Source organism: Methylorubrum sp. Q1 (assembly GCF_004683995.1).
GTDB lineage: Bacteria > Pseudomonadota > Alphaproteobacteria > Rhizobiales > Beijerinckiaceae > Methylobacterium.
In genome coordinates, this window is sequence record NZ_SRHQ01000005.1 from 1 (window position 1) to 225527 (window position 225527).

Here is a 225527-nt window from a genome sequence, read left to right on the forward strand (position 1 = left end):
GCACGACGACCTCGACGCCATCGTCGCTCAGGCGCTCGCCTGGGAGGACACCCTGGCGAAGCGGAACCGGCGGTGAGAGCACGCCGCGCCACCCTCATTCTCGCGCTCGCGCTGCTGGCGGGGCCGACCCGGGCGCAGGATGGGGACTTCTCCGGCTTCGTCGCATCCCTGCGCCCCGACGCCACGGCCCGCGGCATCTCGCCGAAGACCTTCGACGCGGCGTTTGCCGGCGTGCAAGGGCCGGATCCGGATGTGGTCGCTCGCACCCGCCGCCAGAGCGAGTTCAGCCGGCCGGTCTGGGACTACCTCGTCGGGGCGGTCTCGGGCGCCCGCATCGCCAGGGGGCAGGCGCAGGGCAAGCGGCTTGCCGCCACCCTCGCCGCCATCGAGGCGAAGACCGGCGTGCCGCGCTCGGTCGTGCTGGCCTTCTGGGGGGTCGAGTCGGATTTCGGAGCCAGCGCCGGCTCCCTGCCGACGATCCGGGCGCTGGCAAGTCTGGCTTACGCCCGCCACCGCGGAACCCTGTTTCGCGACGAGCTGCTGGCCGCCCTCCAGATCCTCGAGAATGGCGACATCGAGCCGGCGCGGATGGTCGGCTCCTGGGCCGGCGCCATGGGACAGGTGCAGTTCCTGCCCTCGGTCTATTTGCGGGAGGCGGTCGATTTCGACGGCGACGGGCGGCGCGACATCTGGCGCTCCGAGGCCGATGCGCTGGCCTCGATCGCGCATTACCTGCAATCGCTCGGCTGGAAGCCCGGCCTGTCCTGGGGTTACGAGGTCAGCCTGCCGAAGGATTTCGACCTGACCCGCTACCGTGGCCCGCTCGCCGACTTCGCCGCCCGCGGGGTGCGCCGCACCGACGGAAAACCCCTGCCGACGGGCGGCGAGGCCAGCCTGTTCCTGCCGGGCGGCCTCGGGAGCCCGGTCTTCCTCATCACCGACAATTTCGAGGTGATCCGCGGCTACAACACCAGCGATTCCTACGCGCTGGCGGTCGGCCACCTCGCCGACCGGCTGGCCGGCGGCCCGGCGCTCGCCGTGCCCTGGCCCAACGGCGCCGCCCGCCTCGACGGGCCTGGCCTCAAGCGTCTCCAGGCGGGGCTCGCCGCCCAGGGGCTTTATGCCGGCGAACAGGATGGACGCGCCGGCCCGAAGCTGCGCGAGGCGGTGCGGCAGTACCAGATCCGCGAGGGCCTGCCCGCCGACGGCTATGCCCGGCCCGCGCTTCTGGAGCGCTTGGAGGGACGGCCATAGTGTCTTTCAGAAAGCTCCTGCGCCGCCGCCGGGCCCAGAGGGGGCCGATGGGTGATCGGTCGTTTGTGAGGCACTCTTAGACGCGCGCCCCTCAAGGCGCTATCCTGACCGGATGTGAGGTCGGACCCGCTCCGGCCCCTCCCCTTCGATCGAGGCTTCGCGCATGCAACGCCGCCCGACCGATCGCACCGCGTTCCCGCGTACCCCTGCGATCCTCGGCCTCTTCCTCCTCGCGGCCCTCTGGCTCACGGCGGCGTGGTCCGCCCTGCCGCAGCCGGCCGCGGCGCAATGGGGCGACAGCTACGACGCACCCGCGGCCGATCCCTACGCCGCGCCGCCACCGCGCCGCCGGGCCCGCGGCGCCTATGCCGACGAGTACGGCTATGGCCGGGCCCCCGCCCGCCGGGCCGCGCCGCCGCAGGAGGCGCCGCGCCAGTTCTACTGGCCGTGGGAGGACCAGCCGCGCGCCCAGCCGACCCCGCCGCCCCAGCCCGCGCCCGGCTATGCCCGGCCGTCGCGCCCGCGTGCGCCCGCCGCGGCCCCTGCCACGGCCCCTGCCACGGCGGGCCGTTCGGACGAGGAGCATGCCGCCCGCCGCCGCCGGCCGAGCCCGGCCCCCGCGGTGGCGCAGCCCAAGGCCAAGGTGCCGAAGGCGGCGCCGACGACGCAGATCGCCGTGTTCGGCGACTCGCTCGCGAGCTACCTCGCCAAGGGCGTCGATGACGCGTTCTCGGACAATGCCGAGGTCGCCGTGCTCGACCGCTCGAAGGCCGATAGCGGCCTCGTGCGCAAGGATCTGGTCGATTGGGCCAAGACCGCCGAGGATTTCCTCAAGACCACGCCCAAAGTCTCCTACGCCCTGATGATGGTCGGCCTGAACGACCGGCAGGCGATCCGCGAGGGCGACCAGAACGTCGAGGCCCTGTCCGACAAGTGGCGCGAGATCTACGCCGCGCGGGTCGACGAGGTCGCGAAGGTGTTTGCCGAGCACAAGGTGCCGCTGATCTGGGTCGGCCTGCCGCCGGTCCGCAGCGAGAGCCTGAGCCGCGACTTCGCCGCGATCAACGATCTCGTGCGCGAGCGGGTGCAGCGGGCCGGACAATCCTATGCCGAAGTCTGGCAGGGCTTCGTCGACGACCGCAACCGCTTCACCGCCGCGGGGCCCGATGTGGACGGCCAGGAGGCGCGGCTGCGCACCTCGGACGGAATCCACTTCACCGCCGCCGGCTCGCGCAAGGTCGCCCATTTCGCCGATGTGGAGCTCAAGCGCCTGATGGGGGAGAAGAGCGGCCCGCCCTCCGAGCAGCCCGCCGCCGCGATCGCCGCCACGCCCGGCGAGGGCGGTGCCGGATTGGGCGTCGACGACACGGCGGCGATCGATCGCAAGATCACGGCGATGCTGCCGAGCCTGCCCGAGCCGCCGGGTATCCCGAGCCTGCCGGTCAAGCCCGCGGCAGGGCCGGTGGTGCCGCTCGGCCGCACCGAGGTCTCGCCGGGCGGGACGCTCCTCACCGCACGTCCGCAGGAGGGGGATGCCACAGGCACCCGCGAGCGCAGCCTGCAGCGCGGCGCCGCCCCCCTGTCCCAGCCGGGCCGGGCGGACGATTTCCGCTGGCCACCGGGATAGGGCTCCTCAACCGCCCGAAGAGGTCGATCAGGTCTCCACGGCGGGTGGGCCGTGCGGAGCGGCGACGAGCCCGGCGCCGACGGCGATCCAGACCAGATGGGCGTCCGTGCGGGCGCCGAGTTTGGCCCGGATCAGCGACAGATTGTTCTGGACCGTCTTGAGGCTGAGGCACAGCGCTTCGGCGATGGTCTGCGCCGTTGCGCCCGCTGCCGTCATGCCGAGGATCTCGACCTCGCGCGGGCTGAGCTCGTCGAGGCTGCTGCGCCCGCCGGCCACCTCGTCCTGCGCGATCGCCAGGGCGATGTCGGCGCTCATGGCCCGCTCGCCGCGCAGGACGCCCGCGGCGGCTTCCAGCAGCTCGCGGGGGGCGCTCGCCTTGCTGACATAGCCACTGGCCCCCGCTGCGAAGGCTTGGCGCGCGATGGCGGCGCCGGTGCGCATGCTGAAGACGAGGATGCGGGCCGCGCCGTCCCATTGCCGGATGTGCCGGATCGCCTCGATACCGCTCGGCCCCGGCAGCGACAGGTCGAGGATCACGAGGTCCGGCGTCCGCGCCTTGTAGAGGCGGTAGGCCTCCGCTGCGGTCGCGGCTTCGGCCACGACCGTGAAACCCGGCTGCCGTTCGAACAGCCGCCGATAGCCCTCACGCACGACGGGATGGTCATCGACGAGGAGGATGTCCGTCATCATCCGCCTCACCCGTGAACCGGAACGGTGACGCGGGCGCGGATGCCGCTGCCGTTCCCGGTGAGCGAGAGTTGGCCGCCGAGGGCGGCAAGCCGGGCGCGGATCCCGGGAAGTCCGCGGCCGGACGCGCCGGCTGCGCGGGCAGCGTCGCCCCCGCCGTTATCGTCCACGGTCAGCGTGACGGTCCCGTCCCCGATGCCGGTGCGCTGCAGCCGCAGGAAGACGTGGCTCGGTCGTCCGTGCCGCAGGGCGTTGGTCAGCAGTTCCTGGGTGATCCGATAGAGGCTCGCCGATGCCTCGTCGGACAGGCCCGACCAATCGCCCTCGACATCGAGGTGCAGGCTCGGCCCGGTCCGTAGCCGCGCCCGCCAGTCCGAGACGAGGCCGCGGATGCCGTCGCCCAAGCCGATCCCGGCAAAGTCGGGGAGTTCGAGCCGCGCCAGGGCGCCGCGCAGGCTCTCGCGCATGGAGGCGACGACCGCCTCGATGCCGCGCGCATCGGCGCGCAGATCCGCGCGGTCCGTCGGCGCGCCGGCCTCGATCGCGGCGGCGAGGGCCCCGGCGGCGGCAAGGCATTGGCCGAACGCGTCGTGCAGGTCGCGGGCGAGGCTCTGGCGCTCCTCTTCCTGCACTTGCACCAGCCGCTGCATCAGCGCGGTCCGCTCGCTTTCGGTTCGGGCCAGTCGCCCGGCGAGCGCATCGAAGGCCGTGGCGATCCGGTCGAACTCCGCCGCCTTGAAGCGCGGCAGGGGCGGACGGGATGCGCCGGCATCGAAGCCGTCCAGGTGGCGCACGATCCGTCCTGCGGGCGCGACGAGGCCGGCGGCGGCGAGCCAGACGAGGATCGCCGTGGCTCCGGCGAGCGAGAGGGCGAGGCCGCTCGCGAACCGCACCTGCCGCCACGCGCGCCCCGCAGCCGCGCCGGAATCGGGCCAGGTCGAGACGCTGCCGAGACGGCGTCCGCGATAAACGATCTCTCGGACGACCGGATCGCCGAGAGCTCTGGCCGACGACAGGACGGCCGCGAGCCAGGCGGGGACCGTGCCGAGCCCATCCCAATCGCCGCAGAGCCGCCGTGGCATCTCGCTGCCGAGGCGGATCTCGGCGCAGATCCCCGGCAGCAGCATCAGGATGGTTGGCTCGGCCCCGGGTTCGCCCACCGGCAGCGCCGCCGGCCCGACGCTGCCGAGCCCCGGTTGCCGGGCAAGCGCGGCGGCGATCCGTTCCGCCGACACGGCCGCCTCGCCGCGCAGGGCGCTGCGCGCCTCCCACAGTGTCCAGGCGACGGCGCCCGCCAGACAGAGGAGGGTCACGATCAGAAGGCGCAGGGCGAGATGCGCGGGCAGGCTCATCGGGGCGACCGTGCAGGGGAGCGTCGCCCAAGATGGCACCGGCCGCCGTCCGCGACGCAAGAGGGACGGATGGCTGTCGGGAAAAATGCCCGCGCGGAAGCGGGAGCCGTTCCCTGGGCGAGCGTGACGAGCCGGCGCAAGCTTCCGATCGTCGTCCCCCTCATCCGGAATGCCGCCTTTGCCGACTCGTCGATCCGTCCTCGCCGCGGGCGCCTGCCTGCCGATCCTTCGGTTTCCCGAAGCACGGGCGGCACCCCCCGCACCCGCCGATCGCGTCGGCGCCTTCACCGTCACGCCGCTGCGCGACGGCCTCTTCCCGCTTGAGCCGAGTATGATTCCCGGCGCCGACAGCGAGGCCGGACGCGCCCTGCTCGCCCAAGCCGGCTTGCCACCGAGCGGCCCCTCGCTCGAACCGGTCAACGCCTTCCTGATCCGGCGCGGCGCACGGCACGGGTTGCTCGATGCCGGCTGCGGAACGGTGTTCGGACCGGGCTTCGACCGGGTGACGGCGGCTCTCGCCGCGGAGGGGGTGCGGCCCGAACAGATCGAGACCGTGTGGCTGACCCACCTCCACGCCGACCATGCGGGCGGCCTGCTCACGGGCGATGGCCGCGCCCGCTTCGCCAATGCCGAACTGGTGCTTCAGGAGCGCGAGGCCGCCTACTGGTCGGATGCCGGTGCGCGTTCCCGCGCGCCCTCGGCGATGGGGCTGTTCTTCGACACCGCGCAGGCCGTGCTGGCCGCCTATGCCGGCCGGGTGCGCCGCGTCTCCGGCGGGGCCGAACTCGCCCCCGGCGTCTCGTTCCTGCCCCTGCCGGGGCACACCCCCGGGCATGCGGGCGTGCTGATCGAAGATGGACCAGAGCGGCTGCTGATCTGGGGCGACATCCTCCACTCCCGCCTGCTGCAGGTGCCGCATCCGGATTGGACCGTGATCTGGGATGCCGATCCGGCGGAGGCGATCGCCACCCGCCGCCGGATCTTCGACCGGGCTGCCAGCGAGGGGCTGGCCGTGACGGGCATGCACCTCGCAACCCGGGGCCGGATCGAGCGGGCCGGCGCAGGCTACGAACTGGTCTCCGCCGCACCCTGACCCTGCGATCCGACCCTGCCGCGTGCCCGCTCGCGAAGCAACCGGATCAGCGCCGCCGCTTCGGGCGTCGGCGCCCGCTCGATGCGGCGATAATCGCGGCCATCCACGGCCGACACGTCATCGATCGCGTAGGGGATCAGCTCTCTCGGCACGGTCATTCTCCGAGTGCCGTTCTCCGGATCGGAGGTCGAGGGTCACCGGCTTGCGACGCGGCACGGGAATGATGTCATGCCCAGTGTGGAGGTTGCAGGTTTAGCTCCCCTTTCGGGGCGGTGACGCCTGGGTGATCTGCAGACCCGGCTTCGTCATAGCATTGCCTGCGACGACGGCAAGGATGACGGCAAGCCGGAGTACTCGCGTCGATCGAGCGCCGGCGATGGAAAAAGGGGCACCGCCTCCCGGCGATGCCCCCGTGATCGGCTGAGATGCGAGATGCGGTTCAGAGCGGCAGAACGGTCGCGCCCATCAACGCCTCGTCGATCGAGCGGGCGGCCTGACGGCCCTCCCGGATCGCCCAGACCACCAGGGACTGGCCCCGGCGCATGTCGCCCGCGACGTAGATCTTCGGGTTCGAGGTCAGGTAGTCCTGATCGTTGGCAGCGACGTTGCCGCGCTTGTCCACGGCCACGCCCGATTCCGAGACCAGACCCTTCTGCACCGATCCGGCGAAGCCGATCGCCATGAAGACGAGGTCGGCCGGCAGCACGAACTCGCTGCCCTCGATCGGCTGACGCTTCTCATCGACGCGCGCGCAGACCACGCCGGTGAGCTGGCCCTTGCGGTTGCCCTCCAGCCGCAGGGTCGCGGCCTGGAACTCGCGCTCCGCGCCCTCCGCCTGGCTCGACGAGGTGCGCATCTTGGTCGGCCAATAGGGCCACACCGTCAGCTTGTCCTCGCGCTCGGGCGGGCGGGGGCGGATGTCGAGCTGGGTGACCGAGAGCGCCCCCTGGCGGAACGAGGTGCCGACGCAGTCGGAGGCCGTGTCGCCGCCGCCGATGACCACGACGTTCTTGCCGGCGGCCAGGATCGGCAATTCGCCGTTGCCCGGCATCGGCTCGGCGCCGACCCGGCGGTTCGACTGCACCAGGAAGGGCATGGCGTAGTGCACGCCGTCGAGTTCCTGGCCCGGAAGCTGCGGGTTGCGCGGATCCTCGGCGCCGCCGCAGAACAGCACGGCGTCGAACTGGCTCGTCAGGTCCTCCAGGGGCACGTTGACCCCGATGTTGGACTTGTAATGGAAGACGACGCCCTCGGCTTCCATCTGCTTCACACGCCGGTCGATGTGGCGCTTCTCCATCTTGAAGTCGGGGATGCCGTAGCGCAGCAGGCCGCCGGCCTTGGGCTCGCGCTCGTAGACGTGCACGTCGTGCCCGACCCGGGCGAGCTGCTGGGCCGCCGCCATGCCGGCCGGTCCGGAGCCGATCACCGCCACGCGCTTGCCGGTGCGGTTCGCCGAGGGCTCGGGCTTCACCCAGCCCATGTTCCAGGCGCGGTCCGCGATCGCCTGCTCGATCGTCTTGATCGCGACCGGCTGGTTCTCAAGGTTCAGCGTGCAGGCCTCCTCGCAGGGCGCGGGGCAGATGCGGCCGGTGAACTCGGGGAAGTTGTTGGTGGAGTGGAGGTTGCGCGCGGCCTCCTCCCAGTCCGACTGGTAGACGAGGTCGTTCCAGTCCGGGATCTGGTTGTGGACCGGACAGCCGGTCGGCCCGTGGCAGAACGGGATGCCGCAATCCATGCAGCGCGCGGCCTGTTTGGACAGGTCGTGCTCGTCGAGCGGCAGCGTGAATTCACGGAAGTGCCGCACGCGGTCGGCGGCGAGCTGATACTTCTGCTCCTGCCGGTCGAATTCGAGAAACCCGGTGACCTTGCCCATCGATCAGTCCTTCGCAGGCGCGGATCTCTCGACCACGCGGCCTTGCCGTCTGCCCGGCATCACTGTGAACCGGTCGGCGGCTTCCTGCCGCCGACCGGTATGGCCCGCCTTGATGACGCTCGATTACTCCGCCGCCACCGGCATGCGCGCCATTTCCATCTCGCGCAGCGCCCGGCGGTACTCGACCGGCATCACCTTGACGAACTTGGTGCGGAAGGCCGCCCACTCGTCGAGGATCTGCTTGGCCTTCGGCGAACCCGTATACTTCATGTGGTTGGTGAGGAGCTGCGACAGGCGCTCCTCGTCGTGGCCCGACATGTCCGCGAGGATGTCGACCCGGCCCTTGGTCTCCAGATCGCCGTCCTGGTGGAAGCGGCGCATGAGGTCGTCCTCCTCCTCCACCGGCTCCAGATCGACCATCGACAGGTTGCAGCGGTCGCGGAACGAGCCGTCCTCGTCGAGCACGTAGGCGATGCCGCCGGACATGCCGGCCGCGAAGTTGCGCCCCGTCACGCCGATGGAGACCACGACGCCGCCGGTCATGTATTCGCAGCCATGGTCGCCCATGCCTTCGACCACGGTGATGGCGCCGGAATTGCGCACGGCGAAGCGCTCGCCCGCCGCACCGCGGATGTAGCACTCGCCCGCGATCGCCCCGTAGAGCACGGTGTTGCCGGCCATGATCGTGCGGGCGGGGGGCGCCTTCAGCGCGTCGCTCGGACGGATGATCAGCTTGCCGCCCGACAGGCCCTTGCCGACATAGTCGTTGCCGTGGCCGGTCAGGTCGAGAGTGACGCCCGCGGCGAGCCACGCGCCGAAGCTCTGCCCGGCGGTGCCGTTGAGCTTCACCACGATGGTGTCGTCGGGAAGCCCGTCATGGCCGTGGCGCTTGGCCACCGCGCCGGAGAGCATGGCGCCCGCCGCACGATCCGAGTTGCGGATCACGTCGGTGAGGGTCACCGGCTCGCCGGTCTCGATGGCCGTCTCGGCGCCCGCGATCAGGCGACGGTCGAGCACCGTGTCGATCGGGTGATGCTGCGTCTCGACGTGACGGATCGCCACCTCCGGCCCGACATTCGGCCGGTGGAACAGCTTCGAGAAGTCGAGGCCGCGGGCCTTCCAGTGCTCGATCGCCTCGCGCTTGTCGAGGAGATCGGAGCGGCCGATCAGGTCCTCCAGCCGGGTGAAGCCCGTTGCCGCCATCAGCTCTCGCAGCTCTTCGGCCACGAAGAAGAAGTAGTTGATGACGTGTTCCGGCGTTCCCTTGAAGCGCTTGCGCAGCACCGGGTCCTGGGTGGCGACGCCCACCGGGCAGGTGTTGAGGTGGCACTTGCGCATCATGATGCAGCCGGCCGCGATCAGCGGCGCCGTCGAGAAGCCGATCTGGTCGGCGCCGAGCAGCACCGCGATCATCACGTCCTTGCCGGTGCGGATGCCGCCATCGGCCTGGAGCGCGACCCGGCCGCGCAGGCCGTTCATCACCAGCGTCTGCTGCGTCTCGGCCAGACCCGTTTCCCAGGGACCGCCCGCATGCTTGATCGAGGTGAGCGGGGCGGCACCCGTCCCGCCGTCGAAGCCCGAGATCGTGATGTGGTCCGCGCGCGCCTTGGCGACGCCCGCCGCGACCGTGCCGACGCCGACCTCGGAGACCAGCTTCACCGACACGTCGGCGGCCGGGTTCACGTTCTTCAGGTCGAAGATGAGCTGGGCCAGATCCTCGATCGAGTAGATGTCGTGGTGCGGCGGCGGCGAGATCAGGCCGACGCCCGGGGTCGCGTAGCGGACCTTGGCGATCTTGGCATCGACCTTGTGACCGGGGAGCTGGCCGCCCTCGCCGGGCTTGGCGCCCTGCGAGACCTTGATCTGCATCATGTCGGCGTTGACGAGATACTCGGTGGTGACGCCAAAGCGGCCCGAGGCGACCTGCTTGATCGCCGAGCGGCGCGAACGCCCGTCCGGCCCGGTGATGAACCGGCGCGGCTCCTCGCCGCCCTCACCCGAGTTGGAGCGGCCGCCGAACGAGTTCATCGCGATCGCCAGCGTCTCGTGCGCCTCCTTCGAGATCGACCCGTAGGACATCGCGCCCGTGGCGAAGCGCTTGACGATCTCGGAGGCCGGCTCGACCGCCGAGATGTCGACCGGTTCGCGGCCGAGATCGGCGGCGGTCTTGATCCGGAACAGGCCGCGCAGGGTCTTGAGGTGGTTCTCCTGCTCGTTCACCAGCCGGGCGTATTCGCGGTAGCGCTCGGCCGCGCCGAGACGCACCGCGTGCTGCAGCGTCGCCACGGTGTCGGGCGTCCAGGTGTGGGTCTCGCCGCGCAGGCGATAGGCGTACTCGCCGCCGACATCGAGCGCGTTGCGGTAGATCGGAGCGTCGCCGAAGGCGTCCTGGTGGCGCAGGGCCGTTTCCTGGGCGACCTCGGCCATGCCAATACCCTCGACCGTCGTGGCCGTGCCGAAGAAGTCCTTGGCCACGAAGTCGGAGTTCAGGCCGATGGCGTCGAAGATCTGCGCGCCGCAATAGGACTGGTAGGTCGAGATGCCCATCTTGGACATCACCTTGAGCAGGCCCTTATCGATCGACTTGATGTAGCGGTAGACGATCTCGTCGTCGGTCAGGTCCGGCGGGAACTCGCCCTTCATCCCGATCAGCGTCTCGAAGGCGAGATAGGGGTTGATGGCCTCCGCGCCGTAGCCGGCCAGGCAGGCGAAGTGATGCACCTCGCGCGGCTCGCCCGACTCGACCACGAGGCCGACCGAGGTGCGAAGCCCCTTGCGGATTAGGTAGTTGTGCACGGCTGCGGTCGCGAGCAACGCCGGGATCGGGATACGGTCCGGCCCGACCATGCGGTCCGACAGGATGATGATGTTGTAACCGCCGCGCACCGCGACCTCGGCCCGGTCGCACAGGCGATCGAGCGCGCCCTCCATCGCCCCCGCGCCGGACTCGGCCGCGTAGGTGATGTCGAGCGTGCGGGTGTCGAAGCGGTCCTCGAAGTGGGAAATCGAGCGGATCTTCTCGAGGTCGCCGTTGGTCAGGATCGGCTGACGCACTTCGAGCCGCTTGCGGCGGGAGGCGCCCTCCATGTCCAGCAGGTTCGGGCGCGGGCCGATGAACGAGACGAGGCTCATCACGGCCTCCTCGCGGATCGGGTCGATCGGTGGGTTGGTGACCTGCGCGAAGTTCTGCTTGAAGTAGGTGTAGAGCAGCTTCGGCTTGTCGGAGAGCGCCGAGAGCGGCGTGTCCGAGCCCATGGAGCCGACCGCCTCCTGGCCGGTCACGGCCATGGGGGCCATGAGCAGCTTGAGGTCTTCCTGGGTGTAGCCGAAGGCCTGCTGGCGATCGAGCAGCGAGACGTCCGTGCGCGAGGCCCGCGGGCTGATCGGGTGCAGCTCCTCCAGCACGATCTGGGTGTTCTTGACCCACTCGGCATAGGGATGTGCGGAGGCCAGCTCGCCCTTGATCTCCTCGTCGGAGACGATGCGGCCCTTCTCCAGATCGATCAGCAGCATCCGGCCCGGCTGCAGGCGCCAGGACTGGACGATCTTCTCGTCGGGAATCGGCAGCACGCCCATTTCGGAGGCGAGCACGACGAGGCCGTCATCGGTGACGATGTAGCGGGCGGGGCGCAGGCCGTTGCGGTCGAGGGTCGCGCCGATCTGGCGTCCGTCGGTGAAGGCGACCGCCGCGGGGCCGTCCCACGGCTCCATCAGGGCGGCGTGGTACTCGTAGAAAGCGCGCCGCTCCTCGCTCATCAGCGGATTGCCGGCCCAGGCCTCCGGGATCAGCATCATCATCGCGTGCGCCAGCGAGTAGCCCCCGGCCACGAGGAATTCGAGGGCGTTGTCGAAGCAGGCGGTGTCGGACTGGCCCTCGTAGGAGATCGGCCAGAGCTTCGAGATGTCGTTGCCGAACAGCTCGGAATCGACGCTGGCCTGGCGCGCGGCCATCCAGTTCACGTTGCCGCGCAGCGTGTTGATCTCGCCGTTATGCGCGACCATCCGGTAGGGGTGCGACAGGCGCCAGGTCGGGAAGGTGTTGGTGGCGAAGCGCTGGTGGACGAGCGCCAGCGCCGAGACGAAGCGCGGATCCTTCAGGTCGAGATAGTAGTGGCCGAGCTGGTGCACGAGCACCATGCCCTTGTAGACGATGGTCCGGCTCGACACGGAGACGGGATAGAACGCCTTCACGCGCTCGTCTTCGAGGCTATAGACCTTGTTCGAGATCACCTTGCGGGCGATGTAGACGCGCCGCTCGAAGGCGTCCTGATCGGAGACGCTGGCCGGGCAGCCGATGAAGACCTGCCGGTGATGCGGCTCGGTCTCCTTCACGGCCTTGCCGAGATCGGTCGAATCGACGGGCACATCGCGCCAACCGAGCAGCGGCAGGCCCTCGTCGGACAGCGTCTTCTCGACGATCGCCTCGATGCTGGCGCGGGCATCCTCCGCCTTCGGCAGGAAGAACTGGCCGATGGCGTACTGGCCGGCCGGCGGCAGCTCGAAGCCGAGGCGCGAGCATTCCTCCGAGAAGAAGCCGTGCGGGATCTGGGTGAGGATTCCGCAGCCGTCGCCCATGGTCGGGTCGGCACCGACCGCGCCGCGGTGGTCGATGTTCTCCAGGATCTTGAGACCCTGCTGGACGATGGCGTGGCTGCGCCGGTCGTGCATGTCCGCGACGAAGCCGACGCCGCAGGCGTCGCGCTCGTGAGCGGGGTTGTAGGCGCCTTCGGCCGCGGGAAGGGCCGGGTCGCGCAGGATCATCGGCGTGGCGCCGGCGCGCGACGGCGCGGCATTCTCGCCGTTCACAACCGGCACCGACAGCTCAGACGGGATTTCACGCATCGTCCGCACATCTCCGACCCTGCCCGCATGCGAGCATGTTTCGTGCCCGGACACCGCCGGTGTCCGGGCTGCCGCCTTCTTTATACCGAGTCGGGTGGGGTCAGGTTCTTCCTGCCGGAATTGCCCGCCAACCCGCGGGCTGAAGCTCCGGCTTGTTCAGCCAGCGCTCGCCCGGATCGCCTCGACGGTCACCGGTTTCTCAGCTCGTACGGACGTCACGTCGATCACGTGATGGATCCCCAAAGCTGGCCCGACGGCCAAGCACGACAAATGGGACAGTCTTGCTGTCCTATAGGTGGACGTTGCCAGATTTCATTCGTTCCAGCAAGGGGCCGTCGACCATCGCGGCCGGCCTTTTGAACATGCCTTGGATACGCGCAACGCACCCACCTCTCGGCACCCGTCCCTCGGCTTGAATCGGGCGGGCGGACGCGTGCCGGGCCGCACCGCATCACCACAATGGCACTGGCAGGTTCCGGGCCGGTTCGCAATGTCGCCCCAATCAACCGTTTAGAAAACCTTGCCGGCACGGAAGGAATGCGGGGATGCGTCTGCCGTGACGCCGGGGGACCCGCGATCAACAGCGGGCTCCCGGGACTTTCCCCCTCTTCTGCACAGCTTGGTTCGAGAGGTCCCCATGGCTTCGAGCCGTCACACCCCTGGTGGACTCACGAGAGCGGCACTGCGTCGCGGCCTCGGGTTCGGCCTCGTTGCCGCGCTCCTGTCCGGAGCCGGATTGCAGAGCGCCGCCGCCCAGGGCTTCTACCGTGAGATCTATGGGCCGCCGCGGGCGGCCTACCTCGAGGATGACGGCGTGTTGCCATCTCGCGAGGTCGTCGATGAGCTGCGGGATCGCGGCTTCTCCGAGATCGGACGTCCCCGCTACGACGGGCGGAACTACCGCGTGGAGGCAACGAGCCCGCGCGGCCAGCGCGTACGGCTCTTGGTCGATGCCCGCGAGGGCGACGTGATCGGGCGCGAGCCGCTCGAAGGCGTCTACTATCCCTCCGACCGGGTCCGTCCGGCGGTCCCCGGCTACGGCTGGACCGAGGACGACATGCGCCCACGCCGCCCGATCCGCGAGGCCGAGCGCATCATGCCGCCTGCCGACATCCCCTCCGTTCCCGGTCTGCGCAGTGCTCCGCTCGGCGGCGAGCGCAGCGCGGTGCGGGCCGAGCGCGTGCCCCCGGCAGCGCGGCCGGACGCCAATCCGCTCGGCGTCAATCCGGACGCGGCGACCCGCTCCGAGCAGCCTCGGCGCGCGGCGGCCCGGACTGCCCCGACACCCAAGCTACCGTCCCAGGCACGCATTGCCCCGACGATTCCGGAGCCCTCGCTCCGGTCGGGTTCGCCCGCGTCGCCGGCGATGACGCCCGCAGCGAAAACCGAGCGGGACAAGGCGGAGCCGAAGGAAGCCAAGGCGGTCGAGCCGAAGGTGGGCGAGCCCCGGCCCGAAGCCGGCAAGGAAACCGGCAAGGCTGAAACGAAGACTGACGCCGCGAAGCCGGAGCCCGCCAAGGACGCGACGAAGACCGCCGAGTCGAAGCCGGTCGCCGGCAAGGGCTGGCAGGATCCGCCGGCCGATGGTCCGCGCAAGAACGTGCGGGTGATCGGCGGTGCGACGGTCGTCCCCGGCGGCGCTGGCGAGGCTGGCGGCGCCGACTAGCGCATCGTCCCGAAGGGTGGTTGCCGGCTTTCGGAAAAAATAGATGATGCGAAAGCGAGAGCCTGAAGCATCGTCCGGGATCACGTATCCAGGACGATGCTTGAGCGGGGGCGGCGGCGCGTGGAAGCCGGGCTCAGCCGCCCTCCCCGGCCAGGACCAGCCGCTCGCGTCCGGAGAACACGGTCAGGGTGTCCGAGCGGGCGATGGCGCAGAGCGTCATGTCGTGGCAGCGCGCCCGCTCGATCGCGAGCGAGGTCGGGGCGGAGATCGCCACCAGCACCGAGGCGCCCAAGCTGGCGGCTTTCTCCGCCATCTCGAACGAGCAGCGGCTGGTGATGACGAGAAAGCCCTCGTCCGGCCGCACGCCCCGGCGCAGCAGCGCGCCGATGCACTTATCCAGAGCATTGTGGCGGCCGACATCCTCGCGCACCGCCAGCAGCGAGCCGTCGAGGTCGGCCCATCCGGCCGCGTGGACCGCACGCGTCTCCCGGTTGAGACGCTGACGGTCCGATAGCGCGGTCAGCGCCGCCTGGATCGCCGCCAGCGTCACCTGCGGGCCCTTGCCGGAGCGGGGCCGGGCAATCGGCAGGGCGGCGAGATCCTCGATCCCGCAGACGCCGCAGCCGGTGCGCCCGCTGATCGCCCGCTTGCGAGCGAGGTGCTCGCGCAGCCGTCCCGGCGCGAGATCGACCAGCAGCCTCAGGCCGCCCTCGCTGGGCTCGACGGTGACGCCGCGGATCTCGTCGGGCGCCTCGATCACGCCCTCGGTCAGGCTGAAGCCGTAGGCGAAATCCTCGAGATCGGCCGGCGTCAGCATCATCACGGCGTAGGGCACGGTGCCGTAGACGACGTTGACCGGCATCTCCACGGCCAGGGCGCGGGAATCGGGTCTTGCCTCGGGCGCGTCATAGGCAACGACGAGTGTTCCGACCTTGACCGACGTCGCCGGGCCGTCCGCGCCGAAGTCGTCCGCAGCGTCTTGCTCAGATTTTCCGCCGACGTTCTGCATCCGTATCCCCAGAGGCAGCCAAGTTGCCCGCTGCGCAACCCTGATACCGCGTCCAAGCGACGCTTGGGGGCGCTGTTGTGGTTGCGGTTTTTTGATCAGTATGGTTCTACGTCGCAACCGCCCATCCGGCAGCGATACGGTCACGCCGGAACCGGCAAGGCCCGCGACACGATCGGGCCGTTCTCGGATTTGCGACGCGGGTCGGCAAATTCAAGGGCAAACAAACCACAGGCACCAGGGGAGCCAAGCGGGGACATGCGGACGACGCAGGCGCAACATCGGTTATCGTGGGGGCTGGCCGCGTTCGGCGCTCTCCTCGGTTCGTCCTCCTCCGCTCTCGCGGCCGGTATCGGTCAGCCCGAGCCGTGGCAGATGAGCCGTCAGATACCGGTCACGGCCGAGGCCGCTGACCTCCTCAACTTCGAGCACGGACTGCACTGGATCGCATTCGCGATCTCGGTCTTCGTTCTCGTTCTCATCCTCTACTGCATCTTCAAGTTCAACGAGAAGACGAATCCGACGCCGTCCCGCACCACGCACAACACGGCGATCGAGGTGGCCTGGACCATCATCCCGGTCCTGATCCTCGTGGCGGTGGCGATCCCCTCGTTCCGCACCCTGCGCACGCAGCTCTCGGATCCGAAGGCCGACATCGTGGTCAAGGTGGTCGGCCACGCGTGGTACTGGTCCTACGTCTACCCGGCCGAGGGCGACAAGGGCGGCTTCACCTTCGACGCGAACCTCGACGACGAGCAGCAGCCGAAGCTGCTGGCGACCGACAACGACATGGTCATTCCGGTCGGCAAGATCGTGAAGGTGCAGGTCACCTCCGACGACGTCATCCACTCCTGGGCGATCCCCTCCTTCGGCGGCAAGATCGACGCGATCCCCGGACGCCTGAACCAGTGGTGGTTCAAGGCCGACCGCGAGGGCACCTATCACGGCCAGTGCTCCGAGCTGTGCGGCGCCCGTCACGCCTACATGCCGATCACCGTGCGCGTGGTCAGCGAGCAGGCCTACGCCGACTGGCTGACCGAGGCGAAGACCAAGTACGCCGCGATCGACAACGGCGCGCGCCTCGCGGACGCCCGCTGACGCTTCTCCTGGCCGGCACGCGCCGGCCGGATCTCCCTTCGCCAGAGGCGACAGACATCTGATTAAGGCAAGGATCGATGGCCACCGCCACAGCACATGCCGGGCATGACGCCCACCACGACCATAAGCCCTCCTTCTTCTCCCGCTGGTTCCTCTCGACGAACCACAAGGACATCGGCACGCTCTACCTGATCTTCGCCTTCATGGCGGGCATCATCGGCGCGTTCCTGTCCTTCGGCATCCGCATGGAGATGGAGGAGCCGGGGCTCCAGTACTTCTCCAACCCGGCGACCTACAACGTGTTCGTCACCGGCCACGGCCTCATCATGGTGTTCTTCATGGTGATGCCCGCCCTCATCGGCGGCTTCGGCAACTGGTTCGTCCCGCTGATGATCGGCGCGCCGGACATGGCCTTCCCGCGGATGAACAACGTCTCGTTCTGGCTGACGGTGTCGGGCTTCGCCTGCCTCCTCTGCTCGCTGTTCGTCGAGGGCTCGCCCGGCGCCAGCGGCGCGGGCACCGGCTGGACCGTCTACCCGCCGCTCTCCTCCACGGCCGGCCATCCCGGTCCGGCGGTCGATTTCGCGATCTTCTCGCTCCACCTCGCCGGTGCGGGCTCGATCCTCGGCGCGATCAACTTCATCACCACCATCCTCAACATGCGCGCCCCCGGCATGACGCTGCACAAGATGCCGCTCTTCGCCTGGGCCGAGCTCGTCACCGCCTTCCTGCTGCTCCTGTCGCTCCCGGTTCTCGCCGGCGCGATCACGATGCTGCTCACCGACCGCAACTTCGGCACCACCTTCTTCGATCCGGCCGGCGGCGGCGATCCGGTGCTCTACCAGCACCTGTTCTGGTTCTTCGGTCACCCCGAGGTGTACGTGATGATCCTGCCGGCCTTCGGCATCGTCTCGCACATCATCGCCACCTTCTCGAAGAAGCCGGTCTTCGGCTATCTCGCCATGGCCTACGCCATGGTCGCCATCGGCGTCGTCGGCTTCGTCGTGTGGGCCCACCACATGTACACCGTCGGCCTGTCGCTCCAGACGCAGTCCTACTTCGTCTTCGCGACCATGGTGATCGCGGTGCCGACCGGCGTGAAGATCTTCTCCTGGATCGCGACGATGTGGGGCGGTTCGATCCGCTTCACCGCGGCGATGCACTGGGCGGTGGGCTTCATCTTCCTGTTCACGGTCGGCGGCGTCACCGGCGTCGTGCTCGCGAACTCCTCGGTCGATAAGTACCTGCACGACACCTATTACGTCGTGGCGCACTTCCACTACGTGCTCTCGCTCGGGGCCGTGTTCATCATCTTCGCCGGCATCTACTACTGGTTCCCGAAGATGACCGGTCACGTCATCCCGGAATGGGCCGGTAAGCTGCACTTCTGGCTGGCCTTCATCGGCGCGAACGTCCTGTTCTTCCCGATGCACTTCCTGGGGCTGGCCGGCATGCCGCGTCGCTACGCCGACTATCCGGAGGCCTTCGCCGGCTGGCATAAGGTCGCGACGCTGGGCGGTCACGTCTTCGCCCTCAGCATGGTCGTGTTTGTGATCGGCATCGTGCTGGCCTTCCGCTCCAAGACCCGTGCCGCGGACAATCCGTGGGGCGAGGGTGCCACCACCCTGGAATGGACCCTCTCCTCGCCCCCGCCCTTCCACCAGTTCGAGACGCTCCCCAAGATCGTCGACGAGCCGGCCCACTAAGGGCGGAACGAAAACTGAAGATCGCGAGGACCGCCCCGGCGGTCCTCGCTCTTTCCCGGAGGCCCCCCGCGGTGCGGTAAGGCCTCCCGCAAAGGGCGGCGCCGCCAACGGCGCGATCCGAAAACCTCAAAAAACATCAGAACAAGCGTCAGAGCACGGTTTCCATGACGAGCCTGTCGAACAGCCTGAGTGCCGACACCGGCACCACGTCGTTCTCCCCCGCCGCGGGGGGCGAAGTCTCCGACTTCTTCGCCCTGCTCAAGCCGCGGGTGATGGTGCTCGTCATCTTCACCGCCCTCGTCGGCATGGTGGTCTCGGACGCCACCGTGAACCCGGTGATCGCGGCGATCTCGCTCCTGATGATCGCCGTCGGCGCCGGCGCCTCGGGCTGCCTCAACATGTGGTGGGACGCCGACATCGACGCGCTGATGACCCGCACCGCCAAGCGTCCGATTCCGGACGGGCGCATCCGCCCCGACGAGGCGCTGGCCTTCGGTATCGTCCTGTCGGTCGGCTCGGTGCTGATCCTCGGGCTGGCCTCGAACTGGCTCGCAGCCGGGCTGCTCGCCTTCACCATCGTGTTCTACGCCGTGATCTACTCGATGTGGCTGAAGCGGGCGACTGCGCAGAACATCGTCATCGGCGGCGCGGCCGGCGCCCTCCCCCCGGTGGTGGGCCAGGCGGCGGTGACCGGCCATGTCGGCATCGAGTCGCTGGTCCTGTTCGCGATCATCTTCATCTGGACGCCGCCGCATTTCTGGGCGCTGGCGCTCGTGAAGAGCGGCGAATACGCCCGCGCCGGCATCCCGATGATGCCGAACGTCGCCGGCCCGGATTCCACCCGCCGCCAGATCGTGTGGTACTCCGCGGTGCTGGCGCCTCTGGCCCTCGTGCCGGTCTGGCTCGGCTTCGGCGGGTGGCTCTACGCCGTCGTCGGCGTGCTCGGCGGGCTCGGCATGCTGGCGGGCGCGGTGCAGGTCTACCGGCTGCGTGAGGGCGAGCCCGAGCGCAAGGCGGCGATGGGGCTGTTCGCCTTCTCGATCCTCTACCTGTTCCTGCTCTTCTCGGCGCTGCTCGCCGAGCAGGGACTCGGATTGTTCCGCGCGGTCGCAGCGTGAGGCCCGCCATGTCCGATCTCCCCGAAGGGATTCGTCCGCTGACGCCGGAGGAGGCCAAGACCCGCCGCAAGCGCTCGGTCGCCATCGCCCTGACGCTCGGCGCCCTGGTGCTGCTGTTCTTCGTGCTGACGATCGCCAAGCTCGGACCGCAGATCCTGCAACGGCCGCTCTGAAGGCGTGACCCGATGACGAATTTGGGCGAGAGGCAGAAGCAGGCGGGGCGCGGCACGCGCTGGACCGTGCTCGCCTGTGCGGGCGTGGTGCTCGGCATGGGCGGTCTCGCGGCCGTCTCGGCGCCGCTCTACTCCATGTTCTGCAAGGCGACCGGCTTCAACGGCACTCCGCTCGTCGGCGCCGCGCCCACCGCTCCGACGGGCGAGGCTCTGGCTCCGGTGTCGGTCCGCTTCGACACCAACGTCTCGAAGAACCTGTCCTGGCACTTCCGGCCGGAGCAGTCGCGGGTCGAGGCCGTGCCCGGCCAGACCGCGACCGTGTTCTTCAAGGTGACGAATACCGGCTCGGCACCTGCAGCCGGCATCGCCGTGTTCAACGTACAGCCGGATCTGATGGGCAGCTACTTCGTCAAGGTGCAGTGCTTCTGCTTCGACGAGCACACGTTGCAGCCGGGCGAGTCGGCGGAATTCCCGCTGGTGTTCTACGTCGATCCGGCCCTGCGCAAGGATCCGGACATCGGCGATCTCTCGGAGATGACGCTGTCCTACACCTACTACCCTTCAAAGAACGGTGCGCCGGTGGCCGAGGCGGCCAAACCCGCCGCGACGCGCAACTTTTGAGGGCGAAGCGGCGGGCCAAGCGTGACAATGGCGCGACCGCCGCAGTAGAGGGTTTTCAACCGAGGTCCGGTCCCGCCGGACCTCCAAGGCAACAGGGCCCGGCCGTCAGGCGGTGACGGGCAAGGGCTGAGGGAGAACCATTGCGATGGCCGGGGCGCACGCCAAGAACCACGATTACCACATCATCAACCCGAGCCCGTGGCCGCTGCTGGGCGCGTTCTCCGGGTTCCTGATGGCGTTCGGCGCCGTCTTCTGGATGAAGGGTCTCTCCGCGGGCGGCCTCGCCATCGGACCCTACGTGTTCGGCGCCGGCACGCTCGGCGTGCTCTACACGATGCTGTCGTGGTGGCGCGACGTCACCCACGAGGCGAATTCCGGCGACCACACCCGCGTCGTCCAGCTCCATCACCGCTACGGCATGATCATGTTCATCGCCTCCGAGGTGATGTTCTTCGTGGCGTGGTTCTGGGCCTATTTCGAGGCCGCGCTCTACACGGCCGACCCGATCCAGCCGCAGCGCGTCGAGTTCACCGGCGGCATGTGGCCGCCGAAGGGCATCGAAGCCTTCGACCCCTGGCACCTGCCGCTCCTCAACACCCTGATCCTGCTCACCTCGGGCACCACCGTGACCTGGGCCCACCACGCCCTGCTGCACGGCGACCGCAAGGGCCTCAAGTACGGCCTGTGGCTGACCATCATCCTCGGTGTGCTGTTCACCGCCTGTCAGGCCTACGAGTATGCCCATGCCCATTTCGGCTTCTCGGGCTCGATCTACTCGGCGACCTTCTTCATGGCGACGGGCTTCCACGGCGCCCACGTCATCATCGGCACGATCTTCCTCGCCGTCTGCCTGCTGCGCACCTACCAGGGTGACTTCACCCCGAAGCAGCATCTCGGCTTCGAGTTCGCCGCTTGGTACTGGCACTTCGTCGACGTGGTGTGGCTGTTCCTGTTCGCCGCCATCTACGTCTGGGGCGCGGGCGCCGGCGGTGCGGCCCACTAACCGGTCGAGTCGACAGCATCCGCCCCCCTGCTGGGGCGGCAACCCTGAAGGGCGGCGCGAGCCGCCCTTTTTCACGTGCGGCGTGCCGTCCGTTGCACCATACCGGCGGACAGCGAGGAGCATCCCTTGAGCCGAACCGCTACGAATCCGCCCCCCTCCCCGATCGCGACGGGCCTGCGCGGGCGCTGCCCCGCCTGCGGCGAGGGCCACTTGTTCAAGGGCTTCCTCGCCGTCAAACCGGCCTGCGAGGTCTGCGGCCAGGATTTCTCCGCGTTCGATTCGGCGGACGGGCCGGCCTTCTTCGTGATGTCGATCACCGGCTTCGTCGTCGTCGGCATGGCTCTGTGGATGGAGATCACCTATGAGCCGCCGGTCTGGGTCCATGCCCTGGTCGCAGGCAGCCTTGCCATCGGCCTGAGCTTGGCTCTGGTGCGTCCGCTGAAGGGGCTGCTCGCGGCAATCCAGTTCGCCAACAAGGCCGCGCAGGGGCGCTTCCGCTAGTGGCCGCCCTGTCCTCGACCGAGCGAAGCGCCCGCCTGCGCAGCCTGTGGGCGCCGGGCCTCGCGGCCCTGGTCTGCCTCGCGATCCTGCTCGGTCTCGGCACGTGGCAGTTGGCCCGCAAGAGTGAGAAGGAGGCGCTGATCGCCCGCATCGTCGAGCGCTCGCATGCCGAGCCGCCGGCCGCCCCTCCCCCCTTCCAGGAATGGGACGCGAAGGCCGACGAGTTCAGCCGGGTGCAGGCGCGCGGCACCTTCCTGCACGACAAGGAGACCCTGGTGCACGGGCTGGCACCGGGCGAGCCCGGCCGGGCGCTCCAGGGCTTCTACGTCATCACGCCGCTCAAGCGCGACGACGGGACGACCATCCTGGTCAACCGCGGCTTCGTGCCGACCGAGCTGAAGCGCCCCGAGGACCGCGTGGCCGGTCAGGTCGCGGGCGCGGCGAGCGTGACCGGCATGCTGCGCGCGAGCGAGACCCGCACGCTGTTCGTGCCGGAATCCGATCCGAAGCGTGAGGCGTGGTTCACCCGCGACATTTCCGGCATCAGCGCCGCCCGCGGGCTCACGAACGTCGCCCCCTACCTGATCGAGGCGGATGCGACGCCGAATCCTGGCGGCTGGCCCCGCGGCGGACAGCTCCGCGTCGATCTGCCGAACAACCACCTGCAATACGCCTTCACGTGGTTCGGCATCGCCGCCTGCCTGATCGGCGTCTTTTCCGTTTTCGCGTGGAGACGGCTGTACGATCCGGCGGACCCGAAGGCCGGTTGACGGCGTTGGACCGCGTGTTGCCTCGATCGTAAGCCTGCGCGGGGGACGACCCTCGCGGCAAGCCTCGCGATCAGAGATGCGGAGGGCTCCCGATGCGTGCCGTCGCCGTTTTTCTGTTGGTTTTCCTGGCATCGGCCCCGGTCCGGGCCGACGACGCGGCCCGCGATGCCGCCCGCGCCACCATCGAGCGGCAGATCGAGGCCTTCCGCCGAAGCGACGCCGCGGCGGCCTATGCCGAGGCCGCGCCGCAGGTCCGCAACCTGTTTCCCTCGGCCGAAATCTTCATCGCCATGGTCGCGAAGGGCTACGCCCCGGTCCTGCGCCCGCGCAGCTACCGCTTCGAGGCGACCGAGACGACGGGCGAGGACGAGTTGGCCCAGGGCCTGAGCCTTCAGGACGAGGCCGGCATCGATTGGGTCGCGCTCTACACGCTCCAGCGTCAAGCCGACGGTCAGTGGCGCATCACCGGCTGTCACTTGAAGAAGGCTCCGGGCGAGAAGGTTTGACGCCGCAGATGTGAGAAACCGATCCGGCTCCGCTTCGACACGGCCGAATCGATCGTGTAGAGGGAGCGCCTTCCCGGAGGCATCTTTGCTGCACGTCTCGACCCGCGGCGCCGCTGCGCCCTTGAGCTTTTCCGATGCGCTGCTCGCCGGCCTCGCCCGCGACGGCGGTCTCTATGTGCCCGAGAGCTGGCCGCAGATCAGCCGCGACGAGATCGCGGGCTTTGCCGGCATGCGCTACGCCGAGGTCGCCAAGCGGGTGCTGCGCCCGCTCATCGACGGCGAGATTCCGGACGACGCGCTCGACGGCATGATCGAGGCGGCCTACGCCACCTTCCGCCATCCGGCGATCTGCCCGCTCACCCAGATCGACGACAACCTGTTCCTGATGGAGCTGTTTCACGGGCCGACGCTCGCGTTCAAGGACGTGGCGATGCAGCTCCTCGGGCGGCTGATGGATTACGTGCTGCGCCAGAAGGGCGGCCGCGCCACCATCGTCGGCGCCACCTCGGGCGATACGGGCAGTGCCGCGGTCGAGGCCTTCAAGGGGCTCGATCAGGTCGACGTGTTCATCCTGTTTCCGCACGGCCGCGTCTCGGAGGTGCAGCGCCGGCAGATGACCACGGTCAACGCGCCGAACGTCCACGCGCTGGCCATCGACGGCAATTTCGACGATTGCCAGAACATCGTGAAGGCGATGTTCCAGCACGGCGACTTCGCCGACAAGGTGAAGCTCTCGGGCGTCAACTCGATCAACTGGGCCCGCGTCGCCGCGCAGACCGTCTACTACTTCACGAGCGCCGTGGCTTTGGGCGCCCCGCATCGAAAGGTGTCGTTCGCGGTGCCGACCGGCAATTTCGGCGACATCCTCGCCGGCTGGGTCGCCAAGCGGATGGGCCTGCCGATCGAGCGGCTGATGATCGGCACCAACGCCAACGACATCCTGGCCCGCACCCTGGAGCATGGGGCCTACGAGCCCCGCGGCGTGCAGCCGACGACCTCGCCCTCGATGGACATCCAGATCTCGTCGAATTTCGAGCGGCTGCTGTTCGAGGCGTTGGGCCGCGATGCCTCTGCGCTCGGCCGCCTGATGGCGGGTCTGAAGCAGTCGGGCGGGTTCTCGCTGAGCCCCGAGGTGCTGGGAACCGTGCGCGACGAGTTCGACGCGACCGCCGTGCGCGAGCCCGACGTCGTGGACGAGATCGCGGGCACCTACCGCAGGACCGGCCTCGTGCTCGATCCGCACAGCGCCATCGGCGTGCGCGCCGGGCGCCGGCTGCTGGAGAGGGATCCGGCCACCCCGGTCGTGGCGCTGGCGACCGCGCACCCCGCCAAATTCCCGGATGCGGTCTCGCAGGCGACCGGCGGCGGGCGCCCGGTTCTGCCGCCCCACCTCGCCGAACTGATGACCCGGCCCGAGACGGTGGCGAACCTCGCCAACGATCAGGCCGCGATCGAGCGCTACATCACGGAACACGCCCGCATCACCCGGGGCAACTGACGGACCGAACGCGTGACATCCAACCCGACCTCCTCATCCTGAGGTGCCGCGAAGCGGCCTCGAAGGGGCCTCCAGATCCTGTGCGGTCTCTGGAACATCCTTCGAGGCTCCGCTTCGCTACGGACCTCAGGATGAGGATCAGGGTGGGAGACCGGATCGACCGACCGTTTGTCCACCTCTGAAATCCGTGGTGAGTTGGGCCGAACAGGCACTGAGATCGAATGAACCAGCATTTCTCGACCTTCGGCGCCTCGCCCGGCCTCACCGTCAGCCGGCTCGATAACGGCCTGACCGTCGCCACCGAGACGATCCCCGGCGTTGCCACGGCCACGCTCGGCGTCTGGGTCGGGGCGGGCTCGCGGCACGAACGGCCGGACGAGCATGGGCTCAGTCACCTGATCGAGCACATGGCCTTCAAGGGCACGGCGACGCGCTCGGCCCGGACGATCGCCGAGGACATCGAGAATGTCGGCGGTGAGATCAACGCCGCGACCAGCACCGAGAGCACGAGCTACACCGCGCGGGTGCTCGGCGAGGATGCGGCCGTGGCCCTCGACGTGCTCGGCGACATCCTGACCCGCTCGGTCTTCGACGCCGGCGAACTCGCCCGCGAGAAGGGTGTGATCCTTCAGGAATATGCGGCGGTCGAGGATACGCCCGACGACGTCGTCTACGACGCCTTCATCGAGACGGCCTTTCCCGATCAGCCGATCGGCCGGCCGATCCTGGGCCGCCCGGAGACGATCCAGAGCTTCGACCGCGCGGCGATCGAGGCCTATATCGCCCGCGAATACGTGCCCGAGCGTATGGTGCTCGCCGCCGCCGGGGCCGTCGAGCATGCCGCGATCGTCGAGGCGGCCGAGCGCCATTTCGGCGGCTTGAAGCCCGTCGCGGCGCCCTCCGTCGTGCCCGGCCTCTACGGCGGCGGCGAGCGGCGCATGCAGAAGCGGCTCGAACAGGCCAACCTCGTCCTCGGCCTGCCCGGCCTCTCCTTCCGCGACGACGGCTATTACGCGCTCCACTTGTTCTCTCAGGTGCTCGGCGGCGGGCTGACCTCGCGGCTCTGGCACGAGGTGCGCGAGACCCGCGGGCTCGCCTACGACATCCAGGCCTTCCACTGGCCCTTCAACGATTGTGGCCTGTTCGGCATCGGCGCCGGCACCTCGGGCGCGGATCTGGCCGAACTCGTCGATGTCACCATCGCCACCACCCGCGAGGCCGCGGAGCGGCTCGACGCGGCCGAACTCGCACGGGCCAAGGCGCAGCTCAAGGTCTCCCTGCTCACCGCCCTGGAGACGCCGGGCGGGCGCATCGAGCGCAACGCCCGCCAGCTCCTCGCCTGGGGCCGGGTGATCCCGCCGCAGGAGCTGATCGCCAAGGTCGATGCGGTCGAGGTCGAGCATGTGCGCGCGGCCGGCCGTGCGCTGCTGCGCGGCGCCCCGACACTGGCCGCGATCGGCCCGGTGAAGGGCCTGCCCTCGCTCGCGCGCGTCGCCGCGGCCCTTCAGGCGGCCTGACGCCGCTCGCGTTCAGAAGTTGTGTCGATCCGGCGCCGCGAAGGGCGCCGGGCCCCGATTCCAGCGACAAAAACCGCCCGCCATGAACCCCGTCGCCATCGCGACCATGCTCGGCATCGCCCTCGGCTTTTTCGGCCTGCTCGCCTACGCGCTGACCGTGGGCGAGGCGTGGCTGCTCGCCGTCCTCGCCGTCATTGCCATCGCGCTGTTCGTGCGCTGGGGGGAGTAGGCGCTGCCGCAGGGGCGTCGAGATCTCTCAAGATCGATGCGGCTCCCCCTCTCCCATCAGATCCTGAGCTTGCCCAGGATCTGCAGAAATGGACCGAAGGCGGGCAGGCCCGACGTCGAGCGCGGAACGGGAATGCCCGTGTCACCGAGGCGATCACGCGGACACCGACTCACTTCTCCTCCAGCGCCGGTCCCCGCGTCGCATCGGCCCCCTGCCCCGTTCCCGCCAGCGGGCCGACCGTGACGGGCTGGCCGGAGCGGGCGGCGGCGTAGATCGCCTCCATCAGGATCATGTCCTGCAGTCCCTCCTCGCCGGGTGTGCGGGGGCGGCGGTCGGTGAGGATGCACTCGGCCATGTGGTCGAGTTCGAGCGCGAACTGGTTCTTGGGTGTCAGAACCGGCTCGTCGCGCTGGACGTGGCTGCCCTCGCGGTGGGCGATGGTGAGGCGCTGGCCGCGATAGGCGAAGGCGTTGGCCAGATCGAGCGAGCCGCCCGTCGTGTGGACCCGGAGCGACCGGCTCTCGTGGACGCCGTAGCTCGTGCCGCATTGCGCGATCACGCCGGAGGGGAAGCGAAGCGTGAAGGCGACGCTTTCCTCCACTTCCTTGAAGCGCGGATCGTTCTCGGGCGTGACGATCTGCGCCTGGATCGAGACCGGCTCCTCGCCCAGCAGCGTCCGCACCCCGTTGAGGCAGTAGAGGCCGATATCGGGCAGCGCCCCGCCGCCCGCCAGCGCCTTGCGCAGGCGCCACTGCTCGGGCAGCGCCGTGGTCTGGCCGTTGAAGGCCTCGACCATCTTCACGCGCCCGAACTCGCCCGAGCGGGCGAGCCGCACGACCTCGCGGTTGAACGGCTCGTACTGGCAGCGATAGGCGACCATCAGCTTGACGCCGGCCTTGTTGCAGGCCTCGATCATCTCCTGCGCCTCGGCCGACGTGTTCGCCATCGGCTTCTCGCACAGCACGTGCTTGCCGGCGCTCGCCGCGGCCAGAACGTTGTCCCGGTGCAGGCCGTTCGGCGTGACGATGTAGACCGCCTTGACCGCGGGGTTCGCTTCGAGCCGGTCCCACTGGTCGTAACCGTAGATCGCGTCGGCGGGGATGCCGTACTGCGCCGCCGTGAGACCGGCTTTCTCGGGCGAGCCCGACATCAGCGCGACGACCTTCGCTTTCTTCGCCTCGCCGAAGGCCGGAAGGATTTCCTCGAGACTCAGGCGCCCGAGTCCGACGATGGCGAAGCCGACCCGCTCGGACGGAGGCATCGGCGCGGGCGGCGGCGGGGGCGGCGCGTCGCCGGTATCGCGCCAGTTCGGGAAGACGATCCGGCCGCCCTGAACCGCACCGGTATCGGCCGGCACCGACGGAGCCGGTGCACCTGAGGCAGCCTGCGCCCCCCCGCCGAGGCCGAGGGCCGCGCCGGTCAGGCCGGCGCCGCCCGCGAGAAGGAGGCGCCGGGACAGTTGGAGGTCGTCGCTCATGACAGGATACCGGCCTTGCTGATCACGTGCCTCGCGAGCACGAGGCCAGAACGCGTCAGCCCGGCGCGGAGGTTCCTTTGAGCTGGCCAGGGCCGGTCGAGGCCGGTGTCGGATCGGGATCCTCCACCTCGCCCCGCCGCTGGAGCTGGAGCGCGACGAACCAGCACAGGGCCGCCCAGGCGGCGCCGACGCACCAGCCCGCCAGCACGTCGCTCGGCCAATGCACGCCGAGATAGACTCGGCTGACGCCGACCAGCACCGTCATCCCGACGCCGAGCGCCAGCATCAGCGCCTTGACGCTGCGCCGCCGCTCGACACGGGCGAGCAATGTCGCCAGCGTGAGGTAGGCGATCGCCGACATCATCGCGTGGCCCGACGGGAAGCTTGCCGTGAACACTTCCATGCCGTGCGGCACGAGGTCGGGCCGGGGGCGGTGGTAGAACAGCTTGAGCACCGTCGAGACCGCCTCGCCGCCGCCGACGGCGGCCAGCACGAACACCGCGACGCGCCGCCGGCCGGAGAGCGCGAGGTAGATCACCGCCGCCGCCGTGAGGAAGACGATGGTGACGACGCTGCCCCATCCGGTGATGTCGCGCATCGCCTCCTCCAGCCAAGCCGGTCCGAGCGGGTCGGAGAGGTCGGCGGGGTTGCGCAACCCGAGCAGGATCTTGCGGTCGAGCGCGGCGGTCGATCCTTCGCCGACCTCGCGGGCGAGCGCGAAGAAGCCGTAGCCGAGGGTGCTGACGAGAAGCAGCGACACCAGCGGCCCGACCTCGTTGAGGTGCAGCCGCAGCCATACGGCGGACGATCCGCGCCAGAGGGCGCCACCGCCGGTGCGCGCGATACCGGGTAGTCTCATGCCGCATCCCCGAATGCGATAGCCGCGACCCGCTCCCACGGGCCGCCGAGATAACGCCATAGCAGCACGCCCGGTGCGCGGAAGTGCGAAGGCTCGAAGTCCTGGGCCAGCGCGGCATGCAGCGCGCGGGCGGTGTCGGGGGCGACCTTGTTCTGCACGGTGACATGCGGGCGCCAGCCCTGCCGATCCTGCGCCGTGAGACGATCGCGGAACGCCGCCGCGACCCGCTGGCGGAAGGCGGTCAGCGCGTCCGATTCCAGCGCATAGGCGACGCCGCGCCCGGTGAAGCGCACGCCCGTCACCGCGACCTCCGGTGCGGCCTGCGCGCGGGCGAGCGCCGTCACCGTCTCGGTCACGCCCGCCGGATCCTCGCCCGGTAGGTGGTGGAACAGCGTCGCGTGGGCGGGGATGTGGTTCAGCGCTTCGGGAAAATGCCGCCGCCGCAAACCGTCGAAGGTGGCGAAGGCCGCCTCGTCCATCTGCAGGGTCAGGATCAGCGGGGCGGGCTCGGGCAACGCTTTGAACTCTCGGGCGAGGCCGGGGCGCCCGGCGCGGGTCCGAGCAAGATGGCGCGGCGGGACCGCGTATCCAGCGGGCGGGCTGTGGTGTGGCTGCGCTGTTCAGCCGGTCGAGCTGCGTCTAGGAAGCTGGCATGGCCCGCAGGAACAGAGAGATCATCCACCGGGGACGCGACGGGTGGCTGTTCCTGATCGGGGGCACCAACGGGGTGCTCCTGCAATACCGGCGCTCGCTCGCGGGCTGGTGGCACCTGCGCCGCTGGGCGCGGCTGATCGAGGCCCGCTCCGCCCGGGCGCAAGCGCTCGGCATCCGCTACGTCCACACCATCGTGCCGGAAAAGCTCTCGGTCTACGACGACCGCACCCTCGGCCTCGATTACGACGCGCGCCTGTCGCCGGCCCGGCGGCTCGCCCGGCGTCTCGACCGGATGAGCGGCTTCGTCGATCTCGTCGCACCCCTGCGCGCCGCCCGCGACGGGGCGGAGCCGCTCTACCGCCGCACCGATTCGCACTGGACCTACGAGGGATGCCTGATCGCGTGCCGGGCGCTGCTGCGGGCCTGCGGCGCCGTGGCTCCGCCCGATATCGCCGAGCGCCCGCGCTTTCCCCATGACGGGCTGTGGGATCTCGGCGACAAGCTGCCCGACCGGCCGCGGGAGACGGTGGTGAACTGGGCGGTGCATCGCGACGCGTCACGCGCCTATGCGAGCCCGCTCGTCGAATCCTACGAGGCGGAGGGCCGGGCGGGCGACCTCCATGTCGGCGCCCACGTCATCTACCGGAACCCCTCTCCCCAGGCCGACCCGCGCACCCTGGTGCTGTTCGGGGATTCCTACGCGCATTTCGCGCCGATCATGCTGACCAGCTTCCTCGCCGAGACGTTCCGCGAGATGCACTTCGTCTGGTCGTCCAGCATCGACTGGGGTTACGTCGAGCGGGTGCGCCCCGACATCCTGATGTTCGAAATGGCCGAGCGCTTCCTCGTCCGCATCCCGAGCGACGATTTCGACGTCGCGGCCTACGAGAAGCCGGGGATGCAGAAGCCGGCGCGTCAGGCGGAGATGGCACCGCTGGTTTGACGCGAACGGCGCCCCACGAACCGAGGAGCGCCGCCCGTTTTCCAAACCTTCAGGCGCTTGGTGTCTCTCGCAAAACTCCCGCGGCGCCGCCGTGCCCAGAACGGAGACGATCGGTGATCGGGCGTTTTGTGAGGCACTCTTAGAGCATCGTGCTGGAAATCAAATCCAGGACGATGCTTTAGGCTCCTGTTTTCGCATCATCTTTTTCCGAAAGCCGGAGGCCACCTTTCGGGATGATGCTCTAGCGCGAGCAGACCCGCTGCCGGGCCGGGCCGCCGCCGCCGGCCTGGTAGCTCTTCGCGTGGCCGATCGAGCCGGTCATGTCCTGGGTCGGATTGCCGCCGCCCCGCTTCACGACGATGTCGCAGTAGCCCGACCGGCTGCCCGCCGCGAGCGGGAGCGCGCCGAAGCCGCCATCGGCGATGTAGGAGGGGGCTGGCGGTACGACCTGCGACGGCAGCGCGGTCCAAGTTCCCTTCTTAGGCCGGGCCGATTGCGCCGCGACCGGCGTCACCGTGGTCGCGAATGCAAGCAGGAGGACGGATGCGTATGATGCAAAGCGCAGCATGATGTGCTCCTCTCGTGTTCAATTGCCGATTAATTTCGAAGCAAGAGCACACTTAACATGCAAATCAGCCAATAAAAGTGTGTTAAAGCACAATAATGTGATAAATTTTAATCCGTAGAAATATAATTTAATCTTATAGGATTAAAAACACTGCTCAGCCGTACAAGAGAGATGCCGATGAGCTTTGGGGGGTGCCGAGCTTACGCCTGATGGCGTGATGGCTGTGGGCGGGTCATCTGCGGCGGCGCGCGGAATCGAGCCCCGCCCGGCGAGCCGAACATGCAGCTTTTGCGTGTGAAATGGTGTGCCGCTCCGCCTTACCGTTTCGACGGCGGCGGCTACGGGAATCGCCGGAAGACGAAAACGAGAAAGGCCGCGTTCCCGTCGGGAACGCGGCCTGTTTTCAGAGCCGTCATATCTCGTCTTAATCTTTCTTGCCTGCCGCCGTCGGCGTGGGGCCTCTCAGACCCCGAAGCGCTTCTGCGCCGATAGGGGCGCGGCGGTTGGCATGCCCGGCGACGGCGCGCCCATCAGGGACATCCCCGCTGCGGCGGCAGCCTTCTGGGACGGTGCCTCGTTCGCGGCCGGATCGACGGCCTTGGCCTTGAAGCCCGAGGCGAGGCTCCTGGCCTCGGTCAGATCCTTGGGCGAGAGCTTGGCAGCGACCTCGTCCCGCTTGCGGCCCGCTTCCTGGTCCCCCTGCGTGGCGGCGGCCGAGAACCAGAGATAGGACTGGACGAGATCCTGCCCGACGCCGAGGCCGCGGGCGTAGAGTACGGCGAGGTTGTACTGGCTGTCGCGCACCCCGTGTTCCGCCGCCCGGCGGAAGGCGTTCGCGGCGATCACGAAATCCGCCTTGCCATTGGCCGTCGGGTTCTCGGCATGCATCACGGCGAGGTTGTGCATCGCGCGGATGTTGCCCTGATCCGCGGCGCGGCCGTACCAAGCCTTCGCCTTCTCGATGTCCCGGACCACGCCCGAGCCCTTCTCGTAGGCGTTGCCGACCTTGAACTGAGCCGGCGCGTAGCCGGCATTCGCGAGCCGCTCATAGAGCTTGGCGGCGATCGCGAGGTCGCGCGTCACGCCCCGGCCCTCGGCCTCGCGGGAGGCGATCTCCCAGACCGCGGCGCCGTCGCCGTCGAGCGCATCCTGCTTGAGCTTGGCCAGGGCCGGCGGCAGACCGGCGAGGTCGGGGCCGAGCGTGCTCATGCCCGCGACCTGGGGCAGCCCGCGCTTGGCCGGCGCGGATTTCGGCTCGGCGATGGATTGGGTCGTCGCCGGGTCGGGCGTCGTCTGGGCTCCGCCTGGAGCCGGTGTCCCGGTCTGGGGGGATGTTTCGGACGGAGCCTGGGCCTGTGAAGATGCCGCCTGAGCGGGCTCGGCCGTGGTCTCGGTTCGGCTCGTGGCGGCTTCGGAGGATGCCCCCGGGGCGGTGCTCGCCACCGGACGGACCTCCAGCGCGGCCGGGTCGCCGGTCGGAGTGCCCTTGCCCGCGAGGAAGGCTTGGTAGGCGCCGAGCGCCAGCACCACGGCGGCGAGGCCGAGCAGGAGAGTGCGGCGGCGGCTGTCGAGGGCGCCACGGATCCGCGAGAGGGGCGTCGTCTCCGCGCCCGGCGCGCGGGCCGGAGCCACCTTGTCGCGCAGGCGCGCCGTCAACGGCGCCTCGGATGCCGATTCGGCCTGCGCCGCTTGCGCCGCGCGCCGCGCGGCGGCGATGAAGCTTGTCTTGATGTCGGCGCCGCCGGCGGGTGCAGGGCTCGCCTCCGGCGCGGCCGGGCGGCCGGATCCGGGCCGGCCGGCACCGGGCTCCAGCAACTCGTCGGACAGGCGGCTCGCCTCCGTCCCGCCGGCCTCGTCGGAGGATGCGGTGCGGTTCGGGCGGGCCAGATTCTGGGACGACGACTGGACGGCCGTCTTCGGGGCGGCGGGGCGCTCGTGCGAGACGCGCTCCTGATCGACACGCTCGGCCGAGGACAGCAGGACGGGCGCGCGCTCCTGCGGGGCGGCGACGGTGAGTGCCGCGGACGAGGTCATGGTGCGGTCGAGCTGCTCGCTCAGCCGCATCAGCACCGCCTGGACGCCTTCCATCGTCGATTGGAGGCGCTGGTCCGCGCCCTTCTGGTTTGCCCGCATCTCGGCGAGATCGGCCCGCAGCAGCTCGAAACCGCCGCCCGCTGCGAGCGAGGCGGGCGAGCCCGTCATGGCCTCGCGGACCGCATGCGCGACGGTGGCCTCCAGATCGGTTCCGTTGCGCAGGGCCGTGACCTGGGCGAGCAGGTCGCCCATGGAGCGCTCGAGGCGCGCCACGGCGGGATCGGTGTCGCGCGGCGCTTCGAGCCGGCTCGCCAGGGCGAGGACGTGGCTTTCCAGGGCATCGAGTCCGCTGCCGCCCGCGCTGACGCGGTCGACTTTTTCGGCCACGCCTTCGAGCCGCTCGATCAACTCGCCGACGGCCCCGGCCCCGTCGAGCCGCTGCGCGAGCGCCTCGAAACGTCCGAGAAGCGCGCCGGGAAGCTCGCGGGATGACTCGGGCGACTTCAGCTCCCCGCGAATCTCCTCCAGCAGCGGCTTGAGGGTGGCGATGCCCGCATCCTCGTCCCGCTGGAGCTGCGTGATCTGGGCGCTGATCGCCTGCACGCCCTGGGCGAGGCTCTGGATGCGCTCCGGCCCTGCCAGGGACGCCACGAGGCGGCGGATCTCGTCGAGTTCGCGGAACACGCCGTCGAGGGCGCTCTGGTCGGCGGGGCCGGAGAGGGCGCCCGAGAGGACGGCATCGACCTTCCCGGCCAGGCGCTCCACCTCACCGGCGATGCGGGCGTGGACGTTGTCCGCCACGTCTTCGGCGATCCGCTCCACTTGGAGGCGCATGAGCTCGACCGGTGCAGCGATGGCGGCGAGTTCCTGCGGCGCGCGCGCCCGCTGCAGGTCGCCGGCGACGGCCTGCATGGTCCGTTCCAGCTCGCTGACGTCGCGGCCGGTGGCGAGGCCGCCGAGCGCGTCGCGCAGCCGGTTCGTCTCGCGTTGCAGTTCGGCGATGGCCGGGGACGGCTCCTGGCCGGACCCGTCCTCGGCATGCGTCACCGACAATGCGGCCGGGCCATCCTGCTGCTCGACCGCGCCGGCGGCGTTCCATTCGGCGATGCCCTCTTCCAGCTCGCGCTGGCGGCGGCGCACCTCGGCGACGGCATCGCGGACCTCGGTGGCGAGCGGGCGCCCGCGCCGGCCCAGCGGACGGGGCGTGTCGATCTGGCCGGCGATCTCGCCCATTTTGCGTTCGATGTCGGCGATGCGTCCGGCGATCATTTCCGGTGCGACCGGCTGGCGGGCCGTGGTCAACCGCGCCTCCATCTCGTCGATCATCCGGGCGGCATCGGCCTTGGACGCCTCGCGCTCCCGGCTGATCGAGCGGTCGAGGGCATCGAGCCGCCGCATCATCGCGCCGAGCGAGGCTTCCAGCGACGTCGTGTCCGCAGCCTCGGCTGCCGAGGCGCCCTGAACGGCCTCCCGGCGCCTGTGCGACGGCCCGTCCTTGCGTGAGGCCGGTGTGGGCGCCTTTTCCGTCGCCCGGCCTCCAACCAGCCGGGTCGGCTCCGCGCCGGCCTCACTGGCCGGGGACGCCGCATCCGCGCGCCGCCGCCGCGGGCCCGGCTTCGACGGGTCGGGCGTCGCCACCGAGGCGATCCAACTCTCCAGCGGCACCCCCGCTCGCCGGGCGACCTCGCGGGCAGCCGCGAGTACCTCCGGGTCGAAGCTGTCGAGGCTGATCGGGGCAGTCTGTTTCATCTCGCGGAGATCCGAAGTCGGCGGCTTCCGGTGCCCGGCGGACCGACGTTTCGCGCAAGGCGTGAAGCGGCGGAATGCGGATCGGACTGGAACGACCTTTTCCATTCTTGGTAAATGCTTGGTTAAGGGTGTGACCGAAGGGCCGCGCTTTTCCGGGACGGGCCCAATTGGTGGCGCGCGGGCCGCGATTGGGACCGGCCCGGCCGGCTCTTGCGAAGCCTCCACGAGATAGTTTACATATGAACTATCGAGGATCGGAGCCCGACCGAATCGGTGCGGACCACCTCACAAAGTTGCGGGAGGCTGACGCGATGCCGAGCTACCGGGCCCCGGTCGAGGACACCCTGTTCCTCATCAACGACGTTCTCGCGATCCACCGCTACGACAATCTCCCCGGCTTCGCCGACGCCTCCGCCGACATGGCCCAGGCGGTGCTGAGCGAGGGCGGCAGGCTCGCGGGGGACGTGTTCGCGCCGCTGAACCTGTCCGGCGATCGGGAGGGCTGCACCCGCCGGGAGGATGGCAGCGTCGTGACGCCGAAGGGCTTCAAGGCGGCCTACGACGCCTACGCCGTCGGCGGCTGGATGGGCCTGTCGATCCCCGAGGAATTCGGCGGCCAGGGCCTGCCGCACGTCATCAACACGGCGATGCAGGAATTCGTCTCCGGCGCCAACCTCGCCCTCAGCATGTATCCCGGCCTGACGCAGGGGGCGATCGCCGCGCTGCTCGTCCACGGCTCGCCCGAGCAGAAGGCGACCTACCTGCCCAAGATGGTCGAGGGCGCCTGGACCGGCACCATGAACCTCACCGAGCCGCATTGCGGCACGGATCTGGGCCTGCTGAAAACCAAGGCGGTTCCCAACGGCGACGGCTCCTACAGCCTCACCGGCACCAAGATCTTCATCTCGGCGGGCGAGCACGACCTGTCGGAGAACATCGTCCACCTCGTCATCGCCCGCATCGAGGGCGCGCCGTCGGGCACCAAGGGCATCTCGCTGTTCGTCGTGCCGAAGTTCCTCGTGAACGCGGACGGCTCCGTGGGCGAGCGCAACGCGGTGGCCTGCGGCTCGATCGAGCACAAGATGGGCATTCACGCCAACGCCACCTGCGTGATGAACTACGACGGGGCGAAGGGCTGGCTCGTCGGCCAGGAGAATCGCGGCCTGGCCGCGATGTTCGTGATGATGAACGAGGCCCGCCTCGCCGTCGGCGTCCAGGGGCTCGGCCAGTCCGAGGCCGCCTACCAGAACGCGGTCGCCTACGCGCAGGAGCGTCTCCAGGGCCGCTCGCTCACCGGCGCGAAGGCGCCGGACAAGGCCGCCGACCCGATCATCGTCCACCCGGACGTGCGCCGCACGCTGATGCAGATCCGCGCCTTCAACGAGGCCGCGCGCGCACTCATGCTGTGGACCGCCCTCAACTCCGACATCGCTCACCGCTCTGAGGACGCGGCCGAGCGGCAGGCGGCCGAGGACATGCTCGGCCTGATGACCCCTGTGGTGAAGGGCGTGCTGACCGACCGGGGCTTCGCCAACGCGGTCGAGGCGCAGCAGATGTTCGGCGGCCACGGCTATGTCGAGGAATGGGGCATGTCGCAGTTCGTGCGCGATGCCCGCATCGCCATGATCTACGAGGGTGCCAACGGCATCCAGGCGATGGACCTGATCGGCCGCAAGCTACCCAAGGACGGCGGCCGGGCGATGATGGCCTTCCTCACCGAGGTGCAGACCTTCATCAAGAACCACGGCGAGGACGAGGGGATGAAGCCCTTCGTGGCGCCGCTCCAGCCGGCGCTCAACGACCTCCAGGCCGCGGTGATGTGGCTGATGCAGAACGCCTTCTCGAAGCCCGACAACGCAGGCGCCGCCGCCACCGACCTGATGCACCTGCTGGGCCAGGTCGCGCTGGGCTTCATGTGGGCCAAGATCGCGCGGGCGGCGCTCGCCAAGAAGGCGGAGGGCGCCGACGTCGAGCGGATGGATGCCAAGCTTGTGCTCGGCCGTTTCTTCATGGAGCGGATGCTGCCGGAGACGGGCCTTCGCCTCACCCTGATCAAGGCCGGCGCCGAGACGACCATGGCGCTGCCCGCCGAGGCGTTCTGACGGGAGACTTGGCCGATGGGGGCCTGGGGACTGGGGCCTTTCGAGAACGATGGCGCGCTGGATTGGCTCGCCCTGCTGCGGAACGGTGAGATCGATGCCGTCGGCTCGGCATTTTCGAGCGTGACGACGGCGCCGGACTACCTTGAGGCGGACGAAGGGCAAAACGCCCTCGCCGCAGCTGAAATTCTGGCGGCGGCTCATGGGCGGCCCGCCGAGGGACTGCCGCAAGAGGTCGCGCGGATCGTAGCGGTCGGCGGCGAGCGTCTGGTGGCCAAGCCCGAACTCGTCGGGCTGGCGCGGGAGGCATTGGCTCGAATCCTGGCCGAGAACTCGGAGATTGCGGAGCTGTGGGACGACACCCCCGCGGGGCCGGACTGGCGTCACCGCGTGAGTGAACTCGACCAACGATTGAGCAGCATTCAAAGTCCCTGAAGATGCCGCGCGGATGCGGGAGTGCCGGATGAATCGGCGCGGCCCCATGGTCCGCATCTTCAACAAGGGATACCAGAGCCTGCCCGGTACGAGGCCGGCCCAAGGAGGACGAGATGCCCGAGGCCTACATCTTTGATCACGTCCGGACTCCTCGTGGCCGCGGCAAGCCGGACGGTTCGCTGCACGAGGTGACGGCGTTGCGCCTCGCCGAGACGGCGTTGCGCGCGCTCAAGGACCGCAACGGCCTCGACACGCGGCAGGTGGACGACGTGGTGCTCGGCTGCGTCGATCCGGTCGGCGAGGCCGGCGGCGACATCGCTCGCGCCGCCGCGCTCGTGGCCGATTACGGCACCCATGTGCCCGGCGTGCAGATCAATCGCTTCTGCGCCTCGGGCCTCGACGCCATCAACTTCGCTGCCGCACAGATCATGGCCGGCCAGCACGACCTCACCGTGGGCGGCGGTGTCGAATCGATGAGCCGGGTCGGCCTCGGCGCCTCGGGCGGCGCCTGGCCGGTCGATCCGGCGATCGCGGTCAAATCCTACTTCATGCCGCAGGGCGTCTCGGCCGACCTCATCGCCACCAAGTACGGGTTCAGCCGCGACGATTGCGACGCCTACGCCGTCGAGTCGCAGAAGCGCTCGGCCCAATCCTGGGACGAGGGCCTGTTCAAGAACTCCGTCGTGCCGGTGCGGGACATCAACGGCATCACCCTGCTCGACCGTGACGAGCATATGCGGCCGACGACCGACATGCAGTCGCTGGCGAGCCTGAAGCCCTCCTTCGTGCAGATGGGCCAGATGGGCGGCTTCGACGCCGTGGCCGTCGATGCCCACCCGGATGTCGAGGCGGTCCATCACGTCCACCATGCCGGCAACTCGTCGGGCATCGTGGACGGCGCGGCGGCGGTGCTGATCGGCTCGCGCGAGGCCGGCGACGCCGCGGGCCTGCGGCCCCGCGCCCGCATCCGGGCGTTCGCCAATATCGGCTCCGATCCGGCGCTGATGCTGACGGGCCCGGTCGATGTCACGAAGAAGGTGTTGGCGCGGGCCGGCATGAGCCTGTCCGACATCGACCTGTTCGAGATCAACGAGGCCTTCGCCTCGGTGGTCCTGCGCTTCCATCAGGCCTTCGACCTCGACCCGGCGAAGGTGAACGTCAACGGCGGCGCCATCGCCATGGGCCATCCGCTGGGTGCCACGGGCGCGATGATCCTCGGCACCGTGCTCGACGAGCTGGAGCGCACCGGCAAGGAGCGGGCGCTCGTCACCCTGTGCATCGGCGCCGGCATGGGCACCGCCACGATCATCGAGCGGGTGTGATCGGTCGGGCGGCGTCACGCCGCCGCCCTGCCCTGCCATCCGTCGGGAAACGCTGCTAAGGGCCTCCCACGCCGCGCCCTTTTTCGATCGGGTGCGGCCCCAGAACACCCATGGGAGAAACGCCACGATGAAGTCGACAAAAGCCGCCCTCTGCCTCGCCCTCGTGCTGGCCCTGCCGCTCGCCGCGCGGGCCGACGACAACGCGGACAAGCTCGCCGTCGCCACCAAGCTGACCGAGAAGACGGTTCTGAAGAACCTCGATACGGGCTTCGGCGGTGCGCTCGAGAAGACCGTCTCGACCATGCCCGAGGACAAGGCCGAGAAGGTGCGCAAGGAGGCCAAGGCCGAGTTCGACAAGCAGCGCAAGGAGCTGCTCGAAGGCCTGTCCAAGCAATATGCCGACAAGTTCAGCCTCGACGAGTTGAACCAGCTCGACAAGATCTACGAGGATAAGACCTATCAGAAGTTCCAGGCCGTCAACGCCGACCCGAAATCGGAGGTGAACCTGCTCTCGCAGGCGGTGGTGACCCGGCTCCTGAACATGCTGACGCTGGCGGCTGCCAGCGACCAGACCGGCGGCGCCCCGGGCGGCCTGCCCGGCGGCATGCCGACGCCCGCCAAGTGAACGAGCAAGTGAACGAGCAAGTGAACAGCTAAGTCAGCGGGCGAGGCGAGGATGAGCGGTGCGACGGGCAGCTTCGGGCGAAGGGCGTCAGGCGACGCGCTTCACCGGTGCGCCGTCGGCCGCGAAGCCCGCCACCGGCGGCAGGGCTTCCAGCGCCGGACGGGCGAAGTGGTAGCCCTGCAGCAGGTCGATGCCGAGGCCGTGCAGCGCCTCGGCCTCGGCCGCGGTCTCGATGCCCTCGGCGATCACCGCGACGCCGAGCGCCCGCGCGATCTGGTTGAGGCCGCCGACGATGGTGCGGCGCCCGGCATCCGCATCGATGCCGCGCACGAGATCCATGTCGATCTTGATCAGGTCCGGGCGGAAATTGGCCAGCAGGCCGAGGCCCGCATAGCCCGCGCCGAAATCGTCGAGCGCCGTGAAGAAGCCCTGTCGCCGGTACTCCGTGACGATCCGCTGGACATGGGCGATGTCGTGGAAGCGCTCGTTCTCGGTGAATTCGAAGTTGAGCCGCCCGTTGTCGAAGCCGACGCGGCGGGCGGCCTCAAGCGAGGCGCGAATGCAGGCCGCCGGCTCGTACACGGCGTTCGGCATGAAGTTGATCGACAGCTTGGTATCGCCGCCGGGCGGGAACAGGCGGCCGGCGAGTTCGATCGCCTTGACCCGCGCCGCCTGATCGAAGCGGTAGAGCGTCTCGTCGGTGACCCGCGACAGGATCGAGCCGGCCGACTCGCCGTCCGGTCCGCGCACCAGCGCCTCGTAGCCCCAGACGCGCGCATTGGCGACGTCGACGATGGGCTGGAAGGCCATGGTGAAGGAAAAGTCGAGATCCGCTCCATCGCGGCAGGCTCGGCAGGCGGTTCGCGGTCTGGCGTCCGTCGTCATGATCCGTCTGGGGTTTGGTGTGGAGAGCCGGGTCCAGTCGCGCACCCGTTGCATCCTCCATGACGGCTCCCTCCCCTTAAGAATCCGATACGGCCAGGCTCTTTTCCTTCGAGGCTCCGCGATGACCGCAACCGAGAATTTCCGCTTCGAGACCGATGCCGACGGCATCGCGCTCGCGACCTGGGACATGCCGGGCCGTTCGATGAACGTCATCACCATGGAGGTGGTGGCGGAACTGGAGCGGATCGTCGACGCGGTCGTCGCCGACGAAGCCATTAAGGGTTGCGTCATCGTCTCGGGGAAGAACAACTTCTCCGGCGGCGCCGACCTCACCATGCTTCAGGGGCTCGGGGTCGAGTACGAGCGGCTGAAGGCGAGTGAGGGCGAGGCGGTGGCCATGCGCCACTTCTTCGAGGAGTCGCGGCGCCTCAGCCTCGTGTTCCGCAAGCTCGAAACCTGCGGCAAGCCGTTCGCGGCAGCGGTGCACGGCCTGTGCCTCGGCGGCGCCTTCGAGCTGGCGCTGGCCTGCCACCACCGGGTGCTCGCCGACGACGACAAGACCCGTGTCGGCCTGCCCGAGATCAAGGTCGGCCTGTTCCCCGGCGGCGGCGGCACGCAGCGCGTGTCCCGTCTGATGCAGACCGGCGACGCGCTGCAGATGCTGTTCAAGGGTGAGCAGATCCGCGCGCTCATGGCCAAGAATATGGGGCTGGCCCACGCCGTCGCCCCGGCCGCGGAGATCGTCGAGCGGGCCAAGGCCTGGATCCGCGAGGGCGGCTCGGCGGTGGCACCGTGGGACGTGCCGAAGTTCAAGGCGCCATCCGGAAAAGTCTACTCGCCCGCCGGCATGATGATCTGGCCGCCGGCCAACGCGATCTACCGCCGTGAGACCCACGACAACTACCCGGCCGCCAAGGCGATCCTGGCCTCGGTCTACGAGGGCCTGCAACTGCCGATGGATCTCGGTCTCCGGGTCGAGAGCCGCTACTTCGCCCATATCCTGCGCACCAAGGAAGCGCAGGCGATGATCCGCACCCTGTTCATCTCCATGGGCGAGATCAACAAGGGCGCCCGCCGCCCGAAGGACGTGGCGGCGACCAAGGTCGGCAAGGTCGGCGTCATCGGCGCCGGCTTCATGGGCGCGGGCATCGCCTACGTCACGGCGCAGGCCGGCATGCAGGTCGTGCTGATCGACCGCGATCAGGATTCGGCCGATGCCGGCAAGGCGCATTGCCACAAGCTCATCACCGGCCAGATCAACCGCGGCAAGGCCAAGACCGCCGACCGCGACGCCCTGCTCGCCCGCATCACCGCGACGCCCGATTACGGCGTCCTGTCCGATTGCGACCTCGTGATCGAGGCGGTGTTCGAGGACCCGAGCGTGAAGGCCGAGGTGATCGCCAGGGTCGAGGCGGCGCTGCCCGCACACGCGATCTTCGCCTCCAACACCTCGACCCTGCCGATCTCCGGCCTCGCCCAGACCTCGAAGCGGCCCGAGCAGTTCGTCGGCATCCACTTCTTCTCGCCGGTGGAGAAGATGCTGCTCGTGGAGATCATCCGCGGCAACCAGACCGGCGACCGCGCCGTGGCCACCGCCCTCGACTATGTGCGCGCGATCAAGAAGACCGGCATCGTCGTCAACGATTCCCGCGGCTTCTTCGCCAACCGCTGCGTGCTCGCCTACATCCAGGAGGGCCACAAGATGCTTGCCGAGGGCGTACCCCCGGCGATGATCGAGAACGTGGCGCGGATGGCCGGCATGCCGGTCGGCCCGCTCTCGCTCAACGACGAGGTGGCGCTCGATCTCGGCCTCAAGATCATGCGGGCGACCGAGGCGCAGCTCGGCGAGGGCGCCGTCGATCCCGATCAGAAGCGGCTCCTCGTCGCGATGGTCGAGACGCATGGCCGGCTCGGCCGCAAGAACAAGCGCGGCTTCTACGACTATCCCGAGGGCGGCCAGAAGAAGCTCTGGCCGGGGCTCGCCGAGATCCAGCCGAACCGGCTCGACCCGGAGGGCATCGACATCGGCGAACTGAAGCACCGCTTCCTCGTGGTTCAGGCGCTGGAGGCTGCCCGCACGATGCAGGAGGGCGTCGTGACCGATCCGCGCGAGGCGGATGTCGGCTCGATCCTCGGCTTCGGTTTCGCCCCCTTCACCGGCGGCGCGCTCTCCTACATCGACTTCATGGGCGCGAAGGCCTTCGTGGCGCTGGCCCGGCAGTTGGAGGCCCGGCACGGCGCCCGCTTCACCCCGCCGGGCAACCTCCTGGCGATGGCCGAGTCCGGGGGGCGCTTCTACGACGCGCTGAAGCAGGCGGCGTAGCGATCGGCTGGCCCTCCCTCATGGGGAGGGCCGCCATGCGGAACCGAACCGCTCCGCTTTCGTTCACCGCCCGACCGCACTGAGCGAACCGGAGTTTCCCGTTGTCGACCCTCATCAAGATCCTGATCGCGTTCTTCCTGCCGCCGATCTCGGTGCTGATGACGCATGGATTCGGGATTCAATTCCTCTTCAACATCCTGCTCTGCCTGCTGTTCTACCTACCGGGCTCGATCCACGCGCTCTACCTGCTGCTGAGCGACCGCTAACCGGATCCCATCGTCAGCCTGAGGGCGTCGCGCTGCGCCCTCAGGTTATCCATGAGGCGCTGCGCGATCCGGCCCGGTGGGCGACCCGCCGGGTGGATCATCACGGTTTCGATGGACAGACGCGGCCGGAACGGCCGCAGCACGATCGGCAGGCCCGTGAGAGTCCGCGCCGGTAGTGGATCGACGATGGCCATGCCCAGGCCTTCGGCCACGAGACCGCACCGCGCCGCCGTGTATTGCGCAGTGAAGACGAAGAGCGGCGCGATGCCGGCCTGCGCGAACGCTTCCTCGACCCTCTGCTGAAACGCGCCCGGCGTGCCCGCGATCACCGGTTCGCCCGCGAGGTCCGCGACTGTAATGGTCGTCTTGCTCGCCAAGGCGTGGCCGAGGGGCACCGCACACACCGCTTCGGTGGCGACGAAGGATTCGCTCATCACCCCTTCATGGCCTGGACGCGACCGCACGAGGCCGACATCGCACTGATCGGACGCCGCCCAGGACCAGATCGTTTCCGGGCTCGGCACCAGCACAGCGACGTGAATGCCAGGGTGTTCCTCGTTCAGTCTGCGGATGGCGCGGGGCAGCAGGTGCGCTGCCAGAGAGGGGTGGCAGGCAACGCGCAGCGGACCGGTGCCGAGGTCACGGATCCGGCCTGCTGCCTCGCGCAAGGCATCGAGCCCGGCATAGGTCCGCTCCACCTCTCGGGCGAAGGCTGCGCCCTCCCGCGTCGGCAGTGCGGCGCCGTGGCCGCGCACGAACAGAGCAAATCCGAGATCGGTCTCAAGCTGCGCGATGGCGCGGCTGACATGCGGTTGGCCGATGCCGAGCGCGGCGGCGGCCCGCGTCATGCCGCCGTGGCGCAGCACCGCGCGAAACAGGTCGAGATGGGCCGGGTTCATCATGCCTCATCTGCATGGAAAGCTGCATCTTAGGAATTTGACGTCATGGGGCTTCGCGGGTGTCAATGCGCCGACCACGTTCCGCCGGACGCCGGCTGCACCACCCGATAAGGCTCAAGGGCCGATGCTTCGTCTCCTGCTCCCCTCCCTCCTCGCCATCGCGGCGGGCGTCAGCATCGTCGTCCAGCAGGTGCTGAATGCCCGCCTGCGCGCGGATCTCGGCTCCGCGGCCTGGGCCGGTTTCGCGAGCTATGCTGCCGGCCTCGCCTGCATGGCGCTGCTTGCCCTGGCTCTGCGCGATCCCCTGCCCGCGACGAGCGTGGCGGCGCGGGTGCCGTGGTGGGCCTGGAGCGGCGGCCTGTTCGGCGCGCTCTTCATCGGGCTGGCCATCGTTCTCGTGCCGCAATTGGGCGCCGCGGCCTTCATCGCGCTCCTCGTCGCCGGGCAGATGCTCGCCTCGGTCACCTTCGACCATTTCGGCTGGATGGGGCTCGCCCAGCGCCCCCTCGACGGTCCGCGCCTGATCGGTGTCGCGCTCCTCGTCGGCGGTGTGATTCTGATCCGGCGATAAGTGTCTCTCACAAAACGCCCGCCGCGCTGTCATCGCCAGAGTGGGAACGGTCGGAGACCGGGAGTTTTGTGAGGCACTCTAAAAGCGGCCTCAGGTGCCGACGGCGTGCAGCGCGATCTCCCGCCGATGCGCCCGGTCGCGATGCTCGATCAGGTAGATGCCCTGCCACGTGCCGAGCGCGAGGCGGCCGTCGCGCACGGGGATGATGAGGCCCGAATCGGTCACCATCGTGCGGATATGGGCGGGCATATAGTCCGGCCCATCAATGCCCTTGCACATTGCTACAAACTGCTTGCTGCTGACTGACCAGCTACAGAAAATTTGAACTTTAGCGATGTCCTTAAGACATCGAATTTATAATTTTATACAAGGTGCGAGCAGTTGGGACTGCAAGTAACGCAAATCCAACGCCGTATAATATTAATATAATTGATCTGATTTGCCATAATGTAACATCATCAGAGAAATATTCCATTATCATAAAATCTGACCGACTTTTTCGTGCGTCTGCTCTGAAGCTTTCGACCAAAGCACGGCTAACGCGACGATTAGTCGAGACTTCCTCTAGTATTTTTTCAACTATTGGCGTATCCATCGGTGTAACAAAGTGTCCATCTGAATCGCCTGCTCCAAAATTTCCAGAAAGATGCATTTGATTGACAATTGCATCCATCTGAACCTGAAGTTCTCTTGATGTGAAAATCGGTGCGAGCTTACTTTTATATGATTTTTCTTGCTTTAGGTAGGCTGAGGCAGTCTTTTCGGCGAGAAGATTGACGCTTGCATCAGTGATAAATTTTTCTTCGTCTTCTACATATTTTGATGGCGTGGGGTAATCTTTTATAATACGAGGACAAAATGCTTTGAACATAAACGACGCTACGCCTATAAATGTAAGGCCGAAATACGCGAAATACAAATTTGATAATGTAAATAAACGACTTATCAACGAGGGTGTCGCCCCGGACTGATTTTGAGCCGTTGATTGTTGAAATAGATCAGAAGCTACCGCTAGGTATTCTACTGCTGTGCCATTAAGCAAAATTGCCCAGCCAATAAAAGGTATAAGCACAGTGAATCCGGCTGCCTTAGATTGACCTATACCCCTCAAGGCGGACCAACGGAAGAAATTAAGATTGATGTTCATGCTATTTTGTGAGGCATTTGATGATCCAAAAATTATCCAATCATGAAATATTTAACTACCAAAGGCCGCCAAAATAATTTCACGGTTATGAGATCGCTCGCGGTGTTCGATCAGGTAAATTCCCTGCCATGTTCCGAGCGCAAGTCGCCCTTCGAGAAGCGGCACCACGATGTTCGTATCTGTTAACATGGTTCGAATATGTCCGGGCATATCGTCAGGGCCTTCGGCGCTGTGGATGTAGCGGACCTGTTTTTGTAAAACGTCCGGCCCCTCCATGCCGTGGACGTACTGCCCGTGTCGCGGCGCAAGCCCGTCGAGCGCGGTCATCAGATCGACCCGCACATCCGGGTCGGCGTTCTCCTGGATCGTCAGCGACGCCGAGGTGTGCCGGCAGAACACGCTGACGAGGCCGGAGCGCAGGCCGCTCTCCGCGACGAAACCCGCCACGGCCTCGGTGACATCCGTGAAACCCGGTCCGGGCGTCGCGACCGTCACCCGCGCACTCGCCTGCCGGGTCACTTCGGCCGTCGAAAACCCTTCGAGCGGCCCGATCTTTCCGCCATTTCTGCCCGCTTGTCTCATTCCGATGTCTCCATCGCCGCGCCCGGCGCGACCTCGCCCTCGCCGCGCGCCAGAATCCGTTCCAGCACATCGACCCGGTCGGCCTCCGCCGCCGGCTTGTCCCAGCGGATGCGGCTGACGCGGGGGAAGCGCATCGCCACGCCCGATTTGTGCCGGGTCGAGCGCTGCACGCCCTCGAAGGCGATCTCCAGCACCAGCCCGGCCTCGCGGCCGTAGGCGACCTCGCGCACCGGGCCGAACCGCTTGGTCGTATGGTTGCGGACGTAGCGGTCGAGCTTTTGCAGTTCGGCATCGGTGAAGCCGTGATAGGCCTTGCCGACCGGCACCAACTCCTCGCCTTCCGCCCCCTCGCGCCAGCAGCCGAAGGTGTAGTCGGAGTAGAAGGACGAGCGCTTCCCGTGGCCGCGCTGGGCGTACATCATCACGGCATCGACCACGTAGGGCTCGCGCTTCCACTTCCACCACGGCCCCTTGGGACGGCCCGGCAGGTAGGGGCTGTTGCGCCGCTTGAGCATCACGCCCTCGATGGCGTCCGCATCGGCCCCCGCTCCGGCGCAGGCCGGATCGGCGCGCGCTGCGGCGACGTCGTCCCAGGTCGCGAACGGCACCACGGGCGAGAGGTCGATCCGGGCGTGGTCCAACCGCTGCACGAGGGCCTCCAACCGGGGGCGACGCTCGGCGAAGGGCAGCGGGCGCAGGTCCTCGCCCTCGGCCGACAGCACGTCGTAGGCGCGGACATGGGCCGGGAACTCCTCCAGGAGCTTGCCCGTCACCGCCTTCCGGTTGAGCCGTTGCTGGAGCACGTTGAAGCTCTGGACGCGCCCCTCGCGCAGGATCAGCAATTCGCCGTCGAGGGCGCCGTCGAAGGTGATCGCCTCGGCGAGATCGGGGAACGCGGCGGAGATGTCCTCGCCGGTGCGCGAGTAGACTTTTTGGACCTGCCGGCCCTGGCTGTCGCGCCCGCCCGCGAGCTGGACGCGGATGCCGTCCCATTTCCACTCGGCCGAAAACGCCTCCGGCTCGAGTTTGTCGAGGTCTTCGAACTCCTCCACCGGGTGCGAGAGCATCGGCGGCCGGAACGGGGCCGGGTTGCGGCTCTCCGGCCGCTCAGCCCTGCCCTCCACCCAGGCGAACAGCTCGGGATAGGGCGGCTTGAGCCCGTGCCAGACTTCCTCGACCGCATCCGCCTCGTGGCCGCCGAGCGCGCCGACCGCCGTCTTGGCCAGACGGGCCGAAACGCCGACGCGCAGGTTGCCGGTGACGAGCTTGAGAAGCGCCCAGCGCCCGGTCTCGTCGAGGGCGTCGAGCCAACGGGCGAGATGCTGCGGGAGTTCGCGCTTCGGGGTGGTGGCGAGGGTTTCGACGACCTCGGCGAGGGGGGGGACGCAGAGAGGAGGGTTATTGTGGCCGATGCCAGGGGCGTCCCCTCTCCCCGCTTGCGGGGAGAGGGCTTCGGCGACCGCGTCGTCGGCAGAGCGAGCCGGCCGGCGATGGTGAGGGGGCGATTCCGGAAGAGCCTCGTCCGTCAAGGCCTCCTCACCCTCGCTGCCGCTTGTCGCGCCGACGACGCGGTCGTCGCGACCCTCTCCCCGCATGCGGGGAGAAGGGGAAGCATCCGGCGATTCACCCGGGCCCGGCCAGATCAGCGCCGTGGTCTCGGCGAGGTCGCCCACGTAGTTGTGCGAGAGCGAAAACAGCACCGGATCGACCCGCTCTTCCACCAGCCCGCGGATCAGCGCCGGCTTGGCCTCGCGGAAGGTGAGTCCGCCGGTCATGGCGGCGAGCGCCCAGCCGCGCTCTGGGTCGGGGGTGCCGGCGAAGAAATCCTGGAGCAGGCGCAGCTTGGCGTTGCGGCGCGGCTCGTAGGCGAGACGGTCGAGGAGGTGGGCGAAGTCGTTCACGCCGAGGCCTCCTCCATCCGCGGGTCGTGTCCCGGATCGGGCTCGGCCTCGCCGTCGTCGCCGTAGCCCAGGAGGTGCAGCGGCTTGGCGCGGATGCCGCGCGTGCCGCACCAATGCACCAGCGCGTCCTCCTGGCCATGCGTCACCCAGACCTCCTCGGCCCCCGTGTCGAGGATCGTCCGGCACAGGTCCGGCCAGTCGGAATGATCGGAGATGACGAGCGGCAGCTCGACGCCCTTCTGCCGGGCGCGGGCGCGCACCCGCATCCAGCCGGAGGCGAAGGCGGTGACCGGATCGGGGAATTTTCGCGACCATAGGTCCTGAATCGAGGACGGGGGGCAGAGCACGATGGCGCCGTGCAGGGTCTTCCGGTCGGCCGCCCCCACCTTCGGCGTCTCGCCGAGCGGTACGCCCTCACGCTTGTAGAGTTCGGTCAGCTTCTCCATCGCCCCGTGCAGGTGGATCGGCCGGTCCCACCCTTCCTCGCGCAGCAGCGCCATCACCCGCTGCGCCTTGCCCAGCGCGTAGGCGCCGACGATGTGGGCGCGCTCGGGAAACAGCGTCACCGAATCGATCAGCTTGCGCACCTCGCCCCGCGTGTCGGGATGACGGAAGACCGGCAGGCCGAAGGTGGCCTCGGTGATGAACACGTCGCAGGGCACCACTTCGAACGGCAGGCAGGTCGGATCGGGCGCGCGCTTGTAGTCGCCGGAGACGACAAGGCGTTTGCCCTCGCGCTCGATCGCGATCTGCGCCGAACCGAGCACGTGGCCGGCGGGGGCGAAGAACACGGTGACGTCGCCGATCCGCATCCGTTCGCCGAGCGGTGCCTCCTGGCGGGTCGTGCAGAAATCCTCGCCGTAGCGCACGGCCATGATCCGCAGGGTCTCGGGCGTGGCCAGCACGGTGCCGTGGCCGGCGCGGGCGTGGTCGGCATGGCCGTGGGTGATCAGCGCCCGCTCGACCGGCCGCGTCGGATCGACGTGGAAGCGCCCGAGCGGACAGTAGAGGCCCTCGCGGGTCAGGGTGAGGAGATCGGAGGCGCGCTGCGACATCGGCCGGGATATAGGGCGGAGGTTTCCCAAGGCCGCAAACGCACGATGTCCCGACAGCGCTCCTCCGGCGATCTCCTCGCCGACCGCCGTTACGCCTACGCCGAGGCCTGCCTCGCCGAGGACGACCCCGCCGGGGCGGCGGAGATGGCGGAGCAGGCGCTGGAACGCGCTCCCGGCTACGCGCCCGCTTGGTTCCTGCTCGGGCGCGCCCGCGAGACCCTGTTCGGGCAAAGCCGGGACGCGGCCGACCGGCTCGCCGCGCTCGCGGCGTTCGGGCGGACGCTCGAACTCGATCCCGAGGACGCGCTGGGCAGCCGCCTGCATCGCGCCGCGCTCGGCGCAGGCGATGCGCTCGCGGCGATCACGCCAGCCTATATCCGCGCGCTGTTCGACGGCTACGCCCCGCGCTTCGAACGGCATCTCGTGGACGAACTCGGCTATTGCGGGCCGGCGCTGATGGTCGCGGCACTCGACGCGCTGGCGCGGCCGGACCCGTCTTGTGCGCCGCAACACTTCCCGAACGGGCTCGATCTTGGCTGCGGTACCGGTCTGATGGGTCGGGCGCTCGAGGGTCGGGTCGGGCGCCTGGCCGGTTGCGACCTCTCCCCTGCCATGCTGGCGCTGGCCGGCCGCACCGGGCTCTACGAGCGTCTTGCCGAGGCCGACCTCGTCACGTTCCTGGCTGCCGAGCCGGCGGCCTCCGCCGACCTGATCGTGGCCGCCGACGTCTTCATCTATCTGGGGGATTTGACGTCGGCCCTGTCTGGGATAGCCCGCGTGCTGCGGCCCGGCGGGCTGGCCGCCTTCACCGTCCAGTCCCCGCTACGGGAGGAATCGGGTGTCGTGCTCGGTGCCGACGGGCGCTACGCCCATTCCGACACCTATCTGCGAGAGGTGGCCGAGCAGGCTCGTCTGGTCATCGCCGAGATGCGCCCGGCGGCCATTCGGCGCCAAAGCAAGTCGGACGTGCCGGGGCGCATCTTAATCCTACACAAACACTTGATTTCTGTCTGTGCAATGGACGCAACCGGACAGCCGTAATACCGTTGTGCTGCGGAGCAACATCAGAGGAACCGATGGCTGACGAGTCGAACAAGGCCTTTCCGGCAAGTCCAGTAACGCGTGTCCCGATCGCGCTGATGCTGGCAGGCACTGCAGGTGCAGCCGACTCGATCGGCTTCCTCGAATTCTCCCAGCTCTTCATGTCGTTCATGAGCGGCAACACCACGCGGTTCGGCGTGGCCGTCTCAGGCTTCGACTGGGACGGCACCACCCGGTTCGCCAGCGTGATCGCGCTGTTCTGCTTCGGCGCCTGCATCGGCACGCTGATCGCGGCCTGGTCCGGCCGGTTCCGGCTCTCGGTCCTGCTGATCATCCAGGCCGTGCTGTTCGCCATCGGCCTGTTCGTCCCGTTCGGCAGCACGGCCTTCCCGCTCCACGCCTACCCGATCGTGCTGGCGCTCGGCATCCAGAACGCGACGCTGCAGGACGAGGCGGGCCGAAGCCTCGCCATCACCTACGTCACGGGAACGGTGGTGCGCTTCGGTGCGGGCATCGCCAACCTGATCCTGCACAAGCCGGCCCCCTCGTTCTGGCTGCAGGCGCCGCTCTGGGGGGCGCTCAGCACGGGCGCCGTGATCGGCGGCTTCCTGCACGGCTGGTACGGCGAGCGGGCCTTCCTGTTCCCGGCCGGCCTCGCGGCGCTGCTGGCTTTGATCTCGCTGGTGCTGACGGTCCTGCTCAAGGACACGCCCTACGTCTCGGGCGTGGCGGCTCCGCAGCCCGACGCGCATCCCGAGGCGAAGCCGACGGCGACCGTTCCCGCCGCGACCTGACGCCCGGCGACCGTCAATCGTCCCCTGGGCCGCCGCGCAGCCGTTTGACGCTGCTGCGGCGGCTCTTTTCGTCGAGGCGCCGCTTCTTCGAGGCCAGCGTCGGCCGGGTGGCGCGGCGCGGTGTCGGCGGCACCGCCGCTTCCGCCACCAGCGCCGCGAGCCGTTCGCGGGCATCGGCCCGGTTGCGCTCCTGCGTGCGGAAGCGCTGGGCGTTGATGACGAGGACGCCCTCCCCCGTCAGCCGCCGGCCGGCGAGCCGCATCAGCCGCACCGCCACCGCATCGGGCAGGCTTCGGGAGCGGCGCACGTCGAAGCGGAGCTGCACCGCCGTGGACAGCTTGTTGACGTTCTGTCCGCCCGGGCCGGAGGCGCGCACGAAAGTTTCCTCGAGTTCGGCCTCGTCGATCTCGATCAGCGGCGTGCACTGGAGCGCCACGGCGGGTTTCCTTCCTTGAACGCGTTCGGCCTCAGCCGGCCTCGCCCGGCGTTCGGGCCCGCACCGCCAGGGCGTGCAGCCCGCGCTTGAAGGCCTCGTCGAGAAGTCCGTTGACGATCCTGTGGCGTTCGACCCGGCTCTTCCCTTCGAAGGCTGCCGACACGACATCGAGCCGGAAATGGGTCTCGCCCTCCGGCCGGGCGCCGGAATGGCCGGCATGCAGGTGCGACTCGTCGGTCACATCGAGCGCGGTCGGCGCCAACTCGGCCTCCAGGCGCTCGGCGATCCAGTCCTTCATCGTCCCGGTCATCATGTCCTCGCTACGAGCGGAAGCGCTACGGCCGTGCATCGGCCGTGTGTCGGAGGCGTTTGCCCGGCGCGGTCCCGGCACAAAAGCGTCAACCCCGGATCGATGCATGCGGCATCAGGCCCAACGGCCTTTTCGTCGGCGCCTCCGCCCCTCATAATCGGCCCGTCATGGATCTCAACTCGCCGCTGTTCGACCGCATCCGTATCAAGCCGACCTGTGACGATCCCAAGCCGGGAGCGAAGGCGGGGGCGAAGGCCGGCGCGCGCGCGAAGGCCGGTGCGGCCACGGCCGAGGCGTCCTGCGAGGCGGAAGGCTGCACCCATCCCGGCCTCTACCGCGCCCCCAAGGGCCGCAGGCAGGAGGGGCAGTACTGGCGCTTCTGCATCGACCACGTGCGCGCCTACAACGCCTCCTATAATTACTTCGACGGCATGAACGATGCCGCGGTCGAAGCCTACCAGAAGGATGCGATCATCGGCCATCGGCCGACATGGTCGATGGGCATGAACGCGGCGGCCGCCACGGCCGAGGCGAAGGCCAAGGGGGCAAAGGGCGCCCAGACCGAGGCCGAGCGTGACTGGGCCTATGCCGACCCGCTGGGAATCCTGCGGGCGAACGGGGTCGGCGGCGGGGCCGCGGGCCGGCGTCAGGCCGAGCCGGAGCCGCAGCGTCCCCGTCACTCGGCGGCGGTGCGCAAGGCGCTCGACGTGATGGGGCTCGACGAGACGGCCGACACCGCCGCGATCAAGGCGCAATACAAAACGCTGGTGAAGCGCTTCCACCCGGACGCCAATGGCGGCGACCGCTCCTTCGAGGAGCGCCTGCGCGACATCATCCGCGCCCACGACGTACTGCGCGCCGCCGGGCTGTGCTGACCCGCGCCGCCCGCCCTGGCCGGCACCGAGTCCGGTGCGAAGGGTGCGAACCCGGCGCCGCGAACGGGCAATGCGCCGAATGCCGGTCCGCCCGGCGGCGGGTGGGGCAGCAAATGTCCGCGTGCGCCCTATATTTCTTGGATACCGCTTCTATGTGAAGCCGGCTTCCCCGGATGATCCCTCCGTTTCGCCGCGCCCTCTTTCTGGCTGAGCCCCCTTGGCGATGCCGAGGGGCGGCGATTAAGGAAGACATCCGCCCGCTTCCCTGTGGGCCGCCCGGCAGGTGAGTGACGATAGAAAGCGCGGTCGCGCGGGGTCACGCCCGTTCCCGGCCGCCCCGATGAGGTTCCGTATGCTGTCTGACGAAACGCCCGCTTCCCTGCCCGACCGCCAGGTTTCCGTCCGCGAGGTGTTCGGCATCGACCTCGACCTGAAGGTGCCGGCCTATTCCGAGCCCGAGGAGCACGTGCCGGATCTCGATCCGGACTACATCTTCGATCGGGAGACGACGCTGTCGATCCTGGCGGGCTTCGCCCGGAACCGCCGCGTGATGGTCACCGGCTATCACGGCACCGGCAAGTCGACGCATATCGAGCAGGTCGCGGCACGGCTGAACTGGCCCTGTATCCGGATCAACCTCGACAGTCACGTCTCGCGCATCGACCTCGTCGGCAAGGACGCCATCGTCCTGAAGGACGGCAAGCAGGTCACCGCCTTCCAGGACGGCATCCTGCCCTGGGCCTTGCAGAACAACGTCGCGCTCGTGTTCGACGAGTACGATGCCGGCCGCCCCGACGTGATGTTCGTGATCCAGCGCGTGCTGGAACTCTCCGGCCGCCTGACGCTGCTCGACCAGAAGCGCGTCATCCGCCCGCATCCGGGCTTTCGCCTGTTCGCGACCGCCAACACGGTCGGCCTCGGCGACACGTCCGGCCTCTATCACGGCACCCAGCAGATCAACCAGGGCCAGATGGACCGCTGGTCGATCGTGACCACGCTGAACTACCTGCCGCACGACCGCGAGGTCGATATCGTGCTCTCGAAGTCGCCGCACTACCGGAGCGAGGGCGGACGCGACACGGTGAGCCGGATGGTGCGCGTGGCCGACCTCACCCGCAACGCGTTCATGAACGGCGACCTCTCGACCGTCATGAGCCCGCGCACGGTCATCACCTGGGCCGAGAACGCCGACATCTTCCGCGACATCGGCTTCGCCTTCCGGGTGACGTTCCTCAACAAGTGCGACGAGCTGGAGCGGCCCCTGGTCGCCGAGTTCTACCAGCGTGCCTTCGGCAAGGAACTGCCCGAGAGCGCGCTCAACGTCGCCTTGAGCTGACCTGACGGTGGCGTCCCCGCCCACGCTTGGCGTGCGGCGGGGACGGCGCCCCTCTCCCCGTGACCGGGGGCGATCCCCCGGCCGGGCCTCCGAACTCGATCCGGTGGCGTCCGCGAAGATATGGCCCTGACCAACCGCCCCAAGACCGGCGACCGCAAGGAGCCCGGCGCCGAGCCGCTGAAGCGCTCGGTGGCCGGCTGCCTGCGCGCCATCGCCAAGCGGCCCGATATCGAGGTCACCTATGCCAGCGATCGGCCGGCGCTGATCGGCGACAAGGCGCGCCTGCCGGAGCCCACCCGGCGGATCACCGCCGAGGACGCGGCGATCCTGCGCGGGCATTCCGATTCCATGGCCCTGCGCCTCGGCTGCCACGACACCAGCGTCCACCGCCGCCTCGCCCCCGACAACGCCGCCGCCCGCGCGGTCTACGACGCGGTCGAGCAGGCGCGCGTCGAGGCGATCGGCTCGCGCCGCCTGGAAGGCGTGGCCGCCAACATCACCGCGATGCTGGAGGACCGCTACCACCGCGGCGGCAAGTACGAGAACATCACCGACCGGGCCGACGCGCCGATGGAGGATGCCGTCGCGCTGATGGTGCGCGAGCGCCTGACCGGCCAGAAGCCGCCGCCGGCTGCCGCCCGGATCGTCGAGCTGTGGCGCGAGCATATCGAGGCACGCGCCGGCAAGAACCTCGACGGATTGCTCGGTGCGCTCGAGAACCAGCGCAGCTTTGCCCGCTCCGTGCGCGATCTGCTCTCCTCCCTCGACATGGCCGACGAGACGCCCCTCGATCAGGACGATGAGAGCGACGACGACGAGAACCAGGCCCAGGACGACGAGCAGCAGCCGAGCGAGGGCGAGGCGGAGGAACAGAGCCAGGGCGACCGCGCCGAGATCGAGGTGTCCGACGAGGCCACCGACGAACTCGATGAGGGCGCCACCGAATCCGCCGACGCCCCCTCCGGCGAGCTGCCGGAGGAGGCCGAGGACGCGGAGTCGGAGGAGGCCTCTGAATCCTGGCGCCCGCCGAGCCAGCGCGGCAACGAGCGGACCGGCCCCGACTACAAGGTCTACAACCCACGCTTCGACGAGACCGTCGAGGCCGAGGATCTGTGCGACGCCGAGGAGCTCTCGCGCCTGCGCAGCTATCTCGACAAGCAGCTCGCCCACCTTCAGGGCGTCGTCGGCCGCCTCGCCAACCGTCTCCAGCGCCGCCTGCTGGCGCAGCAGAGCCGCGCCTGGGACTTCGATCTCGAAGAGGGCCAGCTCGATCCGGCCCGGCTCGTGCGCGTCGTCACCGATCCGTTCCAGCCGCTCTCCTTCAAGCAGGAGAAGGACACCGACTTCCGCGACACGGTGGTCACGCTGCTGCTCGACAATTCCGGCTCGATGCGCGGTCGGCCGATCACCGTGGCCGCGACCTGCGCCGACATTCTCGCGCGCACGCTGGAGCGCTGCGGCGTGAAGGTCGAGATTCTCGGCTTCACCACCCGTGCCTGGAAGGGTGGCCAGTCCCGCGAGGCGTGGCTCGCCGGCGGCAAGCCGCCCGCCCCCGGCCGCCTCAACGACCTGCGCCATATCATCTACAAGAGCGCCGACGCCCCCTGGCGCCGTGCCCGAAAGAACCTCGGGCTGATGATGCGCGAGGGGCTCCTGAAGGAGAACATCGACGGCGAGGCGCTGGATTGGGCCCACAAGCGCCTGCTGGCGCGGCCGGAGCAGCGCCGTATCCTGATGGTGATCTCCGACGGTGCGCCGGTCGACGACTCGACGCTCTCGGTCAATCCCGGCAACTATCTCGAGCGCCACCTGCGCTACATGATCGAGGAGATCGAGACCCGCTCGCCGGTCGAACTTTTGGCCATCGGCATCGGCCACGACGTGACGCGCTACTACCGCCGTGCCGTGACGATCATCGACGCCGAGGAACTCGGCGGCGCGATGACGGAAAAGCTCGCCGAGCTGTTCGAGGAGAACACGGGCGCGTCGCGCGGCGGTGGGATGAAGCGGGTCGCCGGGCGGCGCTGAACGGGCGGTTGTTCGGAGCGGCAAAGCTCCGGTTGGCAAGCGGTCTTCGTCGTCCTACCGTGTGGAAGCGTTGCCTCCTGCGAGGATCTTCCGATGTCGGGTGATGTGCGGGGCGTGCCGCGCCTGCTCCTCAGGATCGAGGGAGCGGCGCTGTTCGTCTGTGCCCTCGCCGTGTATGCCTGGATGGGCCAATCCTGGTGGCTGTGGGCAGCCCTGATCCTTGTCCCCGACCTCAGCATGATCGGGTATCTGGCCGGTGCCCGAATCGGCGCGGCGAGCTACAACGCGGCTCACACGACCGCGGTCCCGCTCCTGCTGCTGGCAGCCTCACTGGTCCTCGGAAGTCCGATGGCGGCCGGGCTGGCTCTCGTCTGGCTGGCGCATATCGGGCTCGACCGCGCCGTGGGGTACGGGCTGAAATACGTCGGCGGCTTCAAAGACACCCATCTGGGCTCGCTTGGACGGGCGGGAGAGAAGGCAAGCGTGAAACTCAGCCGCGTTTAACGCGAGCGCTGGCGCGCGGACGGTTATTTCTTGCGGTCCGAGCCGTCCGCTTCCATGCGGCTCAGGATCATCCGGCCCTCGAAGCCGTCGAAGCCGCCGCTATAGGTGAACCGGTTGAGCGCGAGCTGCTGTCTGCGCTCCGAGGTCAACTCGCTGCCCTGGTGGAGACGGTGTGCGTTCCCGATATGCCGCCGCCCCTTCGCGGGGGGGGGGCTGTACGGCTTCGGCATTCACGCGCTCCCTTCGGTCCTGCGTTCGAGTTCGATTCGTATCTCAAACTAGAGAACGGCACCGCTTCGCGACAGGTGCCACGATCCGGACCGCGTCAGAACGGACTGATCGGGAAAAATCGCAGATACAGCTCGGCGTATTTTCCGTCGTCCCATACCCGCTGCAATGCGTCGTCGAGGGCACGGGCCAAAGCCGCGTCCTCGGTGCGGGTGACGAAGCCGATACCTTCGCCGAAATAGCGATTCTCGAGATAATCGCCGCCGGAATAGGTGCAGCAGCCCTCCGCCTCCTGGCCGTTCAGCCAGAGCGCGAGGCTCAAGCCGTCGGCGAACAGGTACTCGACCTCGCCGCGCTTGAGCGCGCTCTGGGCCGCCGAGAGATCGGTGAATGTCTTTCGCGCGGCTTTGGAGAAGAAGGCCTTCAGATAGGCCTCGTGGGCGCTGCTCTCGACGATCCCGACGCTGCGCCCGGCGAGTGCGGTCACCGAGGGGGCGGGCAGGCTGCGGTCCTTGCGGGCGATGAAGCGGGCCGGCCAGCGGAAATAGGGCCGTGTCGCCAGGAACCGCGCGCGCAGGCCCGGTGTCAGGGGCACGGCGGCGGCCACAACGTCGCCCTGCTTGTCGGCCAGCGCATCGAGCAGGGTGTCGAAGCGGCGCGCCTGCACCGTGCACATCACCGTCAGACGCTCGCAGACCGCGCGGGCGAGTTCCACGGCAAAGCCGGTCGGCGCACCGTCGGGGCCTGCGAAATGGAGCGGCGGAAACTCGTCGTCGGTCATGAACCGAACCGCCCGCCCGGTCTGAGGCGCCTCGACCCGCTCGCCGCGGGCCCGGGGATTCCAGAAATTCGGAATGCTGACCGTTGGGGCCGCTGGGTCGGACGGCTGTTGTGCCTGTGCAACATTGGTTAATAAAACGATAAGGGTTGCCGCCAGTATCCGCCGCACCCTGTGGTGGCGGATTGACCCTTCGGTTGTCGGAGTGGAGCAATACACGTCCATGGAGAGGTCCTGGCCCATGCCCCTCCCTAGCACGGCGCGGGCCCGCGGGAAGCCGTTGCCCTGTCCGACCTCGACCGCCGTCGGAGCAGCCGCGCCGCTCCGCTCCCGCCGGAAATCGGCTTCCTCGCTACCGAGGGCGTATCCCTCGAGACGCTGAGCCGGGCCGCCATCATCGCCCGTCGCTGCGGCACCGATGCCGCCACAGCCCTCCTCAACGAGGGGCTTCTCTCCGAGGAGGCGTTCTACCGCGCGCTCGCCCGCCGGCTCGGGGCGACATTTCTCGTCGGGCCTCTCGCGATCGGCGAGGGCGTTCCGCACGCGCGCTGTCTCATCTCCGGCGCCGCGCCGCTCGCGGTCTGCGAGGGGGGTGAAACCCTCGTCGCGGCACCGCGCGGAGCCGCGGTGGCGCGACTGATCGCGGCGGCGGACCGGCGGGCGGCGCCTCCGGCCATCACGACCCCGACGGCCCTGAGGCAGGCCCTGTTCGCCCGGTACGGGGCCGCCATTGCCGAGGACGCGTCCGAGACCCTGGGGCGTCTTCGTCCCGAATGGTCCTGCCGGCCCGGCCCGCTGGCGATCGACCTTGCCTTGGCCGGCGGCGTGCTCGCCCTCGTCGTCCTGCTCGCCCGCCTCCCGACGGCGACGGGCTTTCTCCTGCTGCTGCTGGTGCAGGGTTTGATGCTGTCTCTGCTGACCTTCCGCCTCGCCGCGGCGGCGATCGGGGCCGCCGAGATCGTACGCGCCGATGCATCCGAGCCGAGACCGGTTCTGCTGACGGACGATGCGCTCCCGACCTACACGGTTCTCGTGGCCCTCTACCGAGAGGCGCCGGTGGTGCCGCGTCTTCTGAGAGCCTTGCGCCGGCTCGACTATCCGGCGGCCAAGCTCGACATCAAGTTCCTGCTTGAGGCCGACGACGACGAAACTGCCGCAGCGTTACGCGTGACACCGCTCCCGGCTCGCTTCGAGATCGTCACCGTGCCGGAGGGGATGCCGCGCACCAAGCCGCGGGCACTGAACGTGGCCCTGCCGCTCGCGCGCGGCGAGCACCTCGTGGTCTACGACGCGGAGGATGTGATCTCGGCCGAGCAGCTTCGCCTCGCCGCGACGCTGTTCGCCCGTGCGCCGGCCTCGACCGCCTGCCTCCAGGGCCGTCTCGTGATCGACAATCACGGCGATGGCTGGCTGCCGCGCCTGTTCGCCATCGAGTACGCGGCTCTGTTCGACGTGCTCGGCCCAGCCCTGGCCGCATGGCGGATGCCGACGCCGCTCGGCGGCACCTCGACGCATTTCCGCACCTGCGTCCTGCGCAAGCTCCACGGATGGGATGCCTGGAACGTCACCGAGGATGCCGATCTCGGCCTGCGCATGGCGCTCGCGGGCTACCATGTCGGCGACCTGCCGAGCGCGACCTTCGAGGAGGCGCTCGCCCATCCGCGCAAGTGGCTGCGCCAGCGCACCCGTTGGATGAAGGGCTTCCTGCAGACGAGCTTCACCCACGGGCGGCGCCCGCTCGACCTCTATCGCCGCCTCGGCGCCGCGGAGAGCCTGTGCGTGCTGGCGCTCCTGCCCGGCACGGTGGTCTCGGCCCTGTTCTATCCCGTCATGCTGCTCGGCGGCTTCGCCGACCTGATCATGCCGGACGAGGGCGGCGACAGCCTCGCCATCGTCAGGCGGGCGGCCTCCACGACGGTGTTCCTCGGCGGGCTCGCGGCGATGTGCCTGCCCGGCCTCGTCGGCTGCCTCCGGCGCGGGTGGTTCGACCTCGTGCCGCTCGTGCTGCTGCTGCCGGCCTACTACCTTCTCGGCAGTCTCGCGGCGTGGCTCGCCGTGTTCGAGCTGGCGCGGCACCCGCACCGCTGGAACAAGACCGAACACGGGCTGGCCCGCACCTCCCGCACGGGAGCGCTCGCGCGGCGCCCCTCGGCTGTCATCAAATCCGCTTCGCCAACTCCGCCGCCGTCTCCGCTGCCGGCCGGTTGAGGTTGACCGCACCGACGAAGCCGTTGCGGGCGTCCATCAGGTAGACGAGCGCGGTGTGCTCCATCGTGTAGTCGCCGCTCGAACCCGGCACCTTCTTGGCGTAAGCGCGGAAGGTCTTCACGGTCGCTGCCACCTGCTCCGGGCTGCCGGTGAGGCCGACGATGCGCGGATCGAAGCTCGACAGGTAGGTCTTGAGCGAAGCGGGCGTGTCGCGCTCGGGATCGACGCTGACGAAGGCGACCTTCAGCGCATCCGCCTTGGGGCCGAGCGCCGCCAGCACGTCGCTGATCTGCTGGAGCGTGGTCGGGCAGACATCGGGGCAATGGGTGAAGCCGAAGAACATCAGGTAGGGCTTGCCGGCAAAATCGCGCTCGCTGACCGTCGCACCGTCCTGGTTCACCAGGGTGAAGGGACCACCGATGCCGCTCGGGCCGCTCTGCGGATGCTGCGGCACCAGCGTCATCACCAGCGCGATGGAGATCGCCACGAGGCCGGCCACGAAGGCGGCAAGCGGCAGGAGAACGCTGCGGGACGGACGCATGGGGGCCCTCGAAGGCGGAGTCTGTGGAGGCGGCCCGACGGGCGAGGCGGCCGCGTGGAAATGTGGCCCGACACATGGCCTCGCCGAAAGGGGACGCGGCGGTCCGAGCGTGTCGGGCAACGCCCCTCACATCACAGAGCCGGGGCGTGCCGCAAGCCCGCGCGACGCCGCAAGCCCTGCGGTCGCACGAGCCTTTGCAGCAGGTTCAGGAGGCTTCGGCCCGGATCTCGACGTCCCGGTCCGCGCTGCGGGCGTTGTGCCGGCGCAGGGCTTCCCCGACCATCAGGAGTGCCGGGCCTTCGAGCCCCGAGGCCTCGACCCGCTCGGCGAGGTCGGCGGCGGTGCCCGCCACCGTCGCCTGCGTGGCCCGGGTCGCGTTGAACACGACGAGGGCCGGCGTCTCGGGCGCCAGCCCTTCGGCGACCGCTCGCTCCAGCAGGACGCGCAGCGTGCGCTTGGGCATGTAGACCACGGTGGTGACGCTGCGGTCGGCGAGCGCGCTCCAGTTCAGATCCTCCGGCAGCGCGCCGCGCCGGTCGTGGCCGGTGACGAATTGCAGGCGCCGGGCCGCGTCGCGATGGGTCAGGGAGACGCCGAGCGCCGCCGCCGCACCCTGCGCCGCGCTGACGCCGGGGACGATGGTGCAGGGAATGCCCGCGGCCTCGCACGCCTCGATCTCCTCGCCGGCCCGGCCGAAGACCAGCGGGTCGCCGGATTTCAGGCGCACCACCTGCTTGCCGGACTTCGCCAGCGAGACCATCAGCGCGTTGATGTCGTCCTGGCGGCAGGAGGGGCCGTGGCCGGTCTTGCCGACCAGCATGGTCCGGGCCTCGCGGCGGGCATAATCGAGGATCTCGGGGGCGACGAGGTCGTCGTAGAGGATCACGTCGGCGTTGCGCAGGGCCCGAAGTGCCTTGAGGGTGAGGAGTTCGGCATCGCCCGGCCCGGCCCCCACCAGCGTCACAGCGCCGCCGAGGGGCAGCGCCTCGGCCTGACCCATCAGGTCGGCGAGGTCGGCCTCGGTCGGTGTGCGGTCGGGCTCGGCGAAGGCACGGTCGGTGAAGCGCTCCCAGAAGCCGCGCCGCTCGGAGAAGCCGTGGAAGCGGGCCGAGACCGCCTCGCGCCAGTCGCGGGCGGCCGCGACCCAGTGCTTGAAGCCGCGCGGCAGCATCGCCTCGATGCGCGCCCGCACCGTCTGCCCGAAGACGGGGGCGGCGCCCTCGGTCGAGATGCCGACGACGAGCGGCGAGCGGTTGACGATGGCGCCGAACTTCACGTCGCACAGATGCGGCCGATCGACCGCGTTGACGATGGCACCGGCCGCGCGCGCCGCTGCGACGAAGGCGACGCAATCGTCCTCGTCCTCCATGGCGCCGATGGCGAAGGCCGCGCCCTGCAGGTCTTCCGGGGTCCAGCGGCGCTCGTGCAGCGTCACCGAGCCGGCGGCGATCTCGGCCGGCACGCCGCGCAGTTCCTCGCTCGGCTCCTCGGCATAGACATCGACCCGGGCGCCGGCGGCGGCGAGCAGCTTCACCTTCCAGGGGGCGCCGCCGTTGGAGCCGGCCAGCACCGCCCGCTTGTCCTGGAGCGGCACGAACACGGGCAGCACCGCCAGCGGCTCGAGGCCGGCGCGGGTTTCGCGGGGTTGGCGGGGCGTGCTCATGGTCTTTGTGTACGACTCGACTCGAGGTTCCGGTCGGCCTCGCTCATCCGAAGAGGTTGCTTTGCAGCACGTCAGGATGAGGGCGAGAGCGGGACGGAGAACCTGAAAACTGCCCCTATGCGGCGCTGCGCGCAAGCGCCGGCGACAGCAGCTTGCGGATCTCAGGGATGCACGAGCCGCAATTCGTTCCTGCCTTGCAGGCCGCGCCCACCGCCTCGACCGAGCCGGCCCCGGCGGCAATGGCCGCGGTGATGACGTCGAGCCCGACGCCATGGCAGGCACAGACCACCGGCCCGGCCGAGGCCGTCGCCGCACGGCCCGAGAGCAGGGTACGCCGGTCGATCACCTCGACGTCGGGGGCGGCAAACACTTGCTTGGCGAGTTCCCAATCCGGCCGCCGGTCGCCCGGCGCCACGGCGAGCGCGGCCACGAGGCGGTCGTCACGCGTGACGGCGCAGCGATAGAGCCCGCGGGCGTGATCGACGTACTCGGCCAGTTCGTGGCCGGGGAACATCCCGCGCACGGACAAAGCCATCTCCCGCGAGCCCTCCTGGGTCGCGAAGACAAGGCCCGAGCCGCCGGAGACGGTCGCCCGTGCCCACCACCAGCCGGCGGGGGCGGCCTGGGCGTCCCGCGTCAGCAGGTAGCCGCGGGAGCGGTAGGCGACCGCCTCGACGGAAGCCGGTGTCGCCTTCAACTCGGGCTGGCCCGAGACCGGATCGGGGATGCCGCGGGCCAGCGCCGCCGCGCGCCCGTCCGAGGCGGTCATGTCGCTCCAGTGCATCGGCGCGAAGATCGAGCCCGGCAGAACGGCGTCCGTCACCGTGACTTCGAGGATCGCGCTGCCGAGATCGGTCGCGACGCGGGCAAATCCCCCGTCGCTCAGGCGGTAGCGGGCCGCGTCGTCGGGATGGATCTCGACGAAGGGCACGGCGCGGTGGGCCGAGAGGCGCTGGCTTTTGCCCGTGCGGGTCATGGTGTGCCAGTGGTCGCGGATGCGGCCGGTGTTGAGCACGAGCGGGCGCTCGGCGGTCACGGGCTGTGCCAGCGCGGGCGGCTGCACGGCGACGAAGCGCGCGCGTTGATCGAAGGTGTAGAAGCGCCCGTCGGCGAAGAGCCGGGCGCGGCCCCTCTTCGCATCCGGCCCGCGCTTCGGCACCGGCCATTGTATCGGCAGGTGGGCGTCGTAGGCGCGCTCGCTCATCTCGGCGAGGCCGCCGAGGTCGAAGTCGCGGGTGCCGTCGTTCTCGAAGGCCGAGAGCGCGGCGTGCTCGCGGAAGATCTCGGCGGCGGAATTGTAGCCGAAAGCCTCGCCATGGCCGAGGCGGCGGGCGACGTCGCAGAGGATCGCCCAATCGGCCCGCGCCTGCCCCGGCGCCTTCAGGAAGGCGCGCTGGCGCGAAATGCGCCGCTCGGAATTCGTCACCGTGCCGTCCTTCTCGCCCCAGGCGAGCGCGGGCAGCAGCACGGTCTTCTGACCCGTCGCGCGGGCGCTGTCGCTGGTCGCGACCGCTTCCGAGACGACATAGAGGTCGAGCTCCTTGATCGCCTCGCGGATGCGGTCGGCCCGCGGCATCGAGACCAGCGGATTGGTGCCGATCACCCACAGCGCCTTGATCTTCCCGCGCTCGATCGCTTCGAACAGGGTGACCGCCTTCATCCCCTCGCCGGTGATGATGTTGGGCGCCCGCCAGAAGCGGCGCACCCGGTCCACCTCCTCGGGGGCGAAGTGCATGTGGGCGGCCAGCATGTTGGCCAAGCCGCCGACCTCGCGCCCGCCCATGGCATTGGGCTGGCCGGTGAGCGAGAGCGGGCCCATGCCGGGCTGGCCGATCCGCCCGGTGGCGAGATGGCAGTTGATGATGGCGTTGCCCTTGTCGGTGCCCTGGGCCGACTGGTTCGCGCCCTGGCTGAAGGCGGTGACGACCCGCTTCGTCCGGGCGAACAGCTCGAAGAAGGCCTGCACGTCGGCCTCGGCCAGCCCCGTGGCGCGGGCGGTGGCGGCGAGATCGGGCGCGATCTGCCGGGCGCGCTCCAGGGCGCCTTCGAAGCCTGCGGTGTGTTCCTCGATGAAGCGCCCGTCGAGCTTCGCCTGACCGGCGAGATAGGCGAGCAGGCCGGAGAACAGCGCGGTGTCGCTGCCGGGCTGGAGGCCGAGATGGAGGTCGGCCTCCTCGCCGGTCTGCGTGCGGCGGGGATCGACGGTGACGATCTTGGTGCCGCGCTTGGCCCGTGCATCGACCATGCGGCGGAACAGGATCGGGTGGCACCAGGCGGCGTTGGAGCCGACGAGCACGATCAGGTCGGCCTCGTCGAGATCCTCGTAGCAGCCCGGCACCGTGTCGGAGCCGAAGGCGCGGCGGTGGGCGGCGACCGCCGAGGACATGCACAGCCGCGAATTGGTGTCGACATGCGGCGTGCCGAGGAAGCCCTTGGCCAGCTTGTTGGCGACGTAATAATCCTCCGTCAGGATCTGGCCGGAGAGGTAGAAGGCGATCGCGTCCGGCCCATGCTGCTCGGCGATCCGCCGCAGGCCGCCGGCCACGGTGCCGAGCGCGCCCTCCCATGTCACGGTCTGGCCATCGACGGTCGGGGCGAGCAGCCGGTCGCCGAGATCGACCGTCTCGCCGAGTGCCGAGCCCTTGGAGCAGAGGCGGCCGAAATTGGCCGGATGTTCGGGATCGCCGGCAATCGCGACGCCGCCCTGCCCGTCCGGCGTCGCCAGCACGCCGCAGCCGACGCCGCAATAGGGGCAGGTCGTCTTCACCGCAGGCGCGGCGAGATCGGGGGCGGGCTGAGACATCGCGAACCTCGGCGGATTTTTTTTCGCCACACGGACGTTTCGCCTGGGGTCGCAAAAGTCGGGCCGCTCCCTCTCACGCCACCGGGGGGTGGCCGAAGGGCCAAGCCGTCTCAGACGGTTCGGGCCGGGCTTCGTCTGCTATCCTCGGTCGCGCTTCAAGCCGCATGGATATCCGCTGCCTCAGCCTCAGATAGCCACACAAGACCAATCAGGAGAGGAAACCATGAGCGAGTCCGCGACCCCCGCCGCCGAGCGGATCGAGCCCGTGACCGCTGAGCAGGCGGACAATGCCGGCACACCCCTGCGGGTGACCGCGACGCCGGCCGCGCTCGAGCTGATCGAGGAGCTGAAGGCTGCGTACGGCCCGGTGATGTTCCACCAGTCGGGGGGCTGCTGCGACGGATCCTCGCCGATGTGCTACCCCGTGGGCGACTTCATCACCGGCGACGGCGACGTACATCTGGGACAGGTCGGCGGCGCGGATTTCTTCATCTCGCGCTCGCAGTTCGAGGTCTGGAAGCACACCCACATCATGCTCGACGTGGTGCCCGGCCGCGGCGGCATGTTCTCCCTGGAGAACGGCCGCGAGAAGCGCTTTCACATCCGTTCGCGCCTGTTCACGAGCGCCGAGAACGAGGCGTTGTCCGGCGCCTGCCGGCTGTAGGCGCGGGGCGTCAGCGCAGTCCGATCTCCCTGCGGCTCTCCGCGGCGAGTGGGGCGAGGATTGCCGCGGTGCCAAGCAGGGCGCCCCGGCGTCACCGCAGCAAGCTGCACCATCACGCCATCAGCGGCGCAGCTCAGCCCTCCCGCCGCAGGGCGTGGACCGAGAACAATCCGTCCCGGTCGGTCCAGGCTTCGAGCGAGGCCCAGCCGGCGCGGGCGGCGAGCGCCCGGAAGCTGTCGAGCGTGTACTTGTAGCTGTTCTCGGTGTGGATCGATTCGCCCTCCGCGAAGACGAAGCTGCGCCCGGCCACACGGATGGTCTGTGCCCGGCGGCTGACGAGATGCATCTCGATGCGCGAGGCGGCCTCGTTGAAGAAGGCCCGGTGCGCAAAGCTGTCCGGGTCGATCTCACCATCGAGTTCGCGATTGATGCGGGTGATCAGGTTGAGGTTGAACGCTGCCGTGACCCCGGCCGCGTCGTCGTAGGCCGCTTCCAGCACCGCCCGATCCTTCACGAGATCGACGCCGAGCACGAGCGTCGCGCCCGCTCCCAGGATTCGGCCGAACACGTCGAGCAGGCGAGCCGCTTCGCCGGGTTCGAAATTGCCGATGGTCGAGCCCGGGAAGAAGCCGGCGAGCGCCCGGCCGCCGAAGCCCTCCGGCAGTTCGAAGGCTCGGGTGAAGTCGGCGACCACCGGCTCGACGGTGAGTTCGGGGAAGTCACCACGCAAGGCCTCGGCCTGCTCGCGCAGGAAGTCGCCCGAGACATCGACGGGAAGATAGGCCGAGAGCCCCGGCAGGTGCCGCAGCAGGCATCGCAACTTGGCGGTCGAGCCGCTGCCGAACTCGACGAGAGCCGCGCCCTCCGGCACCAGGGCGGCGATGTCGGAGCCGCGCTCGTCGAGGATGCCGAGCTCCGTCCGGGTCGGGTAGTATTCCGGCAGGACGGTGATCTGCTCGAAAAGGATGGAGCCGGCGGCGTCGTAGAAGTACTTGGCCGGCAGCGCCTTCGGGCTCGCGCCGAGCCCGTCCCAGACATCGGCCTGGAACAGGCCGTTCTCGGAGATGGGAGCGGCGGGGCTCGATGCCGTCAGGCGGGGATCGATCGTCAAAGGCTTACTCCGGGACCGCGGGAGGGTTGAGGGCGAACGGGTGCGTTCAGCTCCCGGCATCGGCGAGCCGCAGGCCCGTGAACTGCCAACGCTGATGGGGGTAGAAGAAGTTGCGGTAGCCGACCCGCCCATGCCCCTGCGCGGTCGCGACCGAGGAGCCGCGCAGCACGTACTGGTTCGACATGAACTTGCCGTTGTACTCGCCCAGCGCACCGGGCACCGGCCGGTATCCCGGATAGGGGCCGTAGGCGCTGCGGGTCCATTGCCAGACGAGGCCGAAGGCGTCGTCGATCAGGCCGTCGCGCGCGGCGACCTCCCACTCGGCCTCCGTCGGCAGGTCGCGCCCGGCCCAGCGGGCATAGGCATCGGCCTCGTAGTAGCTGACATGGGCGACGGGGGCCGCCGGATCGACGGGCTTGCGGCCGGCGAGCGACATCATCGACCAGCCGTCCGCCCCGCGCCGCCAGTAGCCCGGCGCCTCCCAGCCGTCGCGCTGAAGTGCCACCCAGCCGTCGTTGAGCCAGAGTTCGGGCCGCGCGTAGCCGCCGTCCTCCATGAAGGCGAGCCAGTCGCGGTTGGTCACGAGACCGCGATCGATGCGGGCCTCCAGCAGCAGGACGTCGTGGCGCGGACTCTCGTTGTCGAAGGCGAAGCCATGACCGTCGTAGCCGATCTGGGTGATGCCTCTTTTCAGGGCGGACCGGCCGGCGGATGCCTGCGCCGCAGGCAAGCTCCAGCGCGCGTCGTAGACCGGATCAAGCGGGTTCTGCGCGAAGGCATGCAAGATGTCGGTGAGCATCAGCTCTTGGTGCTGCTGCTCGTGGTAGAGGCCGATCTCCAGGATCGGCAGCGCCCGCGCCAGGGCCTCGTCGGCGGCCTCGCGCAGCCAGACCGACACCGCGCGATCGACATGGGCGCGGTAGGCGGCGGTCTCCTGCGCCGTCGGCCGCGTGATCAGGCCGCGCATGAAGCGCGGCTGCCGGGGACCGGCCTGCACGTAGTAGGAATTGAACAAGTAGTGCAGGCGCTCGTCGAAGAGGCGGTAGCCCGGCTGATGGTCGCCGAGAAGGAACTGCTCGAAGAACCACGTCGTGTGCGCCCGGTGCCACTTGGTCGGGCTCGCATCCTCCATCGACTGGATCTGCTGATCCTCCGGAGAGAGCGGGGCGGCGCGGCGCTCGGTCTCCTCGCGCACGGTGCGGAAGGCGGCGATCCAGGCGTCGCGATCGATCGGATGGGCGTCGAGCGGGGGCGGCGGGAAGGCCGCGCCGCTCTCAGGGTGGGTGAGACGTGCTGCGCCGGCTGCCATTGTTGGAATCTCTTCCTCCGTTGCGCGCCGGAAATAGATGCCGAACGCCGTATGACAACATGGAGGCCCGCCAAGCTGTTCGTCGCACCCCTTGTCGCACCTCTGGCCGCAATCGCCCGAGCCGCAGCCTTTTTGCAGCCGCAGTGAGATGTCCTTAACCGTCGCCGACGGACACTCGCCGCCCCACGGTTTCCACGGATGCGCGAGCCCGGGCGGCGGTCATGCGGATCGATCTGATGGCAGGGGCGACCCTTTCAGCGGCATTGCCGGCCCGGAATTCTCAGCCGGTCATCCTCATCTTCGATTCCGGCCTTGGCGGTCTCACCGTCCTGGAGCAGGTGCGCCGCGCCCGGCCGGACGCGGCCTATGTCTACGCCGCCGACGACGCGGCCTTCCCCTACGGCGCCCTGACCGAGGAACGGCTCGTGGCGCGGGTGATCGCGGTGATGGAGCGGCTGCTCCTGCGCCACGCCCCCGATCTCGTGGTGATCGCCTGCAACACCGCCTCGACCCTGGTGCTGCCGGCCCTGCGCCAGCGCTTCGTCACGCCCATCGTCGGCGTGGTCCCACCGATCAAGCCGGCCGCCGCGCTGACGCGGACCCACCTCATCTCCCTGCTCGCCACCCCCGGCACCGTGGCGCGGGCCTATACCCACGATCTCGTGGCGAACTTTGCGGGCGATTGCGCCGTGACGCTGGTGGGCTCCAAGAACCTCGCGGGCTATGCCGAGGCCGAGATGGCCGGCGAGCCGGTCTCGGACGCGGCGATCTTGGCCGAGATCGCGCCCTGTTTCGTGGAGCGGATGGACGGAGCGCGCACCGATGTGGTCTGCCTCTCCTGCACCCACTACCCGCTGCTGCTGCCCCGCTTCGAGCGCCTCGCCCCCTGGCCGGTCACCTGGATCGACCCGGCACCGGCCATCGCCCGCCGGGTGATCCAGCTTCTCGGAGAGATGCCCGCGCAGGCGCTCGACGCGCCGCCCGCCTGCGCCGTGTTCACCGGCGGGGCCGGGCTCAACCCGGCGCTCGGCCGCTCGTTGGAGCGGCGGGGCCTGTCCGAGACGGTGATCGAGGCGATGCCGCTGACGCGGTGCTGAGACGGGCCTTCAGCGCATCGCCCGCGCCGCCAGTTCCTCCGGAACCCGCGTCGCCGCGTCCTGCCGGGCGATAATGTCCGAGAGAGCGACCGGCGAAAAATCCCAGGCATCGACGCCGACGTCGCAGGAGCGGGTGGTGTCGGGCAATGTCGCGTGGGTGTGGCCGTAGAGGTGCCGGGTCTCGCGCCACAGGCCGGGCCACGCACGGTGGGCGTAGTGTGCAAGGAACAGGCACCAGGACTGACCCGCCTCGTCCGACACCGAAATCCGGATGCTTTCCACCGGCGGCTCGGCCCAGGGTAGGTTGAGCACGCGGTTGCTGTCATGGTTGCCGCGCACCAGCCGCTTGATGCCGTTGAGCCGAGCGAAGACGCGGGCGCAATGTTCGTGGCTTGCATGGGCGGCGAAGTCGCCGAGATGCCAGACCTCGTCCGCAGTCCCGACGCGCGCGTTCCAGCGGGCGATCAGCGCCTCGTCATGCGCCTCCGCGGAAGCGAAGCCGGTTCGCCGGCGCTCGACGAGCCTGGCGTCGCCGAAATGCGTGTCGGCGATGAAGAAGGTTGCCATGCGTTTTTCACGAAGATGTGAGATGCTTCGATAGGCTCAAAGGGGAGGAGCCGGCGTCGCGAGCAGCACGATCCCAACTCGCTCGACGCTTCCGGGTCTCCACCGCGAACAATAGCAAAAGGTACAATGATGCCGATCTGCTGGCCGCAGCCAATCGAGGGGCGGCCCGATCACCGCGGATGTGTCGAAATGCGCATCATTTTTCGCGGGACTTGTGGCGAAGTGTCACCTGTATCGCTCGGCGCACCAGTACAAACGTGCTAGCGCGGCGGCCATGCCGGTTTGGACAAAAATCCTTATTGTCGTCGCCATTGCCGTGATCCTGACGGCATGGGGGTGGATGCTGGACTTGAGCCTGTCCGCCGCCCATGCGTGGCTTCTCGACCGGATCGGCCATACGGGGATGCGCCTTCTGATCGGGATGATGGTGTTCGCGGGGGCCTGGGCCCTCTGGAAGGAGACGGAGGATCGATGAGCCGCCCTCTCGCCGTCGCGCTTCTGGCGCTGTCCCTCTATCTCGGCGTGCTGGATTGCGCCGTGAATCTCGGCTTCTCGACGGTCCATGCGTGGCTGCTCGATCTGGTTGGCCGAACCGGCCTGTGGATCGTGATCGCGGCCACCCTGTTCGGCGGTACTTGGGTCGTCTGGAGCGAGCAGGAAGACGGCTGAGGCTCTTGTTTTCGCATCATCTTTTTTCCGAAAGCCGGCAACCACCTTTCGGGACGATGCTTTAGAGCCGGTCGATCACCGCCGCGCCCCAGATCAGGGCAGCGATCACCTGCGTCAGGAACGCACCCGCCGAGGCCAGATCCTTGACGATGCCGATTCGCTCGTGCCGGCCGGGATGGAGGTGGTCGCACAGCTTCTCGATCGCGGTGTTCAGGAGTTCCGCCCCGAGCATCAGCAGCAGGCTGGCGATGAGCGCCACCCGGACCCACAGGCTGCCGCCGAGAGCGAGCGCCACGGGCAGGCCGAGCGCTAGCAGGACGAGTTCGAGCCGAACCGCGCGCTCGGTGCGCCCGCCATGGACGAGGCCGCGCCAGGAATTCAGGAAGGCGAGATAGAGCGCGGTCACGCTCTCTCTCCCGGAACCGCCCGGGCGATCCATTTGGCGAGGATCGGGCCGGTCGCCAGCACGACGAACAGGCGCAGGGTCTGCACCGCCAGCACGAAGGACACGTCGGCCCGCGACCCGACGGCGATGATCGCCACCGAATCGAGCCCGCCGGGACTGGTGGCCAGGAAGGCGGTGAGGAAATCGATCGGGAGCCAATGCGTCAGGACCCAGGCCCAGACGCCGCAGAGCAGGATGATCCCGGCTGTGGCCGTCAGCACGCCCGGCAGCGCGTGAAGCGTCTCTTCCAGGGTGCGCCGGTTGAAGCGCAGCCCGACATACCAGCCGATCGCCGCGTAGGCCGCATCGAGCACCGGCCCGGGCAAGGCGATGTCGAGGAAGCCGGCGGCGTGCAGGCCCGCGCCGAGCAGCATTGGCCCGATCAGGGGGGCGGAGGGCAGCCGCAGCAGCGACGCGAGGCCGAACCCGGCGGCGGCGACCGCGATCGTCGCCGCGAGGCCGGGCCAGCTCCACGTCTCGCCGGGCGCGCCAGCGGCGGACGGGCCGGCGACGTCGGTGAGGAGGCGCGCGGCGAGCGAGGCCGAGAGCACCACTGCGGCGACGCGCACGTATTGCATGAACGCGACCAAGCGCGGGTCGGCGCCGTAATCCTCCGCCATCGCCACCATGGCCGCGGCCCCGCCCGGCGAGGAGCCCCAGGCCGCCGTCGTGCCGGGCAGGACGCGCAGCCGCGTGAGCGCCAGCCCGGTGAGCGCGCCGGCCGCCACCGTCACACCGACGACCGCGAGGATGATGAGCCCGTCCTCGCGCAGGGTCGCCGCGATCTCGGTGGTTGCGGAGCGGGCGACGAGGCAGCCGATCACCGCCTGGGCTGCCATGAAGAGCGGCCGGCCGAGCGAGAGCCCGGCGCCGCGAACCCCGAAGGCGATCGCGGCGAGCATGGGTCCGAGCAGGAAGGCGGCGGGGAAATGCGCGCGGCTCAGGCCATAGGCGAGAGCGGCCGAGACGGCGACGAGCGCCGCCCAGCGCAGGAGGATGCGGGTCTCGGGCACGGGCTTGAATGCTGAGTGACGCGCAGGAAGAGGGAAAAGAATCGCGCGAGGCTCGCGCTACACGCTCTTCCGCAAACTGTCACGGCGATCGCTTGAAGCGATCGCCTCGGCTTTTGCCTCGGCCTCAAGCACCAGCGACTGCGGAACGTCTCGGCCCCTCGGGCTCTCGCTCCGCGCAGCGCTCTTCGCGTCGCGAAGCCGCCAAGCGGCTTCGAGCGACTGCCCAGGGAGACGTCGCCACCGCGGCGGGCGTCAGGCGGTCCACCGTTCCCGCTCGCCGGACGGCGGGGCACCGTAGGCCTCATCCTCCCGGCAGGCGGCGGTGCCGGGCGGGGCGTGCGCCCGGAAGAAGGCTGCGAGATGGGCAAGACCCGCCGCCCGCGGATCGCTGGAACGCCATGCCAGCGCGAGCGTGCGGCCGGGCCCCTCTCCCTCGAAGTGACGCACCACCGTGAGCCCGGTCGGATCGGGGCCGGAGGGAATCGCCAGTGCCGGGATCAGCGTATAGCCGGCGCCCGCCGCCACCATCGAGCGCAGGGTCTCGAGGCTCGTGGCGTGGCGGCCCGCGCCGCGCAGGGTGCCGCAGGCGGCGATCGTCTGGTCGCGCAGGCAATTGCCCTCGTCGAGCAGCAGCAGGTCGGGCCCGTTCAGGTTTTCCGCCCGCGGCGGGGCGCCCTGGGCGAAGGCGTGGTCCACCGGGCAGGCGAGCCGGAACGGCTCGACGAAGAGCGGCGAGACGGTGAGCCCGGAGGCGGCCACCGGCAGGGAAACCAGGGCCGCATCGATCCGCCCGTCGCGCAAGCCATCGAGGATCTCGGCGGTGCGCGCTTCGCTGAGCGCCAGCGTGAGCAGCGGAAATTCCTGGCGCAGCAGGCGCAGCACCAGCGGGAAGTAATAGGGCCCCAGCGTCTGGATCGCGGCCAGCACCAGCCGGCCGGTGAGCGGGGAGCCGCGCCCCTCGACGGCGAGCGCCAGCAGGCGTTGCGCCTCGCCGAGCACCACCCGGGACTGCCGCACGATCCCCTGCCCCGCGACCGTCAGCAACACGCGACGGTTGGATCGTTCGAACAAGGTCAGTCCGAGCGCGTTCTCCAATTTACGAACCTGCACGGAGAGCGTCGGCTGGCTCACGTTGCAGCGCTCGGCAGCCCGGCCGAAATGCCCTTCGTCGGCAACAGCGACAACATATTCGAGATCGCGCAGGGACAGCCCGGAGAGATTCATAGGCTGTATCTATCACATCGTTTGTGACGATGCATTTGCTAATGGGTCATGCCTGGGTCATACCGTCGAAACAGAATGGTTCCAGGCTGTGCGGACGCACCGAGCGATCCACCCTGAAGCCCCTGCCTCCCAAGGAGAAAGTAACGCATGAGCGAGAACCGTCCGATTCTGACGACCCGTCAGGGCCATCCGGTCCGCGACAACCAGAGCACGCGCACGGTCGGCGAGCGGGGACCGGCGACGCTCGAGAACTACCAGTTCATCGAGAAGATCACCCATTTCGACCGCGAGCGCATTCCGGAGCGCGTGGTGCATGCCCGCGGCGCCGGCGCCCATGGCTGGTTCGAGGCCTATGGCAAGATCGGCGACGAGCCCGCGTCCAAGTATACCCGCGCCCGCGTGCTGAACGAGACCGGCGTGAAGACGCCGATGTTCGTGCGCTTCTCCACCGTGGCCGGCGCCAAGGAGAGCCCTGAGACCGAGCGCGACCCGCGCGGCTTCGCGGTGAAGTTCAAGACCGTCGAGGGCAACTGGGACCTCGTGGGCAACAACCTCAAGGTCTTCTTCATCCGCGACGCGATCAAGTTTCCCGACATGATCCACGCGTTCAAGCCGGACCCGGTGACGAACCGCCAGGAGGCGTGGCGCTTCTTCGACTTCGTGGCCCAGCACCCCGAGTCGATCCACATGGTCACCCACCTGAAGTCGCCGTGGGGCATTCCGGCCAACTATCGTGAGATGGAAGGCTCGGGCGTCAATACCTACAAGCTGATCAACGACCAGGGCGAGGCAGTGCTCTGCAAGTTCCACTGGGAGCCCAAGCAGGGCGTGCGCAACCTGACCTCGGGCCAGGCGTCCGAGATCCAGGCCAAGGATGTCGGCCACGCCACCCGTGACCTCTACGACAACATCAAGGCCGGCAATTTCCCCGAGTGGGAATTCTGCGTGCAGATCATGCCCGACGGCCCGAACGACCACCTGTCGTTCGATCCGCTCGACGACACGAAGCTGTGGCCCGTCGAGGATTTCCCGCTGCTGCCGGTCGGCCGCATGGTGCTGGACCGCGTGCCGGACAACTTCTTCGCGGACGTCGAGCAGTCGGCCTTCGGCACGGGCGTGCTCGTGGACGGCATCGACTTCTCGGACGACAAGATGCTCCAGGGCCGGACATTGTCCTACTCGGACACGCAGCGCTACCGGGTCGGCGCCAACTACCTGCAACTGCCGATCAATGCGCCGCAGCCCGGCGTGAAGGTCTACTCGAACCAGCGCGACGGCCAGATGACCTACAGCGTCGATGGCACCGGCCCGAACCGCCACATCAACTACGAGCCCTCGACGCTCGCCGAGGGCCTGCGCGAGGCACCCAAGCCGGCCAAGGACTACCACCAGCCGGTCCAGGGCAATCTCGGCCGCTACCAGACTTCGCGGACCGAGGACGACTACACCCAGGCCGGCGTGCGCTACCGCTCGTTCCAGGATTGGGAGCGTGAGGATCTGATCGCCAACCTCGTCGCCGACATGAAGCAGTGCCCCGAGCCCATCCAGCTTCGGATGGTCTGGCACTTCTGGCACGCCGACGAGGATTACGGCCGCCGCGTTGCCGAGGGCGCGGGGATCGATCTGGAGAAGGCCAAGGCCCTGCCGCCGCTGCCGGGCCGTGCCGCCCCGCATAAGCGTCTCCCGGCCGAGACCTACACCGACGGCAGCCACGCCGTGCACAAGGTCGCCGCCGAGTAAGAGTACCTCACAAACCTCCCGACCACGGCCGGTTCTCGTCTTTAGCGCCACCGTGTAGCGGGAGTTTTGTGAGAGACACAAAACCTTCGTCCTGGATACCTGATCAAGGACGATGGTTGAGACTCTTGTTTTCGCATCATCTTTTTTCCGAAAGCCGGCAACTCGCTTTCGGGACGATGCTCTGAGGCGATCGTCCGAACCACGTAAAAAACCCCGCTCGACCGTCAGGTCGGGCGGGGTTTCTTTTGGGAAGAGGCGGGAGCACCAAGCAATGCTCCCGTCGTCTCAAAGTCTTACGGGCAGGAGCGGCGCACGCCGCGGCGGACGATGTAGGTCTGCGTCTGCGGGTCGTAGGTCTTGAAGCGGCGCGCGCACTCGGCCACCAAGTCCTCGTCGCCGCCGGGTGCGACACCGGTGGTCACCGTCTCGGTGCCGTAATAGCCGGCCGGCGCGTAGTAACCGTCGTCGTAGCCGTATCCATAGCCGTAGCCCGGATAGCCGTAGGCGCCGTAAAGGCCGCCGGCGGCAAGGCCGAGCCCCGCTCCGAGCCCTAAGCCGAGCCCGAGGCCGCCATAGCCGTAGCCCCGGCGATAGAAGCCGGCATTGCGCCAGCGGTTGCCGCCGTACCAGCCGCGCTGGCCGAATCCCGGCCGCACGCCCGCCACGCCGTTGCCGAAGCCCGGACGACCCACGCCGAAGCCGGGGCGGCCGGCAAAGCCACCGCCACGGAACCCGCCGCCGGCGAGGCCCGCTCCGCCACCGCGGAAACCGCCCCCGGCCAGACCGGCTCCGCCGCCACGGAACCCGCCGCCGCCAAACCCCGCTCCACCACCGCGGAAGCCGCCTCCGGCAAAGCCGCCGCCGCGGCCGAACCCGCTCACGCCGCCTGCGCCGAGAGCGCTGCGGAAGTTGCCGCCGCCGAGGCCGCCGGAACCGCCGACACCGATCGGGCGCGCGTCTGCGCTCGCCGGAAGATAGGCCAGCGCGCCCGCAAGGACGGCCGAGGCCAGGAAGATCTGTTTCATCGTCATTCCCTTGGAATTCGAGAGAATGGCCTGCGCCGGTTTCCACCGGCGAAAAATGGGCCGTTATCTTGAGAACGCTTGGCGATGACGGATGATCCTAAGGCCAAGATTGCTCGAGTGTCGCGTCGGCGTCGCAATTCACGCGCGGACGTCTCGAAAGCTCCGCGGCCTCACCTTGGCCGTTACGTCCGACGGCGGCGTGCGGCGAGCGCGATCAGGAGGCAGCCGATGAGGCCGGCACCGAAGGGGAGGTCGCCGAAGGCGGCGTAGAGGGTGCGTCCGGGCAGCCTTGCCGGCAAGCTCGCATCGAGCACCCCTTCGATCCCGAGCGGAAGGCTCGCGATGACCCGGCCATGGGCATCGACCACCGCCGAGATGCCGGAATTGGCGTCGCGCACCAGCGGCAACCCCTCCTCCACCGCCCGCAGCCGGGCTTGCGCGAAGTGCTGGCGCGGGCCCGGCGTGTCGCCGAACCACGCATCGTTGGTGAGGTTGAGGATCAGCCCCGGCACGGCGGGCGCACCCTCGGCCGGATCGGGCGGCAGGATCGCGCCGGGAAAGATCGCCTCGTAGCAGATCGTCGCCGCCACAGGCGGCAGGCCCGGCACGTTGAGGATGCGCTGGCCGGCGCGGTCGCCTGCGGTGAAGCCACCGGGGATGGAGACGAACTGGCGCAGACCCAGAGCCCGTAGCAGCGCATCGAGCGGCCCGGGCAGGTATTCGCCGAAGGGGACGAGGTGGACCTTGTCGTAGAGGTCGCCGAAACGCCCGCCCGCGCCCATCGTCAGGATCGAATTGAAGAAGACGGCGTTCTCGCGGGTCAGCCGCTCGCCGTCGGGCCGTTCGCGCACCCGCGCGGCACCGGTGATGAGCTGCTTGCCCTCGGGCAGCGCAGCGCCGATTCGCCCGAGCGCCTGCGGATCGCGCTGGATCAGGAACGGAAAGGCCGATTCCGGCCAGATTAGGTGGGTGACATCGACGATGCCGGTGCGGTCGGGCGAGAGCGCGCGGTCGCTGAGTTCGAGATACTTGCCGACGATCCGCTCGCGGTTTTCCGAGCCGAACTTGTCGTCCTGCGGGATGTTGGGCTGGATCAGCCGCAGGCGCACGCCCGCCACCGTCGGATCGGGCGCGGAAGGCACACGCCCGGCGCCGTAGGCGGCAAGCCCCGCGAGCGCGACGAGGGCTGCCAGCACCGGCCCGAACCGGCCCCGCGGCGTCGCGCCGGTGGCGAGCGTCGCGGGTGCGGCGGCGATCAGCACCGCGAGCAGGGTCAGGCCGTAGAGGCCGACGAGCGATGCGGCTTGCATCGTCCAGAGGTTGCCCCCGAGCGCCATGCCGAGGGTGTTCCAGGGAAAGCCCGTCAGGATATGCCCGCGCAGCCATTCGGCGGCGGCGAGCCCGAAGGCGAGCGCCGCGATGCGGGCGGCTCCCCGCGACCAGACGAGGCGGGCGAGGGCGAAGCCCGCCGCGAAGAACAGGGCGAGCACCGCCGGCAGGCCGACGACGCCGAGCGGCAGCGCCCAGGCGAACTGATCCGCCTCGACGAGAAAGGCGGCGCCGAGCCACCACAGACCGGCGGTGAAGTAGCCGAAGCCCCAGGCCCAGCCGATGCCGGCGCAGACGCGCAGGGTGCGCCGGACGGAGCCGTCGATCGCCGCCCCGTCGATCAGCCAGACGGCGATCGAGAGCGACACGACGAGCGCCGGGAACAGCCCATAGGGCGGCATCGCCAGCGCGCCGCAGGCGCCGGCCGCGACGGCGATCGCGGCCCGCGTCCATCCCTGGCTCAGGATGATCCGGTGCGCGAGGGCCTCGACGAGGCCGATCCGCGCCGCGGCCGGGCCTATTCCGGCGCCGGGCGCGCGGCCGAGCGGAGCGGTCATGCCGTGTCGCTTCGATTCCGTTGTGTCTTCAGCGCCCGGCCTCGGCAGCTTGCGCGGTGTCCGTGTCGGGTGCCTGCGCCGCCGCCGGTCGGGGCGGCGGCAGGGCGAGCGGCACCACGGTGCCGATCTTGGCTTGCGCGCGCTGGAGCTTGATCCGCTTCACCCGCCGGGGATCGGCGTCGAGCACTTCGAACTCGATGTCTTCGGGACCGGGAATCCGCTCGCCGCGCGCCGGAACCCGGCCGGCCAGCGTCACGATCAAGCCGCCGATCGTGTCGATCTCGGCTGCAAGCTCCCCGAAGGCGGCGGCGAGGTCGAGGCCGGTGGCCGCTGACACCTCCGCGAGGCCGGCGCGGGCGTCGACGATATAGGCCTCCGTCTCGCCTTCCATGCGGTTGACGAGCTGGCCCTCGGCCACGTCGTGCTCGTCCTCGATGTCGCCGACGACCATCTCGATCAGATCCTCGATCGAGATCAGCCCGTCGGTGCCGCCATACTCGTCGATGACCAGCGCCATGTGGGTGCGCGTAGCCTGCATCCGCACCAGCAGGTCGATGGCCGGCATGGAGGGCGGCACGAACAGGACCGGGCGCTGGATGCGGGTGGAGGCGAGCGTCGCGCTGAGATCGACCTTGCCGAGATCGAGGCTGCGCAGCGCGCCGCGGGCAGAGGCCGTGCGGCGCGGGCGCGGCGTGGGCTTGGCCTCGGCGCCGGTGGCTACCACAGGCTGCGGCGCGGCACGGCGCGGGGGGGCTTCCGCCTGGGTGGCGAGGTATTCCACGAAATCGCGGATGTGGACCATGCCGCGGGGATCGTCGAGGGTTTCACCGTAGACCGGCAGGCGCGAATGGCCGGCGGTGCGGAACAGCTTCAGGAGATCGCTGAGGCTGGTGTCGCTGGACACGGCCACGATGTCGGCGCGGGGCAGCATCACATCGTCGACGCGCACCTTGTGCAGCCCGAGCACGTTCTTGAGCATGGCGCGCTCAAGGGGAGAAAAGGCGTCCTCACCCGTGTCGGGTTCGGCCAGGGCCTCCTCGATGTCGGTGCGCAGGGAGTCGCGCGGACGCATTTGGAAGACGTTCAGCAGACGATCGTACCACGCCTCGCGCGGGGGCGGTTCGGCGTCCGCGACTGGCGCGGCCAGGGCCGCGCCGCGACTTCGGTCGTTGGTCATGGGTCTCTAGGTTGGATACGGCGGGAGTGCCGGAGATCAGTCGTCGTAAGGGTTTGGAATGCCGAGTGCGCGGAGCGCGGCGACCTCGAGCGCCTCCATGGCGTCGGCCTCAGCCTCGCCGGTCTCATGGTCCTGTCCGAGAAGGTGAAGGGTGCCATGGACGAGGAGGTGGGCGAAATGGTGCTCGAAGGGCTTCGACTGCTCCGCACTCTCGCGCACGAGCGTGTCATACGCAAGAACCACATCGCCGAGAGGCCGCGCCAGACCCGGCTGGAACGGTTGCTCCGCGGCCAGAAACGATAACACGTTGGTGGGTTTATCCTTGTCCCGCCACGTGCGGTTGAGCGCTTGGACGGTGGCGTCGTCGGCGAGCAGGATGCTCACTTCGACGGGTCCGGAGGCCGAATCGGGCAGAATCGCCAATCCCGCCTCGACCGCCCGCAGCGTGAACGCCTCCAATTCGGGGATCGCCTGTTCCCAGCGCGCATCCTCGACGGCGATGTCGATCTCGTTGTCGCTCATGTGTGGTTTCTGGTCAGTACCGTCAACGCCCGTGCGGTGCCCCATAGGCCGCCGCGATTGATGTCGCCGCTCACGCCAGCGGCCGGCGCCGCGGGTTCGGGTTGCGGTCGGCCTCGCTCTCGCCGTGGGCGGCGGATTCGTAGGCGGTGACGATCCGGCGCACGAGGTCGTGGCGCACCACGTCCACATCGCGGAAGCGCACGCGGCCGATGCCCTCGACGCCGTCGAGCACATTGACCGCCTCCACAAGGCCGGATTTCTGACCCGGCGGCAGGTCGATCTGGCTGGGATCGCCGGTGATGATCATGCGCGAGTTCTCGCCCAATCGGGTCAGGAACATCTTCATCTGCATGGAAGTGGTGTTCTGCGCCTCATCGAGCAGTACCACGGCGTTGGTCAGGGTGCGCCCGCGCATGAAGGCGAGCGGGGCGATCTCGATGATGCCGGTCTGGAGGCCGCGATCGACGTGGCGCGCCTCCATGAAGTCGTAGAGCGCGTCGTAGATCGGGCGAAGATACGGATCGACCTTCTCGCGCATGTCGCCGGGCAGGAAGCCGAGCCGTTCGCCGGCCTCGACGGCCGGGCGCGACAGGATCAGGCGCTCGGCATGGCCCTGCTCCAGCAGCGAGACCGCGTGGCCGACCGCGAGCCAGGTCTTGCCGGTGCCGGCGGGGCCTTCCGCGAAGACGAGTTCGTTGGCGCGCAGGAGCTTGATGTAGTCGCTCTGCGCGGCGTTGCGGGCGCGCACGGCGCCGCGCTTGCGGGTGGCGATCTGCTCGAACTGCTCGCGGCCGTTATCGGCGACGATCTCGGCGGAGGGGAACAGGTTGCCCTGGACGGTGACCTCCTGGATCACCCCGTCCACGTCGCCGAGCGTCAGGGTCGTGCCGGCCTTCTGCACCCGCGTGTAGAGCCGCTCGAACACGCGCCGCGCCTTCTCGGCGGCCTCGGGCGTGCCCTTGACCACGAGGTGGTTGCCGAGCGCGGTGCCGGTGATGCCGAGCCGCCGCTCGATATGGGCGACGTTCTGGTCGTACTGGCCGAAGACGAGGCTGGCGAGCCGGTTGTCGTCGAAGGTGAGCGAGACCTCCACGGTCTCTGCGAGACCCGGACGCCCCGGTGAGGGGCGGTTGTTGCGGCCGGCAGGGCCACGGGCGGACGCAACGTCAATCGGCACGCGAGAGATCCGGCATGGTGATGGGCCTCATATAGGTCACGCGGCCGCCGCCGCACCCTCCAGCGCTTCGCCGAACAGGCTGTTGGAGCCCGCCCGCGTAATCCGCACCCGCACCACCGAGCCGATGGTCGAGGCCGGCGCATCGAACTGCACCGCCTGGAGATGCGGCGTCTTGCCGGCGACCTGACCCGGATGCCGGCCGGTCTTCTCCACCAGGATCTCGGTGAGCGTGCCGACGCTCGCCGCATTGTAGGCGTGGCGCTGCCGGTCGAGGAGTTCCTGGAGGGCGGCGAGCCGCTCGGTCTTCACCGCCTCCGGCACCGCATCCTCGCGTTCCGCCGCGGGCGTGCCGGCCCGCGGGCTGTACTTGAACGAGAACGCCGCCGAAAAGCCGATATCGGAGACGAGCCGCATGGTCTGCACGAAATCGGCATCGGTCTCGCCGGGAAAGCCGACGATGAAATCCGAGGACAGGGCGATGTCGGGCCGCGCGCTGCGGATGCGCTCGATCAGCCGGCGGTAGGCATCGCCCGTGTGGCGCCGGTTCATCGCCTGGAGGATGCGGTCCGAGCCCGACTGCACCGGCAGGTGCAGGTAGGGCATCACCAGCGGGTTTTTTTCGTGCGCGGCGATGAGATCATCCGCGAAGTCGTTGGGGTGGCTCGTCGTGTAACGCAGGCGCAGGAGGCCCGGCACCGCGGAGAGCGCGTCCATCAGGTGGCCGAGGGTCGCGGGTGCGCCGTCCGGCCCGTCGCCGTGATAGGCGTTGACGTTCTGGCCGATGAGGGTGATCTCGCGCACCCCGCCCTCGACGAGGCGGCGCGCTTCTTCCACCACCGCCGCCACCGGGCGCGAGACCTCCGCGCCGCGGGTATAGGGCACGACGCAGAAGGCGCAGAACTTGTCGCAGCCCTCCTGCACGGTGAGGAAGCCGGTGACGCCGCGGTTGCGCCGGGCGGGCAGGTGGTCGAACTTGTCCTCGGCCGGAAATTCGGTGTCGACGACGCGGCTTGTTCGCGATTGGCGCAACAAATCGGGCAGGCGGTGATAACTCTGCGGGCCGACGACGACATCGACCGCCGGTGCGCGGGAGAGAATTTCGCGACCTTCCGCCTGCGCGACGCAGCCCGCGACCACGATGCGGGTGTCGTGCCCGCTCTCGGCCCGCTCGCCCTTCAGCACCCGCAGACGCCCGAGTTCGGAATAGACCTTCTCGGCGGCCTTCTCGCGGATGTGGCAGGTGTTGAGGACGACGACATCGGCCTCCTCGACCGAGTCCGTCGCGCTGTAGCCCTCGGCCGCCAGCACGTCGGCCATGCGGCCGGCGTCGTAGGCGTTCATCTGGCAGCCGTAGGACTTGACGTAGGCTTTCTTCAAGATCGTATCCCGAGGCAGCCGGCACGAGGCCGAAAGGCCGCCGCTCATCGATTCAACAGGGTTCCGATGGCACGGAGCGGCTGCGACTAGCACATTTCTCGCAGGTCGTCGCGGCGTCAGTCGCGGCGCGCTGCATCGATGAGGCCGCGCAGGCGTTCGTACGCTTGGTCGGCGTCGGGGATGTCCCTGATCATCGCGCCGCTGCCGAGGGTGCTGCTCAAGCCCAATGAGTTGAAGAGGCTCCAGGGTTTGAGAGCCCCGGCAGCTTGCGTGTCGAGACAGACGGAGCCCAGCCCGATGCTGCGCTGGAGCACCCCACGCCGCAGCGACGCCTCGCATATATCGCGGAACATCAGGCGTTTGGCATGGATGGTCAGGAAGCCTTCCTCGATCTCGATTCGATCAGGATAGAGGCGATAGCGCGTCGTGCGGTAGTTCATCGCGCGTGAAATGACGACGACGACAGGAAATCCGATGAAGACGACCGAGCCGATGGCGGCGAGGGAGTTTGCCAACGTCGTCGAAGCCCCGAAGGCCTCATGGTACATCCCGCCGAAGAAGCCGGCGGCCCAAACTGTGAAGAAAAGTTGTAAGGGAACCTGTTGCAGCAACGCGATCCACAGAACGAAAACCGGGCGATAGGTCGCCAGAGGCTTTTCGGTCATTGAGTTCCCCGATCCGATGCACGTTCTGGTCGCATCCGTGTCGGTGCAGGTCAATTGCCGCCGGGTGCGTAGGGCGCCTTCGGGAGGGATGAAGAGCGATGGTGCATCTCCAAGGCGATCCCCGCTTCTTCACCCTGCTGACCGGCAGCTTCCTGCGCCTCGTCGGCCGCCCGCTCGTGCCTGCGCCGGATCTCGGGCCGGACTGGCTCTACGCGTCGGCGCCCTTCGCGGTGCTGGCCCACGACACGGCCCCCGACCCGCTTTTCGTCTACGCCAACCGGGCGGCGCAGCGGGCCTTCGGCTACCGCTGGGACGACATCGTCGGCATGCCCTCGCGGCTCTCGGCCGAGGCGCCGGAGCGGGCCGAGCGCCAGCGCCTGCTCGATGCGGTCGCCCGCGACGGATTCGTCTCGGATTATGCCGGCATTCGCGTTGCCAAGGATGGGCGGCGCTTCCCGGTCGCCGAGGGCATCGTCTGGCAACTCGTGGATGAGGGCGGGATCGTTCGCGGCCAGGCGGCGACCTTCCCCCTGCCGGCCTGAACGGTCACACCGCGGCGACGCCCGGCGCCGAGACGTCGGCGCCCTCCCCGATTGTTTCCGGCGCCGCCGGCATCGGACGGGGGGCGGCCCCGCCGAGGTGGATCTGGCGCAGGCCCTGCCGCACGGCGGCCTCGGCCTGCAGGGTCGCGACCTTGCGGTCGGTGGCGGCCTCGAAGGCGATCGGCGCGCCCCAGTTCACGTGCACGTCGATGGGGCCGCGCTGGGCGAACAGGGCGAGATGCGGCGCGAGTTCCATGTCGCCGTACCATGCGATCTCCGGCCGCTCGGCGCGGGTCACCGGCAGGCCGTTGCGGCGCGGGTAGCCCAGCGCCAGGGGCTGGAGCCGGATGCGCGCGAGTCCGCCGGTCTGCGCCGTCAGCGCCGTCCGGGCGGCGCCGACCAGCGAGGAGCGGAACGGCAGCAGGCGCAGGCCATCGCCGGTGGTGCCCTCGGCGAACAGCACGATCAGGTCGCCATTTGCCAGCCGTTGCCCGACCGTGGCGTTGACGTGGGCGGTCGCCGTCCGCTTGGAGCGCTCGATGAAGACGGTGCGTTGGAGCTTGGCCAGCAGGCCGATCAGCGGCCAGCCCGCGATTTCCGACTTGGCCACGAAGGAGAGCGGGCGCAGCGACCCGAGCGCGACGATGTCGAGCCAGGAGACGTGGTTCGAGAGCACGAGCGCCGGCTCGCCCGGCTGCGGCGGCGTGCCGCTCTGCGTCACCCGAACGGAGAACAGGCGCAGGAACAGGCGGTGGAACAGCATCGCGATGCGCGCCGCGAGCCGGCCCCGGCCAAAGCGCAGGCTGAGCCAGTGCGGCCCGATTACGATCAGGAAGGCCACCGCCTGGACGAAGAGGCGGAGGCCGATGCCGATGCGCGTCATCGGGCGGATGCGCTCCCGCAACGCTTCACGACAGCGTCGCGCTCATGGTCAGCGCCGTGGCCCGGCTGCCGTCGGGCAGCGGGTAGTAGCCCTTGCGCTCGCCGATCTTGAGGAAGCCGTGGCGGGTGTAGAGCTTCAGGGCCGGCGTGTTGCCCTCGTCGACTTCGAGATGGACGGTGCGGATGCCGGCATAAGCCAAAGCGGTCAGGTGCTCGCGCAGGAGCCGGTGGCTGTGGCCGCCGCCGCGGGCGGACGGCGCCAGAACGATGGTGAGGATTTCCGCCTCGTCCACGGCCTTGCGCGACAGCACGAAGCCCAGCAGCGCATTGCCCCGGCGCAGGGCATGCGCCTCGGTCGAGCGCTCGCACAGCATCCGCTCGAATTCGTGGGCCGCCCAGGGGCGGGCGAAGGCGGTGGCGTGCAGCTTTTCCAGGTCGGACGCCTGACCGGCGTCCCGCAGCGGCGCGACGTAGGGCACGGAGCCCCAGGCGTCCCACCATGCGGACCACCAATCGAGCGGCCAGAACGGGGAGACGGTCCGCGTCATGCCCTTGCGAGCCTCGCATGCTGCTGCGGCTGGGCGTCGGGCCCGCGCAGGTAAAGGGGGCGCGGCAGCGCCTGGTCCGGATCGGCGACGAGCCCGAGCGAGGCGACCCAGGCGATCTGCGGCGCGCCGGTCTCGGCGACCTCGACGGAGAGGCCGGCGGCAGCGGCTGCCGCCGCGAGCGCGGGAGCGCCGGAGCCGGTGAGGATCGCCCGTCGCTTGCCGAGCAGGGTCACCGCCTCCTCCAAAGCGATGTGCCGGGGCGGAATCACCGTGCCTTCCCTCACGCTCATGGCCTGGAGGTAGACGGCGCCGTGACGCGCATCGATCGCGGCGGCCACCGTATCGTCGCCGTTGAGGGCGAGCTGCGGCGCGAGCAGGGCGGACAGAGTGGTCACGCCCACGACCGGAATGCCGGCGGCGAGCCCGATGGCGCGGGCGGCGGAGAGGCCGACGCGCAAGCCCGTATAGCTGCCGGGCCCGACCGTGACCGCGACGCGGTCGAGACCTTCGAAGCCGCCCTCGACCCGAGCCATGACCCGCTCGATCAGCGGCAGGAGCGCTTCGGCGTGCCCGCGCACGAGCGGCATCGACTCCTCGGCGAGCAGGTCGTCGCTGTCGTCGGTGGCCACGCAGGCAGCGCAGGCTTCGAGCGCCGTATCGATGGCAAGGATCCGCAAACGTCGATTCCATCCGGCGGCGGGCCGCAAGCGCCCGCCTTCCGGCTAATCATAGGACAAAACCGCCCTCCCCGTCAGCGCATCCGCGGCCGACCTCCCCAAGGAAGCGGTGCGGTGTTGCGCCGATGCCAGGGGAAGCCGGGCGGCGGGACCGCCGATCAGATCGCCTGGACTTCCCGCACGGAGGGCAGGAAGTGGCGGAACAGGTTCTGCACGCCCTGGCGCAGGGTCGCGGTGGAGGACGGGCAACCCGAGCAGGCGCCCTTCATCTCGAGGTAGACGATGCCGTCGCGGTAGCCGCGGAAGGTGATGTCGCCGCCGTCGCCCGCCACCGCCGGACGCACGCGGGTCTCCAGCAGGTCCTTGATGGTGGCCACGGTGTCGTGATCGGCCTCGTCGTAGAACTCCTCCGTCTCGTCCTCGGCGAGCGCCGTGCCCTCGGCCAGAACCGGGCGGCCGGACTGGAAGTGGTCCATGATCGCGCCGAGCACGGCGGGCTTCACCTGCGGCCACTCGTTGACGCCGTCGGCCTTGGTGACGGAGATGAAGTCGTGCCCGAAATAGACGCCCGAGACGCCGGGCACCGCGAACAGAGCGGTGGCCAGCGGCGAGCGCTCGGCGGTCGCGGTGTCGCGGGCCTCGAAGGTCCCGTCGGTGAGCACGACGCGGCCGGGCAGGAACTTGAGCGTGGCGGGGTTCGGCGTGGCTTCGGTCTGAATGAACATGTGAAGAATCCTCGGGTCCGCTGGCGCCGGTTCAAGGCCGGCCGGGATCGGCGCCGGGGTCGACCGACGCCGCTTTCCATGTGGACCGGGAGAGACGGATTCTCAACCGCTCCCGCGACTTGTTGGACAGCGATAACCGGTGTAGGAAGCCCGTTCATCACGCATATCGTTCGTATCCGCGCCTGAGGAAGGAGCCGCCTCGCATGGCTCGCGTCACCGTCGAAGACTGCATCGAGAAGGTCGAGAACCGCTTCGAGCTGGTCCTGCTCGCCAGCCACCGGGCGCGCCTGCTCGCCGCCGGCGCCCCGCTGACCGTGGAGCGCGACCGCGACAAGAACCCCGTCGTGGCTCTTCGCGAGATCGGCGACGAGACCATCACGGCCGAGGATCTGAAGGAGCAGCTCATCCACTCGATGCAGAAATACGTCGAGGTGGACGAGCCCGAGGCCGAGACCGTGCCGCTCCTGTCGAGCTCGCCCGCCGCCGCCGCGGTGGCACCCCAGTCCTCCTCGGACGACAAGAACGTGCAGTTCGACTTCATGAGCGAGGAGGATCTCCTCCGCGGTCTCGAGAACCTCGCGCCCCCGACCGAGACCGACGACGAAGGCGAGTAAGCCCTCTCGGCGATTCGGCCTGCGCGTTTCACGCCCGCCCTCGGTCCCCGAGCGGCGGGCGTTCTCATGTCGCGCGCGCTCCCGCAGAGTGGGCGCAACAGTCGCGCTCGCGCCGCGACGCCATGGGTCTGGCGCAACGGCCGCCGATGCAGGAATGTATCATGCGATCGACCGCGCCCTTCCGGCCGGGCCCCCTTGCAGATTGAGAGCAGGATCCTTCGGCGGATGATGCGCCAGTACGAACTCGTCGAGCGGGTCAAGCGCTACAATCCCGCCACGAACGAGGCGCTTCTCAACCGCGCCTACGTCTACGCCATGCGGGCGCACGGCACGCAGAAGCGCGCCTCCGGCGATCCGTTCTTCGCCCATCCCCTCGAAGTCGCCGCGATCCTCACCGACCTGCGCCTCGACGATGCGACCATCGTCGCGGCCGTCCTGCACGACACCGTCGAGGACACCGCCGCCACGCTCGACGAGATCCGCGAGATCTTCGGGCCTGAGATCGGCGCGCTGGTGGACGGGCTGACCAAGCTCAAGCGCCTCGACCTCGTCTCGAAGCGGGCGGTGCAGGGCGAGAACTTCCGTAAGCTCCTCCTGGCGGTGGCCGAGGATGTGCGGGTGCTTCTGGTGAAGCTCGCCGACCGCCTGCACAACATGCGCACGCTCCACTTCATGCGCGACGACAAGCGGGCGCGGATCGCCGAGGAGACCCTCGACATCTACGCGCCGCTCGCCGGCCGCATGGGCATGCAGGAGCTGCGCGACGAGCTGGAAGACCTCTCGTTCCGCACGCTGAAGCCCGAGGTCTACGCCACCATCACCAAGCGGCTCGAAGACCTCTCGGCCAAGTCCGGCAGCGTGATCGAGAGCATCGAGCACGACCTCACCGCCCGGCTCGCTGCGCGCGGCATCGCCGCTCACGTGAAAGGGCGGCTGAAGAAGCCGTTCTCGATCTGGTCGAAGATGGAGCGCAAGTCGGTCGCCTTCGAACAGCTCTCCGACATCGTCGGCTTCCGCGTCATCGTCGGGACCCTGGCCGAGTGCTACGCCGCGCTCGGCGTCGTGCATACGAGCTGGCCGATGGTGCCGGGCCGCTACAAGGACTACATCTCGACGCCCAAGCAGAACGACTACCGCTCGATCCACACCACGGTGATCGGGCCGAAGCGCCAGCGCGTCGAGCTGCAGATCCGCACCGCGGAGATGGACGAGATCGCCGAGTACGGCATCGCCGCCCACGCCCATTACAAGGAGGCCTCCAACGAGGGCGCCGAGGGCGAGATCCACCCGCGCCTGGCCACCGAGAGCGGTGCCTACCAATGGCTGCGCCGCACCATCGAGCTTCTGGCCGAGGGCGACTCGCCGGAAGAGTTTCTGGAGCACACCAAGCTGGAGCTGTTCCAGGATCAGGTGTTCTGCTTCACGCCCAAGGGCCGCCTGATCGCCCTGCCGCGGGGCGCCACGCCGATCGATTTCGCCTACGCGGTGCATACCGATGTCGGCAACACGGCGGTGGGTGCCAAGATCAACGGACGGCTCGCACCCTTGCTGCACGAACTCGCCAACGGCGACGAGGTCGAGATCGCCCGCTCCGACGGCGCCTCGCCGCCGGCCGCGTGGGAATCGCTCGTCGTCACCGGCAAGGCGCGCTCGGCGATCCGGCGGGCGACTCGCGCCGCCGTGCGGCGCCAATATGCCGGTCTCGGCCGCCAGATCCTCGACCGCGCCTTCGAGCGGGCCGGCAAGAGCTTCTCCGAGGAGAAGCTGCGCGGCTCGCTGCCCCGACTCGCCCGCGCGAGCACCGAGGACGTGTTCGCCGCCGTCGGGCGCGGCGAGATGTTCTCCGGCGACGTGGTGAAGGCCGTCTATCCCGACTTCAAGGAGGAGCGGCGCGCGGGGGCGAGCGGCGGTCCGGCGGCCAACGGCGCGGCGGGGCGCCTTACCCGTTCCAAGGATCAGACCATGCGGCTGACCTTCTCGGGTGATGCCGAGGGGGCCTCGGCCTTGGCCAGCATTCCGATTCGCGGTCTCGCCGGCGACCTGCCGGTGAGCTTCGCCCCGAACGGCGGCGCCCTGCCGGGAGACCGCATCGTCGGCATCCTCACCCCCGGCGTCGGCGTGACGATCTACCCGATTCAGTCGGCCGCGCTCGCCGCCTTCGACAACGAGCCCGAGCGCTGGCTCGACGTGCGCTGGGACGTGGAAGGCTCGCAGGAGCGCTTCCCCGCCAAGCTCGCGCTCGAATCGATCAACGAGCCCGGCACGCTGGCGCAGATCGCCCAGGTGATCGCCGAGCATGACGGCAACATCGACAATGTTTCGATGAAGCGTCGCACGCAGGACTTCACCGACATCTCCATCGACCTCTCGGTGCCGGATCTGAAGCACCTCACGGCCATCGTCGCGGATCTGCGCGGCAAGCGCTCGGTGAGCCGCGTCGAGCGGGTGAACGGCTGACGGTCGATCCTGTGGGCGCCGCTTGCCGGAACCGATGCCGGGACAGGTCATTCCGTCACGGAACCAGCCTATGGACGGCTGGGTTTGCGACGCGCTTTTCCGGAGCGACCACCATGAGGCTTTCCCTGGTCACCGCCGTCATCCTCGCGCTCGGCATCCCGCTCACTGAGGAGGCTGGCGCGCAGGGTCTGCAGCCCGGTATGCGGACGATGATCCAGCGCGGCGGCACCGAGGGTCTGCCGCTCGTTCCCGCCCATCCCGACGACCTGGATGACAGCAAGCTGCAGCCGGGCATGCGCACGATGATCCAGCGCGGCGGGAGCGAGGGGGTGCAGCTCGGCGCGCTGCTGCCCCGGGCCTACGACCCCTACTTTGACGGGCCGGCCTACGATCCGTCCTATCCCCCGCCCGCCTACGAGACCCGTCCTGATCGGCGCCGGGAGCCACTTCGCGTGCGGAACTAGAGTCTCGGAGACGCGTCACCGAGGGGAATGGCGGTTCGGCGGCCGTCGTCGCGGTCGATGCACTCTCAGTTGATGCATTTGGCCTTCGGCTTGCGCCCCGCTTGCGCCGCTGCAAGAAGCAGCGGAACACGGTTTGGCGAGCAGGTGACCATGACGCCGGAAGACGTTCTCGAAGAGTTCCGTTCCGCAGGGGCCCTGCTGCAGGGACACTTCATCCTCAGCTCCGGCCTGCGCTCGCCCACCTTCCTGCAGAAGATGACGATCTTCTCCGATCCCGCGCGCACCGAGCGGCTGTGCCGGGCGCTGGCCGAGGTGATCACGGCCCGCTTCGGCCGGATCGACATCGTGGTCTCTCCGGCCATCGGCGGCATCATCCCCGGCTACGAGACCGCCCGCCATCTCGGCGCCAAGGCGATCTTCGTCGAGCGCGACCCCGGCGGTCCCTTCACCCTGCGCCGCGGCTTCTCGATCCCCGCCGGCACCCGTGCCGTCATCGTCGAGGACATCGTGACGACAGGCCTCTCGGCCCGGGAATGCCTCGCCTCGCTGAAGGATGAGGAGGGCGAGGTGGTTGGGGCCGCCTGCCTGATCGACCGTTCGGGCGGACGCGGCGAGATCGGCGTGCCGCTCCTGTCCCTGGTCACGCTCGACATCCCGACTTACCCACCGGATGCCTTGCCCGCCGAGCTGGCCGCCATCCCCCCGGTCAAGCCAGGCAGCCGGGCCTTGCCGAAGCCCTGACCCGCGGCGTGACGGCACGGGACGGGTGCCGGTTCGGCGGCGACCGCGAAGGTTCTGGGCAGGCAACTCATGTCGACTCGCTCTTTGCGGCAACTTCAGGTATGTAAATACCGCGGCTCATTCTTGTGGAAGCTATGCCGCAACCGCTAGTACGAAAATGATTTGATAGAATACGCTCTGGGTTGCGTAAAATCATCTTCGGTTGGATTTGGCGCCGGTGGCCTTAACTCTTTCTGGCGCTTGACAGGAATTGCGCGCTCGGTCACCACAAGGGGGGATTCGGGCCGGACTCTGCTACGCTGTTCCGAGTCCTGCACCTTTCCGACACTGCGATCCCGTTGGCCGGATCACGCCCTTCCGAACGGACAGCGTGGTTCGGAATGCAAAAATTGCTATGCGTCGAGAGTGCAGGGATGCCGGACTTCGGCAGCGCATTGAATCCGCGGTTTCATGTACTGCATTCATGTCTGAATTTCTAAAAACAAACTCTTTCATCTCAAGAGCATGGGTCAATCGATGAGTGATAAGCAACGTACCGCAGTCTTTATCGATGGTGCAAATTTGTATGCGACCACGAAGGCGCTCGGTTTCGACATTGACTACAAGCGGCTGCTCAAGGATTTCCAGAGCCGCGATAATCTTATTCGTGCTTTCTATTACACGGCAATGATCGAGGATCAGGAGTATTCCTCGATTCGCCCGCTGATCGATTGGCTCGACTATAACGGCTACCGGGTCGTCACCAAGCCGGTGAAGGAATTCACCGACTCCGCCGGGCGCCGCAAGATCAAGGGCAACATGGATATCGAACTCGCCATCGACGCGCTCGAACTGGCCCCCCACATCGACCACATGGTGCTGTTCTCCGGCGACGGTGATTTCCGCTCGCTCGTGGAAGCGATCCAGCGCCGCGGCGTTCGCGTCTCCGTCGTCTCCACCATCCAGACCCAGCCGGCGATGATCGCCGACGACCTGCGGCGTCAGGCGGACGAGTTCATCGATCTCGCCCATCTCGCAAGCCGGATCGGCCGTGACCCGAGCGAGCGCACCGCCCGCGCGCCCGGTGACAGCCCCCGCCGCGACTTCGCCGAGCGCGCGCCCCGCCCCAACCCCGGTCTCGAGAGCCGCTACGGCATCCGGCCCGGCGCGACCGACGAGGAAGCGGAAGGCTGAGCGGAGCTTTGATGCTCGGATCGCGGTGACGGGTGAAGACCCGTTGCCGTCGATCGTGAGGCCGCGCCGAACTCATCCGGTGCCCTGCCCTATCCGGAGAAGACGCGCTCCGGATCGCTTCATTTTGCGGTGATGGCGGAGCGCCTCGGTGCTCGCTCGGGGGGCATCGCCGATCGGACGGGTCCGCCATGTCCCGGCGCCGAAACGTCGAGGGCCGGACTCAGCCCTTGTCGCGCATCAGGCGAGCCTTGTCGCGCTGCCAGTCGCGTTGCTTGACGGTCTCGCGCTTGTCGTGGAGCTGCTTGCCCTTGCCAAGGCCCAGCTCGACCTTCGCCCGGCCCTTGTCGTTGAAGTAGATCTTCAGCGGAATCACCGTATAGCCCTGGCGCTGGGTCGCGCCGATCAGCTTGTTGATCTGGCGGCGGTGCAGCAGCAGGCGGCGGGGCCGCTTGGTGTCGTGGTTGAAGCGGTTCGCCTCCAGATATTCCGGGATGTAGGCGTTGAACAGCATCAGGTCGTTGCCGGACGGCCCGGCATAGGACTCACCGATCGTCGCCTTGCCGCCGCGCAGCGATTTCACCTCGGTGCCGGTCAGCGCGATGCCGGCCTCGAGCGTGTCCTCGATCGCGTAGTGGTAGCGGGCGGAGCGGTTGTCGGCGACGACGCGCCGGCCGGGATCGGGTTTGGGTGCCATTCGTCTTCAGGTTCGTGATCAGGCGACAGTCCACCGGTGTGGGGATTGCCACCGATATGGGGGCCGCCACGTTTTCCGGCGAGGCTTCCCGCCGGATCTTCTCGAATCAATCCGGCGGCGTCAGATCAGGCCGGCATGAGCGAGCGCGGCATCGACCGCCCGGCGGCAGCCCTCGGTCGCCGGCACCAGCGGCAGGCGCACCTCCTCCGACATCAGCCCGAGGCGCGAGAGAGCGTATTTCGCCGGCACCGGGTTCGATTCGTAGAACATCTGCACGTGCAGCGGCATCAGCCGGTCCTGGATCTTCAGGGCCTTGGCATAGTCGCCCGCCAGTGTCGCTTCCTGCAGATCAGCACAGAGCCGGGGTGCGACATTCGAGACCACGGAGATGCAGCCGACCCCACCATGGGCGTTGAAGCCGAGCGCCGTCGCATCTTCGCCAGAAAGCTGGATGAAGTCTTCTCCCAGTGCCTGTCGCTGGAGGCTGACACGGTCGATCTTGGCCGTGGCATCCTTCACGCCGGCGATGTTCTTCAGTTCGAACAGCCGCTTCATGGTGTCGACGCTCATGTCGACCACGGACCGGCCGGGGATGTTGTAGATGATGATCGGGATGCCGACGGCGTCGTTCACCGCCTTGAAGTGGGCGTACATCCCCTCCTGCGTCGGCTTGTTGTAGTAGGGGGTGACGGTGAGCACCGCATCCGCGCCGACGCTCTCGGCATGACGGGCCCGCGCGACGGCTTCCCGCGTCGAGTTCGATCCGGCGCCCGCGATCACCGGCACCCGGCCGGCGGCCTCGGCGACGCAGACCTCGACCACGCGGTCGTGCTCGGTGTGGCTCAGCGTCGGGCTCTCGCCGGTCGTGCCGGTCGGCACCAGGGCGTGGGTGCCATGCTCGATCTGCCAGTTCACGAATTTCCGGAAGGCCAACTCGTCGAACTCGCCGTCGCGGAACGGGGTCGCGAGCGCGGTCATCGAGCCGCGAAGGCGGGCGTGGGTATCGGTCATCCTGGCGTTCCCGGCCGTTCTTCTTGCCTGTTTCCTGGCGTGCCCCGGTGGCTGCGGCCGCGTACGGGCCGCGCTTGGGACGCGCGAGACATAGGCCCTCCCCCGTCCGTGCGCAAACGCTTCGCTTGCGCAGTTAATGCCATCTTAACGGACCGGGGCCCAGCTTAAGGCTTGGCCTCCGGTCGGGGTGTCTCAGATCATGGCGTTGCCCACACGCTCCCTGCCCCTGCTCCTCGGCCTGCTGCTGTCCGGCACGGCCGTGCTGCCACAGCGCGGCGGGGCCATCGAACTCCGCAACCCGCAGCCGGCCTCCGCCCCCGCCGCCCCCGCGAGCGATGCCACCGCGCCCGCCGGGCAGCCGAGCGACGGCCAGGGCCCCGCCTCGGATCCCGTCGCGGCGGACGCGCTGCGCCTCGATCCGAGTGCCGGCGAAGCGGCCTCCGACAAGCCCCTGCCCGCCGCGGCGTCCTCCTACGCCTCGACCGAAGCGGATGGCCCTGTCGCCTTCCCGCTGCCGGATGCGGCCGTATCGCCGGCCGCCCCCTCCCCTGAGGTGCCGGACCCGGCCCGGCCGGTTGCCTTCGGCGAGACCGATCTCGGCCAACTCCGCGAGACGATCGACCTCTACCGCAAGGGCAAGGTCTCCGACGGCGACCGGCTCGCCGCAGGCTTCTCCGATCCGGCGGCGCGGGCGCTGCTCGAATGGGTCGCGATCCGTGCGGGTGCCGGCGTCAGCTTCGAGCGGGTCGTCGCCTTCTCGCGCGCCAATCCCGATTGGCCGGCGGGCCCCCTGCTGCGCCGCCGGGCCGAGGAGCGGCTGCTCACGGAGAAGAAGAGCCCAGGCGTGGTGCGCGCCTATTTCGCGAGCGCCAAGCCGGCGAGCGCGCCGGGCAAGTTCGCCCTGGCCCTGGCCCTGCGCGCCGACGGGCTCGAGGCGGATGCGGCCGAACTCGTGCATGACCTGTGGCGCGAGGAGAGTTTCGGGCGCAGCCTTGAGGCCAAGGTCACCGACGCTTTCCCCGGCGTGCTCACGGTCATCGACCACCGCTACCGGATGGAGCGCGCCCTCCTGAAGGAGGATTGGGTCACCGCCGCGCGCGCGGCCGAATATGCCGGCGGCTCCTATGCCAGCCTCGTGCGCGCCCGCCGGGCGGTGCAGGGCAAAGCCGGGGCGGCGGCCGCACTCGCGGCGGTGCCGCCGTCGCTGCGCAACGATTCGTCCTACCTGCTCTCGCGCGCCCAGTATTTCCGCCGCGCCGACAAGGCGCCGGAGGCGGCCAAGGTGCTGCTCGCCGCGCCGACCAACCCGGAGGTGCTCGCCGACGGTGACACGTGGTGGGTCGAGCGCCGCATCGTCGCTCGCAAACTGATGGATGCGGGCGAGACCAAGACTGCCTACGCCGTCGCCGCCGCGCATTCCGCCCGCACCTCCGAGAAGCGGATCGAGGCCGAATTCCACGCGGGCTGGATCGCGCTCCGCTTCATGGCCGATCCGGCCGCGGCCGAGCGGCACTTCGCGCAAGCCGCGAGTGTCGCCGAGACGCCGATCTCGCTGGCGCGTGCCGCCTATTGGCAGGGCCGCGCGGCGGAAGCCGCGGGCAAGACCATCGAGTCGAAGAGCTTCTACGAGCGCGCCGCGCTTCAGCCGATCGCCTATTACGGGCAGCTCGCCCGCGCCCGGCTCGGCCAGCACAGCCTGCCCCTGCGCCGCGCCGCCGAATTGAGCCCGACGGCGCGCGCCGCCTTCGACGACCGGCTCTTCGTGCGCGGCCTGAAGCTTCTGGCCGCCGCTCAGATGAAGGAGTTGGCGCTGCCGCTCTACATCGATGCCGCCCGCTCGCTGACCGAGGAGGCGCAGGTCAACGCGCTGGGCGAGGCCGCGGTGGAGATGCGCGACGCGCGGGCGCTGGTCTCCATCGGCAAGCTCGCCACGCAGCGGGGGCTGGCGCTGGACACCCATGCCTATCCGACCATCGGCATCCCCAATTACGAGACCTTCACCGCGGTGCCGCAGGTCGAGCGCGCCATGGTCTTCGCCATCGCCCGGCAGGAGAGCCAGTTCGATCCCCGCGCCCAGTCCGGCGTCGGCGCCAGGGGGCTGATGCAGATGATGCCGGCCACCGCCCAGCGCACCGCCAAGCGCGTCTCGACTTCTTATGAAACGGACCGCCTCACCAGCGACCCCGCCTACAACGCGCGGCTGGGCCAAGCCCATCTCGGCGAACTGATGGAGGACTGGAAGGGCTCTTACATCCTCGCCTTCGCCTCCTACAATGCGGGCGGCGGCAACGTGAAGAAATGGGTCGACGCCTACGGCGACCCGCGCCGGCCGGATGTCGATCCGATCGACTGGGTCGAGCGCATCCCCTTCACCGAGACGCGCAACTACGTGCAGCGGGTGATGGAGAACCTGCAGGTCTACCGCAACCGCCTCGATGGCAAGAGCGCGCTCATGATCGAGCGCGACCTCGCCCGCGGCGCCCGCACCGCCATCAGCGCCGAGGCGCAGCCGGTCACACCGTAGTGGCGTGACCCTGGTAGTGGCGGCGGACCAGCGCTTCCACGAAGGGCCAGAGATCGGGGACGCCGCGCTCGATCACCGGCTGGTAGCGTGCCATCACCTGCGCCTCGCTGAGGCCGTTCTCGGCCCAGGTGCCGCCCTCGGTCAGCGTATTGAGCAGCAGCGGCTGAAGCCGGTCGAGCGCCTTGGCGAACCGGGCCTCCGCCGTCTCGCTCGCCTCGAATTCCCGCCACAGCGCGACGAAGCGGTCCCGCTGCGGTTCCGGCAGGAGGCCGAAGATCCGCGCGGCTGCAGCCTCCTCGACCCGCGCCAGGGCAGCGGCGTCGTAGGCGCCGTGGATCGGCACATCGCCGGCATCGACCTCGACGATATCGTGCACCAGCAGCATCGCGACGACGCGGTTCAAGTCGAGACCGGGCGCGAGATCGCCGAGAACGAGCGCGAACATCGCCAGATGCCACGAATGCTCGGCCGAGTTCTCGCGCCGACGCTCGCCGATGGTCCGGTTCTGGCGCAGCACGGCCTTGAGCCCGTCGATCTCCGCGAGGAACGCGAATCGGCTCGCGATATCGGCAGCGTCGTCCATGTCGTTGTTCCCGGCATCGTGCGGCACGGTTGAAGGGTTCCGAACATCTGGGCAAGGCCGCTGTGCCGTCGATTTCCCACAGGCATCGCCCGCCCGATGCTTTTGGAGCGCCGCAGGGGCGCGGATAGAGTGGGCCGCCATGGCCATCACGGACCCGATCTCAGCCTCTGCCCTCCGCGACATCGAAACCCGACTGATCGCGCGCGCGACCGAGTCGGACGAGGCGGAAACGATCATCGCGGAACTCTGCGAGGCGCTGGCCGCGGCGGGCCTTCCGCTCTGGCGCTTCGGCTTGGCGGTGCCGGTCATCGACCCCGTCTTCCGCGGGGTGAGCGTCGCGTGGCGGCGCGGACAGGGCACGGCGGTGTTTCCGACGGTGCACGGACCGGAGGGCGAGGACACGTTCTTCCGCAGCCCCGTCGGCTGGCTGAGGGCGAACGACCTCTCCTTCGTGCGCTGGCGGCTCGACCGTTCGAACGGCTGTCCCGATCTACCGCTCCTGAGTGAGCTGAGGCAGCAGGGTGCGACCGACTACCTGCTCCACGCCGCCGCCTTCGCCCCCGGCAGCGCCATGGAGGGCGTCGGCATCTCGTTCGCCACCGACCGGTCCGGCGGCTTCACCGGGTCGGAGCAGGCGGCCTTGGCCGGCCTGGTGCAGGTGATCGCTCTGGTCACGGCCAAGCTCAGCCTGTCGCACACGATGCGCGAGATGCTCGGCACCTATCTCGGACCGGCGACGGGGGCGCGGGTTCTCGCGGGCGAGATGCGGCGCGGGCAGAGCACGGTGGTCCACGCCGCGATTCTGCTCGCCGACCTGCGCGGCTTCACGGCGGTGGCGGATCGCGACGATCCGCTGAAGGTGGTGGGCTGGCTCGACGAGCATTTCGATGCGCTCGGCGAGCCGGTGCAGCGCCATGGCGGCGAGATCTCGAAATTTCTCGGCGACGGCTTTCTCGCCGTCTTCCCCGTCGCCGAGCCGGATGCCCTCGCCTGCCCGGCCTGTAGGGGCGCGCTCGATGCGGCGCGCGAGGCGCTGGCGCGCAACGCCCGGCTGAACGCGTCCCGCCGCTACGATGGGCTGCCGCCGCTGGAGGCGGACATCGTGCTGCATTACGGGCGTGTCGTCTCCGGCAATGTCGGCACCGACCGGCGCCTCGACTTCACGGTGATCGGCCGGGCGGTCAACGAGGCGAGCCGGATCGAGCGGCTCTGCGACGGCTTGGAGCGGTCGCTGCTCCTCTCCGATGCCTTCGCCCGACGTTGCGGGGCATCGCTCGTCCCGGTCGGTGAGTTCGCCCTGCGCGGCGTCGGGCGCAAGCAGCGGATCTGGGGGCTGGCCCCGGAATCGGACGGTCCGTCGGAGGGGGCGGCGTGAGGCGGAGCGCCCGAGCCTCGCCCGCAGCGCGGCGACGAGCAGGTCACGAGCGCAGGCTGAGGCCAATTCCCTGGCGGTCGGAGAGCGGTGCGACGCCCGTCGGCGCGGCAGCGCGTTCCAACGGCACACCGGCCTTCTGGAGGTAATCCACCACCGCGAGCGCCCGTGCCCGCGCGAGGTCGGCGCTGGCTTCCACTCGCTCGGCTTCAGTCTTCTCGGGCTTCGGTTCAGACTTCGTTTCTGGCTTGGCCGCCTCCTGCTTCGTCTCGGCCTTGCCCTTGCTGCCCTTGTTGGCCTTCGCGTCCTTCTTGGTGTCCGCCTTGGCGGGCTTGGGTGCCGTCTCCTTCGCGGCTTCGTCGGCGACCGGGTCGATCTGGGCTTCGGGCTTCACGCCCACCGGGTCGAGATGACCCACAACCTCGATTCGCTCCGCCGGACAGGCACGCGCCAGCGCCGCGACCGCGTCGAGCACCGGATAGAACTCGGGCGCGAGCGCCGTGCTGCCCGGGGCAAAGCGCAGGGGATGCCCGGCGGTGCGCTCGGCGAGGCGCTGGCCGCACGGCCCCATATCGGCCGTCGCCGAGGGGGCCGCGTCGGAGGTGACGGCAACCGTGGCGTTCCAGCCCGCAGGCATCGCCTTCGGCAGGGATCGAGCGAGGCGGGCAGCGCTCTCGGGATAGAGGCTGGTGCCGGCCAGGCGCAGGCTGGTGCCGGTGATCGTCAGTTCGCCGCTTGCCAGTGTCGAGAGCGGATCGACCGCTGCCGCAAGGGCCGCGCCCAGATCGGCCGGCGCACCGTCGGCCAGCCGCGTGCGATCGTGGATCGATTCGCGGAAGAAACGGGGGTTGAGCCGGGCGAGCAGCGCCTCACGCGTCGCCCGATCCGGCAGATGGCCGCTCACCGTGACGTTGTCGCTGCCGCGGCGAATGCGCAGGACGTAGGGGACGATGGGACGGGCGGAGAGTGCCACGCGGCCCGCGGCGATTCCGGGAGGCCGGGCGTCGCGCATCAGCGTCTGCGCCTCGGCGACCGCGCCGGCATCCAGCGCATTGCCCTCGATCGAGACCACCTCGCCCTCGTAGCTGACATGCCCCTCGTGCAGGAGGCCCGCGAGTTGGAAGACGAAGCGCATCAGGGCCGGGCCATCGATACCCGGCGGCAGGCCTCGGGCGTCGCGCAGGCGGTCGTCGATGGCCGCCCCCTCCGCGGCCTCCGCGGCGGCTGCCCGGATCTCTTCGCGGGCGCTTTCCGAGGCGACGTGGCCGTTCAGTTCGAGGCTGCCGTCCGGCCGGCGGAAGACACCGAACCGGAAGTCTCCGACGACCGGCGGCGTGATCTCGATCGTGCCGAGGGTGTAGCCCTGCGGCGGGGTTGCCAGCGCCGTGCGCAGGGCATCGTAGGCGGCCAGACTCGCCGCTTCGCCGCGAATCGAGATGACGGTGTCGTTGAGCGTGGCGACCGCGCCGGTGGTGAGATCCTGAAGCCGCTCCACGGCGAAGGCTGCGGCATCGGGGAAGTCGCGTGGTGCGCCCCGTGCGGCCCGGGCGTTGTCGCTCAAGGTGGCGTCACGCGGCAGGGCCGGCTTCAGGCGCTGGGCCAGTTCGAAGGCGCCGACCTCGGCCGGGCGGCTGCCGGTGGCCTCGACGCGGCCGGCGGCGGGGCGCTCCACCGACCAGACGAAGGGAGAGACTTCCTCGATCACACCGGTCCGGTCGGTGAGGCGGCGGATGCCGTCGATGGCGGCGAGCCGACCGACGACCGCCTCGCGCTGGGACGCCTCCGGCGCTTCGCCCGTCGCGGTCAGGTCGCGGCCTGCCACCGAGACCCTTAGCCAGGGCTCGGGCTGCCCCTCTCCGGTCGCGGCGGCGATCGCCGCCGCCTCCCGCTCGAGGCGTTCCGTGACCCGCAGCATGCCGAAATAAGCTGCTGCGGCGATCAGCGCGAGAAGCGGAAGGCCGGCGATCCAGCCGACCCGAATCAGGCGAGACCGGAATGTGCGGCCGTGCGGCGGTACTTGCGACGGCGTAGACGACGGTGTGGACATGGGCTCGACCTCCTCGGCGGCCGGCGATGATGGCCAGAAGACAGGCCTATCGGGGCGCTTTGAAGGCCGCGACTGGTTCGCGCCGACGGGCGGCGATGCGTGCTGCCCGTGGTCCGCCCCCGCTTGGGGCAACAAAAAACCCCGGCCGCGAGGCCGGGGTCTGGAAGGTGATCGTCGTGTCCGGCTCCCGCGCGGGCGGGGGCCGGTTCGGCTTAGAAGTCGCGCTGCACGCGGAAGCGGGCCTGGAACACGTCCTCGCTGCTGACGGTGCGGGTCGGGATGTTGTTCACGAAGGCGCCCTTGTCGCTGTCGGAGACGCGACCGTTCTTGACGCCCGTTTTGATGTACTGGCCCTCGACGCCGATATCGAGATCCTTGACCGGCGACCAGATCAGGCTCGCGCCGGTGACGACCTGATAGGTGTCACGCAGAGCGGGGCTGAGGTTATAGCCGGTGGCGTTGGTGAGGTAAGAGGGAGGCGCCACGGTCGAGGCCGCGCCGACTGCCGAGTTCGCCTGGCTGACCGCCTGGCGGGCGCCCTGCGAGAACCAGATCTCACCGTAGCTGGCGTAGAAGGCCGAGCGCCATTCCGGCGACCAGTAGTGGAGGTAGGACGCCACCGCCGTGAAGCTGTTGGACAGCTCGATCCGGCCGGTCAGCGGGTTGACGATCGCGTCGGCGAGGTACTGGTTGAACGGGTTGCCCGCGTAGACCGAGGCGTTGCTCAAGTAACCGGCGGTGAAGCGGTTGATGCCGGTATAGAACGAGGCACCCTCGCCGTAGGCACCCTGAAGGTAGAGGCCGTCGCCGGGGGCGATGAAGGGCAGGTTGAACTTCATGCCGCCCTGGATCGCCCAGCCGTACTCGGTCTGCGCGCCGGCGTTGATGCCGCGTGCCGCCAGGGCCGCCGCCGTGTTGCCGGCCAGCGCGGCGCCGGTGCCGGGAACGCCGATCGAGGAACCCGCGATGAAGCCGCCGGTGTTGATGTCCTTGACGGCGGCCGAGAACTGGGCCGAGCCCCAGGCGGCGTCGTAGCGCAGCGAGCCGACGAAGTCGGGCAGGCGCGAGCGCTGCACGGCGTCGATGAAGGCCACGGCGGTGGCGTTGCCGGCGGCGTTGGTGCCGAGGATGATCGGGGTCGGGGCCGTGGTGAACACGTTGTTCAGACCGGCCTGGCCGGGGACGAGACCCGTGCTGCCGGCCGCGTCGGAGTAGAGCGGGTTCTTGCGGTAGTTCGGGTCTTCCATCGACAGCGTGACGGACCAGCCCTCGCCGAACTTCTGGGTATAGGCGAGCAGGTTGGTGGACGGCAGGTCGGAACCCAGCGACGAACCGATGATCTCGAAGTCGTGGGCGTAGAAGTCGAAGAACGAGGAGGCGCGACCGGCGGTCAGGCCGGCGAACTGTACGAACGCCTTGTCGACGTTGATGAAGTTCTGAATGCGGCCGAGCTGGTCCTGGCCGGTGCCGGAGAAGGCGTAGGCGCCGCGCAGGTTCGTACCGGAGGAATACTTCGTGTTGCCGGTACGGCTCGCGGCGTCGAGGCGCAGGAAGGCGCGCAGGGTGCCGTAGCCGGTCTGGGTGCGGGCATCGAAGTTGAAGCGGGCAAGGCCCGTGAAGCCCGAGATATCGCCGCCGCCGGGGATGTCGCGGTTGTCGCTGCCGATATAGCCATACTCGGCGCGGGCGCGGCCGGAGACACGCAGGCAGGTATCGGTACCGGGAATGTAGAAGAAGCCGGCTCCGTAAGCGGTGCAGACGCGGACGTACTCGATCGGAACGGCCTTCTTCACCGGAAGGTCGGCGGCCTGAGCCCCACCCACGACGGCCAGCCCCGCTGCCGATCCAAGGAGAAGGCTCTTCACGAGCTTCATGGTATACCCTCCAGAAGTTTCGAGACCCACGGGATCGGACTTCTGTTCTAGCCGGGCGCCCACCATCTCGTGGTCGTTCCGGCCCGTCCTTTTTTCCCTTGGAGCTTGGCCCTTCCCATCCGGGTGTCGGCCAAGCCGCAGCGGGGTTATCCCGTCCGCAGCGGCACCATGAGCGAGCGTGGCCGTACGAGCAACAGAGATGACTGTCTCGGAGCTGACACAAAGCAGCTTCCCTGCACTCTGTTGCAGCCTCGCAACTTAATCCCCGTCCGCCAGCAAAAGTTTTCCACGGATCGAAGCGTTGTGCAGGGTTCGTCGAGGGGCGGTCAGCCGCCTTGTGCCTCGCGCTGCATCTCCAGGGTCAGCCAGCGCTCCTCGGCAGCGGCCAGTTCGGCTTCCGCCGCACCGAGCATGGCGGTCGCCTTCTGAAAGCGGCCGGGATCGCGGCTATACAAGCCGGGATCGGACAGGACCTCGCGCAGTTTGGCGATTCCCGTTTCCAACTCGGCCATGCGGACGGGCAGGGTCTTCAGCTCGTGCTGTTCCTTGAAGCCGAGCTTGTTCCGCGCCGAAGCGGTTTCCGTTCGCGTCGCCTTCTCCCGCGGCTCGGCCCGTTCGCGGGCCGGCTTCTCCCGCCCGTCGCTGCGTGCCTCCACGCCGCGCCCGCGCTGGGACAGCATGTCGGAATAGCCGCCGGCATACTCGACCCAGCGCCCCTCCCCCTCGCTGACCAGCACGGTGCCGGCCACCCGATCGAGGAAGTCACGGTCGTGGCTCACCAGAATCAGAGTGCCGGCATAGTCGCCGAGCATCTCCTGGAGGAGGTCCAGGGTTTCGAGGTCGAGGTCGTTGGTGGGCTCGTCGAGCACGAGGAGGTTGGAGGGCTGGGCGAGCGCTCGAGCGATCAGCAGCCGGTTTCGCTCGCCGCCGGAGAGGACGCTCACGGGCGTGCGCGCCTGTTCGGGCGCGAACAGGAAGTCCTTGAGGTAGCCGATGACATGGCGGCTGCGCCCGCCCACCGTAACGCTGTCGCCGCTTCCGCCGGTCAACACCTCCGTGACGGTCGCGCTCCCCTCCAGTACGGCACGGGCCTGATCGAGATGGACCATGTTGAGGCTGGTTCCGAGACGCATCTCGCCCGAATCGGGCGCGAGCGCGCCGGTCAGCAGGTTGATCAGCGTGGTCTTGCCCGCCCCGTTCGGGCCGACGATGCCGAGCCGGTCGCCGCGCAGCACGCGCAGGGACAGGTCGTGGACGATCCGGCGCTCGCCGTAGGATTTCGAGACGTGCCTGGCTTCCGCGATCAGCGTGCCGGATGCCTCGCCCTCGCTCGCCGTCAGCACCGCCTGCCCCACCGGGCGGCGGTGGTCGCGGCTCTGCTTGCGCAGGGTCTGCAGGTCGGAGAGGCGACGCACGTTGCGCTTGCGCCGGGCGGTCACGCCGTAGCGCAGCCAATGTTCCTCGTCGGCGATCTTGCGGTCGAGCTTGTGCTTGTCGCGCTCCTCCTCCTCGAAGAAGGCGTCGCGCCACGCTTCGAAGCTCGAGAAGCCCTGCTCGATTCGGCGGGTCACGCCGCGGTCGAGCCAGATGGTGGATCGCGACAGGGCCGAAAGAAAGCGCCGGTCGTGGCTGATGATGATGAGGGCCGAGCGCGTGCGCTTCAGCTCGGATTCCAGCCACTCGATGGCGGGGAGATCGAGATGGTTGGTGGGCTCGTCGAGCAGCAGGATGTCGGGCTCGGGCGCGAGCGCCTGGGCGAGTGCGGTCCGGCGCGCCTCGCCGCCCGACAGGCGCTGGGGGGTCTCCGTGCCGTCGAGCCCCAGACTCTCAAGGAGATAGCGGGCGCGATGCGCGTCGTCGCCCGGCGCGAGGCCGGATTCCGCGAAGGCCAGCGTCGTCTCGAAGCCGGAAAAGTCCGGCTCCTGCGCGAGGTAGCGGATGGTGGTGCCGGGCTGCACGAAGCGCACGGCGCGATCCGGCTCCACCAAGCCCGCGGCGATGCGCATCAGGGTCGACTTGCCCGAGCCGTTGCGGCCAACGAGGCAGGCGCGCTCGCCGGGTGCGATCGTCAACTCGGCGCGCTCGATCAGCGGGGTTCCGCCGAAGGTGAGCGCGACGTCTTGAAGGGTGAGAAGCGGGGGAGCGGCCATGCCGGGCTTATGGCAGCAGCCGCACTCCGGAACAACGCAAGTGGGCCGCGCCTTTAGAGCGACTCGCAAAACTCCCGGTCTCTGACCGTTCTCGTTCTGGCGATGACAGCGCGGCGGGCGTTTGATGAGAGACGCTGACGGCGATCGCCGGAAACCGAGGGCCCTGGTTTTTTGCCGGCCCCGATTGTCGGCGCCCGCCTCCGCGGATTCAGGCTTTCGCGTCGTGCGGAGCCGGCGTCGCTTCGGGTGAAGCGTTCAGGCGGTCGGGTTGGCCGGGCCGGTCGGCGTCGAATCCGGAAGGCCGGGGCTCTCGACGGGAATCTCGGTCGGCGTGGTGCTGGGAGCCTCGGCGGGCGTTCCGCCGGGGATTTCAGGGCCGGGACCGGGCTCGGGGATCTGGGGGGAGTCGGGCGTCTCCGGTCCAGGCGTCTCGGGGCCGGGCACGGGAGTCTCCGGGATCGATCCGGGATTGGCCATATGGGTCGAAGCCTCGCTGGCGGCGGGCACCGTGCCGCCGTGTCACGCCAACGAGGCGTCGCCGAGCGGGTTCCCGTAGTCCGCTCCCCGCGATGTCTCGGCCCCAGCTATTTCTTCGTCAGGAGGAGCTTGTTGCCTTCCTTGCCGACGATCTTCTGGATCTTCTGGGCGAAGATCGAGAGCAGCAGCGGCATGCGCACCTCGACGCGAACCACGTCCTGGCCGACATCGATCTGGCCGTCCACGGTCTGGGCCATGGCCGTGACCGAGTAGTCGAGCCGGTCGCCGGTCCAGGTCAGGGTGTTGATGGCGATGCCGCTCTTGCCGAGCGCCTCGCGCACGCGAACGGTGCCCTCGTCGATGCGCCGCCGGGCCTCGTCGCGGCCGAGTTCATGCGGAATCTCGACCACCATCGGCTTCGCCATCTCGGCTCCTCATCCCTTTGCAGCCCGGATCGAAAAGCGTTCCGGGCCTGCGCGTCCTCGTTGAGACGAAGATGGGAAGCGGGCGGTTCCCCGGCAACGCCGGATGGAACGGAGGCGGTGCCTGCCTCAGCGCACCACGTTGAGCGAGACGTAGCTGACGCCCGACATGCCGATGGCGCGGGCCGAGCCGCGGGCGAGATCGATCACCCGGCCGCCGACGAACGGGCCGCGATCGTTGATGCGCACCACGACCGAGCGGCCGTTGGACCGGTTCGTGACGCGGACGCGGGTACCGAAGGGCAGGCTGCGGTGGGCGGCGGTGTAACCATTGGGGTTGAACCGCTCGCCATTGGCTGTCTTCTTGCCGCTTCCGTACCAGGAGGCCCGGCCACCCTGGGCCTGAGCGGGCAGCGCCGAGAGGGCACCGATGACGGTGGCGAGGCAGACGGCAGCGGTCCGGTTGGAAACCTTCATCGAGGATCGCATTCCCTTGTTTTTGCGACGTGTTGTGAGCGCCGCGGAAAATGAGCCCGATCCCGGCTAAAATAAGACGCGGATTTTGCACTGCGGTATGAGGCCCGGATCAGACTATCGATCGCGGTTTCAGGGTTTTGGGCCACGGCAAGAATTGATTACTTGGCGCGACGCCGGCGCTCGGTCTCTCGATATCCGCACAACTTGTCGCAAAAGAATTCAGCGTGGCTCCGCCTTCGGCCGGGAAAGCCTTGCCAAAGCTTCGCGCCCGCTTGCCCGAGTGGCAGCACAGCCTTGCATTCGATGCATGGCGAAGCCCGGCAAAAACTGCCGCCCCATATCGAGACGCAACCGTACGCCGACGGCAAACGCGACCTTTACCGTGATCGGGGCATGGTCCGGTTGTCAGTCGCGTAACCGGTGTTTGCCATGGCTTCCCCGCGTACCGCGGTCGTCGGCGCCACCGCCCGGAATCAAGTCTCGCGTACCGGGCGGATCGCGTCGGCGCCGCGGATGGGTCTTGCACCCTCCGTTCAGCGTCTTCCCAGCACCTTACCCCTCGACGAAATCCTGATCGGCGACTGTATCGCCGCGATGGACCGTCTTCCGGCCGAAAGCGTCGACTGTGTCTTCGCCGACCCGCCCTACAACCTCCAGCTCGGCGAGGCGGGACTGACCCGTCCCGACCAGAGCGTGGTCGATGCCGTCGACGACGACTGGGACAAGTTCTCCAGCCTTGAAGCCTACGACGACTTCACCCGTGCCTGGCTGAAGGCCGCGCGCCGCGTGATGAAGCCGAACGCCACGCTGTGGGTGATCGGTTCGTACCACAACATCTTCCGGGTCGGCAGCGCGTTGCAGGATCTCGGTTACTGGATCCTGAACGACATCGTCTGGCGCAAGGCCAACCCGATGCCGAACTTCCGCGGCAAGCGCTTCACCAACGCGCACGAGACCCTGATCTGGGCCTCGCGCTCGCCGCAGGCGAAGTACACCTTCCATTACGATGCCCTGAAGGCCGGCAACGAAGACCTTCAGATGCGCTCGGACTGGTTCATCCCGCTCTGCACGGGCGAGGAGCGGCTGAAGGATGAGGCGGGCCGCAAGGTCCACCCGACCCAGAAGCCGGAAGCGCTCCTGGCCCGCACGCTGCTGGCGGCGACCAATCCCGGCGACGTGGTGCTCGACCCGTTCTTCGGCACCGGCACGACCGGCGCGGTGGCCAAGCGTCTCGGGCGCCACTTCATCGGCTGCGAGCGCGACCCGACCTACGCCACCGCGGCGCGGGCCCGGATCGACGGCATCGAGACGCTGTCGGCCGCCTCCCTCGCGCTCGCGACGCCGAAGCGGGCGGAGCCGCGCATCCCGTTCCTGAGCGTGGTCGAAGCGGGCCATGTCCGCCCCGGCGAGACGCTGACCGACGAGCGCCGCCGCTTCCGGGCGACGGTGCGGCCGGACGGGCAGCTCAGCGTCGGGCCGGCGATGGGCTCGATCCACAAGGTCGGCGCCCTGGTGCAGGGCCTGCCCGCCTGCAACGGCTGGACCTTCTGGCACGCCGAGCGCGGCGGAAAACTCGTCTGCATCGACGATTTTCGGACTGAGATGCGGGGCCGAGCCGGGGCGTAGCGCTCGTCTCGGTTTCGAAAGGACAAGTCCTTTCGCGGGTGCAGGGCAGAGCCCTGCATCTTTCCCTATCGTGTCCGAACCGGTTTCGGTGCCTTCTTGACGATCCGCGCCAGATCCGAGGGCCGCGACGAGGCGAGCTTCGGGATCGGCCCACGCCGCGGCGGCGGCTCGGGCTCGGGAAGCGTGGCGAGATCGGGTTCGCGGACCGGAACCGGCTTCGGCGCCACCACGGGCACCGGGCCGGTGAGCGCGTGGGCGAGCACCTTCTTCATCGCACCGGGCAACGGCTCGGTCTCGAGCGCGTCGCGGGGGGTGAAGCGCATGCCCTCCGGCGGCTTCGTGTCCGCCGCGACGCGAGCGAGAAACACCGTCAGTTCGAGCGGGAAATGGGTGAAGCCGTGCTTCACCACGCCGGGCAGGCGCTTCCAGCGGGCATCGAGCGGCGCGTCGAGCAGGCCCTTGGCCGGATCGTAATCGGGCCGCCAATCGCTCGTCGGCGGTTCGGCCATGGCGCCGAGCAGGCCTTCCGGCGGTCGCGTGCGCAGCAGAACCGCCTCGTCTCCGGCCCGCAGCGCGACGAAGGCCGCGCCCCTTCGCAAGATCCCCTTCTCCTTCTTCAACTTGCGCGGAAACGTCTCCTGCAACCCCTCGGCGCGGGCGCGGCAGGGCAGCATCCAGGGGCAGAGGGCGCAGGCCGGGCGCTTCGGGGTGCACAGGGTTGCGCCGAGATCCATCAGCGCCTGCGCGAAATCGCCCGGCCGCCGGTCCGGCACCAGGGCCTGGGTGAACAGGCGGATCTGGGCGCGGGCGGCGGGAAGCGGCGTCTCGATGGCGTGGAGGCGGCTCATCACCCGCTCGACATTGCCATCGACCGCCGCCGCCGGCCGGTCGAAGGCGATCGCGGCGATGGCGCCGGCCGTGTAGGCGCCGATGCCGGGCAGCTTGCGCAGGCTGTCTTCGGTGTCGGGAAACCCGCCGGCGCTCGCGACCGACTTGGCGCAGGCATGCAGGTTGCGGGCGCGGGAATAGTAGCCGAGCCCGGCCCAGGCCGACATCACCGCCTCTTCCGGCGCGGCCGCGAGCGCCGCGACGCTGGGAAACAGCGTCAGGAATCTTTCGAAGTAGGGTTTGACCGCCGTGACGGTGGTCTGCTGCAGCATCACTTCCGAGAGCCAGACCCGGTAAGGGTCCGGCGTCTCACCCGGCAGCGCCCGCCAAGGCAGTGCCCGGCGGTGGCGGTCGTACCAAGTGAGGAGGTCGGCGGCCGAGGCGGCGGGCATGGCCTGTCCATAGCGGGAGCGCGGCCGCGAAAACAGCGCCTTGCCGAAATGTGACGCGGCTGAACGCCGAGCCTTCCGCACCCACCGAAGGCCGGCCCGGCCGGAACGCATTCCAGCCTGCGCCGAAGCCCGCTATCCTGGGCTGTATGATCCAGGCGCTCCTGATCCTCTTCCTGTTCGTCGCCGGTCCCGGCGTCTTGCTGATCCTGTGCCGCATGGCGATCGGCACCGATTTCGCCATCATGCTTTGGCGACATGCCGTCCGCTGGATCTACGCCGTCCTGCTCCTCGTCGGTGCGGCCGGCCTTGCGCATTGGGGCCTCGTCTCGGGCGTGGCCGAAACGGATACGGGACCTCAGTATTTCATGGCGCTCTGCCTGGAATTCGTGACCTTTCTCTCCGCCTTCATCGCCTGGACGATCGCGAACGTCCTCAAGCGAAGCCGTTCCAGGGATCCGGTTCATGCGTGATGCCGGGACAGGCCGAGAGGGCTGATGTCACCGGCTCGGGAGTCTCGCTTCCGACTCCCGCGCGGACCGCATTTCGGGTAGGTTCGCCGGAGGGACGCGCTGACCGAGCGGCCCTTGTGTTCCGGAGTGCCGATGGCGCGCGTCAAACCGCTGAGCGAACTGATCGAGGGCTGCATCGGCCCGGCCTTTGCCGCGCAGGGCTTCGCCTCCTCCGATATCCTCGCCGCGTGGCCGGACATCGTCGGCGCGCGGCTCTCCGAGGCCTGCCAGCCGGTCAAGCTCGAATGGCCGCGCCGGGCCCGCCGCGACGCGGAGGGCCGGCCGGAGCCCGGCACCCTGGTGGTGAGGGTCGAGGGCGCCTTCGCCCTCGAACTCCAGCATCTCGCGCCGATCGTGATCCAGCGCGTCAATGCGCATTACGGCTGGGCCTGCATCGGCAAGATCGTCATGCGTCAGGACCGCGTGCATCGGGCGACACGCCGTGCCCCGCAGATAGCCCTCGACCCGGCGCGGCGCGGCGAGGTGGCGCTGGCGGTGGCGCGCATCGAGGAGGAGCGCCTGCGCGACGCCCTCGACCGGCTCGGCATCGCTGTCGTGGCGCGGCGATAGCGACGCGGGCCTCACAACCGATAAACCGAAGGACGTGCGGGCGGCGGCGCGGCGTGATAAGCGGCTTGCGAAAGGCCGTGCGGCGACGCGTCCCCCGGCCGGACGGAGCCGTTCCGTCCTATCCTGCGCGGTATCGGGCCGAATGCGGCCCGCGAACGGAGCCCGCCCCTGCCATGATCACCCGGCGCGACGCCCTGAAACTGACCGGCCTTGCCCTCGGCACCGCCGCCCTGCTTCCCCGCTTGACCTTCGAGGCGCTGGCGCAATCGGCTGACACGGCCGCGCTGATGCAGCCCGGCCCCCTCGGCGATGTCTGGCTCGGACCGGCGGACGCCAAGGTGACGATCATCGAATACGCTTCGATGACCTGCTCGCACTGCGCCCACTTCCACGCGACGACGTGGCCGGTGCTGAAGGAGCGCTACATCGACACCGGCAAGGTGCGCTTCACCCTGCGCGAGTTCCCGCTCGATCCGCTTGCCACCGCCGCCTTCATGCTGGCCCGCTGCGACGGCGAGGCGAAATACTACCCGATCACCGATCTGCTGTTCGACCAGCAGCAGAATTGGGCCTTCGTGCGTAAGCCGCAATCGCCCGTCGATGCCCTGGAACAGCTCCTGCGTCAGGCCGGATTCTCGAAGGAGAAGTTCGAGGCCTGCCTGAAGGACCAGAACACCTACGCCGCCATCAACGCGGTCAAGACCCGCGGCCTCGACACCCTCAAGGTTGAATCGACGCCGACCTTCTTCATCAACGGCGAGAAGCGCGCCGGCGCCCTCTCGATCGAGGAACTGGAGAAGATCATCAAGCCGATCCTGGGGGCCTGATCCGGCTTCCGAAAGCCGTGGAAAAATCTAAAATTATGTTGTTCCATCAACAGCTTAATAGGCAGTTTGGCCGCCTTGACACTCAAGGTTGGCGAAACTATGGTGCGCCGCGCCGAGGGGGTGAAACCTTTCGCTCCGCTCCCGACGACGTGTGGGGTCGCCCGTGAGCGGCGGCCCGGCAGGTGATGGGAGCGGGCCGGAAAAGGCTCCCGCCGACGGCGATCTCTCCGCGAGGCTCAAGCGTCTCGAGACGCAGCTCGAAGGCAAGCGGCCCAACGCCGCGCCCGACAAGCTTGCGCGCACCGGCTCGTCCGGCGGGGCTGCCCCGCTCGGTCAGGCCATGCGGCTCTCGACCGAGTTCATCGCGGGTGTGATCGCCGGGGGAATCCTCGGCTACATCGTCGATCATCTCCTCGGCACCAAGCCGTGGGGCATGATCGTGCTGTTGATGCTGGGCTTCGTGACGGGAATCTACAACGTCATGCGGGTCAGCGGCTTCAGCGCCAAGAAAAACTGAGAAAGATCGCCGGTATGGGTCTCCAAGACGCCTCAAGGGTCTTGAGACTCGCCCGGCATCGTGTAAGGGCGACGCGCGACAGACGGGAGCCGCAAAGGTTTCCTCGCGCGACACACAAAGGGGCGGAAGCGGGCACATGGCGGTCAGTATCGACCCGATCCACCAGTTCGAGCTGCAGCCGCTCGTCTCGCTGGGTCACATCGGCAACCAACAGCTCGCGTTCACGCAATCGGCTCTCTACATGTTCGCCGCGGTGGGTATCATCGCGCTGCTGACCATCGTGGCGACCTCCGGGCGCTCCGTGGTTCCGGGCCGTCTCCAGGCGCTGGCCGAGACGCTCTACGAATTCATCGCCGATACGGTGCACCAAGCGACCGGCGAGGACGGCAAGCGTTTCCTGCCGCTCGTGTTCTCCCTGTTCATGTTCGTGCTCATCCTGAACCTGCTCGGGATGATCCCCTACGCCTTCGCGGTGACCAGCCACCTTATCGTCACCTTCGGCCTCGCGCTGGTCGTGATCCTGACCGTGGTGATCTACGGCGTCGCCAAGCACGGCACCCACTTCCTCGGTGTGTTCGTGCCGTCGGGCGTGCCGAAGCCGCTGCTGCTCATCATGGTGCCGATCGAGATCGTGTCGTTCCTGTCGCGTCCGATCAGCCTCTCGGTTCGTCTCTTCGCCAACATCCTGGCCGGCCACATCGCGCTGAAGATCTTCGCCTTCTTCGTGGTCCAGCTCCTGGTTGCCGGCGCCTGGGGCGTGCTCTCGCCCCTGCCGCTCGCGCTCACCATCGCGCTGACGGCTCTCGAGTTCCTCGTCGCGGCCCTTCAGGCTTACGTCTTCGCGACGCTGACGGCGGTCTACCTCGCCGACGCCCTCCACCCCGGCCACTGATCCTTTCCGGCCGGACCCTTCCGCCCTCAACGAACCCCGTTCGAACTTCAGGAGTGTTTCATGGATCCCGTCGCTGCGAAGTACATCGGCGCCGGTCTCGCCTGCCTCGGCATGGCGGGCGCCAGCATCGGCCTCGGCAACCTGTTCGGCCAGTTCTACGCGGGCGCCCTGCGCAACCCGTCGGCCGCCGATAGCCAGCGCACCAACCTCCTCCTGGGCTTCGCGCTCACCGAGGCGCTCGGCATCTTCTCGCTGCTCGTCGCGCTGCTGCTCCTCTTCGCCGTCTGACGCGTCGTTCATCGGGGGAGCGCGGGCCGGCTAGAGAGCCCGCCCCGCGCTCCCCCGCTCGTTGAGAGCGCCTCGCGAAACCTCCTCTGCTCGGTCGTCCGTCCCTCCGTACGGCGGCGCAGCGGAGGTTTCGTGAGAGACTCCGATCCGGCCGCTCCGCCCGCGGAGCCGGCCTTCCGACGTCACCGGACAGGGCCATGGCCGAGCAGAAGAATCCCCTCACGACCCCCTCCCCGAACGCGGACACGACGATCGTCCCGGCGGGAGGCCCGCACACCCATACCGAGCAGCCCTCCGGCGGCCATGGCGGCGCCTTTCCGCCCTTCGAGAGCCACACCTTCCTCTCGCAGTTGATCTGGCTCGCGCTGGCCTTCGGCCTGCTCTACTACCTGATGTCCAAGGTTGCGCTGCCGCGCATCGAGGCGATCCTCGGCGACCGCGCCGGCCGGCTCTCGTCCGATCTGACCGAGGCGCAGCGCATGAAGACCGAGGCCGACGCCGCCGGCGAGGCCTACGAGAAGTCTCTGCGCGAGGCGCAGGCGAAGGCGCAGGCCATCGCCCAGGAGACCCGCAACACCCTCTCGGCCGAGGCCGAGGCCAAGCGCAAGACGCTCGAAGCCGAGCTGAACCAGCGGCTCGCCGCCTCCGAGGCGACCCTCCGCACGCGCACGAACGAAGCCATGGGCAATGTCCGCGCGATTGCCGGCGAGACCGCCTCGGCGATCGTCGAGCGGCTGACCGGCCAGGCCCCCGACCAGGCGAGCCTGAACCGCGCCCTCGACGCGACGCCCGCCGTACACTGATCCGAGGGCCGGCCCGTTGCCGGCCCCTCCCATCCGACCCCGCCCGGCCCGCCGGGCGGAAGGCCGATCAAGGGTTTGAAACCGACATGTTGTTGACCGCGGAATTCTGGGTCGCCGTCGCCTTCGTGGCGTTCCTGGTCATCGTCTGGCGGGTCGGCGGCTTCTCGATGATGACCAACGGGCTCGACAGCCGCGCCAAGCGCGTGCGCCACGAGCTCGACGAGGCCCGCCGCCTGCGTGAAGAAGCCGCGGCCGTGCTCGCCGACTACAAGCGCCGCCGCGCCGAGGCCGAGCGCGAGGCCGAGGCGATCATCGCCGGTGCCCGCGAGGATGCCGAGCGCATCGCCGCCGAAGGCCATGCCCGCCTCAACGATTTCGTGGCCCGCCGCACCAAGAGCGCCGAGGCCAAGATCGCCCAGGCCGAGGCGCAGGCCTCCGCTCAGGTTCGGGCCGCGGCGGCCGACGCGGCCGTGAAGGTCTCCGAGACCCTGCTGCGTGAGCGCCTCCAGGGCGCGGCGGCGCAGGATCTCCTCCGGGCCAGCCTCGGCGACGTGAAGAGCCGCCTCCAGGCCTGAATCCGACACCTCCGGTCGAACGGGCCCTTGCCGGGTTTCGGCAAGGGCACGACGCAAATCCGCAAGCGGCGTCGATCGGACCCGCTAAGGTCCTCGGACGCACTCGCGGAGCCGGCCACTCAACGACTTGATCGGTCCTGCGACACCCGGCCCTGCCGGGTGTTTTCGCGTGTAGAACCGGCCGGATGCGCCGCAGTGCCGCATCGCGGGGCCGATCCCGTTAAAAATTTTGAAGACAGGCGAAAAATCACCTGTGCTTGGCCTGTGGTGCCGCGGCGTGTACGAATAGTGCCTGAAAAACACCCCCGTGAACGCCGACGGGAGAACGGGTGGGTTTGCCCGTAAACAACGAAAAGAGGCTACGCTCATGAGCGCCGGAACTGCGACCGACAACACCGACCTCGACACCTTCTTCTCGGCTCATCTTGCCGAAACGGATCCCGAGATCGCCAAGGCCATCTCGCAGGAGCTGGGCCGGCAACAGCACGAGATCGAGCTGATCGCGTCTGAGAACATCGTCTCGCGCGCCGTGCTCGAAGCGCAGGGCTCGGTGCTGACCAACAAGTACGCCGAGGGCTATCCGGGTCGGCGCTACTACGGCGGCTGCCAGTTCGTGGACATCGCCGAGGAACTGGCGATCGATCGGGCCAAGCGCCTGTTCGCCTGCGGCTTCGCCAATGTGCAGCCGAATTCCGGCTCGCAGGCGAACCAGGGCGTGTTCATGGCCCTGATGCAGCCGGGCGACACCTTCCTCGGCCTCGACCTCGCGGCCGGCGGCCACCTCACCCACGGCGCGCCCCCGAACGTCTCGGGCAAGTGGTTCAAGCCGGTCTCCTACACCGTGCGCCGCGAGGACCAGCGCATCGACATGGAGCAGGTCGAGCGCCTCGCCCAGGAGCACAAGCCGAAGGTGATCATTGCCGGCGGCTCGGGCTACCCGCGTCACTGGGACTTCGCGAAGTTCCGTGAGATCGCTGATTCCGTCGGCGCCTACTTCTTCGTCGATATGGCCCACTTCGCCGGCCTCGTCGCCGCGGGCCTGCATCCTTCGCCGTTCCCTCACGCGCACGTCGCCACCACGACGACGCACAAGACCCTGCGCGGCCCGCGCGGCGGCATGATCCTGACGAACGACGAGGCGCTGGCTAAGAAGTTCAACTCGGCGATCTTCCCCGGCCTCCAGGGCGGCCCCTTGATGCACGTCATCGCCGCCAAGGCGGTGGCCTTCGGCGAGGCGCTGAAGCCCGAGTTCAAGATCTACGCCCGCCAAGTGATCGACAACGCCCGCGCGCTGGCCGACACCATCATCTCCGGCGGCTACGACATCACCTCGGGCGGCACCGACAACCACCTGATGCTGGTCGACCTTCAGAAGAAGGGCCTGACCGGCAAGGCGGCCGAGGCGGCGCTCTCCCGGGCCGACATCACCTGCAACAAGAACGGCGTGCCGTTCGACCCGCAGAAGCCGACGATCACCTCCGGCATCCGTCTGGGCACGCCGGCCAGCACCACCCGCGGCTTCGGCGTCGCCGAGTTCAAGCAGGTCGGCTCGCTGATCGTTCAGGTGCTCGATGGCATCGCCGAGAAGGGCGATGGCGGCGACGCGGCGGTCGAGGCGGCGGTGAAGGAGAAGGTCCACGCCCTCACCGATCGATTCCCGATCTACGCCTAAGCCTGATCGAAACACGTCCGGCCCGTCATGCGGGCCGGTGCGGCCGCGGATCTCCCGATCCGCGGCCGCTGTCGTTCCGGGGCTGCCTCGGAGTTAATCCATGTCAGGTTTGTCGTTCCGGGGAGTGTACACGTCGTTGCATCCTTGAAATGATGTGGGTCGAGCATCCTTCACCTGAAGGTTGCGCGGCACCGCTCGGGAGGGCGACCCTGCATCTCTCGCTTCACACGGATTACGGCCTGCGTCTGGTCATGCACCTGACGCTGGCGGAGCGGGGAGCCTGGGTCGCGACCCCGGCCGTTGCGCAACGCTTCGATATCTCGGTGCACCATCTCCAGAAGATCGCCCAGACGCTGGTCCGGGCCGGTGTCGTCGAGGCGAGGCAGGGCCGCTCCGGCGGCGTGCGTCTCGCACGGGACGCCCGCGAGATACGGCTCGGACGGCTCGTCGCCGATCTGGAGGGGGTCGGGACAGTGGTCGATTGCAAGCGCGACCCCTGCCCGCTCATGGGCCGCTGCCGCCTCAAATGGGCCTTCGACGCGGCGGAGCAGGCGTTCTTCCTCGAACTCGACCGCCTCACCCTCGCCGACGTGGTGGCTGGACCGACGGCAGCCGCACTCCGCGCCCTGTTTCGCGCCGAACCGGGAGACGGGGGTGCGACGCCCGACACGCCTGTTCCGACCGATCCCACTCCTGGCAATTGAGCGGCGGGTGGGGCAGAGAGGGGCGGCTTTTAAGAGCGTCCGGGACGAGGTGGTGAGCGCGCGATGCGGTGTCCGTTCTGCGGAGGTCCCGACACGCAGGTGAAGGATTCGCGGCCGAGCGAGGATTCCTCGGCGATCCGCCGCCGCCGCGTCTGCCCGGATTGCGGCGGACGCTTCACGACCTTCGAGCGGGTGCAGTTGCGCGAACTCGTCGTGCTCAAGCGCTCGGGCAAGCGCGTGCCGTTCGACCGCGACAAGCTCCAGCGCTCGATCGATGTGGCGCTTCGCAAGCGCACGGTCGATCCCGAGCGTGTGGAGCGCCTCGTCAACGGCATCACCCGGCGCCTGGAGAGCGGCGGCGAGGGCGAGGTCACCAGCGAGGCCATCGGCGAGGCGGTGATGGAGGGCCTGAAGGGGCTCGACGACGTCGCCTATGTCCGCTTCGCGTCGGTTTACAAGAATTTTCGCGAAGCGCAGGACTTCCAGGATCTGCTCGGCACCCTCGGTGAGCGGTTGGAGGGCGAAGGCGTCCTGCCCGAAGAGGGGGAGGCTGTGCCCGCCCCTCCCGACGAGCCAGTTGCCGCGCCGCGCCGCGGCCGTCCGGCCCGGAAGCGGGCGTGACGGGGCGAGCCGTGGACGTGTCCGTGCAGGAAGCCCTCGACTGGCGCGCCATGCGCCTCGCCCTCGCGCTGGGGCGGCGCAATCTCGGCCGGACCTGGCCGAATCCGAGCGTCGGCGCCGTCATCGTGGCCGAGGGCCGTATCGTCGGTCAGGCGGTGACGGCGGTCGGCGGTCGCCCGCACGCGGAGCCGCTGGCGCTCGCCATGGCCGGCGAGGCCGCGCGCGGCGCCACGCTCTACGTCACCCTCGAACCCTGCTCGCATCACGGCCGCACGCCGCCTTGCACCGACGCGACGATCGCCGCCGGGATCGCCCGCGTGGTCACCGCGATCGAGGATCCCGATCCCCGCGTCGCCGGGCGCGGCCATGCGGGTTTGCGCGCGGCCGGGATCACGGTGGAAACCGGCCTGCTGCGCGAGGAGGCCGCCCGCGACCATCGCGGCCATTTCTCCCGCGTGATGCGCGGCCGCCCGAGCCTGCACCTCAAGCTCGCCCGGACCCGCGACGGGTTCGCGGCGCCTTCGACCGGCGAGCGGCTGAAGATCACCGGTCCGATCGCCGACGGGGCGGTGCATCTGTGGCGGGCCCATGCCGACGCGATCATGGTCGGCATCGGCACCGCCCGCGCCGACGACCCCTCGCTGACCGTGCGGCTGCCGGGGCTCGCCGAGCGCTCGCCGTTGCGGATCGTGCTCGACTCGACGCTGCGCCTCAACCCCGCGAGCCACCTCGTGCGTGGGGCCCGCGATCTGCCGACCCTGGTTCTCACCGGGCGCGGCGCCCCGGCCCATGCTCGGCGGATGCTCGCCTCCTTCGGCGTCGAGATCGCCTTCGTGCCGACCGACGCGCAGGGCCGCATCGATCTGCCCGCCGCGCTGAACGCGCTGGCGGAGCGCGGCCTGACCCGGATCTGCAGCGAGGGCGGGCCGGCGCTTGCCGACGCGCTCGCGGCGCACGATCTCATCGATGCCTGCACGCTCATCACCGGCCCCATGGTGCTGGGTGAGGCTGGCGGCTTGCCGGCACTCGGGGCGAACCTCGCCCGCCGCCTCGCCGACGGCTCCCTGAGGGTGATCGAGACCCGCGACTACGGCCCCGACACGGCGGTCACCTACGAGAGGATCTGACATGTTCACCGGACTCGTCAGCGATGTCGGCCGCGTCGTCTCGGTGGAGGGCTCGGAGCGCCTGCGCCGGATCGTGATCGAAAGCGCCTACGATCCTGCCGGTATCGCGCTCGGCGCCTCGATCGCCTGCTCCGGCCCCTGCCTCACCGCCGTCGCGGTGGAGCCGCATGGCGCGGGCTGCCGCTTTTCGGTCGATGCCGCCGCCGAGACCCTCGCCCGCACCACCGTGGGCACGTGGCGCGAGGGCACGCGGCTCAACCTCGAACGCTCGCTCAAGCTCGGCGACGAACTCGGCGGCCACCTCGTCACCGGCCATGTCGACGGTATCGCCGAGATCCTCGCCCGCGAGACGGTGACGGGCGAGGACAATCCCTGGGGGGCGAGCGAGCGCTTCACCCTGCGGGCACCGGCCGCGCTTGCCGGCTTCATCGCGGAGAAGGGCTCGATCTGCCTCGACGGCACCTCGCTCACCGTCAACGCGGTCTCGGGCAGCGATTTCTCGGTGCTGCTGATCCCGCACAGCCTCTCGGTCACGACCTGGGAGGAGCGCCGCGAGGGGGATCGGATCAATCTGGAGGTCGATCTGCTGGCCCGCTACGCCGCGCGCCTCGCCGAGACGCGCGGGTTGTTGCCGCCGTAAGGACCGGCCCCGCTTAGTGGCTCTCGCAAAACTCCCGCTGCCTCGTCCTCGCCAAAGCGAGAACGGTCAGAGATCGGGAGTTTCGTGAGGCACTTTTAACGGCCGTCGTAGGATGCGGCGAGACTGTTCAGGATCTGGTTCGTCTCGGCGTCGTACTTCTTGTCGCCCTCCGGCGAGGCCCAGTAGCTCACCAGCAGATGGCGCTGGCTCTCGGCTTTCGGCACGACCGAGAGGTAGCGCAGCACCGTCGGTTTGCCCTCGTAGGTCGCCGGATATTCGGTGACCTTGAGGGCGTAGGTCGGGAAATCGACCTCCTTCGACTGGCCCTCGCCGGTGATCTTGACGCCTTGTTCCGTGAAGTAGGCGTTGTGCTCGCCGAGCAGGGCCTTGAACTGGGCCGGCTTGTAGCTCTCGAACCAGAGGTAGATTTCCTCGTCCGCGGTCCGCGCCTGGACGCCACGGTCGATCGTGGTCACCGTCCACGCGGCCGGGATGTCGACGGAGATCGGCCGATCTCCGGGGACGAGCGTGACCTTCTTGGCAACGGCGGCGCTGCCGGCCAGCAGAAAGAAGGCGAGTGCCGCGCCGGCCAAGAATTTCGGCGACCCGATCGTCATGAATATCCCCTCTCGGCCCGCCTCTTTGTGAGCGAGCCGGCCCTAGACTTGCCGTCGGTCCCGGCTTTCGGCAATGCACGGCCGTCCCAAATCGACAGAAACCTTTTCCCCGAGACGGTGAGCCCCGGAAATCGTGCCGATGGGGGCCCGCACTGGGTGAACGCAGGATGCCTCTCCGGCTCGACAAGTTTTCGTGAGGAGGCTCGCCGGCCAATTCGTGAGGAAGACTTAACCCTTCCCATCGAGTCTTCCGCGTCGATTCGGTTTCGTTTCGTGAAGGGGCGGTGGCCACCATGACGGTTACAGGACGCCGCGACAGGGTGCTGGCGGCGCTCACCGCACTGAGCGGTGCCCTTCTCCTCGCCGTCCTTCTGGGACGGGGCGCGCTGCGCGATGCCGGCTTCAACTCGCACGGGGCGCTGGCCGACGCGTTCCTGCACGGCCGGCTCTGGGTCGAGCGCTGCCCCGAGATCGATTGCGCCGTGTTCGAGGGGCGCACCTACATCATCTTTCCGCCCCTGCCGGCACTGCTGCTGACGCCGTTCGTCGCCCTGTTCGGCTTTCCTGGTTTCAAGGGCTTCGTGCTTCTGGGCCTGGGCCTGTCGGCCCTGAGCCTGCTCGCCTGGAGCCGCATCTTCCGCGCGCTGGAGGTCGAGCGCGGGCAGGCCTTGTGGCTGCTTGCCGCGCTCGCCTTCGCCAGCCCGCTCTATCAGGTCACGCTGCGGTCGGACGGCGTCTGGTTCTTCTCCCAGACCGTCGGCTTCCTGATGATGACGTTGAGCCTGTGGGCGGTGATCTGCCGGAATTCGCTGCCGCTCGCCGGATTGTTCGTCGGCCTCGCCTTCCTGTGCCGGCAGATGGCGATCTTCTATCCGCTGTTCCTGCTGGTTCTGGCCCTGCCCCGCGGGCGCCCGCTGCTGGCGAACCCGGCCTCGGTGGCGAAATCCGCGATGCTGGCGGGGCTGCCGGTCGCGGCGGCCCTCGCCGTCTACTGCGCCTACAACGCCGCGCGCTTCGGAAGCCCGTTCGAGACCGGCTACGCCTTCATCCACAATCCCGGCCAGGACAGCTTCATCTGGCGGCGCATCACCGAGGGCGGCCTGTTCTCGCGCGACTACCTGCTGTTCAACACGCTCTACCTGTTCCTGCAGGGGATCCATTTCGAGTTCGGCGGCCCCCGGCTGACGGAACTGGTCGGCTTCGACAAGGCCGGCACGGCGCTCCTCGTGGCGAGCCCGTGGCTGCTGCTGGCTTTCTACGCGCGGCTCGACCGGGTCTTCGCCGCCGGGGCGGCGACCATCGCGGTCATCGCCGGGATCACCCTGTTCTACCACTCGAACGGCGCCGAGCAGATCGCGACCCAGCGCTACGCCCTCGACTGGCTGCCGATCCTGATCGTGCTGATGGTGCGCGGTGAACGCCCGCCGGCCTTCGCCGCCCTGCCGATCCTCGTCACCTGGGGGGGCGTCGCCAATCTCGCCGTGGTGACGCTGCTGACCCTCTACCGGCTCTGAGGCTGAGGCCGCAGGGTTGCGCCGAAGGTGAGAAGCCGGTGGCCGAGATAGTTCGCCACGGCGCCGACGGCGATGCCGACGCCGTGGCCGAGGGCTTGCGCCACGGCCGGGCTCAGATCCGGCAGCAGGCCGGTCAGGCCGTCGATCATCAGCCTGCTGACCGCGAGGACCACGGCCGCGCCGACGGCGTTGACCGCGAGGAACAGGGCGAGCTGCCCGCGCAGCGACCCGTGCGAGGCCGCCCGGAACACGAAGGCGCGGTAGAGCCAGAAGCCGGCAGCCATGCCGATGCCGTAGGCCACGATCAGGGCCGCCTCGAACGGCATCACCAACGAGAACAGGATCCGCGCGAGCCAGTTGATCGCCGCCGCCGAGCCGCCCGCGATCAGGAACCGGACGACCTCGCTTCGCATCACAGCCCGAACTCTCTTGGGAGGAGGCCGGGCGGCAGGCCGAAGGCCGCCACCGCGAAGGCGAGACCGGCCATACCCGCGAGCACGAGGCTCGGGCGGTCCTTGACCGCGAAGGCGACCGGGTCGTCGTGGAGCGCGTCGCGGCCCGCCAGCAACCAGATCCGGCTCATGAACAGGACGAGGATCAGCGGGAAGCTCCACAGGGCCAGCGGCGCGGCGAGCACGGCGTGGCGGAACGCCTCGTTGGCGAGATACAGGATGAAGATGACGACGCTGGCGAGCCCCGAGGCGACGCCGAAGGCGAGCACCACCGGCTCGTCCGCCGGCTCATAGCCGCGCCCGGCGATGGTGCCGGCCTGGCCGCGCCGCGCGGCCCCGCGCAGCTCCGTGTGGCGCTTGGCGAAGGACAGCGAGGTGAACAGGAACATCGAGAAGGTCAGGAGCCAGGGCGACCACGCCACCGCGACTGCCGCGACGCCGACCGCGATGCGCAGCGAGAACAGGCTCCCGAGCGTCAGCGCATCGAGCATCGGCACCCGCTTGAGCCATGCGGAGTAGGTCAGCGTCAGGGCGAGATAGGCGAGCACGCCGGTGAGCACCGCCGCCCCCGCCCAGGCCGCGACCGCCAGCCCGCCCACGAGGCCGAGCACCATCGCCGCCAGACCGGTGGCGATGGGAAGCCGGCCGCTCGCCAGGGGGCGCTCGCGCTTCGACCAGTGCGCCCGGTCGTGGGAGAGGTCGAGGAGGTCGTTCAGCAGGTAGCTCGCCGAGGCGACGAGGCCGAGCGCGAGGAAGGCCAGGCCTGCGCTCCCCCAGGCTAACGCGTCCCCGGCCCGGCCGCCGAGGACGAGCGGCACGAAGACCAGGGCATTCTTGGCCCATTGGTGCAGGCGCAGGGCCTTGAGCAGTGCGCGCGAACGCGAGGCGGCGGGAAATTCCTCGACCGGCTTGCCGAGCCGCCGCGCCGCGCGGAGTACGGAACCGGAGGCTCCCACGACGATCACCCGCCGTGCCGCGACCCAGACCGGAAGGTCGGCCCTGGCATCGCCCGCATAGTCGAAGCCCTGCGGGTAGAGCGCCCGGAGTTGCGCGGCCTTCGTCTCCCCCTTGAGGTTCCGCACCCCGTCGCTCGCCACCACCCGGTCGAAGACGGGAAAACGCCTCAGGGCGCGCAGAGCCATCAACTCGTCGGCGGCGGTGGCGAGCACGATCGCCTGGCCCGCCGCCTTCTGCGCCTCGATATGGGCGAGCAGCGCCGCGTTGACCGGCAAGGACGTGACGTCGAGCACGGCGCCTTCCGCGATGCGGCGCTTGAAGAAGGCGCGTCCCCGCGGCAGCCACAGCAGCATCACCAGCAGCATCAGCGGGTTGCGCCGCAGCAGCGCGATGATGCCTTCTAGGAGAAGGTCCGTGCGCAGCAGCGTGCCGTCGAGGTCGATCACCAGCGGCACCGGCCGCGGTGCCGAGGCCGCGTCCTCTGTCCGGGCCGGGGCCGTCTTTGCCCTTCGCGCCTGCGCCGTCGCCATGCTGGATAACCCCCGTTTCCAGTGCGGGATCGATGGTCGAGGGCCCGCAAATTTGCGTTCGACAGTCTATTGCCGGGATCGACTTCGGTCCGGTTAATAAGGGGCATCGCAGGTTGTGGCGGCGGTACTTCCGCCTGATTTGATTGATCAAACCTTTTCGATCCGACGGAAAGGCGACGCTTCTCCGGGCCGGAACATGCGCCCCGGTCGTGCACCCGTCGCGCCCCGTGCCGCTTGTGGAGCCCGCGCCACTTGGGCTAACCCTCCGGCCCGCCCCGAACTTTCGTCAACTCGCCCCGGAACGACAGTCGCATGGTCTCCCAACGCCGGGACGCGGACGCGCCCAAGGACAGCCCCAAGGACAGCCCTGAGAGCATCCTCGAAAGCCTCGTCGGCACCCGCGTGCTGGTGGTCGAGGCGCGCTACTACGACGACATCGCCGACGAATTGCTGGCGGGTGCCCGCGCGGCGATCGAGGCGGTCGGCGCCGAGGCGCGGGTGTTCACGGTGCCGGGCGCCCTCGAGATCCCCGCCGCCATCGCGATCCTGATGGATGCCGGCCGCAAGGCCGGCGGCCCCTACGATGCGGCGGTGGCGCTTGGCTGCGTCATCCGCGGCGAGACCGGCCACTACGACATCGTCGCGGGCGAGAGCGCCCGCGCGCTGATGGACCTTTCCGTGGCCGAGCACCTGCCGCTCGGCAACGGCATCCTCACCGTGGAGACCATGGAGCAGGCGCTCGCCCGCGCCCGGGTCTCCGACATGAACAAGGGCGGCGGTGCAGCGGAGGCGGCCCTGAGCCTCCTCGCCATCAAGCGCGCCGCCAATCTGGAACCCGCCCGATGACAGACCCCGCCGCGACACCGGCCCAACCGAAGCCGAACGCCCGCACCGGCGCCCGCCTCGCCGTGGTGCAGGCGCTCTACGAGATGGAGATCTCGGACAAGGGCGTGATCGAGGCGCTGGCCGAGTTCGAGGCCTTCTGGATCGGTCAGGAGGTCGACGGTGTCGTCCACCCCCCGGCCGAGATCGCGTTCTTCCGCGACGTGCTCCGTGGTGCCGTGGAGGAACAGCGCGCCATCGACCCGAAGCTCGACACGGCGCTGGCGAAGGGCTGGCCGCTGCGCCGGCTGGAAGCGGTGCTGCGCGCCATCCTGCGGGCGGGCGCCTATGAGCTGATGTTCCGCCGCGACGTGCCGGCCCGCGCCGCGATCTCGCAATATGTCGAGGTCGCCTACAGCTTCTACGGCGGCGACGAGCCGGGCATGGTCAACGCCGTGCTCGACCGGGTCGGCCGCGAGGTGCGCTCCACCGAGTTCGGCATTCCGGCCGCTCCCGGCCCGGCGACGGCGAAGAAGGGCTGACCGGAATGGCGCGCGCGGGCGAGGAGGCGCTGATCGCGCGCTACTTCGCGCCGCTCAGCGGCCCCGGCGCCGAGGGCCTGCGCGACGACGCCGCGAGCCTGACGCCGACGCCTGGCCACGACCTCGTGGTGACCGCTGACGCCATCGTGGCCGGCGTGCATTACTTCCCCGATGACCCGCCCGGCTCCATCGCCAACAAGGCGCTCGGCGTGAACCTGTCGGATCTCGCCGCCAAGGGCGCCCGCCCGCGCGGCTTCCTCCTGACCCTCGCGCTGCCGGACGACTGGACCGAAGCGTGGCTCGCGGGTTTCGCCGAGGGACTCGGCGCGGCAAGCCATGCCCATGGCTGCCCGCTGCTGGGCGGTGACACCGTGCGCTCCGGCGGCCCGGCGCTGATCGGCGTGACCGCCTTCGGCGAAGTGCCGGCCGGCGGGATCCTGCGGCGGCAGGCGGCGCAGGCGGGCGACCGGCTCTGCGTCAGCGGCACCATCGGCGACGCGGCTTTGGGCCTCGCCCTGCGGCTGACGCCCGATCCCGCGCTGGCCCCCCTCCACCGCGATGCGCTCCTCGATCGCTACCTTCACCCGCGCCCGCGGCTGGCGCTCGGCCCCGTGCTGCGGCGCCACGCCCGCGCGGCCATGGACGTCTCGGACGGATTGGCGGGCGATCTGACGAAGATGTTCGCCGGCATTGGCCTGACCGCCCGGATCGACGTGCCGGCGGTGCCGCTCTCGCCGGCCGCGCAGGCGGCCATCTCCGGCGATGCCAGCCGACTCGATACGGCCCTGACCGGTGGGGACGATTACGAGATCCTCTGCGCGGTGCCGCCCGGCTCCGTGGGTGCGTTCCTGGCCGAGGCCCGGGCCGCCGGGATACCCGTTGCCGAGATCGGCACCGTGGAAGCCGGCGACGGACCGCCTCGCTTTCACGATGCGCACGGGCGCGAGATGAGCTTTGCGTGCGCCTCGTTCAGCCACTTCTGAAGCAGCATCTCCGCTTGGCGGCCCGAAGCGTTCAGTTCGAGATCACGGATCTGTTCTGGATGAAATATTTCACGGGATCTGCGCATCTGCACAATAATATAAGATTATAATATTTTTATAAATAGCTGAATTGTGCAGACGTATATTGCATCGACCTGAAAATGCTGCATTATATTTAGGTAACTAAGGGAGGTTTCAACGATGATGCATGTTTCCAAGCTCCTGATCGCTGCTGCCGTCGTTGCCGGGGCCGCGGCTCTGCCGACGATCGTACAGGCCGAAAGCGCCAAGGGGAGCAAAGCTCAACCTGCAAGCGCGGCGACGAACAATCAGTCGAGCGTCGATGAGTTCGAAGAGAACCGACGCGCCCACATGCAGAAGAGCAAGGAGAACAACGCGAAGAAGGGTGCCGAGTAAGAGTGCCGCACAAAACTCCCGGTCTCTGACCGTTCTCGCTCTGGCGATGACAGCGCGGCGAGAGTTTTGTGAGGGACACCACGGCGACCGAGCGGAAGCCGGGTCATGCCTCGATTCCGGTCTGGCGCCGGCTCAGGGCCCAGACCCGCTCCTGCAACGCCTCGTCCCGGCTGCGGGCGGACGAGGCGGTCTCGCGGCTCTTGGCGAAGTAGCGCCCGCTCACGCCGTCGAGTTCGGGCGCCGTGGCGACGTGGAGCGAGGTCTTGGCGCCGGCCTCGGTCGAGATCAGGAACGGGCGGATCAGGCTCCAGGCGAAGCCGAGCCCGCCCCTCGTGTTCTTGGCGAAATCGCTCGCCACGACGCCCGGATGCACCGCGTTGACGGTGATGCCGCTTCCGGCCAGCCGCCGGGCGAGCGCATAGGTGAACAGCACGTTGCCGAGCTTGGCCTGGGCATAGGCCTTAATCGCCGCGTAGCGGCGCTCGCCGCCGAGATTGTCGAAGTCGATGCGCCCGCGGGTATGGGCGGCGGAGGCGAGGTTGACGATGCGGGCGCGGGGCGCGGCTTCGAGCGGGCGACGCAGCTCGTGCGTCAGCAGCACGTAGGCGAGATGGTCGAGGGCCCAGGTTCGCTCGATCCCGTCGGCCGTGACGTCGCGCTCCGAGAAAATCGCGCCGGCATTGTTCACGAGGAGGTCGAGGGCGGGGTAGCGCGCCCGCACCTCGCTCGCTAAGCGGCGGATCTCGGCTTGGCTCGACAGGTCGGCGAGAAAGACGTCCGCCGCGCCGCCGGTCTCCCGGCGCAGATGCGCGGCGGCGCGTTCCGTACGCTCGCGGTCGCGCCCGACGAGGCCGACCCGCGCTCCAAGGCGGGCGAGCCCGAGGGCCGTCTCGGCGCCGATCCCGGAGGAGGCGCCGGTGACGAGGGCGGTGCGACCGTCGAGGCGCACGGGTCCGGGCCGGCGGCTCAGAACACCGCCTGACCGATGGCCAGCGCGATCACTACGATGACGATGGCGAGCACCAGGAACAGGCCGAACAGGATGCGGGCGATCGAACTCGCGCCGGAGGCGATGCCGGTGAAGCCGAGGCCGCCGGCGACGAGCGAGATAACGAAGGCGATAGCAGCCCACTTGAGAAGCGTCATGGCAGTTCACTCCGAAACAAAAGCGGAGCAGTAACGGCCAACGAGGTGGCGGCGTTCCGTCGCGGTCCGCGCTTTACGCGGGTCGTTCTCCGGCCGCCCGCCGCACCAGCACCTCCGCCAAGCTATGATAGAGGCCGCCGCGGCAGACCAGCTTCGAGACCGCATCCGCGACCAGCGCCGCGAGCATCAGCGGAATCATCATCGCGTGGTTCTGGGTCATCTCGGTGACGATGACGAAGGAGGTGATCGGCGCCTGGAGCACGCCGGTGAGGTAGGCGGTCATGCCGATCAGCACCAGCGCGCCGACGGGCACGTCCGGCAGGAACAGGCTCGCCTCCGCGCCCAGCCCGGCGCCGACGGCCAGCGATGGCGCGAACAGACCGCCGGGGATGCCGCTGATCGAGGACAGGACGGTCGCCAGGAATTTGAGCGGGGCGAAATCCCAGCGAGGGTCGTTGCCGGCATGGAGGAGCGCCCGCGCCTCCTCGTAGCCGGTGCCGTAGACGGTGCCGCCGGAGGCGAGCCCGCACAGGGCGACGCCGAGCCCGCACAGGCCGGCGAACACGACGGGACGGCGCCCGATCATCCCGCCCACCCGTCCCGGCAGGCCGCGACCGAACGCGATGACGATGCGGCTGAACAGGCCGCCCGCAAGGCCGCCCGCTACCCCGAGCAGCGGCACCGCGAGCCAGCCGGCGGCCAGCGAGAGCCGCGCGTCCGACGTGCCGAAATACGTGTAGTCGCCGAGGATCGCGAGCGAGGTCAGGCCGGCGGCGATGATGGTGGCGACGATCAGCGCGCTGCCGCGGCTGTCATAGGCCCGGCCGAGTTCCTCGATGCCGAAGACGATGCCGGCCAGCGGCGTGTTGAAGGCCGCCGCCACCCCGGCCGCGCCGCCCGCGAGCAGCAGGCCGCGCATCCGCTCCGGGCTCAAAGTTCCGAAGGCGGCCATGATCGCCGCGCCGACCTGCACGGTCGGCCCTTCGCGACCGATCGAGGCGCCGCACAGGAGCCCGAGGCACATCACGACGATCTTGCCCGCCGCGACCTTGAGCGAGACCAGCGCACGGCGCGCAGACCCGGCATCCAGCGCGCGGGCGGCGATCACCTGCGGGATGCCCGAGCCCTGCGCGTTCGGAAAGACGGTGCGGGCGAGCCATGCGGCGAGCGCGAAGCCGGCCGGGCACAGCAGAAGCGCCAGGGCCGGCGAGGCGCGGAGCCCGTGCCGGAAAAGCTCCTGCGCCGCATCGGCCGCCTTCGCCATCAGCACCGCGGCCAGGCCGACGCAGACGCCGCCCACCAGGAACAGGCTCCGCCTGCGCCAGGTCGTCCACGCATCGCCGGAGGCACCGCGCAGCCGCGACAGGGCTGGTCTCAGGTCCGTGGGTCGCAGCGGCATGGGGCGGATCACGCGAGGGATGGACCGTGGGATGGGCCGTGTCGCCCGCACCCTGGCGGCGAAATCGGCGCGGGGCCATCGCCGCGGCCCGATGATCCGGCGCGAAGGTCCCATCCGGTGTGGAGAGTGAGGCCGGGCGCTGCAACAAATGGTCTCGGTTGCGGGATGGATGAGGATCTGCGCGTTTAGAATGCTTCATGACACCCCCGGCTGCCGGTGACCCATGCCGGGTCTCGAACGACCGGCGGTCGATGCGGGCGAGGCGTGGATCCGGCAGACCCGGGCCACGCGGCAATCAGCCAGGGAGACGGCATGGGGCGGCTGACCACGGTACCCGCGAGCGCGGTCCTTCTCGGCATCGCGGGGCTGATTCCGTTCGTGGGCTTTGCGGCCCTTTCGGTCAGCGGCACGGATGTCGGGCTCGGCACCATCGGATTGTCGCCGCGCACCATCCTCTCGGCCTACGGCGCGGTGATCGCCTCGTTCCTCGGCGGTATCCGCTGGGGGGCGGCGGCGGCACGGGAGGCGGGCTGGCGCGATTACGGGCTCGCGATCGTGCCGTCGCTGCTCGCCTGGGCGGCGCTCGCCGCGCCGCCGCCCTGGGATCTCCGGATCCTCGGCGCGCTCGTGCTGCTGTGGGGCATCGTCGATCAGGATCTTCCCCGCCGCGGCATGGTCCCGGTCTGGATGGGCCGCCTGCGGCTCGCCCTGTCGGCGGTCGCCGGGGCGGCGCTTCTGGTGGCGGCGTGAGGGATCGCCCCGAACGCGGCCGCCGGCTCTCGGGGTGATGCACCGTGACTGTTTCAAAGGGCGTGGATCGACGTCTCGCTTTCCACCAGTTCGTAATTGGCGGGCATCTCGTCCGAGGTCGCAATGCTGATGTGAGGCCAGACAGCTCTCTCCGGGAACTCGTCCTCACGGGGTCTAACGAAATGCAGCATGACGACCTGTGAGTATTGTAGCCCGGCTTCGGCTCGGGGAGCGATGAGCCCGTCATGTCAGCGAATCCGAACGGGCGTGCGCCTCAATCCCGCCCGAGCATGGTTCGGCCGATCGCGAACACGCGTCCGTCGCCGAGCAGGTAGGCCGTGAACCCCTTGGGGAAGAGCGGTTCGAAGGCGGCGTCGCGCACGTTGAGGCCGCCCGTGTAGGCGCCGAAGGCCGGCATGACGAGGCGATGTCCGTCGCCGACGAAACAGCGGCGGCGCACGGAGCGGCCGCGCATGGTGACCTTGCCGCAGGGGTGGAGATGGCCGGCGATCTCGCCCGCCTCGGACCCCGCCAGCGGCTCGTGGCGCAGCGTCAGGCCGCCGACGGAAACCGTCTGGCAGTAGCGCCCACCGACGCCCTCGCTCACCGCCGCATCGTGGTTGCCGGCGATCCAGACCCAGTCGCGGCCTTCTTGAAGCGCGGCGATCATTGCCCGGTCGCCGGGCTCCATCCGCTCGGGGCCGCGGGCATCGTGGAAGGAATCGCCGAGCGCGACCACGCAGGCCGGATCGAGCCGCTGGATCACCTCGTGCAGAAGGCTCAGGGTCTCGCGGGTGTCGTAGGGCGGCAGGAACTGGCCGGAGCGGGCGGCAAACGACGAGCCCTTCTCCAGATGGAGGTCCGACACCACCAGGGTGCGGTGTTCAGGCAGCCACAGGGCGCCGGTGCGGTCGAGGCTCAAGGCCTCGCCGGCAAGCGCAAGGTCGGTGCCCTTCACGGTCTTCTCGAGTCTCTGGCCGAGTGCCAACGTAATCGTCCTCAGTGTCGCGCGGAGGAGGCGGCAGGCCGCGTCAGCCGAGCGCCTCTTGAAGAAGCTCGGCTTCGGCCTCGGCCAGGATCTCGTCGGCCCCCTCCCCGTAGACCCGCTCGCGCCCGATTTCGAGCATGACGGACACGGAGAGCGGCGAGACCCGGTCGAGCGCCCTGTGGGTGATTCGCCCCCGGATACGCCTCAGCATCATGCCGAGGCGGGTCACGTCGAGGAGTCCGGTTGCCGCATCCTGCCGCGCGGCGCGCAGGAGCAGGTGGTCGGGCTGGTGGCGGCGCAGCACGTCGTAGATCAGGTCGGTCGAGATCGTGACCTGCCGGCCGGTCTTCTTCTGCCCCGGAAAGCGCCGCTCGATCAGCCCGGCGATGACCGCACATTGCCGGAAGGTGCGCTTCATCATCGCCGACTCGTCGAGCCAGGCCTCCAGGTCGTCGCCGAGCATGTCCTCGTCGAACAGGGCCTCCATGAAGCCCGGCGAGAGCGCGGCGCGCTCGCTCAGATCCCGCGTGCACCAGATGGCGATGCCGTAATCGTTGGCCGCGAACCCGAGCGGGCGCAGCCGGGCGCGTTCCAAACGGCGGGTCAGCAGCATGCCGAGCGTCTGGTGGGCGAGCCGCCCCTCGAACGGGAAGGCGGTGAGGTAGTGGCGCCCTGCGCGCGCAAACGTCTCGACCAGGAGATCGCGCTCGCCGGGCAGGACCGAGTGGCGGCGCTGCTGCGCGAGGTAGTCCGAGAGCTGGCGCGGCAGCCGGTCCCACTCGAACGGGTCGGCGATGATCGCCCGCACCCGCGCGGCGAGGAAGGTCGAGAGCGGGAACTTCGAGCCGGCATAGGAGGGAATCGCCGGATCGGTGCCGGGGCCGGCGCGCGTGACGAGGCACTCGTCCTCGGCGAGCCCCTCGAAGCGCAGCACCTCGCCCGCGAACAGGAAGGTATCGCCGACGGTGAGCGTCTCGGCGAAATCCTCCTCGATCTCGCCGAGCGTCCGCCCGCCCTTCGGCAGCACGGTGCCGGGCTTGGCGCGCAGGCTGCGGGCCATCCGCACCTTGATGTGCGTCGACTCGACGATGGTGCCGATGTTCATGCGGTATTGCTGCGCCACCCGGGCGTCGCGCACCCTCCATTTCCCATCGGCCCCGCGCAGGATCTTGGCGAAGCGTTCGTAGGCGCGCAGCGCGTAGCCGCCGGTGGCGACGTAATCGACCACCGCCTCGAAATCCTCCCACGAGAGGGTGGCGTAGGGTGCCGCCGAGATGACCTCGTCGTAGAGTTCGAGCGGATCGAAGGCGTCGGCGCAGGCCATACCCAGCACATGCTGGGCGAGCACGTCGGGGGCGCCGAGGCGGGCGTCCGGCGTGTCCTGGGCCGCCTCCTCCACCGCGTCGAGGGCGGCGCGGCATTCCAGCATCTCGAAGCGGTTGCCGGGGACGAGATAGGCCTTCGACGGCTCGTCCATCCGGTGGTTGGCCCGGCCGATCCGCTGCATGATCCGGCTCGCGCCCTTCGGCGCGCCGAGATTGACCACGAGATCGACGTCGCCCCAGTCGATGCCGAGATCGAGCGTCGCGGTGCAGACGATGGCGCGCAACTGCCCCGCCGCCATCGCCGCCTCGACCCGGCGGCGCTGCGTGGCGTCGAGCGAGCCGTGATGCAGGGCGATCGGCAGCGTGTCGTCGTTGAGCCGCCACAGTTCCTGGAAGGTGTACTCGGCCTGGAGGCGGGTGTTGACGAAGACGAGCACCATGCGGTGCGCCCGGATCAGGTCGTAGATCGCCGGCATCGAGTGCCAGGCGGTGTGGCCGGCGAGCGGGAGCGTCCGGTTCACTTCGAGCATGTGCAGGTCGGGCTTGGCACCGCCCTTCACCACGACGAGGTCGGCCCGGCGGTCCTCGCCCGGCACCTGCCCGACGAGGTACTTTTGGAGTTCCTCCGGTTCGCGCACGGTGGCCGAGAGGCCGATGGCGCGGGCCTGCGGTGCCAGGCGGCGCACGCGGGCGAGCGCGAGGGAGAGGAGATCGCCGCGCTTCGAGGTGACGAGGGCGTGCAACTCGTCGAGCACGACCGTCTTCAGCCCGGCGAAAAACGCTTCCGCCTCCCGGTGGGCGAGCAGCAGCGAGAGCTGTTCGGGCGTGGTGAGCAGGATGTCGGGCGGGCGCTGGATCTGCCGAGCGCGCTTGTGCGCCGGGGTGTCGCCGGTGCGGGTCTCGACCGTGACGGGCAGTTCCATGCCTTCGATCGGCGCTTCGAGGTTGCGGGCGATGTCGACCGCGAGCGCCTTGAGCGGCGAGACGTAGAGGGTGTGCAGTCCCGTCGTCTTGCCCTTGGTCCCTTGCCGCTCGCTCAGCTCGACCAGGCTCGGCAGGAAGCCGGCCAGCGTCTTGCCCGCGCCCGTGGGGGCGACGAGCAGCGCCGAGCGTCCGGACCGGACGGTCGCGAGCAGTTCGAGCTGATGCGGGCGGGGTGACCAGCCGCGGGAGGCGAACCACGCGGAGAAGCGCGGCGGGAGGTCTGGGGGCGCTGGCACCCGGCTCAGGTAGGACGTCGGCCGCGGGCCGTCACCGCGTCACGCCAGCGCCATCAGGAAGCGGTCGATCAGCTCCAGGGCCCGCTCGGTCAACGCGCCGGGGTAGCGCACGAAGATGTGGCAACCGCCGGCATAGACCGCGGTGTGGCCGCCATTGTTGGCCGCCGCCCAGCGGGCCGACATGTAGAGCGTGTCGTCGAGCAGCGGGTCGGCGGTGCCGACGGTGAAGAGGGCCGGCGGCAGGCCCTTCAGGTCGGCATAGAGCGGTGACACATCAGGACGGCGCCGGTCGATGCCCTCGCGCACGTAACCGTCGGCGAAGCGCTTGAGGTCGGTGGTGTTGATGACGAGGCGTTCCTCGCCCCACAGCCGCACGCTCGGGGTCAGGCCGAGATCGTAGAAGCCGGCATTGAGGTTGGCGCCGCGGAAGGCGCGGGGCAGGTTGTGCCGGTCGCGCAGGCGCAAAAGCGTCATCACCGCGAGATGTGCGCCGACGGATTCGCCGCCGATGGTCAGGGCGTGAACGCCGAGCTCCGCCTTGCCGGGGCCGGCGAGCCACAGGGCGGCCGCCTCGCAGTCCTCGAGGGCGGCGGGATAGGGATGCTCCGGCGCCAGCCGGTACTCGACCGACAGGCAGACGAAGCCGCAGGTGTCGGCGATGCGTTCGAGCCAGGGATCCTGCTCGTCGGCCGCGCCCCAGACCCAGCCGCCGCGGTGGATGTGCAGGTAGGCGCCCCGCGCCCTGCCCAGCGGGCGGATCACCCGCAGCGCCAGCGGGCCGGCGGGTCCCGCGATGGTCACGGTCTCGGCGCGCGAGCTGCGCGGCATGGCAGGAGAGGCCTGCGTGCCCGCCCGGCGGCGCGCGCGCACCTCTTCGATCGGCAGCGACCATGGGTCGGCCTGCGCGGCGTGGGCGGCCACGATCTCGGCATTGAGCGCCTTCGTCTCGGCATCAATGGTCGCCGGGTCGAACAGAGCGTGGTCGATCATGGCCTTAATCAGGTCGCGCTTTATGGGGTCATCGGGAGTCGGCAGGGCCGGATGCCGTCTGCCATCTTGAGCGGAACGTTCGAGGATGCCATCTGGCTGCTACCCCGAATGCGTCGAATGATGCTGCGGCGTCCCGGTTTCGCAGAAGTGTGGCGAATCAGCAACGCCGTTGCGAGGGTGTCACGGAACACCAAGGATATCGGCAGAATGATCGGCGATCACGAATCGCGGCGCCGCACCCCGCTCGACTCCAACGCTTATCCGGCCGATCCGCGTCATGGTGCGACCCGCCGACGCTCCGGCCTCAACCGCTTTCTCGGCGGCTCGCCCGCGGCGGTGTTCGTGAAGCTGCTGTTCCTGTCCGTGCTCGTCGGCGCGGTGATGGCGATGTTCGGCCTGACGCCGGGCCTGCTGTTCTGGCAGCTCTACGATTTCACCCGGTCGCTGATTGACCTCGGGCTCGACACCTTCCACGATTTCGGCCGCTGGATCCTCGCGGGTGCGGTGGTGGTCGTGCCGATCTGGTTGATCGCCCGCCTGCTCACCGTCTCGCGGGACCGGTGACGTCTGACCGCCGCGTCGATCCGTCCGGGCCGACGCGGCTGCCGTCATCGTGAGGGCGTGCGACACAGCAACAGCTTAGAACCGTTCCGATTGCCTCGCCCGCGCGAACGGCTTTAAGACACGCACCAGAAGTAAGAAACCGCATCGAGGCGTGTCGTGCAGACCAATTTCGCCCCCGAGCAGCTCGCCGATCCCGCCATGGCGGCCTCGGAGAAGATCCTGCGCACCTGCGTGCATTGCGGATTCTGTACCGCGACCTGCCCGACCTACCTCCTGCTCGGCGACGAACTCGATTCACCGCGCGGACGCATCTACCTGATCAAGGACATGCTGGAGGGCGGCAAGCCGGCGAGCCGCGAAGTGGTCAAGCATGTCGACCGCTGCCTCTCGTGCCTCTCCTGCATGACGACCTGTCCGTCAGGCGTGCATTACATGCACCTCGTCGATCACGCCCGCACCCATATCGAGAAGACCTACGCGCGCCCGCTCTCCGACCGGCTCCTGCGCGCGGTGCTGGCCCTGGTGCTGCCCTATCCGAACCGGTTCCGGGTGGCGCTGCTGGCGGCCAAGATCGGGGCGCCGTTCCGGCCGCTGGTCGCCCGTCTGCCGCGGGTCGGCAACCGGCTCGCGGCGATGCTCGACCTCGCCCCGGCGCAACTGCCGAACCGCAACCGCACCGACCGGCCCGGCACCTTCCCCGCCGATCCCTCAGCGCAGGAGATCAGCGCCCTGTTCCAGACCGGTGAGGACAAGGCACCGGCCCAGCGCCGCGGCCGGGTCGCTCTGCTGCGCGGCTGCGCTCAGAGCGTCCTGCGGCCGGACTTCAACGAGGCGGCGATCCGTCTGCTCAACCGCCATGGGGTCGAGGTGGTCCTGCCCAAGGGCGAGGGCTGCTGCGGCGCACTGACCCATCACATGGGCAAGGAGGAGAGCGCCCACGGTCACGCCAAGCGCACCATCGACGCCTGGATCGCCGAGATGGACGGGCCCGGCCTCGATGCCATCGTCGTCACCGCCTCGGGCTGCGGCACGACGATCAAGGATTACGGTTTCATGTTCCGCGACGACCCGGCCTATGCCGAGAAGGCCGCGCGGGTCTCGGGTATCGCAAAGGACGTGACCGAGTACATGGCCGAGATCGGCCTGCTTCCCCCGGTCGAGGATACCGACCTCGTGGTCGCCTACCATTCCGCCTGCTCGATGCAGCACGGGCAGGCCATCCGCACCGAGCCGAAAACCCTGCTCAAGAAGGCCGGCTTCACGGTGAAGGATGTGCCGGAGGGCCATATCTGCTGCGGCTCGGCCGGAACCTACAACATCCTTCAGCCGGAGATCGCCGCCCGTCTGCGTGATCGCAAGGTCGCCAATATCGAGCGCGTCCGGCCTGACATCATCGCCACCGGCAATATCGGCTGCGCCACCCAGATCGGAAAGGGCACCGACATCCCGATCCTGCACACGGTCGAGTTGCTCGACTGGGCGACCGGCGGGCCGCGGCCGGAGGCGCTGGCGCATTTGAAGGCACGTCGGACGCCGGTCCCAGCGCACGCGTAAGGTCAAGATTGAATTTCCCGCTCTGCACAATTGCGGGTCGTCCCTTCCTTGACCTCGCTGCAGGTGCGAATTAGGCCCGCAACCAGTGTCGGCCCGAAATCGTTTGCAGGCTTATGATAGAGAACCCGACAGAGTCGCCCGTCGTCCTCCTCGTCGAAGATGACGGTCTACTACTGATGGAAGCGTCCGATACACTGGCCGAGGCCGGATTCAACGTCCTCGAAGCGCACCATGCCGACAAGGCGCTCGACGTGCTGGAAGGCCGGCCCGATGTCGGGATCGTGATGACGGACGTCGACATGCCGATGGGCTCGATGGACGGCTTCGCCCTGGCCCGCCTCGTCGCCCACCGCTGGCCGGAAATCCCGGTGCTGATCGTCTCCGGCATGGGCACGCCCGGCCCCGGCGACATGCCGGACGGTGCCCGCTTCATCCCGAAGCCGTATGCGCCGACCATGCTGGTGCGCACCCTCAAGGCCTGCCTCAAGCGCGCGGCCTGACGGCCTCCCGCAGACGTTGCGCGCATGGCCGATGCGCGCGGGGGCCAATCGCGGGTTTCGCCGCGGTTCGTTTCACGGCAGAAGGCGCGTGAGAGTGGCGCGCTGCCCCGCGCGCCGACAGACCGATCAGTTCAGGTCCCGCCATGACCGCCGAGCCAAAAACCCTCCGCTTCGCCACACAGGCGGTCCATGCGGGCGCCGCGCCCGATCCGGCCACCGGTGCGCGGGTGCAGCCGATCTACTTCACCAACGGCTTCGTCTTCGACTCGACGGAGCAGGCTGCCGACATCTTCGCCATGCGCAAGACCGGCTTCTCCTACTCGCGCGGCTCGAACCCGACGGTCGCCGCGCTGGAGCGTCGGGTCGCCGCATTGGAGGGCGCCAAGGCGGCGGTTGCCGTCTCGTCCGGGCAGTCGGCGGTGCTGCTGGTGATGATGACGCTGATGCAGACGGGCGATGCCTACGTCGCCTCGCCGCGCCTGTTCGGCGGCTCGCTCGGCCTGATGCGCCGCCTCGAAGGGCGCTACGACCTGAAGCCGCACTTCGCCGCGGACCTGACGCCGGAGGCGTTCGAAGCCGCGATCACGCCGCAGACCAAGGCGATCATCTGCGAGTCGATCGTCAATCCCTGCGCCACGGTGATGGATATCGAGGGCATCGCCGCGGTCGCCAAGCGGCACGGCCTGCCGCTCGTCATCGACAACACCCTGGCCTCGCCCGCGCTGATCCGCCCGATCGAGTACGGCGCCGACATCGTCGTCCACTCGACCTCGAAGTTCCTCGGCGGCTCGGGCCAGGTGATCGGCGGCATGATCTGCGATGCCGGCACCTTCGATTGGAAGGCGCAGGGCTCGCGTTACAACCTCATCAACGATCCCTGGCCGGACTATGACGGCCTGATCGTCAGCGATCGTTTCCCCGAGATCAGCTTCGCCGTGGCTTGCCGCCTGTTCGGCCTGCGCGACCTCGGCCCCGGCCTCTCGCCGATGAACGCCTTCCTGACGCTCACCGGCATCGAGACGCTGCCGCTGCGGATGGCGCGCCACTGCGCCAACGCCAAGACGGTCGCGGCCTATCTCAAGGACCATCCGGCGGTGGCGTGGGTGAGTTATCCCGCCCTTCCCGGCCAGAAGGGTGAGGCCTTGGCCAACCGCTACGTGCCGCAGGGGCCGGGCTCGATCTTCACCTTCGCGCTGAAGGGCGGCGAGCCGGCGGCCCTGCAATTCATCGCGAACCTGGAACTGGTCTCGCACCTCGTGAACATCGGCGAGATCAAGTCGCTCGTGATCCATCCGGCCACCACGACCCATCGTCAGCTCCGCCCCGAGGAGCGCGCGGCGGCCTGCGTCGGCCCCGAGACCGTGCGTCTCTCGATCGGCCTGGAGGATCCCGAGGATCTCATCGCCGATATCGAGCAGGCCCTGGCCAAGGTCGGCTAACGCCGCGATGAGACGGCGCGGGCGCATCGCGGCATTGATCGGCGGCCTCGCCGTCCTCGGCTCCGGTGCCGTCGTGCTCGCCGACTTCCTGCAAGTCGGCCGCACCGAGCCCCCGCTCGCGGCCGAGGCTGAGCGCGCCGACCGCGTCCTCGTGGAGAAGGCGGCGCGCCGCCTGACCCTGCTGCGCGAGGGCCGTGTGCTCGCGACCTACCCCATCTCCCTCGGCTTCGCGCCGGAAGGGCACAAGGCCCGCGAAGGCGACGGGCGCACGCCCGAAGGCATCTATGCGATCGCGTTACGCAATCCGCGCAGCGTCGCCCATCTTTCCCTCAAGGTGTCCTACCCCTCCCCGGCCGACGCGGCGGCGGCGCGGGCCGGCGGCTACTCGCCCGGTGGCGACATCATGATCCACGGGCTGATGAACGGCTTCTCCTGGCTCGGTGGCCTGCACCGGCTGAGGGACTGGACCCAGGGCTGCGTCGGCGTCACCAACGCCGAGATGCGGGCGATCTACGCCCGCGTCGATCTGGACACGCCCATCGAGATCAGGCCCTGAACGTCGCCGCGTCCGCGGCCGGCACGACGGACTGACAAGACGGATCGACGCTCGGCGCAGACGATCATCTGTCGAAGAGCACATTCGCCCGGAAGTCGGCGCTCAAAAATCCCCGGCGTTGACACCGTTCGGCGCGCATTTGCCTTCTCCGCAGGCGTTGTAGATTCAACTGACTTCGAAGAATTCGTCCTCCCCTTCGTTCGAGGCCCGACGACCAGCGAAAGCGGATGCGCTGGTTCGAGGCGATAAGAAGATTAACCCATAAATCGGGCGTTTCCGAAGATCGATGGGGATGGATTTCAGAATCAGGTTCTGCCGACGCGGCCTCTGTCAGAAGAAGGCTGTGGCTTGAGTGCAGCTCCGATCGGCGGAGATTGTCTTACGCCAAATCGCGGGACGGCTATCTTAATCTTCTCGTTAAGAAGTTCTATCTATCAGTTTTTTTGTCAGCAGACCTGGGTGATCCGTGCGCGGCGGACACTTCGGCATCTTACGCGCCCACTCATCCGATGCGCTTTTCTCTTAAAACGGCTCTCATCGCCCTGTTCGGTGGGGTAATGCTCATCACGATCGGCCAGGGTGCCGTATCCTTGAGAGAGCTGTCGTTGATCCGCCGCGGTGTCAGTGAGGTGGCCGCCAACTGGCTTCCGTCCGTCATCGCCGTCAACGAGATGGGGACGGCCGCAAGCCAGATGCGCCTGCGGCAGTATCGGATCGTCACGACATCCACCGATTCCGGAACGCTGGCTACGAACCGGACCTTTTACGAGCGGGCGACGGCCGACATGGCGGCGGCGCGCAAGCGCTACGAGCCCCTGATCTCGTCCCCGGAAGAACGTGCGCTCTACACGCAGTTTTCGGAGCTGTGGTCCCGCTACGATGAGGCGAGCCGCCATATCCTCGCGATGATGGAGCAAGGCCAGCAGCGGGAGGCCATGGCGGAGCTGGTCGGGCCCAGCCTGCTTTCCGTGTACAGCCAATCGAGCGACCTGATCGCCCGCGCGATTACCCTCAATCGCGACGGCTCCACGCGCGACGCGTCCGCCGCGGTCGACAATGTCGAGACCGCTTCGATCGCCGCGAGTGTCGCGATGGCGGTCGCCGTGATCGTCGCCCTCGGTGCCATGCTGTTCGGCTTCCAGCGGATCTCGCGGCCGATCACCGGCATCACCGGGATGATGGGCGCGCTCGCCGCGGGTGACGTCGAGACACCCGTGCCGTACCGGCAGCGTCGGGACGAGATCGGTGCGATGGCCGCCGCCGTCCAAGTGTTCAAGGACAACCTGATCCGCACCCGCGCCCTGGAAGCCGAGACGGCGCTTGCCCGCGCTTCGGCCGAGGAGCAGCGGAAGGCGGCGATGCGGTCGATGGCCGACAGCTTCGAGGCCGCCGTCGGCGGGATCATCGGCACGGTCACGTCGGCGGCCACCGAGCTGCAGGCCACGGCCCAGACCATGTCGGGGACCGCCGACGAGACGGCTTCCCAATCGATCACCGTGGCGTCTGCGGCCGAGGAGGCGGCGACCAATGTGGGAACCGTCGCCGCCGCAGCGGAAGAACTCGGCACCTCCGTGCACGAGATCGGCCGGCAGGTGGCCAATTCGTCCGAGCTCGCTCAGGCCGCGGTCGGCGAAGCCGACCAGACCGCCGGGCTGGTCCAGAACCTGTCGAGCGCGGCCGCCAAGATCGGCGACGTGGTGTCGATGATCTCGACGATCGCCGGACAGACCAACCTGCTGGCTCTCAACGCCACCATCGAGGCGGCGCGTGCCGGGGAGGCCGGGCGTGGCTTCGCTGTGGTCGCTGCCGAGGTCAAGGAACTGGCCAACCAGACCGCCAGGGCGACCAGCGAGATCGCGCAGCAGATCGGCACGATCCAGGTCGCGACGGATCAGGCGGTCGCGGCCATCGGCGGCATTTCCGGTCGCATCCGCGAGATCAACGGCGTCGCGGCCGGTATCGCGGCGGCGGTCGAGCAGCAAGGTGCGGCGACGCAGGAGATCGTGCGCAATGTCGCCCAGGCCTCGACCGGAACGGCCGAGGTGACGAGCAACATCGCCGGGGTCGCCCGCGCGTCCGAGGAGACCGGCACGGCGGCGGGCCAAGTGCTCGACGCGGCTTCCGAATTGTCGCGCCAGTCCGAGCAGCTCTCGGCGGAGGTGAGCCGCTTCCTCGCGACCGTGCGGGCGGCATAGCGAGACCTGCCCCAGCGCACCGATTGGGGAATTGTGAGGAAGAGGTCGCCTTCGGGCGGTCTCTTCCCATATGCGCCTGCAAGAGCTTCTGCCATGAGCGCCTGCGTCCAATCGGGACGCGAAACCCCACGGGAGACCGCCATGCGCGCCTACGAGATGTCCGCCGCCGCCGGCCTCGACAGTTGGAAGAGTGCCGAGCGCCCGACGCCCGAACCGGGGCGCGGGCAGGTCCTGGTGCGGATGCGCGCCGCCTCCCTCAACTATCGCGATCTGCTGATCTGCGAGGGCCGCTACCCGTTCGCGGTCAACCTCGACCGGCTGATCCCTCTCTCCGATGGGGCCGGTGAGATCGTGGCGCTCGGCGCGGGCGTGCGCCGCTTCACCGGCGGCGAGCGGGTTGCCGGAATCTTCTCGCAGAGCTGGCTCGGCGGTGCGCAGGTGGCCGACACGTGGCAGACGGCGCTCGGCGGCGCCATCGACGGGGTGCTGACCGAATATCAGGTGTTCGACGAGGACGGGCTGGTCAGGCTGCCCGATCATCTCAGTTTCGAGGAGGGGGCGACGCTGCCCTGTGCGGCGGTGACGGCCTGGAACGCGCTCTACGGGCTCAAGCCCCTGCGGGCCGGCGAGACGGTGCTGACGCTCGGCACCGGCGGCGTCTCGATCTTCGCGATCCAGCTCGCCCACGCGGCCGGTGCGCGGGTCATCGCCACTTCGTCGAGCGATGCCAAGCTGGAGAAGGCCCGCGCACTCGGCGCACACGACACGATCAACTACCGCACCCATCCCGATTGGGAGGGCGAGGTGCGCCGGCTGACCGGCGGAACGGGCGTCGATCACGTCGTCGAGGTCGGCGGCACCGGGACGCTCCCGCGCTCCATCGCCTCGGCCCGGCCCGGTGGGCATATCGGCTTGATCGGCCTGCTGGCCCAGGGCGAGGCGTTCGACCCGCTGGCGATCCTCGGCGCGAGCTGCATCGTGCGCGGCGTCGCCGTCGGCCCACGGGAGATGTTCGAGGACATGAACCGCTCGATCGCCCTGCACGGGATCAAGCCGGTGATCGACCGGGTCTACGGTTTCGACGAGGCGTCGGCGGCCCTCAAAGCCTTGGCCGAGGCAGGGCATGTCGGCAAGATCGTGATCCGGATCGGTTGATGCGCGGGCGTCGGGGGAAGAGGCGGGTGATGCGCGCAGGGGTCGGATGGGGACTTCTCGCGGCGCTCGTATCGCCGGTGGCGGCGAGCGCCGGGGACGTCACGACGGTGCGGACCGAGTCCTTCCCCCGGCCGCCCTATTCCGGGGCGACCTACTACGTCTACGAGCGGGCGGGCCAGACGATCTGCACCAAGCTCGCCGTCTGCAACAAGTTCGAACAGTGCGAGACCAGCTACGTCCCCGGTGCCTTTCGCGCGCCCGAGGACACGGCCACCGGAGAACCCTACGGGACGACGCCCGCGGTGCCGATCGCACCCGCGTCGCTCGCCAAGCATGTCTGCCTGACGCGGTTCGGACTCGTGCAGCGGTAGGCCCTACGCCTCGTCGGTCTTGCGAGCCTTTCGGTTCAACGCCCGCAGCGCCCCGCGAAAGGTGCGCACGTCCTGCTCGGTCATCGCCATGCGGTGGAGCATGTCGCGCATGTTGCGGGCGATGATCTCCTGCTTCTCCGGCGGGTAGAAGCCGGCCCCCGCCAACGTCTGCTCCAGGTTTGCAAACAGCGAGAGCATCGCATCGCGGGTGGCGGGCGGCGAGAGCATTTCGCCGGAGAAGCGCAGGGTGGCGAGGCCGGCGGCGCGGCGCCACTCATAGCCCATCAGCAGCACGGCCTGGGCGAGGTTGAGCGAGGGGAACGCGTCCGTCACCGGGAAGGTGACGATGGCGTCGGCCAGCGACACCTCGTCGTTGCTCAAGCCCACCCGTTCGCGCCCGAACATCAGCCCGATCCGCTCGCCGCGGCCGATCCGTTCGGCGGTGGCCGTCATGGCGTCCTCGGGGGCGAAGACCCGCTTCATCTGCCCGCGCTCGCGGGCGGTGGTGGCGAGGAGAAAATGCAGGTCGGCGATGGCCTCCGGCAGCGTGGCGTAGACCTTGGCCCCATCGAGCACGTAAGTCGCGCCGGAGGCCGCCTCGCGCACGCCCTTCTTCGGCCAACCGTTCTTGGGCGCCACGAGGCGCAACTCGGACAGGCCGAAATTCGCCATGGCGCGGGCGGTCATGCCGATATTCTCGGCAAGTTGCGGCTCGACCAGGATGACGACGGGGGCGCTCATGGCCGCCCTCTCGCACGCCGCGATCGCAGCCTCAATCCGGGAAGAGCAGCGATTCCCAATCCCGCACCCCGTTCATGACGTGCAAGCTCTCGATCCGCTCGCTGCGCACCCGGTCGAAGATGAGGTGGGAACCGTAGGAGCGCCGCCGGACGCCGCTCTCGGCGTGAAGCGGAACCAGCGGGAAGCCTTCGGGAAACTCGGCGAGTTGCAGACACCGCTCGATCGGTTCGGTGACGAAGCCGACGGCGCGGCGTGGATTGTCCCGGGCGAGTGAAGTCGCCGATGCACGCCAGATCGGCTTCAGCCTCGGCGGTGAAGACGGCGATCATGCAACCGGGCCGGACAGCTTTTCGTCTCTGGCGATCAACCGTGCCTTGACGTCTTCGGCCGGCGTCGCCCGGTTGGCGTCGGCATCGGCGACTTCACGGGCCGGGGCCGCGTCGAGCAGAGACAAGCGCTTCCCGCGCTCCTCGACCAAGCACAGACCCTCGCGGAGAATCTCGGTTCGGGAGCCGTAGCGGCCCTCCTTCACGAGCGATGTGACATCGTTTTCGAGGCGGGTTTCGAGGCCGGCGCTGCTCGGCATCATCGATGCGCCCGTCGCTGCGGAAGCGGGAGGATGACTGTTATCGCTCGCGGCGCCGACAGAGCCGCGCCGCCGGCAATGCCGATGGCGCGGTCTTCCAAAAGTCTCAGATCTTACCGTCGAGGCCCATCTGGTAGTACTTGTGCACGATCTTGTCCTGGTTCTCGAGAAGCCAGTCGATCGAGGGCTCGTTGGTCATGGCCTTGCGGATGGCTTCGGTCATGCCCTTGCGCTGGATCTCGAACAGCGCCTTGTGATCGACGCTCTCGGCCTGGATCACGCCCGGGCTGAGCCAGACCGAGCAGATGATGCCGAGGTCGTTGGCCTTCTCCTTGGGGATGTAGCCGGCCCGCACCGCGTCGAGCACGCCGTTGGCGATGGCGTACTGCACCGTGCCCATCAGGATCGATGTGTACTTGTTCTCGGTCACGCTTACCTTGGAGACGCATAGCGTCACCGGGCGGACCATGATGTCGGTGTTCAGGAGCGCGAAGACGCGGCTGTGGCCGACGACCTGATCGCCGGTGAGGGTGGCGAGCGCGGTGCCGACCGGACCGTCGAGCTCGCCGATGATGACCTCGGGCTCGGACGCGGTGTTGGGCGGGCCGCCCGCGACGAGGGCCTCGCCGGCGCGCAGGATGATGCGGTCGCTCATGGTGTGTCCTTCCTCGTGATCGGCCATTTTTCTTGACGCGCGGGTCGTCGCAGCGGCGGCCGGGTTTGTCCAGGCCGCTTAGCGCGGCCGTGGCGTGCGCTCTTGTGCGGGAGCGACACGCGCTTTGGCCGGTGACCGCACCGGCGGGGTGGCCGCGCCGCGTTGCCTCGTCTATGCCCGCCTCCCATGACCGATGCCGTGAGAGACCGCGACGGCCTGCGCTATGCCGTGGCGCTGATCGAGATCCAGGGCGGGCTGGTGGGCCTCTGGGCCTTCCTGCACGACCTGATCCAGACCGGCGCGTCGGTTCCGCTCACCCTGCTGCCGGGCGTCCTATTCATCGGGCTGGTTCTGGCGGCGAGCGTGGTCGCGGGGGTCGCGCTCTGGCAGGATCGGCGCCTCGGCTACACCCTCTCCGTGCCGGTGCAGCTGGCGCAGGTGATCTGGTTCGTGAGCGCCGGGCTCACCGTCCGCATCTCGGCCAGCGGCTGGCTGCTCGCCGACGTGTTCCTGCGCGCGCCCGCGGCGGGGGGGCTCGTGGTCGGTTGGCAGTTCGATGCGGCCCGCAAGAGCGGCTACGCGCTGTCCCTCGCCCCGCGGGAGGATTTTACCCTGGCGCTGAACCTGATCGCCCTGGTGATCCTCGTCTGGCTCGGAATTCGCCTGCGCGGCCTGCTGCCGTTCCGCAGGGTCCGGTAACAGATTCGCGCATCCGAAACCGTCGTTCGGAGCCCGGCTTTGTCGCCTTGCTGCGCTGCGTTATAGGGGCGGCGACCGAGTACCGGGGAGACGCGCGACGGGCAATCGGCTGGGCGCACGGCACCGGGCAACTGAGGGACCGACATGGCGAAGATCAAGGTGGCCAATCCGGTCGTCGAGCTCGACGGCGACGAGATGACCCGGATCATCTGGGCGGAGATCAAGAACAAGCTCATCCACCCCTACCTCGATCTCGACCTCGACTATTACGACCTCGGTGTCGAGCACCGCGACGCCACGAACGATCAGGTGACGATCGATGCCGCCGAGGCGATCAAGCGCCACGGCGTCGGCGTGAAATGCGCCACGATCACGCCGGACGAGGCCCGCGTCGAGGAATTCAAGCTCAAGGAGATGTGGCGTTCGCCCAACGGCACGATCCGCAACATCCTCGGCGGCGTCATCTTCCGCGAGCCGATCATCTGCAAGAACGTGCCGCGCCTCGTGCCGGGCTGGACCCAGCCCTTCGTGATCGGCCGCCACGCCTACGGCGACCAGTATCGCGCCACCGACTTCAAGGTGCCGGGCAAGGGCCGCCTCACCATCAAGTTCGAGGGTGACGACGGCACCGTCATCGAGAAGGAAGTGTTCAAGTTCCCCGACGCCGGCGTCGCGATGTCGATGTACAACCTCGACCAGTCGATCATCGACTTCGCCCGGGCCTCGTTCAACTACGGTCTAGCCCGCAAGTACCCGGTCTATCTGTCGACCAAGAACACCATCCTCAAGGTCTACGACGGCCGCTTCAAGGATCTGTTCCAGAAGGTGTTCGACGAGGAGTTCAAGTCGAAGTTCCAGTCGCTCGGCCTCGTCTACGAGCATCGCCTGATCGACGACATGGTGGCCTCGTGCCTCAAGTGGTCGGGCGGCTACGTCTGGGCCTGCAAGAACTACGACGGCGACGTGCAGTCGGACACGGCGGCGCAGGGCTTCGGCTCGCTCGGCCTAATGACCTCGGTGCTGATGACGCCGGACGGCCAGACCGTGGAGGCCGAGGCCGCCCACGGCACCGTGACGCGCCACTACCGCGAGCACCAGAAGGGCAAGGCGACCTCGACCAACTCGATCGCCTCGATCTTCGCCTGGACCCGCGGCCTGTCGCACCGGGCCAAGCTCGACGGCAACGCCGACCTCGCGACGTTCGCCGCGACCCTGGAGAAGGTCTGCGTCGATACCGTCGAGTCCGGCCACATGACGAAGGATCTCGCCCTCCTCGTCGGCCCGGACCAGAAGTGGCTCACCACCGACGGCTTCCTCGACAAGGTCGATGAGAACCTGAAGACGGCGATGGCCGTCTGAGGCCGCAGCGTAATCGCCCTCCCCCCGAAAAAGGGGGGAGGGTCGAGAAACCTCAGCCCGCCTTCTTTGCTGCATTCCGTTTGCGCGTCTCGGCCGCCTTCTTGGCCGAGGCGGAACGCTGCGCCTTCGTGCGCGAAGCCGAGGCCGTGCCGCCCGTGCGACCGCCTTTATGTGCCGCGGGATGGTCCGTTGCCTTGCCGCGGCCCGAGCCGCCGGGCTTCTTGCCGCCGCCATCGTCCTTGTTGACGGTCGCCCAGGCGCGGGCCTCCGCTACCTTCTCCGGCACACCGCGGGACGCGTAGGATTCGGCGATGTGCTCCGCCTTGCGGACCTGCTTGTCGGTGTATTTCGACTTGTCACCCTGAGCCATGGTGCTCTCCCGATCCGTCGCGCCGGTCAGCTCCGGCTCGGCGCGTCGATGGCCGCCCGCACCCGCCGGATCAGCTCGGCACGGCGGTACGGCTTGTTCAGAATATCGAACTCCGGACGCTCGATGCCGGTTCGCTCCAGGCTGGCTTCGGCATAGCCGGTGGTGAGCAGGATCTTCAGATCGGGATGGCGGCGGCGCGCCTCGCGGGCGAGCGCCAGGCCGTCCATGCCGCCGGGCATGATCAGGTCGGAGAAGAGCAGGTCGATCTCCGGATGGTCGTTCAGGATCTCCAGGGCCTCGCGGCCGTGGCGGGCCATCAGGGTGCCGTAGCCGTAATCGCGCAGGATCGCCCGGGCGAGTTCGGCGACGTCGGCGCGGTCGTCCACGATCAGGATCGTTTCCGTGCCCGGCCGCTCCTCGACGATGGCAGCGGGTGCCGCGCTCTCCGGCGCATTGGCCGCGTCGCTCGCGGGGAAGGAGAGGCGTACGGTCGTCCCCTCCCCCATCACCGACTCGATCTGCGCGAAGCCGCCGGACTGCTTGGCGAAGCCGTAGACCATCGACAGGCCGAGCCCGGTGCCCTTCCCCTCCTCCTTGGTGGTGAAGAACGGGTCCATCACCCGCGCCAGCATGTCCGAGGGGATGCCGGCACCCGTATCGGTCACTGCGACGCTCACGAACGGGCCCGAACCGTCGGGCCGGCCGGATTCCTCGTTGCGGGTCGCGATCGTGACCCGCCCGCCCTCCGGCATCGCGTCACGGGCGTTGATGAGCACGTTGAGCAGGGCGACCTCGGCCTGGGTCCGGTCGATCCGGCAGGGCCAGAGGTCGGGGGCGAGATCGGTCTCGATCGTCACCGCGTCGCCCAGCGTGCGCCCGGCCAGTTCCTTCATCTCCGATACGAGGCCGTTGAGGTTGAGAGTGCGGCCGTCGAGGCGCTGCTTGCGGGCAAATGCGAGCAGCTGCTGCGTCAGCGTCGAGGCCCGCTCCGCCGCGTCGCGGATGTTGCCGACGGCGCGGCCCATGCGGCCCCGGTCGGCGTCCGGCCGCTCGAGGTTGGTCGCCAGCGAGTCGGCGTAGCCCAGGATCACCTGGAGCAGGTTGTTGAAGTCGTGGGCGATGCCGCCGGTGAGCTGGCCGATCGCCTCCATCTTCTGCGCCTGATGCAGCGCGTCTTCCGCCAGCCGGCGGCGGGTGATGTCGAGCTGCGAGCCGAAGAAGTACAGAAGGTCCCCGGCGGCGTTGTAGACCGGACTCACGAACAGGGCGTTCCAGAACGACGAGCCGTCCTTGCGATAGTTGAGGATCTCGGTGGCGACGTCGCGCCGCGACGCGACGGCCTCGCGCACCAGCGCCCGCGTCGCCGGATCGGTCTCGGGGCCCTGGAGGAAGCGGCAGTTGCGGCCGATCACCTCGTCCCGAGCGTAGCCGGTCATTTCCAGGAAGGCTTGGTTCACGAACACGATCGGTTGGTCGTCCCGGTTCGGATCGACCACCACCATCGGCATGCGCGTCATCGCGACGGCGGCGAAGAAGATGCCGCTGCCGGACTCGAATTCGTGGCCCTCCGCACCCGCCTCGACGCTGGGATGGACGCTGTGGGGTCTCTTCTCGGGGATGTCGGTCATTCGAACCCGCGGCGTGACAAGTCTTGTGAGGCTGCCGGCACGGCCGGCGCATCCCCGAGGCAGCGCGTAGGGTAAGGCTGCGGGGAGAAAATAGGGTCCGGAGCGCCGAGGCTCCGGATCCCATCGAAACCGGCAGGGACCGCTTGCGGCGAGCGGTCCCTCGCCCGCGCCATCAGGCCTCCTCGTCGATGCCGAAGCTCACGCTCTCGACATTTGCCCGCTCGAAGGCCTGCATCACGTACTGGTAGGAGCGCTCCATGTCGCTGTGCTCCTCGTCCTCGTTCTCGACGGGCTTGAGGACGAACATCAGCATCGAGCGTCCCGTGACCGAGTAGCTCTCGCCGACGGCGAAGCTTTCCACCTCCTGGCTGTCGGGCAGGTTGGTATCGAGCAGCCGCGTCCACGAGGTGCCGCCCGGCGCCTCGGGGAAGGTGAAGTCCACCACGTCGTGATAGGCGTTGTAGAACAGGAGCAGGGTGGCATCGCCGCCGCGCTTGTGAATGCCGCTCGCCTGGGCGCGCCCGTCGAGCAGTACGGCGAGGGTTCGCGAGTTGCCGTCGTTCCAGTTCTCCGGGCTCATCTCGGTGCCGGTCGGCGTGAGCCAGGTCACGTCCTTGACGCCGAACTCCTCGTCGTAGGCCCCGGTGACGAAGCGTCCGCGCGACAGCATCGGCAGGGCATTGCGCAGCAGGATCAGGCGCTGCGTGAACTCGGCCAGATCCCGCTCCTCCTCGCCGATGGCGCCCCAATCGACCCAGCTCACCTCGTTGTCCTGGCAATAGGCGTTGTTGTTGCCCTTCTGCGTGCGGGCGAACTCGTCGCCGGCGAGCAGCATGGGCGTGCCCTTCGACAGGAACAGGGTGGCCAGCATGTTGCGCATCTGGCGCAGACGCACCGAGCGGATCTCGGGATCGTCTGTCGGGCCCTCGACGCCGTAATTGTAGGAGAGGTTGTGGCCGTGCCCGTCGCGATTGCCCTCTTCGTTCGCCTCGTTGTGCTTCTCGTTGTACGAGACCGTGTCGTTCAGCGTGAAGCCGTCATGGGCGGTGATGAAGTTCACCGAGGCCCAAGGGCGGCGTCCGCGCTTGTTGAACTTGTCGGCCGAGGCGGTGATGCGCGAGGCGAGCCCCGGCAGCAGCCCGGCATCGCCCTTCCAGTAGCCGCGCACGTCGTCGCGGAAGCGGTCGTTCCACTCGGCCCAGCCCGGCGGGAAGCCGCCGACCTGATAGCCGCCGGGGCCGCAATCCCACGGCTCGGCGATGAGCTTCACGTCGTTGAGGACGGGATCCTGACGGCAGGTATCGAGGAAGCCGCCGCCCTCGTCGAAGCCGTAGGGCTCGCGGCCGAGAATGGTGGCCAGATCGAAGCGGAAGCCGTCGACCCGCATCTCGGTCGCCCAGTATCGCAAGCTGTCGGTGACGAGCTGCAGCACGCGGGGATGCGAGAGGTTGAAGGTGTTCCCGGTGCCGGTATCGTTGATGTAGTAGCGCGGCTGGTTCGGCAGCAGACGGTAGTAGGAGGCGTTGTCGACGCCCTTGAACGAGAGTGTCGGGCCCTTCTCGTTGCCCTCGGCCGTGTGGTTGTAGACCACGTCGAGGATCACTTCGAGGCCGGCGCCGTGCATGCGGGCGACCATCTCCTTGAACTCGGAGAAGGCGAAATCCGGCACCGCCGCGTAGCGCCGGGCGGGCGTGAAGAACGAGATGGTGTTGTAGCCCCAGTAATTGATGAGATCCTTCTGTTGCAGGTAGTCGTCCTGCACGAAGGAATGCACCGGCAGCAGCTCGACCGAGGTGACGCCGAGGCTCTTGATGTAGTCGAGCACCGCCGGGTTGCCGAGGCCGGCATAGGTGCCGCGCAGCTTCTCTGGCACCGCCGGGTGCAACTTGGTGAAGCCCTTCACGTGGGTCTCGTAGACGATGGTGCGCTCCCACGGCACGCGGGGCTTCACGTCCCGGCCCCAGGTGAAGGCCGGATCGATCACGCGCGAGCGGCGGGTGTAGGGAGCGGAATCGCGCTCATCGAAGGTGAGGTCGTCGCCCGTCTCCATCTGGTAGCCGAACAGGGCCGGGTTCCACTGGATCGTGCCGACTAGACCCTTGGCGTAGGGGTCGATGAGGAGCTTGTTCGGGTTGAAGCGGTGGCCGGCCTCGGGCTCGTAGGGGCCGTGGACGCGGTAGCCGTAGATCGTGCCGGGGCGCGCGTCCGGCAGGTAGCCGTGCCAGACCTCGTCGGTGTACTCGGGCAGCTCGATGCGCTCGATTTCCTTCTCGCCGGCATCGTCGAACAGGCACAGCTCGACCTTCGTGGCGTGGGCCGAGAACAGCGCGAAGTTCACGCCGCGGCCATCCCAGGTCGCACCGCGGGGATGCGGCGAGCCTTCGCGGATACGCGTGCGCGATGTGCGCGGCCTCGGCGTCGCAGTCCTGTCGGTATCGGCCATCGATCGTCCCATTCTCACTTGTGGCGGTCCCCGCGGGTCCAGCCGGACTCAGAACGTGCACGGAACGGCGAAGCTCCGTCTCGCCTGACGCGACGCAGCAAATTTTTCCCGACCCGCTGCGCACCGCCACGGATGTGGTAGGCCTTGGACGAAACTCACGGTGGGGGCCCGCGTTGCAAAGCCCCTCATCGATCGACACGGACACATCCGAGGGGGACCGTCACCCATGATCGAAGACCCCGAGCATCGGCACGCCGGGCTTCAAGCCTTGGCCGAGCGGCACGGCGTCAGCCTGGAAGCGGTGCGCCACCTTCTGCGCGCGCTCCAGGCGGGCCAGGGCAACATGGCCCAGTTCGACCACCCCGATCTCGGCGGCTTCGGACAATGGTCGCGTGGCGGCATGGTGATGGTCGGGCGCATGAACGACCATGCCCTGAAGGCGCAGGTCGATGCCCTATGCACCGAACTCGCCACGGCCCTGCCGCTCGCCGGCTTCCGCGAGGAAGCCGCCTCGGGCAATTGGTGGCCGGACGAACTGGGGCTGCCGTCGAGCGCGGGGGCGCAGAACGCGACGCGCTACGCCTTCTTCCCCGAGCGCCGACGCCTCGCCATCGAGACCGGCGGGCGGCTCACCCTCTATGACACCGGGGACCGCCTCGTCACCGGCGTGAGCCAGCAGCAGGGCGGCAGCGCCTCGCTGCGCTTCAGCGGACCGCAGGGGAGCTTCTCGCTGGAAGATCTGACGCCGGTCGAGCGGGATGCGGTGGGGGCGGCGCCGTCGGCGCCCCAACCGGCGGTGGATACGAGTGTCGCCGCGTTCGCGTCGTCATCGGTCGCCCCTGCGGCCAGCCCGGTTCCGTCGGCGCCCGCCGCCATCCGGCCGGGGGCGGCACCCTCCGGTACACCTTCGGGCGCAGGCCCGGACGACATCCTCTCGATCCTCGAACGCCTGGCCGACCTGCACAAGAAAGGCGTGCTGACCGAGGACGAGTTCTCTGCCAAGAAGGCGGAGTTGCTGGCGCGGCTCTGACACGACGGCCTGTCGCCGCAGGCCCCGTCGGAAGGCCGCGGTCGCCCTAGATCCAGGCGATGGCCCCGCGCGACCTCATCGACATCGACCGCATCTTCCACGAGCCGGCGGTCGCCGATTATCCGCGCGGACGCGAGATCCTGGCCCGCTATCCGAACGCCGAGCGGATCGCGGTCCCGTCGCACTGGAACATCCCGGAGCTGCACGGCAATGCCGGCTCGGTCGAGGACTGGGTGCGGATCAAGCGATCGACCCTGGTGCTCGGTGTGAAGAAGGGACTCGCGATGCGGCCCAATGGCCGTTCCGCCCACTTCATCGCACCCTCGACCTCGAACGGCTGCGCGATGGCCTGCGCCTATTGCTACGTGCCGCGCCGCAAGGGGTTTTCCAATCCGATCTCGCTGTTCGTGAATGTCGATGCGGTCTGCGCGGCGATCACGCGCCATGCGGCCAAGCAGGGTCCGCTGCCGGAGCCCGATCAGATCGACCCGGAGGCTTGGGTCTACGATCTCGGCGAGAACGGCGACCTCTCAGTCGATGCGATGATCTGCGACAATGTCCGCGATCTCGTCGCGCAATTCCGCGGGATTTCCAATGCCAAGGGGTCGTTCGCGACCAAGGCCGTGAACCGCGATCTCCTCGCCTACGATCCAAGAGGGCGCACCCGCATCCGCTTCTCGCTAATGCCGGCGCGGATCGCGCGGGTCGTCGATGTGCGCACCGCCCCGATCCCCGAGCGGATCGCCGCCATCGACGACTTCCTTCGCGCCGGCTACGAGGTCCACGTCAATTTCTCGCCCGTGATCCTCTACGAGGGCTGGGAGGCGGATTGGGCCGCGTTGTTCGACGAGATCGACGGGACGATCTCGGACGCCGCCAAGAATCAGCTCGCCTGCGAGATCATCATGCTGACCCACAATGCCGGGCTGCACGAGGTGAACCTCGGCTGGCACACCAAGGCCGAGGATCTGCTCTGGCGGCCGGACATCCAAGAGACCAAGCGCTCGGAGGGCGGCGGCGAAAACCTGCGCTACCGCACCGGCTGGAAAGGGAAATGGCTCGCCCGCTTCAAGGCTCTGCTCGCCGAGCGGATGCCCTATTGCCGGGTGCGCTACGCGTTCTGAGGAGGAAACGAATGCCAGACCACGAGAGCTATCTGCGCGAGGCGACCGAACTCGCGCTCGCCAACGTCGCCGAGGGGGGCCGCCCCTACGGCGCGGTGATCGTGCGGGAGGGCGAGGTCGTGGCCCGTGCGGCCAACCGCATCCACCGCACCAACGACCCGAGCGATCACGCCGAGATGGTGGCGCTACGGGAGGCGAGCCGGCGGCTCGGCCGGCCCAAGCTCGACGATTGCATCGTCTACGCCAGCGGGCGGCCCTGCCCGATGTGCCATGCGGCGATGCGGCTGGCCGGGGTTAAACAGGGCTACTTCGCCTTCACCGCCGAAGAGGCGGAGGCCGAGGGTCTGCTCAGTGCCGGGATCTATGCCGAGCTGTGCCGGCCGCTGGAAGAGCAGCCGATGCAGGTGCGCCACCACCCGCTGACCGACGAGCCGAGCCCCTACCGCGCCTGGGCGGAGCGGAAGGGGCGCTGAACGCGGCTTCGAGTGTCTCACGAAACGGCCGCTGCTTCCGGCGCGGCGGGCGCTTCGCGAGAGACGCTCAGTGCGTCCAGGGCGCCGTGCGGTTGAATTTGAAATTGTCGGAGTAGGACAGGCCCTTGCGCGCGATCGGCGGCGGCGTCTCCTCGACGCGGTAGGCGATGCCCGAAGCCTTGGCATAGGCGACCGCCTCGTCCGAGGTGTCGAATTCGAGCCGCACCTGCTGCAGCATGTCGGAGGAGCCGGTCCAGCCCATCAGCGGGTCGGTCTCGCGCGGTTCGGTCTGGTCGAACTCCAGAACCCACTGCTTGGTGCGGGCGAGCCCGGACTGCGTAGGATCCTTGGCGGGACGGTAGATGCGGGCGCTCGGCATCGGACGGCTGACGTCTCCGGGGAAGGTATGGTCGGGGCGATAGGATTCGAACCTACGACCCTCTGCTCCCAAAGCAGATGCGCTACCAGACTGCGCTACACCCCGACGCTGTGAGGGAGATACCCCCTCGTCTCCCGGCCGGCAAGGCGCTGCTCGTCACACGAGAATGTCGAGGACGCGTTTCTCGGTCTCGATCGAGGATTTCAGCGCGGCGGTGTTGATGGAAACGCCGAGCGAGGCCGAGGCCAGCTCCGTGACGGCCGTGACCGGCTCGGAGGCGGATTGCGGTGAGGCGACGCGCGACGCCGCCCCGTCGAAGCGCTGCATCGCCGCGCTCAGGCCCGCCGAACTCGTGGACACTGCCGAGACCATGGACCGCCCTCCCTGCGTCCCGGTAGCTCATCACGGAAAGGTAAAGGACATCCCCCAGCGGAATGGCGGGTTGATCGGATCGCTCGACGTTCCCACTTGGCCGCAGGCCGGAGGCATCGCCCTCGTGGGCGCGGAGACAAGGCGTAGCGATGATCGACCTGCATTACTGGCCGACCCCGAACGGTCACAAGGTGACGATGTTTCTGGAGGAGGCCGGCCTCCCCTACACGATCCACCCGGTGGATATCGGCAAAGGCGCGCAGTTCGAGCCGGCCTTCCTGAAGATCGCACCGAACAATCGGATGCCGGCCATCGTCGATCACGAGCCGGGCGATGGCGGTGCGCCGATCTCGCTGTTCGAGTCGGGTGCGATCCTGCTTTACCTCGCGGAGAAGACCGGGCGCTTCCTGCCTGCCGACCTGCGCGGCCGAGCGGAGACCCTGCAATGGCTGTTCTGGCAGATGGGCGGCCTCGGGCCGATGCTCGGCCAGAACCACCACTTCTCGCAATACGCGCCGGAGAAAATTCCCTACGCCATCGACCGCTACGTCAAGGAGACCAACCGGCTCTACGGCGTGCTCGACCGGCGGCTCGCCGACCGCGCCTTCGTCGCGGGCGCCGACTACACCATCGCCGACATGGCGGCCTATCCCTGGATCGTGCCGTGGGAGAAGCAGGGCCAGCGCCTCGACGACCACCCCAATCTGAAGCGCTGGTTCGAGGCGATCGCCGAGCGCCCCGGCACCGAAGCCGCCTATGCGCGGGCAGTGGAAGCCAACCCGCACTACGGCCAGCCGATGAGCGAGGACGCGAAGAAGGTGATGTTCGGCCAGACCGCGACGAACACCAAGCGCTGAGGCTTACCGTCCACTGCGCCGGGCGGCCACCGTGGCGAGCCCGGCAAAATCCTTGTCGCCGTCGCCGTGGGCGATGGCGTCGAGGAGGTTGTCGCGCAGCACGCTGGCGAACGGCATCGGCACATTGACCGCCTCGCCCGCGGCCAAGGCGAGGCGGACATCCTTGAGGCCGAGCCGCATGGTGAAGCCCGGCGGCTCGTAGCGGCCCTCCATGATCATCGCGCCGTAATTCTTGTAGACCGGCGAGGCGAACAGCGTGCTGGTGAGCATCTCCAGCACGTCGGCTCCGGCGATGCCGTGACCCTCGGCGAAGGCGGCCGCCTCGCCCATCGCCTCGATGGCCGAGACCAGCATGAAGTTGCCCGCGAGCTTGACGGCGTTGGCCTTCTCCGGCTCGGCGCCGAAGCGCCAGGTCTTGCTGCCCATGGCGTCGAACAACGGCTGTACCCGCGCGATCGCCGCGTCGTCACCCGCGGCGATGATGTTCAGGGCCCCCTTTTCTGCCGCATCCGGCCGGCCGAAGACCGGTGCGGAGATGTAGGGCACGCCCGCCCGTCCGTGGACCGCCGCCAGTTCCTTGGCGAGTGCCACCGAGATCGTGGACATCCCGACATGGACGCCGGGCCGCTGCCCGGAATCGAGCAGCCCGCCCTCGATGGTGACGGCGCGCAGGGCCGCGTCGTCGGCGAGCATGGTGATCGCGGCGTCGCCCGCAAAGGCCTCCGCGGCGCTTGCCACGGGCTCGGCGCCCTCGATCGCCCTGGCTGCCTCCGGCGACCGGTTCCACACCCGCACCCGGTGGCCCGCCGCGACGAGCCGTGCCGCCATGACCCGGCCCATGCGGCCGAGCCCGATGAAACCGACATCCATGTTTGAATCTCCGGATTTGCTGTCATGTCCGGGTGAAACGCCCCGGCCGGCGATGGGTCGCTAGAGCCGTATCCGACCCCATTGCATCAGGCCGGCGTCTCCCGCTCTTTGTTTTGACGCGCATTCTTTCGACGAACCGGTGGCCACTTCGTCGGAAGGCGCTCTAACGGTCGAGCGATCAGTGCGTGTTGAGGAATTCCAGCGTCAGCGTGTTGAACATCTCGGTCGCCTCCATGTGGACGAGGTGGCCGACATTGTTGAGGACTTCGGCCCTTCCGTTCGGCATCCGGCCGGCGAGCGCGCGCGCATGGCTCGTGTTGTCGCCCATGGTGGAGCGCACCTCCGTCGGCGCGAAGCCCTTACCGGGGGCGTTGTGGTCGTTCGCCCCCATGATGAACAGGGTCGGCGCCTTCACGAGCGGGATCTCGTGGACGATCGGCTGGCCCCAGATCATCTGGTAAGAGTTCACGAACGACTTGAGCCAGCGCGAATACTCGCCCGAACCCTTCACGCGCTCGCGGATCGACACGAACGGCTCGATGGCCGAGGCGGGGATCGACAGCGCGTAGCTCGTCATCAACTGCTTGCGGTAGGAGTCCGCGGTCAGGTCCGCCTCGCGGGCTATCAGGGTCTCGTCGGAGACCGGCGGGACGGTGAAGCGGTAATCCTCCAGCCCGATCGGCGCTTCCAGCACGAGGCTGTTGACCCGCTGCGGATAGTTGCGGGCCATCCGCACGGCGAGCATGCCGCCCATGGAATGCGCCACGATGTCGAACCGCTGGATCTTCAGGCTGTCGGCGAGCGCCAGGGTGTCGGCGGCCATCCGGTCGAAGGTGAAGGAGCCGATCGGTTTCGAGGACTTGCCGAAGCCGAGCTGATCGGGGACCACCACGCGGTAGCCCGCGTTCGACAGGGTGCGGATGACCGGCTCCCAGTAGCTCGACGGGAAGTTGCGCCCGTGCAGCAGCAGCACCGTGCGTCCGTTGGCGTTGTCGGAGGCCGGCACATCCATGTAGGCGAGGCGCTGCGCTTCGCCGTCGCGGCTCAGCGGCAGGAAGCGCACGGGAAACGGATAGGCGAAGCCTTCGAGGCCGATGCCGAGCGGCGACGGCTCCTCGGCATGGGCGGCGGGCGCCAGCAGCGGTGCGATCGCGAGACAAAGCGCGAGGCAAGGCGCAAGGCACGGCGCGAAAATCGGGTGGGCACGCATGGACACTTCGTCTCCGGCTCGAGCATCGTCCCGAAAGGTGGTGGCCGGCTTTCGAAAACAGACGATGCAGATACAAGACGCGCGCGCATCGTCCCCGGCGCGGTTTCCGGGGGCGATGCGCGAACGGCGCGGGCTCTGCCCCGGCGGCACGCCGACAACGCGCGGCGCAGCCTCCGGTGAGAGACAGATAGGGCGGATCGCTCGCCTGCAAGCACCGGAAGATGGACGGTGACGGCTCAAAAGACCGGAGACAGGAGCGGCGACGGGCTGCCGCTGCGGGAGCGGCTCCTGGCGCTCTGCGCCATGGCGCTCGCCATCTCCATGGCGGTGCTCGACGGAGCGATCGTCAACGTCGCCCTGCCGGTGATCGCCCGCGACCTCGACGTGCCGGCCTCCGAAGCGATCTTCGTCGTCAGCGCCTACCAGATCGCGGTCACCGCCGCCCTGCTGCCGCTCGCCACGCTCGGCGAGATCTGGGGCTACCGCCGGGTCTATCTCGGCGGTCTCGCCGTCTTCACCGCCGCCTCGCTCGCCTGCGCGGTCTCGCCGAACCTTGCAAGCCTCACCGCTGCGCGGGTCGCCCAGGGGCTGGGCGCGGCCGGGATCATGAGCGTCAACATCGCTCTGGTGCGCTTCATCTATCCGAGCCGGCTGATCGGGCGCGGCGTCGGCAACGTCGCGCTCATCGTGGCAGTGGCCTCCGCCGCCGGTCCGACGGTCGCCGCCGCGATCCTCTCGGTCGCAGCCTGGCCCTGGCTGTTCCTCGTCAACTTGCCGGTCGGGCTCGTCGCGCTGGCGGTCGGCGCGCGCACGCTGCCGCGAACGCCCCGCTCCGCCCGGCGCTTCGACCTGCGGAGCGCGAGCCTCAATGCCCTCACCGTCGGGCTGCTGATCGTCGGTCTCGACGCGTTCGCGGATCCGGATACCCGCGGGCTCGCCGTGGCCGCAATCGCCGCCTCGGTTGGGGTCGGCATCGTCTTCGTACGGACCCAAATCCGGCTCGCAGCGCCGCTGCTGCCGCTCGACCTCCTGCGGATTCCGGCCTTCGCCCTGTCGATGGTGGCCTCGATCTGCTCCTTCGCGGCGCAGATGATCGCCTACGTCGCCCTACCCTTCTACTTCCACGACGCTCTCGGCTTGTCAGAGACCCGAACCGGCTTCCTGATGACGCCATGGCCGCTCGCCATCGCGGCGATGTCGCCCTTTGCCGGCCGGCTCGCCGACCGCTTCCCGCCGGGGCTGCTCGGCAGCCTCGGTCTCGGCCTGCTCGCCGTCGGCATGGCGGCGCTGGCCCTCCTGCCGGAGGCGCCCACGACCTTCGACATCGTCTGGCGGCTGACGCTTTCAGGGATCGGTTTCGGGCTGTTCCAGTCGCCCAACAACAAAGTCATCATCACCAGCGCACCGCGGGAGCGCAGCGGTGGCGCCAGCGGCATGCAGGCAAGCGCCCGGCTCGTCGGCCAGTCCCTCGGCGCGGCTTGGGTCGCCGTGTTGTTCGGCCTCGTCCCCGGTGGCCCGACGGGCGCCTTCGCCGTCACCCTGTGGTGCGCCGTCGCCCTGGCGCTGGCGGGCGCCCTGGCAAGCGGCCTGCGGCGGACGGGGCCCTGACCGCGCATCGTCGCTCAGCACCAGGGCCGAACTCGCGCGTTGTCGCTGGGACAGAGACAAGTGCGGCCAACGGAGGCGGATGATGGACATCGACCTGAAGGGGCGCAGCGCCCTCGTCACCGGTTCCACCGGGGGCATCGGCTACGCGGTGGCTCGCGAACTCGCGCGGCTCGGCGCCTACGTCGCCGTCAACGGCCGCACCGGCGAGCGGGTGGAGGCGGCCATCGCGCGCCTACGCGGCGAGGTGCCGGGGGCTGAGTTCATCGCCGGCATCGGCGATGTCGGCACCGAGGAGGGGGCGGGCGAACTCCTCGCCGCCCTGCCGCGGGTCGATATCCTGATCAACAATGCCGGCATCTTCGAGCCGAAGCCGTTCTTCGAGATCGCCGATGCCGAGTGGCGCCGCTTCTTCGAGGTGAACGTGATGAGCGGCATCCGCCTCGCGCGGGCCTACGGTCCCGGCATGGTCGAGCGCGGCTGGGGACGGATCGTCTTCATCGCCAGCGAGTCGGGCGTCAACATCCCGCCCGAGATGGTCCATTACGGCGTGACCAAGACGGCACAGCTCGCCGTCTCCCGCGGTCTCGCCGAGACGGTGGGTGGCAGCGGCGTCACCGTCAACAGCGTGCTTCCCGGCCCGACCATGACCGAAGGCGTTGCGGATTTCCTCGAATCCATGGGCGGGAGCGAAGGCGATCTGGAGGCTAAGGGCCGCGCCTTCATCGCCGAGAACCGCCCGACTTCGCTCCTGAAGCGCCTCGCGCAGCCGGAGGAAGTGGCCAATATGGTCGCCTATCTCTGCACGCCCGCCGCGAGCGCCACCACGGGGGCGGCTCTGCGGGTCGATGGCGGCGTGCTGCGCGGCATTACCTGAGGCTCACCGCTCCCGAGCCCACCGGACGTACGGGGCCGGCTTGACCGGCGCCGTACTCCGAGGGACGGCCCGCGAACGGTTCCTTCAAATCAGGACTTGAGGTGTGCGGCGAGGTGCTTGTTCATCTCGAACATCGAGCACTTGTCCTTGCCGAAGATCTTCTTGAGCTTGTCGTCGGCGAGAATCTCGCGCTTGTTCTCCGGGTTCTGGAGATTGTGCTTCTTGATGTGCTCCCACACCTTGCTGACGACTTCGCCGCGCGGCAGGGGATTATCGCCGACGATGGCGGCGAGTTCGGGAGACGGCTTCAGGGGCTGCTGAAGCGCGTTGGGCTTGGTGCCGGAGGCGGCCTTCGTGGCGGTCTCCTTCTTCGGGGCACTCTTGGGCGCAGCCGCCTTCTTCTCCGTCGTCTTGGTAGCCATGGTTTCCCTCCGTCCTGCGGACCGGCGATTCGTGACACGAAGCCGCGAGGCATCGGGGCACTGAGGAGCAACAACTAAGCGGTGCCGCGCCCGTTCCAAGTGGAGAACAGCGCCGCCGGGGTATCCATCCACAGATCAGCGGACCTTTCCGCAGCCCAATCCACTGCCGGAGGGACTTTTTCGCGCCGACCGGGCCGGGCTCCGATGATCCCGCCGCCAGTCCCCGGTCGGAGCGGGAACCGTGCTTGCCGCCTCGCATTCACGCTAGACACCCGGATCACGGGCCTGCCGGGGCCTGTCAGGGACATGCTGGAGACGTGGATGCCGACGGATCTGCCCGAAGAGCGGGCCTATCGCAAGCCGGGGACGCTGGAACTGGACCCTGCCTCCGGCGAGGGGGTGGCGACCGACGAGACACCCCGGTTGATCGCCTCCGATAAGGTCGAGGGCACCCCTGTCTACGACAGCACCGGGCGTCACCTCGGCGGCGTTCACAATTTCATGGTCGACAAGGTGTCGGGACAGGTCGCCTACGCCGTGCTGTCCTTCGGTGGCTTCCTCGGCTTTGGCGAGAACTACCATCCCCTGCCCTGGAACGCGCTGACCTACTCGGTCGAACTCGGCGGATACGTCGTCGATATCGACCCCGCCGATCTCGACGGCGCGCCGACCCAGGGGCCCGGCGAGAATCCGTTCGACGATCCTGGCTTCGGCGGGCGCCTCAACGATCACTGGGGCGGCCGCAGGGCGCCGACCGCCTGAGGCGGCGGCGCCGCTGCGACGGAGAGAGCGCATTCCAGCGAAGCGGTCACGGGTTCGTCGAAGGAATGCCCGTCAAAACAGGGGCTTAGAGCCGTGCCGAGCCTGATTTCGTCAGGTCTGGCACGGCCCTCTTCGCGGCTCAGAACTTGCCGCCGAGACCGACACTGCCGCCCGCCCCCATCTGGGGGGCGAGGCCGCCGGAGCTGGACCGCGACGTCGTCTCGCCGTCGATCTCTTCCCGGCGGATGCGGCGCGGTCCATCATCGGCGGTGCGGGTGTCGCCGCGGATGTTCTTCGGCAGTTCCAGGGCGCGGGTCGGGGCGGCGGCCAGCGGGCGGCCGTCATCGTCGGTCTGGGCGCTGCGCAGAGGGCGGCCGGGCAGCGTGCCGCGGGCGGAGGGCGGAGGACCGAGATCGGTTTCCGGCATCACCCCACCGCCGCCGCCGAGTGCCTGGCAGCCGCCAAGGCTCGCGGCAAGAAGCGCCGCGGCGCAGAGTCTCGACGGGTTAAGCATGTCATCTCGTCCTCGTACCGGCCGTCCCCGGCCACGGGTCGGCCTGGGGGGCGGCCAAGGGTCGGCAACGTTAAGATTTCCTGCATCCGTCTAAGGCAGGGTTTGGGCGAAAACCAGACGGCCGTCGCCCGTGTCCACCCGGTTGCGGCGGCACGGTCGGAGCGGCCGGGGCGGCGTTTCCGGCCCATCCACAACTTCGCCGTGGTTGCCGGGCATGGACGATGCGTCCGCCCGCCCCATGATGTCCGGGGAGCGCCGGCCCGCAGAGGCCGGCTCGCGGATCTTTTTCGACTGTCGAGAGGTAGTAGGGGTGCTCAGACTGATCCGGCCGATCGTGACACCGGCGATCGCCCTCCTCGCCACGGCGGCCATGGCCGCGGACGGCTCGTCGGGCGCCCCCGGCGACGCGTCGCCTCCCGCCGTGACCGCTCCGCCTCCGGCCGCAGCGCCCACGACGGCGCCGGCTGCACCCGCGAATGGCGCCGTGACGCCGTCCCAGGGGGGCGGCACCCCGGCGGTGGTGCTCGACACCCAGGATTATGAGAGCCTGCTCGGCAAGAGCGTCCGCGCGATGAACGGCGACGATCTCGGCCGGATCATCGACGTCATCATCGACCGCGACGGACGGCCCCGCGCCGCGGTGATCGATTTCGGCGGCTTTCTCGGTGTCGGCTCCCGCAAGATCGCGGTGGATTGGCGCGTCCTGAAGTTCACCACCGAGGGCAAGGTCGGGCGCCTCACGCTCCAGCTCAACCGCAATCAGGTCCGCGTCTCGCCCGAGTACAAGGCCGGCGATCCGATCGTCGTGCTCGGGGCCGCCAGCCCGGGTGCCGCGAACACCGGTGCCGCCGTTCCGCCGGAAGGGGATGCCTCCGCCGTCGCCGAGAAGCCTGCTGCCCCGTCCGACAAGGCCCCGGACCGGCCACCGGAGAAGACTCCGGACAAATGACGGCAAGCCCGGTGACGGAACGGCGCGCCTATCCAGCGCGCGAGCGCGACATTCATCGCACCGATCTTCGCGAGCGCGGCGGCTCCCGTCCGGTGCGGCGCGCGGGCCGACCGAGCACGCCCGGTCCCGCCGATCCGTCGCGCCGGGCGACCTACGGTCTCGACGCGTTCACGTTCTTCATCGCCAACCTGCAGACCGGGTTCGGGCCCTTCCTCGCCGTCTACTTCACCCAGCAGAAGTGGACGCAATCGGATATCGGCCTCGCGCTCACCGTGGGCAGCCTCGTCAGCCTGCTCGGGCAGATGCCGGGCGGTGCCTTCGTCGATGCCTCCCGCTCGAAGCGCTTCGCGGCCGGCTTCTCCGCGTTCTGGGTCGGCGCGAGCGCCGTGATGCTGGCCGCGCTCCCGACCTATCTCGTCGTGATGCTCGCCATGGCGATCCACTCGGCGGCAAGCTGCGTGCTGACGCCGGCCATTGCCGCGATCTCCATCGGCCTCGTCGGCCATGCCAGGGCCGGCGAGCGGCTGGGGCGCAATGCCAGTTTCTCGGCGGTGGGCAACGCGCTTGGCGCTGCCGGCATGGGGGCGATCGGCTATTATCTCTCGAACAACGCCGTGTTCTATCTCGCGGGCGTGCTGGTGATCCCGGCCCTGGTATCCCTCTCGTTCATCCCGTCGGGGCGCGCCGTGGAAGCCGGCAGGCCCCGGCCCGCCGCCCCGGAACCGGAACCGCGAGAGGCCGGCGGCGTCTCGGCGCTCCTGAAGAACCGGGCGCTCCTGTGCTTTGCCGCCTGCATGGTGCTGTTCTTCCTGGCCAACGCCGCGATGCTGCCGCTCGTCGGCAGCGTCATGACCCTGCGCGCCAGCGAGACCGCCACGGCTCTGGTGGCCGCCTGCATCATGGTCCCGCAGGCGGTGCTCGCGCTCACGGCCCCCTTCGTCGGCCGCCTCGCCCAAAGCTGGGGACGAAAACCGCTCCTCGTGATCGGTTTTGCGGCCCTGCCCGTCCGCGGCCTGCTCTTCGCCTTCGTCAGCGATCCCTACTGGATGGTGGCGATCCAGGTCTTCGACGGCATCTCGGCCTCCGTTCTCGGCGTCATGGTCCCGCTGATCGTCTCCGACGTCACCCGCGGCACCGGCCGGTTCAACACCGCACTCGGTGCGGTCGGGACCGGCATGGGCATCGGCGCCGCCCTCTCGACGGCACTCGCCGGCTTCATGGCCGACGAACTCGGCAGCGGGACCGCGTTCCTGGGGCTCGCCATTGTCGGCGCCGCCGGCCTCGCCCTCGTCCTCCTGATCATGCCGGAGACCCGGCGCAGGAACGGGGACGAGGCCCACGACCCGTCTTGACCTGCGCCGGCCGACGGGGTTGGAATCCTTTTTGCGCCGCACATCCGCTTAAGCGTGGTTCAGCTTCGCCGAGGTACCCGGCGGAAAGCCGCGCGTGCTTGAAACATAAGGCGACGCTTCGCGTTGCGGTTAACGGGCTCCCTGTGCGCCCTCCAGCCACAATCGGCGCCCAGCGGGTCTGATCGAATCGGGACTGACGATCGCGATGGAAGATCTCTGCCAATACGCCAACAGACCGGGGGCCTTCGTCGGGCGCTATCTCAGGCGCCGGATCGTCCCGCATCTCGTGATTCTCTTCTCCGTGCTCGGTGCGGTGTCGTTCTCGGTCTCGACCGATTATGCACTGAAGGGCGTGGTCGATGCCCTCGGGAAGGGGCCGAGCGCAGGGCAGGTCTGGACGGCTTTGGCGGTGCTGATCGGCTTCATCGCCGCCGACAACCTGCTCTGGCGCGTCGCGGCCTTGGTCGGGGCCTTCACCTTCGTCGGCGTGACCGGTGACATCCGCCGGGATCTCTTCCGCCACATGACGGGCCATGCCCCGTCCTTCTTCGCCGACCGCCAGCCCGGTACGTTGGCCTCGCGCATCACCGCGACGTCGAACGCGATCTTCACCGTCGAGAACATGTTCACGTTCAACGTGATGCCGCCCTGCGTCGCGGCCGTGCTCTCGATCATCTACATCGGCACCGTGAACCTCACGATGGCGCTCGTGCTCGCCGGCATCTTCGCCGCGGTCGTGCTGCTGATGTTCAAGATGGCCTCCGCCGGCAAGCCGCTGCACCACGACTTCGCCGCCAAGGCCGCGAGCGTCGATGGCGAGATGGTCGATCTCGTCGGCAACATGCCGCTGGTGCGCGCCTTCTCCGCGTTCAACCGCGAGTTCGTGCGCTTCGACGGCACCATCGGCTCCGAGATGCGGGCGCGCCGCTCCTCGCTCCTCTACCTCGAGAAGCTGCGCATCACCCACGCCATCCTCACCGTGATCTCGATCCTCGGCCTGCTCTACTGGTCGATCAAGATGTGGGAGGCCGGTCAGGCCACCACCGGTCAGGTCGTCCTCGTCTGCACATTGGGCATCCGCATCCTCGCCGCCACGCGCGACCTTGCCGTCGCGCTGGTGGACGCGACCCAGCACACCGCCCGCCTGTCGGAGGCGCTGCACACGCTGCTCCAGCCGCATGAGCTGGTCGATCATCCGGAAGCGGAGAGGCTCATCGGCCAGACCGGCGCCGAGATGCATTTCGACCACGTCGCCTTCAGCTATCCCGACGGGCGCACCGTCTTCTCCGATTTCGACCTGCTGATTCCGGCCGGTCAGACGGTGGGGCTGGTCGGCAAGTCGGGCGGTGGCAAGTCGACCCTGTTCTCGCTGATCCAGCGCTTCTACGAGGTGCAGGGCGGACGCATCCTCATCAACGGACAGGACATCAACCGCGTCACGCAGGAGAGCTTGCGCGAGGCGATCACGGTCGTGCCGCAGGACGTGTCGATGTTCCACCGCTCCTTGCGCGAGAACATTCGCTACGGCCGGCCCGACGCGACCGACGAGGAGGTCTGGAAAGCGGCGGAAGCCGCCCACTGCACCGACTTCATCCAGTCGCTGCCGGAAGGCTTCGACACCATCGTCGGCGACCGCGGCGTGAAGCTCTCCGGCGGCCAGCGCCAGCGCATCGCCATCGCCCGCGCCATCCTGAAGGATTCGCCGATCCTGCTGCTCGACGAGGCGACCTCGGCGCTCGATGCCGAGTCCGAGGAGGCGATCCGCGCCGCGCTCGCCAACCTGATGAAGGGCCGCACGGTGATCGCCATCGCACACCGCCTCTCGACGCTGAAGGACTTCGACCGGATCGTCGTTCTGGAGGGCGGGCGCATCGTACAGGACGGCTCGCCGGAGAAGCTGACCCATCTCGACGGATTCTACCGCGAGTTGATGAAGAAGGAATCGATGTCGATGTCGCTCGCCGCGGCCTGACATTCGAGCGGCTGAAACGCTGCCCATCGATTGGGAGGGGTGCAAAAACCCGCCCGTGGATCGACATGGGTGTCATGAGGCCGGGCGGGTCCCTCACCGCCCGGCCTTCTTTTTACGCCGATACGAAGCGGGAGCGTGCCGTGGCCGACCAGCAATTCGCCAGCGACAACTATGCCGGGATCTGCCCGGAGGCCTTCGCCGCGATGCAGGCGGCCAATGCCGGCCACGCCCCCGCCTACGGCGCCGATTCCTGGACGCAGGCCGCGGCCGACGGCTTCCGGCGGCTGTTCGAGACCGATTGCGAGGTCTTCTTCGTCTTCAACGGCACCGCCGCCAACTCGCTTGCGCTGGCCTCGCTCTGCCAATCCTATCACAGCGTGATCTGCGCGGACTCGGCGCATATCGAGACCGACGAATGCGGTGCGCCGGAATTCTTCTCCAACGGCTCGAAGCTGCTCACCGCCGCGACCGATGACGGGAAGCTGACGCCCGAGATCGTGCGGACGATTTCGGGCAAGCGCAGCGATATCCATTTCCCGAAACCACGGGCGGTGACGCTGACCCAAGCCACGGAGACGGGGCGGGTCTACAGCCTCGACGAGATCGCAGCCATCTCGGCTGTCTGCCGCGCCTCGGGCCTGCGCCTGCACATGGACGGCGCGCGCTTTGCCAATGCCTGCGCCTCGCTCGACGCGACCCCGGCCGAGCTGACCTGGAAGGCCGGCGTCGATGTGCTCTGCTTCGGCGGGACCAAGAACGGCATGGCGGTGGGCGAGGCGGTGATCTTCTTCGACCGAAGACTCGCGGAGGATTTCGACTATCGCTGCAAGCAGGCAGGCCAGCTCGCCTCGAAGATGCGCTATCTCTCGGCGCCCTGGGTCGGCATGCTGGAGAGTGGGGCGTGGCTCGACAACGCCCGCCACGCCAATGAATGTGCCCGACGGCTGGTGCGGGGAATCGCCGACGTGCCGGGCATCTCGCTCGCGGCACCGGTGGACGCCAACGGCGTGTTCCTGAACCTGTCCGTGCCCGTCCAAGAGGCGCTGCGCGCCCGCGGCTGGCAGTTCTACGGCTTCATCGGCGGGGCGTCCCGCTTCATGTTCGCCTGGGATTCAGAGCCGGAGCGGGTCGATGCGCTGGCGCAGGACATCCGCCTCTGCGCCTTGCCCGCGGCGGCGTGATCGCCGCTGCGTTCGCGGCAGGATCAGACGAGATAGGTGATGGTGGCCGCGAGAGCCGTCGCCACGGTGGCGATGGCAAAGCCCGATGACGAGAGCAGCATCACCGAGCGGGAGGCGGTCGGCTCGGGCTCGTCGGCGTAGCCGAAGGCTTGGCCCGCGGCCTGTTCAAGGCGCATGAGGGAGAGGTGACGCGCTTGGGCGGCGGCGGGGGTCATCGGCGTGGCTCCCTCGCGGTCAAGCTGACCGTGTTGCGTTAACGTCCGGAAACCGTCTTCTGTTCCCACCGCCATCCTGGGCCGCGCCCCCTTAACGTTTCGCTGCCTTGTTTCAGCCGCAGGATTGCCGCCCACCACAGGCTTCGTGAGACCGTCTTAACCATCCGCCCGCATCAGTGTGATGACAACGCGCCGGGCTTGGCAGGACCGTCGGGCTTCGAACGCGGCGGGCCATCGTGGTACTGCGACCGGCGGAAGCGGACAGGACGCTTTTTGTTTCCTGTTTGTTCCGATACAGTAAGGGTATGAAGAGCCATGCAGCCCGTCTCCGACCCGATTCGAGGAGCCGTCGCGTGAGCGATCCGGCACGCGACCTGTTCGGGCCCGGTGCCAAGCCTCCCGCCGCGGAGGCCGAGCGCCGCCGCCGTCTCACCCCCGTGGCACCGTCGCCGGCGCCCGTGCCGGAAACGGCGGAGGCGGGTTACGATGCCTCGACGATCGAGGTGCTGGAGGGGCTGGAGCCGGTGCGGCGCCGGCCGGGCATGTATATCGGCGGCACCGACGAGCGGGCGCTGCACCACCTCTTCGCCGAGGTGATCGACAACTCCATGGACGAGGCGGTCGCGGGCCACGCGAGCTTCATCGAGGTGGAACTGGAAGCGTCGGGCTCTCTCGTCGTCACCGATAACGGCCGGGGTATTCCGGTCGATCCGCACCCGAAATTCCCGGGCAAGTCCGCGCTCGAGGTCATCATGACCACGCTGCATGCGGGCGGTAAGTTCGATTCGAAGGTCTACGAGACCTCCGGCGGCCTGCACGGCGTCGGCATTTCCGTCGTCAACGCGCTGTCGGACGTGCTGGAGGTCGAGGTCGCCCGCAACCAGACCCTCTACCGGCAGTGCTTTTCCCGCGGCCATGCGCAGGGAAGCTTGGAGACGGTCGGGCGGGTGCAGAACCGGCGCGGCACGCGGGTGCGCTTCCATCCCGACGCGCAGATCTTCGGCTCTCTGCGGTTCGACCCGCGCCGCCTGTTCAAGATGGCCCGCTCCAAGGCCTACCTGTTCGGCGGCGTCGAGATCCGCTGGCGCTGCGCCCCGGCCCTGCTCGAAGGGCTGGAGGATGTGCCGGCGGAGGCCGTGCACCGCTTCCCCGGCGGGCTCTCGGACTATCTCGCCCGCGATATCGAGGGGAAGGAGCTCGTCCTCGATTCCATCTTCTCGGGGAAGATCACGAAACCCGGCTCGCACGGTTCGCTCGAATGGGCGGTCGCCTGGACGGTCGCCGATGACGGTGTCTCGCATTCCTACTGCAACACGATCCCGACGCCGGAGGGTGGCACCCACGAGGCGGGCCTGCGCGTCGCGCTGCTGCGCGCTCTGCGCGAGCATGCCGAGCGCGTGAACCAGGCCAAGCGCATGACGGCGGTGACCACCGACGACGTGATGGCGACCTGCGCCTCGATGCTTTCGGTCTTCATCCGCGAGCCGGAATTCCAGGGTCAGACCAAGGACAAGCTCGCCACGGTGGAGGCGTCCCGCATCGTCGAGACGGCGGTGCGCGATGCCTTCGACCATTGGCTCGCGGCTTCGCCCGCCCAGGCCAACAAGCTGCTCGATTGGGTGATCGACCGGGCGGAGGAGCGCCTGCGCCGCCGCCAGGAAAAGGAGGTCGCCCGCAAGAGCGCCACCCGCAAGCTGCGCCTGCCCGGCAAGCTCGCCGATTGCTCGGCCGCCGGCACCGTGGGCTCCGAGATCTTCATCGTCGAGGGCGACTCGGCCGGCGGTTCCGCCAAGCAGGCTCGCGACCGCGCGACGCAAGCGGTGCTGCCGCTTCGGGGAAAGATCCTGAACGTGGCCTCGGCCAGCCGCGACAAGCTCGGCGCCAACCAGCTCATCTCGGACCTGACGCTGGCGCTCGGCTGCGGCACAGGCGCGAACTTCCGCGAGGCGGACCTCCGCTACGACCGGGTCATCATCATGACCGACGCGGACGTGGACGGCGCCCACATCGCCTCGCTCCTCATCACCTTCTTCTACCGGCAGATGCCCAAGCTCATCGACAAGGGGCACCTCTACCTCGCGATCCCGCCGCTCTACCGGATCAGCCAGGGCGCGAAATCGGCCTATGCCCGCGACGACGCGGACAAGGAGCGGATCATCAAGACCGTGTTCAAGAACGGCAAGGTCGAGATCGGCCGCTTCAAGGGCCTCGGCGAGATGATGCCGGCGCAGTTGAAGGAAACGACGATGGACCCGAAGAAGCGCACGCTGCTGCGCGTCGCGATCCTCGACGAGGCGCGGGAATCGACGGGTGACACGGTGGAGCGCCTGATGGGCAACAAGCCCGAGGCGCGCTTTGCCTTCATCACCGAGCGGGCGGCGTTCGCGGACGGGACGGAGCTGGATATCTGATCCGCTCCGCCTTTCCCACGAACGCAAGCCGATGGGCGGCGGCGTGATCGTCGTGATGCCGGGGCGTGTCGCCGATGCCCGCTCGACCGCGATCCGTCAGGCCGGTTCGGCCATCGCCCTCTCCGTGATCGCCACGATCCGCCCTTCCGCCAAGTGCAGCACCCGGTCGGCGGCGCCGAAGTAGCGGTCGTCATGGCTGATGACGATGAGGGTTCGGCCGCCGCTTCGCAGATCCGGCAGAAGCTCCTCGTAGAAGCGGCGCCGGAAGGTCGGATCCTGTTCCGCGGCCCACTCGTCCAGCACGAGGACCGGGCGTCCTTCGAGAACGGCCTGGACCAGGGCGAGGCGCTTGCGCTGGCCGGTCGAGAGATCGGTGGTGGAGAAGCGCCCCTCGCTAATGCCGACCTTGTGGGCCAGATCGAGCCGTTCCAGCAGGGGCCGGGCGGCATCAGGGTCGGCGCCGTCTGCGGGGATCAAGTCGTCGAACAGGTGGTAGTCGAAGAAGATCGCCGAGAAGTGCTGGCGGTAGGCGTCGCGCGTCTGCGCCGTCACCGGCACGCCGTCGAGCAGGATCTCTCCCGCTTGTGGCGGGTAGAGGCCGAGAAGCAGCTTGATCAGCGTCGTCTTGCCCGAGCCGTTCTCGCCGACGATGAACAGGATCTCGCCGGCCCGGATCGTCAGGTCGAGCGGGCCGAGGGTGAAGGGGGCCTTGTCGCCGGCCGCCGGGAAGCCGTGGCTCACGCCGCGCAGGGCGATCTCGCGGATGCGGCGGGCCGTTGCGGGTGCTTGCGCGGAAAGCAGGTTCGGCTCCGCCTCCGTTCCCTCCGCCGCGAACTCGGCGATGCGCCTATAAGCGATCTGTGCCTCGCCCATCATCGGTACGAAATGAATGAGCTGCGAGATCGGTCCCTGGATGTAGAACAGCACGAGCACGAAGCCGGAGAGTTCGGCGCCGCTGATGCCGGCCAGAACCTTGTAGGTGATGAGGCCGGCGAAGAGCAGGAACTTGCTCGATTGGTTCAGCATCGACAGCGATTGCTGGATGACGGCGATCCGCGTCATCAGGTGGCGCCCCTGCTCGATGCAGGCCTTGAGCGCGACGTCGCGGAGGTGGAGCCGGCGTTCGCGGCCGATGCGCAGCTCCTTCGCGGCCTCGGTCAGGGTGAGATAGTGCTTCTGGCTCGCCTCGCGGTTCTTGTGGACCTCCTCGAAGTACCGGAGCATGTTCCGGCGCAGGGCGTTCGCGCCGAGGCTCTCGAGGATCAGGACCGCTGCCGTCACCGCGGAGAGGGCGGGTGACAGAAGGATCATGTAGGCCCCGCAGCCGATCAGCGTCCCGCTCGCGACCACGATCGGCGAGAGGAACGCGATGGCCGTGGAGATGGTCGTCACGTCGCCCTGGAGCGAGGCGAGCAGCTTGTGCTTGCCGACTCGCTCGATCCGCTCGATCGGCGCAGTCAGGATCTTGTCAGTGAGGTCGCGGCTGAGCGCCGCCTGGATGCGCCCGCCCGCGTAGGTGTTGCCGAGGCTGGCCGCAAAGGTGCCGAGAATGCTCAGGGCCGCGAAGCCGGCAAACGCCAGAAAGACGCCGTCGGCGAGCGCGCCCTCGCCGTGGAAGGCCTCGTTGATCTTGGCCAGAGCCGCTGCGGTGGCGAGGCCGCCGACCGCCCCGAGCGCTGTCGCCACGCTCACCAGCGGCCAGACCGGCCGGAGCAGCCGGATCGCGTCGAGCCTGAAATGACGAAGGATTGCGCCGTCCTGCCCCATCCTGCCGATTCCTCCGAGCAAGGTCGCCGCCTGCTGCGGGGACCGGGGCATCTGCACTAACGACAGGTCTGGTGAAGGTGAAATGCCGATCCGGCGCATCTCACCCCTCACGCGAATGGGTTTTACAAATTCTCATTTTGGAGATACTTGAACAGCAGGCCCGATTCGCCGATGCGCTCAATCTCAGGCGCCGGATCGGTCCGTAGCGGCCTTACGGCTTCGTCCCCACGCTCACCACCGGCGTCGCCTCGCGATCGCCCACGATCATGATGAGCATGTTCTGCGCCATGCTGGCGCGGCCCTGATCGTCGAAGAGGATGCCGGCATGGCCGTCCTCCGGCTGTTCCAGGCGGCGGATCGTGTCGCGCACGATGGCGACCGCGCCCTCCACGATCTGGCGGCGGGCCGCGATGATGGCGCCAGCCTGTTGGCGCTTGAGCATCGCACCCGCGATCTCCGGTGCATAGGCGAGATGGGTGATCCGCACGTCCTCCACCACCACGCCCGCCACCGCGACGCGCTGGCCCAGTTCCGTGATCAGGTCGGCATGGATCGCGTCGCGGTCGGCCCGGAGCGAGGCGACGCGGGTGGCCTTCTCCGCGAGCCGGCGCTTGGCATCGCCCGCCTCGTCGCCGACATTTTCCGCCTCCTCGTGGTCGTAGGGCCGGGTCGAGGCGATGTTGCGCAGGGCCGCTTCCGCCTGCAGCGAGACGAAGTCGTGGTAGCTGCCGACGTCGAAGGTGGCGCGCGCGGCATCCTGCACCCGCCAGATCGCAGCGGCCGCGATGGTGATCGGATTGCCCATCAGGTCGTTGACCGTGATGATCTTGGTCTCCTGCGCCTCGGTCGCGAGCGAAACCTTGGCCACCGCGGTCAGCGGGTTGCGCCACCAGAAGCCGTCGCGGGCGATGGTGCCGTGATAGCGCCCGAACAGGGTCAGCACCGCGGCCTGCCGCGGCTTGAGGGTGATGAGCCCGGCCAGCAGCACGATCCCGATCACGAGCGCCACCACCGAGACCAGCAGGAATGCGGGGCCGACGCTGCCGCGGCCGAGCACCAGCACGCCGCCGCCGAGGAAGGTCAGGGCCGCCAGCACGAGGCAGGGGATGGCGATGAAGAGCGCCACCCAGCCGTTGACGGCGCGATAGGGCACATCCTGCGTGACGTTCGCTCCAGCCATGCTCGCTTCCCTCGATATCTGCCGTGCGGCCCGAACCTTACGGAGGCGGTGCGTGCAATCCTAGAGCATCGTCTCGAAAGGCGGTTGCCGGCTTTCGGAAAAAAGATGATGCAAAAACAAGAGCCTAGAGCATCGTCCTGGATCAGGTATCCAGGACGATGCTCTCGGGCGGTGGCATCCTCACGGCCGGCGCTCATGAGCGGTGATGCCGGACCGAGGCGGCGCACCATATCGGCGGCACCGAAGGATTGATGCGGCTGGAGGACCCCGTTGAGCGAACCTCGAAAACAACTTCATCTCGGCGCATTCATGCGCCCGATCGGCATCCACACCGCGTGGTGGCGCTATCCCGGCGGCTTTCCGGACGCGAACTTCAACCTCGACCACCTCGTGCGCTTCGCCCGCACCTTGGAGGCGGCCAAGTTCGACGCCTTCTTCATGGCCGACCATCTGGCGGTGATGAACATGCCGATGGAGGCGCTGAAGCGCTCGGCCACCGTCACCTCCTTCGACCCGCTGACGCTGCTGCCGGCGCTGGCCATGGTGACCGAGCGGATCGGGCTGATCGCCACCGCCTCCACCACCTACAACGAGCCCTACCATGTGGCCCGCAAGTTCGCCTCGCTCGATCATATCTCGAAGGGACGCGCCGGCTGGAACCTCGTCACCTCCGGCAACCCGGACGAGGCGCTGAACTTCGGCCGCGACGCGCATCTCGACCACGCCACCCGCTATGCCCGCGCCCGCGAGTTTTTCGAAGTCGTCACCGGGCTGTGGGATTCCTGGGCCGACGACGCCTTCATCCGCGATGTCGAGCAGGGGCTGTTCTTCGATCCCGAAAAACTCCGCACCCTGAATCATCAGGGCGAATTCCTGAAGGTGAAGGGGCCGCTCAACGTCGCGCGGCCGGTGCAGGGCTGGCCGGTGATCGTGCAGGCCGGCGCCTCCGAGGCCGGGCGCCAGATCGCGGCGGAGACCGCCGAAATGGTGTTCGGCTCCGCCTCGTCGCTGGAGGCGGGCCAGACATTCTACGCCGACGTGAAAGGCCGGATGGCGGCGGCCGGCCGGTCCCGCGACGCCCTCAAGATCCTGCCCGGCGCCTTCGTCGTGGTCGGCGGCACGGAGGCGGAGGCGAGGGAGAAGAAGGCGCGGCTCGACGCGCTGGTACCGGTCGAGAGCGGGCTCGCCAACCTCTCGGTTCGTCTCGGCACGGATGTCAGCGGCTTCGATCTCGATGCGCCGCTCCCCGAAATCCCGGAATCGAATGCCAGCAAGAGCGGGCAGGCGCAGATCGTGGACTATGCCCGCCGAACGGGGGCGAGCGTGCGCGAACTCGCCCGCCGCGTCGGCGGCTATGGCGGGCTCACCTTTATCGGTACGCCGGAGCAGATCGCCGACCGGATGGGGGAATGGCTGGGGGCGCAAGCCTGCGACGGCTTCAACGTCATGTTCCCGTTCGTGCCGGAAGGGCTCGACGACTTCTGCGCGGGGGTCGTGCCCGAACTCCAGCGGCGCGGCCTGTTCAGAGCGGAATACGAGGGAACGACCCTGCGCGACCATCTTGGCTTGGAACGGCCCGGCAACCGCTTCTTCGAGACGCGATAGGCTCCCCGCCGAACCCATCGACGGTCCCGCGGAGAGTCTCTCAGCGCGGGTCAGCGCCGGTTCGTCATCCCGTAGATCGCAAAGCCCACGAGCGCCGCGAGGCCGAGGGTGAGCAGGCGGTTGCTGCCGAGCGTGTCGGCGGCAGCCCATCCGGTGCTCTTGGCACTTTCGATCACGGCGCGGCCCCGTAGGATGCGCGCGGCCCGTTGCCGGTTCGCCTCCCGCGTCGGCAGGTGGACGATGTAGATGTCGCCCTCACGGTCGATATCGATGCTGTTGCGAGCGAACCCCGCCCGCACGAGGCGGTCCTTGGCGGCGTGGGCCGCTTCACGGCTCGTGAAGTCGGCTTCGACGCCGACGGTCTCCTGGGACATGTCTCCTCCTCGATAGGCGTGGGGCTGTGCCGCGCGCGATCCGTTCGCCCCGAACCGTCGCAAGACGGCCGATGGCGCGCGTTTCGTGAGGCACTCCAAGCGGGAGGAGCAATCCGGGCCTGCCCTTCACGGTTCCGCGAGAAAGATCACGCCGCCTCGGCCTCGCAGGCATCGATCCGCACGGCGCCATCGGCCGTCAACGAGCAGATCACCGCCGTTCCGTCATCGAGCGCGAAAGCATGGAACAGGCGTCGTTCGAGTTCTTCGAGCCCTTCGCCGGGTAGTTCTGCGATTTCGCCCCGCGTCCGTTCTTCGAGAGCGGGGAGAACACCGCTTCTCTCGGCGATCTCCTGCGCGGATTGCGTCAGAACGATATCGAAAGACATTGCCGCCTCCCTATTGCGACGCCGGTCACGACTTGTTCGATCCCCGCGAAGACAGGACCCTCTTGCGACTTTTTTGGGGCAGCCTTTTTTCGGTGCGGGAAACACCTGAACGGTCAATGGCTCGGCGGGGTCTGCAGCCGCGCTGCCGATCGTGACGTATGGGCTGGAACGACTGGGGACGGGCAGCCGGCCGGATCGGGGTGCGGACATCCCGCCCGGTCGAACGCGACCGGGCTGCTGTGACGCATCGGCTCGGGGCAGCTTTTCGGGGTGTTCTCCGGTTTCGACCGGCGGGCCGCGCGTTCGACGCCGACCCGCCGGTCGCAAAGATCCGCCCAAAGATCCGCCGGAGCGTCGCGCGTTCCGATCACGCTAAGAACATCCCCGGCAGGGAGGCCGGCCCCCATGAATTCCATCCTCGTCGTCGCTTTGATCTGTGCGTCCAGCGTTTCGATGCCCGATTGCTCGCGGGAAACCGCTCTGGACGTGATCATCGGTCCGGCCCACACACTTCAGGAATGCCTGATCCAGGGCCCCGTCCTGGCCGCGAGCGCGGGCCATGGCTCGGGCGCCGACACCTACGTGAAGACGCGCTGCGAACAGCGGAAGCCGCGATAGGTTTCGTTTCCGCGCACGCTTCTTCCGACGGACGGCAACGACCCTGCGGGGCAAGGCTTTGGGAGGCACTGATGACAGAGGATGATACGGTCGATCCGGCGCGCGCCGTCGCGGTGGGCCTGCGGGCCCGCCTCGCGGTGGTGGAGCGCACGGCATGGTTCGGTTTCATGCACGCGATGCGCGAGCGGCCCGAGGAAACCCGAGCCTTCATCGAGGCCGAGCGCGTGCGATGCCGCGAGGGTTTCGGCAGCGGCGCCTGGGCCAAGGACCTGACCGCCGCCGAGCGGGCGCTTCTCGGCGAGGAGGTCGATGCCGGCCTCGCCCAACTCGTGGAGGATGCCCGCGCCGAGCTCGGCGACGGCACCTGAACGAGCCCCTCCCCCGCGCCATCCTTTCGCCTTGCGGACATGGCGGGAAGAGTACAGTGTCCCCCGCCAAACCGGGACCGGCCGGAGGAAGCTCCGTCCGTCGGGCCCGCGAAGGAGCCGTGACTGGTGCCCATGTTCGGATACGCCGCCCGCCGGAGCGCCACCGCGCTCACCCTGCTGCTTGCTTCGACCGGTCTCGGCACCCTGCCGGCCGCGGCCATGCAGCCGCGGGAATCCTCGCCGCTCTCCGAGTACGAGCCGGCGGAGTCGCTCGAGGGCAACTTCCTCTCCGCCTACATCGCCGGTGCCTCGAAGGACACGGCTGCCGCCGCGAGCTACTACCGCGAGGCGGTGAAGGGCGATCCGCGCAACGCCGAGCTGCTGGAGCGCGCCTTCGTGTCGCTGCTGGCCGACGGCGCCATGACCGACGCCTTCCGCGCCGCCGAGCGGCTCGCCACCCGCGAAAGCTCGAACGGCCTCGCCCAGCTCGCCCTCGGCGTGCGCCAGCTCAAGGCCGGCCAGTACGGCCCCGCCCGCCAGAGCTTCGGCCGGAGCGGCCGGGGCGCGGCCGCCGACCTCACCGGGACGCTGCTGACCGCCTGGGCCTATGCCGGCGCGGGCGACGGCAAACGCGCCTACGAGACGCTGAACCGCCTGCGCGGCGAGCGCTACTTCAACGTCTTCCGCGACTACCATGCCGGGTTGATCGCCTCGGTCATCGGTGACCGGGCGGAGGCCGAGCGCAAGCTGAAGGCGGCCTACGACGCCGACCACAACACCCTGCGCATCGTCGACGGCTATGCCCGCTTCGAGGCCGGCATCGGCCGCACCGATCTCGCCATCGACGCCTACAGCGAGTTCGAGAAGGTGATGCCGCGCCACCCCCTCGTGGTGGACGCCCTCGACAAGCTCAAGGCCGGCAAGCCCCTCACCCCCCTGATCGCCTCGGCTCAGGAGGGCGCGGCGGAAGTGCTGTACGGGCTCGGCTCGGCCGGCTCGACGCAGGGCGACGAGCTTCCGGCGGTGGTCTATCTGCGGCTCGCGCTCTACCTCGCCCCCGACCACGCCGTGGGTCGGCTGACGCTGGCCGACGCCCTCGACCGCATGAAGCAAGTCGAGCGCTCGAACGAGGCCTATGCGCAGATCCCGGCCTCCTCGCCGCTCAAGCTCAATGCCGACATTCAGATCGGTCTCAACCTCGAGCAGTTGGGCCGGGGTGACGAGGCGCTCCAGCACCTCGACACGGTCCTCAAGGCGAACCCCGACAACGTCGACGTCATCTCGGCGCTGGGCAACGTGCAGCGCGCGCGGAAAAAGTTCACCGAGGCGACCGAGACCTATACCCGCGCGATCAACCTGATCGAGCCCGGCCGTGAGGCCAACAACTGGACGTTGTTCTACTTCCGCGGCACGGCCCACGAGCGGGCCGGCGAGTGGCAGAAGGCCGAGGCCGACCTCAAGAAGGCGCTCAGCCTCGTTCCGCCGACCCAGCCGAACGCCAAGGCGCAGGTTCTCAACTACCTCGCCTATTCCTGGGTCGATCGGAATATGAACATCGACGACAGCTTCACCATGCTGAAGCAGGCCGTCGATCTCTCCCCGCGCGACGGCATGATCATCGACAGCCTCGGCTGGGCCTATTTCCGCCTCGGCCGCTGGGACGACGCGGTGCGCGAGTTGGAGAAGGCGGTCGAGCTGAAGCCGGGTGACCCGACCATCAACGATCACCTCGGCGACGCCTATTGGCGCACCGGCCGGCGACTCGAGGGCAAGTTCCAGTGGCAGCACGCCAAGGACCTGAACCCCGAGCCCGACGAGCTCGCCAAGATCAACGCCAAGCTGAAGGACGGCCTGCCCGAGCCGGACAAGCCGACCGCCACCGCCGAGAACCCGCCCGCGCAGGAGCCGGCGCAGACTGTGCCCGCTCCGGTGGCGGCGCCGCACAACGCGGAGAACCCGGAATTGCCGAAGGGCGCCCCCGCCCCGAGCGAGCCGCCGGGCGCCGCGGACAAGAAGCCGGGCAAGTGAGGGGCGGCTCGTCCCCCCTCCCCTGCACGATGTCGCGCTCGAAGTCCGTCGAGTGGCGAGGCCGCTGACGGTCATGGCGGGGCTCGGCGCCGCTCATCCTGAGCGCCGCTTCGTTCGGCGCGTTCGCGTCTGTGATGGCGCAAAGAGCGGATCGACCGACGCTCTTGGCTCCTCCTCCGCCCCACGGTTGCTTGAGACACCCCGTTAGCGGACGGTTTCCGCCTCAGGGGTGAGGACGATGACGACGAACACGGGAACGATTTCCGGCACGGTCGGACCTGGCCGGGGTGGGCGCATGTCCCGGCAGCGCAAGCGGGACGCGGTGCTGCGGCTTCTGCGTGGTGAGGACCTTGAGAGCGTCTCACGCGGCCTGGGTGTGACGGCCGCGACCTTGTCGGGCTGGTGCGACGCCTTTCTCACGGCGGGCGAGGCCAGTCTGTCGACTCGGACCCTCGATGCGGATGCGCTGGAGAGCGGGCGTCTGAAGGCCAAGCTCGGCGAGATGCTGCTGGAGCGCGAGCTGTTGGAGGCCAAGGTCGCCGCCCTGGAGGCGCGTGGCCCCGGCCCTTTGGTCCGCAGGCGGTCGCGGCTATGAGCCGGACCGTCTCGCCTGTCAGCGGCAAAGTCTACGGGCTGGCCCGAGTGTGCCGGATCTGGCGCGTGTCGCGCGCCACCGTCCACCGGCATCTCTCACCGCCCCGCTCGGAGGCCACGCCCGATCCCGCGCGGCGGCCCGGCCCGGTCGGGGCGATGCCGGATGCGGCACTGCTTTTGCGGATCCGCGCCATCCTGACCGGCAGCCCCTTCCATGGCGAGGGCCACCGCAAGGTCTGGGCACGACTGCGTATGAAGGGTGTGCGCACCTCCAAGCGCCGGGTGCTGCGCCTGATGCGCGCCCACGACCTGCTGGCCCCCACGCGGGTCGGTGCGCCGCGCGGTCCGCGCAACCACGACGGCACCATCATCCCGGACCGGGTCGACACGATGTGGGGCACCGACCTGACCACCACCTGGACGGCCGAGGGGCAGGTCGCGGTGTTCGTGGCCATCGATCATCGCTCGGCCGAATGTGTCGGCATCCATGCAGCCCGCCGAGCTACGCGCTTCGAGGCGCTGGAGCCGATCCGCCAGGGCGTGCGGCAGCGCTTCGGTGGCTTCGCGGCCGAGATCGCCTCCGGCCTCAGCGTCCGGCACGATCACGGCAGTCAGTACATGGCGGACGCCTTCCAGACCGAGCTCGCGTTCCTGGGCATCGCGAGTTCGCCCGCCTTCGTGCGCGCCCCGGAGGGGAATGGATGCGCCGAGCGCTTCATCCGCACCCTCAAAGAGAACCTGCTGTGGGTCGAGTACTTCGAGACGGTCGAGGATCTGCGCCACGCGCTACTGGCGTTCCGGGATCTCTACAATGAGACGTGGCTGATCGAGCGACACGGGTTCCGGCCACCGGCTGCAATCCGCGCCGCGCAGCTTCCACCCGCGGCCATCGCCGCGTAGGCTTCACATCGGTGTCTCACAATCCGCGGGCGGTACACTCCCATGATGTCCATGCGTCGTCCGGGACGTCGGGTCCGAGACGACGGGCGGGCGTTTCGTGGCGCATTGTCTGTTCGAGAGGGCGGGCCGTCACCGCTCGGGTGGGTGCCCCAGGGCGTGCCTCCTGCCCGAGCCGGTAGCCGGGTTCTGCTGCAAAGGTTGGCATCGCCGGCCGGATCTCGGGTGCCTCTGCGTCCGCGTCCGCCGTTCGAGGCCCATGTCTGTCGCTGTCCATTATCAGTTGTTGCATCGGCGCGACATGGGGCTCGAGGCGGATGTATTGGTTTGATCCTGCCGTATTTCGACGACTCGGGTATTATCAGAGAATGCTCGACAATTCATTCGCGGCCGAGAGTATTTTTCGGCGCAATTGGCCGCTATTTTTATTATAGATTGGTTAATTTCTTATTCGGAAATTTATTTTAAATTGATTGGTGATTTTGGTCTGTAAATTCGATAAAATTGAGTTTTTCTACAATCTTAAATACTTTAATTATAATTTTTATGCCATATAGTATGCGTATACTGATCCATTCGCGCTCTCATTATTTGGATGTCGCTCTCTTGGTCCGATCTCGATTCCGACCGGGATACGTTTTGGCTCTTCATCACCGTTCGATCGAATCGAGATCGCGGTCGGCAGCCTACACATGACACATGTCGCCGCGCGGAGCGTGCGGCCGGTCGAGTTTCGCGAGTCGGCACCGATCTGAGCGGCACAAGACTTGTAGTAGCCACGACATCAGCAAACCAACCGGCGCGTGTGGCCGGAAGAGGAGTGTCGATGTCGCGGTTGAAATCGGGCCTGCTGGCCTGCTGCGCCAGTCTCCTCGCCGGCCCTGCCGGACACGCGGCGGATTACCCCCGTGGGAACAGCAGGCCGGTCGACGACGTGCGCGCCTGCAACGCCTACGGTGCCGGATTCTTCTTCATTCCCGGTACGGAGACGTGCGTCCGCTTCTCCGGCCGGGCGCGCTACGAGGCAGGTTTCGTTCCGAACCGCAACCGTACGCAGAGCCAGGGGGACCTATCCCAGGCGCGCGGGATGATGCGTCTCAATCTCGATGCCCGCAGCCAAACCGATTACGGCCTCTTACGGGCCTTTCTCCGCGTCGAAGCCGCGAGCCGCACCGGCATCCTCCAGTCCACCGGTACGCAGCAGCGCATCGGCAATGCCTTCCCGGCCCTCGGTCAGGATACGTTCGGCCGCGTCCAGAATTTTTTCGTCGTCGAAAAGGCCTTCGTCCAGTTTGCCGGCATTACCGCTGGCCACGCTGCCTCCTTCTTCGATTTCTACGCGCACGATTATGAGATGAGCGGCCTCACGACCGGATCCAATCTCTCTTCGACCAACCTGCTTGCCTATACGTCGAGGATCGGCGGCCTGAGCCTGAGCCTGTCGATGGAAGACCCCTTTTTTCGGAAGCAGCCGGTCTATGCGGCCTCCGTCGCGGCCGATGCCGCCCCGCTCGGTGCGCCCTCGCAGTTCGTCGTGCCGACGTCGGCACCGACACCCGTGATCCTGGCAATCGATTCTGGCTTCAACGCCACGGGCGTCGCCTTCCTCGACGCCGTGCAGCGTGCCCGCATGCCCGACTTCGTGGCGGCGCTGCACTACGATGACAGCTGGGGCTCCGCCCATCTCTCCTCCGCCGTCGCGAACATCAATGTGGGCGGCTTCATCGCCACCCCGGCGCTCGGCCCGGCCGGCACCACCATCGCGACCGAAACGGCGGCCGCACTCCTGGCGGCGCGGGGTGTCACGTCCGGCGCGCAGACGGATTACGGCTGGGCGGTGCAAGCCGGCGTCAAGCTGAACCTGCCGATGATCGCACCGGGCGATGGCATCTACCTTCAGGCGGCCTATGCCGAGGGAGCCATGAACTACACCGGGTTCACGTTTTTCTCGGGCAGCTACGCAAGCAATCTGACCCCGATTCAGGGTGCTTCCGTCCAGCAATTCGTCTCGGATGCCGTGGTCAACCCGATGACCGGCAAGCTCGATTTGTCGACGAGCTTCACCGTGGTCAGCTCCTTTCTCCATTACTGGTCGCCGGAATGGCGCTCGGCCTTCTTCGCCAGCTACGGTGCGCTCGACTACAAGCGCGGAACGCGCGAAAACTTCAGCATGCTGAATGATTTGGTTGGCAACGCCGCCCCGCCCAATGCTTTCGCCAACCCGGTTGCCTTCAGCCTTAGTCCCGTGCTTCGCGACACGGATCAGGTGATCGCCGGCGTGAGTCTGATCTGGTCGCCGGTCCGGGACCTCGAGATCGGCATTGAGGGCACGTATATCGGTACTTCGGTCCAGAGCGGGCGCGTTCCGGATGCGACCTACCCGATCCTCGTGAACGGTCTGCCGTTCGTGACGGCCAGTCGCCACGATGCAGGTCAGATCCGCATGCGCATCCAATGCGATTTCTAGAGCATCGCCCCGAAAGACGGGCGCGCGACCGTCAGCCCGTCGGCTGCTGCGGGCCGGTGCCAACCGCCTTGCTCGTCGGGAAGGCTCACCCTATGGCAGTGCCCGTCCCCCGCCTCATCGGCCGAGAGCTCCTGTGTCCGTCCTCACCACCCGCGCTCCGGCCAAGATCAACCTGACCCTGCACATCCTCGGCCGCCGGCCCGGCGACGGCTACCATGCGCTGGAGAGCCTCGTGGCCTTCGCCGATGTGGCCGACACGCTGGAGCTGGTGCCGGGTCCTGATCTGTCGCTGGATATCTCCGGCCCCACCGCCGGGCCGGCCGGACCGCTCGACGACAACCTCGTCCTGCGCGCCGCCCGCCACCTCGCCGCGGGCGTGGACGGCCTGAGGCTCGGTGCGTTCCGCCTCCACAAGCAACTCCCCGTCGCGGCCGGGATCGGCGGCGGATCGTCGGATGCCGCCGCCGCTCTGCGGTTGCTCGCGGAGTCGAATGGGCTCTCCCTCGACCACCCGGCCGTGATCGCCGCGGCACGGGCGACCGGCGCCGACGTGCCGGTCTGCCTCGATCCGCGGGCGCGGATGATGCGCGGCGCGGGTGAGGAGATCGGGCCGGTGCTCGGCCTCGCATCGCTGCCGGCGGTGCTGGTCAATCCCGGCGTGCCGGTCGCGACCGCGCCGGTCTTCAAGGCGCTCGGCCTCGCGGTCGGTCAGCGGCTCGACGGGGCGGAGCATCCGGTCGTCCGGTCTGGTCTCGATGCGGACGCCGTGCTCGGCGCCATCGCGCCGGCCCGCAACGATCTCGAAGCGCCGGCCCTTAGCGTCGCCCCGGTGATCGGCGAGGCCCTGGCTTTGCTGCGGGCTCGGGCCGGGTGCCGGCTTGCGCGGATGTCGGGCTCCGGTGCCACCGTGTTCGCGATTTTTTCCGACGACGGGGCGGCGGAAGCGGCGGCCGGAGCGATCCGCGCGGCGCGGCCGGATTGGTGGGTCGAGCCGACGCGGCTCGCCTGATCCGTCGGCTACGGGCGCTCAGTGCGCCCGGGCGATGCAGAAATCGACCACCTGCAGCAGGGCGGCCTTCATCGGTCCCTGCGGGAACGGCTCCAGCGCCGCGCGGGCCTGATCGCCGTAGTGGCGCGCCCGCGCGATCGTGTCGTCCAGGGCGCGATGGTGGCTCAGGATGCCGAGGGCCTGCTGGAGATCGCCCTCCGCCCGATCCTCGCGTTCGAGGGTGCGGCGCCAGAAGGCACGCTCCTCGTCCGATCCGCGGCGGAGCGCCAGCACGATCGGCAGGGTGATCTTGCCCTCGCGGAAATCGTCGCCGACATTCTTGCCGAGGGCCGCGCTGGTGCCGCCGTAATCGAGCACATCGTCGATGAGCTGGAACGCGATGCCAAGGTTCATGCCGTAGGCGCGGCAGGCCGCCTGCTCGGATTCCGGCCGTCCGGCAAGCACCGGGCCGACTTCGCAGGCCGCCGCGAACAGCTCCGCGGTCTTGCCGCGGATCACGGCGAGATACGCGTCCTCGCTCGTCTCGATGTTCTTGGCGGCGGTGAGCTGCATCACCTCGCCCTCGGCGATGACGGTCGCCGCCGCCGACAGGATGTCGAGAGCGCGCAGGCTCCCGACCTCGACCATCATGCGGAAGGCTTGGCCGAGCAGGAAGTCGCCGACGAGCACGCTCGCCTCGTTGCCCCACTTGATGCGGGCGGCGACGCGCCCGCGGCGCATGTCGCTCTCGTCCACCACATCGTCGTGCAGGAGGGTCGCGGTGTGCATGAACTCGACCGCGGCGGCGAGCTTCACCGCGCCGTCACCGCTGCCGTAGCGGCACAGGTCGGCGCAGGCGAGCGTCAGGATCGGGCGCAGGCGCTTGCCGCCGGACGCGATCAGGTGGTTGGCGACCTCGGGGATCATCGCCACATCGGAGCCGGTGCGCGACAGGATGGTCGCGTTCACCCGCTCCATCCCGGCCGCGACGAGGCTCACGAGATCGGTGAGGCTGGCCTCCGGATCGGAGCGGCCTTCATCGAGGGTAACGACGACGCCCAAAGCGCGATGCCTCCGGAAAAACTCTCGACCGGCATCCTGCCGGAACCCCTGCCCCGCGGCTGCCCCTGTCGCACGGGGCCGGCGGCAGGGCAACACGCGGTCGTGCCGCACGGCTGCACGGCTGCGCCAGGGCGTGGACAATGTTACGAGCCGGGAGGCCGCGCGATCCCCCCGCGGGGTTTCGGCAAAGGATGACGATGCCGTGAAGGAACTGATCCGCAGCAACGACATCGTCCTGATCGGCTTCGCGCGTTCGCTTTTGGAAGAGGCGGGCGTCCCGCTCTTCGTCGCCGACGAGCATATGAGCGCGCTGGAAGGATCGATCGGCATGTTCGGCCGGCGCCTGCTGGTGCCCGACGACCATGCGCCGCAGGCCCGCCGCATCCTGATCGATGCCGGCTTGTCCGCCGAACTGCGCGACGCGCCCTGAGTGAGCCACTCGTGAGCGCCGAGCCGGATGCCTTCCTCGGCGGTCGCCTGAGGCTGCGCCAGCCGCCCCGCGGCGCCCACCGCGCCGGCACGGACGCGGTGCTGCTCGCCCGCCTTCTGGCTCCCGCGCCGGGCGCCACGCTCTACGACCTCGGCGCGGCGACCGGCGCGGTCGGGCTGGCAGCAGCATTTCTCTCCGAGGCGGGCCGCGTGGTGCTGGTCGAGCGAGATCCCGAACTCGTCGCCCTCGCCCGGCAAAATGCCTCGGCGAACGGGCTCGACGCGCGTGTCGCGGTGATCGAGGCGGATATCCTCGCGCCGGGGGCGCAGCGCCGGGCGGCGGGCCTGGAGCCGGACAGCGCCGACATCGTGCTGACCAACCCACCCTTCTTCGAGGAGGGCGCACACCGCCCCTCCCCCGTCCCGCAAAAAGCCTCGGCACACAGCTTCGTGGCTGGCGGACTCGATCTGTGGCTGAGAACCTGCGCCGACCTGCTGCGCCCCGGCGGACGGCTCGGCCTGATTCACCGGGCGGATGCCCTGCCCGCCTGCCTCGACGCCCTGCGCGGGCGCTTCGGCGATTGCGCCGTCCGCCCAATTCATGGGCGGGCCGATCGACCGGCGATCCGCGTGCTGATCGCGGCGGTGAAGGGCAGCCGCGCCCCGTTTCGCCTGCTGCCGCCCCTGGTGCTTCAGGACGAGGCCGGGCGCTTCACGCCGGAAGCCGAGGCGCTGCATCGAGGTGACCCCTGGCCGGCGCCGTGAGGCCGGATCGCGGCCGAAGCGGGCGCCCGCCGCAATGGATCGGCCGGCGGCGTCCTGCTAACGGAGAACGAACCTGCCCCATGGAGCCGTATCCGACCCCATTGCATCGGGTCGGTGTCTCCGGCCCCTTGTTTTGACGTGCATTCTTTCGATGAGCCGGTGACCCCTTCGTCGGAATGCGTTTTAGGAAGCTGCGCACCTGCGCGTTCTGAAAAATAAGGCCGCCATGCCGCTGACCATCCCGACCTGGATGCGCCGCCTCCTGCCCCGCCGCTTCCGTGAGACCCCGGCGCGGGTCGCCGTGGTGCGCCTGAGCGGGGCGATCGGTGCCGTCTCGCCGATCCGGCCGGGCCTTTCCATCGGCACGGTGGCGCCGAGCCTGGAGCGTGCCTTCACCATGCCGGGCCTGTCGGCGGTGGCGCTCGTCATCAACTCTCCCGGCGGATCGCCGGTGCAGTCACACCTGATCTACCGGCGCATCCGGGCGCTGGCGGCGGAGAAGGAGATCAAGGTCTTCGCCTTTGTGGAGGATGCCGCGGCCTCCGGCGGCTACATGATCGCCTGCGCCGCCGACGAGATCGTCGCCGATCCCGCCTCGCTCGTCGGCTCCATCGGCGTGGTCTCGGCCGGTTTCGGTTTCGACCGGATGATCGAGCGCATCGGCATCGAGCGCCGCGTCCACACCCAGGGCGAGGCCAAGGCGATGCTCGACCCGTTCCGCCCGGAAAACCCGCAGGACATCGCCCGGCTGAAGGAGATCCAGGCCGACGTGCAGGCCCTGTTCTCCGGCCTCGTACGCGAGCGCCGGCCGATGCTCGACGCCAGCCGCGATCTGTTCACCGGTGCTGTCTGGACCGGGCGGCAGGCGCTCGATCTCGGCCTCGTCGATGCGCTCGGCGACCTGCGCGGCACCCTGCGCGCCCGCTACGGCGAGAAGGTCGATCTGCGGCTCGTGGCCGAGAATCGCGGTTCCTGGCTCGCCCGCCTGCTCCGCCGCGCCGGTCCGGGCCAGACGGCCGCCGGACTCCCCGATGCGCTGATCGCGGCGGTGGAGGAGCGGGCCGCCTGGGCGCGATTGGGACTATAGCAATCTAGGAATTTCTTACACTTCGTGCATATAGTTTCATGCAGGTCTTCAGAAGCGATCGACAGTATGCATTGATAATTTCATTGAATTATTGCGACGACGTGTCCGAAAGGACGTCGGGTAGGAATAAATCAGTGCCCGCATCACCTGTTGACCGGATTGCCGAATGGATGAGCGTTGGGTCTAGGCGGCCCATTTTTAAATTTATCTATGTGATCGGGATCATTTTGTCGCCAATCTGGGTTTCACTTTTTGTATACTTTCTTATCAATTATGGTTTCATCAATGATATCCAATTTTATTTAGTTTACACACCAGTATTTATTGGGACGGTCGGGTGTCTGATTCTGCCAATCAAATCCGTGGTCGTAAGGATATTGATTGCTGTCGCCTACGCGCCAACATCGCTAGTTTTAGTTATTGCTTTTCACCTTACTGTTGGATGTGTGCTTATTGGGTTTTGCGTATAGAAAATTAGAAAGTTCCTGCGCGAGCCTGAACGGCTTGCATACGTTATGCACCAAGCGGACGACTTTCATAAATTCATCGACAGAATCGCACTTGCCGGCTTGAGCGAGTTTCTGTACCGATCGGTCTGCAGTTGACCGATAGGTACAGAGAGGTCCCGCCATGTCGCGCCCCCCGCTTCCGCCCTTCACCGACGAGACCGCTGCGCAGAAGGCGCGCATGGCGGAGGACGCCTGGAACAGCCGCGACCCGGAGCGCGTCGCCCTCGCCTACACGACCGATAGCGTCTGGCGGAACCGCGCGGAGTTCGTGAAGGGGCGCGAGGAAATCGCCGCGTTCCTGCGCCGCAAGTGGGCGCGTGAGTTGGAGTACCGGTTGATCAAGGAAGTCTGGGCGCATCAGGGCAACCGGATCGCCGTGCGCTTCGCCTATGAGTGGCGCGACGACAGCGGCCAGTGGTTCCGTTCCTATGGCAACGAGAACTGGGAGTTCGACGAGGCGGGCCTGATGCGTCGCCGGATCGCCTCCATCAACGATCTGCCGATCACGGAAGCTGACCGGAAGTATCACTGGCCGCTCGGCCGCCGCCCCGACGACCACCCGTCCTTGAGCGATCTGGGGCTGTAGGGCGTGGCCCGTACCGTCGCCGAACGGTCCGACGTGCTGCCGCTGCTCGCGGAGGTCTTTCGCGAGCACGGCTACGAGGGCGCGAGCCTGTCGCTGATCTCGAAGGCGACGGGTCTCGGCAAGGGCAGCCTCTACCACTTCTTTCCCGGCGGGAAGGAGGAGATGGCAGGCGCCGTGCTCGCCGAGATCGACGGCTGGTTCGAGGCCAACGTCTTCCGCCTCCTGCGGGAGGCGGAAGACCCCGCGGCGGCCGTGGCGGCGATGTTTGCGACGGTCGCCGACTATTTCCGCTCCGGCCGCCGGGTCTGCCTCGTCGGGGCCCTGAGCCTGAGCGATGCCCGCGACCGTTTCGCGGGTCGTCTCAGAGACTACTTCGCCCGTTGGGTCGAAGCCCTTGCCGAGGCGCTGGAACGAGCGGGACATTCCTCGGCGTCGGCCGGCATGCTCGCCGAAGAGGCCGTCGGCGGCATCCAGGGGGCGGTGGTGCTGGCCCGCGCCCTCGACCGGCCGGACGTGTTCGAGCGGATCCTGGCGGGATTGCGGGCGCGATGCCTCGCCCACCCCTGAGCCGTTTTCAGCTCAGCGCGCGCAGCCGGCCGGGGCGGCATAGCCGGAATAGACCACCCGGACCTTGCGGGCGCAGGTCTCGGCGGCGGGCATGGTGGCAACCGGCGCGATCTCGACGGGCGTGACCGCCACCGTCTTCTCGACGATGCCGCTGCCATCCTGCGTGGCGAAAGCGTTCGAGGCGCCCATCATGAGCGATGTGGTGGCGAGCGAGGCCGCGACGAGGGCGGCGAAAACAGTCAAACCCGTGCGCATGATCTGTCCGAAAGTGTTAACCGCTCACCGCGAGGGCGGGAGCGTTGCTGTTCATTTGGGGGCTTAACTTGGCAGAAACCTTTGCCGTTCCCGCGATGCGACCGCGATCTGCAAAATGATGTGCCTGGGCGCACCGGGGCATCGCCGCCGGCCCCGTTCGGCCTTTGGCCTCGTAAATGCTGGCCGGCGCCCCATATGAAGGAGACCCTCCGCGCAATCCCGTGCTTTGGGCGTTTTGCGGAGACCGATATGGCTTATTCTTCGGATAAGGGGGGCGCACGCCCCGTGTCAGCGACCGACTTCAACGACCGCGTGAAGCAGTTGCTGGCGGACAAGCCGGCGATCCAGGCGGTGCCGAAGGACCGGACGGCCAAGCGGAACTTCACCCGCTCCGCCCCCCGGGCCTAAACGGATGACGGGGGCGGAGTCGGCAGCAGCTTGCTTGACACCCCGCCCCCCGCTCTTAAACGGTCCGGCAACTTCCCTCCTGTCGGACCTTCCATGCCGAGCGACGCCGACCTTTCGCCCACACGCTCGTTCCAGGGCCTGATCCTCACCCTGCAGCGCTTCTGGGCGGCCAAGGGTTGCGTGATCCTCCAGCCCTACGACATGGAGGTCGGCGCCGGCACCTTCCACCCGGCCACGACCCTGCGGGCCCTCGGCCCGAAGCCCTGGAAGGCGGCCTATGTGCAGCCCTCCCGGCGGCCGAAGGACGGGCGCTACGGCGAGAACCCGAACCGGCTGCAGCACTACTACCAGTTTCAGGTGATCCTGAAGCCGAACCCGCCGAACCTTCAAGAGCTCTACCTTGCCTCGCTGGAGGCGATCGGCGTCGATCTCAAGCTCCACGACATCCGCTTCGTCGAGGACGATTGGGAGAGCCCGACGCTCGGCGCCTGGGGGCTGGGCTGGGAATGCTGGTGCGACGGGATGGAGGTGAGTCAGTTCACCTACTTCCAGCAGGTCGCAGGCTTCGAATGCGCGCCGGTCGCCGGCGAGCTGACCTACGGCCTGGAACGCCTCGCGATGTACGTGCAGGGCGTCGAGAACGTCTACGATCTCAATTTCAACGGCGGCGAGGGTGACGAGAAGGTCACCTACGGCGACGTCTTCCTCCAGGCCGAGCAGGAATATTCGCGGCACAACTTCGAGGCCGCGGACACGGCGATGCTGTTCCGCCACTTCGCCGACGCGGAGAAGGCCTGCCGCCTCTACCTCGAAGCCGGCGCCCCCGAGAGCGAGGGCGCGCACCACCGCATCGTGCAGCCGGCCTACGACCAGTGCATCAAGGCGAGCCACGTCTTCAACCTGCTCGACGCCCGCGGCGTGATCTCGGTCACCGAGCGTCAGAGCTACATTCTGCGTGTGCGCGAACTGGCCAAGGCCTGCGGCGCCGCATGGCTGAAGACCGAGGCCGGCGGCCATTCCGGTGACCGGGCGGCGGCCTGAACGATGCAGCGCCGCGCCGTCCTGGCCCTAGCCCTTGGGCTTCTCGCCGGTCCCGCCTTCGCGCAATCCGCGACCGACCCGGTGGACACCGTGCGGGCCTTCTATGCGGCGGACGACATCAACGCGGTGCGCTTCTACGCCAAATCCCTGCGCGCGCTCTACGAGCGCGACCAGCGCGAGGCCAAGGGCGAGGTCGGGCGGCTCGGTTTCGCCTTTCACGTCAACGGCCAGGACCCGGAACCGGGTTTTGCCAAGTCGCTGGCGCTCGCCCCGCTTTCGAACGAAGGCGACCGGGCCGAGGTGCGGGCGACCTTCCGCAACGGCGGGCCGCAGGAACTGCGCTACAACCTCGTGCGCGAGGCCGGCGCGTGGAGGATCGCCAACGTTCGCTCGCTGAAGGGCGAGACCTGGGATCTCGTCGCCATCCTGTCGGCGCCGCTGCCATAGAGCATCGTCCCGAAAGGTGGTTTCCGGCTTTCGGAAAAAAGACGATGCTTGAGCGCGCCGCCGCGCACCGAACCCTCCCGTCATCGCAGCGACATCGGACGGGCGTAGGCGCGCCGCCTCACGAAGGTGGATGAGACGCGCCCGATGTCCGACACGCCCGACGCTCCGACCCTCGATGCGGTGATCGCGCAGCGCTTCTCCCGGCGCGACCTGATGCGCGGCTCGCTGGCCGCCGCACTCGCCGCGGGAATGGCGCCGCAGGCTGTCGCTGCCCCCGCCGATGCCTCTGCCTTCGACTTCCCCGAACTCACCGTCGGCGTCGATGAGCACCTGCACGTGGCCGAGGGCTACGAGGCCAGGCCCCTGCTGCGCTGGGGCGACCCGCTGTTTCCCGATGCGCCGGCCTTCGATCCGCGCAAGCAGAGCGCGCGGGGTCAGGAGCGTCAATTCGGCTACAACAACGACTTCGTCGGCTTCATCCCGCTCGACGCGGCGGGCCAGCGTGGCCTGCTCGTGGTCAATCACGAATATACCAATGCCGAGCTGATGTTTCCCGGCCTCGGGGCTGCCGACCGCAAGGGCGTGATCGCCGCCCTGAGCCCGGAACAGGTTGCGGTCGAAATGGCCGCCCATGGCGGCTCGGTGGTCGAGATCGTCTGCGAGGCGGAAGGCTGGCGCCCGGTGATCGGCTCACCTTACACGCGGCGCATCACGGCGGAGACGCCGATCGCCTTGACCGGTCCGGCGGCGGGTCATCCCCGCCTCATGACCGAGGCCGACCCGAGCGGCCGGCGCGTGCTCGGCATGATCAACAACTGCTCCGGCGGTGTCACGCCCTGGGGCACGTGGCTCTCGGGCGAGGAGAACATCAACTACTACTTCTCCGGAGCTCTCCCCGCCGGACATGCGGAGGCCGGCAATGCGAAGGCGATCGGCCTGGGCAGCCCGCAATATGCCTGGAGCCGCTTCCATCCGCGCTTCGATCTCGCGCAGGCGCCCAACGAGCCGAACCGGTTCGGCTGGGTGGTCGAGATCAATCCGTTCGATCCGGCCTCGACCCCGAAGAAGCGCACGGCGCTCGGCCGGTTCAAGCATGAGGGTGCGGCGGGTGCGCGTTCGCTCGACGGGCGCTACGTCGTCTATCTCGGCGACGACGAGCGCTTTCAGCACGTCTACCGCTTCGTCAGCGAGGGCCGGGTGCAGACCGAGCGCGCGGACAATGCCGACCTTCTCGATTCCGGCACGCTCAGCGTGGCCCGGTTCGAGCCCGACGGCACCGGTCGCTGGCTGGCGCTGGTGCACGGTGCGAACGGGCTCGATGCGGGCAACGGTTTCGCCAGCCAGGCCGACGTGCTGATCGAGACCCGACGCGCTGCCAAGAGGCTCGGCGCCACGCCGATGGACCGGCCCGAGGATATCGAGGCGAACCCGCGCACCGGCCGCGTCTACGTGATGCTGACCAACAACGGGAAGCGCACCGCCGATCAAGAGGAGCCCGCCAACCCGCGCGGCCCCAACGCCTTCGGCCACGTCATCGAGATCGTCCCCGACGGCACCGACCACGCGGCCGAGACCTTCCGCTGGGAGGTGCTGGTGCGCTGCGGCGACCCGGCCAAGCCCGAGGTGAAGGCGAGCTTTTCCGCGCTCACCACGCAGAACGGGTGGTTCGGCATGCCCGACAACTGCACCGTCGACGGGCGCGGCCGCCTCTGGATCGCCACCGACGGCAACAACCGCCGCGCCACCGGCCGGGCCGACGGCATCTGGGCGGTGGAAACGGAAGGCCCGCGCCGGGGCACTGCGCGCCACTTCCTGCGGGTGCCGGTGGGCGCCGAGATGTGCGGCCCCTGCTTCACCCCCGACGACGCGACCTTCTTCGTCGCCGTCCAGCATCCCGGCGAGCCCGACGAGGAGGGCGCCCTCGGCTCCTACGAAAAGCCCTCGACCCGCTGGCCGGATTTTTCGCCCGATCTGCCGCCGCGACCGTCCGTCGTGGCGGTGCGGCGGAGGGGGGGCGGACGGATCGGGTGACGGGACCGTCATCGCGAGGCGACGCCGAATCGATCCGGAGAAACCGCGTCCCTGGGCTGCTTCGCGGACGCGCGCGATGACGATGGGGCGGCGGTGACAGATGGGGCCCATCTCCCGTCTCGACGCGGCCCGAGCGGGCGGCTATTCCCGCGCGCATGCCTGACCTTCTGCTCGAACTCCGCTCCGAAGAGATCCCCGCGCGCATGCAGCGGCGTGCGGCCGAGGATCTGAAGAAGCTCGTCACCGACGCGCTGGTCGAGCGCGGTTTCCTCTACGAGGGCGCCAAGGCCTTCGCGACGCCGCGGCGGCTGGCGCTGCACGTCGCCGGGCTGCCCGCCCGCGGCGAGGCCGTGCGCGAGGAGCGGCGCGGCCCCCGCGTCGGCGCGCCGGAGGCGGCCGTGCAGGGCTTCCTGAAGAGCGCGGGGCTCGCGAGCCTCGATCAGGCCACCACGGTGACCGATCCGAAGAAGGGCGAGTTCTACCTCGCGGTGATCGAGCGGCCCGGCCGCGAGACGCTGGACGTGCTGGCCGAGATCCTGCCGGGTATCATCAAGAGCTTCCCCTGGCCGAAATCGATGCGCTGGGGCGCGGCCTCGGCCCAGCCCGGCTCCCTGCGCTGGGTACGCCCGCTGCAATCGATCGTCGCCACCTTCGGCCCCGAGACCGAGACGCCGGAGGTCGTGCCGTTCTCGGTCGACGGCATCACCGCGGGCATGGTCACGAGCGGCCACCGCTTCCTCGCGCCCGCGCCGTTCGAGGTGCGCCGCTTCGACGACTACGTCCAGGCGCTGGAGCGCGCCGACGTGATCCTCGACGCCGACCGGCGCAAGGACATCATCCTGCACGACGCCAGGGATCTCGCCTTCGCCCGCGGCCTCGACCTCGTGGAGGACGAGGGCCTGCTGGAGGAGGTGGCCGGGCTGGTGGAGCGGCCGGTGGTGCTGATGGGCTCGTTCGAGGAGCGCTTCCTGGAGATCCCGGCCGAGGCGATCCGGGCGACGATCCGCGCCAACCAGAAGTGCTTCGTGCTGCGCAAGTCCGGCTCGGACGAACTGGCGCCGGCCTTCGTGCTGGTCTCGAACCTGATCGCATCCGATGGCGGCGCGGCGATCACCGCCGGCAACGAGCGCGTGGTGCGGGCCCGGCTCTCGGACGCACGCTTCTTCTGGGAGACCGACAAGGCGACGAAGCTGGAGGACCGCCTCCCGAAGCTCGATTCGATCGTCTTCCACGAGAAGCTCGGTACGCAAGGCGAGCGCGTCGCCCGCATCGCCGCGCTGGCAAAGGAAATCGCACCGCTGGTGGGGGCCGATCCGGCGCTTGCCGAGCGCGCGGCCCGGCTCGCCAAGGCCGATCTCGTCACCGAGATGGTTGGCGAATTTCCGGAATTGCAGGGACTGATGGGCCGCAAATACGCGGCGCTGCAGGGCGAGCATCCGAGCGTCGCCGCGGCCATCGAGGAGCACTACAAGCCGGTGGGCCCGAGCGATCGCGTGCCGACCGACCCGGTCTCCATCGCCGTGGCGCTCGCCGACAAGCTCGATACGCTGGTGGGTTTTTGGGCGATCGACGAGAAGCCGACGGGCAGCAAGGATCCGTATGCGCTGCGGCGGGCGGCCCTCGGCGTGATCCGCGCCGTGATCGAGCGGTCGCTGCGTCTGTCGCTGGCATCCCTTCTGGCGGGTCGCTTCGCAACCGAGGGGTCCGCCCGCACCGCGGACCTCCTCGCCTTCTTCGCCGACCGCCTCAAAGTCTACCTCCGCGACCAGGGCGCCCGCCACGACCTGATCGACGCGGTGTTCGCCCTGCCCGGCCAGGACGACCTCCTGCTCGTCGTCCGCCGTGTCGAGGCGTTGGGCGCGTTCCTCAGCACGGATGACGGGAAGAACCTGCTCGCTGGCTTCAAGCGCGCGGCCAACATCCTGCGCATCGAGGAGAAGAAGGACGGCCGCGCCTACGACGAGGCTCCCGATGCGGCGCTGGCCGCCTCCGGCGAGCCGGAGGAGCGGGCGCTCGGCGAGGCGCTGGCGGCGGCCCGCCACGAGGCCTCCGCCGCGGTGGCGGCCGAGGATTTCGCCGGGGCGATGCGGGCGCTGTCGCGGCTGCGGGCGCCGGTGGACGCCTTCTTCGAAAAGGTCACCGTCAACGCCGACGACCCGGCCCTGCGCCAGAACCGGCTTCTGCTTCTCAACGCGCTGCGCGCGGCCACCCGCGAGGTGGCCGACTTCTCGCGCATCGAGGGCTGACGGGACGGATCGGTCGGGTCGGCGCTCCGGCCCGGCCTCTCGGGGCTCGGCGGGGCGATCCGGGCTTCGCACCGGTGTTCGTGCGTGAGCGTTACATTTCCGCCGCAAGTCGTGAGGCAATCTAGGAACGAAGCCTCAAGATCTTGAACTGTGGCTCAACGGCAATCGTCGCTTGTCTTGAAATATGCTTCAGATCCGGGTCCGTTCCACCCGGAGCGCTTTCCGTCGAAGTGGTTGCCAGTTCGGCCAAGGAAGGCGCATCACAACGAGGGTCCGGAGGCGCCGGCCTGATGGAATCGGGTCGACATCTCTCATGTCGGTCGATGCCCGGTTTCGATCCTCTCGCCTTGATCGACGCGTGTTACGCGGCGGCCGTCGAACCCGAGACGTGGTCTGACGCGCTCGACGGGATCGCCGATGCGGTCGGGGCCCGCGGTGCGGTGATCGTCTCGCACGATCCCGCGCGCACGGCGCAGACGCTGGCCTCCGAGCGGATCGCCGACGTGAATCTCGATTACGGCGTCGGCGGCTGGTGGCAGCACGACACGCGCATCCGCCTCGGCCGGGAGCGCGGCATCATGCGGCCGGGCACGGTCACGGTCGATGAGATGTACCTCACGGCGGAGGAGAAGCGCGCCGACCCGTTCTTCCAGCACTTCATCGACCGGCACCGCCTCGGCAACCTCTGCGCCTATGTCGGGGCCGATCCGATGGACCGCCACACCCTGTCGTTCAGCGCCCCGCGCGATGTGCGCAAGGGGCCGTTCGAGGGCGCCGAGATCGAGCGGCTGGGCCTCGTCGGCCCGCACGTCATCCGTGCCTTCCGGCTGACGGCGCTCGTCGGCGAGATGCGGCGCGAGGCGGAGGGGCTGACCTCCGCCCTGGAGCGGATGCGGGCCGGCATCGTCGTCCTCGATGCTCGCGGCCGGGTCCGTCTCGTCAGCCCCGTGGCGGAAAGGTTGGCGGCGGGCTATCTCGCCCTGCGCACCGGTGCCGAGCCGGAGGCCGCAGAGCCCGCCGACGGCGCGCGTTTCGACAGGTTCCTGGCGGATGCTCTGCCGGTGCGGATAGGGCCGCGGCAGGATACGATCCTCCTGCGCCGCCGGGGCGGCGGGCGCCCGCTCTATGTCGAGGCGCTCCCCTTGCGCGGGGCCGATCCGTTTCCGGTGGCCGGCGCCGGGCTCGGCGGCGGCGTGGTCCTGCTCCTGCGCGACCTGCTCGCGCCGAGCACGCGCCCGATCGAGCCATTGCTGGAACAGCTCGGCCTCACCCGGGCCGAGGCGCGGGTCGCGGCGCTGGTCGGCCGGGGCGCGCCGCCGCGGGAGGTGGCCGAGCAACTCGCCGTCGGCGAGAGCACGGTCCGCAGCCAGCTCAAGGCGGTCTACGGCAAGCTGGCGATCCGTCGGCAGAGCGAGCTGGCGGTCTTCATCACCCGTCTCGACAGCCTCTGACGATCGAGTTCCCTATTCCGGCTCGTCCCGGCGCTGGCGCAGTTCGGGGGCGGGCTGCTCCGGTTCGGCGATCGGCGTGCCCTGGCTCTCCGAGCGGCTCGAATCCACGAACAGCCGCGCCTCGCCCTCGCGCACGCCGAGGCTGCGCAGGGCGTAGGTCATCATGCCGAGCGCCAGTTCCCGCTCGGCCATGAGAACGAGGCCGACGCCGTCCTCCTCCAGCCGGCGGCGCTCGCTGTCGCTATGAGTCCGCACCACGCTGTCGATGCCCGGATTGGTCGCCCGTGCCTTGGTGAGCAGCCGCCGCGCCTGATGCGGGTCGGGCGTCGCGACGACGACGAGACGGGCGGAGCCGATATCGGCGGCCTCCAGGATTCCGGGCGCAGTGGCGTCCCCGAACACCGCCGGCACGCCCTGGGCGCGCAAGTCCTCGACCCGGCGCCGGTCACGCTCCACCACCACAAAGGGCAGGTTCCAATCCTGCAACGCCTTGCCGATGGCGCCGCCGACACGGCCGTAGCCGATGATCACCGCGTGGCCGCTCATGCCGGGCGCGGCCGCGTTCACCGGCAGTGGACCGGCGGCGCGGCGTTCCAGGCGGCGGCGCAGCTCCGGCCGCTCGCCGAGCCAGCGCGACACCCGGGCGGCGAGGGCGAAGAACAGCGGGTTGAGGGTGATCGACAGCAGCGCGCCGCCGAGGATCAGGTCGCGCCCCTCCTCCGGCAGCAGCTTCAGGGAGATGCCGAGACCGGCCAGGATGAACGAGAACTCGCCGATCTGCGCGAGGCTCGCGGCGATGGTGAGCGCGGTGCCGACGGGATGGCCGAAGGCGAGCACGATGGCGATGGCCGCGAGCGACTTGCCGAACACGATGACACCGACGACGCCGAGGATCGCGAGCGGCTCGCGCAGGACGATCCCCGGATCGAACAGCATGCCGACCGAGACGAAGAACAGCACCGCGAAAGCGTCCTGCAACGGCAGGGAATCGGCCGCTGCCTGATGGCTGAGATCGGATTCGGCGAGCACCATCCCGGCGAAGAAGGCGCCGAGCGCGAACGACACCCCGAACAGCTCGGAGGAGGCGTAGGCGATGCCGACGGCGCTCGCCAGCACCGCCAGGGTGAACAGCTCCCGCGAGCCGGTGCGGGCGGCCAGCCCGAGCAGGTAGGGAATGAGGCGCCGCCCGCCGACCAGCATCACGGCGATGAACACGCCGACCTTGGCGAGCGTCAGCCCGAGCGTCACCCACAGGCCGTGCTCCGGCGGGCCGTGATGGCCGGCGGCCTGCATCGCCTCGCCGCCGAGTGAAGGCGCCAGCGCCGGCAGCAGCACCAGGGCCACCACCATGGCGAGATCCTCGACGATCAGCCAGCCGACGGCGATGCGGCCCTTGTCCGAATCGAGAAGCCCCTGCCCTTCGAGCGCCCGCAGCAGCACGACGGTGCTCGCCACCGAGAGCGCCAGTCCGAAGACGAGGCCCGCCCCGGGCCCCCAGCCGAAGCCCCAGGCGAGACCCGCCCCCATGGCCGTCGCCACCGTGATCTGCACGATCGCGCCGGGTAGAGCGATGGTGCGGACCGCGAGTAGGTCACCGATGGAGAAGTGAAGCCCGACGCCGAACATCAGCAGGATGACGCCGAGTTCGGCGAGCTGGCTCGCCAGCGCCGGATTCCCGACGAAACCTGGGGTGAACGGGCCGATGGCGATGCCGGCGACGAGGTAGCCGACGAGCGGGGGAAGCCGCATCCGCTGGGCCAGCATGCCGCCGAGGAACGCGCAGACCAGCCCCAGCGCGATGATCGAAATGAGTTCGGTGGCGTGTTGCAACGCGCTTCTATCCTCCTGGGGCAGGAGCCGGCCCCAGGATCAGATAAGGCAAATCACGGTCCCGTGTCCGCAACCGCGATGCCATGCGGGCACGGTTCCTGTCGATCCCTCACGCCTTCATGCGGACATAGGTGCCCGGTGCCGGCGCCAGGGAAGGCAGGGCCCCCGTTCCGGGAATGCGGGCGGGCACGCGCTCGGGCGCCTGCTCCTCGAGCCACTTGAACCAGTAGGGCCACCACGAGCCGGGATGCTCTGTCGCCGCCTCGACCCAATCCTCGAACCGGCCTCGGGCCGGGCCGCCGGTGCGAAAGCCGTATTTGGCTTTGGGGCCCGGCGGGGCGACGACGCCGGCGATATGGCCCGAGCCCGCCAGCACGTAATCGACCTTGCCGCCGAACTTGGCCGACCCTTCGAAGACCGAGAGCGCCGGGGCGATGTGGTCCTCCCGGGTGGCGAGGTTGAAGACCGGGACCTTCACCTTCTTGAGGTCGAGGCGCACGTTGCCGAGCACCATCTGCCCCTTGGCGAGCGTGTTGTTGAGGTAGCAGTTGCGCAGGTAGAACGAGTGGTTGGCCGCGGGCATCCGCGTGGCGTCCGCGTTCCAGTAGAGCAGGTCGAAGGCGGCCGGCGCCTTGCCGCGCACGTAGTTGTTGACGACGTAGGACCAGATCAGGTCGTTGGGCCTGAGCATGTTGAAGGCGTTGGCCATGCGCGCGCCTTCAAGATAGCCGTTCTCGGCCATCCGCTCCTCGATCGCCTTGATCTGCCCCTCGTCGGCGAACACCTTGAGATCGCCCGCATGGGTGAAATCGACCTGCGTGGTGAGGAAGGTCGCGCTCTTGATCCGGCGGTTGCCGGTCGCCGCCTGGTAGGCCAGCGTGACGGCCAGCAGCGTGCCGCCGACGCAGTAGCCCGCCGCCGCGACATCGGTCTCGCCGGTCGCCACGCCGATCATGTCGATGGCGGTCTCGATGCCCTCGCGCATGTAGGACTCGAAGTCCTTGTCGCGGTGGCGCTCGTCCGGGTTCACCCAGGAGATCACGAACACCGTGAGCCCCTGGGAGACCATCCAGCCGATGAGACTTTTCTTCGGGTTGAGATCGAGGATGTAGAACTTGTTGATCCAGGGCGGCACGATCAGCAGCGGCCGCTTCAGCACCGTCTCGGTGATGGGCGCGTACTGGATCAACTCCATCAGATCGTTGCGGAAGATGACCTCGCCGGGGGTCACCGCCACATCCTTGCCGAAGGTGAAGGCGGACAGGTCCGTCTGCCGCACCCGGAGTTGACCGCCGCCGGCTTCCAGATCCTCCTGCAGCATCTTCATGCCGCGCATCAGGTTGGCGCCCCCCTCCTCCAGCGTCTGGCGCAGGAGCTCGGGGTTCGTCATCACGAAGTTCGAGGGCGAGTAGGCCGAGAGGAGCTGGCGCAGGTAGAACTCCGCCTTGTGGCGGGTGTGCTCGTCGATCCCTTCGGCCGTCTCCACCATCTCCTCGGCCCAGCGGCCGAGGATCAGGTAGCTCTGCTTGATCAGGTCGAAGACCGGGTTCGCGCTCCAATCGGCATGGGTGAAGCGCTTGTCCGTGGGCGGGGGCTGGACGATCGGCTCGGTGACGGCGCCCTGCATCCGGGTCAGGGTCGAGGCCCAGAGCGCGGCGAAGGACTGGCCGAGCTTGGTCTGGGCCTGGAGCGCCTTCTCGGGATCCTTCAGCCACGTCTCCGCGACCCGCGTGAGGGTGCGGGTCATCTCGTCGATCTCGTCGGCGCCCTGGAGCTTCGCGCCCGGCAACAAGGCTCCCTGGCCCGCCTGCTCGAACGGCTTCAGCGAGGCGGCGGCCGATTGCCGGAACACCTCCGCCAGCTGATTCGCGTTGCGCGCGATGGTCTCGAAATCCGGCGCTGCCGGGTTCGTCCGCTCCGTGGCCACGCGACACGTCCTCCCAAGGTCTGCCCGCATCCCGCCCCGTGGGACGGCCCGAGCCTCGTTTCCGACAAATTAACGCTCCACCCAGCAGATGTCGCCCGCCCCAGACTCCATTTTCAGACCAATGTCATGATCGTGCGCCGCACCGTCCGCGCCATCGCCATCGCCTTGCCGGTTTTCGCCGCCGCGGCGTCGACCGGCGGCTGCTCCGGCGACGTGAATCCGCTGAAGGCGGCGATGGTCGGTGCGGGCTCCGGCATCAAGCCGGTGGAGGCGCCCGATTTCGTGGCGCAATCCCGCAAGAGCGATGCGAGCTATATGCCGGTGGGCGAATCGGCGCCCCGGCGCGCCGTCCGCGCCCGCAATTCGGCCGGACAGAGCGCCCTGCAGGCCGAGCTGGAAGGGGCGCGCAACCGCAACGAGTCCAAGGGGCGCGCGGCGGAAGGGGCGGCCAAGAATGCCGCGCAGGGGCTCGCGCCCAACCCGGTGGAGTGAGCGTTCCGCCCCGATCCCGGCGGGGCATCGCGATTTTTAAGTCGGCGCGCGAACGCGACGATGGTAAACAGGCAGGCTCCTCACCGCCGACGCATCCTCGCGGGAGGATCAGTTCCGCGACACCGGACAGACCGACGCCATGACCGATTTCCACCGCATCAAGCGCCTTCCGCCTTACGTCTTCGAGCAGGTGAACCGGATCAAGGCCGCCGCCCGAGCCCGTGGCGCCGACATCATCGATCTCGGGATGGGCAATCCCGATCTCGACGCGCCGCGCCACGTCATCGAGAAGCTCGTCGAGACCGCCGGCAAGCCGCGCACCGACCGCTACTCCGCCTCCAAGGGCATTGCCGGCCTGCGCCGCGCCCAGGCCGGCTACTACCAGCGCCGCTTCGGGGTGAGCCTCAACCCGGACACGCAGGTGGTGGCGACGCTCGGCTCGAAGGAGGGCTTCGCCAACATGGCCCAGGCGATCACGGCGCCCGGCGACGTGGTGCTGGTGCCGAACCCGAGCTACCCGATCCACGCCTTCGGGTTCCTGATGGCGGGTGGCGTGATCCGCTCCGTGCCCGCCGAGCCGACCCCGGCGATGTTCCCGGCGCTCGAGAAGGCGGTCGCCCACTCGATCCCGAAGCCGGTGGCGCTCGTCGTCTGCTACCCCTCGAACCCGACGGCCTACGTCGCGAGCCTCGACTTCTACCGGGATCTCGTGGCGTTCGCGAAGAAGCACGAGCTGATCCTGCTCTCGGATCTCGCCTATGCCGAGGTCTATTTCGACGACAACAACCCGCCGCCCTCCGTGCTGCAGGTGCCGGGCGCGATCGACTGCACCGTGGAGTTCACCTCGCTGTCGAAGACCTTCTCGATGGCGGGCTGGCGCATGGGCTTCGCCGTCGGCAACGAGCGCCTGCTTGCGGCGCTGACGCGGGTGAAGTCCTACCTCGATTACGGGGCCTTCACGCCGATCCAGGTGGCGGCCACCGCCGCGCTCAACGGACCGGACGACTGCATCAAGGAGATGCGCGCGACCTACAAGAAGCGCCGCGACGCCCTGGTCGAGTCCTTCGGCAAGGCCGGCTGGAAGCTGCCGACGCCCGAAGCCTCGATGTTCGCCTGGGTGCCGATCCCGGACAAATTCCGGGAGCTCGGCAGCCTGGAATTCTCTAAGCTGCTTCTGGAAAAGTCGGATGTCGCCGTGGCGCCGGGGATCGGTTTCGGCGAGCACGGCGACGATTATGTCCGCATCGCGCTTGTCGAGAACGAGCAACGCATCCGGCAGGCGGCCCGCAACGTCCGCCGTTTCTTCGACAACGCCGACCGCACGCTCCACAACGTCGTGCCGTTGCAGAAGGCGGTCTAGTGCCTCATCCCGAAAGGTGGTTGCCGGCTTTCGGAAAAAAGATGATGCGAAAACAAGAGCCTGGAGCTTCGTCCTGGATCCTGTATCCAGGACGATGCATTGGTATCGCGTGGCGCCGGTCCCGACCGACGGGCGCGATCGGCCCGCTCGGTGGACGTGCCCGCCGCCGCGCGGGCGAAAAAACCGCGTCGGACGTTGTTGCGGCGGGGCGACAGGGCCCGCGCAATCGGCCCTGTCCGGGCGGGCATCGGGTGGGGGAAGCTTGTCAGCGGGCGTCCGCATCCGCAGGGTCGTCTCCGGTTTTGCTGCCGGGTCGTCCCGGCGGACGGACGCGTTTCGAGGTTCCGCATGCGCCGCCTGAAGCTCTTCGCCGCCCTGGCGCTCGCCGGCGCTGCCGTCGGAGCCTGCGCGCCCCACCCGATCGTGGCGCGCGATCCCGTGCCCGCCCCCTCGCCCGAGGAGGCCTATTCCTGCAGCTCGACGCCGCTCCCGTTGAACGCCTACAAGTCCGATTGCAGCCCCGTGGTGCGCGAACCGCGTACCGTCCTGCAATCGAAGGGGTGAAGCGACGTTTGCGGATAGCCGAGAGCGCCGGGCTTCCGCACGTCAACGTTTCCTTGTCACGTTCCGGGGTCTGATCGCAGCCTCGAGACGTCAGTCCGAGCCGATCCCGATTGCGCTGCAATCCCGATCGGCTCATGTCTTATCCTGATGCGTTCTCACGGGTCGGAGCGGCCGTCGCTTCGGTCGGAAGAGCGCGCCGACGACGGAGCAACCCGTGGCCCGTGCCCGCCTCCTCCTTGCCGCCTCCCTCATCGGGCTCGCTGCCCAGGGGGCTTCCGCCCAGAACCTGCAGGATCGCCCCTACGGCGATGCGCGCGGGCCGACGGTGTACGAGGTCGATCCCGAGAGCGGCCGCTTCCGGGGGCCGCCGATCAGCACCGACGGTCAGGATCTGCGCGCCATCGGTGCCGTGCCGGTGCCGACCGTGATGAACGGCGGCGGTTTCGGCCTCACCGGCAACGACTATTACGGCAATGTGCTCCTCGCGACGCCGCAAGGCCCGCGCCGTGCCTCGGACGGTTACGTCCTGGCCCCCGCCTACAGGGCTCCGCCGCTGCGCTGAGGCGCCGGCCTCGGGGCGTTCGACGGGTGTTGCAGCCGGGCGCGGTTCTCCGCACGAAGCTCAGAGCCGCGCTCGGGCAACTTGAATGGCCCCCAGCCGCACGGTTCGGACAGGGTCGCTGCGGCGCTCATTCGGGGTCGCTGCCTTGAGAGCGTTCCGCGCTGAACCCTATTGCGTCGAGTTTGATACCGTTTCGGTCCGAGATGGGGCTGGACATCCACTGACGATGTCCGAATTCTATATCAAACACCCCTGAACGCATCAAATCGAATTGACCGCGTCGTTGCAGAGATCCGAATATCGACGTGTGGCGGCAAAGGCGGTGCTCTTTGCGGCCCGCGTTCATAGGCGGCGATTGCTCTTCTGCCCCGTCCCCCCCTTCAGCACACGAAGGGCCGACCGGCAGTCTGAAGCCTGTTCGGTATCCGTACTTGCTCGAAGTCATTGTTTTTTGGAAAATATCTAATAATCAACAGAGCGTGATAGCAATGTTTCAAGCAGGTATTTATTGGTAAGGTAGATAAAAACGTGATTTTTGCTGTCTCTGAGGGCGATGGCTGAATCGTTAGATTTAATCTAATCTGTGTGCTTCCGACGAGTGTGGCGCTTTCGAAATATCTTCAGATTAATCTGTGGAACTTGAGGTGCCGGCACGACTCCGCTATCTCCCGCTCGTGATCGCTGCAGGCCGCTCCGGCACCATCCCGGCGGCAATGAAGCGTTCTTCGACATCCTCCGATCAGGTCATGCGCCTCGTACCAGCCTTTCGAACCAGCGCGAGACTCGCTGTCCTGCTGGGCCGAACCCGGTCCCGAGGCTGCGATCAGAGCAGCCAGGTCGGTTGGGCCGAGGCGCGCATCCGACCTTCCATCGGCGCTTGGGTGGCGGCAATCCAGTCGGTGTGTTGTAAGCTTTGCGAGGTGCGTCGTGTACACGTTGCGTGACGACCTCGACGGCCTGCGCCTGGCGGCCCCCGACAGTCCGGATGTCTGGCTGGTTTTCGGAGGCCGGCGGCACCGGGTCGCGAGCCCGACCGTCTATCAGGCCCTGTTCGCGGGGCCGGACGAACTCATCTTCAGGGAGGATATCCCCTCGATCACGATGGGACCGGAACTGAACGAAGGCACCTGCCTCGTCCGTCCCATCGGCTCCCACGCCATCTTTCTCGTCACCGGCCGCGCCCCGCCGCGCAGGTATCATATTCCGACCTATGAGAGCTTTACCGATTTCGGCTTCAACGAGCGGGCCGTGATTGACGTGCCGGGCTTGATCCTTGAGGTGGTCGAGCTCGGGGGCGAGTTGACCAGCACCTTCGATCGGGCGCGCCGGGCGCCAGCCTCGACGGAAGAGGGATAGGTTTGGGCGACCACAGCGTCACCATCGCGATTCCCGTACACAACGGCGCGAACTATCTCGGCGAGGCGATCGAGAGCGCACTGTGCCAGAGCCACCCGGAGACGGAGATCATCGTCGTCGATGACGGCTCTGACGATGACGGACAGACCTTGGCCGTCGCGCGCACCTTCGGAAGCCATATCCGCACTCTTCACCAGTCCAATAGCGGGGTGGCGGCAGCGCTCAATACCGCCCTCGCCTGCGCCTCCGGTCGCCTGTTCTCCTGGCTGTCGCACGACGACGTGTTCGAGCCTGGAAAGACCGAGCGGCAGGTACGAATTCTGGACACGCTCAACCGTGACGACATCTGCCTGTTCTCCGATCTGTCGTGGATCGATGCGGCGGGCCGCATCACCGGCGAGCAGCGGCTCGACCCTGCCGCGCTGGCGCGCAACCCGCGCCTCGCCTTCTACGAAGGCCTCATCAACGGCTGCACCATCCTGACTGCCCGCGACCTGCTTCTGCGCATCGGCGGCTTTGACACGCGCTATCCCTACACTCAGGACTATCGGATGTGGTGGAGGCTGACCCGCGAGGCCCACTTCGTCCACGTTCCGCACTGCCTCCTGCGTTCGCGGCTCCATCCGGATCAGGGTTCCCACCGCCGCGATGCGCTGTCCGAGAACAGTGCCTTCTGGAGCGACGTGCTCGATGAGACGAGCGAGGTCGAGGCCGCGATGGTGGCCGGAAGCCGGGAGCGCTTCCTGAGGCGGACCGGCGGTTTCCTGCGCTATCGAAGTCCGAACCGACGAGTTGCCGATCACGCCGACCGGATGGCCCAGGCGAGCGCCGCGGAGGCCTCGGTCTCGGTGGTCATCGATGTCGGGAGTGATCTAGAGGCCGCACGTCGCACGATCGACAGCGTGGAAGCCCAGACCCGGCTTCCGGACGAGATGATCCTGGTCGGAGACTCCTCGATCCTCATGGCGCTCGGCCGAGACGGCGCCTGTGAGCGGGTGCTGCGGCCGACGCCGGAGCAGCGGGTTCCGACGCGCCTTCGCCTTGGGCTCACTGCGGCCCGCGGCGCCTACGTCGCGTTGCTGATGAGTCCGGACGCCTTCGCTCCCGAGAAGATCGCGCGTCAGGTCGCACGCATGTCCGCCCTGGGTTGCCTCGCCTCGCACAGCTCCTATCGCAGTGGCGGTGAGACGGTCGCGACCGGTAGCTTCGGCGGGCGCGTCTATCCGGAGATCGTCGGCGACTGTCATGTCGAGATTTCCACCGTGATGATACAGCGGGTGCTGTTCCTGTCCGGCGTGTTGTTCATGGAAGATGACGCTCCCCTCGCGTCGAACTGGATCGAGGTCGCAGCCCGCCACGAATGGCTCGGTCTGGAGGAGCCTCTGTCCCTCGTCGAAACGCCGCGCGCGCCTGGAGAGAGGGCGCCGCTTCTGGCATGGCTGCGCGCGTCGGCGGAGTATCGCCGCCATGCCGTGCAGATCCGTCGTCTCGAGAGGCGGCTCGCCGGTTCGTCGACGCCGGACACACGCCGCGAGGACGCGGGTGATGCCGGCGTATCGCTGCCGGTGCGTGCGTTGGTGGGAGGCTCCGATGCCGCTGCGTGACCTGCTGGAGCGGGGGCGTGCCCTCCTCACCCAGATTCCGACTGAGGATGAGGCCGCAGGCATCGCCGTGACGTCCGCAACCGATTGCGACGCGATCCGGGCGCTGTTGCACGAAACGCAGCGCCGGCTGGCGGTGGCCGATCAGCGTTTGGCGATACTCGAGAGCAGCAACCGGACGGCGGTGCGGGCCATGCGCCGATTCCTGCAAGACCGTGACCGCCTCGTTGCCGAGCGAGAGGCCGCCATCATTCAGTTGTCGATGGCCGTTGGGGATCGGCAGCGGACGATGATGCTCAACGACCATGTCCTGTCGGCGCTGCGCGACAGCGAAAAGGCCCGCGCGCGGCTCGAAGACGAAAACCGGGATCTGCGTCGGCGAGTGGCTAAAGGTAGCCCATCGACCGCACGGAGCGTCGAGGCCGACGACTTCACGGGCTGAGCCGAGACGGCGCGCGATCCGAGGCGCTCCCGGCCCTCCGATCTCCTGCGCCGACGCGGAGAACCGGCTGCCTCGAGACCGTCCTGACGGGGATCGAAGGCAGCTCGTCTGAACGTCTGCCCCGCAGCCATCGCACTGCAATAACACGAAACTTGTCATTATCCTGCGTCTTGGCCGTCTCGAAAGGTTCTCAACGGCACGAGGCATTTGCGCTGGACGCCGAAGTTTGGCAGTTAAGTTCAGCTTCTCAAGGGAGGGCGCCTGAAGCCGAGCAACGTCGCAGCAATGTTCGACGGCCATTCCGGCCGGGCTCGGCAAACCACAATCAAAAATCAAGGACGCACGCATGACCGCACTTTTGCTGATCATCGTGGGCGGGCTCTGCGCCGTTGCCTACGGTGTCGTGACTATCCGTGACGTAATGCGACGCGATGCCGGCACCCAGCGCATGCAGGAGATCGCAGGCGCCATCGCCGAAGGCGCGCAGGCTTATCTCAGGCGCCAATACGCCACGATCGGTATCGTTGGTGTCGTCCTCTTCGTCCTTCTGGCCTACTTTCTCGGCATCAAGGTCGCCATCGGCTTCCTGATCGGCGCGGTGCTCTCGGGCGCGGCCGGCTTCATCGGCATGAACGTTTCGGTCCGTGCCAACGTCCGCACGGCGCAGGCCGCCACGCAGTCGCTCGGTGGCGGCCTGGAGGTCGCCTTCAAGTCCGGCGCGGTCACCGGCATGCTGGTGGCGGGCCTCGCGCTACTCGGTGTCGCCCTCTACTACCTGTTCCTCACCCGCGGCGCCGGGTTGGCGCCAGGAAGCCGCGAAGTCATCGACGCGCTGGTGGCGCTCGGCTTCGGCGCCTCGCTGATCTCGATCTTCGCGCGGCTGGGCGGCGGCATCTTCACCAAGGGGGCCGATGTCGGCGGCGATCTCGTCGGCAAGGTCGAAGCCGGCATTCCCGAGGATGATCCGCGCAACCCCGCCACCATCGCCGACAACGTGGGCGACAACGTCGGCGACTGCGCCGGCATGGCCGCGGACCTGTTCGAGACCTACGCGGTGACCGTGGTCGCCACCATGGTGCTGGCCGCGATCTTCTTTGCGGGCAACGCGCCCGTGCTCGAAGCGATGATGATCTACCCGCTCGCCATCGGGGCGGCCTGCATCGTTACCTCGATCATCGGCACCTACGCGGTGAAGCTCGGTGCCAACCAGTCGATCATGGGCGCCCTCTACAAGGGCCTGATCGCGGCGGGTGTGCTCTCGATCGTGGCCATCGCCGGCGTGAATCTCGCGCTGTTCGGCGGGTTCTCGACCACCTTCACGACGAATACCGGCCTGACCTTCTCCTCGGGGGCCCTGTTCGGATGCGCCGTGCTCGGCCTCATCATCACCGCGCTGATCGTCGTCATCACCGAGTACTACACCGGCACGAACTTCCGCCCGGTGAAGTCGATCGCCACCGCCTCCGTCACCGGCCACGGCACCAACGTGATCCAGGGGCTCGCGATCTCGCTCGAATCGACCGCGCTGCCGGCCCTCGTCATCGTGGCGGGCATCATCTCCACCTACGCGCTGGCCGGCCTGTTCGGCATCGCCATTGCGGTCACGGCGATGCTGGCGCTCGCGGGCTTCATCGTCGCGCTCGACGCCTTCGGCCCGGTCACCGACAACGCCGGCGGCATCGCCGAGATGGCAGGCCTTCCCGCCGAGGTGCGCAAGGCGACCGACGCGCTCGATGCGGTCGGCAACACCACCAAGGCCGTCACCAAGGGCTACGCCATCGGCTCGGCCGGCCTCGGCGCCCTGGTGCTGTTCGCCGCCTACACCTCGGACCTGAACTACTTCATCGCCAATGCCAGCCCGACGCAGTACCGCTTCTTCCAAGGGGTGAGCGTCGATTTCTCCCTCTCCAACCCCTACGTCGTGGTCGGCCTTCTGCTCGGCGGACTGATCCCGTTCCTGTTCGCGGGCATCGCCATGACGGCGGTGGGCCGCGCGGCGGGCGCGGTGGTCGAGGAGGTGCGGCGCCAGTTCCGCGAAAAGCCCGGCATCATGCAGGGCACCGACCGGCCGGATTACGGCCGTGCGGTGGACATGCTGACCCGGGCGGCGATCAAGGAAATGATCATCCCCTCGCTGCTGCCGGTGCTGTCGCCGATCGTGATCTTCTTCGTGATCCAGGCGATCGCGGGCAAGTCGCAGGCTTTCGCCACGGTCGGCGCCTCGCTGCTCGGCGTGATCCTGACCGGCCTCTACGTCGCGATCTCGATGACCTCGGGCGGCGGCGCCTGGGACAACGCCAAGAAGTATATCGAGGACGGCCACCACGGCGGCAAGGGTTCGGACGCGCACAAGGCGGCCGTGACCGGCGACACCGTCGGCGACCCCTACAAGGACACGGCGGGCCCCGCCGTGAACCCGGCGATCAAGATCACCAACATCATCGCGCTGCTTCTGCTCGCCGTGCTCGCGCACGCCTGAACCTGATAGCCGAGCCAGTGTCCTGCACGCGGACACCAAAGTTCCGCACCGTAGCAACCTAGAGTATCGAAGGACCGCCAACTCGATGGCGGCCCTTCGACTTCAGGGCCGAGGCAGATCCTTTCTTTTACGGCCCGGCAGGGGTGACCGCAGCTTCCAGCCGCGTGCCACACAAGGCAGACGCCAAGCCGACGTTCACTGAAGCGAGCGCCGCGAGGAGGACATCTTCCCGCCCGTTGCGTGCCGGCACGAGGCGAACGGGCTGTTGCGTGCGATGGGCAACGACCGGAACGCCCATCCGTGCCGGTCGTTGCCGGGCTCGGAAGGTATCGGTCCGCAACGATGAGCGCGCGCGTCAAAGCCTGGCTGGAGACCCTCGGCGACCTGTTCTGGCTCCGACCGGCGCTCGTCGTCCTCGGTTGCATCCTGCTGGCGCAGTTCGGGGTCTAGCTGGAGACTGCCCACTTCGCCGGCTACGACATCTCCTCGCCCGGCACGGCTTGGGGCTACTCCGGCGGTGCCGAGGGCGCGCGGGCCCTGCTCAGCGCCATCGCCTCCTCGACCATCGGGGTCGCCGGCACGACCTTCTCCATCACCATCGCCGCCCTGACCCTGGCCTCCGGCCAGATGGGGATCGGTGATCGGGCCCTCAGAGGCGAGTGGTGAGGTCAGTGAGCCAGGACGGCGAAGCGTTCACCAGCGCGGTTTCGATGGCCTTGTCGTAGCCCGAGAGGATCACGGTCCCGCTCACCACCAGGATCAGGCCCAGCGCGGCCTTCAGACCCTTGCCGGCGCTCATCATGCGGTTGCGCCAGCGCATGAGGACCTCGCGCGACAGGGTGCCGAGAAGCAGGAGCGGAAGCGCCGCGCCGACGCCGAAAAGGAACATGGTCAAGGCGACGGTGCCGAGATCCCGACCCTGGGAGGCCAGGAGCGAGGCGGCGCCCAGCGTCGGGCCGACGCAGGGGCTCCAGACGGCGCCAAGCAGGAGGCCGACGCCGAACTGGCCGAGGAGGCCGGCGGTCGAGAAGCCGCCGAACCGGGTCTCGGTCCAGTCACTCACCGGCCCGGCGGCCACCGCCAGCCGCGTCTGGACCGCCGGGACCATCAGGACGAGGCCGACCAGAACCAGCAGGATCGCGGCGACGGTGCGGAAGACGTCGGTGTCGAGCCCGATGGCGAAGCCTACCGTGGCGACGAACAGGCCGATCGCGACGAACGACAGCGCGAGACCGGCGGCCAGCGCCGCTGGGCCCAGGCGGTGCTCGGAGGCCGCCGCGCCGAGCACCAGGGGCAGGAGCGGCAGCACGCACGGCGACAGGACGGAGAGGATGCCGGCGAGGAAGGCGAGGCCGAGGGTGGCGACCATGGGTTTCGCCTCAGAGCGCCTTTTCCACGAGGCCTTCGATCCACTCGGGCTGGGTCTCGCCGATGGAGCGCCCGACCTCCTTCTCGCCCTTGAACGCGATCAACGTGCTTTGCATGCGGGCGTTGAGCGCCTTGAGAGCCGGCTTCTGGCTGTCGAAGTCGACGTCGAACACCTGCAGGTCCTTGAACCGCGGGTCGGCACCGAGCTTCGCCAGGATGGGCTTCTGCGTCTTGCAGATCGGGCACCAGGGCGCGCTGATCTCGACCAGGATGGGCTTGCCGGCCTTCTGCGCGGCGGCCAGGGCTTCCGGCGTGTACGGGAGGAAGTCGGCGGCCTGGGCCGGGGCGAGCCCGAACGGCGCCGCCGCAAGGAGGGCGAAGAGGGTACGGCGGATCATCGAGGCGAGCCTTCGGGATGGAGGATGATGGTTGTCATTGGCCGACGGTCGACTTCGGGCGTGCGGCCCATCGCGCGTCGGGGCGTGACACGGCTGTGTCATGGCCGTCCTGCCAGCCCTCTATGCCCTGCGGGAACCAGTGGACTTTCCGGTAGCCCAGGGCGACGAGGCGCTTGCCGAGGTTCCAACTGCCCCAGCAGTCGGGGTGGCAGTAGGTGACGATGGGCCTTTCGAGGTCGCCCCCGGTGAGATCGGCGACCCGTGCCTTGAGGGCGTCCCGGGCGGCCGCGTCGAGGTCCCCTTCACCCGAGCCCGGCAGCCACGTGCTTCCTGGGATGTTGCGGTGGATGGGGAACCACAGGCCGCCCGGAGGCAGGCCGGCGGGCTTCCGGTCGATCTCGGAGACGTCGAGAAGCACCGGCTTATGCTCCTCGATCAGCTTGGCGACTTCGCCGGCATCGACGACGGTGGCCCCTGCCAGGGTCTGCGGCGTGTAGCCGTGCAGCGCCCCCTGCCAGTAGCCATCGGGCTCCCGCACGCCGACGGGCGAGTCGGCGGGCGCTGCGGCGGTCAGGAACACGGCGGCCGCGGCGACGATGGGAAGGCGGAGCACGGCTCGCATCAGTTGCTTGCCGAACGGACCGGGAAGCTTTTCTCCCAGTGGCCACCCTGGTTGTCCGTGGCGGTGACCTTCATCGGGCCGGCGCCGTCAGGCAGGTAGCCGAAGTTGATGACGGGGTTCGCCGAGATCGAGATGTCTCCGTCCATCGTGAAGACGCTCTTGTCGCCGTAGCTGACGGTGATCTTCTGGATGTAGCGGGCCGGGGTGTAGTCGCGCGTCACCTGGTTCATCTGCATGCCCGAGAAGTTCGGGTGGCGGATCATCAGGGTCGCCTGGACGGGCTTGCCCGGCTGCGTCTCGCCGAACTTCATGCGCATGTCGCCCATGCCCTGCATCGCCTCCTCGTCGCTCATGCCCATCGGTGCCGAGCAGCCGCCGGACGCCTTCACGTACTCCGCGGCCTCCTGGAACGTGCCGTCCTTCATCTTCGCGACGGCGTGGACGTCGGTGTAGTTGTTGACGCGCACGCGGAGCTTGAGCTCGCTGGGGTCGGCCGCCGGGCCGAAGACGAAGTGGGCGGCGTACGGCGTCGGGTTGTCGTCGATGATGAGCGACAGCTCCGCGACGTTGTCCTTGTCGGGCACGGTCAGGGTGATCGGCACCAGGGAGGCGTCATCCGCCCGCTTCGGGGCGTCGATCCTCACCGCCTTGCCCCCGGACTGGATCTTGGCGTCGCCGAAGATCTGCTGCTTGATCTCGCCCCAGCGCTCGGCGCGTTGGTTGTCGGAGTCGCCCGCCGCGGCATGGGCCGATCCGGCGGCAAGCAGGATGGGCAGGGTTAGGCCCGTCAGCAGGGCGGTCGTCCGGCGCGATGATGCCATGGCGTTTGCTCCTCCGTTGTCGTCATGCCTGCCGTTCGCAGGTCCGATTGAGGAGACGGTAGCCACAATCCGGCCGGGCGTCGGTGACCTGGGTCACGCAAGTCGGCAGCCGCTCACGATTCCCTCGGGAACAGCGGCGGGTTCAGGAGGGAGGTCGCCTCGCAAGGCAGACGGGGTTCGGACGCCGACGGCGTAGGTCTTCGTGCGTCGAGGTGCCCTGGGACGGCTTGGTTTTGCGTCCCGGTGATCGGCTTATGGGACCTCGCGGGAAATGTTATGCTGGGGAGGCCGAACGAGCCGGTGACCTCAGGTAACACCGGCCTGGAACGGCGGGAGAAACTTCCAAGAACGACCGGGCGGTCATGCATCGCGCCGGCGACAGGCGGACGTCACATATGCCGGACAACCATCAGGTCGAGCGCTGGATCGAGCGCTTCCCCCTCATCAAGGGCTTCTCCGCCGCCCACCTGCAGATCGCGCGCGGCACGGTGCACTTCCCCGTCCTCGAAGCCGGCGCTGTCGCATACGAGCTCGATGGCGCCTGCGCGAACTACCTCATGTGCATCGACGGTCGGACCCGTGTGTTCCGCATGTCGGAGGGCGGGCGCGAGGTGCTGATCTACAAGGTCGGCGCGGGCGGGACATGCGTGCTCACCACCCAGTGCCTGTTGGCCGGCGGGGGCTTCCCTGCCGAGAGCATCGCGGAGGAGCGCACCGAACTGGCGGCGATCCCGGCCTCGACGTTCCAGCAGTTGATGGCGGAGAGCCCGGAGTTTCGAAGCTTCGTCCTCGATGACTATTCCAGGCTCATGGCGAGCATGTTCACGCTGATCGAGGAGGTGGCTTTCGCGCCGCTGGAGCAAAGGCTCGCGCGCCGGCTCCTCACGGAGGCCGGCCCCGACGGCGTCGTCCACAAGACCCACCAGCAACTCGCCGCCGACGTGGGCAGCGTCCGCGAGGTCGTCAGCCGCATCCTGGCGCAATGGGCCGAGGCCGGTCTCGTGATCCTGCGGCGCGGTCAGGTCGAGATCGCTGACCGCGCGGCCCTGGCCTCCAACCGCCTGCATTAGTCGACGGGGTCCGGTTCTCCGAGCACCACCAGGGAACGGTGGAACGGACCCCGTCGACGAGACGGTCACTTCTGAGGAGCGGCAACGCTTGCCGCGACGAATTGCAGGAGCATCACGGTACCGCCGCATGCTTAGCCACATACTGCCAGTACAGCTTGGTACCCATCGGCCAGGGCGACGACCGACACGAGGCGCTTGGCACCCTGGCTGGGCATCCGCGCGTCATCCGGCCCGGCGGGCGTAGCGTCCCTCGTCGCGAGGCTCGAAGTAGCGCCCGAACGACACCCGCACGTCCATCTTCTTCTTGAGGGTCCCGGGGGTAAGCGGCTCCTTGTGCAAGGTGGCGCCGCGGAGCGTCACAGCTCTGAGCTCCGGCAGGATCTCGGTAGGCGTCAGGGGTCCCCGCTCGACGAGCACCTCGGCTATCTCCTGCATGACGCGGTCCCAGAACTCCTCGGCCCGGAAGCGGTCGAGCTGGTACTCGACCTTCTGGAGACGGGCGAGGACGCGGGACGTCTCCGTCTCGGCGGCCCCCGCCCGGGCGACGAGCGCGGCGTTCTCGGCCTGGAGCGTCTCGATCATCCCGAGCAGGTGCTCGCGGTCGTGCTTGTCGTCGGTCGCCATGGCCGCGGCGGCCTCCCGCTCGCGGGAGAAGGCCTGGGTGGCCTCGCGCTTGGCCTGCTTCCAGAGGTCCATGGCCAGCGCCTGGCCGGCGGCCTTCATCGCCTTCGACATGTCGGTGGGTTCGAGCTTCGGGTCGTAGCCGCGCTTCTTTCGCCAGGCGCGCAGGTGCTTGCAGACCTCACGCGGCGAGCCGCCGTTTGGGAGGTTCTCGCGCATCTTGCGCAGGCTGGGCCGCTCGCCCCTGGCGAGCAGGGCGTCGGCGACGTGGAAGACGAGGGACTCGGACGGCATGGGCGCTCCCGGGTGAGCGGGGAGCATGCCCGGTCCGGGTTAAGCGGAGGCTTCGGGAGGGCCCCGCGGGAGCGTGAAAACGCGACTCCGCGGGAGGGTATCGGATAGCGCTACCCGATACCCCCTCGCGCACGAGCGAATTCGGCGTCCTCGGGTGCCGGGGCATCCCGGCGCGTCGCTGATGATCGTACCTACGGGCGGGCCTTTCGGCCCTGATGGAGGTACGATTTGCGGGCGGCCCTCGGAGCGCGTGACGGATGGGCCGGGTCGGGGAACGACTGCGTGACCCGGCGTGCATCCGGCGGCCCGGCGGACCGGGTCACCAAGCCGGCTCCGCCGGGAGCGAGGAGTCGCGCGTCGCCCGCCACGCCTCGAAATACGGTTCCAGTTCGCCCGGCAGGGACGCGGCGAACTCCTCTCCGAGCGGGTACTGGGGCATCCTGTCGGCCACCGCCGTCAGCAGGGCGGTACCCTGCTTGGCGTCCTTGGGACGCTTGAGCGGGTTGCGCTTGGGCTGCTCGGCCATCCAGAGTTTCTGCAGCGCGAACCAGCGCGGGTCCGGGGCGACGATGCGCGCCGGCGAGCCGTCGAGGCCGACCACGACCCGGGTGACCCGCGTGCCCGGCAGCAGCCATTCCTGTTCGTCGAGGGGGACCGGCTTGGGTTGGTCCAGGCGGTGGATGCCGGCGGTCCGTGACGGGGCGGCGAGGAACTCGACCTCGTAGGCCGATGCGTTCCGGGCCTGGAAGGTCTTCTCGGTGTTGACGGTGTAGGTGTCGTCGACCGCCTTGAGCATGGGCCAGATGACGCTCGCCTGCGTCGCCTCGCCGGTCCATGCCATGTCGAAGTCGTCGGTCTGGTCGGGGGCGTCGATGGCGCCGCCGGCCTCCAGGGCGTAGGCCGGCATCGCGTTCGTGCCTACGACCAGGAGATGGGAGCCGAGCAGTCGGCGGAGATCGGCCTCGCGCAGGATCGCGGCGGCCTTGGAGGCGACCTGGGGCAGGCGCAGGGCCCGGTACATGCTGCACGTCTCGGCGAGGGTGGCCCGGCTCCGGGCCAGCCGCTCCTCGCAGGCTTCCTTCGCCTCGACGTAGGACCGGTAGGTGGCCTCGGTCCCCTCGTCCCGCCGCCCGAGGCTCTTGGCGTTGCCCTTCCGGTCCAGCGCCTCGTAGAGGTATTCCTTGCCGTCCCGCGTCGCCCACCTCATGCCGTAGGGCAAGGCGGCCTTCGCGCGGGCCGCGTCCAGCCAATTCTCGTAGTGGGGTTCGAGGTTCGCCGCGCAGCGGAGCTGCTCGTCCGAGAAGGCTGCCATCGTCGCGCTTGTCATTCAAAATCCGAATTTTGCCAAAATGAATGACAAACTGTTCGATTGCAACGGCTTGAGTGGTCAGAGGATAGCCGATTGCCGGTCCGGTGCCCCGATTGCGCCCGTCGTAGGCCGCAAGGCGGAGGTCCGGGGTCGGCCATGGCGGCGGTCGCCGACCAGCCGCCGCGCCAGCACGCCGATCCCGTGGCGGACGGCCGATCCCGGCCGCCTCCCGAGAACATCGGTGCGACGCCCACGTCGTGCGCGAGAGCCTCGACCGTCGCGGCCGACGCCCACCGCCCAGGGCGGACGTGGGGACGCGGGTCCGAAGACCTGGACGGAGCGGAACAAAACGGGGCCATAAGACTTGAGTCCCGAACTTGGCCGCCGCGTTCGAGGGGGCTGCCGTGACCGCGAAACCAGCGAAGAGGACCGCGAAGGCGAAGCCGCCCGCCACCGGGGCGAAGCCGACCGCACGCGCCTCTGCGCACACGAAGGCCACGGCGCCGAAGCCCAGGAAGGCGACGGTGCGGATCTTCGTCTCCTACTGCCACGCGAACACCGTCCAGCAGGCGAAGCTCCAGGTTCACCTGGCCCAGTTGCGGCGGGACGAGGTCGAGATCTGGTTCGACGGCGAGATGGAAGCCGGCGACAAGCTGAACACCGAGATCTCGCGCAAGCTGCGTGCGGCGGATGTCTTCGTCGCGCTGATGAGCCCGGAATACATTGCCAGCCACTGGTGCCAGATGGAGTATCGGCGGGCCATGGGCCGGCGGGCCAGGGGTTCCATGCGGGTGGTGGTCGTCATCGTCCGACCGTGCGCTTGGAAGGATACCGGGGCATCCGACCTCAAGGTGCTTCCGCGCGATGGGAAGGCCGTGAGCGACTGGCGGTCGATGGACCACGCCTTCGCCAACGTGGCCGAGGGCATCAAGGGCGCCGTCAAGGCCGTGCGAGCCGCGCTTCCGGAGGCGGTCCCCGCCAGACCCGCAAAGGCGACGCCATCCGCCGCGGCGCCCGTGGCCGAGAAGCGGCCCGCCCCCGCCAAGGGCGGCCTGAAGGCCTCGACGAAGGGACGGCCCGCCGCGCGGGCGGTCCAGGTCAAGCGGCCGGCGCGGGGCCGCGCGGCGGGGTAGGAACGGATCGGGGGCCGGCCGCGACGGTCGGGTGGGGCATGCCGAAGAACATCGTCGTCTTCTCGGACGGCACGGGGCAGGAAGGCGGGCTTCGCGAGGAGCAGCGGCTGAGCAACGTGTACAAGCTCTACCGCGTCTGCCGGGTCGGGCCGGACAGCGGGATCGATCCGCGCGATCAGGTCGCCTTCTACGACGCGGGTCTCGGGACGGACGCGGGCGCGAGGGGGTTCACAGGCGCGTACCGCCGGCTGCTGAAGCTGCTGTCCTCGGTGACGGGCCTGGGCATCACCAGGAATATCGCCGATTGCTACGAGTTCATCATCAATCACTACGAGCCGGGGGACCGCATCTTCCTCGTGGGCTTCAGCCGGGGCGCCTATACGGCCCGCTGCGTCGCCAACGTCCTGTTCCTGTGCGGGGTGCCGACGACCACGCCGAAGGGGTTCCTGCCGCGCTTCCGCAAGGCGACCCGGGATATCGCCGACGAGGCGGTGATGAAGGTCTACGAGTACGGGGCAGGCTCGCCGCGGGGCGGCGACTACGAGAAGGACCGGTTCGAGCTCGCGAGGCGGTTCCGGCGGAACTACGGATCGGGCGACGACCTCTCGTCGAACGTGGCGCCCCACTTCATCGGCGTGTTCGACACCGTAGCATCGCTCGGCGCCACCGGACCAAAGTGGTGGGGCATCGCGGCCGGCCTGACGATCCTGGCCGCGCTGGTTGCCGCAGTGCCCGCCGTCCTCTCCGACCTGGCGTTCGGGACCGGCTATTGGCGCCCCTTCGGCGTCAGCCTGGCGCTGATCGGGGCCGTCGTCCTGTGGCGTTGGCTTCCGACAGCGGTCAAGACCATCACCAATTCCCCGGTGAACGGGAAGACGCGCCGGCACATCGCCCAGTGGCGCTCCGGGAACTACGACCAACTCCTCAGCGGCCACGTCGGATATGCCCGGCACGCCCTCGCCATCGACGAGACCCGCGCCGACTTTCCTAGGGTCAAGTGGGGCAGCCGGGACGGCGTACGGAAGAAGGTCGTGGGCGAACCCGATCCGCTCGTCCAGATGTGGTTCGCGGGCAACCACTCCGACATCGGGGGGAGCTATCCCGAGGCCGAAAGCCGGCTCTCGGACATCGCCCTGGACTGGATGGTCGGCCAGGCGACCAAGATCCCCGATCCGCTGATCGTCGACGGGATGGAGCCCGGGAAGCCCGGCACGGGGCGACTGCACCTGCACCCGGCCTTCGACGGCATGCAGCACTGCGAGGTCGCCGGGATGCACGACATCATCGCCGGGCTGTTCCCGGGATGGCTGTCCCGTCGTCTGGGATGGCTTGGCTGGCCGGTGAAGGTCCGCGAGATCCAGGAGGACGCCCTTGTCCATCCGAGCGTTCGGCAGCGTTTCGGGCTGGCTGAGGTGACCCAATGCGCCGGCAGGGGGCCATACAGGCCGCAGGCGCTCGCAGGCCATCACGAGTTCAAGGGCGGCTATCCGGGGGCACAGGCACCGGGCGAATCGCCGACCACGAAGCTCGCATGACCACGGGACGGCCACCGGCACGCCCCGAAGGGTGTAAGCTTGACTGGCCGATTCGGCACCCCCTCGCTCGAACAGCCTGAACGGCCCCCGTGGAATGGCGAAGGTCGACTATCATCGGAATGCCCTACGCATTCTCTTCATCCTGGTGCGGGGCAGCCGGCCCTACACGGGCGAGCCCGTCGAGGGTTACGACCGGGTTTTCCGGGGCGAGACCAAGGTCCAGGCGCTCGATTTCTGGATGCGCTATCCCGACTACCTGGCAGACGAACTGCTGACCCTCTACGAGGCGACGCGGGATCGGGCGCACCTGGACGAGGCGGGGCGGATCTTCGCCGACGAGGAGCCCGACCTGCGCCGCGTGCCGATGCTGCGCCGGTATTTCGGTGCCTACGAGCCGCTCGACACGGTACTCGGCATCCTCAAGCTTCGCGGTCTCGTCCTACCCCGCTCCCGCCAGATGGAGACGGGCAACGACGAGCACGACTTCCTCGTCGGCGAACGGGCGCCCGCGTTGCTGGAGGAGGCGGTGGCCGCCCTTCCGGAGCTCGGGTGGTACGATCGCCGCGTCGACCTCGTGCTGGGCGTCGCCGGGGGCCGCGGGGGCTATGCCCTCAAGGCCTGCCAGCACCGGCAGAAGGAATACCACGACGCGGCGGCCGGCGACCTGATCCCGACCACGGCCGAGCGGGTCAGGAAGCGGCTTGAGCGACTGAGAGGGGATGCTTGATGGCCGACGACGGCAAGCCGACCGACGCGACCACCTTGCTGACGAAGATCGCCGAGAAGGCGGGTCGGAGCGTCGAGGACGTCCGCTCCATCCTCGCGAGGCACGGGGTCGCATACAAGCCGTCCATCGCCGTGCCGAAGCACCTGTGCGTCACGTCCATCGCCTTCACGGGCGAGAAGAGGGGCGAGACGGCGCCCGGGCCGGTGAACTTCGAGTGGCGGGACCTTGCCCCGGGCCTCCGGGCGATCATCAGCGACCGGAATTTCCGGGGAAAGACCACCCTCCTGGGGCTGATGCGTTGGGGCCTGACGGGACGCCGCGGGAAAGGCATCCCCACCGAGTTCGCGGAGACCTTCCATACGCTGACGATGGCCTTCACCCTCGACGGTCAAGCCTACGAGGTCGAGGTCGCCGACGCCGTCGAACAGGTCGGCACGCTCTGGCGCATCGAGGGCGGCAATCGCCACGGGCTGGATACGTTCGCGTCCGACGAGGGCTTCGAAGCCGTGATGTCGGGCTTCTTCATGGGCCAACTGGGGCTCCAGATGCTCGTCACCCACGCCGACCGCGGGGACAAGGGCGTCGACCAGCCCCACGATTGGGTCTGGCTGTCGGGGGCGATGGTGATCGAGCCGGCTCCCGAGAACCTGTTCGGCAGCTACCAGGCGCTCGGCTCGCGCATGATGCAGATGTACCTCGGCGTGCCGTGGACGAACGCTGTCAACGACGTCCAGGCGGCCAAGACCAGGATCGAGATCGAGGCGCGCCAGGCGGCCGCGGAGCTTGAGCGCACGCGGGGGCGCCGCAAGACGAGGATCGAGGAAATCGACGACGAGATTGCCGGCCTGCGCCGCAAGCTGAAGGGACTGCCGAGCGCCGAGGGTCAGCGGGCCGACCTAGCGGAGGCGAACCGCCGGTTCGCGGAGGCTCAGGGTCGCCTTCGTTCGGCGGTGCGCTCCATGGCCGTGGCGTCCGAGGACCGGGAGGCCGCGAAGCACGCCTACGACGCCGCTCGAAGGGACCTGCGCGAGTTCAAGGAAGGCCGGGCGGCCAAGACGGTGTTCCGTTCGTTGGACCCGGTCTGCTGCCCTCGCTGCGACGAGGTGTTCGACGAGGAACGCAAGCAAGCCAACCATCAGGACCACACTTGCGTGGTTTGCGGCACTCTTGAGCAGTCCGAAGGCAACCCGGCCCAGCGCGAGGCTGGTCTGAAGGACGCCGTGGCGGACGCGGAGTCGAGACTGACGTCGCAGGACCGCCGCAAGGCGGCGCTCACGGAGGCCATGGACGCGGCCCGGGCCGACATGCGCGGGGCCGAGGCGACGGCACGGAGCCTCGAAGCGGCCCTCGCCGAACCGTCCTCGGCCTATCCGTTGGAACTGGAACTTGCGAGGATGGAAGCGCGCCGGGAGGAGCTCGGCGTCGACGAGGCGCAGCCTTCGGGCGACGCCGACGATCAGCAGGTTCTCAAGGTCGCCGAGAAGGTGACCCAGGCGGCCTTCAAGCCCCTGCAGGACGAACTGCTCGACGAGGTGTCCGTCCTGATCAAGGACTATGCGGTCCGGTTCGGGGTCGAGAGCCTTGAGGAGGCGAAGCTCCTCGGCAACACGAACCTCAGGATGCGTAAGAACGGCGGAACGGCCTGGTTCGGGACGCAGACCGACGGCGAGAAGGCGCGCCTCAAGATCGCCGCCACCCTCGCCATCATCAAGGTGGCGGAGCGGCGTGGCCTCGGTCGCCATCCCGGGTTGCTGCTGATCGATTCCCCCGGCTCGAACGAGATGGTGGACCGCGACTACTCCAACCTGATCGCCGGACTGGCCGAGGTAGCCCGCGAAATCCCGCACCTGCAGGTGTTTGTGACCGCCGCCAGCAGCGAGACCATCCTGGGGCATGTGCCTCGCGAGCGCCTGCTGTACGCTGAGGGGGACAAGTACCTTTGGTGAGACCGTGCAGGCACTCGACGCCAGGATGGAAGCGGCGCTCTGCGACGGCCGGACGCCCGTGGCCGCGGAGTTTGGCGGTCTAGCCGCGATCCTCGCCTCGGCGGACGGCGTCGCGCGTTCGCACTTCGCGCCCGAGTACATGGCGCTGGTCCTCGACGAGGCCGACCTCGGCGACCCCGACGTCCAGGCCTTCTCGCGCGACGTCGTCGAGCGTCTCGACAGCGACATCGGCATCAACTCGCTCGTCGACATGGTGGCCGAGCGGCCGCCCCTGCCCGAGGCGGTCGAGGCCACCTGGTTCGGGCGCTGGCTCGAACTGGCTCGGGATCGCCAAGCCGCCACGAGCGCGCGGACGGCCGCCTTGCGGGGCGCCCTCCTCACCAAGCGGCAGAGCGCCCGACGTTCCCTCCGCCTGGCGGCGTTCATCGCCGATTGCGTCGTCGACGACGAACCCGCGTTCCTGGCGCACGCCGCGCGGATCGCGGGGCTGCTGCATGCCGAGAGCCCGAACGAGGCGCTCGTCGAGTTCCTCAGAGACCTGCTCGACGTCGCCGGTGCCGCCGACGAGGCGTCGTTCGAACTCGGCATGGAACGGGTTGGACGCGCCCTCCAGGCGGCTTCCGGAGGCGATGTCCTGGCACGACTGCGCGAGGCGCGGGAACGGTTCGACGCCTCCGCAGCAGGCCGGGAGGCGCGGGCCGACGCCCGCGTGCTGTCGCTGGCGGTTGGGTTGCTCGACGACTTCTTCGAGGAACGCGTCGACGGGTGGACGGAACGCCTGGAGGAGCTCCGGCGGGAGGCGTTTGCCTACTCGGCCTATTCGGTACAGGCGGAGGACTTCCTAAACGGAGCCAAGGAGGCGGAGGTCTCGGCCTGGGCCTCGCTGGCGGTCAGGCTCGGGTCGCTCGCCCCCAGCCTCGACGAGCCGGCATGGTGGAACGCGACGCACATCATCGAGAACGAGTTGCTCGCCGTCTACTCGGCGAACCGAACCCTCTTCCGACGGTCGGATGACGGTGGCCTCGATTGGCTGGTCCGTCCTCGGATCGAGGGCTACTACGCCCGGCATCGAGGCCAGCTCTACGCCTTGAGGGGCTGGCTCAAGGCCCGGGGCGCCTCGGAGCTCGGCACGGCCGCGGCGGAGTTGATCGCCAGGACCGATGCGGCCCTGGGCAGGGGGGACGACCCGGACCCTCGTGGGGCGGCGGCCGATGGCCCCACGGTCGCCGCCGTCCTTGAGCAGGGCAAAGAGCCGTACGAGCTCCAAGAGAGGTTCCTCCGGGATGTCATCGCCGACGTGAACTACGTCGAGTTCAAGCAAATAACACCGCCCGTCATGGAGGCGGTTCAGACCGTCCTGCACGCCTTCGAGGGTCTCCCGTATTTCGACAACCCGAACGTCAGGGTTTTCGTGCGGGCGGTCGTGGTCAAGACGCTGCTGTTCCTCAAGAGCCGTATGGACCCGAGTCCTGGCGTCGACCCGACCGTCAGCTACCTCTTCATTCGAGAGGGGGAGCCAAACCCCCTGGAGAAGTTCCTTCAGCAGGACTTCATGCGGTTCTGGCAAACCTCGATGCTCGGCTCGGTGGATGAGGTTCGAGGCATCGCGGCGGGACGGGCCGACGTCATGCACCAATTCGAGGGCATCCGGTTCATCACCGAGATCAAGCGGGAGGAGGAAGATGCGTCGTTTGAGAACCTGATCGCCTCCTACGGGGCGCAGACCACCCTCTACCAGAACACCAACATCCCCATCGGGATACTCCTGGTCCTGGACCTGACAACCCGGGACGGCTTGTCGGAGCACTTTAGGACGCTCTACCGGACGGAGGTCGGCGACCTTCTGCGGAACGGCACAACCCGGGGAGTTCTGGTCGTGAAGGTGCCGGCACGGAGGGTCGATCCGAGTACGGCCACGGCGGAGGCCGTCCGCAGGATCTCCAAGGCGAGGACGGCGGCCAAGCGAGCCGGCAAGCCGGCCGCGAAAGCCAATGCTCCCAAGAAGGGCGGGACGACCACCAAGGTCGCCGCGCCCCGGCCGGCGAACCGCCGCGGACAACGCAAGACCGACGGGACACCCGGCGTCGGCACCTAGTCCGACCGATCAGCGGACAGGTGACGCGTCCTCGGCGGGGTCAACGCCGCATGCGGGCCCTGAACTCCAGCTTCCGGCGGCGCAGGCCGGTCGCCGACTTCATGAGGAACGCGTCGAGCGCGAGGGTCCGCCGCTCCGCCTCGACCTCAAGGAGACCCGCGACCGAGGGCTCGGCCTCGGCGTAGAGCAAAGCCGCGAACCTTGCCCGTACGGTCCTCGACACGACGCCGGCATCGTCTTCCGCGTCCCGCGGCAGGACCGTCCGCTCAGGGATTTCGGCGAAGGAGCGCCAGATGTCGAACGCTGTCCTGTCATCGTCGACCAGGAGCATCCGGCTTGTCTCGGGCGTCACCGGCAGGTACCGGCGCGACCAGAGACGGTCCTCGTCGCCGGGCTCCCACTCAGCGACCACCCGCTCGTAGAAGGCCCTGAACTCCCCGCAATCGTACCTGTCCGGCGCGGTCGCCTCGAAGAACAGCCCGCCCTCGCCGAGGCGGTCGATGTCGCCCGGGGTCGGGTAGGCGCCGAACCGTAGGAACCGCGCGTACCCGGCCTTGTCCCAGGCGTCGCCCTCGGCGGTCAGGCCGGGCTCGCCGACGTAGGTCACCGGATCGAGCGTGAAGACCATCCTCAGACCGCCGCGGCGGTCTGGGTCGGCGATCACGCCAAGACCGACATCCTGGCAGATCGCGCAGTGCGTGCGGCCCAGGGGCGTCAGCTTGGGGCGGGCAAAGAACAGCGCGTTCTCCTCGCCGTCCTCCCATTCGCCCCGGGACACGCTCGCCTCGGCGTGCCCCACCATCCGGGTCAGCAGCGGGACGACCGGCGTGTTGCCGCCATCGTGCATGGAAGCGGTCGGCCCGTGGAAGACCATCTCGCCAGCCTTGTCGTCGAACCCGAGCTCCAGCCGGCGCGCCTCGGGGAAGAACCGGGAAAGCTCGAAACGGCGTCCGGGGTTTGAAAGGTGATCCGCGACCCGGTTGATGTCCCCGGCAAGCTCCGCGTCGGGGTCGAGCTCCGGCTCGGCGCGGAACTGCTCCAGGAAGGCCCCGACCGCCTCGGCCAATTCGGCGAGCAACGCTCCCTCGTCGGCCGCATGCCCTTTCTGGCGGGCGTGGCGCGCGATGGCCTTCACGTGGTCCACGTGGGCGCCGATGCCGGTCGAGAGCCGTTTCGTGACTTCGCCGCCGGCCATCTCCACGTCCGTTAGGTAGAAGCGGCCCGTGGCGCTCGGCTGGCTCGCGCGCCCGGCGCCCACCAGCACCTTCGTTGGCTGTAGTCCGAAGCGCCGCAACATCGACGTCACGGTGCGCGTCGCCGCCAGCGCCTGGTCCCGGGACAGCTTGCGCGGCCCCTTCCAGCCGCTTTTCGGCTTCGTCATCTCGGCGGCCAAGGCCAGCAAGGCGGCCGGGCTGGTGCTCCCCAGGACACGGTCCATCATTGCCTTCACGGTTCCGGCGACATCGTTCGTCATGGTTGGGCTCCTCGCCATTCGATGACAGGGAGCATGCGGCTCGACGCGACCGACCGCATTAAGAATATGCCATAAGCCCGATTGCGCAGATTGGCATAAAGACGACAGCGTGTTTGGCTTAGCGTGGCCTGGAACTGGCCACGCTCTCGGCTGGACCATCACCGCATCGGCCCCAGCGGCCTCATGCGGACCTCTTCATGTCGACCCCAGCCTCGCTCCGAAATCGCCTCACCGCCGTTGCGGTCCGGCTCAACCACCTCGCCGTGGTCGCCTACCCTTGGGTGAGGCGCGCGCGGGGTTGCCTGCGTCTCATTCAAGCCGTCACCGGCCATCCCGACCTGTGGGACCTGGGCCTAGATTGAGGCCCCCGCACGCCCGTGTCCGTCGTGCAAGAGGTATCGAGTGCCGCTACCCGATACCCGCTGCCGGAGTCGCATTCGCCGTAGTCATTCCCCTCGTGGGCACCGTTCAGGTGCCGTGCATCTGTGGATCCCCGAGGTCCAGGCTTGCGTAGGCACCACACTCGCGACAGGGTCGCCGCCCCTCAGGAGTCAACGCCATGAAACCCGCAGACCAGCACCCAACTGACTGACCCCGGAGTGCCGCCGCGTGCCGAGCCTCCGCATTCCGCGAGGCTCCGATGCCCTCCAGAACCCTATTTTCGAGCGACCACCATTTCGGACACCGGGCCCTGGTGGGCGAACGGATGTCCACGCGCCGCCCGTTCGCCTCCATCGAGGAGCACGACGAGACGCTGATCGCGAATTGGAACGCCGCGGTTCGCCCCGAGGACACCGTCTGGCACCTCGGCGACTTCTGCTACCGCTGCAGCGAGGACTACGCCCGCTCCGTGTTCGGCCGCCTAAGAGGCCGCCGCCGTTTCCTCGTGCGCGGCAACCACGACAAGATCGGCGCCCGCCTGCCCTGGGACGATGTCGTCGACGTCGCGCGGGTCGTCGTCCAGCAACCGGACGGCACGCCCCAGGGCGTTTGGCTGAGCCACTACGCCCACCGCGTCTGGCCGCGCATTCACCGCGGCGACCTGCACCTCTACGGGCATTCCCACGGCACGCTGCCGGGCACCGCGGCCAGCACCGACGTCGGCGTCGATTGCTTCGGCTTCCGACCCGTTACCATCGATGAGATCCGGACCCGGCTGGCTGAGAACGCCCAGGCCGCGGCTGGCGTACGGTGAACGCTTTCCGCCAGTTCTGGGCGCAAACGGGACTCCGGCGTGGCGAGGCCCGAGTGTTGCTCCCCCGACCTATACCGGCTTGACGAAGTCGGCTTCGGTTGCCAGTTTGTTCCATCCCTGGGCGGTCGTCCGTCCCATCGCGAGACCTCAGTGTTCCATCTCCTGCGCCTCATACGGATAGCGCCGGCCGCCGGCCGAACCTCGCTTTCCCACCACGCCCTGCAGGGGGCCTGACCGACGTTTGGCGTCCGGCAGCCCCGAGAGAGGCTGCCTTGACCGACGTCATCTCCGACCATTCCGACGCCCGTACCGCATCCGGCCGTACACCTTCCCAATCCTTCACCGCGCCACCGCCCGACACCGAAGATCCCGCCCGCCAAGTCGGAGAGATCTTCCGGCGCCTGAGCGGCTGCCATGCCACCTACGGCGAGACCGGCTTCGCTCGGGTCGTCGCCGCCGTCCTCGTCGCCCTCGGCAGGGCCGCGATGGAGGAGTCCGAGCGGCAAGCCCGCCGCCTGAGGGAGCGGACCGCACCGGCCGGCCCCGGCGTCAGGGTCTCCGCGACGGCCCGCCGGGTCGACTTCGACGGCTGGGACCCCGGCGAACGCGACTGACCCCGCAAGCGGATCATCCGAGGAGCACCTCATGCCCGACAGCTTGAAACCGATACCGCACGCCGCGGGCCATCTTCCGAGCCCGCTGGCCATCCTCTCCCTCACCCCATCCGAGACACCCGCAGGGCCTTGACCGGCGCGCATGGTCGCGCGCGGCGGCCCCATGCCGGAGGCCGCTATGAACTCCAAGAAGACGCCTGCATACACGCTTCACGACCTCGCCCGGCGCACTGCCCGCGCAGCCGATGAAAAGGGCTACCTCGACCTCGGCGCGGCACCGTTCGAGCCTGCCTCGCCCGAGGAGACCCATGCCGCATTCCTCGACGAGAACACCGTCCCCCGGATGCTCGCCACCGCGATGCTGGTGGAGGCTCTGTCCGAGCGCGAACAGGCCGCCATCGGCGTCCGTAACGGCCTCGCCGTCGTGGTCGAAGTCGCCCATCCCGAGATGGTCGCGCCGGTCGCCGATGCCCTCCGCACCGCGGGCACCTTCTCCGAAATCCTACAGCGCTCGGGCAGCAACAGGTCGCAAGATCGCGCTGATTTCGGTTGCGACAAGGTCGCCAACCTGCTCGGGGCCGGCGCCAATGTGGCCGGCGTCTCCCCGTCGCCCACGCGCTACCTGCCCTCGACCCTGACAGCGGCCGCCGACATGCACCTGACCCTCGGCGCTCCCACGCCCAGGGCAGTCAGGTCGATCATCGGGCTCGTCACTGGACGTCAGCCCCGGAAGCTGCCGCCGCTCGCCGGCCTGACCTTCCTCGACGTCTGCGCCGCCATTCGCCGCAACTCCTCGGCCGCGACCTGCGCGAAGCGGCTCGCTGCCATGGCCGCCGCCAAGCTGGCCGTAGTCGCCACGAACGACGCCCCGCCGCTGGAGCAAATGCACGGGCTTGGCGAGGCCAAGGAGTGGGGGCTGGCCCTGGCCGCCGCGGTCGAGGAATGGCGCTCCGGGAGGCCCTGGGAGAGCCTGCCCGACAAGTCCGTAGTAATCGGTGGCCCCCCGGGGACCGGCAAGACCAGCTTCTGCGTAAGCCTTGCCAAGAGTCTGAAGCTACCCCTTCACATCACCAGTGCTTCAGCGTGGTTCAGCGCCAACGGCGGGTACCTCGGAGACGTGATCGCAGCCATCAACTCGGCGTTCACGAACGCCTCCGCCAACGGGCCCGCGGTCCTGTTCATCGACGAGCTCGATGCCGTACCGAACCGGGATACCCTGGATAGCCGGCACCAAAGTTTTTGGACCCCCGCGGTGACGGCCCTGCTGCTGGCCCTGGACTCCGCGGCGTCGAGCAGCGCCAACCTCGTCGTGGTCGGAGCGACGAACTATCCTGACCGTCTGGACTCGGCACTCGTCCGTCCCGGCCGCCTGAACCGCGTCCTGAACATTCGCATGCCGGATGCCGACGCCATCGTCGGGATTCTTCGGCAGCACCTGGGCAACGCGCTCCCGGAAGCTGACCTGACCCCTTTCGGCATCCTCGGGGGCGGTGCCAGCGGTGCGGACATCGCCGGTTGGGCCAGGGCCGCCAAGGCGGCGGCCCGCTCCGCCGGCCGCGCGGTCGCGATGGACGACGTCGTCCGCCAGGTCTGCCCGCCCGAGACGCGCCCGCCTGAGACCGTCCGGGCCATCGCACGCCACGAGGCGAGCCACGCCGTTCTCGGGGTGGTGACCGCCACGGGCGAGCTTGAGGTCGTGACCGTCGTCGAGCGCGGCTCGTTCGCCGGCTGCACGAACGTGCGCCTGCAAAACCCCGCCATGATGACCTCCGCGCAGGTGGACGCCCTGGCGGTGACCCAACTCGCCGGCAGGGCGGCCGACGAGATCTGGGGCGAGCCGACCTGCGGCGCCGGCGGCGAGCGGTGGAGCGACCTCGCCGTCGCCACCGAACTCCTCGCAACGAAGGCCGCTTCCTGGGGGCTCTCGGGCTCCATCCTGTACCGAGGTGACCGGGCGGAGGCGCAGGCCCTGATCCGCGCCGACGGCAAGTTCAGGGAGGGGGTCGAGCGCGACCTGAACCGCCTCTACGCCCGGGCCCTCCGCCTCGTCCGCGAAAACAGGGACCGCATCGAGCGCGTCACCGACCTGCTGGTCGAGCGCCGCGTGCTCGGCGGGGCGGAGGTGAGCGCGATCATCGCGGACACCCCGCCCACGCCCGTTCACGGGGTCGAGGACACGGCGGGAGGTCTCCATGCCTGAGGACGTCGACGCCCGCATCGCCGAGGTCGTCATGGGTCTGGTGCGCCTGTCCCGCCTCCTGCCGCCCGACGACATGGACAGCCTGCTCGGTGCCGTCGCCGTCGAGGTCGAGACCGGGATGGAACTCGTCGAGGAACGCCGTCTCAGCCGCCGGGGAGACGGCAACGTCGTGGCCTTCCCCGGACCCCGGGGGCCGTGAGCGGAGCCCGGGGTCCGCACCGCGTTGTCCACAGGCTTGTCGGGCCAATCCATGCGGCCAGGGGCTTTTTAATCTGTCCTCAGCCTGGGCGGTGGCATCGTGCCTTCGCCGCCCCAACATCGATCCATCGGCCAGCACGTGGCCCAACCGGAGGAGAGCAAGCATGCCCTGCATATTAGCCCGCTCCTTCCGGTCCGGCGGCGCCCGAATAGCGGCGGTCTTACCCTACCGGAACTGACCTCG

Annotated in this window: 211 protein-coding genes, 1 tRNA gene and 2 pseudogenes; 124 read left to right on the forward strand and 90 right to left on the reverse strand. The window is 68.8% G+C overall.

Annotated elements, in window-relative coordinates:
• Positions 1-72 precede the first annotated feature (72 nt).
• A complete protein-coding gene (locus tag E4V01_RS06390; protein WP_135297771.1) occupies positions 73-1254 on the forward strand; it encodes a lytic murein transglycosylase in 1182 nt (393 codons plus the stop codon).
• 163 nt (positions 1255-1417) lie between these two features.
• The gene (locus E4V01_RS06395) at positions 1418-2881 is read left to right on the forward strand and encodes an SGNH family hydrolase (protein ID WP_135297772.1); all 1464 of its coding nucleotides are present in this window, start codon (positions 1418-1420) and stop codon (positions 2879-2881) included.
• Positions 2882-2908: 27 nt separating this feature from the next.
• Here E4V01_RS06395 and E4V01_RS06400 read toward each other — a convergent pair whose 3' ends face one another.
• Both E4V01_RS06400 and E4V01_RS06405 read right to left on the reverse strand, forming a co-directional pair.
• Positions 2909-3571, reverse strand: a complete 663-nt coding sequence (locus E4V01_RS06400; RefSeq protein WP_135297773.1) for a response regulator transcription factor — start codon at positions 3569-3571, stop codon at positions 2909-2911.
• 5 nt (positions 3572-3576) lie between these two features.
• Positions 3577-4920 carry a sensor histidine kinase gene (locus E4V01_RS06405; protein WP_135297774.1) on the reverse strand — a complete coding sequence of 448 codons (1344 nt, stop codon included), beginning with the start codon at positions 4918-4920 and terminating at the stop codon, positions 3577-3579.
• A 169-nt stretch (positions 4921-5089) separates the two neighbouring features.
• Here E4V01_RS06405 and E4V01_RS06410 point away from each other — a divergent pair, with 169 nt between their 5' ends.
• Complete coding sequence (locus E4V01_RS06410) at positions 5090-6013, forward strand: MBL fold metallo-hydrolase (protein ID WP_135297775.1); 924 nt, start codon at positions 5090-5092, stop codon at positions 6011-6013.
• On the opposite strand, the gene E4V01_RS06415 is transcribed toward E4V01_RS06410, so the two are convergent.
• The 3 genes from E4V01_RS06415 to gltB form a co-directional block, all read right to left on the reverse strand.
• A complete protein-coding gene (locus tag E4V01_RS06415; protein WP_153227040.1) occupies positions 5986-6171 on the reverse strand; it encodes a hypothetical protein in 186 nt (61 codons plus the stop codon). The two genes, E4V01_RS06410 and E4V01_RS06415, sit on opposite strands and share 28 nt — an antisense overlap.
• 281 nt (positions 6172-6452) lie before the next feature.
• Positions 6453-7886 carry a glutamate synthase subunit beta gene (locus tag E4V01_RS06420; RefSeq protein ID WP_060770631.1) on the reverse strand — a complete coding sequence of 478 codons (1434 nt, stop codon included), beginning with the start codon at positions 7884-7886 and terminating at the stop codon, positions 6453-6455.
• A gap of 123 nt (positions 7887-8009) precedes the next feature.
• Entirely contained in the window at positions 8010-12728 is a 4719-nt protein-coding gene (gene gltB, locus E4V01_RS06425) for a glutamate synthase large subunit (protein ID WP_135297777.1), read from the reverse strand.
• A 637-nt stretch (positions 12729-13365) separates the two neighbouring features.
• Here gltB and E4V01_RS06430 point away from each other — a divergent pair.
• Entirely contained in the window at positions 13366-14394 is a 1029-nt protein-coding gene (locus E4V01_RS06430) for a hypothetical protein (protein ID WP_135297778.1), read from the forward strand.
• Between the two features lie 133 nt (positions 14395-14527).
• Here E4V01_RS06430 and fdhD read toward each other — a convergent pair whose 3' ends face one another.
• Positions 14528-15403 (reverse strand): formate dehydrogenase accessory sulfurtransferase FdhD, encoded by an 876-nt coding sequence (fdhD, locus tag E4V01_RS06435; RefSeq protein WP_135297779.1) that lies wholly within the window; start codon positions 15401-15403, stop codon positions 14528-14530.
• 255 nt (positions 15404-15658) lie between these two features.
• On the opposite strand from fdhD, the gene coxB reads away from it, so the two are divergent.
• The 12 genes from coxB to E4V01_RS25585 all read left to right on the forward strand — a co-directional run bounded on the left by coxB (position 15659) and on the right by E4V01_RS25585 (position 26140).
• Entirely contained in the window at positions 15659-16498 is an 840-nt protein-coding gene (coxB, locus tag E4V01_RS06440) for a cytochrome c oxidase subunit II (RefSeq protein ID WP_060770627.1), read from the forward strand.
• 77 nt (positions 16499-16575) lie between these two features.
• Positions 16576-18204 carry a cytochrome c oxidase subunit I gene (gene ctaD / locus E4V01_RS06445; RefSeq protein ID WP_060770626.1) on the forward strand — a complete coding sequence of 543 codons (1629 nt, stop codon included), beginning with the start codon at positions 16576-16578 and terminating at the stop codon, positions 18202-18204.
• Positions 18205-18368: 164 nt separating this feature from the next.
• A complete protein-coding gene (locus tag E4V01_RS06450) occupies positions 18369-19322 on the forward strand; it encodes a heme o synthase (RefSeq protein WP_135297780.1) in 954 nt (317 codons plus the stop codon).
• A gap of 8 nt (positions 19323-19330) precedes the next feature.
• Entirely contained in the window at positions 19331-19495 is a 165-nt protein-coding gene (locus tag E4V01_RS25580) for a hypothetical protein (RefSeq protein ID WP_056202830.1), read from the forward strand.
• 12 nt (positions 19496-19507) lie between these two features.
• Entirely contained in the window at positions 19508-20116 is a 609-nt protein-coding gene (locus tag E4V01_RS06455; RefSeq protein WP_060770624.1) for a cytochrome c oxidase assembly protein, read from the forward strand.
• Between the two features lie 145 nt (positions 20117-20261).
• Complete coding sequence (locus E4V01_RS06460; protein ID WP_004446930.1) at positions 20262-21119, forward strand: cytochrome c oxidase subunit 3; 858 nt, start codon at positions 20262-20264, stop codon at positions 21117-21119.
• Between the two features lie 126 nt (positions 21120-21245).
• Positions 21246-21620 (forward strand): DUF983 domain-containing protein, encoded by a 375-nt coding sequence (locus tag E4V01_RS06465; RefSeq protein WP_060770623.1) that lies wholly within the window; start codon positions 21246-21248, stop codon positions 21618-21620.
• A complete protein-coding gene (locus tag E4V01_RS06470; RefSeq protein ID WP_135297781.1) occupies positions 21620-22390 on the forward strand; it encodes an SURF1 family protein in 771 nt (256 codons plus the stop codon). Before E4V01_RS06465 ends, E4V01_RS06470 begins: the two co-directional genes overlap by 1 nt.
• Positions 22391-22482: 92 nt before the next feature.
• A complete protein-coding gene (locus E4V01_RS06475) occupies positions 22483-22896 on the forward strand; it encodes a DUF4864 domain-containing protein (protein WP_060770621.1) in 414 nt (137 codons plus the stop codon).
• An 85-nt stretch (positions 22897-22981) separates the two neighbouring features.
• Positions 22982-24394: a threonine synthase gene (gene thrC, locus E4V01_RS06480; RefSeq protein ID WP_135297782.1), complete on the forward strand. Its 1413-nt coding sequence runs from the start codon at positions 22982-22984 to the stop codon at positions 24392-24394.
• A 221-nt stretch (positions 24395-24615) separates the two neighbouring features.
• Entirely contained in the window at positions 24616-25911 is a 1296-nt protein-coding gene (locus E4V01_RS06485; protein ID WP_135297783.1) for a pitrilysin family protein, read from the forward strand.
• A gap of 82 nt (positions 25912-25993) precedes the next feature.
• Entirely contained in the window at positions 25994-26140 is a 147-nt protein-coding gene (locus E4V01_RS25585; protein ID WP_193763150.1) for a hypothetical protein, read from the forward strand.
• 169 nt (positions 26141-26309) lie between these two features.
• Here E4V01_RS25585 and E4V01_RS06490 read toward each other — a convergent pair whose 3' ends face one another.
• The 3 genes from E4V01_RS06490 to E4V01_RS06500 are packed head-to-tail and all read right to left on the reverse strand — an operon-like array spanning position 26310 to position 28991.
• Positions 26310-27617: a Gfo/Idh/MocA family protein gene (locus E4V01_RS06490; RefSeq protein WP_135297784.1), complete on the reverse strand. Its 1308-nt coding sequence runs from the start codon at positions 27615-27617 to the stop codon at positions 26310-26312.
• Between the two features lie 55 nt (positions 27618-27672).
• A complete protein-coding gene (locus tag E4V01_RS06495; protein WP_135297785.1) occupies positions 27673-28476 on the reverse strand; it encodes a phosphatase PAP2 family protein in 804 nt (267 codons plus the stop codon).
• A complete protein-coding gene (locus tag E4V01_RS06500) occupies positions 28473-28991 on the reverse strand; it encodes a 2'-5' RNA ligase family protein (protein WP_135297786.1) in 519 nt (172 codons plus the stop codon). Before E4V01_RS06500 ends, E4V01_RS06495 begins: the two co-directional genes overlap by 4 nt.
• 137 nt (positions 28992-29128) lie before the next feature.
• On the opposite strand from E4V01_RS06500, the gene E4V01_RS06505 reads away from it, so the two are divergent.
• Positions 29129-30073 (forward strand): hypothetical protein, encoded by a 945-nt coding sequence (locus E4V01_RS06505; RefSeq protein WP_060770615.1) that lies wholly within the window; start codon positions 29129-29131, stop codon positions 30071-30073.
• A 241-nt stretch (positions 30074-30314) separates the two neighbouring features.
• On the opposite strand, the gene E4V01_RS06510 is transcribed toward E4V01_RS06505, so the two are convergent.
• Both E4V01_RS06510 and E4V01_RS06515 read right to left on the reverse strand, forming a co-directional pair.
• A complete protein-coding gene (locus E4V01_RS06510) occupies positions 30315-30641 on the reverse strand; it encodes a hypothetical protein (protein ID WP_135297787.1) in 327 nt (108 codons plus the stop codon).
• A gap of 462 nt (positions 30642-31103) precedes the next feature.
• On the reverse strand, positions 31104-34424 hold the full coding sequence (locus E4V01_RS06515; RefSeq protein ID WP_135297788.1) for an SEL1-like repeat protein: 3321 nt from the start codon (positions 34422-34424) through the stop codon (positions 31104-31106).
• A 311-nt stretch (positions 34425-34735) separates the two neighbouring features.
• Here E4V01_RS06515 and E4V01_RS06520 point away from each other — a divergent pair, with 311 nt between their 5' ends.
• The 4 genes from E4V01_RS06520 (at position 34736) to E4V01_RS06535 (ending at position 38905) form a co-directional block, all read left to right on the forward strand.
• Positions 34736-36526, forward strand: coding sequence for an acyl-CoA dehydrogenase C-terminal domain-containing protein (locus tag E4V01_RS06520; protein ID WP_135297789.1), 1791 nt, complete (start codon positions 34736-34738; stop codon positions 36524-36526).
• A 15-nt stretch (positions 36527-36541) separates the two neighbouring features.
• Positions 36542-36958, forward strand: a complete 417-nt coding sequence (locus tag E4V01_RS06525) for a DUF4259 domain-containing protein (RefSeq protein WP_135297790.1) — start codon at positions 36542-36544, stop codon at positions 36956-36958.
• 113 nt (positions 36959-37071) lie between these two features.
• Complete coding sequence (locus tag E4V01_RS06530) at positions 37072-38280, forward strand: acetyl-CoA C-acetyltransferase (protein ID WP_135297791.1); 1209 nt, start codon at positions 37072-37074, stop codon at positions 38278-38280.
• A 127-nt stretch (positions 38281-38407) separates the two neighbouring features.
• On the forward strand, positions 38408-38905 hold the full coding sequence (locus E4V01_RS06535) for a hypothetical protein (RefSeq protein WP_003603148.1): 498 nt from the start codon (positions 38408-38410) through the stop codon (positions 38903-38905).
• Between the two features lie 87 nt (positions 38906-38992).
• Here E4V01_RS06535 and E4V01_RS06540 read toward each other — a convergent pair whose 3' ends face one another.
• On the reverse strand, positions 38993-39790 hold the full coding sequence (locus E4V01_RS06540; protein WP_135297792.1) for an EAL domain-containing protein: 798 nt from the start codon (positions 39788-39790) through the stop codon (positions 38993-38995).
• A 121-nt stretch (positions 39791-39911) separates the two neighbouring features.
• On the opposite strand from E4V01_RS06540, the gene E4V01_RS06545 reads away from it, so the two are divergent.
• Positions 39912-42113, forward strand: coding sequence for an FAD-dependent oxidoreductase (locus tag E4V01_RS06545; protein WP_135297793.1), 2202 nt, complete (start codon positions 39912-39914; stop codon positions 42111-42113).
• Between the two features lie 101 nt (positions 42114-42214).
• Positions 42215-42379, forward strand: coding sequence for a YqaE/Pmp3 family membrane protein (locus E4V01_RS06550; RefSeq protein ID WP_003603154.1), 165 nt, complete (start codon positions 42215-42217; stop codon positions 42377-42379).
• Here E4V01_RS06550 and E4V01_RS06555 read toward each other — a convergent pair.
• Positions 42376-43281 (reverse strand): LysR family transcriptional regulator, encoded by a 906-nt coding sequence (locus E4V01_RS06555; protein ID WP_135297794.1) that lies wholly within the window; start codon positions 43279-43281, stop codon positions 42376-42378. The two genes, E4V01_RS06550 and E4V01_RS06555, sit on opposite strands and share 4 nt — an antisense overlap.
• A 121-nt stretch (positions 43282-43402) precedes the next feature.
• Here E4V01_RS06555 and E4V01_RS06560 point away from each other — a divergent pair, with 121 nt between their 5' ends.
• On the forward strand, positions 43403-43849 hold the full coding sequence (locus E4V01_RS06560; protein WP_135297795.1) for a DMT family transporter: 447 nt from the start codon (positions 43403-43405) through the stop codon (positions 43847-43849).
• A 90-nt stretch (positions 43850-43939) separates the two neighbouring features.
• Here E4V01_RS06560 and E4V01_RS06565 read toward each other — a convergent pair.
• From E4V01_RS06565 to E4V01_RS06585, 5 genes and pseudogenes are all read right to left on the reverse strand, one after another.
• Positions 43940-44119 (reverse strand): annotated as a pseudogene (locus E4V01_RS06565) (YjbQ family protein); the annotation flags it as partial.
• 70 nt (positions 44120-44189) lie between these two features.
• Positions 44190-44996, reverse strand: a complete 807-nt coding sequence (locus E4V01_RS06570) for a hypothetical protein (RefSeq protein WP_135297796.1) — start codon at positions 44994-44996, stop codon at positions 44190-44192.
• Between the two features lie 51 nt (positions 44997-45047).
• Positions 45048-45578 carry a secondary thiamine-phosphate synthase enzyme YjbQ gene (locus E4V01_RS06575; protein WP_135297797.1) on the reverse strand — a complete coding sequence of 177 codons (531 nt, stop codon included), beginning with the start codon at positions 45576-45578 and terminating at the stop codon, positions 45048-45050.
• Positions 45575-47479 carry a cisplatin damage response ATP-dependent DNA ligase gene (locus tag E4V01_RS06580; RefSeq protein ID WP_135297798.1) on the reverse strand — a complete coding sequence of 635 codons (1905 nt, stop codon included), beginning with the start codon at positions 47477-47479 and terminating at the stop codon, positions 45575-45577. The genes E4V01_RS06575 and E4V01_RS06580 overlap by 4 nt, the downstream gene beginning before the upstream one ends.
• Positions 47476-48534 (reverse strand): ligase-associated DNA damage response exonuclease, encoded by a 1059-nt coding sequence (locus E4V01_RS06585; RefSeq protein ID WP_135297799.1) that lies wholly within the window; start codon positions 48532-48534, stop codon positions 47476-47478. The genes E4V01_RS06580 and E4V01_RS06585 overlap by 4 nt, the downstream gene beginning before the upstream one ends.
• Before the next feature lie 45 nt (positions 48535-48579).
• Here E4V01_RS06585 and E4V01_RS06590 point away from each other — a divergent pair, with 45 nt between their 5' ends.
• The gene (locus E4V01_RS06590; protein ID WP_135297800.1) at positions 48580-49575 is read left to right on the forward strand and encodes a methyltransferase domain-containing protein; all 996 of its coding nucleotides are present in this window, start codon (positions 48580-48582) and stop codon (positions 49573-49575) included.
• 35 nt (positions 49576-49610) lie between these two features.
• Entirely contained in the window at positions 49611-50369 is a 759-nt protein-coding gene (locus tag E4V01_RS06595; protein ID WP_060770602.1) for a YoaK family protein, read from the forward strand.
• Positions 50370-50382: 13 nt separating this feature from the next.
• Here E4V01_RS06595 and arfB read toward each other — a convergent pair whose 3' ends face one another.
• Both arfB and E4V01_RS06605 read right to left on the reverse strand, forming a co-directional pair.
• Positions 50383-50805: an alternative ribosome rescue aminoacyl-tRNA hydrolase ArfB gene (arfB, locus tag E4V01_RS06600; RefSeq protein ID WP_060770601.1), complete on the reverse strand. Its 423-nt coding sequence runs from the start codon at positions 50803-50805 to the stop codon at positions 50383-50385.
• 31 nt (positions 50806-50836) lie between these two features.
• Positions 50837-51115, reverse strand: a complete 279-nt coding sequence (locus E4V01_RS06605) for a BolA family transcriptional regulator (RefSeq protein ID WP_060772312.1) — start codon at positions 51113-51115, stop codon at positions 50837-50839.
• Between the two features lie 167 nt (positions 51116-51282).
• On the opposite strand from E4V01_RS06605, the gene E4V01_RS06610 reads away from it, so the two are divergent.
• The 4 genes from E4V01_RS06610 to E4V01_RS06625 all read left to right on the forward strand — a co-directional run bounded on the left by E4V01_RS06610 (position 51283) and on the right by E4V01_RS06625 (position 55858).
• Entirely contained in the window at positions 51283-51990 is a 708-nt protein-coding gene (locus E4V01_RS06610; protein WP_135297801.1) for a J domain-containing protein, read from the forward strand.
• Positions 51991-52342: 352 nt separating this feature from the next.
• Entirely contained in the window at positions 52343-53326 is a 984-nt protein-coding gene (gene cobS / locus E4V01_RS06615; protein WP_060770599.1) for a cobaltochelatase subunit CobS, read from the forward strand.
• 120 nt (positions 53327-53446) lie between these two features.
• Positions 53447-55354, forward strand: coding sequence for a cobaltochelatase subunit CobT (gene cobT, locus E4V01_RS06620; protein WP_135297802.1), 1908 nt, complete (start codon positions 53447-53449; stop codon positions 55352-55354).
• 93 nt (positions 55355-55447) lie between these two features.
• Positions 55448-55858 (forward strand): DUF4260 domain-containing protein, encoded by a 411-nt coding sequence (locus tag E4V01_RS06625; protein WP_135297803.1) that lies wholly within the window; start codon positions 55448-55450, stop codon positions 55856-55858.
• A 23-nt stretch (positions 55859-55881) separates the two neighbouring features.
• Here the strand turns inward: E4V01_RS06625 and E4V01_RS06630 are convergent, their stop codons facing one another.
• Together E4V01_RS06630 and E4V01_RS06635 are read right to left on the reverse strand one after the other, a co-directional pair.
• The gene (locus E4V01_RS06630) at positions 55882-56088 is read right to left on the reverse strand and encodes a hypothetical protein (protein WP_135297804.1); all 207 of its coding nucleotides are present in this window, start codon (positions 56086-56088) and stop codon (positions 55882-55884) included.
• 95 nt (positions 56089-56183) lie between these two features.
• Complete coding sequence (locus E4V01_RS06635) at positions 56184-57107, reverse strand: transporter substrate-binding domain-containing protein (RefSeq protein ID WP_135297911.1); 924 nt, start codon at positions 57105-57107, stop codon at positions 56184-56186.
• 96 nt (positions 57108-57203) lie between these two features.
• Here E4V01_RS06635 and E4V01_RS06640 point away from each other — a divergent pair, with 96 nt between their 5' ends.
• Positions 57204-59072, forward strand: coding sequence for a glycosyltransferase family 2 protein (locus tag E4V01_RS06640; RefSeq protein WP_135297805.1), 1869 nt, complete (start codon positions 57204-57206; stop codon positions 59070-59072).
• Here the strand turns inward: E4V01_RS06640 and E4V01_RS06645 are convergent.
• The 3 genes from E4V01_RS06645 to E4V01_RS06655 all read right to left on the reverse strand — a co-directional run bounded on the left by E4V01_RS06645 (position 59023) and on the right by E4V01_RS06655 (position 64079).
• Positions 59023-59613 (reverse strand): SCO family protein, encoded by a 591-nt coding sequence (locus E4V01_RS06645; RefSeq protein WP_060770595.1) that lies wholly within the window; start codon positions 59611-59613, stop codon positions 59023-59025. The two genes, E4V01_RS06640 and E4V01_RS06645, sit on opposite strands and share 50 nt — an antisense overlap.
• Before the next feature lie 205 nt (positions 59614-59818).
• Positions 59819-61276, reverse strand: a complete 1458-nt coding sequence (gene cysG, locus E4V01_RS06650) for a siroheme synthase CysG (RefSeq protein WP_135297806.1) — start codon at positions 61274-61276, stop codon at positions 59819-59821.
• Between the two features lie 115 nt (positions 61277-61391).
• On the reverse strand, positions 61392-64079 hold the full coding sequence (locus E4V01_RS06655) for a nitrate reductase (RefSeq protein WP_135297807.1): 2688 nt from the start codon (positions 64077-64079) through the stop codon (positions 61392-61394).
• A 223-nt stretch (positions 64080-64302) separates the two neighbouring features.
• On the opposite strand from E4V01_RS06655, the gene E4V01_RS06660 reads away from it, so the two are divergent.
• Positions 64303-64743, forward strand: a complete 441-nt coding sequence (locus tag E4V01_RS06660) for a DUF779 domain-containing protein (protein ID WP_060770592.1) — start codon at positions 64303-64305, stop codon at positions 64741-64743.
• Positions 64744-64876: 133 nt separating this feature from the next.
• Here E4V01_RS06660 and egtD read toward each other — a convergent pair whose 3' ends face one another.
• Together egtD and egtB are read right to left on the reverse strand one after the other, a co-directional pair.
• Positions 64877-65854, reverse strand: a complete 978-nt coding sequence (egtD, locus tag E4V01_RS06665) for an L-histidine N(alpha)-methyltransferase (RefSeq protein ID WP_135297808.1) — start codon at positions 65852-65854, stop codon at positions 64877-64879.
• A 46-nt stretch (positions 65855-65900) separates the two neighbouring features.
• Positions 65901-67163 (reverse strand): ergothioneine biosynthesis protein EgtB, encoded by a 1263-nt coding sequence (gene egtB, locus E4V01_RS06670; protein WP_135297809.1) that lies wholly within the window; start codon positions 67161-67163, stop codon positions 65901-65903.
• 221 nt (positions 67164-67384) lie between these two features.
• Between egtB and murI the strand changes: the two genes are divergently transcribed.
• Positions 67385-68260: a glutamate racemase gene (gene murI / locus E4V01_RS06675; protein WP_135297810.1), complete on the forward strand. Its 876-nt coding sequence runs from the start codon at positions 67385-67387 to the stop codon at positions 68258-68260.
• A gap of 9 nt (positions 68261-68269) precedes the next feature.
• Here the strand turns inward: murI and E4V01_RS06680 are convergent, their stop codons facing one another.
• Positions 68270-68827, reverse strand: a complete 558-nt coding sequence (locus tag E4V01_RS06680) for a metallophosphoesterase (RefSeq protein ID WP_135297811.1) — start codon at positions 68825-68827, stop codon at positions 68270-68272.
• A gap of 349 nt (positions 68828-69176) precedes the next feature.
• Between E4V01_RS06680 and E4V01_RS26535 the strand changes: the two genes are divergently transcribed.
• Positions 69177-69302 (forward strand): hypothetical protein, encoded by a 126-nt coding sequence (locus E4V01_RS26535; protein ID WP_256371244.1) that lies wholly within the window; start codon positions 69177-69179, stop codon positions 69300-69302.
• Positions 69299-69496: a hypothetical protein gene (locus tag E4V01_RS06690; protein WP_060770587.1), complete on the forward strand. Its 198-nt coding sequence runs from the start codon at positions 69299-69301 to the stop codon at positions 69494-69496. Before E4V01_RS26535 ends, E4V01_RS06690 begins: the two co-directional genes overlap by 4 nt.
• Positions 69497-69557: 61 nt before the next feature.
• Here the strand turns inward: E4V01_RS06690 and E4V01_RS06695 are convergent, their stop codons facing one another.
• The 3 genes from E4V01_RS06695 to E4V01_RS06705 all read right to left on the reverse strand — a co-directional run bounded on the left by E4V01_RS06695 (position 69558) and on the right by E4V01_RS06705 (position 72178).
• Entirely contained in the window at positions 69558-69902 is a 345-nt protein-coding gene (locus E4V01_RS06695; protein ID WP_060770586.1) for a diacylglycerol kinase, read from the reverse strand.
• Positions 69899-70954: an AbrB family transcriptional regulator gene (locus tag E4V01_RS06700; RefSeq protein WP_135297812.1), complete on the reverse strand. Its 1056-nt coding sequence runs from the start codon at positions 70952-70954 to the stop codon at positions 69899-69901. Before E4V01_RS06700 ends, E4V01_RS06695 begins: the two co-directional genes overlap by 4 nt.
• 252 nt (positions 70955-71206) lie before the next feature.
• Positions 71207-72178: a LysR substrate-binding domain-containing protein gene (locus tag E4V01_RS06705; RefSeq protein ID WP_060770584.1), complete on the reverse strand. Its 972-nt coding sequence runs from the start codon at positions 72176-72178 to the stop codon at positions 71207-71209.
• 147 nt (positions 72179-72325) lie between these two features.
• Here E4V01_RS06705 and E4V01_RS06710 point away from each other — a divergent pair, with 147 nt between their 5' ends.
• Positions 72326-73918: a catalase gene (locus E4V01_RS06710; protein ID WP_060770583.1), complete on the forward strand. Its 1593-nt coding sequence runs from the start codon at positions 72326-72328 to the stop codon at positions 73916-73918.
• A gap of 293 nt (positions 73919-74211) precedes the next feature.
• Here E4V01_RS06710 and E4V01_RS06715 read toward each other — a convergent pair whose 3' ends face one another.
• The 7 genes from E4V01_RS06715 to E4V01_RS06745 all read right to left on the reverse strand — a co-directional run bounded on the left by E4V01_RS06715 (position 74212) and on the right by E4V01_RS06745 (position 81747).
• Positions 74212-74943 (reverse strand): BA14K family protein, encoded by a 732-nt coding sequence (locus E4V01_RS06715; protein WP_135297813.1) that lies wholly within the window; start codon positions 74941-74943, stop codon positions 74212-74214.
• Positions 74944-75125: 182 nt separating this feature from the next.
• Positions 75126-76829: an apolipoprotein N-acyltransferase gene (lnt, locus tag E4V01_RS06720; protein WP_135297814.1), complete on the reverse strand. Its 1704-nt coding sequence runs from the start codon at positions 76827-76829 to the stop codon at positions 75126-75128.
• 28 nt (positions 76830-76857) lie between these two features.
• The gene (locus E4V01_RS06725) at positions 76858-78006 is read right to left on the reverse strand and encodes a hemolysin family protein (protein ID WP_135297815.1); all 1149 of its coding nucleotides are present in this window, start codon (positions 78004-78006) and stop codon (positions 76858-76860) included.
• 36 nt (positions 78007-78042) lie between these two features.
• Positions 78043-78528 carry an rRNA maturation RNase YbeY gene (gene ybeY, locus E4V01_RS06730; protein WP_135297816.1) on the reverse strand — a complete coding sequence of 162 codons (486 nt, stop codon included), beginning with the start codon at positions 78526-78528 and terminating at the stop codon, positions 78043-78045.
• A 70-nt stretch (positions 78529-78598) separates the two neighbouring features.
• Positions 78599-79705 (reverse strand): PhoH family protein, encoded by a 1107-nt coding sequence (locus E4V01_RS06735; RefSeq protein ID WP_060770579.1) that lies wholly within the window; start codon positions 79703-79705, stop codon positions 78599-78601.
• A 36-nt stretch (positions 79706-79741) separates the two neighbouring features.
• Entirely contained in the window at positions 79742-81082 is a 1341-nt protein-coding gene (gene miaB / locus E4V01_RS06740) for a tRNA (N6-isopentenyl adenosine(37)-C2)-methylthiotransferase MiaB (RefSeq protein ID WP_060772309.1), read from the reverse strand.
• 116 nt (positions 81083-81198) lie between these two features.
• Positions 81199-81747, reverse strand: coding sequence for a PH domain-containing protein (locus E4V01_RS06745; RefSeq protein WP_060770578.1), 549 nt, complete (start codon positions 81745-81747; stop codon positions 81199-81201).
• A 98-nt stretch (positions 81748-81845) separates the two neighbouring features.
• Between E4V01_RS06745 and E4V01_RS06750 the strand changes: the two genes are divergently transcribed.
• Complete coding sequence (locus E4V01_RS06750; RefSeq protein ID WP_210234743.1) at positions 81846-82289, forward strand: MEKHLA domain-containing protein; 444 nt, start codon at positions 81846-81848, stop codon at positions 82287-82289.
• A gap of 4 nt (positions 82290-82293) precedes the next feature.
• On the opposite strand, the gene E4V01_RS06755 is transcribed toward E4V01_RS06750, so the two are convergent.
• The 4 genes from E4V01_RS06755 to E4V01_RS06770 all read right to left on the reverse strand — a co-directional run bounded on the left by E4V01_RS06755 (position 82294) and on the right by E4V01_RS06770 (position 85121).
• Positions 82294-83172 carry a 1-acyl-sn-glycerol-3-phosphate acyltransferase gene (locus tag E4V01_RS06755; protein ID WP_135297817.1) on the reverse strand — a complete coding sequence of 293 codons (879 nt, stop codon included), beginning with the start codon at positions 83170-83172 and terminating at the stop codon, positions 82294-82296.
• A 25-nt stretch (positions 83173-83197) separates the two neighbouring features.
• Positions 83198-83719 (reverse strand): GNAT family N-acetyltransferase, encoded by a 522-nt coding sequence (locus E4V01_RS06760; protein ID WP_060770576.1) that lies wholly within the window; start codon positions 83717-83719, stop codon positions 83198-83200.
• Positions 83716-84396, reverse strand: a complete 681-nt coding sequence (gene tsaB / locus E4V01_RS06765) for a tRNA (adenosine(37)-N6)-threonylcarbamoyltransferase complex dimerization subunit type 1 TsaB (protein WP_135297818.1) — start codon at positions 84394-84396, stop codon at positions 83716-83718. The genes E4V01_RS06760 and tsaB overlap by 4 nt, the downstream gene beginning before the upstream one ends.
• Before the next feature lie 158 nt (positions 84397-84554).
• Positions 84555-85121, reverse strand: coding sequence for a NifU family protein (locus tag E4V01_RS06770; protein WP_060770574.1), 567 nt, complete (start codon positions 85119-85121; stop codon positions 84555-84557).
• A gap of 203 nt (positions 85122-85324) precedes the next feature.
• Between E4V01_RS06770 and rpoZ the strand changes: the two genes are divergently transcribed.
• The 5 genes from rpoZ (at position 85325) to E4V01_RS06795 (ending at position 90570) form a co-directional block, all read left to right on the forward strand.
• Positions 85325-85735, forward strand: coding sequence for a DNA-directed RNA polymerase subunit omega (gene rpoZ / locus E4V01_RS06775; protein WP_003602879.1), 411 nt, complete (start codon positions 85325-85327; stop codon positions 85733-85735).
• Between the two features lie 225 nt (positions 85736-85960).
• Positions 85961-88192: a bifunctional (p)ppGpp synthetase/guanosine-3',5'-bis(diphosphate) 3'-pyrophosphohydrolase gene (locus tag E4V01_RS06780; protein WP_060770573.1), complete on the forward strand. Its 2232-nt coding sequence runs from the start codon at positions 85961-85963 to the stop codon at positions 88190-88192.
• Positions 88193-88305: 113 nt separating this feature from the next.
• Entirely contained in the window at positions 88306-88656 is a 351-nt protein-coding gene (locus E4V01_RS06785; protein WP_135297819.1) for a hypothetical protein, read from the forward strand.
• Positions 88657-88806: 150 nt separating this feature from the next.
• Positions 88807-89397 carry an orotate phosphoribosyltransferase gene (gene pyrE, locus E4V01_RS06790; protein ID WP_135297820.1) on the forward strand — a complete coding sequence of 197 codons (591 nt, stop codon included), beginning with the start codon at positions 88807-88809 and terminating at the stop codon, positions 89395-89397.
• 516 nt (positions 89398-89913) lie between these two features.
• Positions 89914-90570, forward strand: a complete 657-nt coding sequence (locus tag E4V01_RS06795) for an NYN domain-containing protein (protein ID WP_060772306.1) — start codon at positions 89914-89916, stop codon at positions 90568-90570.
• 220 nt (positions 90571-90790) lie between these two features.
• On the opposite strand, the gene smpB is transcribed toward E4V01_RS06795, so the two are convergent.
• Both smpB and dapA read right to left on the reverse strand, forming a co-directional pair.
• Entirely contained in the window at positions 90791-91264 is a 474-nt protein-coding gene (gene smpB / locus E4V01_RS06800; RefSeq protein ID WP_060770571.1) for an SsrA-binding protein SmpB, read from the reverse strand.
• Positions 91265-91384: 120 nt separating this feature from the next.
• Positions 91385-92275 (reverse strand): 4-hydroxy-tetrahydrodipicolinate synthase, encoded by an 891-nt coding sequence (gene dapA / locus E4V01_RS06805; protein WP_060770570.1) that lies wholly within the window; start codon positions 92273-92275, stop codon positions 91385-91387.
• A 199-nt stretch (positions 92276-92474) separates the two neighbouring features.
• On the opposite strand from dapA, the gene E4V01_RS06810 reads away from it, so the two are divergent.
• Positions 92475-94799, forward strand: coding sequence for a lytic transglycosylase domain-containing protein (locus E4V01_RS06810; RefSeq protein ID WP_135297821.1), 2325 nt, complete (start codon positions 92475-92477; stop codon positions 94797-94799).
• On the opposite strand, the gene E4V01_RS06815 is transcribed toward E4V01_RS06810, so the two are convergent.
• Positions 94789-95382 carry an HD family hydrolase gene (locus E4V01_RS06815; protein WP_135297822.1) on the reverse strand — a complete coding sequence of 198 codons (594 nt, stop codon included), beginning with the start codon at positions 95380-95382 and terminating at the stop codon, positions 94789-94791. The two genes, E4V01_RS06810 and E4V01_RS06815, sit on opposite strands and share 11 nt — an antisense overlap.
• A gap of 139 nt (positions 95383-95521) precedes the next feature.
• Here E4V01_RS06815 and E4V01_RS06820 point away from each other — a divergent pair, with 139 nt between their 5' ends.
• Positions 95522-96757: an adenylate/guanylate cyclase domain-containing protein gene (locus E4V01_RS06820; protein ID WP_135297823.1), complete on the forward strand. Its 1236-nt coding sequence runs from the start codon at positions 95522-95524 to the stop codon at positions 96755-96757.
• A gap of 43 nt (positions 96758-96800) precedes the next feature.
• Here E4V01_RS06820 and E4V01_RS06825 read toward each other — a convergent pair whose 3' ends face one another.
• From E4V01_RS06825 to E4V01_RS06850, 6 genes are all read right to left on the reverse strand, one after another.
• Positions 96801-98801, reverse strand: a complete 2001-nt coding sequence (locus tag E4V01_RS06825) for a flagellar motor protein MotB (RefSeq protein ID WP_135297824.1) — start codon at positions 98799-98801, stop codon at positions 96801-96803.
• 212 nt (positions 98802-99013) lie between these two features.
• Positions 99014-100675: a porin gene (locus E4V01_RS06830; RefSeq protein WP_060770566.1), complete on the reverse strand. Its 1662-nt coding sequence runs from the start codon at positions 100673-100675 to the stop codon at positions 99014-99016.
• Positions 100676-101001: 326 nt separating this feature from the next.
• A complete protein-coding gene (locus tag E4V01_RS06835; protein ID WP_135297825.1) occupies positions 101002-102825 on the reverse strand; it encodes an ABC-F family ATP-binding cassette domain-containing protein in 1824 nt (607 codons plus the stop codon).
• A gap of 255 nt (positions 102826-103080) precedes the next feature.
• On the reverse strand, positions 103081-103302 hold the full coding sequence (locus E4V01_RS06840) for a hypothetical protein (RefSeq protein ID WP_056202649.1): 222 nt from the start codon (positions 103300-103302) through the stop codon (positions 103081-103083).
• 107 nt (positions 103303-103409) lie between these two features.
• On the reverse strand, positions 103410-103727 hold the full coding sequence (locus tag E4V01_RS06845) for a polyhydroxyalkanoic acid system family protein (RefSeq protein WP_060770564.1): 318 nt from the start codon (positions 103725-103727) through the stop codon (positions 103410-103412).
• Positions 103728-103853: 126 nt separating this feature from the next.
• Positions 103854-104201, reverse strand: coding sequence for a septal ring lytic transglycosylase RlpA family protein (locus E4V01_RS06850; RefSeq protein WP_056203827.1), 348 nt, complete (start codon positions 104199-104201; stop codon positions 103854-103856).
• Between the two features lie 429 nt (positions 104202-104630).
• On the opposite strand from E4V01_RS06850, the gene E4V01_RS06855 reads away from it, so the two are divergent.
• Entirely contained in the window at positions 104631-105827 is a 1197-nt protein-coding gene (locus E4V01_RS06855; RefSeq protein ID WP_135297826.1) for a site-specific DNA-methyltransferase, read from the forward strand.
• A 65-nt stretch (positions 105828-105892) separates the two neighbouring features.
• Here the strand turns inward: E4V01_RS06855 and mutY are convergent, their stop codons facing one another.
• Positions 105893-107107 carry an A/G-specific adenine glycosylase gene (gene mutY / locus E4V01_RS06860; protein WP_135297827.1) on the reverse strand — a complete coding sequence of 405 codons (1215 nt, stop codon included), beginning with the start codon at positions 107105-107107 and terminating at the stop codon, positions 105893-105895.
• A gap of 146 nt (positions 107108-107253) precedes the next feature.
• Between mutY and E4V01_RS06865 the strand changes: the two genes are divergently transcribed.
• The 13 genes from E4V01_RS06865 to E4V01_RS06925 all read left to right on the forward strand — a co-directional run bounded on the left by E4V01_RS06865 (position 107254) and on the right by E4V01_RS06925 (position 116852).
• Positions 107254-107577, forward strand: a complete 324-nt coding sequence (locus tag E4V01_RS06865) for a hypothetical protein (RefSeq protein WP_135297828.1) — start codon at positions 107254-107256, stop codon at positions 107575-107577.
• A gap of 132 nt (positions 107578-107709) precedes the next feature.
• Positions 107710-108186, forward strand: a complete 477-nt coding sequence (locus E4V01_RS06870) for a DUF721 domain-containing protein (protein WP_060770560.1) — start codon at positions 107710-107712, stop codon at positions 108184-108186.
• A gap of 173 nt (positions 108187-108359) precedes the next feature.
• Complete coding sequence (locus E4V01_RS06875; RefSeq protein ID WP_135297829.1) at positions 108360-109013, forward strand: DsbA family protein; 654 nt, start codon at positions 108360-108362, stop codon at positions 109011-109013.
• 163 nt (positions 109014-109176) lie between these two features.
• Entirely contained in the window at positions 109177-109530 is a 354-nt protein-coding gene (locus tag E4V01_RS06880) for an AtpZ/AtpI family protein (RefSeq protein ID WP_135297830.1), read from the forward strand.
• A gap of 136 nt (positions 109531-109666) precedes the next feature.
• A complete protein-coding gene (locus E4V01_RS06885) occupies positions 109667-110422 on the forward strand; it encodes a F0F1 ATP synthase subunit A (RefSeq protein WP_003601124.1) in 756 nt (251 codons plus the stop codon).
• Positions 110423-110482: 60 nt separating this feature from the next.
• Positions 110483-110710, forward strand: a complete 228-nt coding sequence (locus E4V01_RS06890; RefSeq protein WP_003601125.1) for a F0F1 ATP synthase subunit C — start codon at positions 110483-110485, stop codon at positions 110708-110710.
• Positions 110711-110907: 197 nt separating this feature from the next.
• Complete coding sequence (locus E4V01_RS06895) at positions 110908-111513, forward strand: F0F1 ATP synthase subunit B (protein WP_135297831.1); 606 nt, start codon at positions 110908-110910, stop codon at positions 111511-111513.
• An 89-nt stretch (positions 111514-111602) separates the two neighbouring features.
• The gene (locus E4V01_RS06900; RefSeq protein ID WP_193763158.1) at positions 111603-112088 is read left to right on the forward strand and encodes an ATP F0F1 synthase subunit B; all 486 of its coding nucleotides are present in this window, start codon (positions 111603-111605) and stop codon (positions 112086-112088) included.
• A gap of 367 nt (positions 112089-112455) precedes the next feature.
• Positions 112456-113760, forward strand: a complete 1305-nt coding sequence (gene glyA, locus E4V01_RS06905) for a serine hydroxymethyltransferase (RefSeq protein ID WP_135297833.1) — start codon at positions 112456-112458, stop codon at positions 113758-113760.
• Between the two features lie 149 nt (positions 113761-113909).
• Positions 113910-114464, forward strand: coding sequence for an Rrf2 family transcriptional regulator (locus E4V01_RS06910; RefSeq protein WP_245517440.1), 555 nt, complete (start codon positions 113910-113912; stop codon positions 114462-114464).
• Between the two features lie 63 nt (positions 114465-114527).
• A complete protein-coding gene (nrdR, locus tag E4V01_RS06915) occupies positions 114528-115085 on the forward strand; it encodes a transcriptional regulator NrdR (RefSeq protein WP_060770554.1) in 558 nt (185 codons plus the stop codon).
• Between the two features lie 50 nt (positions 115086-115135).
• Positions 115136-116212, forward strand: a complete 1077-nt coding sequence (ribD, locus tag E4V01_RS06920) for a bifunctional diaminohydroxyphosphoribosylaminopyrimidine deaminase/5-amino-6-(5-phosphoribosylamino)uracil reductase RibD (RefSeq protein WP_193763159.1) — start codon at positions 115136-115138, stop codon at positions 116210-116212.
• 1 nt (position 116213) lies between these two features.
• Complete coding sequence (locus E4V01_RS06925; RefSeq protein WP_135297836.1) at positions 116214-116852, forward strand: riboflavin synthase; 639 nt, start codon at positions 116214-116216, stop codon at positions 116850-116852.
• Between the two features lie 95 nt (positions 116853-116947).
• Here E4V01_RS06925 and E4V01_RS06930 read toward each other — a convergent pair whose 3' ends face one another.
• Complete coding sequence (locus tag E4V01_RS06930) at positions 116948-117469, reverse strand: hypothetical protein (protein WP_060770551.1); 522 nt, start codon at positions 117467-117469, stop codon at positions 116948-116950.
• Between the two features lie 293 nt (positions 117470-117762).
• On the opposite strand from E4V01_RS06930, the gene E4V01_RS06935 reads away from it, so the two are divergent.
• A complete protein-coding gene (locus tag E4V01_RS06935) occupies positions 117763-118983 on the forward strand; it encodes a hypothetical protein (protein WP_135297837.1) in 1221 nt (406 codons plus the stop codon).
• Here the strand turns inward: E4V01_RS06935 and E4V01_RS06940 are convergent.
• On the reverse strand, positions 118971-119396 hold the full coding sequence (locus tag E4V01_RS06940; protein WP_135297913.1) for a GtrA family protein: 426 nt from the start codon (positions 119394-119396) through the stop codon (positions 118971-118973). The genes E4V01_RS06935 and E4V01_RS06940 overlap by 13 nt on opposite strands.
• A complete protein-coding gene (locus tag E4V01_RS06945) occupies positions 119396-120922 on the reverse strand; it encodes a UbiA family prenyltransferase (protein ID WP_135297838.1) in 1527 nt (508 codons plus the stop codon). Before E4V01_RS06945 ends, E4V01_RS06940 begins: the two co-directional genes overlap by 1 nt.
• A gap of 312 nt (positions 120923-121234) precedes the next feature.
• Here E4V01_RS06945 and ribH point away from each other — a divergent pair, with 312 nt between their 5' ends.
• The 4 genes from ribH (at position 121235) to E4V01_RS06965 (ending at position 123686) form a co-directional block, all read left to right on the forward strand.
• The gene (gene ribH, locus E4V01_RS06950) at positions 121235-121768 is read left to right on the forward strand and encodes a 6,7-dimethyl-8-ribityllumazine synthase (RefSeq protein ID WP_060770547.1); all 534 of its coding nucleotides are present in this window, start codon (positions 121235-121237) and stop codon (positions 121766-121768) included.
• A complete protein-coding gene (gene nusB, locus E4V01_RS06955; protein WP_060770546.1) occupies positions 121765-122286 on the forward strand; it encodes a transcription antitermination factor NusB in 522 nt (173 codons plus the stop codon). Before ribH ends, nusB begins: the two co-directional genes overlap by 4 nt.
• Positions 122287-122291: 5 nt before the next feature.
• A complete protein-coding gene (gene thiL / locus E4V01_RS06960) occupies positions 122292-123269 on the forward strand; it encodes a thiamine-phosphate kinase (protein WP_135297839.1) in 978 nt (325 codons plus the stop codon).
• Between the two features lie 201 nt (positions 123270-123470).
• Positions 123471-123686 (forward strand): hypothetical protein, encoded by a 216-nt coding sequence (locus E4V01_RS06965; protein ID WP_135297840.1) that lies wholly within the window; start codon positions 123471-123473, stop codon positions 123684-123686.
• Between the two features lie 103 nt (positions 123687-123789).
• On the opposite strand, the gene E4V01_RS06970 is transcribed toward E4V01_RS06965, so the two are convergent.
• From E4V01_RS06970 to E4V01_RS06980, 3 genes are all read right to left on the reverse strand, one after another.
• Positions 123790-124635: an SDR family oxidoreductase gene (locus tag E4V01_RS06970; RefSeq protein ID WP_135297841.1), complete on the reverse strand. Its 846-nt coding sequence runs from the start codon at positions 124633-124635 to the stop codon at positions 123790-123792.
• 17 nt (positions 124636-124652) lie between these two features.
• Positions 124653-124832, reverse strand: a complete 180-nt coding sequence (locus tag E4V01_RS06975; protein WP_056202595.1) for a DUF1328 domain-containing protein — start codon at positions 124830-124832, stop codon at positions 124653-124655.
• 73 nt (positions 124833-124905) lie between these two features.
• Entirely contained in the window at positions 124906-126231 is a 1326-nt protein-coding gene (locus E4V01_RS06980) for a chloride channel protein (protein ID WP_135297842.1), read from the reverse strand.
• 312 nt (positions 126232-126543) lie between these two features.
• On the opposite strand from E4V01_RS06980, the gene E4V01_RS06985 reads away from it, so the two are divergent.
• Entirely contained in the window at positions 126544-126981 is a 438-nt protein-coding gene (locus E4V01_RS06985; RefSeq protein ID WP_060770541.1) for a DUF3429 domain-containing protein, read from the forward strand.
• 274 nt (positions 126982-127255) lie between these two features.
• On the opposite strand, the gene pdeM is transcribed toward E4V01_RS06985, so the two are convergent.
• Genes pdeM through E4V01_RS07000 form a run of 3 tightly spaced genes read right to left on the reverse strand, consistent with a single transcriptional unit; the run spans position 127256 to position 131504 of the window.
• Positions 127256-127969 carry a ligase-associated DNA damage response endonuclease PdeM gene (pdeM, locus tag E4V01_RS06990; RefSeq protein WP_135297843.1) on the reverse strand — a complete coding sequence of 238 codons (714 nt, stop codon included), beginning with the start codon at positions 127967-127969 and terminating at the stop codon, positions 127256-127258.
• Between the two features lie 43 nt (positions 127970-128012).
• Entirely contained in the window at positions 128013-130514 is a 2502-nt protein-coding gene (locus E4V01_RS06995; protein ID WP_135297844.1) for a ligase-associated DNA damage response DEXH box helicase, read from the reverse strand.
• A gap of 39 nt (positions 130515-130553) precedes the next feature.
• Positions 130554-131504: an alpha/beta hydrolase gene (locus E4V01_RS07000; RefSeq protein WP_135297845.1), complete on the reverse strand. Its 951-nt coding sequence runs from the start codon at positions 131502-131504 to the stop codon at positions 130554-130556.
• 207 nt (positions 131505-131711) lie between these two features.
• On the opposite strand from E4V01_RS07000, the gene E4V01_RS07005 reads away from it, so the two are divergent.
• The 8 genes from E4V01_RS07005 to E4V01_RS07040 all read left to right on the forward strand — a co-directional run bounded on the left by E4V01_RS07005 (position 131712) and on the right by E4V01_RS07040 (position 139838).
• The gene (locus tag E4V01_RS07005; protein ID WP_060770537.1) at positions 131712-132068 is read left to right on the forward strand and encodes a DUF6460 domain-containing protein; all 357 of its coding nucleotides are present in this window, start codon (positions 131712-131714) and stop codon (positions 132066-132068) included.
• Positions 132069-132224: 156 nt separating this feature from the next.
• Entirely contained in the window at positions 132225-133622 is a 1398-nt protein-coding gene (locus E4V01_RS07010) for a heterodisulfide reductase-related iron-sulfur binding cluster (protein WP_135297846.1), read from the forward strand.
• Between the two features lie 113 nt (positions 133623-133735).
• Complete coding sequence (locus E4V01_RS07015) at positions 133736-134122, forward strand: response regulator (protein ID WP_060770535.1); 387 nt, start codon at positions 133736-133738, stop codon at positions 134120-134122.
• A 143-nt stretch (positions 134123-134265) separates the two neighbouring features.
• Positions 134266-135561, forward strand: coding sequence for an O-acetylhomoserine aminocarboxypropyltransferase/cysteine synthase family protein (locus E4V01_RS07020; RefSeq protein WP_060770534.1), 1296 nt, complete (start codon positions 134266-134268; stop codon positions 135559-135561).
• Between the two features lie 7 nt (positions 135562-135568).
• On the forward strand, positions 135569-136117 hold the full coding sequence (locus E4V01_RS07025; RefSeq protein WP_135297847.1) for a murein L,D-transpeptidase family protein: 549 nt from the start codon (positions 135569-135571) through the stop codon (positions 136115-136117).
• A 509-nt stretch (positions 136118-136626) separates the two neighbouring features.
• Positions 136627-138312 carry a methyl-accepting chemotaxis protein gene (locus E4V01_RS07030; RefSeq protein WP_135297914.1) on the forward strand — a complete coding sequence of 562 codons (1686 nt, stop codon included), beginning with the start codon at positions 136627-136629 and terminating at the stop codon, positions 138310-138312.
• A 141-nt stretch (positions 138313-138453) separates the two neighbouring features.
• Positions 138454-139467: an NAD(P)-dependent alcohol dehydrogenase gene (locus tag E4V01_RS07035; protein WP_135297848.1), complete on the forward strand. Its 1014-nt coding sequence runs from the start codon at positions 138454-138456 to the stop codon at positions 139465-139467.
• 29 nt (positions 139468-139496) lie between these two features.
• Positions 139497-139838, forward strand: coding sequence for a hypothetical protein (locus tag E4V01_RS07040; RefSeq protein ID WP_060770530.1), 342 nt, complete (start codon positions 139497-139499; stop codon positions 139836-139838).
• Between the two features lie 3 nt (positions 139839-139841).
• Here the strand turns inward: E4V01_RS07040 and E4V01_RS07045 are convergent, their stop codons facing one another.
• On the reverse strand, positions 139842-140579 hold the full coding sequence (locus E4V01_RS07045) for an RNA methyltransferase (protein WP_135297849.1): 738 nt from the start codon (positions 140577-140579) through the stop codon (positions 139842-139844).
• Between E4V01_RS07045 and E4V01_RS26670 the strand changes: the two genes are divergently transcribed.
• Positions 140578-140853 (forward strand): hypothetical protein, encoded by a 276-nt coding sequence (locus E4V01_RS26670; RefSeq protein ID WP_193763152.1) that lies wholly within the window; start codon positions 140578-140580, stop codon positions 140851-140853. The two genes, E4V01_RS07045 and E4V01_RS26670, sit on opposite strands and share 2 nt — an antisense overlap.
• A 51-nt stretch (positions 140854-140904) precedes the next feature.
• Here the strand turns inward: E4V01_RS26670 and E4V01_RS07055 are convergent, their stop codons facing one another.
• Entirely contained in the window at positions 140905-141165 is a 261-nt protein-coding gene (locus tag E4V01_RS07055; protein WP_135297850.1) for a type II toxin-antitoxin system ParD family antitoxin, read from the reverse strand.
• A gap of 106 nt (positions 141166-141271) precedes the next feature.
• Positions 141272-141820, reverse strand: coding sequence for a formaldehyde-activating enzyme (locus E4V01_RS07060; RefSeq protein ID WP_003597938.1), 549 nt, complete (start codon positions 141818-141820; stop codon positions 141272-141274).
• 186 nt (positions 141821-142006) lie between these two features.
• On the opposite strand from E4V01_RS07060, the gene E4V01_RS07065 reads away from it, so the two are divergent.
• Together E4V01_RS07065 and E4V01_RS07070 are read left to right on the forward strand one after the other, a co-directional pair.
• Positions 142007-142519, forward strand: coding sequence for a hypothetical protein (locus E4V01_RS07065; RefSeq protein WP_135297851.1), 513 nt, complete (start codon positions 142007-142009; stop codon positions 142517-142519).
• A gap of 144 nt (positions 142520-142663) precedes the next feature.
• Positions 142664-143878 carry an NADP-dependent isocitrate dehydrogenase gene (locus E4V01_RS07070; protein ID WP_135297852.1) on the forward strand — a complete coding sequence of 405 codons (1215 nt, stop codon included), beginning with the start codon at positions 142664-142666 and terminating at the stop codon, positions 143876-143878.
• Positions 143879-143930: 52 nt separating this feature from the next.
• Here E4V01_RS07070 and E4V01_RS07075 read toward each other — a convergent pair whose 3' ends face one another.
• The 3 genes from E4V01_RS07075 to glgX form a co-directional block, all read right to left on the reverse strand.
• Positions 143931-144248, reverse strand: a complete 318-nt coding sequence (locus E4V01_RS07075; RefSeq protein ID WP_060770524.1) for a hypothetical protein — start codon at positions 144246-144248, stop codon at positions 143931-143933.
• A gap of 26 nt (positions 144249-144274) precedes the next feature.
• The gene (locus E4V01_RS07080) at positions 144275-145876 is read right to left on the reverse strand and encodes a hybrid sensor histidine kinase/response regulator (protein ID WP_135297853.1); all 1602 of its coding nucleotides are present in this window, start codon (positions 145874-145876) and stop codon (positions 144275-144277) included.
• Between the two features lie 172 nt (positions 145877-146048).
• On the reverse strand, positions 146049-148319 hold the full coding sequence (gene glgX, locus E4V01_RS07085; RefSeq protein ID WP_060770522.1) for a glycogen debranching protein GlgX: 2271 nt from the start codon (positions 148317-148319) through the stop codon (positions 146049-146051).
• Positions 148320-148545: 226 nt separating this feature from the next.
• Between glgX and E4V01_RS07090 the strand changes: the two genes are divergently transcribed.
• From E4V01_RS07090 to E4V01_RS07100, 3 genes are read left to right on the forward strand one after another with little or no spacing between them, the layout of a single operon-like run.
• On the forward strand, positions 148546-149349 hold the full coding sequence (locus E4V01_RS07090; RefSeq protein WP_135297854.1) for an SHOCT domain-containing protein: 804 nt from the start codon (positions 148546-148548) through the stop codon (positions 149347-149349).
• A 59-nt stretch (positions 149350-149408) separates the two neighbouring features.
• Entirely contained in the window at positions 149409-150473 is a 1065-nt protein-coding gene (locus tag E4V01_RS07095; RefSeq protein ID WP_135297855.1) for a spore photoproduct lyase family protein, read from the forward strand.
• Positions 150474-150484: 11 nt separating this feature from the next.
• Positions 150485-150946, forward strand: coding sequence for a nucleoside deaminase (locus tag E4V01_RS07100; RefSeq protein ID WP_060770519.1), 462 nt, complete (start codon positions 150485-150487; stop codon positions 150944-150946).
• Between the two features lie 67 nt (positions 150947-151013).
• On the opposite strand, the gene E4V01_RS07105 is transcribed toward E4V01_RS07100, so the two are convergent.
• The 3 genes from E4V01_RS07105 to E4V01_RS07115 form a co-directional block, all read right to left on the reverse strand.
• Complete coding sequence (locus E4V01_RS07105; protein WP_003597950.1) at positions 151014-151325, reverse strand: ETC complex I subunit; 312 nt, start codon at positions 151323-151325, stop codon at positions 151014-151016.
• Positions 151326-151353: 28 nt separating this feature from the next.
• Positions 151354-151430 (reverse strand) — tRNA-Pro (locus E4V01_RS07110).
• Positions 151431-151481: 51 nt separating this feature from the next.
• Positions 151482-151697, reverse strand: coding sequence for a hypothetical protein (locus E4V01_RS07115; RefSeq protein WP_135297856.1), 216 nt, complete (start codon positions 151695-151697; stop codon positions 151482-151484).
• Between the two features lie 149 nt (positions 151698-151846).
• Here E4V01_RS07115 and E4V01_RS07120 point away from each other — a divergent pair, with 149 nt between their 5' ends.
• Positions 151847-152554: a glutathione binding-like protein gene (locus E4V01_RS07120; protein WP_135297857.1), complete on the forward strand. Its 708-nt coding sequence runs from the start codon at positions 151847-151849 to the stop codon at positions 152552-152554.
• Positions 152555-152557: 3 nt separating this feature from the next.
• Here E4V01_RS07120 and E4V01_RS07125 read toward each other — a convergent pair whose 3' ends face one another.
• Together E4V01_RS07125 and E4V01_RS07130 are read right to left on the reverse strand one after the other, a co-directional pair.
• Positions 152558-153424 (reverse strand): NAD(P)-dependent oxidoreductase, encoded by an 867-nt coding sequence (locus E4V01_RS07125; protein ID WP_060770517.1) that lies wholly within the window; start codon positions 153422-153424, stop codon positions 152558-152560.
• Between the two features lie 178 nt (positions 153425-153602).
• Positions 153603-154634 (reverse strand): alpha/beta fold hydrolase, encoded by a 1032-nt coding sequence (locus E4V01_RS07130; RefSeq protein WP_135297858.1) that lies wholly within the window; start codon positions 154632-154634, stop codon positions 153603-153605.
• A 228-nt stretch (positions 154635-154862) separates the two neighbouring features.
• On the opposite strand from E4V01_RS07130, the gene E4V01_RS07135 reads away from it, so the two are divergent.
• Together E4V01_RS07135 and E4V01_RS07140 are read left to right on the forward strand one after the other, a co-directional pair.
• The gene (locus E4V01_RS07135; RefSeq protein ID WP_135297859.1) at positions 154863-156242 is read left to right on the forward strand and encodes an MFS transporter; all 1380 of its coding nucleotides are present in this window, start codon (positions 154863-154865) and stop codon (positions 156240-156242) included.
• A gap of 82 nt (positions 156243-156324) precedes the next feature.
• Entirely contained in the window at positions 156325-157116 is a 792-nt protein-coding gene (locus tag E4V01_RS07140) for an SDR family NAD(P)-dependent oxidoreductase (RefSeq protein WP_135297860.1), read from the forward strand.
• Between the two features lie 89 nt (positions 157117-157205).
• Here E4V01_RS07140 and E4V01_RS07145 read toward each other — a convergent pair whose 3' ends face one another.
• Positions 157206-157538, reverse strand: coding sequence for an SWIB/MDM2 domain-containing protein (locus E4V01_RS07145; RefSeq protein WP_003597961.1), 333 nt, complete (start codon positions 157536-157538; stop codon positions 157206-157208).
• Between the two features lie 321 nt (positions 157539-157859).
• On the opposite strand from E4V01_RS07145, the gene E4V01_RS07150 reads away from it, so the two are divergent.
• Complete coding sequence (locus tag E4V01_RS07150; RefSeq protein WP_060772302.1) at positions 157860-158300, forward strand: PRC-barrel domain-containing protein; 441 nt, start codon at positions 157860-157862, stop codon at positions 158298-158300.
• A gap of 139 nt (positions 158301-158439) precedes the next feature.
• Here the strand turns inward: E4V01_RS07150 and E4V01_RS07155 are convergent, their stop codons facing one another.
• Positions 158440-158814, reverse strand: coding sequence for a hypothetical protein (locus E4V01_RS07155; protein WP_060770514.1), 375 nt, complete (start codon positions 158812-158814; stop codon positions 158440-158442).
• Between the two features lie 310 nt (positions 158815-159124).
• On the opposite strand from E4V01_RS07155, the gene E4V01_RS07160 reads away from it, so the two are divergent.
• The 4 genes from E4V01_RS07160 (at position 159125) to E4V01_RS07175 (ending at position 164268) form a co-directional block, all read left to right on the forward strand.
• Positions 159125-159763: a PRC-barrel domain-containing protein gene (locus E4V01_RS07160; RefSeq protein ID WP_135297861.1), complete on the forward strand. Its 639-nt coding sequence runs from the start codon at positions 159125-159127 to the stop codon at positions 159761-159763.
• Positions 159760-161115 carry an MFS transporter gene (locus tag E4V01_RS07165; protein ID WP_135297862.1) on the forward strand — a complete coding sequence of 452 codons (1356 nt, stop codon included), beginning with the start codon at positions 159760-159762 and terminating at the stop codon, positions 161113-161115. The genes E4V01_RS07160 and E4V01_RS07165 overlap by 4 nt, the downstream gene beginning before the upstream one ends.
• Before the next feature lie 205 nt (positions 161116-161320).
• Positions 161321-163087: an ABC transporter ATP-binding protein gene (locus tag E4V01_RS07170; protein WP_060770511.1), complete on the forward strand. Its 1767-nt coding sequence runs from the start codon at positions 161321-161323 to the stop codon at positions 163085-163087.
• 140 nt (positions 163088-163227) lie between these two features.
• Positions 163228-164268 (forward strand): low specificity L-threonine aldolase, encoded by a 1041-nt coding sequence (locus E4V01_RS07175; protein WP_135297863.1) that lies wholly within the window; start codon positions 163228-163230, stop codon positions 164266-164268.
• A 23-nt stretch (positions 164269-164291) separates the two neighbouring features.
• Here E4V01_RS07175 and E4V01_RS07180 read toward each other — a convergent pair whose 3' ends face one another.
• Complete coding sequence (locus E4V01_RS07180; protein WP_060772301.1) at positions 164292-164483, reverse strand: hypothetical protein; 192 nt, start codon at positions 164481-164483, stop codon at positions 164292-164294.
• Positions 164484-164836: 353 nt separating this feature from the next.
• On the opposite strand from E4V01_RS07180, the gene parE reads away from it, so the two are divergent.
• Complete coding sequence (gene parE / locus E4V01_RS07185) at positions 164837-166894, forward strand: DNA topoisomerase IV subunit B (RefSeq protein WP_060770509.1); 2058 nt, start codon at positions 164837-164839, stop codon at positions 166892-166894.
• A 96-nt stretch (positions 166895-166990) separates the two neighbouring features.
• Here parE and E4V01_RS07190 read toward each other — a convergent pair whose 3' ends face one another.
• Positions 166991-168661 carry a cyclic peptide export ABC transporter gene (locus tag E4V01_RS07190; RefSeq protein ID WP_135297864.1) on the reverse strand — a complete coding sequence of 557 codons (1671 nt, stop codon included), beginning with the start codon at positions 168659-168661 and terminating at the stop codon, positions 166991-166993.
• Positions 168662-168872: 211 nt separating this feature from the next.
• Positions 168873-169841, reverse strand: coding sequence for an SPFH domain-containing protein (locus E4V01_RS07195; RefSeq protein ID WP_135297865.1), 969 nt, complete (start codon positions 169839-169841; stop codon positions 168873-168875).
• Positions 169842-170150: 309 nt separating this feature from the next.
• Between E4V01_RS07195 and E4V01_RS07200 the strand changes: the two genes are divergently transcribed.
• On the forward strand, positions 170151-171446 hold the full coding sequence (locus E4V01_RS07200; RefSeq protein ID WP_371688512.1) for an LLM class flavin-dependent oxidoreductase: 1296 nt from the start codon (positions 170151-170153) through the stop codon (positions 171444-171446).
• A 50-nt stretch (positions 171447-171496) separates the two neighbouring features.
• Here the strand turns inward: E4V01_RS07200 and E4V01_RS07205 are convergent, their stop codons facing one another.
• Positions 171497-171820, reverse strand: coding sequence for a hypothetical protein (locus tag E4V01_RS07205; RefSeq protein ID WP_060770503.1), 324 nt, complete (start codon positions 171818-171820; stop codon positions 171497-171499).
• Between the two features lie 146 nt (positions 171821-171966).
• Positions 171967-172416 carry a hypothetical protein gene (locus E4V01_RS26115; protein ID WP_245517445.1) on the reverse strand — a complete coding sequence of 150 codons (450 nt, stop codon included), beginning with the start codon at positions 172414-172416 and terminating at the stop codon, positions 171967-171969.
• Between the two features lie 195 nt (positions 172417-172611).
• On the opposite strand from E4V01_RS26115, the gene E4V01_RS07215 reads away from it, so the two are divergent.
• The 6 genes from E4V01_RS07215 to E4V01_RS07240 all read left to right on the forward strand — a co-directional run bounded on the left by E4V01_RS07215 (position 172612) and on the right by E4V01_RS07240 (position 180187).
• Positions 172612-172824, forward strand: coding sequence for a hypothetical protein (locus tag E4V01_RS07215; protein ID WP_060770501.1), 213 nt, complete (start codon positions 172612-172614; stop codon positions 172822-172824).
• A 71-nt stretch (positions 172825-172895) separates the two neighbouring features.
• The gene (locus E4V01_RS07220; protein WP_060770500.1) at positions 172896-173192 is read left to right on the forward strand and encodes a hypothetical protein; all 297 of its coding nucleotides are present in this window, start codon (positions 172896-172898) and stop codon (positions 173190-173192) included.
• A gap of 132 nt (positions 173193-173324) precedes the next feature.
• Complete coding sequence (locus tag E4V01_RS07225) at positions 173325-175220, forward strand: tetratricopeptide repeat protein (protein ID WP_135297915.1); 1896 nt, start codon at positions 173325-173327, stop codon at positions 175218-175220.
• 238 nt (positions 175221-175458) lie between these two features.
• Positions 175459-176714, forward strand: a protein-coding gene (locus E4V01_RS07230) for an IS3 family transposase (RefSeq protein ID WP_135297867.1) whose coding sequence is annotated in 2 segments (ribosomal slippage) — positions 175459-175783 and positions 175783-176714 — 1257 coding nt in all. Because the reading frame shifts where the segments join, the coding sequence is not laid out codon by codon here.
• An 823-nt stretch (positions 176715-177537) separates the two neighbouring features.
• Positions 177538-179178: a porin gene (locus E4V01_RS07235; protein ID WP_135297868.1), complete on the forward strand. Its 1641-nt coding sequence runs from the start codon at positions 177538-177540 to the stop codon at positions 179176-179178.
• Positions 179179-179311: 133 nt separating this feature from the next.
• Positions 179312-180187 (forward strand): 4-(cytidine 5'-diphospho)-2-C-methyl-D-erythritol kinase, encoded by an 876-nt coding sequence (locus E4V01_RS07240; protein ID WP_135297869.1) that lies wholly within the window; start codon positions 179312-179314, stop codon positions 180185-180187.
• A gap of 18 nt (positions 180188-180205) precedes the next feature.
• Here E4V01_RS07240 and E4V01_RS07245 read toward each other — a convergent pair whose 3' ends face one another.
• The gene (locus E4V01_RS07245; protein WP_135297870.1) at positions 180206-181228 is read right to left on the reverse strand and encodes a polyprenyl synthetase family protein; all 1023 of its coding nucleotides are present in this window, start codon (positions 181226-181228) and stop codon (positions 180206-180208) included.
• Positions 181229-181430: 202 nt separating this feature from the next.
• On the opposite strand from E4V01_RS07245, the gene E4V01_RS07250 reads away from it, so the two are divergent.
• The 5 genes from E4V01_RS07250 to E4V01_RS07270 all read left to right on the forward strand — a co-directional run bounded on the left by E4V01_RS07250 (position 181431) and on the right by E4V01_RS07270 (position 185171).
• Entirely contained in the window at positions 181431-181658 is a 228-nt protein-coding gene (locus tag E4V01_RS07250) for a DUF2007 domain-containing protein (protein WP_060770495.1), read from the forward strand.
• A gap of 11 nt (positions 181659-181669) precedes the next feature.
• Complete coding sequence (locus E4V01_RS07255) at positions 181670-182422, forward strand: tRNA1(Val) (adenine(37)-N6)-methyltransferase (RefSeq protein ID WP_135297871.1); 753 nt, start codon at positions 181670-181672, stop codon at positions 182420-182422.
• 226 nt (positions 182423-182648) lie between these two features.
• Positions 182649-183509 (forward strand): S49 family peptidase, encoded by an 861-nt coding sequence (locus E4V01_RS07260; protein ID WP_135297872.1) that lies wholly within the window; start codon positions 182649-182651, stop codon positions 183507-183509.
• Positions 183510-184139: 630 nt separating this feature from the next.
• Positions 184140-184604 carry a nuclear transport factor 2 family protein gene (locus tag E4V01_RS07265; RefSeq protein ID WP_060770491.1) on the forward strand — a complete coding sequence of 155 codons (465 nt, stop codon included), beginning with the start codon at positions 184140-184142 and terminating at the stop codon, positions 184602-184604.
• A 3-nt stretch (positions 184605-184607) separates the two neighbouring features.
• Complete coding sequence (locus tag E4V01_RS07270; RefSeq protein WP_135297873.1) at positions 184608-185171, forward strand: TetR/AcrR family transcriptional regulator; 564 nt, start codon at positions 184608-184610, stop codon at positions 185169-185171.
• A gap of 12 nt (positions 185172-185183) precedes the next feature.
• Here the strand turns inward: E4V01_RS07270 and E4V01_RS07275 are convergent, their stop codons facing one another.
• Entirely contained in the window at positions 185184-185426 is a 243-nt protein-coding gene (locus E4V01_RS07275) for a hypothetical protein (protein WP_135297874.1), read from the reverse strand.
• A gap of 285 nt (positions 185427-185711) precedes the next feature.
• Here E4V01_RS07275 and E4V01_RS26540 point away from each other — a divergent pair, with 285 nt between their 5' ends.
• The 6 genes from E4V01_RS26540 to E4V01_RS07300 all read left to right on the forward strand — a co-directional run bounded on the left by E4V01_RS26540 (position 185712) and on the right by E4V01_RS07300 (position 193050).
• Complete coding sequence (locus E4V01_RS26540) at positions 185712-185834, forward strand: hypothetical protein (RefSeq protein ID WP_256371246.1); 123 nt, start codon at positions 185712-185714, stop codon at positions 185832-185834.
• Between the two features lie 93 nt (positions 185835-185927).
• The gene (locus E4V01_RS07280; protein WP_060770488.1) at positions 185928-186875 is read left to right on the forward strand and encodes a glycine--tRNA ligase subunit alpha; all 948 of its coding nucleotides are present in this window, start codon (positions 185928-185930) and stop codon (positions 186873-186875) included.
• 3 nt (positions 186876-186878) lie between these two features.
• Positions 186879-187322: a DUF3828 domain-containing protein gene (locus E4V01_RS07285; protein WP_135297875.1), complete on the forward strand. Its 444-nt coding sequence runs from the start codon at positions 186879-186881 to the stop codon at positions 187320-187322.
• A gap of 144 nt (positions 187323-187466) precedes the next feature.
• A complete protein-coding gene (locus E4V01_RS07290; RefSeq protein ID WP_135297876.1) occupies positions 187467-189353 on the forward strand; it encodes a PhoX family phosphatase in 1887 nt (628 codons plus the stop codon).
• A gap of 155 nt (positions 189354-189508) precedes the next feature.
• On the forward strand, positions 189509-191599 hold the full coding sequence (gene glyS / locus E4V01_RS07295) for a glycine--tRNA ligase subunit beta (protein ID WP_135297877.1): 2091 nt from the start codon (positions 189509-189511) through the stop codon (positions 191597-191599).
• A gap of 347 nt (positions 191600-191946) precedes the next feature.
• Entirely contained in the window at positions 191947-193050 is a 1104-nt protein-coding gene (locus E4V01_RS07300; RefSeq protein ID WP_245517447.1) for a helix-turn-helix transcriptional regulator, read from the forward strand.
• A gap of 12 nt (positions 193051-193062) precedes the next feature.
• On the opposite strand, the gene ybaL is transcribed toward E4V01_RS07300, so the two are convergent.
• Together ybaL and E4V01_RS07310 are read right to left on the reverse strand one after the other, a co-directional pair.
• A complete protein-coding gene (ybaL, locus tag E4V01_RS07305; RefSeq protein ID WP_060770483.1) occupies positions 193063-194880 on the reverse strand; it encodes a YbaL family putative K(+) efflux transporter in 1818 nt (605 codons plus the stop codon).
• Positions 194881-194989: 109 nt separating this feature from the next.
• Positions 194990-196807, reverse strand: coding sequence for an alpha/beta hydrolase (locus E4V01_RS07310; protein ID WP_135297879.1), 1818 nt, complete (start codon positions 196805-196807; stop codon positions 194990-194992).
• 126 nt (positions 196808-196933) lie between these two features.
• Here E4V01_RS07310 and E4V01_RS07315 point away from each other — a divergent pair, with 126 nt between their 5' ends.
• The 9 genes and pseudogenes from E4V01_RS07315 to E4V01_RS07355 all read left to right on the forward strand — a co-directional run.
• Entirely contained in the window at positions 196934-197299 is a 366-nt protein-coding gene (locus tag E4V01_RS07315; RefSeq protein WP_060770481.1) for a hypothetical protein, read from the forward strand.
• Between the two features lie 139 nt (positions 197300-197438).
• A complete protein-coding gene (locus tag E4V01_RS07320) occupies positions 197439-198659 on the forward strand; it encodes an LL-diaminopimelate aminotransferase (RefSeq protein ID WP_060770480.1) in 1221 nt (406 codons plus the stop codon).
• Positions 198660-199007: 348 nt separating this feature from the next.
• The gene (locus E4V01_RS07325) at positions 199008-199223 is read left to right on the forward strand and encodes a hypothetical protein (RefSeq protein WP_060770479.1); all 216 of its coding nucleotides are present in this window, start codon (positions 199008-199010) and stop codon (positions 199221-199223) included.
• 214 nt (positions 199224-199437) lie between these two features.
• The gene (locus E4V01_RS07330) at positions 199438-199785 is read left to right on the forward strand and encodes a hypothetical protein (protein ID WP_060770478.1); all 348 of its coding nucleotides are present in this window, start codon (positions 199438-199440) and stop codon (positions 199783-199785) included.
• Between the two features lie 927 nt (positions 199786-200712).
• On the forward strand, positions 200713-201141 hold the full coding sequence (locus E4V01_RS07335; RefSeq protein ID WP_060770477.1) for a hypothetical protein: 429 nt from the start codon (positions 200713-200715) through the stop codon (positions 201139-201141).
• Positions 201142-201143: 2 nt separating this feature from the next.
• Positions 201144-202745, forward strand: a complete 1602-nt coding sequence (locus E4V01_RS07340) for a glycosyltransferase (protein ID WP_193763154.1) — start codon at positions 201144-201146, stop codon at positions 202743-202745.
• A complete protein-coding gene (locus E4V01_RS07345) occupies positions 202732-203184 on the forward strand; it encodes a hypothetical protein (protein ID WP_135297881.1) in 453 nt (150 codons plus the stop codon). Before E4V01_RS07340 ends, E4V01_RS07345 begins: the two co-directional genes overlap by 14 nt.
• A gap of 346 nt (positions 203185-203530) precedes the next feature.
• Positions 203531-205663, forward strand: a complete 2133-nt coding sequence (locus E4V01_RS07350) for a sodium-translocating pyrophosphatase (protein ID WP_135297882.1) — start codon at positions 203531-203533, stop codon at positions 205661-205663.
• A 342-nt stretch (positions 205664-206005) separates the two neighbouring features.
• Positions 206006-206296, forward strand: a pseudogene (locus E4V01_RS07355) (DUF2254 family protein); the annotation flags it as partial.
• Between the two features lie 16 nt (positions 206297-206312).
• Here the strand turns inward: E4V01_RS07355 and E4V01_RS07360 are convergent.
• Genes E4V01_RS07360 through E4V01_RS07375 form a run of 4 tightly spaced genes read right to left on the reverse strand, consistent with a single transcriptional unit; the run spans position 206313 to position 208872 of the window.
• Positions 206313-207032, reverse strand: coding sequence for a cytochrome c biogenesis CcdA family protein (locus E4V01_RS07360; RefSeq protein WP_135297883.1), 720 nt, complete (start codon positions 207030-207032; stop codon positions 206313-206315).
• 10 nt (positions 207033-207042) lie between these two features.
• The gene (locus tag E4V01_RS07365; RefSeq protein WP_135297884.1) at positions 207043-207429 is read right to left on the reverse strand and encodes a thioredoxin family protein; all 387 of its coding nucleotides are present in this window, start codon (positions 207427-207429) and stop codon (positions 207043-207045) included.
• Between the two features lie 34 nt (positions 207430-207463).
• Positions 207464-208051, reverse strand: coding sequence for a rhodanese-like domain-containing protein (locus tag E4V01_RS07370; RefSeq protein WP_135297885.1), 588 nt, complete (start codon positions 208049-208051; stop codon positions 207464-207466).
• The gene (locus E4V01_RS07375; RefSeq protein ID WP_135297886.1) at positions 208051-208872 is read right to left on the reverse strand and encodes a quinoprotein dehydrogenase-associated SoxYZ-like carrier; all 822 of its coding nucleotides are present in this window, start codon (positions 208870-208872) and stop codon (positions 208051-208053) included. The genes E4V01_RS07370 and E4V01_RS07375 overlap by 1 nt, the downstream gene beginning before the upstream one ends.
• Positions 208873-209267: 395 nt before the next feature.
• Here E4V01_RS07375 and E4V01_RS07380 point away from each other — a divergent pair, with 395 nt between their 5' ends.
• Positions 209268-209942 carry a Crp/Fnr family transcriptional regulator gene (locus E4V01_RS07380; protein ID WP_091945232.1) on the forward strand — a complete coding sequence of 225 codons (675 nt, stop codon included), beginning with the start codon at positions 209268-209270 and terminating at the stop codon, positions 209940-209942.
• A gap of 222 nt (positions 209943-210164) precedes the next feature.
• Here the strand turns inward: E4V01_RS07380 and E4V01_RS07385 are convergent, their stop codons facing one another.
• Both E4V01_RS07385 and E4V01_RS07390 read right to left on the reverse strand, forming a co-directional pair.
• The gene (locus E4V01_RS07385; protein WP_193763155.1) at positions 210165-210857 is read right to left on the reverse strand and encodes a DNA-binding protein; all 693 of its coding nucleotides are present in this window, start codon (positions 210855-210857) and stop codon (positions 210165-210167) included.
• 319 nt (positions 210858-211176) lie between these two features.
• Positions 211177-212169, reverse strand: coding sequence for a GSU2403 family nucleotidyltransferase fold protein (locus E4V01_RS07390; RefSeq protein WP_135297888.1), 993 nt, complete (start codon positions 212167-212169; stop codon positions 211177-211179).
• 374 nt (positions 212170-212543) lie between these two features.
• On the opposite strand from E4V01_RS07390, the gene E4V01_RS07395 reads away from it, so the two are divergent.
• The 5 genes from E4V01_RS07395 to E4V01_RS07415 all read left to right on the forward strand — a co-directional run bounded on the left by E4V01_RS07395 (position 212544) and on the right by E4V01_RS07415 (position 219602).
• Positions 212544-213299: a toll/interleukin-1 receptor domain-containing protein gene (locus E4V01_RS07395; RefSeq protein ID WP_245517449.1), complete on the forward strand. Its 756-nt coding sequence runs from the start codon at positions 212544-212546 to the stop codon at positions 213297-213299.
• Positions 213300-213337: 38 nt separating this feature from the next.
• The gene (locus E4V01_RS07400) at positions 213338-214834 is read left to right on the forward strand and encodes a DUF2235 domain-containing protein (RefSeq protein ID WP_135297889.1); all 1497 of its coding nucleotides are present in this window, start codon (positions 213338-213340) and stop codon (positions 214832-214834) included.
• A 94-nt stretch (positions 214835-214928) separates the two neighbouring features.
• Positions 214929-215561 (forward strand): hypothetical protein, encoded by a 633-nt coding sequence (locus tag E4V01_RS07405; RefSeq protein ID WP_135297890.1) that lies wholly within the window; start codon positions 214929-214931, stop codon positions 215559-215561.
• On the forward strand, positions 215561-217507 hold the full coding sequence (locus E4V01_RS07410; protein ID WP_135297891.1) for a hypothetical protein: 1947 nt from the start codon (positions 215561-215563) through the stop codon (positions 217505-217507). Before E4V01_RS07405 ends, E4V01_RS07410 begins: the two co-directional genes overlap by 1 nt.
• Before the next feature lie 4 nt (positions 217508-217511).
• Positions 217512-219602 carry a hypothetical protein gene (locus E4V01_RS07415; protein WP_135297892.1) on the forward strand — a complete coding sequence of 697 codons (2091 nt, stop codon included), beginning with the start codon at positions 217512-217514 and terminating at the stop codon, positions 219600-219602.
• A 40-nt stretch (positions 219603-219642) separates the two neighbouring features.
• Here the strand turns inward: E4V01_RS07415 and E4V01_RS07420 are convergent, their stop codons facing one another.
• Positions 219643-221076, reverse strand: coding sequence for a hypothetical protein (locus tag E4V01_RS07420; RefSeq protein ID WP_135297893.1), 1434 nt, complete (start codon positions 221074-221076; stop codon positions 219643-219645).
• Between the two features lie 640 nt (positions 221077-221716).
• Here E4V01_RS07420 and E4V01_RS07425 point away from each other — a divergent pair.
• The 4 genes from E4V01_RS07425 to E4V01_RS07440 all read left to right on the forward strand — a co-directional run bounded on the left by E4V01_RS07425 (position 221717) and on the right by E4V01_RS07440 (position 225284).
• Entirely contained in the window at positions 221717-222271 is a 555-nt protein-coding gene (locus tag E4V01_RS07425) for a metallophosphoesterase (RefSeq protein ID WP_135297894.1), read from the forward strand.
• A 272-nt stretch (positions 222272-222543) separates the two neighbouring features.
• A complete protein-coding gene (locus E4V01_RS07430; RefSeq protein ID WP_135297895.1) occupies positions 222544-222885 on the forward strand; it encodes a hypothetical protein in 342 nt (113 codons plus the stop codon).
• 178 nt (positions 222886-223063) lie between these two features.
• The gene (locus E4V01_RS07435; protein ID WP_193763156.1) at positions 223064-225085 is read left to right on the forward strand and encodes an AAA family ATPase; all 2022 of its coding nucleotides are present in this window, start codon (positions 223064-223066) and stop codon (positions 225083-225085) included.
• Positions 225078-225284, forward strand: coding sequence for a hypothetical protein (locus E4V01_RS07440; RefSeq protein WP_135297897.1), 207 nt, complete (start codon positions 225078-225080; stop codon positions 225282-225284). The genes E4V01_RS07435 and E4V01_RS07440 overlap by 8 nt, the downstream gene beginning before the upstream one ends.
• The last annotated feature ends 243 nt before the right edge of the window (positions 225285-225527 follow it).

Coding starts and splice junctions, on each gene's coding strand:
- E4V01_RS06540 (WP_135297792.1), bottom strand. CDS start 39,790: ATGACGACGGACGCCAGACCGCGAACCGCCTGCCGAGCCTGCCGCGAT.
- E4V01_RS25580 (WP_056202830.1), top strand. CDS start 19,331: ATGTCCGATCTCCCCGAAGGGATTCGTCCGCTGACGCCGGAGGAGGCC.
- thiL (WP_135297839.1), top strand. CDS start 122,292: ATGGCGCGCGCGGGCGAGGAGGCGCTGATCGCGCGCTACTTCGCGCCG.
- E4V01_RS06415 (WP_153227040.1), bottom strand. CDS start 6,171: ATGACCGTGCCGAGAGAGCTGATCCCCTACGCGATCGATGACGTGTCG.
- E4V01_RS07265 (WP_060770491.1), top strand. CDS start 184,140: ATGTCGCGCCCCCCGCTTCCGCCCTTCACCGACGAGACCGCTGCGCAG.
- E4V01_RS07165 (WP_135297862.1), top strand. CDS start 159,760: ATGACGGCAAGCCCGGTGACGGAACGGCGCGCCTATCCAGCGCGCGAG.
- E4V01_RS06930 (WP_060770551.1), bottom strand. CDS start 117,469: ATGACGATCGGGTCGCCGAAATTCTTGGCCGGCGCGGCACTCGCCTTC.
- E4V01_RS07045 (WP_135297849.1), bottom strand. CDS start 140,579: ATGAGCGCCCCCGTCGTCATCCTGGTCGAGCCGCAACTTGCCGAGAAT.
- E4V01_RS06710 (WP_060770583.1), top strand. CDS start 72,326: ATGAGCGAGAACCGTCCGATTCTGACGACCCGTCAGGGCCATCCGGTC.
- E4V01_RS06635 (WP_135297911.1), bottom strand. CDS start 57,107: ATGGGCCAGGACCTCTCCATGGACGTGTATTGCTCCACTCCGACAACC.
- E4V01_RS06660 (WP_060770592.1), top strand. CDS start 64,303: ATGAGCGAGTCCGCGACCCCCGCCGCCGAGCGGATCGAGCCCGTGACC.
- E4V01_RS06760 (WP_060770576.1), bottom strand. CDS start 83,719: ATGACGCGGACCGTCTCCCCGTTCTGGCCGCTCGATTGGTGGTCCGCA.
- E4V01_RS07315 (WP_060770481.1), top strand. CDS start 196,934: ATGATCGTGCGCCGCACCGTCCGCGCCATCGCCATCGCCTTGCCGGTT.
- E4V01_RS06570 (WP_135297796.1), bottom strand. CDS start 44,996: ATGAACATCAATCTTAATTTCTTCCGTTGGTCCGCCTTGAGGGGTATA.
- E4V01_RS06945 (WP_135297838.1), bottom strand. CDS start 120,922: ATGGCGACGGCGCAGGCGCGAAGGGCAAAGACGGCCCCGGCCCGGACA.
- E4V01_RS07075 (WP_060770524.1), bottom strand. CDS start 144,248: ATGGCTCAGGGTGACAAGTCGAAATACACCGACAAGCAGGTCCGCAAG.
- E4V01_RS07370 (WP_135297885.1), bottom strand. CDS start 208,051: ATGCGAGCCGTGCTCCGCCTTCCCATCGTCGCCGCGGCCGCCGTGTTC.
- E4V01_RS06400 (WP_135297773.1), bottom strand. CDS start 3,571: ATGATGACGGACATCCTCCTCGTCGATGACCATCCCGTCGTGCGTGAG.
- E4V01_RS07030 (WP_135297914.1), top strand. CDS start 136,627: ATGCGCTTTTCTCTTAAAACGGCTCTCATCGCCCTGTTCGGTGGGGTA.
- E4V01_RS06525 (WP_135297790.1), top strand. CDS start 36,542: ATGGGGGCCTGGGGACTGGGGCCTTTCGAGAACGATGGCGCGCTGGAT.
- E4V01_RS07400 (WP_135297889.1), top strand. CDS start 213,338: ATGCCGAAGAACATCGTCGTCTTCTCGGACGGCACGGGGCAGGAAGGC.
- cysG (WP_135297806.1), bottom strand. CDS start 61,276: ATGAGCACGCCCCGCCAACCCCGCGAAACCCGCGCCGGCCTCGAGCCG.
- E4V01_RS06715 (WP_135297813.1), bottom strand. CDS start 74,943: ATGAAACAGATCTTCCTGGCCTCGGCCGTCCTTGCGGGCGCGCTGGCC.
- E4V01_RS06485 (WP_135297783.1), top strand. CDS start 24,616: ATGAACCAGCATTTCTCGACCTTCGGCGCCTCGCCCGGCCTCACCGTC.
- E4V01_RS06840 (WP_056202649.1), bottom strand. CDS start 103,302: ATGGCCAATCCCGGATCGATCCCGGAGACTCCCGTGCCCGGCCCCGAG.
- E4V01_RS06595 (WP_060770602.1), top strand. CDS start 49,611: ATGGCTGACGAGTCGAACAAGGCCTTTCCGGCAAGTCCAGTAACGCGT.
- E4V01_RS07280 (WP_060770488.1), top strand. CDS start 185,928: ATGCCGAGCGACGCCGACCTTTCGCCCACACGCTCGTTCCAGGGCCTG.
- E4V01_RS07420 (WP_135297893.1), bottom strand. CDS start 221,076: ATGACGAACGATGTCGCCGGAACCGTGAAGGCAATGATGGACCGTGTC.
- E4V01_RS06460 (WP_004446930.1), top strand. CDS start 20,262: ATGGCCGGGGCGCACGCCAAGAACCACGATTACCACATCATCAACCCG.
- E4V01_RS06865 (WP_135297828.1), top strand. CDS start 107,254: ATGATCCAGGCGCTCCTGATCCTCTTCCTGTTCGTCGCCGGTCCCGGC.
- E4V01_RS06815 (WP_135297822.1), bottom strand. CDS start 95,382: ATGGACGACGCTGCCGATATCGCGAGCCGATTCGCGTTCCTCGCGGAG.
- E4V01_RS07055 (WP_135297850.1), bottom strand. CDS start 141,165: ATGCCGAGCAGCGCCGGCCTCGAAACCCGCCTCGAAAACGATGTCACA.
- E4V01_RS06780 (WP_060770573.1), top strand. CDS start 85,961: ATGATGCGCCAGTACGAACTCGTCGAGCGGGTCAAGCGCTACAATCCC.
- pyrE (WP_135297820.1), top strand. CDS start 88,807: ATGACGCCGGAAGACGTTCTCGAAGAGTTCCGTTCCGCAGGGGCCCTG.
- E4V01_RS07080 (WP_135297853.1), bottom strand. CDS start 145,876: ATGACCGACATCCCCGAGAAGAGACCCCACAGCGTCCATCCCAGCGTC.
- E4V01_RS07200 (WP_371688512.1), top strand. CDS start 170,151: ATGCGCCCGATCGGCATCCACACCGCGTGGTGGCGCTATCCCGGCGGC.
- murI (WP_135297810.1), top strand. CDS start 67,385: ATGCGGATCGATCTGATGGCAGGGGCGACCCTTTCAGCGGCATTGCCG.
- lnt (WP_135297814.1), bottom strand. CDS start 76,829: ATGACCGCTCCGCTCGGCCGCGCGCCCGGCGCCGGAATAGGCCCGGCC.
- E4V01_RS06410 (WP_135297775.1), top strand. CDS start 5,090: ATGCCGCCTTTGCCGACTCGTCGATCCGTCCTCGCCGCGGGCGCCTGC.
- E4V01_RS07170 (WP_060770511.1), top strand. CDS start 161,321: ATGGAAGATCTCTGCCAATACGCCAACAGACCGGGGGCCTTCGTCGGG.
- ribH (WP_060770547.1), top strand. CDS start 121,235: ATGGTCTCCCAACGCCGGGACGCGGACGCGCCCAAGGACAGCCCCAAG.
- E4V01_RS06705 (WP_060770584.1), bottom strand. CDS start 72,178: ATGAATCTCTCCGGGCTGTCCCTGCGCGATCTCGAATATGTTGTCGCT.
- smpB (WP_060770571.1), bottom strand. CDS start 91,264: ATGGCACCCAAACCCGATCCCGGCCGGCGCGTCGTCGCCGACAACCGC.
- E4V01_RS07235 (WP_135297868.1), top strand. CDS start 177,538: ATGTCGCGGTTGAAATCGGGCCTGCTGGCCTGCTGCGCCAGTCTCCTC.
- E4V01_RS07005 (WP_060770537.1), top strand. CDS start 131,712: ATGATCGGCGATCACGAATCGCGGCGCCGCACCCCGCTCGACTCCAAC.
- E4V01_RS07070 (WP_135297852.1), top strand. CDS start 142,664: ATGGCGAAGATCAAGGTGGCCAATCCGGTCGTCGAGCTCGACGGCGAC.
- E4V01_RS06575 (WP_135297797.1), bottom strand. CDS start 45,578: ATGAGACAAGCGGGCAGAAATGGCGGAAAGATCGGGCCGCTCGAAGGG.
- E4V01_RS07320 (WP_060770480.1), top strand. CDS start 197,439: ATGACCGATTTCCACCGCATCAAGCGCCTTCCGCCTTACGTCTTCGAG.
- E4V01_RS06610 (WP_135297801.1), top strand. CDS start 51,283: ATGGATCTCAACTCGCCGCTGTTCGACCGCATCCGTATCAAGCCGACC.
- egtB (WP_135297809.1), bottom strand. CDS start 67,163: ATGGCAGCCGGCGCAGCACGTCTCACCCACCCTGAGAGCGGCGCGGCC.
- E4V01_RS06605 (WP_060772312.1), bottom strand. CDS start 51,115: ATGACCGGGACGATGAAGGACTGGATCGCCGAGCGCCTGGAGGCCGAG.
- E4V01_RS07040 (WP_060770530.1), top strand. CDS start 139,497: ATGCGCGCAGGGGTCGGATGGGGACTTCTCGCGGCGCTCGTATCGCCG.
- E4V01_RS06585 (WP_135297799.1), bottom strand. CDS start 48,534: ATGTCGCAGCGCGCCTCCGATCTCCTCACCCTGACCCGCGAGGGCCTC.
- E4V01_RS25585 (WP_193763150.1), top strand. CDS start 25,994: ATGAACCCCGTCGCCATCGCGACCATGCTCGGCATCGCCCTCGGCTTT.
- E4V01_RS07025 (WP_135297847.1), top strand. CDS start 135,569: ATGAGACGGCGCGGGCGCATCGCGGCATTGATCGGCGGCCTCGCCGTC.
- E4V01_RS06535 (WP_003603148.1), top strand. CDS start 38,408: ATGAAGTCGACAAAAGCCGCCCTCTGCCTCGCCCTCGTGCTGGCCCTG.
- E4V01_RS07000 (WP_135297845.1), bottom strand. CDS start 131,504: ATGATCGACCACGCTCTGTTCGACCCGGCGACCATTGATGCCGAGACG.
- E4V01_RS06855 (WP_135297826.1), top strand. CDS start 104,631: ATGGCTTCCCCGCGTACCGCGGTCGTCGGCGCCACCGCCCGGAATCAA.
- E4V01_RS06795 (WP_060772306.1), top strand. CDS start 89,914: ATGAGTGATAAGCAACGTACCGCAGTCTTTATCGATGGTGCAAATTTG.
- E4V01_RS06625 (WP_135297803.1), top strand. CDS start 55,448: ATGTCGGGTGATGTGCGGGGCGTGCCGCGCCTGCTCCTCAGGATCGAG.
- gltB (WP_135297777.1), bottom strand. CDS start 12,728: ATGCGTGAAATCCCGTCTGAGCTGTCGGTGCCGGTTGTGAACGGCGAG.
- E4V01_RS07425 (WP_135297894.1), top strand. CDS start 221,717: ATGCCCTCCAGAACCCTATTTTCGAGCGACCACCATTTCGGACACCGG.
- E4V01_RS06420 (WP_060770631.1), bottom strand. CDS start 7,886: ATGGGCAAGGTCACCGGGTTTCTCGAATTCGACCGGCAGGAGCAGAAG.
- E4V01_RS06830 (WP_060770566.1), bottom strand. CDS start 100,675: ATGAAGCTCGTGAAGAGCCTTCTCCTTGGATCGGCAGCGGGGCTGGCC.
- E4V01_RS07150 (WP_060772302.1), top strand. CDS start 157,860: ATGCCGACGGATCTGCCCGAAGAGCGGGCCTATCGCAAGCCGGGGACG.
- E4V01_RS06530 (WP_135297791.1), top strand. CDS start 37,072: ATGCCCGAGGCCTACATCTTTGATCACGTCCGGACTCCTCGTGGCCGC.
- E4V01_RS07290 (WP_135297876.1), top strand. CDS start 187,467: ATGTCCGACACGCCCGACGCTCCGACCCTCGATGCGGTGATCGCGCAG.
- E4V01_RS07205 (WP_060770503.1), bottom strand. CDS start 171,820: ATGTCCCAGGAGACCGTCGGCGTCGAAGCCGACTTCACGAGCCGTGAA.
- E4V01_RS06680 (WP_135297811.1), bottom strand. CDS start 68,827: ATGGCAACCTTCTTCATCGCCGACACGCATTTCGGCGACGCCAGGCTC.
- mutY (WP_135297827.1), bottom strand. CDS start 107,107: ATGCCCGCCGCCTCGGCCGCCGACCTCCTCACTTGGTACGACCGCCAC.
- E4V01_RS06505 (WP_060770615.1), top strand. CDS start 29,129: ATGGCCCGCAGGAACAGAGAGATCATCCACCGGGGACGCGACGGGTGG.
- E4V01_RS07410 (WP_135297891.1), top strand. CDS start 215,561: ATGGCCGACGACGGCAAGCCGACCGACGCGACCACCTTGCTGACGAAG.
- E4V01_RS07120 (WP_135297857.1), top strand. CDS start 151,847: ATGATCGACCTGCATTACTGGCCGACCCCGAACGGTCACAAGGTGACG.
- E4V01_RS07125 (WP_060770517.1), bottom strand. CDS start 153,424: ATGGATGTCGGTTTCATCGGGCTCGGCCGCATGGGCCGGGTCATGGCG.
- cobT (WP_135297802.1), top strand. CDS start 53,447: ATGGCCCTGACCAACCGCCCCAAGACCGGCGACCGCAAGGAGCCCGGC.
- E4V01_RS06490 (WP_135297784.1), bottom strand. CDS start 27,617: ATGAGCGACGACCTCCAACTGTCCCGGCGCCTCCTTCTCGCGGGCGGC.
- E4V01_RS06645 (WP_060770595.1), bottom strand. CDS start 59,613: ATGCGTCCGTCCCGCAGCGTTCTCCTGCCGCTTGCCGCCTTCGTGGCC.
- rpoZ (WP_003602879.1), top strand. CDS start 85,325: ATGGCTCGCGTCACCGTCGAAGACTGCATCGAGAAGGTCGAGAACCGC.
- E4V01_RS06475 (WP_060770621.1), top strand. CDS start 22,483: ATGCGTGCCGTCGCCGTTTTTCTGTTGGTTTTCCTGGCATCGGCCCCG.
- E4V01_RS06890 (WP_003601125.1), top strand. CDS start 110,483: ATGGATCCCGTCGCTGCGAAGTACATCGGCGCCGGTCTCGCCTGCCTC.
- glyS (WP_135297877.1), top strand. CDS start 189,509: ATGCCTGACCTTCTGCTCGAACTCCGCTCCGAAGAGATCCCCGCGCGC.
- cobS (WP_060770599.1), top strand. CDS start 52,343: ATGCTGTCTGACGAAACGCCCGCTTCCCTGCCCGACCGCCAGGTTTCC.
- E4V01_RS06820 (WP_135297823.1), top strand. CDS start 95,522: ATGGCCATCACGGACCCGATCTCAGCCTCTGCCCTCCGCGACATCGAA.
- E4V01_RS06745 (WP_060770578.1), bottom strand. CDS start 81,747: ATGACCGAAAAGCCTCTGGCGACCTATCGCCCGGTTTTCGTTCTGTGG.
- nusB (WP_060770546.1), top strand. CDS start 121,765: ATGACAGACCCCGCCGCGACACCGGCCCAACCGAAGCCGAACGCCCGC.
- E4V01_RS06885 (WP_003601124.1), top strand. CDS start 109,667: ATGGCGGTCAGTATCGACCCGATCCACCAGTTCGAGCTGCAGCCGCTC.
- nrdR (WP_060770554.1), top strand. CDS start 114,528: ATGCGGTGTCCGTTCTGCGGAGGTCCCGACACGCAGGTGAAGGATTCG.
- E4V01_RS06755 (WP_135297817.1), bottom strand. CDS start 83,172: ATGACGCGCATCGGCATCGGCCTCCGCCTCTTCGTCCAGGCGGTGGCC.
- glgX (WP_060770522.1), bottom strand. CDS start 148,319: ATGGCCGATACCGACAGGACTGCGACGCCGAGGCCGCGCACATCGCGC.
- E4V01_RS07260 (WP_135297872.1), top strand. CDS start 182,649: ATGCCGCTGACCATCCCGACCTGGATGCGCCGCCTCCTGCCCCGCCGC.
- E4V01_RS06980 (WP_135297842.1), bottom strand. CDS start 126,231: ATGCCGCTGCGACCCACGGACCTGAGACCAGCCCTGTCGCGGCTGCGC.
- E4V01_RS07015 (WP_060770535.1), top strand. CDS start 133,736: ATGATAGAGAACCCGACAGAGTCGCCCGTCGTCCTCCTCGTCGAAGAT.
- E4V01_RS07275 (WP_135297874.1), bottom strand. CDS start 185,426: ATGCGCACGGGTTTGACTGTTTTCGCCGCCCTCGTCGCGGCCTCGCTC.
- E4V01_RS06875 (WP_135297829.1), top strand. CDS start 108,360: ATGATCACCCGGCGCGACGCCCTGAAACTGACCGGCCTTGCCCTCGGC.
- E4V01_RS07215 (WP_060770501.1), top strand. CDS start 172,612: ATGAATTCCATCCTCGTCGTCGCTTTGATCTGTGCGTCCAGCGTTTCG.
- E4V01_RS07190 (WP_135297864.1), bottom strand. CDS start 168,661: ATGGGGCAGGACGGCGCAATCCTTCGTCATTTCAGGCTCGACGCGATC.
- E4V01_RS06850 (WP_056203827.1), bottom strand. CDS start 104,201: ATGAAGGTTTCCAACCGGACCGCTGCCGTCTGCCTCGCCACCGTCATC.
- E4V01_RS06395 (WP_135297772.1), top strand. CDS start 1,418: ATGCAACGCCGCCCGACCGATCGCACCGCGTTCCCGCGTACCCCTGCG.
- E4V01_RS07225 (WP_135297915.1), top strand. CDS start 173,325: ATGTTCGGATACGCCGCCCGCCGGAGCGCCACCGCGCTCACCCTGCTG.
- E4V01_RS07285 (WP_135297875.1), top strand. CDS start 186,879: ATGCAGCGCCGCGCCGTCCTGGCCCTAGCCCTTGGGCTTCTCGCCGGT.
- E4V01_RS07035 (WP_135297848.1), top strand. CDS start 138,454: ATGCGCGCCTACGAGATGTCCGCCGCCGCCGGCCTCGACAGTTGGAAG.
- E4V01_RS07060 (WP_003597938.1), bottom strand. CDS start 141,820: ATGAGCGACCGCATCATCCTGCGCGCCGGCGAGGCCCTCGTCGCGGGC.
- E4V01_RS06430 (WP_135297778.1), top strand. CDS start 13,366: ATGGCTTCGAGCCGTCACACCCCTGGTGGACTCACGAGAGCGGCACTG.
- dapA (WP_060770570.1), bottom strand. CDS start 92,275: ATGACCGATACCCACGCCCGCCTTCGCGGCTCGATGACCGCGCTCGCG.
- E4V01_RS06590 (WP_135297800.1), top strand. CDS start 48,580: ATGTCCCGACAGCGCTCCTCCGGCGATCTCCTCGCCGACCGCCGTTAC.
- E4V01_RS07100 (WP_060770519.1), top strand. CDS start 150,485: ATGCCAGACCACGAGAGCTATCTGCGCGAGGCGACCGAACTCGCGCTC.
- E4V01_RS06655 (WP_135297807.1), bottom strand. CDS start 64,079: ATGTCTCAGCCCGCCCCCGATCTCGCCGCGCCTGCGGTGAAGACGACC.
- E4V01_RS07155 (WP_060770514.1), bottom strand. CDS start 158,814: ATGCTTAACCCGTCGAGACTCTGCGCCGCGGCGCTTCTTGCCGCGAGC.
- E4V01_RS07375 (WP_135297886.1), bottom strand. CDS start 208,872: ATGGCATCATCGCGCCGGACGACCGCCCTGCTGACGGGCCTAACCCTG.
- E4V01_RS07095 (WP_135297855.1), top strand. CDS start 149,409: ATGGCCCCGCGCGACCTCATCGACATCGACCGCATCTTCCACGAGCCG.
- E4V01_RS06810 (WP_135297821.1), top strand. CDS start 92,475: ATGGCGTTGCCCACACGCTCCCTGCCCCTGCTCCTCGGCCTGCTGCTG.
- E4V01_RS06785 (WP_135297819.1), top strand. CDS start 88,306: ATGAGGCTTTCCCTGGTCACCGCCGTCATCCTCGCGCTCGGCATCCCG.
- E4V01_RS06835 (WP_135297825.1), bottom strand. CDS start 102,825: ATGGCCGCTCCCCCGCTTCTCACCCTTCAAGACGTCGCGCTCACCTTC.
- E4V01_RS06455 (WP_060770624.1), top strand. CDS start 19,508: ATGACGAATTTGGGCGAGAGGCAGAAGCAGGCGGGGCGCGGCACGCGC.
- E4V01_RS06450 (WP_135297780.1), top strand. CDS start 18,369: ATGACGAGCCTGTCGAACAGCCTGAGTGCCGACACCGGCACCACGTCG.
- E4V01_RS06555 (WP_135297794.1), bottom strand. CDS start 43,281: ATGATGAACCCGGCCCATCTCGACCTGTTTCGCGCGGTGCTGCGCCAC.
- E4V01_RS06965 (WP_135297840.1), top strand. CDS start 123,471: ATGATGCATGTTTCCAAGCTCCTGATCGCTGCTGCCGTCGTTGCCGGG.
- E4V01_RS07180 (WP_060772301.1), bottom strand. CDS start 164,483: ATGACCCCCGCCGCCGCCCAAGCGCGTCACCTCTCCCTCATGCGCCTT.
- E4V01_RS06495 (WP_135297785.1), bottom strand. CDS start 28,476: ATGAGACTACCCGGTATCGCGCGCACCGGCGGTGGCGCCCTCTGGCGC.
- E4V01_RS07020 (WP_060770534.1), top strand. CDS start 134,266: ATGACCGCCGAGCCAAAAACCCTCCGCTTCGCCACACAGGCGGTCCAT.
- E4V01_RS06935 (WP_135297837.1), top strand. CDS start 117,763: ATGACGGTTACAGGACGCCGCGACAGGGTGCTGGCGGCGCTCACCGCA.
- E4V01_RS07440 (WP_135297897.1), top strand. CDS start 225,078: ATGCCTGAGGACGTCGACGCCCGCATCGCCGAGGTCGTCATGGGTCTG.
- E4V01_RS07385 (WP_193763155.1), bottom strand. CDS start 210,857: ATGCCGTCCGAGTCCCTCGTCTTCCACGTCGCCGACGCCCTGCTCGCC.
- E4V01_RS26115 (WP_245517445.1), bottom strand. CDS start 172,416: ATGTCCGCACCCCGATCCGGCCGGCTGCCCGTCCCCAGTCGTTCCAGC.
- E4V01_RS07195 (WP_135297865.1), bottom strand. CDS start 169,841: ATGGCTGGAGCGAACGTCACGCAGGATGTGCCCTATCGCGCCGTCAAC.
- E4V01_RS06520 (WP_135297789.1), top strand. CDS start 34,736: ATGCCGAGCTACCGGGCCCCGGTCGAGGACACCCTGTTCCTCATCAAC.
- E4V01_RS07145 (WP_003597961.1), bottom strand. CDS start 157,538: ATGGCTACCAAGACGACGGAGAAGAAGGCGGCTGCGCCCAAGAGTGCC.
- E4V01_RS06910 (WP_245517440.1), top strand. CDS start 113,910: ATGATGTGGGTCGAGCATCCTTCACCTGAAGGTTGCGCGGCACCGCTC.
- E4V01_RS07115 (WP_135297856.1), bottom strand. CDS start 151,697: ATGGTCTCGGCAGTGTCCACGAGTTCGGCGGGCCTGAGCGCGGCGATG.
- E4V01_RS07365 (WP_135297884.1), bottom strand. CDS start 207,429: ATGATCCGCCGTACCCTCTTCGCCCTCCTTGCGGCGGCGCCGTTCGGG.
- E4V01_RS06750 (WP_210234743.1), top strand. CDS start 81,846: ATGGTGCATCTCCAAGGCGATCCCCGCTTCTTCACCCTGCTGACCGGC.
- fdhD (WP_135297779.1), bottom strand. CDS start 15,403: ATGCAGAACGTCGGCGGAAAATCTGAGCAAGACGCTGCGGACGACTTC.
- E4V01_RS07140 (WP_135297860.1), top strand. CDS start 156,325: ATGGACATCGACCTGAAGGGGCGCAGCGCCCTCGTCACCGGTTCCACC.
- E4V01_RS06845 (WP_060770564.1), bottom strand. CDS start 103,727: ATGGCGAAGCCGATGGTGGTCGAGATTCCGCATGAACTCGGCCGCGAC.
- E4V01_RS07360 (WP_135297883.1), bottom strand. CDS start 207,032: ATGGTCGCCACCCTCGGCCTCGCCTTCCTCGCCGGCATCCTCTCCGTC.
- E4V01_RS06725 (WP_135297815.1), bottom strand. CDS start 78,006: ATGACCAACGACCGAAGTCGCGGCGCGGCCCTGGCCGCGCCAGTCGCG.
- E4V01_RS06870 (WP_060770560.1), top strand. CDS start 107,710: ATGGCGCGCGTCAAACCGCTGAGCGAACTGATCGAGGGCTGCATCGGC.
- ybeY (WP_135297816.1), bottom strand. CDS start 78,528: ATGAGCGACAACGAGATCGACATCGCCGTCGAGGATGCGCGCTGGGAA.
- E4V01_RS06975 (WP_056202595.1), bottom strand. CDS start 124,832: ATGACGCTTCTCAAGTGGGCTGCTATCGCCTTCGTTATCTCGCTCGTC.
- E4V01_RS07350 (WP_135297882.1), top strand. CDS start 203,531: ATGACCGCACTTTTGCTGATCATCGTGGGCGGGCTCTGCGCCGTTGCC.
- coxB (WP_060770627.1), top strand. CDS start 15,659: ATGCGGACGACGCAGGCGCAACATCGGTTATCGTGGGGGCTGGCCGCG.
- E4V01_RS06405 (WP_135297774.1), bottom strand. CDS start 4,920: ATGAGCCTGCCCGCGCATCTCGCCCTGCGCCTTCTGATCGTGACCCTC.
- ctaD (WP_060770626.1), top strand. CDS start 16,576: ATGGCCACCGCCACAGCACATGCCGGGCATGACGCCCACCACGACCAT.
- E4V01_RS07105 (WP_003597950.1), bottom strand. CDS start 151,325: ATGCCGAGCGCCCGCATCTACCGTCCCGCCAAGGATCCTACGCAGTCC.
- E4V01_RS07065 (WP_135297851.1), top strand. CDS start 142,007: ATGACCGATGCCGTGAGAGACCGCGACGGCCTGCGCTATGCCGTGGCG.
- E4V01_RS06925 (WP_135297836.1), top strand. CDS start 116,214: ATGTTCACCGGACTCGTCAGCGATGTCGGCCGCGTCGTCTCGGTGGAG.
- E4V01_RS07130 (WP_135297858.1), bottom strand. CDS start 154,634: ATGCGTGCCCACCCGATTTTCGCGCCGTGCCTTGCGCCTTGCCTCGCG.
- E4V01_RS06560 (WP_135297795.1), top strand. CDS start 43,403: ATGCTTCGTCTCCTGCTCCCCTCCCTCCTCGCCATCGCGGCGGGCGTC.
- E4V01_RS06825 (WP_135297824.1), bottom strand. CDS start 98,801: ATGTCCACACCGTCGTCTACGCCGTCGCAAGTACCGCCGCACGGCCGC.
- E4V01_RS06690 (WP_060770587.1), top strand. CDS start 69,299: ATGAGCCGCCCTCTCGCCGTCGCGCTTCTGGCGCTGTCCCTCTATCTC.
- E4V01_RS07345 (WP_135297881.1), top strand. CDS start 202,732: ATGCCGCTGCGTGACCTGCTGGAGCGGGGGCGTGCCCTCCTCACCCAG.
- E4V01_RS06770 (WP_060770574.1), bottom strand. CDS start 85,121: ATGTTCATTCAGACCGAAGCCACGCCGAACCCCGCCACGCTCAAGTTC.
- E4V01_RS06895 (WP_135297831.1), top strand. CDS start 110,908: ATGGCCGAGCAGAAGAATCCCCTCACGACCCCCTCCCCGAACGCGGAC.
- E4V01_RS06630 (WP_135297804.1), bottom strand. CDS start 56,088: ATGCCGAAGCCGTACAGCCCCCCCCCCGCGAAGGGGCGGCGGCATATC.
- E4V01_RS07390 (WP_135297888.1), bottom strand. CDS start 212,169: ATGGCAGCCTTCTCGGACGAGCAGCTCCGCTGCGCGGCGAACCTCGAA.
- E4V01_RS06545 (WP_135297793.1), top strand. CDS start 39,912: ATGACCGCAACCGAGAATTTCCGCTTCGAGACCGATGCCGACGGCATC.
- E4V01_RS06515 (WP_135297788.1), bottom strand. CDS start 34,424: ATGAAACAGACTGCCCCGATCAGCCTCGACAGCTTCGACCCGGAGGTA.
- E4V01_RS07435 (WP_193763156.1), top strand. CDS start 223,064: ATGAACTCCAAGAAGACGCCTGCATACACGCTTCACGACCTCGCCCGG.
- E4V01_RS07090 (WP_135297854.1), top strand. CDS start 148,546: ATGATCGAAGACCCCGAGCATCGGCACGCCGGGCTTCAAGCCTTGGCC.
- glyA (WP_135297833.1), top strand. CDS start 112,456: ATGAGCGCCGGAACTGCGACCGACAACACCGACCTCGACACCTTCTTC.
- E4V01_RS07405 (WP_135297890.1), top strand. CDS start 214,929: ATGGCGAAGGTCGACTATCATCGGAATGCCCTACGCATTCTCTTCATC.
- E4V01_RS26670 (WP_193763152.1), top strand. CDS start 140,578: ATGGCCGCCCTCTCGCACGCCGCGATCGCAGCCTCAATCCGGGAAGAG.
- E4V01_RS07325 (WP_060770479.1), top strand. CDS start 199,008: ATGCGCCGCCTGAAGCTCTTCGCCGCCCTGGCGCTCGCCGGCGCTGCC.
- E4V01_RS07220 (WP_060770500.1), top strand. CDS start 172,896: ATGACAGAGGATGATACGGTCGATCCGGCGCGCGCCGTCGCGGTGGGC.
- E4V01_RS06985 (WP_060770541.1), top strand. CDS start 126,544: ATGGGGCGGCTGACCACGGTACCCGCGAGCGCGGTCCTTCTCGGCATC.
- E4V01_RS06940 (WP_135297913.1), bottom strand. CDS start 119,396: ATGCGAAGCGAGGTCGTCCGGTTCCTGATCGCGGGCGGCTCGGCGGCG.
- E4V01_RS07380 (WP_091945232.1), top strand. CDS start 209,268: ATGCCGGACAACCATCAGGTCGAGCGCTGGATCGAGCGCTTCCCCCTC.
- E4V01_RS06510 (WP_135297787.1), bottom strand. CDS start 30,641: ATGCTGCGCTTTGCATCATACGCATCCGTCCTCCTGCTTGCATTCGCG.
- ribD (WP_193763159.1), top strand. CDS start 115,136: ATGCGCCTCGCCCTCGCGCTGGGGCGGCGCAATCTCGGCCGGACCTGG.